The following is a 168,854-nucleotide window of genomic DNA, read 5'->3' as shown; positions in this document are numbered from 1 at the left end:
CGGCGCTGCGGGCCGTGGTGGGGCGGCGCTGGTGCCCGGCCCCCCCCCGGGGGTCGGCCCGTCCGCTGGACGGGCCGACGCCGTGCAGAGCCTGCGTTTCAGCTCCCGAGGGCGGCGAGGGCGGGCCGGAAACTCGTGGCTGCGCCGGACACCGGTCGAGGTGTGGTCCAGCCGGAGCCGTTGAACAGACTCCACAAGACCTGCTCGCTCTGCGTCTCCCTCCAGGTCATGTAGGTCGAGCTGCCGTAGACCGCGAGGGCCGGTCCGACATCGGTGGTCGCGTACGGGACGACCTGTGGTGTGGTCCAGACGTCGGGGGAGGACGGGTAGGTCTGGCTCCACCAGATGCGCTGGTCACCCGCGACACCCTTCCACGCCATGTGTACGCCCCCGCCGGGCGGTGCGGCCAGCGCGACCCCCGCGGAGGTGGAGGCGCCGGGGACCGTCCGCGGGACGGTCCAGGTGTTCTGGCCGGTGGAACCGCCCTGGTACTTGTTCCACCAGACCGCCTGGTCGCCCTCCACGCCCTTCCAGGCCATGTAGGGCTCGCCGTAGCCGATCTTCCGGACCGCCAGGGCCGGGCCGAAGCTGGAGCTGGCTCCGGGCACCGCCTGCGGCACGGTCCAGCCGCCGTAATAGCTGTTCCACCAGATCTGCTGGTCTCCCGAGCCGCCCTTCCACGCCATGAAGACACCGGCGTAGGGGGCCAGGGCCGGACCAACGGTGCTCAGGGCACGGGGTACCGGCTGCGCCCCGGACCACGTGTTGCCGTCGAACCAGTTCCACCAGATCCTCTCGTCGCCCGCGACGCCCTTCCATGTCATGAACAGCGGCCCGTTCGCCTGCCCCGCCAGAGCCACTCCGGCGCTGCTCGAGGCGCCGGGGACCGGCTGCGGGGTGCTCCAGCCGCTTCCGCCGTTCTGCAGGCTGTTCCACCAGACCTGCTGGTCACCGGTGACGCCTTTCCACGCCATGAACGTGCTGCCGGCGCCGAGGTCGGCCGCTCCGCTGCCGAGTGCCGTTGCGGGGGACGCGATGCCGGCGAGTCCCACGGCCGCGACGGCTGTCCCGCCCAGACGCAGCATGCTTCTACGGCTCAACGATTCCTGCGACATTGCCAACTCTCCTGTGTGCATAGGGAGAACATCGAACGTGTGCCGGGCCCGTGCTGATCGACTATGGCAGGCGCCAACGTCACGCGGCCAGGACCGTTCCACTGAGCGGGCCAACCGGCGTAACCGATGTCCAGAGAGCCATCGCCACAAGAGCGTCCGGACGGGCCGTCCTAGCCGACGAGCTCGCGTACGAGCGCGGCCACCTGCTCCACTTCGATGAGGAAACCGTCGTGACCGTAGGGGGACTCGATCACCCGAAGGCTGTCCGCCGTGGGGATGCCCGTGGCCAGCTCCGCCTGCTGGGACGTCGGATAGAGGCGGTCGGAGTCGACGCCGGCGACCAGGGTTCTGGCGGTCACCCGGCGCAGCGCGGCGCTCGTTCCACCGCGGCCGCGACCGACGTCGTGACTGTCCATCGACTCAGCCAGCGTGACGTAGCTGCCGGCGTCGAAACGGCGTACCAGCTTGGCGGCGTGGTGGTCGAGGTAGGACTCGACCTGGTACCGGCCCCCGTTCCAGGGGTCCTCGGTGCCCTGCGGTGCGCGGCCGAAGCGGATCCGCAGTTCCGGCTCGCTGCGATAGGTGACGTGGGCGAGACGACGGGCCAGGCCGAGCCCCGAGTGCGGGCCCAGTCCGGGCCCGGCGTCGTGGTAGTCGCCGCCGCGCCAGTACGGGTCGCTCCGGATGGCGTGCAGCTGGATGTTGGCCCAGGCGATCTGCTCCGCGCTCGCCGCGGCCGTCGTGGCGAGCAGCAGAAGTGCGTCCGTGCGCTCGGGATACGACACGGCCCACTCCACGGCACGCATCCCGCCCATGGACCCGCCGATCACCAGGGCCCAGCGGTCGATACCCAGCGCGTCGGCCAAGTCGGCTTCCACCAGGACCTGGTCACGCTGCGTCACATACGGGAAGGCGCTGCCCCAGTGGCGTCCGTCGGGGCGCGGTGCGGCCGGCCCGGTGCTGCCCTGGCAGCCGCCGAGTACGTTCGGCGCGACGACGAACCAGCGGTCCGTGTCGAGCGCGAGGCCTCGACCGATCAGTCCGTTCCACCAGCCGGGCGTCGGGTGACCGGGCTCGGTAGGTCCGCTGACGTGACTGTCGCCGGTGAGCGCGTGCAGCACCAGCACGGCGTTGGAACCGTCCGGCGCCAACCGGCCCCACGTCTCGAACGCCAGCCGCACGCCCGGCAGTTCACCCCCCGCCTCCAGCGGAACCGGCTTCGCCGGCGTGTGCCACTGCCGGCGTCCCGGAGGGTCCCCCTCCCGCCAGGCCCCGGAGGCCGGCGGGAGGGGAACCTCGGAGGGTGTCAGTACGGTGTTCAGGACGCGCCCTTGGCCGCGCGGAAGCCTGCCTCCAGGTCCGCCTTGAGATCGGCGAGGTTCTCGATGCCGACCGACAGCCGCACCAGGCCGGGCGAGGTGCCGGTCGCCGTCAACTGCGCCTCGTCCAGCTGGCTGTGAGTGGTGGACGCCGGATGGATGATGAGGCTGCGTACGTCACCGATGTTGGCGAGATGGCTGAACAGCTCGACGGCGTCGACGAACCGCTTGCCCGCCTCGACACCGTCCCGCAGCTCGAAGGCCAGCACCGCGCCCGCGCCGCGCGGGAGATACCGCTGCCCCGCCTCGTACCAGCGGTTGGACTCAAGTCCCGGATAGTGGACGGCGGCGACCTCGTCACGCTGCTCCAGCCACTCGGCCAGGGCCTGGGCGTTGGAGGAGTGCCGCTCGATGCGCAGGCTGAGCGTCTCCACGCCCTGGAGGAGCAGGAAGGCGGAGTGCGGCGCAATGGCCGGACCGAGGTCGCGCAGCAGTTGCACCCGCAGCTTGATGGCGAAGGCACCGGGACCGAGCGCCGGCCAGTACTGCAGGCCGTGGTAGCTGGGGTCAGGCTCGGTGAAGTCGGGGAAGCGCTCGGTGTGCGCGCCGAAGTCGAAGGTGCCGCCGTCGACGACGACACCCCCGATGGTCGTACCGTGCCCGCCGATGAACTTGGTCGCCGAGTGGACGACGATGTCCGCGCCGTGCTCGATCGGACGCAGCAGGTACGGGGTCGGCACGGTGTTGTCCACGATCAGCGGCACACCCGCCCCGTGGGCCACGTCCGCCACCGCGCGCACATCGAGGACGTTGCCGCGCGGATTGCCCAGCGTCTCGGCGAACAGCGCCTTGGTGTTGGGCCGGATCGCCGCCCGCGCCGAGGAGTTCTACGACGTGGTGGCGGGCCTGTGGGACTCCTTCGAGGACGACGCCTTCCGCCACGACAAGGCGACCGGTGTCTACTTCGACCCGGCCAAGCTGCTCGCGCTCCACCACGAGGGCAAGCACCTGAAGGTCGCCGGGCCCCTCAACATCGCCCGCCCGCCGCAGGGCCGCCCGGTCATCGTGCAGGCCGGCGCCTCCGAAGCGGGCAGGAACCTCGCCTCCCGCATCGCCGAGGTGATCTTCTCCGGCATCAGGGACCTCACCCAGGCGCAGGAGTTCTACGCCGACATCAAGGCACGTGCCGCCGCGCACGGCCGTGACCCGGACCACCTCAAGGTCCTCCCCGCGCTGTCCGTGGTCACCGCGCCGACCGAGTCCGAGGCCCGCGACAAGCTGGCCCGGCTCACCGAACTCCTGCCTCCACAAGTCGCGTTGGCCGACCTCTCGTACTGGCTCGGCGGCTTCGACCTCAGCCCCTACCCCCTGGACGGCCCACTCCCCGAACTCCCGGTCTCCAACCAGTCGCACACCGCACAGCAGCAGATCTACGAGCACGCGCGCCGCGACAACCTCACCATCGGCGACCTCGTCCAGCGCCTCGCCGCCGACGACCGCACCATCACCGGCACTCCGGAACAGATCGCCGACCACATCGAGGAGTGGTTCCAGGGCCGCGCCGCCGACGGTTTCAACGTGACCTTCCCGTATCTGCCGGGCACGCTCTCCGACTTCGCCGACCTGGTGGTACCCGAGCTGCGCCGCCGCGGCCTGTTCCGTACGCAGTACACGGGCACGACCCTGCGTGAGCACCTCGGCCTGCCGCGACCGTCGTGGCGTGGCTGACGGACGTCAGCTGAAGTGCGACAGGCCGTCAACGAGCCAGCGGCTTGAGCGCCTTGGTATAGCAGAAGCAGAACGGGTTGCCGTCGTACGGAGCGTACGGCGGCACCTGCTGCCAGCCCTCCCGCACGTAGAGCGCCTGGGCCTCAGGCTGGAACTCGCCCGTCTGCAGCCACAACCGCTCGATGCCGAGCCCGAGCGCGGAGGACTCCACGGCCGAGAGCGCCTCCTTGGCGAGCCCCCGGCCACGATGATCGGGATGGACGAACACCCGCTTCACCTCGTGACGGTCCGGCAGCCCGCGCAGCGAGGCGGTGGCCACGGGCACCTCGTCCGCGTACGCGACCCAGGTGACGACGATCTCCTCGGCCCTCGGCTGGGGCGGCCGGACGCGGCGGTGGGCAGTCGGGGCGTAGCGCGGGGCGAGCTCGGCGGACATCTGCTCGCGGAGCAGGGCCGGAGACGGCGCGTCCCAGTCCTCGGTCACCCAGCGGACGGTGGTGGTGGGCGGCAGGGTCATGACGGTTCCTTGTGAACGGGTGCGGGCTGAAGGTGTGCGGAAGCCGGAAGCCGGGAGCGGAGGCGGGCCCCGTCGGCCCGTGAGGCGAGGACGCAGCAGCGACAGCGCGACGGCCACGGTGAGCAGACCCGCACAGAGAAGCGTCGCGTGGGCGAAAGCCGTACGGGGTACGCCCGTTGCTCCTGACGAGCCGCGCAGATAACTTCCCGAGACGGCGCTGAGGGCGACGGCCGCGGCGATGCGCTGGGCCATCTGCAGAATGCCGCCGGCCACTCCGGCGGCCTCGGCCGGGGCGTGCTCGAGGACCTGCGCCTGGTTCGGGGAGATGGTGAGGCCGGCGGCGGCGCCCGAGAGCAGTTGAACGGCGGCGAGCACCAGAGGGAGCGCGGTGCGCGGGGCGGTGACGGCGGCTGCCGCTCCGGCGAGCAGGGCGAGGATCCCGAGGCCGAGGCCGGCCGTGACGGTGTGCGGTCCCAGGCGGCGCACCACCCGCCAGGCGCCGGCCGAGGCGACTCCCATGGCTACCGCCGACGGGAGCGTCACCGCCGCGGCGGTGAGCGCGGAGAGGCCGAGACCACTTTGCAGGAACATGGTCAGGACCAGTGTCGCGGCCAGCGAGGACCCGAAGCTGGCCATCGCGATGCCTGTCCCGAGCGTGTACGGGAGCGAACGCGCGAGCGCCGGATGCACCAGCGGCGCTCGCCCGGCCCGTACCCGCAGTCGCTGCCCCACCACGAAACAGCTTGCCAGGACGACTGCGGCGCCGGCCCACAGCGCGGCCCCCCGGCCGCTGCCCGGTGTGCTGATGAACGGCAGCATCAGCGCCAGGGTCAGCGCACCCGCCCACATCAGCCCCCACCAGTCGAGCCGACTCCGCCTGCCGGTCCGTCGTGCCGCCGGGAGCCGGCGGAACGCGAGCCAGAGGGTGAGCAGCCCGCAGGGCGTGTTGAGGAGCAGGCACAGCCGCCACCCGAGTTCCGGGCCGAAGGCCGCGACCAGGGCGCCGCCGAGGGCCGGTCCGAGCGCGGCGGCGACACCGCCGGTGACCGCGTACAGCCCCAGGGCGCGGGCCCGGTCCAGGCCGCTGAAGACGTCCTGAAGGGTGCCGATGACCTGGGAGTTGACCAGGCCGGCGCCGGCGCCCTGCACCAGTCGCGCGACGATCACCATGTCCGGCCGCCCACCGGTGGCGGCGACCACGCCGCTCAGCACGAAGGTCGAGAGCCCCACCAGGAACAGACCTTTGCGGCCGCGTACGTCACCCAGGCTGCCGCCGGGAACCAGCATCAGACCGAAGGTGAGCGAGTACCCGGCGACGATCCACTGCACATCGGTGGGACTGGCCTCCAGCGACTGACGCAGCGCAGGCACCGCGATGTTCAGGACCGACTGGTCGAGCAGAGTCGTCACCCCTGCCGCCATGCACACCAGCAGCACCCGCCGGGCGGCACGATCTTCTCCCGGGAGCATGCGCACATGGTCACACCGGCGGTCGGTCCGTGTCTTGGGCTACGACTGCTTGTTCGCAGAACAGAAACACCGCGTTCGCAAGCCGGGAGCCGGGCATCGCGACCAGGTCGAAAGGTGGTGTCACGCGGCGTCGTGGAAGACGAGGCCCAGCGTGTGGCGGTGCCCGGAGCGGACCGTGCTCACCCCGTGCCGCATCGGGCCGCTCGACCACCCGCGCCGGGAGGCCACCGGCCGATCTCGGGTCGTGAAGATCAGACCGTGTCCCTGCGGCAGGGTCGTGGCGGAACCCCGTGACTGCGCACGCGGGCGCTGCTCGGTCATGAGGAACTCGCCGCCGGTGAAGTCGATTCCGGGAGCGTCGAGACCGACGACGACCTGGAGCGGGAAGAGCATCGTGCCGAACACATCGCGGTGCAGGGCGTTCCAGTCGCCGGGCCCGTAACGCAGCAGGATCTGGGCCGACTTGGCCTGCCCGGCCGCATGGCACATCGCCACCCACTCCTCCAGGCTGTCGGGCCAGGGCGCGGGCTGCCCGAGCCTGCCGGCCCAGTCGCGGGCGATCGGCAGCAGGCGAGGGTAGAACGCCGCGCGCAACTCCCGCACCACAGCGGGCAGTTCGTGGGTGAAGTAGCGGTACTGGCCGGAGCCGAAGCGGTGACGGGCCATGTCGACGGTCGTACGGAAACGGGCGGTGTCGTCGTACAGGGCGGTGATCTCGTGACACTCGTCGGGGGTCAGCAGTCGGCCGGTGAGCGCGCTGCCGTGCTCGTCGAGCTCGGCGGCCAGAGAGTTCCAGTCACCGGTCCCGACCCGGTCGGCAAGGTGGCCGACCGGGTGGGTTGCCGCCGCCCGCGTAGAGCCGATCACGGCGACAGAGCAGTGGTCGGGCGCACGTTCTCCAGCTCCAGGAGCCGTTGCTTCCGGTCCAGGCCGCCCGCGTAGCCGGTGAGGGTGCCGTTCGCGCCGATCACGCGGTGGCAGGGGCGCACGACGAGCAGCGGATTCGCGCCGATCGCGGTGCCCACGGCACGCACCGCGGCCCTCGACGCGCCGATCTGCGCGGCGATGTCGCCGTAGCTGAGGGTGGTCCCGTACGGAATGACCTCCAGGGCCTTCCACACCCGTTGCTGGAACTCGCTGCCACCGCTGACGTATTCGATGTCGAAGTGCGTCAGTCTGCCCTCGAAATAGGAGCGCAGCTGGGAGACGATCTCCGTGAACGCGTCCGGGTCCTCGACCCAGCCGTCCAGGACGACGGCGCCGGATTTCTGGCCGGGCATCGACAGCGAGGCGAGCGCCGTGCCGCCCTTCGCCGTCGCCGACTCCTCGCCCACGAGCAGGAGTTCACCCAGCGGGCTGTCGATCGTCGTGTGGACCGTCATCAGTCATGTCCTCTCTTGCGTGTCCGTTCATCTCTGTCACCTCCAACAATGAGGTGTTCCGAGCGCGGGCGCTGGCGGGATTCGGACGTCTCGCTTCGGCAGGTCGGCGCCGGTCGGCGGCAGCGTTCCAGAAGTGGTGCATGGCGTACGTGCGCCAGGGCCGCCAGGCTTCGGCGTCGACCGGCTCGGCGCCCGCCCGGCGCATCCCGGCCTGGATGGCCACGTCGCCGGTGAGTAGTACGTCCGGGTCGCCCAGGGCGCGCATCCGGATGTAGCCGGCGGTCCAGGGGCCGACGCCACGCAGATCGAGCAGTGCCTTCTCGGCCTCGTCGCGGTCGGCGCCGGCGTCGAGGCTCACGGTGACGTCGGCGAGCGCGCGGGCGACCGTGCGCAGGGTGTCGCGGCGCGCGTCGGGCATGCCGAGCTCGTCGAGCGATGCCTCCGCGAGGTCGTCGGCGGTGGGGAAGACATGCGTGAGCCCACCACTGGGCACCGTGAGGGGCTGCCCGTACGCGGCGACCAGGGCGCTGCCGAGCTTCCGCCCGGCGGCCACGGAGACCTGCTGGCCCAGCACCGCGCGGACGGCGAGTTCGTGCGGATCGGCGGAGCCCGGGGCGCGCAGTCCCGGCCGCAGCGCGACCAGCGGCGCGAGCGCGGCAGCGGAGCCCAGCCGCTCGCCGACCGCGTACGGGTCGGCGTCCAGGTCGAAGAGGCGCCGGATCCGCTGGGTGGCCGTGGTCAGGTCGCGCAGATCGCCGAGGTGCAGATGGCAGGTGAGCCAGCCGCCCTCGCCGAGCACCTCGGCGACCTCCGCGACACCGGTGCCGTGGGGGAGGTGGAGGGTGCGCCGGTATGTCCGTCCGCCGCGTTCGCCGGTGAGTTCCTCGACGCCGGTGACGGCCCGTGCGCCGAGGTAGTCGAAGACCTCGGCGGCCGCGTACGGGCCGCGGTGGGCGAGCCGCAGCGGCACCCCGCCCGCCCCGTTCGTCGTACCGACAGATCCGTAGCGTGAGGACCGGCCCGGTTTCGCCGCGCGCAGCTCGCTGGGGGTGACGGCGTAGATCTCCCGGACGGTGTCGTTGAACTGCCGCACGCTGGCGAACCCGGCCGCGAAGGCGATCTCCGCGGCGTGCAGAGTCGTGGTCTGGAGCAGGATTCGCGCGGTGTGGGCCCGCTGTGCCCGGGCGAGCGCGATCGGTCCCGCACCCACCTCGGCGTTCAGCTGTCGCTGCACCTGTCGGGCGCTGTAGCCCAGGCGCGCGGCGAGCCCGGCGACGCCCTCACGGTCCACGACACCGTCACCGATCAGCCGCATGGCACGGCCGACCGCGTCCGCGCGGACGTTCCACTCGGCCGAGCCGGGCACCGCGTCGGGGCGGCAGCGGCGGCAGGCCCGGAATCCGGAGCCCTGCGCGGCGGCCGCGGTCGGGAAGAAGCGCACGTTCTGCCGCTTGGGTGTGGTCGCCGGGCAACTGGGGCGGCAGTAGATCCCGGTCGTGGACACGGCGAAGAAGAACTCGCCGTCGAACCTGGCATCGCGGCTGCACACCGCCTCGTACCTGCTGTCGTCGGTCGTCACCCTTCCACTGTGGGCCGGGACACGGCGTCGCGCTGGCGGAAAACGGACATCACGCTCGGCGTCCCGGCCAGCTCCCGGAGATCAGCGCCCGGTCAGCCGTACGGACAGGCCCTTCGCCGTGTACACGGGCACCGCCCGGTACCCGTCCGCCTGAACGGTGACGCGACCGAACCGGCCCCGCAGCGAAGGCGCCGCGATCACCGCAATCGTGGTGTCGGCAGTCGGCGGTCGGGACGCGTCCAGCCGGAGCGAGAGCACGGTCTCGGCGCCGAGCAGGACCCGCCGGTCCACCGTGAGCGCGGGGGTGTGCCCGGCGCGGAGCGTCACGTCCAGCGTCGCGCCGGAGGCCTGCGTGTAGCAGCCGCGCACACGTGCCGCCGTGGTCGCGCGGAGCGTGCCGCCCTGCACGCGGACGTCGCCGTACCCCAGCGCGCCCGCGGAACCGGCGGTCAGCGTGCCCTCCTCCAACACCGTCCCGCCCGTATACCGGTTGGCTCCCGTCAGGGTCAGCGAGCCGCTGCCGCGCTTGACGAGGCCCCCGCGGCCGGAGATGTCGTTGCGCCAGGTGTCGGCGGCGCCGAAGCCTCCGTCGGCCGCGTCGAGGGTGACGGTAACGTCGGAGTCGAAGGCCCCGTACCCGTCGGCGGCGGCGAAGAGGTTGAGGCGCCCCCACTGCTCGTCCTCGTCGAGCAGGACGTACCCGGACGGCAGGGCAGTCGTACGGAGCACTTCGCGGCGCTGGGCCGCGTTCAGGTAGGGGAGCCGTGTCTCCAGCAGGACTTCGGCGCCCTTGGGCACGGTGATGTCCGCGGAGCGGCCGTGCCGGGTCAGGACGTACGTCAGACGCGGCGTGAGCGCGCGGGAGTTGGCGGACCGGTCGGCGTACGGATCGGTGTCGACGTCCAAGGAGTGGGCGTAGGCGTACAGCGTGTCCGCCGTCGTACCGGTCTGCTGCTGGAAGTACGCCGCGGCCTGAGCGCGTGCCGCGGCCTTGAGGTCCGTGTACTGCGGGTCGGCCAGTGTGGCGGCGGCCAGCGCCGTGGCCATGGTCCGGCCGCCGATGACGTCGACGGTGGAGTGCATACCCGCCATGATCCGGGTGTGGCTCAGCTCGGCGGCACGTGTCACCAGCTCCTGGAACCGTTCCGGCACGGCGTACGCGAAGGCCAGGGCCGCCAGGTAGAAGGCGTTGGTGTGCCCGCTGGGGAAGCCGCCGTCGTCCACCGGGGAGGTGCTGCGCTGCCGCAACAGCTGGGTGGCGACGACGACATCCGAGTCATAGACCGGGTAGCCGAGCGCGTCCTTCACGCCGGTGTCGACGACCTCGCTGTCCTCGTTCATACGCCACGGACGCGGGTACTGGAACGCGTACTTGCCGGGGTTGCCGGAGGCGTACGGTCCGCGCACGGTGTCGACCAGCCTGGCGACCTGGCCGAGCGCCGAGCCGTAGGAGCCCGCGCCGAGCGCGGAACCGGCAGGGGCGTCGGCCGGCACGGCGTCGCTGATCGTGGTGGCGGGGGTGGTGTCCGGCGCGCTGGTGATCGACGTGACCGCCTTGGCACCCGCCTTGTAGAGGTCGGCCAACGGACCAAGCGCGGCGATCATCGCGTAACTCTGGTGCTGACGGTCGTAGATGAATGCTTCCTTCGCCTGCCCCTCCGTCCGCGCCGCCGTGATCCGGGCGCAGTAGCGCATGTTGGCGCGCAATACCTCGGGCCTGAGCGGCTTGCCGGTGTTCCAGGTGTCGCCCGTCTTCCACACCTCGGTCATGCCGCCGAGGATCCGGACCACGGCGTTGGTCTCGGGCGTCAGGTTCGTCAGGACGTTCGACTTGTAGTCGTCCACGAAGGCGACGGCAGAAGTGTTGGCCTTCGCGTCCGCAGCGGTGAGCCAGGTGGCCAGGGTGGGCGCGGCCACCAGGCCGGCCGTGGCACCCAGGGAGGTCTTGAGGAATCCGCGTCGGTTCACGGCGCGTTCGGTGAGCGATGCGGGGGACTGCTTCCCGGCGGAGGACGGCATGGGCTGCCTCTCTTGAGTTCTTCGGCCCTGCGGCCGGCGAGTGGGTGCGATCGGTGCCGGCTCGTGGGCGCCGGGTGACACAGGTGTGCTGAACGCGCTTGCTGGGGCGTGCCGGTGAAGAACTACTGCCGAGGAATGTCGGAGCGGAGGAGCCTCGACGACCAGCACATGTCAGACGAGTGAACGGGCCAGCGTGACGGCTCCCTCGACCGGCGGCACCCGCAGGGGCCTCGGCCGAGCGGTCGGGACGGCGGTCGCCAAGGACGCCACGAACGCCTCGTACAGCGACGGTTGGGCGAGGACGGTGCTGCCCGCGACCACGACGTCGTCGACGGTCACGCCGCGTGCGGCGAGCCGTGCGACGAGCGCGGCCAGTGCCCGCCCGCCTTCGGCGATCACCGTGCGGGCGAGGAACGAACCGGCCTCTGCGGCCGCGAACACGGCCGGCGCGTGGCGGCCCCACTCGGCGGAGATGTCCGTGGCGCGCTCAAGGGCCGCGCAGAGCAAGGGGACTTCGGGGACGTCGAACGCGGACAGCAGGCCGAGCGCGAGCGCGTCGGGCTCCTCGCCGAGGTCGTGCGCCGCCCATAGGGCCCGTACCGACTCGCGGACGAGGCCGGCCGCGCCGCCCTCATCACCCAGTACCGCGCCCCAGCCACCGACTTGGACGGGACTGCCGTCGGCGAGCAGGCCCACCGCCACGGAACCGGTGCCCGCGACCAGCCCCACACCCTTGTCCAGGCCCGCGGCGGGGACGAGGAGTTGGGCGTCGCGGACGACCAGCGCGGGCGCGTCGAGGTGGAGTTGGAGAGCGGTGCGTATCTGCGCGCACTGGTGCGGGGTCTCGCAGTCGTGTCCGCCGACGGCGAGCGCGGAGGGGCGCAGGCCCGCCGGAAGGGTGTCGGTGAGCAGCGCGGCCAGCCATCCGGCGGCGGCCACGGGGTCGTGCGGCCGCCAGCCGTCGCTCGCGCGGACGCGGTCGGCCACGAGGGTGTCACCCGAGAGCGCGCGGAGATGCGTCTTGGTGCCGCCCACGTCGATACCGACGACCAGGGCTGCGGATTCCTGCACGGATCCTCTTTCGTCGTTGCGCGGTGCTGCGACGGCGGGCGAACCGTGCCTGGAGGAAGAGAAGCGAAGGAACTAAGGAAGCCTCGGGACAGGCCTCTGGTCGAACACGGCAGGCGCGTACCGTGACGTTCGTTAGGAAGTTAACTAACGAAGTACAGTGCGTCAAGAGGTGTTGCCCACTGGACCGCCAGGCGCGGAGAGTGCGTGACGCCGGTGCCTTCCAACGCCGCATCCGGTCGACCCGGTATCGCGGCCCGTGACCTGTGGGGGAACTGTGGAACTCGATGTGGCGAAGGCCCCCCGGCTGACCGAGAGCGCGAGCGCCGTGTTCGCGGTGCTGGCCCAGGCGGGCACCGCGACCCGGCCGCAACTCGCGAGCCTGGCGGGCCTGTCCAAACCGACGGTGTCCTCCGCCGTCGCGGAACTGGAGGGCGCCCGGCTCGCCGCGCACTCCGGCACGACCTCCAGCGGCACCGGTCGCAACGCCGCCGTGTACCGGATCGGGCCGGCCGCCGGCACAGTGCTTGCCGTCGATCTCGGCCCCGCCCTGACCCGGGTCCGTGGCTGCGGCCTGGACGGCACCCTGCTCGCCGAGGCGACCGGCTCACGCGCGGACGCCGTGGACGTCGTCCGTGAGGCCCTCGCGGTGCTCGGGCCGCACGCGCCGCTGCGCACCATCGTCGTCGCGGTCGGCGATGTCACCCCGCCGGAACGGGAGGGTGACGGAACACGGCCCGCGACCGACAAGGCCGGGCCGGTCTTCGACGCCGTGGCCGTGGCGCTGCCGCCCGGCGTTCCCGTGCACCTGGAGAACAACGTCAACTGCGCCGCGCTCGCCGAACTCCACGAGGGCGCCGCCCGAGGCCGCCACACCTTTGGCTATCTGCGGGTCGGCGTCGGTATCGGCCTCGGTGTCGTGATCGGCGGCCACGTGCTGCGCGGCGCGAACGGAGCCGCTGGTGAGCTCGCCCGGCTGCCCTACCCGTGGGACGACGGCCCCGATCCGCGCCATGAGGCCCTGGAGGAGTACATGGGCGCCCGCTCCCTGCTGCGACGGGCTGCCCAGGCCTGGCAGGACACCGACGGGCCGTGCCCGCGAACCATCGAGCGGCTCTTCGCCCTCGCAGGTGAGGGCAGACCCACGGCCCGCACGGTCGTCGACCGCCATGCCGTCGACGTCGGCCGGCTCGCCGCCGCCGTGACCGCCGTACTGGACCCGGGGCTGCTCGTACTCGGCGGCACAGGCACGGATCCGCAGCTCCTGCCCGGTGTGCGCGCCGAGTTGGCCAGGCTCAGCTGGCCCACCGAGGTGATCAGCAGCACCGTCGGAGACCTGGGCACGGTCGTGGGCGCCGCCCGGCTCGCGGTCGCCCGGGGAGTCCGAACCGTGACCGATGCCGCGCGGACGAAGGATTGACGGGTTCCGGCTCGGTCTGCCAATGTCCGGACAAGCGCTTTCTAGGTCGGCCGGGACGTCGACCTGGGGTGAGCGTCCCGCCCGTGCAGCAAGAGGCACGGCAGCCACGCGAGGGCGTGCTCGTGTGACGACGGCCATGGCGGCCGGGGATCCCCACCCATCAGGATGGCGCGGCCGGGCGAGGCCGCGCTGCGGAAGGTGCCATTCCGAGCAGAGGTAGCCCGTGCCGTTCGACCGGCCGGGAATTCCGTCACGCATCTCCAAGGAGGACCCGGTGGGTCACCAGATCTCGCGCAGAACCCTCTTCCGCACCGCGAGCGGGCTCGCCGTCGCCGGCGCGCTCGGCAGTACGCTCAGCGCCTGCTCCGGAGGAACCGGCGCAGGTTCCACCAGCGCCAAGCTGACCATGACCTGGTGGGGCAGCGACGACCGGCACAACGCCTACAAGAAGGCGCTCGGCACCTTCCAGAAGTCGAACCCGAAGATCAAGATCCAGGAGACCTACTCCGGATACGACGGGTACTTCGACAAGTTCAACACCAACATCGCCGGCGGCAGCGCCCCCGACCTGCTGCAGATGGACACCGCGCTGGTCGCCCAGTACGCCCGCAAGGGTGTCCTCGCCCCGCTCGACTCCTACGTCGGCAACAGCCTGGACCTGACCGGCTTCGCCAAGACGCTCCTCGCGGCCGGCACGGTCGACGGCAAGCTGTACGGCGTCCCGTCCGGCATCGGCGTCAACCAGCTCACCGTCAACCGCTCCGGCCTGGAGGACCTGGGTCTGAAGCTGCCGGACCCCGAGTGGACGTGGGCCGATCTGAAGAAGATCTCCCAGGACGTCTACAAAAAGAGCGGCGGCAAGATGTACGGCGTCGACGACGTCGGTGGCGGCGCCCTCCAGGCCTTCGAGATCTTCGCCCGTGAGAAGGGCGAGACCTTCTTCTCCGACGACGGCAAGAAGCTCGGCTTCACCTCCGCCACCCTCCAGGAGTGGTGGGAGTACTGGGCCGAGATGCGCAAGGTCAACGCCTCCCCGCCGCCGGCGATCACTTCCGCCGCGCACAACGACCTCACCAAGAACGCGGTCGTCATCGGCAAGGCCCTGTTCACCTTCGACTCCGGTGTCTACGGCGCGGGCGGCTCCATCACCGACGCGCAGCTGGATTTCCTGCCCACCCCGCAGGGCGACTGGTCAGGCGCTCGCGAGGGCAACTTCGTCAACGGCGGTGTGCTGCTGAGCGCCACCAAGGCCAGCAAGAAGGTGGCCGACTCCGCGAAGATCATGTCGTTCTTCGCGCAGGACGAAACGGCGATCAAGGACATGCAGCTGCTGCGTGGCATCCCGCCGACGGAGAAGGCACGCAACCTGATCGCCTCGGACCTGACCGAGACGGACAAGCTGAACATGGCGAACGCCGACTACATCTCCCAGCGCGTCGGCAAGGCGACCAACGCCCTGCCTGCCCCTGTCCCCCCGCCGCAGGGCGCCGACCAGATCTGGGACCTGCTGTTCCAGTCGAACCTCGCCGTCGCCTTCGGCAAGAAGTCGATCAAGGCCCAGCTGGGCGAGTTCTTCGACCAGGCACCGGGAATCCTGGGCGCGTAGGCGCTCCGCTGGAATTCTTGCGCGTCGTCTGCGGGTCCGTCGTGGCTGGTCGCGCAGTTCCCGCGCCCCTTCGGGACCGCGCCGGACTTCGCCGGACCCGCTCAGGCCTCGCCGCCGCACCATCGAACACCGGGAGAGGGCCAGGGAGATGAGTATGACCACCGCGAAGACCGACGAGGTCGTGAAGGAGCCGCCGGCTCCGGTGACCCCGTCCGACCAGCGGGAGCGCGACCGTATGCGCCGCCGCCTCGCCAGACGGCGGGGCGGGGGCTGGTGGCCGTACGCCTTTCTGGCCCCCTGGTTCATCGGCCTGTTCGGGTTGACGATCTACCCGATGCTGGACTCGCTGTATCTGTCGTTCACCAACTTCGACCTGCTGACGCCCCCGCAGTGGACCGGCACCGACAACTACGAGCGCATGTTCACCGAAGACCCGGTCTTCTGGGACTCGGTGCACGCCACGCTCGTGTACGTCGTGGTCTCCGTGCCGCTGAAGCTGGCGCTCGCGCTCGGTGTGGCCATGCTGCTCAACCGCGACCTGAAGGGCATCGGGCTCTACCGGGCCGCCTTCTATCTGCCGTCGCTGCTCGGCGGCGCGGTGGCCATCGCCATCGTGTGGCGGCAGGTCTTCGGCGGCGACGGCCTCTTCAACGACTTCCTCGGCTGGTTCGGCATCAAGGGCCAGGACTGGATCTCCAGCCCCGACACCGCGCTCTACACGCTCGTCCTGCTCGCCGTCTGGCAGTTCGGCACCCCTATGGTCATCTTCCTCGCCGGCCTGAAGCAGCTGCCGAAGGACGTGTACGAGGCGGCCGCGATCGACGGCGCCTCACCCGTCACCCGGTTCTTCAAGATCACCCTGCCGTTGCTGACGCCGATCGTGTTCTTCAACGTCGTGCTGCAGATCATCGACGCGTTCAAGACGTTCACGCCTGCCTTCGTGGTCAGCAACGGCTCGGGCGGACCGCTCAACTCGACGATGCTGTACTCCCTTTACCTGTACAAGAAGGGCTTCACCGACCTGCAGATGGGGTACGCCTCGGCGCTGGCCTGGGTGTTGTTCCTCGTCATCGCCGGCTTCACGGCGGTCAACTTCATCGCCAGCCGCTACTGGGTCCACTACGACGACTGAGCGAGGAGTCCTTCACCTCATGTCCGCCATCACCCCGAACGACGCGTCGCCACTGCGGAAGCTCCGCTCGCTCACCGGCGCCCGCCGCATCTACACCCACACCCTGCTCATCGGCGTCGCGGTCGTCATGCTGTACCCACTGCTGTGGATGCTCAGCAGCTCCCTCAAGCCCGACACCGAGATCTTCACCCACCCCGGGCTCATCCCCAACGCGCTGCGCCCGGAGAACTACTCCGAAGGCTGGAGCGGCTCGGGCAACTCCTTCTCCCTCTACATCACCAACTCGCTGATCGTCACGATCGGCGCGGTGATCGGCAACGTCATCTCCTGCTCGCTGGCCGCCTACGCCTTCGCGCGCTTCGAGTTCCGCGGCAAGAAGATCTGGTTCGGCCTGATGCTCGGCACGCTGATGCTGCCCACGCAGGCCGTCCTGATCCCGCAGTACACGATCTTCTACAACCTGACCTGGATCAACACGTATCTGCCGCTCATCGTGCCGAAGTTCCTGGCCACGGACGCGTTCTTCATCTTCCTGATGGTCCAGTTCATCCGCTCCATCCCGCGCGAGCTGGACCAGGCGGCCATGATGGACGGCGCCAACCCCCTGCAGATCTACTGGAAGATCATCCTGCCGCTGATGAAGCCGGCCCTGATCACCACCACGATCTTCACGTTCATCTGGACGTACGACGACTTCCTGCACCAGCTCGTCTATCTCCAGCAGAACGACAAGTTCACCGTCCCGCTCGGCCTGACCCTGTTCATGGATCAGACCAGCGGTTCCTCGTACGGCGCGATGTTCGCCATGTCGACACTCGCCCTCCTGCCCACGCTCATCTGCTTCCTCATCTTCCAGAAGAGGCTGGTTGAAGGCCTGGCGACCTCCGGCATGAAGGGCTGACACGTGCATCTCCCTCACCAGCGCGGCCGGTTGCACGATCTTCCCGACGAACCCGCCGCGTACGACGCCGTCCTCGCCGCCGTCACCGGGGAGGCCCTGGCCCGCCTCACCGCGGAGGGCAGCCTCGAACACCCCGCCGCCGTCGACGACATCGGCGACACCTCGCTGGGCATCACCTCCCTGCTCGCGCTCGCCTGGCAGCGTACGAAGGACCCGCGCCTGCCGGAGGCCGTCAGGCGCAGCCTGGCCTTTCATCTGCGCGAGCGGGTGTTCACCGAGGACAACCCCGGCTATCCGAACCTGAAGGCGCGCAACTCCGGCCTTCCGTACGCCCGTTACGTCGTGGAAGCGGGCGCGCACCCCATCGGCGACTGGCCGAGCACGGTGTGGGTACTGCTCCAGGCGGTCAACGTCCTCGAAACGGCCGACGGGCTGGTCGACGACGAACAGCGTGGTGAGCTGCTGAAGTCGGCGGCCGGCTACTGGCGCTGGCTGACGGAGGCGACCTTCTTCAATCCACAGGAGGCCGGCAACCAGGCCATCGGCTGCATCGTCGGCGGACTGATGCTTGCTCGCCATCTCCCCTCCGGGGAGCGGGAGTTGGTCCGTTCGCGGGCGATCAGCCTGTACGTCGACGAGATCCGCGCTCGTCGCGTGCGCGACCGGGGCGCCCTCCTGCCCCCGGAGCACGGTGGCGCGTACGACAACAACTACGGCCCGATCTCCCTCTCCTTCCTCGCGCAGGCCCACAAGGTCAGCGGCGAGGAGATCTTCGCCGAGGACGGTGACGCGCTCGCCCGCTACCTCGACGCACGCCTGACGGTCGGAGGCTTCGACAACGGCGGCCCGCGCTACAGCGAACAGCACTCCGGCTTCGAGTCCGTCCTCGGCCTGCGGTACTTCGGCGACCGCGTCGGCGCCGACCTCGGCCGCTACCGGGGAGACACCCGCTGGGGACGGCACGCGGTCGGGCGGGACGGGGGCATCGACGGCCACTTCGCCTTCATGCTGGTCTGGCAGATCCAGGACACCACGCCCTGGCACCGCACACCTTCCAAGGACCCCGTGCGGCATCAACTGCGCGCGGGAACGGTCTCGGTGGCCTTCGACGACAGGATGACCCCGTCACTGGTCGAGTCGGCGGGCACGTACTACCTGCCCGCCGCCGTCAACCGTCAGCACGGCTTCGGACCGGTCACCGACGGCTTCCTGCTGTGCCGCCCCATGGGCGAGACACGGGTCCGCGACCTGCGCACGACCGGCGTACTGACGGCCAAACTGGTCACCAAGCCGGTCGTCGGCCACGACCAGGTCCTTCGACACGTCCGGTCCCTGTACGTCACGGACGGCACAAGTCTGTGGATGACCGTGGCCGTGGAACGGCTCGACGGAACGCCCTACCTGCTCGCCGGGCTGCCGTACGCCACCGACGACGGCGACCGTGTGCGCAGGACCGTGGCGGCCGATGTGACCTCGGCAGGCGACCTGCGCCTCACGCACCCGCCCATCCAGGGCGTGGACCATTTCGACGCCCGTGCGGAGACGACACAGGAGCAGGCGGCCTTCGCCCTTGCGGCCGACCCGCGCGGCTATGGCAACCCGGACGAGGGCTGGCGCCACCTCGTCGCCTCCACGGCCCTCGAAGCGGGTCCGGCTCCCGGCGCACCGGACGACCTGCACATCTTCGCCGTGCGCTACGGGCCGGGCGGTCCCTTCACCCCGGCCTTCGAGCACACCCGGGCCGGACTGACCGTCCGCACCGAGGCGTTCACCGCGCTGATCGGCGATCCCGCGGGTGATGCGCGGGGGGAACCCGAGCTGGAGGTCCACCTTCGCTGACCGCCACCCCGACCACCAGGTCGGCGCGGTCCCGTGTCGCGGCTACCAGGTCGGCGTTGCACTGGTCCGTGCCGAGCACCCACGCCACCGCCGTGTCGTGGTCCTTGCCGAACTCCTCGTGCCGGGCCACGAGACGGCGCACGCGTTCGGTCTCGTCGAGCTCGCAGAACCAGACCTCGTCCAGCTGCGCCCGCACCCGGGTCCAGGCGTCGTCCCGGAGCAGGAGGTAGTTGCCCTCGGTGATGACCAGGCGGGCGGTGCGGGGGACGGGGACGGCTCCCGCGAGAGGCTGTTCGAGGGTGCGCTCGAAGCCGGGCGCGTAGATCAGGTCGTCCTCGTCCTCGCGCAGCCGGCGGAGCAACGCCGTGTAACCCGCCGCGTCGAAGGTGTCGGGGGCACCCTTGCGGTCGCGGCGGCCAAGGCGGTCCAACTCGGCGTCCGCCAGATGGAACCCGTCCATCGGTACGTGGGCGACCCAGGCGGGCCCGGCACCGTTCAGCTCCCCGACCAGGCGACCGGCGAGCGTGGTCTTGCCCGATCCGGGGCTGCCGGCGATGCCGAGGAGGGCGCGGTGCCCAGGACCTACGAGGGACGCGGCACGCTGGAGGAGGCCGGTGAAGGGCGTCGGCTCGGCGACGGTCACGGGCGCTCCCGCCGGGCGGCCCGCGGCATCCGGACGACCGCCGTCCTGCCGTTCAGATCGACCGTCGTCCGGTTCGGCGGCGCCCCGTCCTCCTCGTCGTCCCGCATCACCAGCGCCGACTGACGCTCCTTGAGCTCGTTCTGCTTGCCGGGCGAAAAGCTCGCGTGGAGCTGTTCGAACCCTGTTGCGGATATCTGCCCCTGCCGCGCGCTGTTCCGCCACGGCAGCATGCCCGCGCGGCCGGCCCGCAGCAGCAGCTGGTCGACGAAGGCCAGCAGGGTCAGCAGGATGACCAGTCCGGGCAGGGTCATGAAGACGGCGAATCCCATGGCCCCAGTATCGGGCCCGACAGGTGGATTCCGGCCAGTCCGGCGACGTCCGGAGCTTCTTCCCGGCGGATCCGGCTTATGCTGATGTGACTGTTGAATTTTGGTCAACATCTGGCACCGCAGCGGCCACGCACGGGGAGAACACTATGTCGCAGCAGAGCCCCACGCTCGCCCCCCACAGCTACCGGGCGTACTTCGACCATCTGCTCGGCTGCCAGAAGTGCAGCACCCCACCACGGCGCTGCGACGACGGTGCAGCGCTGTACCGGACCTACCGGGCGGACCTGAAGAAGTCGTAGGGCACCCGGCGGCCCCGAGGCCGTGTGGCGTGCGCCACTCCGTGGCCAGGGCACTTCGGGGCACACTGCCCGTATGACAGAGCAGCTCGGTCTTCCGAAAGAAATCCAGGCCTGCCTCTTCGATCTCGACGGGGTCATCACCAAGACCGCCGTCGTCCACGCGGCTGCTTGGAAGCGGACGTTCGACGAATTCCTGCAGGACCGCGACGGCGACGGATTCCGTCCCTTCGACGACGCCGACTACAACGACCACGTGGACGGACGCCCGCGCGCCGACGGCGTCCGCACCTTCCTCGCCTCGCGGGGCATCGAACTGCCCGAGGGAGCGGCCGACGACCCGCCGGACAGGGCGACCGTCCAGGGCCTGGGCAACCGCAAGAACAACCTGCTTCTGGAGCTGATCCACAGCGGCGGCGTCGAGGCGTACGACGGCACGCTGCGCTATGTCGAGGCGGTCCGCGCGAGCGGTCTGCGGACCGCGGTCGTCTCCTCCAGCACCAACTGCCGTGACATCCTGCGCGCGGTGGGCGCCGAGTCCCTCTTCGAGGTCAGGATCGACGGCGTCGTCGCCACTGAGCGCAAGCTGCCCGGCAAGCCGAAACCGGACACCTTCCTGGCCGCCGCGCGTGACCTGGGGGCCGAGCCGTCGCAGGCCGCCGTCTTCGAGGACGCGCTGGCCGGCATGGACGCGGGCCGCTCGGGCCACTTCGGATACGTCATCGGTGTCGACCGAGTCGGCCAGGGAGCGGCCCTGCGCGCGCACGGCGCGGACATCGTCGTACGGGATCTCGCGGAGCTGGGGGAGCGCGCGTGATCACTCACACGTCCTACGCCGTCGAACCGTGGGCGCTGCGCGAGCACGTCCTCAACCTGGACGTGCTGCCGCAGAGCGAGTCCGTGTTCGCGCTCTCCAACGGCCATGTCGGCTGGCGCGGAAACCTCGACGAAGGCGAACCGCACGGCCTTCCCGGCTCTTATCTGAACGGCGTCCACGAAGTCCACCCGCTGCCGTACGCCGAAGCCGGATACGGCTACCCGGAGTCCGGCCAGACGGTCATCAACGTCACCAATGGCAAGATCATGCGGCTGCTCGTCGACGACGAGCCGTTCGACCTGCGCTACGGACGGCTCCGCTCCCACGAGCGCGTCCTCGACCTGCGCACCGGTCTGCTCACCCGGAGCTGCGAATGGACCTCCCCGGCGGGCGACACGGTCCGCGTGCGCTCCACCCGGCTCGTCTCCTTCACCCAGCGCGCGATCGCCGCCATCTCCTACGAGGTGGAGGCCGTCGACTCCCGGGTCCGTGTCGTCGTCCAGTCGGAACTGGTCGCCAACGAGCAACTGCCGGGCCGCAATGGTGACCCGCGGGCCGCGATCGTCCTGGAGTCTCCGCTGGAGGGGGAGGAGCACTTCGCGCAGGACGGGCGGCTGAAACTCGTGCACCGCACCCGGCGCAGCGGACTGCGGGTCGCCACCGCAGCGGACCACACCGTCACGGGACCCGAGCCGACCACCACGAGCAGTGAGAGCAGCCCCGACGTCGCCCGCCTCACCGTCACCTCCGTCCTGGAACCAGGACAGAAGCTGCACGTGGAGAAGCTCGTCTCGTACGGCTGGTCGAGCACCCGGTCCCTGCCCGCCCTGCGGGCGCAGGCCGACGCGGCGCTCGCGTCGGCCCAGCACGGCGGCTGGCAGGGACTGGTCGACGAACAGCGGGCCTACCTCGACGACTTCTGGGCCCGCGCGGACGTCGAGGTGGACGGCGACGAGGAGATCCAGCAGGCCGTCCGGTTCGCACTGTTCCACGTCCTGCAGGCCGGTGCCCGCGCCGAACAGCGCGCGATACCGGCGAAGGGGCTCACCGGCTCCGGATACGACGGCCACGCCTTCTGGGACACCGAGACCTTCGTGCTGCCCCTGCTCACCTACACAGCGCCCGGCGCGGTCGCCGAGGCACTGCGCTGGCGCCAGAGCACCCTGCCCGCGGCCCGCGAGAGGGCGGCTCAGCTCGGCCTGCGCGGCGCGGCGTTCCCCTGGCGGACCATCGAGGGCTCGGAGGGCTCGGCGTACTGGCCGGCCGGGACCGCCGCGTTCCATGTCAACGCCGACATCGCCGACGCCGTCGTGCACTACACGAACGTCACCGGCGACAAGCGGTTCGAACGCGACACCGGGGTCGAGCTGCTGGTGGAGACGGCACGGCTGTGGCGCTCGCTCGGTCACCACGACCACCAGGGCGGTTTCCACATCGACGGGGTGACGGGCCCCGACGAGTACAGCGCCGTCGCGGACGACAACACGTACACCAATCTGATGGCCCGTGCGAACCTCCTGGCGGCCGCGGACGTATCCGAGCGCCACCCGCGAAAGGCGGCGGCCCTCGGGGTCGACGACGAGGAGAGCGCCGCCTGGCGCGACGCCGCGGCCGCCATGCACATCCCCTACAACCAGGAACTCGGCGTCCACGAACAGAACGCGGGGTTCACCCGCTACCAGCGCTGGGACTTCGCCGCCACCCGCCCCGACCAGTACCCGCTGATGCTGCACTTCCCCTACTTCGACATCTACCGCAAGCAGGTCGTCAAGCAGGCCGACCTGGTGCTCGCCATGTACAAGTGCAGCCCCTACTTCGACGACGAGCACAAGGCCCGCAACTTCGCCTACTACGAGCCCCTCACCGTCCGCGATTCCTCCCTGTCGGCCTGCTGCCAGGCCGTGATCGCGGCCGAGGCCGGGCATCCCGGGCTCGCCTACGACTACTTGGTCGAGGCCGCGTTGATGGATCTGCGGGACCTGGAGAACAACACCCGGGACGGGCTGCACATCGCCTCGCTCGCCGGTACCTGGATGGCCCTGGTCGCCGGCTTCGGCGGGCTGCGACACCACGGCGACACCATGGAGTTCAAGCCCCGGCTGCCGGAGCGGTTCCAACGCCTCGCCTTCAACCTGGAACTCCTCGGCCGCCGCCTGCGGGTGGAGATCGGGCTGGCCACCGCCACGTACACGCTCCAGAGCGGAGAACCCCTGGAGATCCTCCACTACGGCGAACCCGTCACCGTCGAGGCCGACAAGCCGCACAGCCTCCGCATCCCGGCCGCCAGGCTGCGCCCCGCCCCCGAGCAGCCGCCGCACCGGCGGCCGAACAGTCACGGGTGAGGCGCAGCGAAGGACGTCAGTCGCGGGCGATGTCCGGGGCGATGTCCTCGTACCGCTCCACCTGCTCCACGGCCACCGTGCTGCGCGCGGCGGCCGTGGTCTGCGGCTTGCCGCAGAAGGCGGATTCCAGGGTGCGGCCCATGGTGGTGAGCACGTTGGCGTTGTTCGAGGTGTTGGCGAGCGCGGTGACGCTGCGCTTGCCGTCCTTCGAGGTGAACGCGTACGTGTAGTAGCCCTGGACGGTGCCCGTGTGCCCGTACACGGAGACACCGCACGACAGGTCACGGCGGCGCAGACCCAGACCGTAGCCCTGGGTGCTGTTCACCGGTGTCCACTGCTGCATCTGCGCGAGCTGCGCTGCGGACGTGAGCTGTCCGGCGAGCAGCGCGGAGAAGAAGGTGTTCAGGTCAAGGGTGCTGGAGATGATCGCGCCCGCGCTCTGCGCCCAGGAGACCGTCTGCTCGGTGGAGTCGACCAGGGCGCCGCCTTCGTCCGGCGGGAGATAGCCGTTGGCGTGGCGGCCCGCGATCGCGGTGTTCGGGTGGACGTAGGAGGTGCTGGTCAGGTTCAGCGGCGTGAAGATGCGCTGCTGGTACTCCGCGGCGACGGACTGCCCGGTGAGCTTCTCGATGAGCATGCCCGCGACGACGAAATTGGTATTGGAGTACGAATAGGCCGCGCCCGGCGCGTTGGTGAGCGGCTTCGCCAGGGACAGGTTCACCAGGTCCTGGTAGCTGAACACCTTGTTGCGTACGGCCTCGAAGCCCGGGACCGTCTGCGCGAACATGTCGTTGGTGTAGTCGTACAGACCGCTCCGGTGGCTCATCAGATGGCGCACGGTGATCCGGTCGTCGGGCAGCAGCCCCGGAAGATAGCTGTTCACCGATGTGTCCAGCTTGAGCTTGCCCTCGTCGACCAGCTGCAGCAGCACTACGGCCGTGAAGGTCTTGCTGACGCTGCCGACGCGGAACAGGTCGGACGTGGTGAGGGCCCGTCCGGTGACCCGGTCGGCGTCTCCCGCGGACAGCCGGTGGACCGTGCCGTTGTCGTCGACCCGCACCATCGCGCCGGGTGCTCCCTGAGCCAGTGCCGTAAGCAGTACCTCGCGCAGTCCAGCGTCGTCCGGCGCCGCCAACTCCCCTGCTGCGACGCTCGCTTGCTCGGTGCCCGCGGGGGCCGCCTGCGCGGGTGCTGCCAGGAGGGACACCAGAACCGCGCCGAGCGCCGTACCCATGCCCACTGTTCCTGAGACCATCTGAATTCTTCTCCCGATGTGTTTCTGCCGGTGCGGATTCCCGGCTCGAACCGCGCCGCGGATGCAGGCGTCGGCATCATTTCTACGCACCGCAGGGCACGCGGGTTGCATCGCCCACGAGGGAATCGGAAACGGCGAACCGAAAGGGGTGAGTCGGAGCAGGCGGGAATGTCAGGCGCCGAAGAGCTGCGTCCAGTAGGTGCCCATCTTGCCGCCGCCCGCCAGGCCTATCCCTATGTGGGTGAAGGCGGGCTTGAGGATATTGGCGCGATGGCCAGGGCTGTTCATCCAGCCGAGGACGACCTCGGCGGGGGAGCGCTGGCCGCAGGCGATGTTCTCCCCGATGGTGCGGCGGGTGCTGCCCGCGGCGGCGGCCCGGTCCCAGGGCTGGGTGCCGTCGGGGGAGACATGGGAGTAGAACGCGCGGGCCACCATGTCATCGCTGTGCGCCTGCGCCGCGTTGGTCAGCAGCGGGTCGACCGACAGGGGCCGGAGGCCGGCCGCGGCCCGCTCGGCGTTGGTGAGCGCGACGACCTCACTCGCGGTCCGTGCCAGCTCGCCGGGGCTGAAGGGCCGTGCCCACAGCGCCGTCCAGTACAGGTCGCCGGAGCGGTCGGCGACGTATGCCAGGCCGGCCTGGCTGAACGCGGGCTCGCACAGCGTGCGCCGGGACTGCTCGGTCGACAGGCAGTACTCCACGAACTCGCCCGGCGTGCGCGGGCCGGAGACCAGGTGCTCGCCGACGGTGAGATACGTGTATCCGGTCGAGGTGACGCGCTGGAACACGGAGGTGCTGTCCGGGCTCTCGGAGCTGAGGACTCCGCGCGCGGCCATATCGGAGGCGTGGGCACGTGCCGCGGCCGCCAGCCGTGGATCGAGGGACACCGGCGGGGAACCGGCCCTGGCGCGTGCGGAGTTCACCAGGCCGAGGAAACCGTCCGTGTCGGGTGGGGAGTTCATCTGGCCGGTCGGTCCGTGGGAACCGGGTGGGGAGTTCACCTGGCCGGTCGGTCCGTGGGAACCGGGTGGGGAGTTCACCTGGCCGGTCGGTCCGTGGGAACCGGGTGGGGAGTTCACCTGGCCGGTCGGTCCGTGGGAACGGGGTGCGGAGTTCACCCGACCGGTGGGCCTGTGGGAATGGGGCGCGGTGTTCCCCCGCCCAGCTGCTCCGCGCGGCGCCGACGTGTCCTCGGCGACATCGACCCCGAAGTCCCGCGCGATACCCGCCAGTCCGTCCGTGTACCCCTGGCCCAGCGCACGGAGCTTCCACGCGCCGCCGCGCCGGTAGATCTCGGCGAGCAGCAGCACGGTCTCCCGCTGCGGACGCGATGGTGTGAACCGCGCGAGGGAGCGGGAGCCCGGTCCGGTGACATACAGAGTGGGCGCGGGCAGCCGCGCAAGTGGGGTCGCCGGGTCGGCCGAGCTGATCACCACCGTGACGCGGCTGGCCCCGGCCCGCAGCCCGAGGGGGTCGACGGTGAGCTGCTCGCCCTGGAGCCGTGTGCCGGACGCGATCGGCTGGTTGTAGAACACGAAGTCGCCGTCGCCGCGCACCTTTCCGCTGTCATCGGTGATCAGCGCGCAGACGTCGAAAGGGCCCGGCACCCGGAGAGTCAGGATGCCGCCCGGAAGGGGCACGTTGCCCCCGGGAACCAGCTCGGTCATGGTGCCGCCCCGTCGACGTAGAGATCCGAAACGGCCTTCGACGAGGGCATTCGCGCCGACGGCCGTCGAATGGTCAACGGTCCAGCGGTGTGCCGGGGTTCCCGTCGACGCTCGCACGATCACCTGTCGCCGGGCGCATCGAACGCAGGGCCATCAGAAGTACGCCGATGTCGTCCAGGTAGATGGGGTCGGGCAGCAGATCGGCCGGGAGCACGAGATAGATGACGGCGCCCCAGAAGACCCAGCGGGACCCGGACGGAAGACCGGCCCGTCGCAGCTCGCGGCGGGCGCGAACGAGCCGGACCAGGAGCGCGATCGCCACCCCGAGTACGGCGGCACCCAGGATCGCGACGATGACGATGACCGTCCAGGTCGTGGAATCCATGTGTCCGTCCAGAGCTCTCGGCGGGCCGTTGCTCCTTCACGTCTTCCCGCTCGAAGCCTTCCTATCGCGCCGGATCGGGCCGAACTCAGGTCCGCGCGGTGTTGCCGTCCACGAGGGCCTGGCTGACGGCACGGATGCTGCGGGCGATGTACTGAAGCTGCAGAACCTCCGCCGCATACATCTTGATGGTGTGCTCGATGACCCCCTCGTGCAGGCCGAGGGCGGGCAGTTCGGCGCGGGCGGTCTGCAGGGCGGTGCGGGCGACCCGTATCTCGTGCTGCACCTGGATCTGCGCGTGGCGGGCCAGGAGTACGGGGTGCTTAATCAGTGCGGGATAGCTCGCGTAGCGGGACGGCACCAGCTCGCGCAGCCATCTGACCGCCGATCGCTCCCAGTCGAAGCTGCCTGGGGTCTTGACCTGGCACGGCCAGTCCGAGGTGATCGGTGAGTACGTCGTGAGGGCCATGTTCATCGCTTCCGGGTTACGTCGGCGGGGGAGTTTGGGGCGGCCCCGGTCTAGGGGATGGCCGGGGCCGCCACCACGGCCACCCGGAACCCAGGGCGGGTAGGAGCGGAGAGCCCCGGGTGGACGCGAGAAGTATTTATATATACCGCCGGTTACGCAAGAACATGAAAACATTCATGCTTGATTTGGTATGAATAATCCAATGATGTGATGGTTTCGGAAAGATCTTCAGGCTCGCGGAAAGCCTCAGACCTGCCCGGGAGCCTCAGTCCTTGAGGAAGAACTGGTGCTGCTCGGCCACCTGCTCGTACTCCTCCAGGCGGGCCTGTGTCCGCTCCGGATCGTCGTCGGTCATGGCCTGGAGCAGCGCCGCCGACATCACGACGGGCGCCGCGTAGGAGTCGAAGACGAGGCGCGAACCGGTGCCCGTGGCGAAGGTGACGTCGGCCTCGTCGGCCACCGGGCCGAGCGCCAGGTCGGTGATCAGGGCCACCCGCAGGCCCGCGCTGCGCGCCACCCGCACAGCGGTGAGCGTCTCCTGGGCGTGCCGGGGCATGTCGAAGGCCAGCACCCAGGTGCCGCCCGCCTCGCGGGACTGGAGCAGCGCGTCGTAGGCGACGCTGCCGCCCCGGGTCACCAGCCGCACATCGGGGTGGATCCGCCGCGCGGCGTAAGCGAAGTACTCGGCCAGCGAGACGGAGATCCGCAGCCCCAGCACGGTCAGCGGCGCCGACTTCGACAGCTCCCGGCCCATGCGGATCACCTGGTCCGGATCGGCGAAGTCCCGCCGCAGGTACTCCAGATTCTGGATCTCGGCGTCCACCGCTGCCTGCAACTCGTTGCTCGTGGCCTCCGCCGGCGTGCCCGGCGCGCTGCCGAGCGTGCTGAGTGCGATCGACTGGAGCTTCTCCCGTAGCGCGGGGTAACCGCTGAAGCCGACCGCCGCGGCGAAACGTGTCACCGAAGGCTGACTGACGCCCACGCGCTCGGCGAGGTCGGTGATCGAAAGGAACGCCGCCTCGGTGATGTGTTCGATCAGGTACTGGGCGATGCGGCGCTGTCCCGGGGAGAGCCGGGGCCCGTCGAACAGTTCTCTGAGCTGGGACGTGGGAGCGGGAGCCGCGCCCACCTCCGGGTCCGTCTTCCCCGAGGTGATCGCAGATGCCTGCGCGCGTGCCTGCTGCGGCGATGGCACGGATGCGCCTCCTTCGTGTCCCACAAGCACTCAACATAGCTCACGGACCGTGTTGGCCCGGGTGGGTGGCACCTGGCGTGACGGGGCGGTTCCCGTTTACCGCAAGCATGGCGATGGCGTGGTGGCGGCAGGGTCGGAGAGTGGTATCCCCACGTCACCTCGTTCTGCCCTCTGAACATAGCCGGTGAGCGGAACTCCCTTCAGGGCGCGGCAACTTGGCGCAGGGCCATGGACACCGCGTGACCCGGGAGCCGAGGATGAAAGCCCCATCCGTAGGAGTTGTTCATATGCATAGACGACGCCTGCTCTCCGGCGCGGCCGCCCTCACCGCCTCCGCCGCCCTCGTTCCCTCACTGACGGGCACCGCGCAAGCCGCGCCGGCCGCCCCCTCACCCGTGCTGCCGTCGAAGGCCGAGATCACCACCGTCCTGCGGCGCGTGGCCGACCAGTGGATCGCCACCCACACGAACTCCGGCGACAACGGCTGGGCCAACGCCACGTTCTTCAGCGGGCTGCTCGCCCTCCAGCGCCTGACCGGCAGCGCCCGCTACCTCAACTACGCCCGGAGCTGGGCGGAGAAGCACGCGTACGGCCTCAGCGGCGGAGTGACCACCCGCCACGCCGACAACCACAACGCTGGACAGGCCTACCTCGACCTGTACGCGCTGGAGCCCGACGCGGCGAAGCTCACCGCCATCGAGACGTCCCTGCGCCGCATGGTCTACACGGATCAGCCCGCCAAGAACGACGACTGGTGGTGGGACGACGCCCTCCACATGGCCATGCCGCCCTTCGCCCGCCTGGGCGCCCTCCGCCAGGACTCCCAGTACTGGGAGAAGCTGTACGCCCTGTACAACCACACCAAGCGCATCGAGGGCGGTCCCGGCCTGTACGTCGCCGGCACGGGCCTTTGGTACCGCGACAAACGCTTCCTGCCTGGCGGGATCCTGTCTCCCGCGGGCAAGCCGGTCGTGTGGTCGCGCGGCAACGGATGGGTGACGGGAGGACACGTCAAAACCCTCAAGGCCCTCCCGTCCACCGAGCGGCACACCGCCGAGTACCGCGACACCCTGACCCGGCTGGTCACAGCCCTGCCCGGCATCCAGCGCACCGACGGCTTCTGGAACGTCAACCTCGCCGACGCCGCCCATCTGCCCGGCCCCGAGACCAGCGGCACGTCCTTCTTCCTCTACGGCACGGCCTACGCGGTCGCCGCCGGTCTCGTCGACCGCGCCACCTATCTCCCGGTTGCCGCCCGGGCCTGGAACGGCATGGTCGCCACCGCCGTACACGCCGACGGCTTCCTGGGGTACGTCCAGAACGTCGGCGACCGCCCGGAGTCCAGCCAGCCCATCACCTACGACTCCACCGCGAACTTCGGTGTCGGCGCCTTCCTGCTCGGTGGCACCGAAGTCGCCCTCCTCGCAAGCTAGGTCATGACGGTGCCCCCGCCGCTGGTGAGCGACGGGGGCACCGGTGTGCTGATCGGTCAGGGCTGTGCGGTGAGCGTGAAGCTCTGCGCGGTGGAGCCGTTGCAGGTGAGCTGGGTGAGCTGCACGCTGTTCGTCGCGGCGGTTGCCGCAGTCAGGCACTTACCGCTGTGGCGCGCCGTGAAGTGGTAGCGCCCGGTGCTTTCCTTCACCGGAAGCCACTGCTGGTTCTGGCCGCTCGAGTAAGTCCACAGCTGGAGCGCCGCGTTGTCGGCAGTCGAGACGCCGCTCACGTCGATGACCTGTTGTGGACTGGTGCGGATCCCGGCCTGCCGGTAGCCGCTGTCGGTCGAGCGGAACTGGAACTGCTGCGCCTGCGTGCCGTTGCAGGCGTACTGCTGGATCGCGGTTCCGTTCGCCGTGGCGGCCGAACGGGCGTCCACACAGGTGCCGTTGCCGGCGTTGGTCAGCGAGTACCAGGCGGTCTCGGAGACCGAGTCCGTCGGCGGGGTCGTGGTGGTGGCCCCGCCGAGCCACTTCAGCCCGTCAAGCACGAGCTGGTTCTGCGTCGCACTCCCGAACGTCGAGGACAGCCGCGTGTTGGTGTCGTAGTTCATCGCGTTGTGCCCGAAGTTCGCGTACAGCATCTTGTACTGCGTGTTGGTCCACACGATGGGGTAATCGCCGCTGTACCAGGTCTGGGCCGGATCGGTTCCCACCGGGAAGGTGCTGGCGTCGAGCGAGGCCAGGACCTTGATGTTCGCGTTCGCCCGAAGGTTGTTGGACCAGCTGTACCACTCACTGACCGACGAGGTGAAAGTCGCCGGCAGGTTCTTGGTGGCCGCGTGCGTACGGTCCTCCACCTTCAGAACCTCGGAGGTCGGTCCCCAGGTGTTCGTCGAGAAGTTACCGCTGCCGAGGAACGTGTTGTGGTACCAGGGCCACGCCGACGCATTGGTCGTGAAGGCCGAGACATGGAAGCCCAGCCAGGCGCCGCCACCCCGCATGTACGTCTCGAACCCCGTCCGCTGGGCGGCGCTCTGCGGCAGGTCGTCGAGGAACAGCACGACCTGGTACGCGTTGACGCCGCCGTTGGCGAGCAGGTCCCAGTTGTTGCTGGAGGTGTAGGTGAAGCCGTTCGCCGCCGCCTGCTGGGGGAACCAGACGTTCGCCTCCTTGACGAAGTCGATGTGAGCGGCGTCCCAGGTGCCCGTGTAGAGGGCGAGCACCTTGAACGGGGCTGCGGCGACGCCCGCCTCGGGGGCGGTGCTCGCTTGAGCGGCGGGTGGTGCCGCCAGGCCGAGCAACGTCGCCAGCAGGACGAGAACCTTCAGGGCCGCACGTGCCGGACCGGAACTGCTGATGCGCATGGACGATCCTTTCCGAACGTGTTACGGGTAACTGACGAGGTTGGCAACGTTGGTCGAGGAGTTGGACGGGCCGCCGTTGCTGTTGACGACATGCCGGATCGTGCCCACGCCGCCCAGGGAGACGGTCACCATGTTCGTCAGGCGTGTGCCGCCGTTACTCGGCACCTCGTAGGCTCTCTCGGCCGCGACCGCCGAGTTGACGTTGAAGTAGCAGTAGCTGCCGAGCCCCCACGCCTGATGACTGGTGACGGAGTCGGCGACCTTGTAGGCGGCGTAGCCCTGTGTCGAACCGTTCATCCAGGAGGCCTGGTTGGGCGGGTCGTACGGCATCTCGTTCTGGTAGAAGTACGTTTTGCCGCCGTTGCCGTTCCAGATGGTCTGATACTTCTGGTAATGCTCGACGAACAGGCCGTACATCGTGACGTTGTCGCCGTTCACGATGAGCCCGGTATCCGCCGTGTTGGTGGTCCAGCCGACCCCGGTTCCGTGGTCGGCGCGCCAGATCCACATGTGGTCGCCGATGACGTTGTCGCTGTTGACGACGAGGCTGGTGGTCGCCTTGCCCACAGCCGCTCCACCGACGCGGAAGTACACGTCGTGCAGGGAGGTCGGGTTGGTGGTGTGCGTGGCGGTGGCGCCGGTCGGGCCGACCTCCAGCAGCGTCGGGGAGTTGGTCGTGCCCGCGTCGAAGAGAACGCCCGCGATCTTGACTCCGTCGACGTCGGCGACCTTCATCGCGGTGATGCCGTTGTCAGGAATGAAGGTGGCGAGGCCCAGGCCGAGGATGACCGTGTCCGCGCGGTTCACCTGCAGGGTCTGGTCCAGGTGGTAGACGCCGGGAGTGACCAGGAGGTTCTTGCCCGCGGCCAGTGCGGCGTTGATCTGCGAGGCGGTCGAGCCCGCCTTGACGATGTAGAACTGGTCGATCGGGAGCGAGCTCCCGGCGGTGCTGCCGCTCGCCCAGCTGGTTCCCGTGGAGTTCGTCCGCGTACTCGGCACGAAGACCTGGTAGTTGCCCGCGCTGTCGACGTACAGGAACGGCTTCTCACGCGTGGTCGGGCTCTGCGCCACCGTGGTGTACGGCGGGCTGGGGAAGCTGTTGGCCGGCACACCCTGGCTGCCGACGAAAACCATGTTCCAGTTGGAGCCGGTCCAGCTGCCGAGCTGCGAGTTGCGCGTCAGCCACTGCTGCTGGCTGCCGGAGTTCACCTGGCCGTCGATCTTGGTGTCGGCCATGTAGCCGCCGCTGGACCAGCCGCCGTCGTCCAGGGCGAGGTTGCCGCGTACGTGCATCCGGCGGTAGGACGAGGCCTGGGAAACGGCCCAACGGTCGGTACCGCTCGTCGGGTTGACCGAGAGGTTCTCGGCGCCGCGCCAGAAGTTCTGGGTGGCGTTGCCCTGGAACCAGTCGGCCTCGGCGTGCACCGCGCCGTTGATCGTCACCGAGTCCGGGGACAGGCCCAGGCCGAGGACCTGCGTGTAGAAGCCGACGTTGACGTCGGCGCTGTAGGTGCCCGGCTTGAACATGACGGCGTAGCGCTGGGAACCGAACTGGTTCGTCTGCTGCTGCTGGAAGATGGTGTTCAGCCGGGTCTGGATGGTCGACGCCGACATCGACGGGTCGAACACGACCACGTTCGCGCCGAGGTCGACTCCGTTGGACGGCGGCGGGGTCACGGCCGCCACCTGGAACCGCTGGGCCGCCGAACCGTTGCACGTGTACTGCACCAGCTGCACGCTGTCAGCGGTCGACGCGCTCGGCACGTCCAGGCACTTGCCGCTGTTCCGGTTGACGAAGTGGTAGTTGCCTGCGCCTTCGTCGACGGGCAGCCACTGCTGGTTGTTGCCGCCGCCGTACGCCCACAGGTGGACGAGGGCGTTGTCGACGGTGGAGTTGTCGCTCACGTCGACGACCTGGTTGGCGGCGTTGCCGTTGTTGATCCGCACGTAGCCGTCGCTGGTGGTGGTGAGAGTCCACTGCTGGGCCGTGGAACTGTTGCACGTGTACTGCTGCACCGCGGTGCCGTTCGCCGTTCCGGCGGAAGCGGCGTCCAGACACTTGCCGCTGCCGCCGTTCACGACGGTGGCCAACCCGGTGGGCAGCGCGGCGGCCGCCGCGACCGCCTTGTCCTGCGAGGCGATCGTGATTCCGGTGACCGTGCTCGCCATGAGGGCGACCGCGATCACCAGTTTCGGTATCCGGCGGCGGCCGGACTCTGTGCTGCGTCTGAGCACGACTTCTCCTGAAGAGGGTGGGGGGTGGAAAGGGGGTTGGAACAGGGGGCGCGGACGGGGTCCGTCAGCCGGTGTACCTGGCGAAGATGCTGGTGAACTGCCAGGCCGTCTGGGACACACCCGAGCACGTGTCGTCGTTCGGGTAGCTGCCGGAGCAGGGACGGTCGCGGTTGACCGACCAGAACGTCAGCCGCGCCAGGTGGTGCTGCTGCGCATAGGCGAGGATCGTCTCGAAGTTGGCGGGGGTGACCGTCTCGTTGACGTCGGTGATTCCGTTCATGGACGAGATGCCCATGCCCCGGTACGCCTGGTCGTCGGTGTATCCGTAGGCGTTCTTGAGTGCCGTCTTGAGGCCCTCGGCCGCCTGAAGGGTGAGCGTGCCCATGTTCTGGCCGGCTCCGCCGAAGTCGAACGGCATGATCGTCCAGCCGTCCACGGTGAGACCGGACGACGCGGCCCGGTTGATGAGGCCCGTGTCGGGGCCGCTCTGCCCGGTGCCGATGGTGACGTACACCTTGATGCCCGGGTTGTTGGCCTTGACGGTCTTGAGCGCGTCCACGGTGCGCTGCTGGACCGTCGTGTTGCTGTAGGCGTCGGCCTCGATGTCGATGTCGATGGCCTTGAGCCCGTAGGCGGTGATGACCTTCTGGTACGCGGCGGCCAGTTCACTGGCGCTGGAGCAGGAACTCTCCAGCTTGTTGCCGCTGTAGCCGCCGAACGACGGGATGACGTCGCCGCCGCCCGCGCGCACGGTGTTGATGGTCGTCTGGTCGACGCCACCGGTCAGCGCGCGGCCGCCGTCCCACTGCGGGTTGCAGTAGCCGTTGCTGAGGACGAAGGCCAGCGTGAACCACTTGACGCCGGTGGCGTTCATGACCGTGGTGGGGCTGGGCGGGCTGCCCCAGCCGTTGTAGATGTACGGGGCGACGGCCATCGGCGCGGAGGTGGTGGGAGGCGGGGTCGTGCCCCCGTCGGCGGCGGGCGCGGTCCACTTCTGGTTGGCGGAGCCGCCACACGTCCAGATCTGGACCGGGGTGGCGTTGGCCGAGGTGTTGCCCGTGACGTCGGCGCACTTGTTGGACTGGGTACCGATGATGGCGCCGGCCGAGGAGACCGTCCACTTCTGATTGGTGCTGCCTGCGCAGTCCCACAGCTGAAGCTTGGCGCCGTCCGTGGTCGAGTTGCCGGTGACGTCAAGACACTTGCCGAGGGCCCGTATGGTCCCGTCGGAGCCGCGCGTCCACTGCTGGGCGGCGGTGCCGTTGCAGTCGTAGATCTGTACGGCTGTGCCGTTGGTGGAACTTGCCCCGGCGACGTCCAGGCACTTGCCTCCGAGGCCGGTGATGGTTCCGGTGGCGGCAGCGGCGGGTGCGGCGCTGAGGGCACTGGCCGAGAGAGCGAGCACTGCCGTGGCGAGTGCGGTGCGTAGCGCGGTGGAGTGCACGAGGGATCGTCTGGACATCACAGCGATCACAGCCCTTCAAGGTGGCTGATGAGTGGGGGGTTCACGTCCATGAACGATGGGCGTATTCGTGGGACGCTGGTGATCGGTGAACCTATTGGTCTGGTCCAGACACGTCAAGACGTAAAATCAAGATGTGAAATAAGGGGGCCTTGAAGCGGAGTCCAGGCGCAAGGAGTTGAACGATTCACAGTCGCCCGTGGTATTTCATGACCTCACCGAGGTCGTCACCTCGCGCCCGGGCGCGACTCCGCCTCGCTCATGTCAGCTCGCCCACCCACCAACGACTCCCAGTGGTGCTGCCCCATGAAGAACCGCACGCTCCAGCTCCCGCGCCGCGAAACCGTGATCGGTCCGGAACGGCTCCTCTTCTTCGGCGACGCGGTGTTCGCGATCGCCATCACCCTGCTGGCCCTCGACGTCACCGTGCCCGAAGGACTGGCCCACTCCGAGGTCGGTGCGGCGTTGCAGGACGCCGTGCCCAAGATGGGCGCGTACCTGCTGAGTTTCGCCGTGATCGGCGCGCTCTGGCTGGCACAGCACGCGTTGTTCCGCATGGTCGCGACCCTCGACCGCTGGCTGCTCAACCTCTATCTCGCCCTGCTCGCCGTGGTCGCCGCGCTTCCGTTCCCCACACGGCTCATCAGCGAGTACGGCGGGACGACCGCGGCCACCGCGTTCTACGCCGCGACGATCGCGCTCGCCCTCGGGCTGCTCGCCGCGTTGACCGCCCGTCTGCTCGCGCGGCCGTCGCTCGCCGTGCCGGACACGGAGCCCGGTCGCGTCAAGGACTCCCTCTGGCGCAGTCTGTCGACGCTGGGCGTCTTCGCCACCTCGATCCCGGTGGCCTTCGCCTCGCCCACGGCCGCCAAGTACTGGTGGCTCCTGGCGGTCCTTGCCCGCTGGCTGCTCCAGGGCTCGCGGACGCCGGACCAGCAGACGCCCGGAGTCACGGGAACAACTGCCTGAGGAAGGCGTTGTCGTACACCCGGTGGGGGTCGAGCCGGTCCAGCACCTCGGCCGTCCGCTCCCAGTCCGGTCCTTCGCCGTCGTCGAAGGAGGCGGGCACTGCGGAGCCCAGCACCTGCTGATCGGACCACGCGGCCTCGTCCGTGTAGGCCCAGCCCTTGGACCACTCGACGCGGGTGAGGGCGTACCCGCCGTCGTACGCCGTGAGCAGGAAGTGCTCCAACTCCCGGTAGAACGCCGCCGAGTCAGGGGTGCCGGGCAGGGTCAGGACGTCCAGCCATACGGCGGTGTCCCACTCGGGGTGATCCGCGCGGGGCCGCAGCGCGGACAGCAGCGGGGCGCGGGCGCCGGCCTGCTCGACGTGGGACGGGTCGTCGAGGCCGGTCACCCGGATCTCGACCTGGCCGTTGACGGGGAAACTGCCCCGGGCCGCGTACGCCGTCAGCCGTTCGCGGAAGAAGGTGGTGAACTCCGCGACGACACGCTGCACTTCGGGCCGCGAGGTGAGCACGGCATAGCCGTTGGCGGTCACCCGCAGGGTGGTGGGCTTGATGTAGAGCAGCGTGTTCTTGGACGGCCCCCAGATGTCACGGGACAGCGTGGCGGTCAGTCCCAGGGAGGCCGCGGTGAACTGCGCGGTGCCCAGGACCGGAGCCAGATACCAGGCCGCGTCGGACACGATCCGTCCGGCGAGGTCGGCCACGACCGTGGGGACGTTGTCCGAGAAGGGGTAGTTGTACGGCGACGTCACCCGCCGCGAGGTCAGCGGCTTGGTGGGGGCGACGCTCCACACCTTCAGCCAGGGGAACTCGGTGAACGCGAACGAGATCGCCTCCGCCCGCCCCGACTTGTCCAGGAAACTCGCGAAGGTACGTGCGTCATCGCTGCCGCCCGGCGCCGCGAACAACTCGGCGGCGGGGATGTCGGTACGGCTGACGCAGCGCAGGTTGGTGTTCACCCCCGCGCGCAGCACGACCTCGGTGATCAGGGCGCGGCCCAGATGCGCGAGGAGTGCCGCGCCGTCGGCGTCGTCGCGCTCGTAGGTGCGCAGCACATAGGCGTCACTGTCCGCGTCCCAGACCACTGCCGTCAGCGCCAGCACGAGATTGCTGAGCGAGCCGTACGTGTGTCCGGGCAGCCGGGTCTCGCCGGCGGCCGGAACCGCCGTGCCGTGGGCGTCGACGGCCAGCGCGCCGCCGAGCGTCAGGTCGCCGGGTGCGGGCGTCGCGGTGAGCCCGAGCCCGCGGTCCTCCAGGAAGGCGAGGAGCGTTTGGAGGGTGACGCCCGCGCCGGCCCGGACGGCGGCGGGGCCGGTGGACTCCAGCGAGAGACCGGTGAGGCCGGGCACCGTGTCGACCAGCAGTACGGGTGCGCCGGCCTCGGTCCCCTCGGGGATCGTCAACGGCGATCAGCCGTGCGAGCAGCCCCGCGCGCGCACCGTCCAGCCCTGCTTTCAGGCCCAGTTGACCACCTGGACGACCTGGTCCGCCGCGCGGGGCGCACAGGCCCACAGTCCGACGGCGGTGATCTCACCGACCCAGTTGCGGTACGCCGACTGGTAGACCTCGACCCCTTCGGGGAACCCGGGCAGATCGGCGGCCGCCTCGGCACGGCCCTGGACCACGACCTGTGATGCGGCGGCGAGTGCGGCGGCGGTCAGCAGGAATCCCCGGCGCGACCAGGCCGAGGGTTCTTCACTTCTTAAATGGTCGGTCATATCTTTTACGCTGGGCGGGAGTTGACACGATTAAGCTCTTCTTTCGAAGGGCTTCACCCCTTCGAGTGATCGACCTCACAGCGGATTCTTTGCGTCCGCACAGGCGTGGCCGGTCGGGTGGCGTCCTGCGCGCGGCCGGGGAGGTGCCAGACTGACGGCATGGACGAGCGCGTATTCGGCAGGTCAGGTCAGCAGGCTTCGGTCATCGGTCTCGGCACGTGGCAGTTGGGCGCGGACTGGGGCGACGTGAGTGATCAGGACGCCCTGGCCGTGCTGGAGGCGGCGGCCGAGTCGGGGGTCACCTTCTTCGACACAGCCGACGTGTACGGCGACGGGCGGAGCGAGCAGACGATCGCGACGTTCCTGCGCGGCAGGCCGGACCTGCATGTCCTGGTCGGGACCAAGATGGGGCGCCGCGTCGACCAGATCCCGGAGAACTACGTCCTCGACAACTTCCGCGCCTGGAACGACCGTTCCCGGCGCAACCTCGGGGTCGACCGCCTCGACCTGGTGCAGCTGCACTGCCCGCCGACGCCGGTCTACTCCTCCGACGAGGTGTTCGACGCCCTCGACACCCTGGTCGAGGAGGAGCGGATCGCCGCGTACGGCGTGAGTGTCGAGACGAGCGACGAGGCGCTGACGGCGATCGCCCGCCCCAACGTGGCGAGCGTCCAGATCATCCTCAACCCGTTCCGGCTGAAGCCCCTGCGCCAGGTGCTCCCGGCGGCGCAGGAGGCGGGCGTCGCGGTCATCGCCCGTGTTCCGCTGGCCTCCGGCCTGCTCTCCGGCAAGTACACCAAAGACACGGTCTTCGCGGCGAACGACCACCGCACGTACAACCGCCACGGAGAGTCCTTCGACCAGGGCGAGACTTTCTCCGGCGTCGACTTCGTGACCGGCGTCGAGGCGGCAGTCGAGTTCTCCGCCCTCGCCCCGGAGGGCTCCACCCCCGCTCAGCTGGCGCTGCGCTGGATCATCCAGCAGCCCGGCGTGACCACCGTGATCCCGGGCGCCCGCAACCCTGAGCAGGCTCGCGCCAACGCGGCGGCGGCGAAGCTGCCCGAGCTGCCGCAGAAGACCCTCGACGCGATCGAGGACCTCTACGAGCGGCGGATCAAGGAGCAGGTGGAGGGGCGCTGGTAGGGGCTGTAAGGCCAAGGGGGTGACCGGTCTGGGCCTGACTCCCGGGCCCTGGACCGCTATTCACCCCCCATGGGGTGATCCCGCCCCCTTGGCGAGCCTTTGAGAGCGCACCCAACTGCCTGTCATACATGCGGGCTCAGCACCAGCACCGAGACGGGCGCCCCGATCAGCGCGCAGCGGTGAGGTCCGGCTCAGCAGTTCGCGCACCAGGACGGCGGGCACGAAGCCCTACGGCAGCCCGATCAGCACCCATACGGGTTCCAGGAACCAGTTCGTAGGGTCGTGCGGGTGCCAGGAGGAGACGGTCAGGCCCGCGACGACGATCACCACGAGCGCGACCGGGAGGGTCCTCCGCGGGGTGCGTTCCGACGTGGGTTCGTCGAGCGTCGGCAAGGCCTCCTTCGTCGGGCGATGAACGGGCGAGGCTAGGTGAACTCCGGGCATCGGCGGGCTCTTTGGTCCAGGTCGCCCCATGTTGCGGGAGCGCGAGACCGGGGACATGGGTACGCCTACTCACTTCGCGAGGCGCCCTTTCCTGGAAGACGCCCCTCGCGTCGTCCGGGCCGGAGCGCATTCACCCCGCCTTCATCAGCCGGACGCGCGCGCCACTTCCCGCCCTCTCGGCAGCCACCTATCCTCGCGCCCATCCTGGCCCGCCCCTACCTGCCGGAAGGTGACCAACGCATGCGCCCCCAATGGCTGTGCAGAGCAAGACGGTTCGGCACCCGGTCCGCCGCCGTGGTCGCGACCAGCGCCCTCGCCCTGGCCCTCCCGTTCCCGGCCGACTCGGCCGTTCTCACCGACCGGCCCGTCTCCTACGTCGACCCGCTGATCGGTTCGTCCAACGGCGGCAACACCTACCCCGGCGCCACCCTCCCGTACGGGATGGTCGCCTGGTCCCCGACCAGCACCACCGGCGACCAGACCAGCACGGGCGCCGCAAACGGCTACCAGTACGACACGACCCGCATCCGAGGTCTGAGCCTCACCCATGTCAACGGCGCGGGCTGCAACCCGGGCGCCGCCGGCGACGTACCGATCATGCCGTTCGTCGGTGATGTCACGTCCTCGCCCTCCGCGGACATCAGGGACGCGGTCTACGCCGCCGACTTCACGCACGCCGAGGAGAAGGCGGTACCCGGGCGCTACACGCTCGGCCTCAAGTCCGGTGCGACCGCCGACCTGGCCGTCAGCGAGCGAGCCGGCGTCGCCGACTTCACCTTCCCGAGCGGCAGCCCCGCCAACCTGCTCTTCCGTGTCTCCAACTCCCTCAACGGCAGCGAGGACGCGCACGTCGAGATCGACACCGCTCACCGCAAGGTGACCGGCTGGGTGCTCACCGGCGCGTTCTGCGGCCGCCGTGCCAACGGCGGCACGAACAACCGCAAGAGCTATTACAAGCTGTACTTCAGCGCGTCCTTCGACCGCGCCTTCTCCTCGGTCGGCACCTGGAAGGACGGCACGCTGTCCGCGGGCTCGACCGCCGCCTCGGGCGGGGAGGGGTACGCCACCGGAGCGGACCGCGCAGGACGCGGATCCGGCGGTTACGTCGGCTTCGACACGAGCTCCGACAACGATGTCCACATGCGGGTCGGTATCTCGTACGTCAGTCTCGACGGCGCCGAGGACAACCTCCGCGGGGAGATCGCGCCGCATGCGAGCGTCGCGGAGGTGGCCGACGCGGGCGCCCGCGCCTGGGACCGCGAACTGAGCACCGTCCGCGTGGGCGGCGGCAGTTCGGCCCAGCGCACCACCTTCTACACGGCGCTCTACCACTCCCTCATGCAGCCCAACCTGATCAGCGACCGCGACGGCCGGTACTACGGCATGGACGGCGCGGTGCACCGCCTGGCCCGCGGTCAGCAGGCGCAGTACAGCAACTTCTCGGGCTGGGACCAGTACAGAGCCCAGATCCAACTCCTCGCCCTGCTGAAACCGAAGATCGCGGGCGACTTCGCGCAGTCCCTCTACAACTTCGCGCAGCAGAACAACGGAGTCTGGGACCGCTGGGTGCACATCAGCGGGGCCACCCACGTCATGACGGGCGATCCCTCCGCGGCGACGCTGGCCACCTTCTACGCCATGGGCGTGCGTAACTTCGACTACGAGGGAGCCTTCGACTCACTCGTCCGGCAGGCCACCGTGCCCCACCCCGACGGTCTGTCTGACGCGGGCTGTCCCGGCCAGTGCGTGGGTCAACGCCCCAACCTCGCGCAGTACTTGACCTCGCACTACGCCGCCCAGGACGTGTGCCACTGCTGGGGCGGCGCCGCCGAGACGCTGGAGGACGCGGGGGCCGACTCCGCGCTGGCGAACTGGGCGACGCTGCTGGGCCGGGACCAAGAGGCCGCCGTGTTCACCGAGCGGGGTGCCTACTGGGGCAACGTCTTCAACCCCGCCGCCACGGCCGACGCCGGCTACATCCAGGCACGCAGGCTCGACGGCTCCTGGGTGACTCCGTTCACCCCGGGAAGCGACCTCGGGTTCGCGCAGGGCACCAGCGCCACATACACCTGGATGGTCCCGCAGGATGTGCAGGGGCTGGCGACGGCCATGGGAGGCCGTGACGAAGCCGCCGCCCGCCTGGACGGCTTCTTCCACAAGGCGGACGGTTCCTGGTCGGTCCGGGGCGGCGACCCGCTGCGCTACGACCCCACCAACGAACCCGGCATCCACGCACCCTGGCTCTACAACGCCCTGGGGCAGCCCTGGAAGACCCAGGAGACCGTGCGCGAAATCATCGACACGGTCTACGGCACCGGCCCTTCGGGCCTGCCCGGCAACGACGACCTCGGCACGATGTCCGCCTGGTACGTCTTCTCCGCCCTGGGCCTGTATCCCCAAACCCCGGGCAGTGCCTCGATGTTGCTGGGCGCCCCGCTCTTCCCGAGCGCGGTCGTGGACCGGCCGGGCGGAACGGACATCACCATCAGCGCACCCGGAGCCGATGCCACGCACCCGTACATCGACGCCGTACGGGTCAACGGGCGCCCCGCGCAACGCTCCTGGACCGGCGCCGGCCTGACGACGAAGGGAGGCACGCTCACCTTCCGACTCGCCGAACAGCCCAACATCCGATGGGCGACCGACCCGGCCGACCTGCCTCAGTGATCCCCGCAGCCCCGCGAGAACGGACCTCTCTCGCGGGGCCACGGGCGCAACTCACTGCTGGGGAGCCGCGCTCCGCAGAGCCGCGATGCATGAGCCGATCGCCTGCTGGAGCTTCTCCAGGCGCTGCACCATGTCGTCCTCGTAGATGTCGTCGGCGTCGTCGAAGGTGAGCTCCTCGAACACCTTCGTGGCCTTTTGCAGGCTGCTGTAGAACTTCGTCCGGCGCTCCTGGACGCGCAGTTCGGGGTCGGCCTGCACGGTCTCGACCACCATGTTCTTCATGGTGTCGTAGGCCTCGGTCGCCCACTCGCCGGTGTCCTCGCCCTCGTCCAGCTCGTCGAGGAGGGACAGGTGCCGTTCGGCCTCGGAGCGTAGTTCGGCCGGCGCGTCCAGGGTCTGCCCGGCCGGGGTCCTGATCTGGCCCTTCTCCGCGATCTGGCGCACATAGCCGATCCGGTCGGCCGCCCTGGTCTCGGTGGCGACCGCCTTCTTGAGGTCGTCGGTGCGGGCGATGTCCCGGGCCAGCTCGGTCTGGAGCGCCGGGTCCTCCTTCAGCCGGTCCAGGAGCGCGTGCCGGGCGGCCTGGGCGGTGGAGGGGTCGGCGAGGATCGCGGCCCGCAGCGCGGTGGGGTTCTCGGCGACCTCAAGCGCCTTGGTGGGCCGGATGCCCTCGGCCTGGGCGGCCTCCGCGATGGCGGCGCCGCGCTCGGATGTGGCGCTGGAGCGGGAGACGTAGTACGTGTGCCACACGTCGGCGTCCGGCAGCTCGATGTCCTCGCCCGGGGCAAGCCCCTCGAAGTGCGGGACGAGACCGTCGTCGGCTGCTTTGTCCCACGCCTTGTAGTAGCGCATGACGCGCTCGGGTGAGCATTCAGCCAGCTCGGCGAACTCCTTCGCGGAGACCTTCGGTGTCTCGTCCGCGGACTGCCCGCCGGGACGCACGCTGCGCGCCACCTTCAGGGCGAAGCTCCAGCCGCCGGTCCGCGCGTAGGCGCCGAAGTCGCGTGCGTCACGCGTCACTTCGGGGTTCGGAGCGTCGAGGCGCAGGGCGGATTCTTCGGACGGAGCAATGGCTACGGTCACCGGGAACTCTCCTGGGTAAGTACGGCGTTTAGATCACTGAGGATGAAGCTTTGGCCGAAGCTTCAGCCTGTCAGCAAGCAGAGGTACGAGTAAAACGGAAACAAGCGGACACAGAAGTAAAACCGAAACGAGCAAGCCGGAAACGACGCGATGTGATGACCTTCACCCCGATGTGGCGGAAAGTGATGAATTCCTTACGGTCGCGAAACGTACGGGTGGGCGTAGAGCATCGTGAGACCGCGGGAGGATCTTTCGTGCGACCGTTCACACTCAACTACGCCCTGCCTACGGGGCAGTCGGCCGTGACAGCCGCGTACCATTTCGACGTATCACTCCAACTGAACGTGCTGCCCGACGGCCGACCGGCCGTCAGCGATCGTGCGCTCCTCCTGGCCTCGGGAACCACGACGTCCACCGCCGGATCCCAGACACACTTCGACGACTGACGGCAGCCCGCGCGCATGACGGTACTCATTCTCACAGCTGAGCAGGACGTCACCGCCGACATGGTGGTGGCCAAGCTGCACGAACAGGGCGTGCCCATGGTGCGCCTGGATCCCGCCGACGTGCCGGGCAAAGCAGTGCTGTCCGCCGACTACGCCCACGGTGACTTCGACGGTTATCTGTCGGTCAACGGCCATGTGCTCAGCATGGGAGGCCTGCGCTCCGTTTGGGTGCGCAGGCCGGGCGAGCCGGCGGCGCACGCCGCCGATCCCTCGCCGTGGCTCACCGCCGAGACCCGGCAGGCCCTGTTCGGAATGCTCTACTCCGCTTCAACCCGTTGGATGAACCACCCGCGCAGCGCCGAGCAGGCCAGGCACAAGCCCTGGCAGTTGCGGATCGCGCACACCAGTGGCTTCGCGGTGCCGCCCACCATCATCACGACCGCTCCACGCGTCGCGAAGCAGTTCGTCGAGGAGTATCGCGACGTGGTCGTCAAGTCGGCCTCGGGGCCGCCGCCCGGCGATCCTCCGGTGGCCCTGCCGACCACACTGATCGGCCCCGACACGGACTTCTCCGGCGTCGCGGCCGGGCCCGCACTGCTCCAGCAGTACATTCCCAAGCGCGCCGACATCCGGCTCACCTCGGTCGGCTCCCGGCTGTTCGCCGCCCGCAAGACCGCCGAGCCCGAACAGATCGACGGGCGTTTCGGTGACACCGGACACGCCTGGGAGCCCGTCGCGGTGCCGGGCCGCATCGCCCGCGCCGTCCACGAGTACCTGTCCTCCGCCGGACTCGCCTACGCCGCCTTCGACTTCGCGGAGGACAAGGAGGGCGTCTGGTGGTTCCTGGAGGGTAACCAGGGCGGTCAGTTCGGCTTCGTGGAACTGGAGACGGGCCAGCCCATCGCCGAGGCGGTCGCCCTGTGGCTGGCGCAGCGAAGACCCGATGGCCTCGGCCCCGCAGCACGGAGATGAGTCACGCCCCGCGTCGGCTCACCGCGTCACTCGGACGCTTCCTTGAAGGACTTGAAGAAGATGTCCAGCGCCTCCTGATTGGCGGCGTCGTCCCAGTCGTCGGCCGGGGTCGTCCAGCGCAGTGAGTAGCCCCGGCTGCCGCCGATGAGGAAACCCCGGCCGAGCGTGCGCTCACGGACCCCGTCGGACACGGAGAACCACTCCATGTCGGCGCCCTCGTAGCCGCGGTAGTCCACGGCCCGGATGTCACCCACGCGCTCGTAGTCGACGGAGTCGCTCCGCAGCGACGGCTCCAAGTCCGCCCAGACCTTGACGGGGTCAGGGCCGAGCTGGGTGCTGTAGGTGACGGCGAGTGTGCGGGGATCTGCGCTCGCGCCGAAGGTGACCCGGTAGGAGCGGTCGTCGGTTCTGTCGGTCCGCAGGGGTTCCCAGCCCTTGGGGAGGTCGATGGAGAAGCCCTCGGGCGAGTTGTACGTGGAGAAGCTGGACGACGGTGTCTCTTTGGCGGTGGGGGAGGGCGAGGTCGGGGTCGGCAATGGCTTCTGGGGGCTGGTGGCCGTACCGGTGGGCGTCGCGGACGGGCTGCCGGAAGCCGACGGCGAAGGCGCGGGAGCGGAAGCGGTCGGCGAAGGTGCGGGTCCGGACGCCGAGTCGTCCCCTTCGGGCAAACCGCCCGCCGCGGCGAGCACCGCGAAGCAGACGACAGTGACGGTAAGCGCCCCGCCCACCAGAACCGGCCGACCGACAGGGCGTCCACGCCAGGTCCGCCCCGCCCGCCGGGCCCCGGCGCCGGTGTCCCGGAAGACGGGCAGGACCACGGTGGACGTCGAGTCGTCGGGGTCCTGTTTGAGGATGCGTGTCAGGGCCTCGCGCACCACAGGCTCGGGCACCCGTTCGAGGTGATCCCTGCGCAGGAGTCCCTGGATGGCGGGGCTGAGCGGTCCCGCGCTCTGTGGTTGCCGGATGGGGAGCCGTTCAACGGCACGTAGCGTGGCGACGAGCCCTCCCCGCTCCCGGATGGCCGGCCGCCCCTCGACCATCGCGTACATGATCGCGCCCAGCGCCCACAGATCAGCCGCCGGTCCGGTGCTCTCGCCGCGTGCCTGCTCCGGGGCGGCGTACGACGGTGCGGTGACGCGCGGCGAGGAGGTGTCCCCCATCAGGCCGAAGCCGCTCACCATGACGCCGCCCTGCTGGTCCACGCAGACCTGCCCGGGGCTGAGGTCGCCGTGTGTCTGCCCGTGCCGATGGGCCGCGGAGATGACATCGAGAAGGCCGAGCCCGATGCGGGCCGTCCGGACGTAGTTCAAGGGACCGTTTCCGAGGATCTCGCTCAGCGCTGCGCCCGCCGGCCGCTCGGTGACCGTCCACAGGAAGCCGTTGTCCTCGATCACGTCGACGACGGTGGGCACCTTGCCGGGGCAGACCAGCCCCATGCGCTCGGTCTCGCGCAGGATCCGGGCAGCGGTACGGTGCCCCGCCCGTTCGCGCAGATGGTCGGGGAGCCGCGACCGCGTCAAGGCGACCGGACGCCCGAACTCGACATCCTGACCGTGCCAGCCGACGCGGCCCTCCTCCCGGTGGACGACCCCCAGAAGACGGTATCTTCCGGCGACCAACTCGTCCGTGGGGCCTTGCACCTTGACCATGCTCATCCCTCGCTGCGCACCGGGCTCACACCTTTCCCGGAAGTACGGAGGAGGTGACGGTGAGTGTTCAACGGGAGACGGTTCCGTGCCTACGCTTTTTCGGACCGGGGCTCATGCCACGGTGTTCTTGCCCGTGAAACCGGGCTCACGCCACGGTGTTCCCGCCCGTGCAGCGTGGCTCACCCCACGGTGTCCTTGCCGATGTAGGAGTTGGCGAAGGTGGCCGCCGCGGCGGGCGATCCGAGGATCCGCCGCAGCTGGGCACCCGCGGATCCGGCCCGGAAGGGATCGCCGGACGACGGCCCGTGCAGCAACTCCGCGAACCACCGTGAGAACTCCTGGTACTCCCAGACGCGCGTCAGGCAGGCCGCCGAGTAGCCGCGCAGTCCAGCGCCGTCGCCCGTCCCGAAGTACGCGATGAGCCCGTCGGCCAGCAGCAGGGCGTCGTGGAGCGCGAGGTTCATGCCCTTGGCGGCTATCGGCGCCACGAGATGGGCGGAGTCACCTGCCAGGAACAGCCGCCCGTATGTCATCGGCTCCACGACGTAGCTGTGCATGTCGAGCACCCGCTTCTCGATCAGCGGGCCCTCGGTGAGCGGCGGGGAGCCGGTGACCGCCAGCCGGGCGTGGAGCTCGGACCACACACGGTCGTAGGACCAGTTCTCCGGGTCCTCGCCGGGCGTGACCTCCAGGTAGTAGCGGGTGACCTGGGGACCCCGGGCCATATGGGCGGCGAATCCGCGCGGGTGGACACCGAAGACGACGCAGTCGCAGGACGGCGGTGCCTCGGCGAGGAGCGCCAGCCAGCCGACCCCGTAGTCGTACCGGGCGACGCTGCCCCCGCCGGGAGTCACATAGGTGCGGGTCACGCCGCGCGCGCCGTCGCAGCCCGCGATGATCTCGCAGTCGATGCGCCGCCGCTCGCCCGTCGAGGGGTCCGTGTAGAGCACCGAGGGCCGGTCGCCGTCGATGCCGTGCAGCGCCACATCGCGTACGCCGAAACGGATGTCGCCGCCCCGCACGTCCGCGTAACTGCGCACCAGGTCGGTCACCAACAGCGGCTGCGGGTAGACGAAATGGTGGTCCCCGGTCAACTCGGCGTACCGGAACCGGTGACGCTCGCCACCGGTCCGGAACTCGCACTCGCTGTGCGCCTGCGCCCGCTCCACGAGCCGGTCGGCAAGGCCCCGCTCCCGCAGCGCGCGCACCGCCCACTCCTCGATGAACCCCGCCCGGGGCCGCTGTTCGACGAACTCACGGCTCTCGGTCTCCAGGACCACGCAGTCGATGGACGCGGCCCGCAGGATGTTGCCGAGAGTGAGACCGGCCGGTCCCGCACCGACGATGACGACGGGGACGCGCTGTACAGGAGTGGGGGTGGGGGAGATCACTCGAACATTATGACGATGCTCCGTCAGTACCGGACACCTCCCCCCAGAAGCCGCCCGTGCCCGCTCTACCCGTCACCTCGCGCTACGAACTCCCAGCTCCCGTGCGGTACTTCGTACACGATGAATCCCCGGTCCGACCGCACGAACACCGCCCCGTCCGGAGCCGCCACGGCCGAACGGGCGGCCGCCGGCACGTGCACCTCGGCCGTCGCCCCGACCGGCACCCCCACCGACAGCCGGGTCGTCCCGTCGACGAGGGACCACGCCACTGTCGCCTCACCACGCACCGTGCGCACCGATGTGCGGGCCCAGTCCACGCCCGTACGACCGTCCGGACGGACCGTGAAGGTGCGGTAGCCCGCGTCGCCGGGACGGAGTCCCGCCACGCTCTCGTAGAGCCACTGCACGACCGTGCCCTGGAAGTAGTGGTCCCGGGAGCGGGAGTCGAGGGGCCACATCTCCCACATGGTGTCGGCGCCGTGGTCGAACCAGTATCCCCAACTCGGGTACGTGCGCTGGGTGGCGATCGCGTGTGCCACTTCGGGGTGCCCCTGCGCGGACAGCTCGCGCAGCAGCACGCTCGTGCCCAGCGCCCCGGTGTTGAGATGGTTCCCGCGCTGGGCGATGTCGGCGAGGAGTGAGTCGACGACGCCGGCCCGCGCACCCGGCGGGACCAGTCCGAAAGCGAGTGGAACGCAGTTGTTCGTCTGGCGGTAACCGGGGTCCTTCGCGGTGCGGTAGTGCCCGTCAGGGCCGAGGAAGGCGGCGTTGAACGCCTCCTTCAGGCCGCCCGCGACCTCCCGATAGCGCGTCGCGACCTCGTCGTCGCCCAGGAGGTCCGCGAGTTCAGCCGTCCCGGCCAGCGCGCGATGCAGATACGCCGTCGCCGTCAGCCTGGTGTCCTCGGGCGGATTGCCGCCGTACCCCGGCGGCAGGTAGTCGCCGAGAGCGGTCACCGCGAGCCCGTCCCTGAGACGTGAGATCTCCCAGTCCAGAGCCGCGGCCGAGCGTCACCCCGATCGCGTTGACGCCCCGACGGACCTGGTCCGTCACGTCGTGCACCGCGTACAGCACCGTCTCGTCGTAGTCGGTGAAGCCCGGGTCGAGCACCTGCCGGCCGATGCGTACGCCATTGATCTCGGCGTCGTAGTAGGCGAGCCCGCTGATGTGCAGCCGGGCGCTTACCACCTTCTGCGGGAGGGTGAACTCGCGGCGCAGCAGGGGAGCGGGCTGTTCGGGCACCGTGACCGACACACCGCTGCCCCAGGGACCCTGTCCGTACGGCGCGAGCAAGACCACAGCGGGCCAGTCGGCGTCCGCGAACTCGGGTTGCTGCCAGCCCTGTTGCTCGCTCTCCGCGCAACGCCACCCTGCTCCCGTGACCAGTTCGACCGTGCCGCCCGAGGCGGTCTCGACGATCAGGCGGACGAGGAGCCCGCCCGGATTGACCGACGCACTGCCGCGGTTGGTCGCCAGTGCGGCGAGCACGATCCGTCCGCCGTTCGCCCCACGCACCCGCTCGGTGACATCGGCGAGATGTCCGCTGCGCCAGGCGTCCGTCCGCTCGGCCTGGTGCAGCACCTCCTGCCCGTCCAGATACAGGGTGAAGTCGTCGTCGGCCGTGGCGACCAGGGTCGCCCTGCGGATCTCCACGCCCGCGGGGAGGGTTACCTGCCCGCGGAACCAACGGGGTCCGGCGGGAGCTGAGTTGGAGGTCGAGCCGGGCGACCAGATCCACGACGCACCCTCGAAGCCCGGCGGCTCGGGAGCGGCCGAGGAGCCGATCCAGAACCCTTGCCACGCGTCCTTTGGCAACGTTGTCTCCCACCAGCGCGGGGTACTCCATGCGGACGGGCGGCCCGCGCCGTCCCAGACCCTGACCTGCCAGTGGTAGCGGGTACGGGGCCGCAGCGCGGGACCCGCGTAGACGATGCCGACGGTTCGGTCCGACTCGACCCGGCCCGAGTCCCAGACCAGATGCCGTCCCCGGACCAGGTCCTTCTCGGTGGTTGCCACTCTCACCCGGTACGCGGACTTCCGGGCACCTCGTCCGTGGGCGGCCAACTCCCAGGTGAGTCTCGGGTGTTCGACCTCGGTGCCGAGAAGCGTCTCGGCGTACTCGACGGTCGTTCGCTCGACGCGCAGCCCGTCCCCGTGCGAGACGTCGACGCCTGCCCCCGGCGACGCGGACGCGGTGCCTGCGCCCTCGGACCCGAGTGCGAGGGACGCGCCCGCTCCGGCGACGGAGCTGCGCAGGAAGACGCGGCGGTTCCAATCCTTGGCCATATATCGCCCTTCGGATTATTGAAACGTTTCACTCCGGCGTCAACGATCCTATGAGGCGCGGCTGTTGAGCCTCAAGAGGCGTGCAGGCAAGTCATGGGAGAGGCGGGTTCCGCAAGGGAAGATGGCGCAGGCGCAGGATGTCCGTCTCCGCGGTCACCGTCGCCGCCCCCGCTCCCGAGCCGCCCGGAGGCCACCCGCATGAGCGCCCGTCCGCTGCCCGTCAGCACCCCCGCCGAACAGGGCGTCGACGCGTCAGGCATCCACGCCTTCCTCGACGCCGTCGAGTCCGCGCCCGACATCGAACCGCACAGCCTGATGATCCTTCGCCACGGTCACGTCGTGGCCTCCGGCTGGTGGGCGCCGTACGCTCCCGAGCGCCTCCAACTCCTCTACTCGCTCAGCAAGAGCTTCACCTCCACGGCCGCCGGATTCGCCGCCGCCGAAGGGCTGCTGCGTCTCGACGACCCGGTGATCTCGTACTTCCCGGAGTTCGAGGCCGACATCACCGACCCGCGCAGTCGCGCCATGCTCGTACGCCATGTCGCGTCCATGGCCAGCGGTCACCTCACCGACACCTACGAAGCGGCCTTCCGGCTGGACCGGAAGGAACTCGTACGCGGCTTCCTGCTGCTCCCGCCGGACCGTGACCCCGGCACCGTCTTCGCGTACAACCAGTCCGCCACCTACACGCTCGCCACGATCGTCCAGCGCGTGAGCGGCCGGTCGCTGACCGAGTATCTGCGGCCCCGGCTGCTCGACCCCCTGGGCATCGGCGAGGTCGCCTGGCTGCAACGCCCGGCAGGCCGCGACCTCGGCTTCACCGGACTGCACGCCGCGACCGACGCGATCGCGCGGCTCGGTCAGCTGTATCTCCAGGACGGCGTCTGGGAGGGACGGCGGCTGCTCCCGTCCTCATGGATCGCGGAGGCCACGCGCGTGCAGGTCGCCAACGCGGACGGTACGGCCGAGGGGGCGCTGTCGGACTGGCAGCAGGGGTACGGTTTCCAGTTCTGGACGTCCAGGCACGGGTACCGCGGCGACGGGGCCTACGGGCAGTTCTGTCTCGTGCTGCCCGAGCACGACGTGGTGATCGCGACGACTGCGGCGACCGAGCACATGCAGGACCTCCTGAATCTGGTGTGGCGGCACCTGCTGCCCGCGTTCGGTACCGCGCCGCTCCCCGGTCGCGAGGACGCGGCCCTCGCGGACCGTCTCGCGCGGCTCGCGCTGCGACCGGTCGTGGCGTCCGGCCTGCCGCCGGCGGGAGGCGATGCCTGGGCGGGCGCCGAGTTCGTTCCGGCGGGCGGGTCCTGCGCGGATCAGCCGAGTCTGACGGGCGCCACGGTCGCGACGGGCGAGGACGGCTGGACCGTCTCGCTCGCCGAGGGCGCCGACCGGCTCGACCTGCGCCTGGACGGGACCGGTTGGAGCACCGCTGCGGACCCGGTCCCCACAGCGGTGAGCGGTGGATGGACCACCCCCGACACCCTGCGCGTCGACGTGCTCTTCCTGGAGAGCCCGCACCGCCTGACCGTGACCTGTTCACTCCCGGACCGCACCTTCACGGCCCACTGGCACACGAAGCCCCTGCACGCCCGTCGGCTGCGGTCGCTTCGGGCGCCACGCGAGGTCCACGCCCCGCGACGGGGATGAGCCGTGCGGTGGCGTCCGCCGTGTTCGTCCGGCGGCGGGCGCATCGCATGCTCGTCCACGGGTATTCGCCGATGATCGTATGGGGCGAACGTGCCCCGGCCCGCCGATACGGCAGTGGAGTGTGCTCATGCAGCTGAACCTCGAAGGACGGACCGCGCTTGTCACCGGCTCGACGCAGGGCATCGGGGCGGCGATCGCTGTGGGCCTGGCACGGGCGGGTGCCCGGGTAGGTGTGAGCGGCCGGGACGAACGCCGGGTGGAAGAGGCTGTCGCGCGGTTCGCCGCGGAGGCCCCACAGGCGCGGTTCGTCCCCGTGGCCGCCGACCTCGGCACCGCGGAAGGAGCGGCCAGGGCTCTGGAGGTCCTGCCCGACGTGGACATCCTGGTCAACAACCTGGGGATCTTCGGCGCCCAGCCCGCACTGGAGATCACCGACGACGACTGGCGACGCTACTTCGAGGTGAACGTCCTCGCGGCCGTCCGCCTCACCCGTGCCTACCTGCCCGCGATGATGGAGCGGGGCTGGGGGCGCGTCCAGTACATCGCCAGCGACTCCGCGGTGGCGGTCCCCGCCGAAATGATCCACTACGGCATGTCCAAGACCGCGCTGCTGGCCGTGAGCCGGGGGTTCGCGAAGGAGGCCGCGGGGACGGGCGTCACGGTCAACTCCGTCATCGCGGGGCCCACGCACACGGGCGGTGTGGAGGACTTCGTCTACGAACTCGTGGACCGCTCCCTGCCCTGGGACGAGGCGCAGCGTGCCTTCATGCGGGAGCACCGCCCGCAGTCCCTCCTGCAGCGGCTGATCGAGCCCGAGGAGATCGCGAACATGGTCGTCTATCTGAGCTCGGACCAGGCGTCGGCGACGACCGGGGGCGCCCTGCGGGTGGACGGCGGTTACGTCGACTCGATCCTTCCCTGAGGCGTTTCCCGGGTGACGGGAGTCGGTCAGTCCGGCGGCGTGCCGTCGGCGGCGGTGCCGTGCTGTCAATCGCCGGGTTCGTGTGGGACTTCGGGCGGGAGGAACGCTCCTGTGTCGCGCAGTTCCCGGACGATGTCGATGAGCGCGGCGACGGCGGGGTTGGCGGTGTCGCGGCGCCAGACGATGCGGTGGTCGGCGTACGGGCTCGGGTCGGTGAAGGGGCGGTAGACGACTCCGGCGAAGGGCCTGGCCGCGGCCGCGCCGGCGATGGTGAGTCCGATGGCCGAGCCGGAGAGCACCAGGGGGAGGAGCCGGTCGAGGCTGGAGATCTCGCGGTGGATGGTCACCGTGGTGCCGCGGGCTTCGAGCTGGCTGACGTAGTGATCGTGCAGCCATGGGTTGACGTCGCGCTCGACGATGACGAGGGGCTGGTGGGACAGCTGGGCGGGGTCGATCGCTTCCGAGGCCGCGAGCGGATGACCGGCGGCCAGCGCGACCACGATCGGTTCCCGGGTCACCAGGAGCGAGGCCAGGTCGGGCGGGTGCTCGGCGGTCCAGCAGAAGCCGATGTCGAGGCGGCGCTCGCTGAGCTCGGACAGCTGGTCGGGAGTGGTCATCGGCCGCGGGGCCAGCCGGACTTCGGGGAAGCGGGCGTGCAGCGCGGGCACCGCCAGCTGGAACAGGCGCGGACCGAGATCCTCCGCGTACCCCAGACGAAGTTCGTCGACCGCGCCGGTGGCGGCGCGACGGCCGACGTCGAGGGCGCGCCGGACGGCGGCGATCGCGCCGCGCGCCTCGGGCAGGAACGCCTCGCCCACCGAGGTGATGGTCACGCGCCGGCTGGTGCGGGCGAACAGCGGGGCGCCGAGTTCGCGTTCCAGCCGACGGATCTGCTCGCTGACCGACTGCTGAGTGACGTGCATCCGCTCCGCGGCCCGGCCGAAGTGCAGTTCCTCGGCGACGGCGACGGCGTATTCCAGCTGGCGAAGCTCCACACCCTCCATATTGACAGGTTCTGCCTGTCGAACATGCGCGCGTTCCTCGTTGATCGTGTGGCGTCCGCAGCGCTCTCATGGAGGTCAGGTACAGCCTTCCGATCCAAGGAGTACTGCCATGAAGACCTGGTTCATCACCGGAACCTCCAGTGGCTTCGGCCGCCGGATGACCGAGCTGCTGCTCGACCGCGGCGACCGCGTGGCCGCCACCCTGCGCAACCCCGCCCGACTCGACGACCTGGCCGCGCTCCACGGCGACCGGCTGTGGCGCGCGGAGCTGGACGTCACCGACACCGCACACATGCGGAAGGTTGTCGACAGCGCGTTCGCCGAGCTCGGACACATCGACGTGATCGTCTCCAACGCCGGGTACGGCCTCATCGGCCTGGCCGAGGAGCTGACCGACGAGCAGATCCGGCGCCAGATCGACACCAATGTGATCGCTCCGATCCACCTCGCGCGGGCCGTAACTCCGTACCTGCGCGCACAGGGCGGCGGCAACTTCCTTCAGACATCAAGCATGGGCGGCCACATCGCCTTCCCCGCGATGTCGCTCTACCACACCAGCAAGTGGGGCATCGAGGGCTTCTTCGAGGCTTACGCCCTGGAGACCGAGCAGTTCGGCATCCACACCACGCTGATCGAACCGGGCATGGTCGCCACCGACTTCTACGCCGCGGCGGACACCGCCCCCTCCCAGCTGGCCGCCTACGCCGGTACCCAGGCCGCGGACTTCACCCACGGCAAGAGCAGCGTGCCCCTGGAGGCCATGCCCGGTGACCCGCGCAAGGTCGCCGAGGCCATGATCCGCATCGGCGACCTCAAGGATCCGCCGCGGCGCCAACTCCTCGGCTCCGACGCCTACGGCCTGGTCCGCGACGCCCTCACCGCTCGGCTGGCGAGCACCGAGACCCAGCGCGAGGTCGCCTTCTCCACCGACCGGGACGGCTTCTCGCCGCCCGCGTCCTGACACACCGGAAAGGACATCCGCGCGCGCCCTGCTTCACCGACAAGACCGTCATCGTCACCGGCGCCGCCGGCGCTCTGGGCGCCGGCATGGTCCGCCGCTTCGTCGCCGACGGCGGCTATCTCCTCGGGCCCGTCCCCGCCGCGAAGGTGTGACTGTCAGGGCCCGGACCACCTCGACTCGGCGGTCAGGACCTACCCACCTGTCAGCCCAGGGACGTGATCCAGTCCGCCGGAACACGCCCCGCCGGCCCCGGTGTCGGCTGGTCCACGGGATGACTCTGCGGGGGAGCGAGGTCGGGCCCCGACTCGTACATCTCGGAGGAGTCGTAGTTCCAGAACCACTCCTCGCCGGGCTCGAAGCTGCGGACGACGGGATGGCCGGCGGCCTTCGCGTGTTCGGTCGCGTGCTTGGCGGGCGAGCTGTCGCAACAGCCGATGTGCCCGCACTGGGCACAGCGCCGCAGGTGGACCCACCATCCGTCGACGGCATCGCAGTCGCCGCATCCCGTACCGCTCGGTGGGACGCTCGGGTCGATTCCGGCAGGCAGGGTCATGACGGCTCCTTCGGCGAGTTGGCGTCCGCTGGCGTGGCGGGGTCCGCCTCCGCGTCGGTGTCCGGGTCCACGGCGTTCAGCGGAAGACGTACCTGGAAGCGTGTGTCACCGGGGACGGACTCCACATGGAGGCTCCCGTGGTGCTTGTTGACGACGATCCGCCAGGAGATGTCCAGGCCGAGCCCCGTGCCCTCTCCCACCGGCTTGGTCGTGAAGAACGGGTCGAAGATGCGGTCGCGGATCTCCGCCGGCACCCCGGGCCCCGTGTCGCGGAACTCGACGAGCAGTTGGTCGCCGTCGAGTGCGGTGCGGACGGTGAGCTCGCCCTCGCCGCCCATCGCCGAGACGGCGTTGTCGATGAGGTTCGTCCACACCTGGTTCAACTCGCTCGGATAGGCCGGGATGTTGGGCAGCGTGCGGTCGTACTCCTTCACGACCCTGATGCCGGAGCCGATCTTCCCGGAGAGCATCATCAGCGTGCTGTCCAGCAGTTCGTGCACATCGGCGACCTGGTAGGGCGCGCGGTCGATCTGCGAGTACTGCTTGGCCGCGTCCACGAGGTGGGTGATGCGGGTCGTGGAGTCCTCGATCTCGTTCATGAGGAGCTCGGTCTCCACGGTGTAGTTCAGCCACCGGATGGCGCCTTCGAGCGTGGCATCGTCCACGGCCGCGGCGACCTGGTCGAGCCAGTCGGTGTCGAGACCCGCCTGCACGAAGGTCGGCGCCAGCTGCCAGCCGCCCGCGATGCCGTGGTCATCGAGCCAGTCGCCGAGGGCGTCCTCCCGGTCGGTGGCTTCGAGCGGGCTGAGCGGAGTGGCCTTGGCGACCTGGTCGGCGGTGCGCTCCTGGAGCTCGACGAGCGTTTCGAGGGTGTCGCGCTTGTACGGGCCTGCCGCGATCACGCCGAGCTTGTGCCGCATCCCGGCCACCCGGTCCCGCAGCGCGGAAGTCGCCCGGACGGCCGCCGCGGCCGGATTGTTGAGCTCATGCGTCAGCCCGGCCGACAGTGAGCCGAGTGCCAGCAGCCGCTCGCGCTGACTGATGGTCCGCTGGGTGTTCTGGCTGCCGAAGAACATCCCCTCCAGCAGATGGACGGCCATCGGGAACCAGTCCCGCAGGACCGCGGAGAACACCTCGGCGGGCAGGATGAAGAACCGCGAGGGCTCGGTGACCCGCAGGGAACCCTTGTAGCTCTTCTCGTCCGGATCCCCGCCCAGATAGGCCTGCATGGCCCCCGCGTACACCCCGACCTGCGAGCTGCGGTTGGTCTCCACATCGTCGCTGCCGACCCGGCGCGACATCACGAGGGTGCCTTCGAGAAGCACGAAGAAACAGGTGGCCGGCTCGCCCTCGCGGTACACGTAGCCGGGCTCGAACAACTCCACGCGGCCCTCGCGGCACAGCCGGTCGAGCTGGTCCCCGTCGAGCTTCTCGAACAGGAACAGCTTCGAGAGCTCCTCGATACTGCACGGCATCGGCTGTCCGCTCACGACTGCTCCAGATAACGGTGTACAAGCATCACGGCCATGGCTCCCTCTCCGACGGCGGACGCGACCCGCTTCGCGGACTCGGCACGCGCGTCCCCGGCCACGAACACGCCGGGCACATTGGTTTCCAGGTGGTACGGCGGCCGGTCCAGCTCCCAGTCGGCGGGCGGCTGCCCGTCGAGCGTCATGTCGGGCCCGGCCATGATGAAACCGCGCGCGTCCCTGAGCACGGTTCCCTCCAGCCAGTCGGTGAGCGGGGCCGCCCCGATGAACAGGAAGATCCACTGCGCGTCGACGAGTTCGGTGTGCCCGCTCGCCACATCCCGCAGCGTCAGCTGTTCCAGGTGATCCGAGCCGTGCGCGGCCTCGACGACCGTGCCGGCGCGCACGCTGATGTTGGGCGCGTCCGCGATCTGCTGGATCAGGTAGGCCGACATCGAGGCGGACAGGGACGAGCCGCGGATGAGGATGGTGACGGACTTGGCACCGCGCGCCAGGAACATGGCGGCCTGCCCGGCCGAGTTCGCTCCGCCCACGATGTACACGTCATGGCCCTGGCAGGCGGCTGCCTCGGTGAGCGCGGACCCGTAGAAGACTCCGCATCCGGTCAGATCCGCCAGCCCGGGGGCCTCCAACTGCCGGTACGACACTCCCGTCGCCAGGATCACGGAGTGCGCGGCGATCGCCGAGCCGTCCGAGAAACGGATCGTGCGCGACGCCCCGGTGACCTCAAGACCGGTCACCTCGCGCGCGGTCAGGATCTCGGCGCCGAACCTGGACGCCTGCCGCCGTGCCCGGTCGGTGAGCTGCGCCCCGGACACGCCGTCCGGGAAGCCGAGGTAGTTCTCGATCCGCGAACTCTGCCCCGCCTGGCCCCCGGTCGCCGACCGCTCCACCAGCACCGTACGCAACCCCTCGGACGCGCCGTACACGGCCGCTCCGAGCCCGGCTGGTCCGCCGCCGATGACGACGAGGTCGTAGAAGTCCTCGGTCGGCGTCGTGGCCAGCCCCACCTGGGCCGCCAGATCGGGATCCTCGGGCTCGACCAGCGACGTACCGTCCGGCGTGATCACCAGCGGCAGTCGCTCCCCGTCCTGCCCGGCGGCGGCCAGCAGCCGTACACCCTCCGGTGTGTCGGACGAGTACCAGCGGTAGGGCACCTGGTTGCGGGCCAGGAACTCCCGTACGCCCGACGAACGCGCCGACCACCGGTGCCCGACCACCTTGCAGACCCCCACGGGCCGGAGGTCGCTCGCCCGCCATGCGTCCAGGAGGTCGTCCACGACCGGATAGAGCTTCTCCTCGGGCGGGTCCCACGGCTTGAGCAGATAGTGATCGAGGTCGATCACATTGATCGCGTCGATCGCCGCGTTCGTGTCCGCGTAGGCGGTCAGCAGCACCCGCCGGGCGCCCGGGTAGACGTCGATCGCCTGCTCCAGGAACTCGATGCCGTTCATCTGCGGCATCCGGTAGTCGGCCAGGATCACGGCCACCTGATCGCCGCGCAGCTTCAGCTCCCGCAGCGCCTCAAGGGCTGCCTCTCCGGACTCGGCGCGCACAATGCGGTGCGCCTCGCCGTAGCGGCGCCGCAGGTCGCGGGCCACGGCGCGCGACACCCCGGGATCGTCATCCACAGTCAGAATGACGGTCCGCGCTGGACTGGCGGCCTGTGCCATACGTCTCCCACCCCGAGCAGGTCAGTGTCAGCCCGGCTGAGCGGCGTACGCGAGCGCGCGCCGCTCGGCCGGTACACCCCCAATCGTATGTACGATCGGTCCCCTTTGCTCTGTAACCGGGTTCTCAGACGGGCGGGACGGGGGTGTCCGCCTGCGGCGGCAGGGTCTCCCGGACCTTGGGGAGGATGTTCGTGACGTAGTCGTCCACGACCGTGTCCAGATCGATGTCGTGCTGAGCGTGCTCGGACAGGTACCAGCGGTGTTCGAGGAGCTCGTGGTACAGCTCGGCCGCGTCCATCGATCCGCGCAGATCCAGCGGCACGGCCCGGACCGTCGGACGGAACACATCCCGCACCCAGCGGTGGGCGAGGACCTCAGGTCGGGCGGCGAGGGGATCGCCCGGAGCGTAGTCGTCCTGGGTGGCCATCCAGCTCTCCAGGTCGTTCAGCAGCCGGCGCGCCTGGTTCTCCTCGGTGTCGAGGCCGGTCAGGCGCAGCAGCTGGCGCTGGTGGTGGCCCGCGTCGACGACCTTGGGGACGAAGGTGACGGTGTCACCGTTCGAGGAGTGCGCTATCTGCATCTCGGCGACGTCGAAACCGAGGTCGTTCAGGCGGCGTATCCGGCGGTCGATGTAGTGGTGCTTGCCCGCCGGGTACACCGACGTGCGGGTCAGTTCGTCCCACAGCCCCTGGTAGCGCGCGCAGATCTCGGTGCCGAACTCGATCGGGTCCACCGAGGGGTGCAGGGCTCCGGCGGCCTCCAGGTCCAGCAGCTCGCCGCTGATGTTGACGCGGGCGAGGTCGAGGTCGTACTCCCGCTGACCGTTGCTGAGCTGAGGGTGCAGATCGCCGGTCTCGGCGTCCACCAGATAGGCCGCGTACGCCCCGGCGTCCCGGCGGAACAGGGTGTTGGACAGCGAGCAGTCGCCCCAGGCGAACCCCGCCAGATGCAGTCGCACCAGAAGCACCGCCAGCGCGTCCATCAGCCGGTGCATGGTGGCGGGCCGCATCGTCGTCTCGAACATCGACCGGTACGGCATCGAGCCGCCCAGATGCCTGGTGATCAGCACGGGCTCCAGCGGCGCGCCCTCCGTGTCCGTGCGCCCGGTGACCACGGCGAGCGGGTCCACCGCGGGGATACCGAGCCGGTCCAGACTGCGCAGCAGCTCGTACTCGCGCAACGCGGGCCGCTCGGCCAGCTCCTTCACCGCCACCACCTCGGCCCCGGCGCGCGCGTAGCGCACCACGTGCCGTGAGATGCCGCGCGGCAGCGGGACCAGATAGTGCTCGGGCCACTCCTCCAGGGGCAGCTGCCAGGGCAGTTCGAGCAGGAGCGCGGGGTGCTCCGGATTGGTGGCGCTGATCTGCAAAGCCATTGACGGGCTGCCCTCACCTCAGGGACCTCAGGGTTGAACACTGTCCGGCTCAAGCATCTACGAATGATCGTCGAGGCGGAAGACGGAGCGGGCGTTGGCCGACAGGAACAACTCGGTCCCCTCCTCTCCCGGACGGCCGTGACCGGCTTGCTCAGGTCCACGCCCGCTACCCCGCGCAGCCGTCCTTCGGACCGGTTGACGAACTCGGCGACCTCGTCGTTGCTGATCAGTGGGCCCTGCGGCCCGTACCAGGCCGCGGAAAGCCCGGTCTCCACATCGGCCGCGGCCAGCGCGGCCACGGTGGCCTCGACCGGCAGCTCCTCCTCCAGGAGCCCCTGGCCCGTCCAGCGGCGCAGTGACTCGAACATCTCGTGGTTGGAGTGACGGAGTGTGGGGTGCTGCATCCACGCGTCGACGACCGGCATGATCCCCTGCCTCTTGAGTCAGCGGCTAAGCGATTGCTTACCCCGACTTGCCCCGACCCTAGTGTGCCGACCGGTTACCTCGATACGGCGTCGACGAGAGCGGTCAGCGCGGATGCCACCCGGGTAAGACCCGGGCCCACGGGGCCACCCGGCTCGCTCATGTACGTGTCCCGCCGGATCTCCACCATCAGGGCCGTAACCTTCGGCTCCCGTTCGTAGAACCGCAGCGGGACGTACGTCCCGGAGAACGGGCTGTCGATCCCCACACCCCCGACGCCTGCGAACGCCTTCTCGGCGAGGGCGAGCAGTTCGGGCGGTGTGTGGAACTCGTCGGTGCCCAGACAGACCGGCGGGCGGGGACCGTCGCCGTGCAGCTCGTAGGGCAGCCGGGCCGTCGGATACGAGTGGACGTCGATGATCACGGCTTGCCCGGTGGCGGCCAGCCGGTCGGCCACCGCCTCCGTCATCGCCCGCGCGTACGGGTGGAAGTAGCGGTCGATCAATGTCCGCGGGTCGGCCTCCGCGGGCCGGAGCGGCGCCCGGTGCGTGGTCCGCGTGTAGACCGCGCCCATGCCGACGGCCAGCATTTCCTCCCGTTCGTCGGGGAAGCGCTCGGGGTCGATCACCAGCCGGGACAGCCGGTTGACGAACCGCCACGGCGCGACATCTGCGGCCTGCGCGACCGCCGCGGCCAGCTCCGCGGTGTGCGCGTCGGTGATGTGGTCCAACTCGCGCTCCAGCGCCGCGTCGTCGAGCGCGATGCCGTCGCGTACCGGCGCCGGGATCTCCCGCGAGGAGTGCGGCACATGAAGGATCACCGGGGAGTCGGCGGCGCCGGGGATGAGGTCGAGGGAGTCCGGGGTCTCGTTCATAGGAGATTCCTACACGGTGGCGATCCCGCACGGCGGTGTGTCACGAGTGTCACCTCACCCGCCACCGCCGTGGCGCGCGTAGTGCTCGATCAGCGCCGCCCGGGTCGTTTCGAGCCGGTGGGCGAGGATGGCGGCGATCGTCCGCGTCAGGGACAGCTCCAGCGTCGCGTCGGCGTCGCAGAGAGTGCGTACCTCCGCGGCATCGAACTCATAGCCGCGTACAGGGCTGAAGGCCTCGGCGCCGAAGTCCCACCGGTGCGGCGGGAACAGCCATGACCAGCCGAGCAGATCGCCGGGCCCCAGCGTCGCGACGGAGATGCGCCTGTCCGCGACGACCCGTTGGTACAGGGAGACCGTCCCCGAGCGCACCACCCAGAACCGGTCGGCACTGCCGCCTGCCTCGAAGATCCTTCCGTCCGCTGGGAAAGAGACCTCGCGCGCCAGGCTCATCAGACGCTCGCGATGGTCGGGGGAGAGGGCGGGCAGGAGCCGGAGAGCACTGGGCATCGCGGACCTCCATCGCGCCGCCGAGGGGGCTGCGAGGGGTCCGGCGGCGCCTGTCGTACCGGTTGAATCCCGTCACCCTCTATTGGAGCCTGATCCGGGGGTTCCGTCGCGTCGTGGGCGAGGAGACTTTGTGTGGACGCGTCACGGCTCCTGAAGGGTGGGCACCCCACCGCGGGATCGCCCCACGCACTCCCGGCACGGACATCCCGGCTAAACGACGGCCTTCGACGTCACCGTGAAGCGCGCGCCATCCGGATCGGCGAGGACCGCCTCCATCGAGCCGACGCCCTGCTGGTGGGCGGTGCCACCATGCGCTCGCGCGGCCCGGGCGCAGGCCTCCACGTCGGCGACGGCGAAGTGGACCTGCCAGTGCGGCCTGATCGCGGGATCGGGCGCCGATCCCACCGCGCCCGAGTAGATCCGGGCGATGACGTCGCCCTGGCTGCGCAGCACGACCTCGTTCTCCTCGTAGTGGACTTCGCAGCCTCCAGGGGTCGAGGAACCCCAGCCCAGGACCTCTCCGTAGAAGATGGCGGCGTCGAAGGCGTCGCGCGTGTGCAGCCGTACGAAGGCGGGTGCCGCGCGTCGCCAGGTCTCCCAGCCGGCCACGAGCTCACCCTCCCAGATACCGAAGACCGCTCCGTCCCGGTCGGCGAGCAGCGCCACCCGCCCCGGCGGGAACGAGATCGGCCCCACCGCGGTGGTACCGCCGCGCTCCTGGCTCCGGGCCACGGTCTCGTCCGCGCTGGACACCGCGAAGTACGGGATCCATGCCACGGCCGTCTGCCAGAGCGAGGTCACCCCGGCGATCCCGGCGACCGGCATCCCGTCGAGCACGGCGATCCTGTACTGGTCGTCCAGCTCGCTCTGCTGCCACTCCCAGCCCAGTACGGCCTGGTAGAAGCTCTCGGCGAGCGGCAGATCGCGTGTGGTCAGACTGACCCAGCACGGGGCGCCGAACACCGACTGACTGGAGACGACCTCTCCGGGGAGTGTGCTGTCGCTCTTCATCGCCGTACCGTCCTGAAGTCACCGGCCGGTATCCGCCCAGACGTCGTAGGCCTCCCGTGCCGGAAGGCCTACGACGGCATCAGTAGCACCTGCGGATCCGCTGTCCCATCAGCTCCAGCATCCCCCGGCTCGGCGTACCGCGCACCCTGCGCGGGCTACGGGCGGGGGCGCTCCAGCGTCAGGAGCAGCCCCTCCACGGCGCCGGGGCCTATACGGCCCTTGACGTCGGCGGACGTGATCGCCTTGAGCGCCCATCCGTCCTCGGCGTGCTTGTTCAGGACCTTCTCCAGCTTGCCGCTGTCCAGGGCGTCGCCGATCAGCGATTCCCGGAAGGTGACGACCTTGTACTCGTACGTATAGGGGTTGCTCATGGCTACGGGGCTCTCCTGCGCTTCGGTTGGCGTGGCGAGGCCCACCCAATCACTGTTCGGGTGACCGGGGCGAGCCCCGACGTCGGCTCGTGGATGATCCCCTCCTACGGCACGAACCCGAACTCCGGTTCAGGTGGCCCGCGTTGCGCCCGTCGTGCTGCATATCGTCCTCGCTCGGCACGCTGAGTCCCGCCGGCGTCTGCAACAGAACCGTCTTGCCCGTACCCCTACCGAACCGATGCCTCCGGTGCGTGGCTCGCCGCCCGGCAGGCACGAGGGACGAAACCCCACGGGGCTGCCGTGTCAGCGGCATCCAGCGGTCCACGGCGCCGTAGCGTTATGCGCTGTAAGGGAAGATTCATATGACAGCGGACCAATGGTGACGCAATGTGCTGGAACGCGACGGCCGATCTGGTAGCCGGTACCGGAATCGCCGCAGTCGGCGTGGCCTGTGTGGCCCGCGTGCGCAGGCCCGGCGATCTCCCGCTGGCCGCCCTGCCGTTGCTCCTCGGGGCGCACCAGATCGTCGAGTCCAAGGTGTGGGACGCCGGCGGTGGGACGGGCCCCGCCACCGTCGCCTGGGCAGTTATCGCCCTGCCGCTGCTGGCGGTGTGGGTGCCGGTGGCTGTGCTGTGCGCCGCGCCGCGACACGCCAGGCGCCGTCTGCTGATCCCTCTCGCCGCCGGTCTCGTGACCGCCGCGATGCTCGCGTACGCACTCGCCTCCCATCCCGTCAGGGGCGAGATCCGCGGCCACACCGTCGGCTACTTCGTCGACCTGTCCCACGCGGAGCTGCTCATCGCCGGCTACCTCCTCGCCACCGTAGGATCCCTGCTGCTCTCCGGTGATCGCGGACTGACGCTCTTCGGTGTCCTGGTCGCCGTGGGCGCGCTGATCTGCTGGGCGATGTGGCAGATGGAGTTCGTCTCGACCTGGTGCGCGTTCGTGGCGGTGTGTTCGGTGGTCCTGTTCGGCTGGGTGGGCCGGCGTCCCACAGCGGACCAGCGGGCCTACCGCGCGAGCCGCGGCAGCCCCGGCTAGGAGACAGTCCCGGCTAGGAGACAGCCCAGGCTGGGAGGCCGCTCCAGGGGGTTGGCCGGCGGTGCGTTCGCCGAAATCCTCCCGTGCTGTCCCGGGCAACTAGGCTGGAACGTGGCTTCTGCACGGTGGGAGATCTCGTGGATGTCGATCTGCGCAAGATGCGCTACTTCGTGGTGGTGGCCGAGGAGTTGCACTTCGGCCGGGCCGCCGCGCGGCTGCACATCACGCAACCGGTGCTGTCGCGGCAGATCCGCGCGCTGGAGCAGGAGCTGCGGGCGCAACTGTTCACCAGGAACAAGCAGACCACCGAGCTGACGGCCGCCGGCCGTCAACTGCTGGAGGACGCCCGCCCCCTGCTCGCCTCCGCGCAGGCTCTGCGCCGCCGGGTCCAGCAGGCCGCCCACGGATCCTCGGCGTTCACGGTCGGCTTCATGCCCGGGATCACCGTGACGGGCGCGGTGCGCGCCTTCTCCGCCAGACATCCCGAGCTGAGTGTGCAGGTGGTGCGCACTTCCTGGGGCGACCAGGTCCAGGGGGTGCACGAGGGCCTTCTCGACGTGAGCTTCGTACGGCTGCCCGTCGACCATCGCGGCCTGGAGCTGCGCCCGCTCTTCCGGGAGCCCCGCGTCGCCGTACTGCCGGCGGACCACCGGCTGGCGGGCAAGGAGTCCATCGTCATCGCGGATCTGGCGTCCGAGCGGCTGCTGCAGGACCCCGACGCCGTCCCCGAGTGGCGTGACCTCCCCGAGCGGACCGGCGGCGAGGAAGCCGGACCGCGGCCTTCGTTCGCCACTGTCGAGGAGAAGCTGGAACACGTCGCGACGTCCGGCGGCGTCCTTGTCCTGCCGCTGTCCACCGCGACCTACTACACCCACACCGATGTCGCGCATGTGCCCATCGACGACATCGGCCCGAACGAGGTCTGCCTTGCCTGGAGCGCCGACCGCCGCTCCCCGCTGCTCCCGGAGTTCGCCGATATCGCCGCTGCCCAGCGCTGATGCCCTGGAGGCATCACCGCTGACGGAAGAGGTCTTGGACGCCGACCGCGGCACGGGTCCAGGGTGGAGGAGCGGCGGAACCTCCCGCCGCTCCTCCACCCACAAGGACCGTGAGAGCGATGCAGATCTTCATCACAGGCGGCTCCGGCTACCTCGGCCGTTCCACCATCCGGGCCCTGACCCGGCACGGCATCGGCGTGACGGCGCTGGCGCGCAGCGAGCACGCGGCGCGCACCCTGTCGGACCTTGGTGCCACCCCGGTTACGGGGTCGCTCACCGACACCGATGTCCTCCATGAGGCGGCCCGCCGGGCCGACGGGGTCATCCACCTCGGGGTGGAGTACGCCGAGGGCACCGCGGACGTCGACCGCGCAGCGGCTCAGGCACTGCAGGACGGCGTGGGCAGCGGCCCCTATGTGCACACGGGCGGGGTGTGGGTGTATGGCGACACCGGCGGTGTCGTCGACGAGGAGGCCCCGCTGAGCCCGCCGCGTATCACCGCTTGGCGGCTGGAGAACGAGAAGCGGGTACTCGCCCGGGCCACCACCGGAGGGCACCCGGTGGTGGTGATGCCAGGGCTGGTCTACGGCCGCTCCGGCGGTCTGGCGCAGTCGTTCTTCGTCGAGCCGGGGCGCACCGCAGGTGCAGTGCCCTGCATCGGGGACGGCTCCAACCACTGGGCGCTGGTCCACGTCGACGACATCGCCGAGCTGTACGTCCTGGCCCTGAACGCCCCGGCCGGTTCCGTGTACGCCGGTGTCAGCGGCCAGAACCTTCCGCTGGCGGACATCACCCGGGCCCTCAGCCACGCCGCCGGATGCCCGGACCGGATCGAGTCGCTGACCGTCGAGGAGGCCGTGCGGCGGATGGGCCCGATCGCCGAGGCATTCGCCCTCGACCAGCAGTTCAGCGGCGCCCGGGCCCGCCGCGAGCTCGGCTGGACGCCCACCCGTCTCGACGCCCTGGCCGAACTCGCCCAGGCCTGATCCACCAGAGCGCCGACAGGCGGGCCACGACGTCGAACCGGTAGTCGACCTCGCCGCCCATGTGTTCGGCGGAGTGCCCGCGGCTTTGGGCCTCCGGCGCTACGGTGGATTGCCTAGGAGCAGGATCGGGGCTTCTGCCCGGGCAGGGTGCGTCGTCCGCGTTCCGCCGGTTCCGGGCCGTCGATTGCCGGTCGAGCAAGGGTGATTCATGCCGCCTGGTTGTCGTCCGGGCGGATCATGGACGTGCCGAGCCCCCTGACGAGGAGTCCTGATGTCCGTCCGTATGCATGCCATCGTCCAGTCCGCGTTCGGTGGTCCGGAGGTGCTCACGTACCAGGAGACCGACGTACCGGAACCCGGCCCGGGGGAGGTGCTGCTGCGGGTCGCCGGTGCCGGCGTCAACCCGGGTGACACGGTTCTCCGGTCGGGCCGCGTGCCGGGGGTTGTCACCCTGCCGTGGACGCCGGGCAACGACGTGGCCGGTGTCGTCGAGCGGGTGGGCCAGGGCGTGACGCGCTTCGAGCCGGGTGACGAGGTGTACGGCATGCTGCCGGTCTCGCGGCGTGGCGCGTACGCCGAGTACACCGCTGCGCCGGCCGACGCGTTGGCTCCCCGGCCCAAGAATCTCGATCTGGTGCACGCCGGGGCCGTGCCCCTGGTCGCGTTCACCGCCTGGCAGGCGTTGGCCGTGCTGGCCGGGGTCCGGCCAGGCGACCGGGTACTGATCCATGCGGCGGCAGGCGGCGTCGGCCATGTCGCGGTGCAGCTCGCCAAGGAATTCGGCGCACACGTCATCGGCACGGCCCGCGCGGCCAACCACCAGTTCCTGCGCGGTATCGGCGCCGACGAACTGATCGACTACACCGCCACCGACTTCCGGACCGCCGTGGCCCCGGTGGACACGGTCCTTGACCTGGTCGGCGGTTCCTACGGACCGCGCTCCCTCGATGTCCTGCGGCCGGGCGGTCTGCTCATCGGCGCGTCGATCGACCCCGGAACGGACGAGGCCCAGGCCACGGCCCGCGGTCTGCGCTATGTCTGGGTCACGGCCGAGCCCTCCGGTGAGGTACTGGAGCGGGTCACCGAACGCATCGAGGCGGGCCGGCTGCGAGTCACCGTCCACCGCACCTACCCGCTGGCCGAAGCCGCCGCCGCGCACCGCGCGATCGAGGAGAAGCGCACCACCGGCAAGATCGTCCTCGTGCCGTGAACAGGGCGCGCGGGTGCGGCTTCTGACGGACCGTGCCCGGTGAGTGGCACGGGCGTCAGCCGTCGCTCGGCTCGTAGGCGCTGATGACGTACAGGGCTTCGTCGTCGATCGCGTTGCTCTCCCAGTCGAGAGAGATCCGGACAGGGTGTCCGTCGGGCGCGTACTCCGCTTCCGCCTTGTCAGCGTTGTCACGCCGAGCCCGCTCCAGCTCGGCCAACAGCCCGCCGATGGTGGGTACTTCACTGAGCGAATGCTCCACGACCTGCCGACCGCTGTCGTCGAGGCCAACGGCCGCTGTCACCTTGCCGTCCAGGACCGTCACCCGGAACGTCCCGATCAGGCTCCGTTCGCCTTCACTCGACGTCATGGTGTAGACGTACGAGGCGGGCTCCTCCCAACTCGTCGTGCTCCGCTCCGTAGAGGGATTCGCCGCGGCCTTCCCACCGGATCCGGAGGACGTCGACGCCTCGGATCCGCAAGCGGCGGTCGCGTACAGCAGCGCCCCGATCAGCGCGGCGGCGGGCAGGGATCGTGAGGTGATGCGTGGGGCGGTCATGGCTGCAGTCCCTTCGAAAACGGCTACCGCTATGACGTCGGCCGGGCGGGGAACGTTCGGGCGCCCTGCGGCCCATGGTCAGTTCGTCCAGGCGCATTCCCGCCGACGCTGGTGGCATCAGTACCAGGACCCGCGGTCCTGCTCACCGGAGGGATCTGGTTGCCCCGGTTCCCTCGGCGCAGAGTGTCCCCATGAACACCACGAAGCAGCCGGAAGTCAGGAGCCGCGTGACCCCGCTGAGGTCACTTCTGGGAAGCACGTACGTCCCACGCCGTGGCGGAGCGCGTCCTGTTCACCGGAACACGTTGTCGGAGTCGTCCCAGACCGATGGCTCGCTCTGTACGTACTCCCGGGGAACGCGCGAGGACGTCTGATACATCGCGTCGATCTCCGCGGCGAATCGCTTCGCGATCGCATCCCGGCGCAGTTTCATCGAAGGCGTCATCAGTCCGTTGGTCATGTCGAAAGGCTCCGGGAGGACACGGAACACCCGGATCGATTCCGAACGGGACACCGTGGAGTTGGCGGCGGCGACAGCACGTCTGACCTCCTCGCGCAGTTCGTTCTCCTCGCGGGCGTCCCTGACCGGGGTTTCACCCTTGGCCCGGGACGCCTGCCAGTGCGTGACGAATTCCGGATCCAGCGTGATCAGAGCCCCCACACAAGGCCGGTTGTCACCCACGACCACCGCTTGATGGATCAGCGGATGTACGCGCAGACGCTCCTCAAGGCCCGCGGGGGCCACACTCTTGCCGCCGCTCGTGATGATGATGTCCTTCTTGCGCCCGGTGATGGTCAGATAGCCCTCGTCGTCGACACTGCCGATGTCCCCGGTGGCCAGCCAACCGTCGTGGAACGCGGCCTCGGTGGCCGGGGCGTCGTTGATGTATCCCTGGAACACCGAAGGCCCCCACACCAGAATCTCCCCGTCCTCGGCCACATGGACGTCCGTGCCCGGCAGAGGGCGGCCCACGGTTCCGAACTTCTCCCGGCCCGCCGGATGCATGGTGATGCCGCCGCTGGTCTCGGTGAGCCCGTATCCGTCGTGGATGAAGATCCCGATTCCCGCGTAGAAGAGGGCCAGTTCACGGTTGAGGGGCGAGCCGCCCGAAACCCCGCCGCACACCCTTCCGCCCAGGGCGGCGCGCAGCTTTCGGTAGACCGTCTTGTCGTAGAGGGCGTGTTGCAGCCTCAGGTCGTAACCAGGACCGGGGCCCGTACCCAGCCGCTGGCGTTCGGCGGCCCCGGCGAAGTCCTGCGCGGTTCGGACGGCCCGCTCGAACAGCGCTCCGCGTCCCGCCCGTTGGGCCGAACGCAGGAAGTTCTTGTAGATCTTCTCGAAGACGAACGGCACCGCGCACAGATAGGTGGGCCGGAAGGAAAGGAGAGCCGCCGAGAGCGCCTCCGCACGCACATCCGGTTCGTGTGCCATCAGCATGCCGCCGCGCAGACAGAGTCCCTGGATCATGAGGCCGTACACGTGGGAGAACGGGAGGAAGGCGAGCATGGAGGGCTGCTCTCCGGAAGGAGCCGCCGTGTGCAGCCAGCCCTCGATCAGTGTGTCGACGGGGCTGGCCAGGCTGCGATGGGTCAGGGCACAGCCCCTGGGGAGTCCCGTCGTACCGGAGGTGTACGCGACGACCGCCGTGGAGTCGGGCAGCACGATCCGGCGGAGCGAGTCGATCGTGGTCACCGGTATCGCACGGCCCCGCTCGGCCAGCTGCGACAGGGCCCCGGTGTCCAACTGCCAGACGTGGCGCAGGAACGGGAGCGCGGCGCACGCGGAGCCGACCGTCATCACGCCCTGCTCGTCCTCGACCACCACGCCGACACAGTGGGCGTCCTTGAGGATCCACTCGACCTGCTCGTGCGAGGAGGTCGGGTAGATCGGAACCACTTCGGCTCCCACCGACCACAGCGCATAGCCGAGGACGGTCCACTCGTAACGCGTGCGCGCCATGATGGCGACGCGGTCTCCCGGGCGTATCCCGGACGTGACAAGTCCCCTTGCCAGATCGACCACTTCGTCCCATAGCTCGGCGGCCGTCACCGGTATCCACGTCGAGGACGAGGTGTCGGAGCGGCGCGCGATCTGTGCGAGCTCCGGGTTGCGGCGAGCGGTTTCGAAGAGGCTGTCGGCGAGTCCCCCCTGCATCACCGCCGTAGCGAGTGGGGGAAGTTCGGACTGGTGCATTCGCCGCTCCGGAGTTCTCCTCGACGCGGCCTCACCGAGAGACGCTGGAGCCGAGGATTCCTGAATCTAGCCCACACCGACGACGCCCGTGCGGGATTCACCCAGCAGCCCGTCGGCCGATGGAATTCGTGTGGCCGCGAGGGCGCCGGCCGGTGATCGCCGGCCGGCTCGACCATGCGCCCGGTGCTCGCCGGCCCCGTCGACGATGTTCTCCAGGCGTGTGGGTCGGCCGGCTTGAGGCAGCTGACGATCCCCCTCGGAACCCGTGCGGAGCAGGGGTCGAAGACGGAGTTGCCGGCACGCCGGGTGAACGGTCACCCGTTCACCCTTTCGGGGGAGGGCTCCGGGCTGACAGACTCCGGAGGGTGCCTGACTTCGACATGCTTGTCATCGGTTCCGGTCCGGGCGGCCAGAAGGCCGCCATCGCCGCCGCCAAACTCGGCCGCAGGGCCGCCGTCATCGACCGTCCGGACATGGTCGGTGGGGTCTCCATTCATACCGGAACCATCCCCTCCAAGACGCTGCGCGAGGCGGTCCTGTATCTCACGGGGCTGACCCAGCGCGATCTGTACGGCCAGAGCTACCGCCTCAAGGAAGACATCACCGTCGCCGACCTGACCGCGCGCACCCAGCACGTGGTCGGCCGAGAGGTCGACGTCATCCGCAGCCAGCTGTCCCGCAACCACGTCTCCCTCTTCGCGGGCACCGGCCGTTTCCTGGACGACCACACCATCGGCCTGAAAGAAGTGAACGGCCACGAACGGGAGTTGACCGCCGAGCACATCGTCATCGCCACGGGTACGCGCCCGGCCCGGCCGGCGACCGTCGAGTTCGACGAGCAGACCATCCTGGACTCCGACAACGTCCTGAACCTGGAGCGGGTGCCGCGCTCCATGGTCATCGTCGGCGCCGGTGTGATCGGCATGGAGTACGCCTCCATGTTCGCCGCCCTCGGCAGCAAGATCACGGTGGTGGAACAGCGGGCCGGGATGCTCGACTTCTGTGATGTCGAGGTGATCGAGTCACTGAAGTACCACCTGCGGGACCTCGCCGTGACGTTCCGCTTCGGGGAGACCGTCGCCGCGGTCGAGCGTCACACCCGGGGCACGCTCACGATCCTGGAGAGCGGCAAGAGGATCCCGGCGGACGCGGTGATGTACTCGGCGGGCCGACAGGGCCTCACCGACGAACTCGACCTGGACAAGGCGGGCCTGTCCGCCGACCGGCGCGGGCGGATCACGGTCGACGAGCACTACCGCACCGAGGTGCCGCACATCTACGCCGTCGGTGATGTCATCGGCTTCCCGGCGCTGGCCGCGACCTCGATGGAACAGGGCCGTACGGCGGCGTACCACGCCTGTGGCGAGCCGGTGAACCGGATGCACGACCTCCAGCCGATCGGCATCTACACCATCCCGGAGATCAGCTTCATCGGCCGGACCGAGGACCAACTCACCGAGGAGCGCGTGCCGTTCGAGGTCGGCATCTCCCGCTACCGCGAACTGGCCCGGGGCCAGATCATCGGCGACTCGCACGGCATGCTCAAGCTCCTGGTCTCCCCGGACGACCGCAAACTGCTCGGGGTGCACTGCTTCGGCACCGGCGCCACCGAACTCATCCACATCGGGCAGTCCGTCATGGGCTGTGGCGGCACGGTCGACTACCTGGTCGATGCGGTGTTCAACTACCCGACGCTCGCCGAGTCCTACAAGGTGGCAGCCCTGGACGCGACCAACAAGATCCGGCAGATCGACCGGCTCAGGGACTGAACCAGCGGCACCGTGAAGTTGCCCGGGCTCAGGGACTGACCCGGGGCACCGTGAAGTTGCCCGGGGGAGGGGAGCGCGGGCAACTGGCTAAGCTCTCGGCCATGCCCACAGCCATGGTGACCGGAGCGACAGCGGGAATCGGCGCGGCCTTCGCCCGGCGCCTGGCCACGGACGGTTTCGGCCTCGTCCTGCTCGCCCGGGACACAGAGCGCCTCGAACGAGCCGCGGAGGAGTACCGCGCCGCCCACGGGGTCGATGTGGAGATCCTCTCCGCGGACCTCGCCGCCGAGGAAGGACTGCTCGCGGCGGAGCAACGGGCCGCTCAGGGCGTCGACCTGCTGGTGAACAACGCCGGTTTCGGCCAGCGCGGCGCCTTCCTCGGCACCGACCTGTCCGAGGAACTCGCCATGCTCCGGGTGCACTGCGAAGCCGTACTGCGCCTCACGCGTGCCGCGTTGCCCGGCATGGTGGAGCACGGGCGCGGGGGTGTCGTGAACGTCGCGTCGGTGGCGGCGTTCTATCCCCGCGGCACGTACAGCGCCTCCAAGGCGTGGGTCGTCACCTTCAGCGAGAGCCTCCGCCAGGAGGTCGGCGGCAGCGGCGCCCATGTGATGGCCCTGTGCCCGGGCTGGGTGCGCACCGAGTTCCACGAGCGGTCGCGGATGGACACCTCGGGAATCCCCGACTCCCTGTGGCTGGACGCGGAAGATCTGGTCGCCGCCGCGATCCGCGACTTCCGCCGTGGCGTCCCGGTGAGCGTCCCGGACGCGCGCTACAAGGCCATCGCCGGGCTAGGCCGACTGCTGCCCCGCCGGCTCAGCGCCCGACTGTCCGCCGGAGCGGGCAGCCGTCACTGAGGGGCACGTACGGTCGCCCGGTCACGGTGACGGACTGCGGCCGCACACAAAACATTATCGGAAGTCAGGGTTACCTTAGTTAGCGGTTCGCCGGACGTGACCGTGGGTGACCGGGCAGGTCCTAGGCGGCCGGCTCGGCGGTCCAGGTGATGTGCGGGGGCTCGACGCGCGCGCACAGGGGTCCGCCGCGTGTGTCCGACAGGCCGAGACGTCCGACCAGCAGGCCGTCGTGTGCGGCGGCGGCGAGGACCTCGGGCGGGATGGCGTCGATCATCAGCTTGGCGCGGCGGAACATCGAGAAGACACCCGACTCGTCGACCGTCCCCCATGACAAGTAGATGAAACGTCGGCCCAAACGGTCCTGTACGTAAGGGCCCTTCACTTCGGTGCCGGCCGGCGAGGCGGCCGCGGAGCACTCCAGTGTCCAGGTCGCCGAAGCGGCGTCGCCGGGTTGCGGGTCGAGGAGCTCCGCCGGGCGGTCGCGGCGCTGCACGGCGACGTGAACGTTGCTGTGGACCACGGTGTTGCTGACGGCCGGAGCCCCGGGCGAGCAGGTGAGGCCAGGTAGATCGACGGCGTCGATACGGATGCGCATCCACCCATTGTCCCTCCTTCGTCCGACCCTTTTCTGCTTCTTCGCGAAGAACGTGAATGCCTTTTACCGATAATGCGTTCCTCCTGAATTGTTTTCACAAAGTGGAAACACGTAAACGGGTTTACTGAAGTCGACGTGCAAGTGACCGATTTATCTCAACTGTCCATGATCAGAAGCCTGTTGAATGAAGGCCCTTGTCGTGCACATACTGTGTGATCGGGAGCCCGATGAGGCTTCCCTTCACAATGACTTCGTCAGGGGCACGGAATTGAATAGACAGCCGAGCAGCAGACCGCGCCGAATACGCGCCATTTCGGTCGCCGCGGCGTCGGCCACGGCACTCGTCGCCGGACTGGCCGTGATCCCGGCAGCCGCGGCGGGGAGTACCACACCGTCCCCGCAGACTGCCGCGGAGGTGCAGACCGAGACGGACGCGAGCACCGTACGGAACTGGATCACCCTCGTCACCGGCGACCGGATCGCCGTGGACGACGAAGGCCAGCCGGTCTCCGTGGAGCGACCCGAGGGCCGCGAAGACATCCCGATCCAGATCGAGAGCGTCGAGGGCCACACCTACGCCGTGCCCGCCGACGCCGAGCGCCTGGTCCAGCAGGGCCGGGTCGACCGGCGGCTCTTCGACCTCACCACGCTCAGCGAACCCGAGTATGTGGCCCAGCAGCGCGACGGCCTCCAGCTCATCGTCACCTACCAGGGCGCCCGCCCCGCCGCACGGCAGGACGTACGCGCCGCGGGCGACAACAAGCTGCGGCGTTCCTTCGCCTCGATCGACGCCGACGCCGTGACCACCCCGCGCGAGGACGCCACGGCCACCTGGGACGCGCTCACCAGTGAGCCCGCGAGCGCCGCCCCCTACCGTACGGCCGCGTCAGGGATCGATTCCGTGTGGCTGGACGATATCGTCCAGGCCGACCTGGACAAGAGCGTGCCGCAGATCGGCGCCCCGACGGCCTGGCAGGCCGGCTACAACGGCGCGGGCACGACGATCGCCATCCTGGACACCGGCGTGGACCAGACCCACCCGGACCTCGCAGGCCAGGAGATCGCCGAGAAGAACTTCTCCACCTCCCCCGACTCCAAGGACCGCGTCGGCCACGGCACCCATGTCGCGTCCACCGCCGCCGGCACGGGGGCCAAGTCCGCGGGGAAGTACACGGGCGTCGCACCGGGTGCGAAGATCCTTGACGGCAAGGTCCTCAACGACCTCGGCTCGGGTGCCACGTCCGGAATCATCGCAGGTATGGAGTGGGCCGTCGCGCAGGGTGCCAACGTTGTCAACCTGAGTCTGGGCACAGTCGACACCCCGGGAATCGACCCGCTGGAGGAGGCGGTCAACCGGCTCTCGGCCGAGAGCGACACACTGTTCGTCATCGCCGCGGGCAACTCCGGTGTCGGAGCCGGCGCCGGAACGATCAACTCGCCCGGCAGCGCCGACGCCGCGCTGACCGTCGGCGCCGTGGACAAGACCGACAAGCTCGCCTCGTTCTCCAGCCGCGGCCCGCGACTGGGCGATGCCGCGATCAAGCCTGATGTGACCGCGCCCGGCGTGGACATCGGCGCCGCCGCGGCGGCCGGCAGTGACGCCGCGAAGAACGGCACGCCCGTCGCGGACGGCTATGTGGCCCTCTCCGGGACATCCATGGCCACGCCGCATGTCACCGGCGCGGCCGCCATTCTGGCCCAGGAGCACCCCGACTGGACCGGAGAGCAGATCAAGTCGACGCTGACCGGTTCGACGGTCTCCGGTGGCTACACCCCGTTCCAGCAGGGCACCGGCCGCATCGACCTGGCCCGGGCCATCGACCAGAACGTCACCGTCGAGCAGAACTCGCTCTCCTTCGGCCGGCAGCAGTGGCCGCACACAGACGACGAACTCCTCACCAAGGGCCTCACCTACCGCAACGTGGGCACCGAGCCCGTCACCCTCGACCTTTCGGTGACAGCCACCGGCCCCGACGGCAAGCCCGCGCCCGAAGGCGTGTTCACCGCGGAGGACGCGCAGTTGACCGTGCCCGCCGGTGGCGAGGCGTCCACCACCGTCAGCGCGGACACGCGCGTCGGCACGCTGGACGGCGCCTACAGCGCGTACGTCACGGCGACCGGCGGCGGTCAGACCGTGCGCACGGCGGCGGTCGTCGAGCGCGAGATCGAGTCGTACGACCTGACCTTCGAGCACATCGGCAAGGACGGCGCGCCCGCCACGAGCTACAAGACCCACTACGTGGGCGTCGGCGGACTCGGCAAGAGCCGCTGGGGCGATCTCGGCAACGTGACCGGCACCGACAGCATCCGGCTGCCCAAGGGTCGCTACTTCGTCAGCACCTCCTTCTACGTCTTCACCGGCTCCGTCTGGACCGGCGCGGACGTGATCAACCAGGGCAACCTGCAGCTCGACCACGACACCAAGGTGACCATCGACGAACGCACGGCCAAGCCCGTCGACATCACCCCGCCCGATCCGAAGGCGACAGCCCTCTCGGCGTACGTCGGCGCGGAGATCAAGACGCCCGAGTACTGGACCAGTGCCGCGTGGCTGCTCACCAACTTCAAGACCTTCACCTTCGGCACCGCGCACCTCGGGGCCGACGCTGCCCCCGGCGAGCTTCAGCAGCGGATCCAGGCCACCTTCCTGAACACCGCGGACTCGTCCGAGTACGACCTGGCGTACCAGGCCGCGGGGACCCGATACACCGACGGCTTCATCCGCAGCCCGAAGTCCGGTGACCTGGCGACGCTCTCCCTCCGGCTCGGCTCGCCCGCCCCGAACAAGCGCGCCTATCTGTTCCTGCAGGCCGACACGGGCAACGGACCGACCGGGGCCGCGTACATCGTCAGCCGCAACCTTCCGTACGAGGGCAAGTTCTATGTGAACACCGACAACGCCATCAAATGGCAGGTGGACTTCCGACGGTACGACACGGCGACCAATCTCTTCGAGGCCCAGTACGTGAGCCCGTACGCGGCGTACGAGCCGGGCAAGAGCTACCAACGCTCCTTCGCCGTCGGTGTGTTCGGACCGAACCTCGGTACGGGACAGGGGCTGTCCCGCACCGGTGACAAGATCACCGGCACGGTCCCGCTGTTCGCGGACAGCGACGGCAACTCCGTTCCGCTGACGTACGCCTCGGCGGGGACCTCGCTCACCAGGAACGGCACCGAGATCGGCACCAGCGCCGATCCGCTGACCGGCACCGCGTCCTTCACGGTCCCGGCCCGCTCCGCCGCGTACCGGCTGACCACCACGGCCACCCGCGCCGCGGGCACCCCGGTCTCCAGCAAGGTCACCGCCAGCTGGACGTTCCGCTCGGAGAACGTCGCAGAGAAGACCGCGCTGCCGGTGTCGGTGGTGCGCTTCGCCCCGCCGCTCGCGGCGGACACCACGGCCACCGCGGGCTCGACCCTGAAGATCCCGGTGACCGTCCAGGGCGCGGCGGCCGGCAAGCATCTCGCCTTGCTGCTCGTGTACGTCTCGTACGACGAGGGCGCGCACTGGACCCTGCGTCCGGTGATCGGCGGCAAGGTCTCGGTCAAGACCCCGCAGGCGGGCGGCAGCGTGTCGCTGCGCGCCAAGGCGGTAGACAACCATGGCAACACGGTGGATCAGACGATCCTCCGCGCGTACACGGCCCGGTGGCCCCGGTAGCCAGGAATCCGACGCCAACCGCTCCCGCGCAGCGCTACGGCCTGTGCGGGAGCGGTTTTGCGTAGGCGAGCTCGAAGAACCGGCGGTGAGGCCGGAGTTCAGGCGGGCCTCTCCGCCTCCATGACGGTTTCCCAGTCAGGCAGGGATGTTCGGGCCCTTGTTTCTCATCGGCCGGGCACCAATTCCGACATGACGGCCGGTGGCAGAGACGGATTGGACGCCGCGGCTTCCGCCACCTGCCAGTCGTCGTGCGAGAGCAGTTCGACCATGACGTGCGGAGGCAGGGCGGGATGGCCGGCTGCCAGGCTCCGGGCATCCCGGCTCGCCAGGCAGGCGAGCAGCGACGGGGCCGTCGCGTTGCGGTGCCGGGCGATCTCGCGGAAGACCTTGTGCCCCGGCGGTTCGTGCCCGGCCAGGTCCTCGAGCAGTGCTGCCGACGCGTCGGGGTTGGCGGCCACCTTGGCGATGACCCGCACTCGGTGCCGGTCCACCATGGCCCGCAGTTGGGCCTCGGAGAGACCCGGATGCCGTGCGATGGACTTGACCACCTTGGCGTCGGGGTCGAGGGCCAGCGCATCACGGATCCCGTTCGGCAGGTCGCGCCGTTCGGCGAGGACCATCCGCAGCGCCGGGTTCTTCGACCTGGCCATTTCCTCCACCTCGGCCGGAGAGGCGGCGGCGATCCGCGGCAGCGGATGTGAGCTGATTCTGATCTCGGCGGCCAACTGGTCCAGTACATCGAGCGGTACACGTGGATTGTGCGCGAGCCTGCGCCGTACGTCATAGCCGTGATCGGCGGCCAGCGCGCGGATCTGGGCGTCGCCGATCGAGGGGTTCTCGGCGAGTTCCCCCCGGACACCCGCATCGGGGTCATCGACGAGCCGTCCCGCTACCTCTGGCGGCAGGTCGGACCGGGCAGCGAGTTGCTCGCGCAGCAGCATCGAAGGGTGGTCGGCGAAGCCGACGACAGCTCCGGCAGGCGTGGCCGGGTTCCGCAGTGCCGCCAACTGCATGTCGTGCACGGTGGACTCGTGGGAGCCGTCACAGGAGGCACCCGGCGGCAGATCGCAGTCGGTCAGCGAGCATTCCTGGTCATGCACGAAGGGCGTAGCTTCACGGTCGCAGACCAGACACCGCTCTGCCGGAGGCAGCCCCTCGCCGGTGACCAGCATCGCCAGCACCGCCGGCGGCGTCGCTTCATTCGCGGCCAGGGCCCTGCGGACCTCGGCATGCGGATGGCTCGCGAGCCGAGCGGCCATGTCCGCCGTTGTCCACAGCGCGAGTTCGGCGACCACCCGGACATCCGGATCGGCGGCGAGCGTCTCCACCACATCGGGCGGAAGACCGGGGCACGCGGCCAGCTTCTCCCGGTGCTCGACGGCGGGATCCATCGCGAAGAGGCGTGCCCACTCCGGCCGACCGGAACGTTTGTCGAGCAGCGCGAGCGCGGCCCGCGGCTGTGCCACCGGATCGACGTCGGGGGCGGTCAGCCGCCCCACGTACGCCAGTTGTACGGCGGTGTCGTCGGCCCGCGAGGCCAGCGCAACCATTTGCACATGGCTGAGGTCCGGGCGAAGAGCGAGCGCCGAGTCGACGGCGGTGTCCGCGACGGCGATCAACCGGTCGATCAGCTCAGCGGGCAGAGCGGGGTTGGCGGCGAGCCCGCACAGGACTGGGTGCACAGGGGCATCCTGCCCGGATGCTGATCGAAACACCCGTGGATTTCGGTGCCCAGGCCGAGGCGCTTCGATCTCGTCGAAGGAGCGACAAGCTCGGGGCTGTGCCAGGGAGAGGGCGAAAACCGCTTCCTCAGGTCTGGGCGGGGTACGCCCAAGTGGGCATCGGAGGGCACGGCCTGCCAGTCGTGAGGTACGTCCGCCGGGCCGGCCAGGTCACCGTCCACGCGGGCCGCCGCTGCGTCCAGGTCAAGGGCGCGGTGTACGGCGAAGATCCTTAAGTGATCGGGCGTCGCCCCGGCCACAGTCCAGCAGGACACGTCGAAGGCGGAGCCGCTGGCCCGCCACGATGTGAAGCTCGACGTCCGTGAGGCCACGTCAGTGCGGCAACAGTGCGGTCCAGGGCTGCTGTCCCGGACCGCACCGCTGTGTCAGTGGCGGATCGGGAGCGGCACGCGACCGCCCATCAGCCGGTTGACGAGGGCGAGCAGCAGATCCCGGCTCGCCCCTCGTTCGCGCAGGTCGCCCATGACCACGGGGACGGCCGGGTCGAGGTCGAGTGCGTCCTTGACCTCGGACACGGTGCGGTCCTGTATTCCGTGGAAGCAGTTGACGCCGACCACGAAGGGGACGCGGCGGCTCTCGAAGAAGTCGATCGACGCGAAACTGCTCTCGAGTCGCCGGGTGTCCGCGAGGACGACGGCACCGAGGGCACCGTGCACCAGGTCGTTCCACATGAACCAGAAGCGTTCCTGACCGGGGGTGCCGAAGAGGTACAGGACGAGCTCGGAACTCACCGTGATCCGGCCGAAGTCCAGCGCTACGGTTGTGGTGGTCTTGTCCTCCACTCCGTCGAGGTCGTCCACCCCGAGGCCCGCGACGGTCAGCTGCTCCTCCGTGTTCAGGGGCGGGATCTCGCTCACGGAGCCGACCATGGTGGTCTTGCCGACGCCGAACCCGCCGGCGATCAGGATCTTCATCGCGGCGGGTGCCGTGGCCGTCCCCGCCTCCGACACCGGTACCCCGGTCTGCTGTTCGTCAGAGTCTGAGTAGGGCATCCTTCACCGCCTGAAGAAGAATCAAGTCCGGTTCCTCGCCGGCCACCACAATGAGCGGTGGCCGGATCGCCACTCGTCCGATGCCGAGCAGGTCGTCGACGAGGATCTTCGTGACCGCAATGGGTTGCCGTAGCATGGCGGAGACCTCGGCGAGCGCCACGGGTGTGCGGCACTGCTTCAGAATCAACCGGTGTTCGGGTTGCAGGTTGCGGTCGCCCTGTTGGTCGCCGAGGCCGGCGACAGTGGCGATCACCGTGATGAGGGTGAGGTCGCCTCGCACCGAGGCGGTGCGACCCTGGGTGACCGTGTATGCCCTGACGAGGCTTTCCTCGGAGTCATCGTCGTCCGCCGCCGCGTCGGCCCAATGTTTCACTCACGTCCTCCCCCCGTTCCTGCCACGCCGGAGCGGGAGGATCCCCAGTCCTGCGCAAGCCCCTGGACGACCCGTACTTCGGTGCCCAGATGCTGTCCCACTTGCTGTACGAGGGTGTCCATCGCCACGGCCATCACCTCCGCGTCCACCTCCTGGTCCGCGACGACCGCCAGGTGGGTGCCCCGGCCGGCGGAGCTGATGAACAGCCACAGTTCCTCGAGTTCGATGATCAGCTGGCGGACCGCACCGCCACCGAACACCTCGCCGACTCCGCGCGCCAGGCTCTGCTGCCCGGTGGCGATGGCGGCCAAGCGTTCGGCGTCGACCCGGGCGATGCTGCTGGACTGACTGACGACCAGACCGTCGTCGGACAGCACCACGGCGTTCCGGGTGCCCGGGACCTGGTCGACCAGACGATCGAGCAGCCAGTCGAGGTCAGAGTTGGTGGCAGTGCTTCGCAGAGTCATCGTCCGTCTTCCTTCCGGGTCCGTTCGGGTCCCGGTGCGGGATCGTCGCGTTGGTGTTCGGGGGTGTGTCTGAGCCGGGCGGCCCGGGACTGGCGTTGGAAGGCGCCGGCAGTGGCGCCGGGGCGTGCCCCGTTCCGACGGGGCAGAGGCTGGGCTTCGGCCGTGTCCGTGTACGGCGCCTCGGGGTGCGCGGGGGGAGGCTGCCGGAGTTCGCTGGCGAGGCTGGCCTGCCGTACTCGCCGGGGCAGTGGGTCGTTGGCCTGCCTCGGAGCCGGAGCCGGAGCTGGAGCCGGAGCGGGCCGGGCCTGCGGCTCGATCCAGGGACCGACGAGCGGACGGATGAACTCCTCCCGGTCGCCGGGCCGGAGCCGCGGCCGTAGATCCGGGTGGGTGTCCGCCTGGGCGGGCGTGCTGTGCAGCGCGAGCTGGTCGGGGTAGGTATGGAAGGCGTCGGTCGAGATTTCCTCCGACAGCGGTCCCCCGTCGGTGATCAGCTCCCCGGGCACCAGGACGACCACCCGCGTGCCCCCGAAGGACGAGGGCCGCAGCTCCACCTTGAGACCCAGGTTGGCGGAGAGCCGGGCCACGACGTACAGCCCCAGCCGGGCGTCGTCGGCGCGGGACATGACGTCCATCCGGGGCGGTTCGGCCATCAGCGCGTTGGCCGCGTCGTACTGCTCGGGCTCCATGCCCATGCCGCGGTCCTCGATCTCGATCGCGACGCCGCGGCCCACCTGGGACACGGTCACCTCGACCGGCGTCGGCGGCTTGGAGAAGGACACCGCGTTCTCCATCAGCTCCGCCAGCAGGTGTGCCACGGGACCGACGGCGCGCTCGGACAGCCAGGCCTCGACGTCGATGTCGATCCGGATGCGGCGGTAGTCCTGCACCTCGCTCTGCGCGGAACGCAGGACGTCCAGCAGCAGTACGGGCCTACGCCAGCGGCGCTGCGGCTGTCCGTTGCCGAGGATGACCAGGTTCTCCTCGTAGCGGCGCAGCCGGGCCGCCAGGTGGTCGAGGTCGAAGAGACCTTCGAGGACCGCGGGGTCCTCGTGCTGGCGCTGCATCTCACCGAGCCGCCTGAGCTGCATGCCGATGAGCAACTGGGTCCGCCTGGCGATACGTTGCAGCAGGCGCTCGAAACCGCGGTACAGCTCGACCTCTCGTACGGCGATCTCCAGGGACGAACCGCGGGCCTGGTTGAGGGCCTGGCCGAGCTGGCCGAGTTCGTCGTCGGCGTGGCGGATCTCGGGCAGTTCGGCGTCGGTGTCGACCTTCTCGCCCCGGCGCAGCCGCTCCACCATGTCGGGCAGCCGGGTCTGCAGTTCCAGGGCCTCCGAGCGGAGCGCGAAGATCCGCAGGCGCAGGATTCCGGTCAGACGCAGTGTGAACAGGAGCAGCAGCAGCACGGCAGCCGCGCTCGCGGCGGCTGTGATGATCAAGGTTTGCACCAGGCCGTCGAGTTCGCCGTTGGTGACGGCGTCGAGGTCGGAGGCGACCGCGTCGCCGGCCTTGTCCAGCTCGGGTGTGATGTCGGTGCGGACCTGCTGCCACTGTAGGCCGACCGAGGCGGCCACGGGGGTCCGGCCGGCCTCGTCCTCCTTCTTGGTGCTGAGGAGGCCTGTCTCGATCCCGACCTTCTCCTTCCAGTCGGCACTGGAGAGCACGCTCTCGTAGGACTTGGCCAACGGCGCGGGCAGCTGCGCCACGATCTTGTCGTCGTAGATGTGCCGCTGGGCGCCGATCGCGCCGGCGAGCTGGAAGCGCTGCTCATCGGTGAGCCGGCCGCTCGCCACCCCGGAGGCGATGATCGCGTCCTCGCGCGCGATCATCTCCAGGCCCCACGCGGCGTCGAACGTCGGCCGGCTGAGCGCGGCCTGTTCGCCGAAGCCCACGTTGCTGAAGCCCTCGAGCATCTCCAGGTCCCAGGTGATGATCTCGGTGTAGTCGTCGAAGGTCTGATCCGGGTCGGCGGATCCCTGGTCCAGGGCGTCGCGCTGGTCGGGCAGTCGCCGCATGGCCTGGTCGAGCTTCCGGAACGTTTCGTCAAGATCCTCCGGTACGGAACCGGACAGCGCGTCGAGGCGTCGGACGGCTGTGTCGGTGAGCCCACGCTGACGCGTCAGTTCGGACCGGTCCGCCTGGGGAGCCGACAGCGCCGTCGAGGTCAGCCGCCGCTCCGTCTGCGCAGCGGAGATGACGCCGAGAAGCGGCTCCGTGAAGCGCTCTGTCGACCCCTGCCGGTCGTGGACCTCACGCCACTCCCCGTACTGCTGGGCCGAGTCCGTCGCTGCCAGGGCGACCAGGACGAGGCAGGGCACCAAGGCGAGTGCGAACAGGATCGTCCGCAGCGACATCCGGCGCTTGGGAACCGTCTCTTGACCTGGCGGACGGCTCGCGGGTGGTGCGGTTCGTGCGTGGAGTGCCACTGGGGTCCCCGGCGTGTGAGTGATGACGGACCGTGCCTGGAAGCGGTGGTCCGAGTCATGACAGGGGGGAGCCTACAGAATGGATAAACGATCTCAATACGGTTCGGCTGATTGGTACGTTGACAATATTCCCAGAAGGGACTTCCGCGCGGCGTGTCTCTCGCACAGCGGCCGGACGCAGCCCACCGGGTGCTCCCCGCCGAACTGGACGTAAAGGGCGGTGTCCGCGGAGCACTTGGCCCGTACGGTGCCGGCTCCACGAGGCGTGGCTCCTGGTGAAGGACCACGTCGTCCAGCTCTGGAAACCGAGGACCAAGGCAATGGACGACCAGTTCAGGGCGACGGCCAGGCCCTCGATCAGTTCCACACGCCGCCTACGCAGACCTGTGGTGGTGGCGCCGACGCCCTCGCATCCTCACCGGAGACCTGGGCCACGCGCTCCGTTCTGCCGGCGCCATCGGTATCGATCGGGACAAGCCGTGACCTGACCGAGAGCAGTTGCAGGACAGTCCTTAGATGAGCCGACTCATGAGGTTGCCAGCACGCATTTCGGACGTTCACAGCACGGTGAAGCTGTCCTTGACCACGCTGTAAGTCTTGAGCGCCTCGGTCTCGATGTCGGACTGATACCAGGTGCCGATCCGGTACGACTTGCCGTAGGCGATGAAGCCGACGAGTAGCGCGTGCCAGTGCGTCCCTGTAATTGTGAAGGTGTACTCCCAGACGACCGCAGGCCAGCCGCGGAAGGTGGCCTCTGTCAGGCGAATCTTCCAGTAGTCCGGGCCCTGGCGGGCGTTCTGCTCCGAGGCCTGCCATGTCTCCATCAAGTTGCCCGAGGCTAAGGCAGAGTTGGCGACAACCTCCTGTTTGCCGTCCGGCGAGATGTAGTGCACATCGGCGCCGGGGTCTTCACCACCCGCTGCCAGCCCTTCGGCGTGACCCACGCGAACCCGCCGGCCTCCTTGCGTGCCCCCTCGGGCAGCGTGGGCGCGGCTCCGACGACGACGGGCGAGGCCGCTGCTCTCTGGCCGTTGAGAGAGAACGACGTGCCGAACCCGGCCCCGAGGACCAGGACCCTGAGCGCTCAGTGAGTGCCGCGGCCGACGAGGACGGCGCAGCTCCGGGCCGTCAGGGTTTCCGGGCGACGGCGCCGAACTGCGGGAGTACGGCGGGGGATTCGGTGTCGGCATGCCATTGCGAGCAGGAGACGAGTCCCGGAGTGATCAGGTCCAGGCCGTCGAAGAAGGCGGTGACCTCGGCTCGGCTGCGGGCGGTGATCGGCGGGGTGGCGTTCTTGTTCCAGAAGTCCATGGCCTCGACGTTGCCCTCGCCGCCGAGGTCGGCGTCGGTGGTGGGGTGGGTCAGGGCGAGGTAGCTGCCTGAGGGGACCGCGGCCATGACGCGGCGCACGATGTCCTGTGCCTGACCGGTGTCGAGGACGAAGTTGAGGATGCCGAGCATCATGACCGCGACCGGCCGGCCGAGGTCGAGGGCAGCCGCGGCGCCCTGGACGATGGTGTCCGGTTGGTGGACGTCGGCGTCGATGTAGTCGGTGGTCCCCTCCGGGGTGCCGGTCAGCAGGGAACGGGCGTGGACGAGCACGATGGGGTCGTTGTCGACGTACACGATCCGCGACTCGGGCGCGATCCGCTGGGCGATCTGATGGGTGTTGTCCATCGTCGGCAGTCCGGTGCCGATGTCCAGGAACTGCCGTACGCCGCAGTCGGCGGCCAGGTACTGGACCGCACGTCCGAGGAACTCGCGGTCGGCGCGGGCCACGTCCCGGATGACCGGGAACATGGCGGCGACCTGCTCGCCCACCCGCTGGTCGACCTCGTAGTTGTCCTTGCCGCCGATCCAGTAGTTCCAGACCCGGGCATTGTGCGCCACCGAGGTGTTCAGCCTTGCCGATCCGTCCGGTCGCCGACTCTCACTCACGTCTTCCCCTCTCTGTACACCCGCGAGTGTGCCGAGCGCACCCGCGGCAGCAGCGGGTCGTTGCCGCCACCGTGCTGCCAGTTGATCACGCCGAGCAGTGTCTGCGGCAGAGGTCCGAAGACATCCGGCTCATCCGCTGCGTAGTCTTCGAGACATGCGGATCTCCGTTTCCTCGGACATGGACGAACCAGTGGCCCGGCACCTCGTCACGGAGTTGCGCGGTCGCGGCCACGAGGTACTGACACACGGGGCGCTCCAGCCCGGCGACACCACCCAGTGGGCGTTCTGCTCGGAGGCGGCGGCCCGCGAGGTCGCCACCGGGGCCTCGGACCAGGCCGTCGTCTGCTGCTGGACCGGCACCGGCGCGTCGATCGCCGCGAACAAGGTGCCGGGGGTACGAGCGGCCCTGTGCACGGACGCGTACACGGCGGACGGCGCACGCCGCTGGAACGACGCCAATGTGCTGGCGCTCAGCCTGCGGCTGACGTCCGAGCCACTGCTCAGGGAGATCCTCGACGCCTGGTTCGCCGCCGGGCCCGGCGCCGACGCCGACGACCGGGAGAACGTGGCCCACATCGGGCGCCTCGACCTCGGCAGGACCGCCCCGTAGCGGAGCCCGGCCACCGCTACGGGACTCCGGCGCCCGTAGGACCTGTCCTAGCCGATCGGTTCGGGCATCGGAATCACGTCGTAGGCCAGGCGGATGGTGTCTCCGGTCGCCGGGTCACCCAGCTCCACGCGCCAGGTCTCGGCGAACTGGTCCACGTCCTCGGTCATCGGGATGGTCCCGGAGATGAGGACGGTGCCGGGGATCAAGTCGCCCCGGGAGCGCAGCACTTCGGCCCAGTAGCCCGGAGTGAGCAACTCGGCGAGCGTGCCGTTCTGGATCTCGGACTCCTTGCCGTCGTGGGTGACCCAGGCCCGCAGAGTGAGCTCGTCGAGGCGCGCTTCCACATCCGCCAGCCGCCAGGCGCGGCGGGCGAGCACGTCCGGGCCCGCGTTCTTGCTCCAGGCGACCCCGTGCACTTCGAGATCCCGGTCGGTGTGGTCGCAGGCGGCGGTGAGCAGCAGTTCTCCGTCCGCGGCGACGATCAGGGCCCACTCGGCCTCGCCGGAGGTGTGGGCGTGCTGGGCGGCGACGGTGTCGGTCTGCTGGGCGAGGTAGGGGGAGACGGGATAGAGCGCCGGGGTCACCGACGGCGCGGGCACGCCGAGCTCGGCCAGCTCGGCGACGTGCGCGGCGACATCCTGCTGGCTGCGCCCGGCGTACCCGGCGTTGAGTACCTGCCGGACATCGACATCACGGACAGAACCATCGGGCAGTTCGAAGGTCAGCACGGCCACGGGAACTCCTGGAGACATCGGTTTCGAAGCGGTTAACTTCCGGCGCAGGGGTTGCGCATACGACCTGTATACAAGAAGTATGCCGAAAGGTCGACGTCCCCCGACGCAAGGAACAGGCAGCATGCAGCACACCCAGCAGGCCACGGAGGCGCCGCCGCCGGGCCGCTCCGGCATCCGCCGCGCCTTCTTCGCCAGCCTCACCGGCACCGCCCTGGAGTGGTACGACTTCGCGGTCTACTCGGCCGCCGCGGCGCTGGTCTTCGGCGACCTCTTCTTCCCCTCGGAGGACCCGCTCACCGGCACTCTCCTGGCCTTCTCCACCTACGCCGTCGGCTATCTCTCCCGTCCGCTCGGCGGCTTCGTCTTCGGCAGGCTCGGCGATGTCATCGGCCGCAAGAAGGTCCTCATCGCCACGCTGGTCCTCATCGGCGCGGCCACCTTCCTGATCGGCCTGCTGCCCGCCTACGGCACCGTCGGTATCGCCGCGCCCATCGCCCTGGTCGTGCTGCGCTTCGCTCAGGGCGTCGGCGTGGGCGGCGAGTGGGGCGGCGCCGTCCTGCTGTCCAGCGAGTTCGGCGACCCGCGCCGCCGCGGCTTCTACGCCTCCGCCGCACAGGTCGGACCGCCCGCGGGCAACCTCCTGGCGAACGGCGTCCTGGCCGCCCTCGGCGCACTGCTGACGGAGGATCAGTTCCTGTCCTGGGGCTGGCGCGTCGCGTTCCTGCTGTCCGGCGTTCTGGTCGGCTTCGGACTGTGGATCCGGGCCAAGCTGGAGGAGACACCGGTGTTCAAGGCGATGCAGGCCGAAGAGTCCCGGCCCGAGGCGCCGATCCGCGAGGTGTTCACCACCCAGCCCCGCGCCCTGTGCGCGGCCATCCTCTGCCGGGTCGGCCCCGACGTGCTCTACGCGATGTTCACCGTCTTCGTCCTCACCTACGCCACCGACCATCTGGGCATGTCGCGCGGCTCCGCCCTGGCCGCCGTACTCATCGGCTCCTCACTCCAGATCTTCCTCATCCCGCTCGCCGGAGCGCTGTCCGACCGGGTCAACCGGCGTCTGCTGTACGGCGGCGCAGCCGTGGCGGCGGGCGTGTGGCCGTTCGCGTTCTTCCCGCTGGCCGACAGCGGCAGCTGGCCCCTCCTCGCGTTCGGCGTCGTCGTGGGTCTGGTCATCCACTCCGTCATGTACGGGCCGCAAGCGGCCTTCATCGCCGAGCAGTTCTCGCAGAAGCTGCGCTATACCGGCTCCTCGCTGGCCTACACGCTCGCCGGCCTCATCGGCGGCGCGGTCGCACCGCTGCTGTTCACCGCCCTGCTGAGCTCGTACGACAGCTGGGTTCCGCTGGCGCTGTACATCGCCGTCGCCGCGGCCGTCACCATCACCGGCCTGTCCCTTGGCCGGGACGCCGACCACGCCGTCGACGAAGACACGCGTCGCGTCGCGCACGCATCCGAGCACGCCGCCAAGGTTTCCTGATCCCGCGCCGACACCCACCCGCATCCGTCACGACCACGCATCCGTCACGACGCAGAAAGGCCGCCCGTGCGTATCGCTTTGAGCCAGTTCACCAGCGGACCCGAACCCGAGAAGAACCTCGCACTCATCGAGGACGAGACCCATCGTGCCGCGGCGGCCGGAGCCCGCGTCGTCGTGTTCCCCGAAGCGTCGATGGCCTGCTTCGGTACCCCCTTGGCGCCGATCGCGCAGCCCCTCGACGGCGCCTGGGCGGACGCGGTGCGCGCCATCGCCGCCGCGGCCGGCACCGTCGTGGTGGCGGGCATGTTCACCCCGGCTCCGCACGGCCGGGTGGCCAACACCCTGCTGGCCACAGGGCCGGGCGTCGAGGCCACGTACGACAAGATCCATCTGTACGACGCCTTCGGCTACGCCGAGTCGGACACGGTCGCCGCGGGCTCGCGGATCGTCACGATCGACATCGACGGCGTACGCATGGGACTGGCCACGTGCTACGACGTGCGCTTCCCCGAACTGTTCCGGGCGCACGCCGACGCGGGAGCCGTATCGACGCTGCTGGCGGCGTCCTGGGGCGCCGGTCCTGGCAAGCGGGAGCAGTGGGATCTGCTGGTCCGTGCTCGCGCCCTGGACGCCACCCTCTGGGTCGCGGCCGTGGACCAGGCCGACCCGGCAGCCGGGGGAGTCGTCGCGCACTCCTCGGTTCCCACGGGTATCGGGCACAGCATGGTGGTCGGCCCCGACGGGACCGTACGCGCCGGCCTGGAGGCGGAGCCGGGTCTGCTGATCGCCGAGCTGGATGTCGACGAGGTCGCGGCGGTCCGCAAGAAGACGTCGGTGCTGGCCAACCGCCGCCTGGGGCTGGCGTCATGAGCAAACCGGAGCTCGAGTTCCACCTGCCCGCGGGACCCTGGACAGCGCCGGCCGGTGCCGTCGAGGGGATCGAAGAGCGCGTACTCGCCGAGGACGCGTCCGGTGCGCACCGCACCACGCTCGTCCGGTGGGCGCCGGGCACCGACACGTCCGCCGACGGCGTGACCCGGCACGACTTCTGGGAAGAGGTCTGGATCCTCCAGGGCGATATGCATGACCTCACCCTTGATGAGACGTTCCCGCAGGGCTCGTACGCCTGCCGCCCACCGGGGATGCCGCACGGCCCCTGGACGACGGCCGAAGGCGTCACCATGCTCGTCTTCACCTACCCGCAAGGGTGACTCGCTCGCCTCTGCCTAACCGGCGAGCAGCACCTTCAGCGTCGACTGCAGATGACTGTCGATCGCGGCGCACGCGGCCGTCGCGTCCCCGGCCGCGAGCGCGGTGAGGATGTCCTGGTGCTCATGGAGCACCGCCTCCTGGCGGCCGTGCTGGTTGTAGAGCGCCACCACTCCTGTCCTGACCTGACGGCTGCGCAGCCCGTCGTAGTGCCGTTCGAGCAGTGTGTTGCCCACGGCGGACACGAGGGTGGAGTGGAAGAGGTGATCGACGGCGATGAACTCCTTGGCCTGGTCAGGACCGTTCAACTCCCGCTGCCGCCGCAGGAGATCACCCAGCTCCTCCAGCGGAACCCGCTTCGCACCGATGACCTGCTGCGCCGCGTACCGCTCGACGATCCCGCGCAGCTCCATCAGCTCGGAGATCTCCCGGCCCGACAGCGGCGCCACACGCGCACCCCGCTTGGGCACCAGCTGTACGAGATCCTCGGCGGCGAGCAGCAGCAGCGCTTCCCGGATGGGGGTGCGCGACACCCCGATCCGGTCGGCGATGTCCTGCTCCGAGAGAAACTCTCCCTGCATCGCCGGATCCGTCAGCACCGTGTCCTTGAGGTACGCGTACGCCTTCTCCCGACCCGACGCCACCACTACCCCCAGAGATCGCATACACCTTGTATACGGAAGCTACCACGCGGTCCGCAGCGGTGAGGCGGCCTCGCGAACACCCGATCCGAGGCCTCGCGCCGATCGCTCACTCGGCAGTCATCAGCCGGCCGCGCAGCCGGACCGCGTCCTGGGCCGGCGGGAGGCCGTAGGCGTGTCGGTACTCCCTGCTGAACTGGGTGGCGCTCGCGTATCCGACCGCTTCGGCGGCTTGGGCCGCCGTGGTGTCCCCACCCACCAGCAGGCGGCGCGCCTGCTGCAGGCGCAGCTGTTTCTGGAAGCGCATAGGGCTCATGCCGGTGGCGGCCTTGAAATGGCGGTGCAGCGTGGCGCTGCTCATGTGTGCCGCCGCCGCGATCTCCTCCACGGTGAGCGGTGCGCTGTAGTGCGTGCTGATCCATGCGGCGGCGTCCCGGATCCGGGACGCACCGGAGTCGACCATCGCGAACTGGCGCAGGACCGGGCCGAGCGGACTGCCGAGCAATCGGTAGAGGATCTCGCTTTCCATACGGCCCGCCAGGGGGCGGATGTCGTCCGGGGTGTCGAGCAGTCGCACCCACCGGGTGACCGCCTCGACGAGTTCCGCCGTCATCGCAGCGGTGACCTGCCCACCTGGGCCGGGAATCGCGCTTGGGCTTGTCTCGTCCAGTTCCAGCAGCAGATCTGTGAGCACCCGGCTGTCGAGGTGCAGCACCGCTGAACGGTACGGCGCCCGCTCGAAGGTGGCCGTGACCGGCAGCACGACCGAGCTCAAGAACATCTCCCCGCGGCCGGCCACCCAGCTCCGGTCGCCCGCGAGGGTGCGCTTGGCGCCGTCGGCGACGAAGCAGACCATCGGCTCGTACAGCAGATCGGTGGCGGCGACGAGCTCGTCGAGTGCGACCACCGTCAGGCGGGGCACCGGGGTGATGGACCACCAGCCGTCCGTGTGCCGGGCGATGGCGGCGGCAAGCTGGTCGAGCAAGACGCACTCCCGTGGTGAGAGGATTGGGCAATCCTATGCGATCAGCGCCCCATGACCCGCGGTGGCCGCCCGCCTAGCGTGGACGGTATGACTCAGGACGACACGAACAAGGGCCTGCCCCAGCGCAAACTCGGCACCCAGGGCCTGGAGGTCGGGGCGATCGGCCTCGGCACGATGGGCATGACGATGGCCTACGGCGCCGCCGACGAGACGGGCGGCATGGCCACCATCCGCCGGGCCCACGAACTGGGCGTCACCCTTTTCGACACGGCGGAGCTGTACGGCATGGGCAGCGGGAGCAACGAACAGCTGCTGGGCCGCGCCGTGCACACCTTCCGCGACGACATCGTCATCGCCACGAAGTTCGGCTTCGATCTGACCGACCCGAACAAGATCGGGGCCGGTCTGGACAGCCGGCCCGAGCACATCCGGGAGGTCACCGAGCAGAGCCTGCGCCACCTCGGCACCGACCACATCGACGTGCTCTACCAACACCGTGTCGACCCGGACGTACCCATCGAGGACGTGGCAGGAGCGGTCGGTGAGCTGATCGCCGAAGGCAAGGTGCGCTACTTCGGCCTCAGCGAGGCCGGCCCCGACGTCATCCGGCGAGCCCACGCAGTTCACCCGGTCTCCGTTCTGCAGACCGAGTACTCGGTGTTCGAGCGTGCCGTGGAGGCGGAGGTGCTGCCGGTGGTGCGCGAGCTGGGCATCGGGTTCGTGCCGTACTCGCCGCTGGGCCGCGGCTTCCTCACCGGAGCGGTGCGGCCCGCCGCCGAGTACCCCGCCGACGACATGCGCAGCTGGGACGAGCGCTGGCAGCCCGGGAACTACGAGAGGAACCTCGCCGCCGTGCGTCGGCTGACCGAGCTCGCGGACTCCAAAGGCATCGCTGTCACACAGCTGGCCCTGGCCTGGCTGCTTGCCCAGGGCGACGACATCGTGCCCATCCCTGGCACCCGCAGTCCCGACCGTGTCGCCCTGAACGTAGCCTCTGCGCACGTCACGCTCACCCCCGAGGACCTCGCCCGCGTCCAGCGGATCCTGCCGCAGGGCGCTGCCGGCTCCCGCTATCCCGAGGCCATGATGCCGACCTGGTGACCGCGGCCGGCCGGCCCCGCCCTACACCGGAAGCAGTGCCAGTACCGCCACGACGGCCCGATGGTCCGTACCCGGCAGCGTGCGCTCGCCCACGGAGACCGCCGCCAGGCCGGATCCGTGCAGGACATGGTCCAGCTGGACCATCGGCGGCACGACCGGAAGGCCGACAGGCCAGGTGCGGGGCCATCCGTGGCCGAGTTCGGCGTGGGTGTCGGTGAGCCCGGCGGCCAGCAGTCTGCGCATCGGGGCGTGGTCCAGGGAGGCGTTGAAGTCGCCGAGGAACACGGTGTCGGGGCCGCTGCGCCGGGCCAGGGAGGTGAGTGCGGTCATGTCCCGCGTCCAGCGGTCCGCGTCTCCCAGCGGGTAGTAGGTGTGGACGGCCACGAACTTCACCGTGCGTCCGCCGACGGTCATCTCGGCGGTGGTCTGGGGCCAGGCGGTGTCGGCGTCCGTCGTACCGCCGTGCGACAGCGGGCGCCGTGAGTAGATCGAGGAGTCGTACTCCGGGTGGAGTTCGCGGTACGGCATCAGCGCGCCCAGACCCGCCTTGTCCAGCGCGGCCACCCCGCTGGGCGGCAGTTGCTCCAGGGCGAGCACATCGATCCGCTCGGTGCGGACCAACTCCACCACCGCGCGCGGATCGGCGCCGCCGACATCGGTGTTGAGGGTTGCCACACGCAACTCCGCTGCGCCCGGCGGAACATGACGGCTCTCAGGGACGAACCGCGGTACCAGCAGCCCTGTTTGAACGACCACGAGAGCCGCGACGACCGCCACCGCCCATCGCGAGCGCAGAGCGGGAACGGTGACCATGACGCCCAGTACCAGCACGCTGAGCACGGCTGAGTAAGGGAAGAGCACCATGGGCACCGCGAGGGGCGTTCCCGCGTCAAGTCCCGTCAGCCGTACGAGGAGCAGCCCGACGGGAGCGGCGAGCACGAGGCCGCAGCCCAGCAGCCCCCAGGTCCGCCCGCGCCTTCCGCGTGTCCGCCGCGGGTCGGGGGCGTGCGAGGTGCCGGTCACCGTGCGTGTCATCCGCTCCCACCCTCGATTCGTCCCCGTCCCGGGATGGTGACGATCATCGGCCTCCCGGGACGGGGACGACGGTACGACGTCTACGGGTCCGGCCGTCGACGGCTGCTGGGCGCCGACGACCGACCTGCTTCGGAGTTTCGTACGAAATGTCCGGCTTTCTCTTGTCGTTTCGAAACTGTCAGTTTAGTTTTGTTTATGCGGGGAGGGTGTTCCGGACCCGCGGGGTCCGGTCTCCCCGGCGCACTGGAGGAGCTATGCATTCGACGAAGCTCAGGACGGGCAAGCTGGGCGCCACCGGCATGGAGATCACCCGGGTGGGTGTCGGGGCGTGGGCGATCGGCGGAGGCGGCTGGGAGTTCGGCTGGGGTCCGCAGGAGGACGGCGAGTCGGTGGCCGCGATCCATCGGGCACTGGAGCTCGGGGTCAACTGGATAGACACCGCGGCCGCCTATGGCTTCGGCCGGTCCGAGCAGGTGGTCGGCCGGGCGATAGCAGGCCTGACGGAGCGGCCGTACGTGTTCACCAAGGCGTCCCTGCTCGACGACGGCACCGGCCACGTCCGCCACAGCCTCAAGCGGGACTCGGTCCTGCGGGAGGCCGAGGCGAGCCTGACACGGCTCGGCATCGACGCGATCGACCTGTACCAGATCCACTGGCCGATCCCTGAGGAGGACATCGAGGAGGGCTGGTCGGCCCTGGCCGAACTGAAGGAGCAGGGGCTCGTGCGTCACATCGGCGTATCCAACTTCGACGTCGGGCAGCTGCGGCGCATCCAGGCGATCGCGCCCGTGGAGACCCTCCAGCCGCAGTACTCGTTGGTCGACCGTGGTGTCGAGGACGAGATCCTGCCCTTCGCCGAACACGAGGGGATCGGCGTCATCGTCTACTCGCCGATGGGCTCCGGCCTGCTCACCGGCGCGATGACGCGCGAGCGTATCGAGCACCTTCCGGCGGACGACTGGCGCGCCCGCGACCCGCGGTTCGCCGAGCCGCACCTGTCGCGGCACCTGGCACTGGTCGCGCGGCTGCAGGTGGTCGCCGACCGGCACGGAGTGAACGCGGGGGCCGTCGCGGTCGCGTGGGCGCTGCACAACAGCGCGGTGGACGGCGCGATCACCGGATTCCGTCGGCCCGCACAGGTGGACCCGGTCGTCGCCGCGGCGGACCTGGAACTCACCGAACAGGACATCAGCGAGATCGAAGAAACCGAAGGAAGGTGACGACCATGACCACGATCGGATTCGTCGGGCTGGGCGCCATGGGCAGCCGGATCGCCGGCCGCCTGCTGGACGGCAACCAGGTGTACGGCACGAACCGCACGGAGTCCCGGGCAGGAGAACTGATGGACCGGGGCATGGCCTGGCGCGCGACCCCGCGTGAGGTCGCCGCGGAGGCCGACGTGGTCTTCAGCATGGTCACCGATGACGCGGCGCTGAAGGCGGTCACCTCAGGCCCGGACGGGATTCTCGCCGGTCTGGCCCCGGGCAACGTCTACGTCGACATGAGCACGGTCAGCCCGCAGGCCAGCCGGGAGCTGGCACAACGTGTGCAGGCTCTGGGCGCCACCCTGCTCGACGCCCCGGTCTCCGGCAGCGTCACCGCGGCAGCCGACGGCACCCTCGCCATCATGGTCGGCGGCCCGGACGAGGCCTTCCAGGCGGTCGAGCCGCTACTGCACCAGGTCGGCCATACGGTCACCCATGTCGGCGCGAACGGCCAGGCACTGCTGCTCAAGCTCGCCATCAACATCAGCCTCGCCGCGCAGATCCTCGCCTTCAGCGAGGGCGTCCTGCTGGCCGAACGCGGTGGAATCGACCGGACACTGGCAGCGCGGGTGATGGCCACCAGCGCCATCGGATCGCCGACCGTGCAGGCGCGCGTCCCGCTCATACTGGACCTGCCCGAACACGGGTGGTTCGATGTGGAGCTCATGCACAAAGACATCGGGCTCGTCCTGGAAGCCGCCGACGACCTAGGCCTCCCGGTTCCCTCGGCCGCCGTCACCGACACCATGCTGACCAAGGCCGAACAACTGGGTTACGCACACCGCGACATCGCTTCCCTCTACGAGGTCCTTGACCACACGGCCGCAGAACCCCGTCGACCGGCCGGTCCGAGCCCCGTCGACGTGCCGAAGCCGGCGCCGGCGGGAGCCGCACGTGAAGACTGACCAGCAGGAGGCGGTCCCACAGCGCGGCAGACCGCGCAGCGAGAAGGCGCGCGAGGCGATCCTCGACGCGGCGGCGGAACTTCTTCTGGAGCGTGGCCTGTCCGCCGTGAGCATGGACACCGTCGCCGCTCGGGCGGGCGTCAGCAAGGCGACGATCTACCGCTGGTGGCCGACCAAGGAGACCCTCGCGGCGGACGCCCTGTATCACGAATGGGCCGAGGTCCCGGCGGCCCTTGACACCGGATCGCTCCGCGACGACCTGGGCAGCCTTCTGCGTCCCTGGGTGGGGCTCGCCGACCGGCGTCCGTACGGACGTGTGGTCGCGGCCCTGCTCACCCAGGTGCAGACAGATCCACAGTTCGCCCAGGAGTATCACGCACGCTTCGTCGAACCCCGTCGGGACCAGGCTCGTGCGATCTTCCGCCGCGCGATCGAGCGCGGCGAGATCTCCGCCGACACCAAGATCGAAGTCGTACTGGACCTGCTCTACGGCCCGGTCTACCACCGGCTGCTGCACGGTCACGCACCACTCAGCGACCAGTTCGTGTGCGATGTCATCGACACCGTCCTCGACGGAGTCGCGCCAAACGATCGTCCGGCAGCCCCGGCAGCCCCGGCAGCCCCGGCAGCCCTGGCAGGGTGAATCAGGCCGCCGTTTGCCGGCCGAGTCGAGGGCCGAGCCTGGTGGCGATGTCGGTGAGGATCTGGACGTAGTCGTCGTGGCCGAAGGTGAAGGGCAGCGCGAACGCCACCTCGTCGACCTCCCGGAACGCCGCGTGGGCGTAGAGCCGTTCGGCGATCTCGTCGCTGCTGCCGACGAGGTCGGGGGCGAACATCATGCGCGCCGGTCCCTGAGGTGTGGCGGTACGGGGCATCCGCTTGCGGGCGTACTCCTCGTACTTCGCGCGCTGCTCCGGCGTGGCGCTGTCGGTGGGGATGACGACGAGGCCCTGCGAGACACGGGCGCGGTCACCGTCGGGATGGTGGGTGCGGAAGGCCCGGATGTGCGAGAGCTGGATCTCGGCGAAGTCCTCCGACTCCTCCGCCTTCACCACGCTGCTGGTCAGGAAGTTCATACCGTGTTCGCCGGCCCACTGAGCCGACCGCAGGCTTCCGCCGCCGTACCACATGCGCCGGCCCAGGCCGGGGGAGTGAGGCTGAACGCGGTCGGAGAACACCTCGAAGCCCTCGACGCCGCTGAAGTCCGTGGCAGGTTTCCCGCGCACGAAGTCCAGCAGCCGTTCCATGCGGTCGTAGCTGAAGTCCTCCGCGTCGGCGGTGTCGGGGTACAGCGCGCTCTTGACCTGGTCGTAGTGCATCGGCGGGCCGACACTGAGGCCCGGATTGAGGCGGCCGCGGGACAGGATGTCGACCGTCGCCAGGTCCTCGGCCAGCCGCAGTGGGTTCTCCCATCCCAGAGGGATGACCGCGGTGCCCAGCTCGATGCGGCTGGTGCGCTGTGATGCCGCCGCCAGCACGGCGACCGGCGAGGAGATGCCGTACTGAAGATGACGGTGTCGCACCCACGCGCTGTCGAATCCGAGCCGCTCACCCAGCTCGATGATTTCAAGTGTCGACTCGTGTCCCTGGCCCGGATTGTCTCCGTCGAACAGCCCGATGGTCAGGAAGCCCAGTTTCCGCAACGGGTTCGAGGGCAGTGGCACAGGGCTCCTCCATCGTCCGCGGCGAGTTCCGCCGAACACCGGTGCTGACTCCATTGTGGCAGGCGGGAGCCGTGTGCCGATGGGTGGGCCGCCGGTCGAAGGGCCGACATCCCGGCTTGGCGATGCCTCGGCGATGTTTCGGGAGGGACGATATCGGCAACCCGCTCACTATGGTGCAAATCGGCTACACGATGATGACCGAGCAGGCGGGCCCCCGTGCACTCGTGGAGGACGTGGTAGCCGCGGAGCGGGCAGGCTTCGACTTCTCCGTCACCTCCGACCACTACTTCCCCTGGCTCGCGTCTCAGGGCCACGCTCCGTACGCGTGGAGTGTGCTCGGTGCGGCAGCGCAGGCCACCGACCGGATCCCGCTGATGACCTACGTGACCTGTCCGACCGTCCGTTATCACCCGGCAGTGATCGCGCAGAAGGCCGCGACCATGCAGCTGCTCTCCCAGGGGCGATTCCGGCTCGGGCTGGGCTCCGGAGAGAGCCTCAACGAACATGTGGTGGGTGCGGGCTGGCCGTCTCCGCGGATTCGGATCGAGATGCTCGAAGAGGCGGTGGAGATCATCAGGGCGCTCTTCGCCGGAGGCAACGTCAATCACCAAGGTGCCCACTTCGACGTGGCGAACGCCAGGCTCTGGGATCTGCCGGACGAGCTGCCGCCCATCGGCGTGGCCGTCTCCGGCGAGCTCTCCTGCTCGCTCGCCGGCCGACTCGCGGACCTGGTCATCGCCACCGAGCCCAAGCCCGAACTGCTCGACTCCTTCGACCGGCACGGCGGCCGCGGCAAGCCGCGGGTGGGCCAGCTCCCGGTCTGCTACGACACCGACCGGGACGCGGCGATCGCTCGCGCGCACGATCAGTTCCGCTGGTCCGTCGGAGGCTGGCCGGTGAACTCAGAACTCCCGGGTCCTTCGGGATTCGCCGGAGCGACCGAGTACGTCACTCCGCAGGACGTGGCGCAGACGATTCCCTGCGGCGACGATGTCGACCTCTTCGTCGAAGCGGTACGCCCTTACGCGGAAGCCGGATTCACCGAGATCGCCCTCATCCAAGTGGGCGGCGATCAGCAACTCCCCTTCATCGCCTGGGCCGAGAAGGAGCTCCTGCCCGCACTGCGCGAACTGTGACCGACGACGACACTGGAGAGACCGGACACCATGAGCGACAACGACACCTCGTCAGCCAAGCCCTCCGGCGACCCGACCGACGCGGAGACCTCGTCCACCGACCTGGTGCAGGTAGTGCTGGGCGCCTGTTCGGCTGCCGACGCGGACACCGTGTTCCGCGCGCTGGGCTCCCGCTTCGCCTCCGATCGCGGCGAGGACACACCGGCACAGCTCAGCGACACCCACCCCGACACGTGGACCAGCGCCTTTCTCGTTCCGCACAGCGCTGCCCCGCTGTCCGGAACGATCCTGGCGGGCTCGGTCATCGCAGACCTCCAGGGCGGTCCGGTGGCCGTCGGCCGGCTGCGCGAGACTCTCGCATCCGGCTTCGCCGTCGAGGCGACGGGATCGGCCTCCGGCGACCAGGAGGTGGATCTCCAGCTCCGGCTCACGGCCGCCGGCAACACGGCATGAGCAGGTGTATGAGCAGGAAAGCCCGCAAGTCTGGGGAGACGTTCGCTCGAAAGGCGTGAGGCGCCTCGCCGGGCGGGATCAGTCGAAGTAGTCGGCGACGAGGGCGGCGAACTCGTCGGGGCCGGCCAGCCGGATGCCGAGGGTCTCGGCCTTGGCACGCTTGGAGCCCGCGTTGTCTCCGGCGACGACCAGGCTGGTCTTCTTGGAGACGCTGGAGGAGGAGCGGCCGCCGGCGCGCTCGATCAGTTCGTTCATCTGGTTGCGGCTGAGTCTCTCCAGCGCGCCGGTCATCGCACCGGTGACGACGACCGTCATCCCGGCCAGCGGTCCGTCCGACGGCTCGGCGGAGCCGCCTTCCGCGTCGTCGTCAGCGGCGGCAGGGGCGGGCGGGGTGGCGCCGGGCTCGGTCATGTTCACCCCGGCTTCGACGAGTTTGTCGATGAGCGGGGCGAGTTCGGTGAGCTCAGCGACAATGGTCGGCGCCTTCTCGGTGCCGATGCCGTCGACCTGCTCCATCGTTTCGGCATCGGCGGCCCGGACGTTGTCCATGGTGGCGAAGTACCGGGCGATCCGACGGGAGATGGAGCGGCCGGTGCCGCGGACGCCGAGCGCGCACAGCACCCGAGACAGTGGCCGCGTCTTCGCCGTGCCGATCGCCGTGAGGAGATTGTCGGTACTCGTCTCGCCCATCCGCTCCAGGCTCAGCAACTGCTCGCGGGTGAGGGCGAACAGATCGGCCAGGTCGGCGACCAGTCCCGCTTCGACGAGCTGGACGACGCGGGTCGTGCCGAGGCCCTCGATGTCGAGCTGGTCACGGCCGACCGCGTAGGAGAGGGAGGCGACCAGATGGCAGTTGCGGCCGTTCTCACAGCGCCAGCGCTGTTCACTGGTGTCGATACCGGAGCCGCACCGCGGACACACCTCGGGGAAGGCGATGGGCTGTTCCTCGCCGGTGCGCAGATGGGCGACGGGGGCTTCGATGCGGGGGATGACGTCGCCGGCACGGTGGACCATGACGTGGTCGCCCAGACGGAGGTCGCGGCGGGTGATGTCGGCGGGGTTGTGCAGGGTGGCGTAGGTGATGGTGGCACCGTCGATCTCGACGGGTTCCAGCACGGCGCGCGGGGCGATGATGCCGGTGCGGCCCACGTTCCACTCCACCGCCAGCAGCCGGGTGATCTTCTCCACGGCGGGCAGTTTGTAGGCGATCGCCCAGCGCGGGGCGCGCGAACCGGAGCCGGCGGCCTGCTGGTCGGCCGCGAGGTCGGCCTTGATGACGATTCCGTCGATCCCGAACGGCAGCTCGGCGCGCAGCGCGGCGATCTCCTGGACCCGGGCCAGAACCTGCTCAACCGAGTCGGCGGTGGTGCCGGCCACGGCGGTGGTGGCGGTGGTGTTCACCCCGAATCCGGCCGCCTGCGCCATGAGGTCGCTGTGCGCGAGCTCGCCAAGACGCGTCGCGAGCGCCTCCTCGGTGTCGGGCAGCGGCAGCAGACCGTAGCCGAAGAAGGTCATCGGCACGGTGTAGGCACGGTCCTTGGCGCGCAGGGTGCCCGCCGAGGCGCCGCGCGGGTTGGCGAACGGCTGCCCGCCATGCGCGGTGCGTACCTCGGTGGCGTGCTCGAACTGCGCCGTGGTCATCAGGACTTCGCCGCGCACCTCCACAGTGACCGGCTCGGTCAGCATGTCCGGCAAGCCCTCGATGGTGCCGATCGCGTGCGAGACGTCCTCCCCGGCCGTCCCGTCACCGCGCGTGATCAGCCTGGTCAGGCGGCCGTGGGTGTAACGGGCCGCGATCGCGAGTCCGTCCAGCTTGGGCTCCACACTGAACTGCCCGACGTCGTGGCCGATCCGCCGGGCCAGTGACGCCGTCCAGGTGGCGAACTCCTCCGGCGAGAACACGTTGTCCAGGCTCAGCATCGCCACCGTGTGCGGCACATCCCCCTCCGCGGCGCCGCCGGCGACCTTCCCGGTCGGCGAGTCCGGCAGCACCTGATCGGGATGGTCGGCCTCCCACGCCGCGATGCCACGCACCAGTCGGTCGTAGTTGTCGTCGTCCAGCACCGAGGTGCCGCCCGCGTAGTAGGCGGCGGACGCCTTCACCGCGTCCTCGACCGCCTGCGCGTAGGCGGCGGCATCCACGATCACTGCAACTGGTGTTGTCATGCCCGTCATCTTGCCTGCCACCACTGACAATGCCCTGGTACGCGGGCGGGGCCCTCCGCAGGTCAGGTGAGTTCGAGAAGTCCTCTGCGGACGGCTTCCGAGACGGCGGCCGGCCTGTTGGCGACCTCGAGTTTGCGGTAGATCCGGACGAGGTGGGTCTTGACCGTGGCCTCGCTGAGGAACAGTTTCTCGGCGATGGCCCGGTTGCTGCGGCCCGCCGCCATCAGACGGACGACCTCGATCTCGCGCCGGCTCAACTCACGGTCCGGGCCCACCACTTGGCCGACGAGTTCAGCGACGATCTGCGGAGCCAGCCCGATGGAGCCGGTGGCCGCGGTGCGGACCGCTCGGAACAGTTCCTCGGGCAGCCCGGCCTTGGGTACGTAGCCTCGGGCGCCCGCCTCCAAAGCGCGGACGACATCGGCCCGTCCCGCGTAGCTGGTGAGCATCACCGCCGCCACCTTCGGGGCCACGACGGCGAGCTGCCGGATGGCCTCGACGCCGTCCATCCCGCTCCCCGAGCCCCCGAAGCGAAGATCCATCAGTACGACGTCCGGCATCAACCGCACTGTCAGCCGGACAGCTTCCTCACCGCTGCCGGCTTCGGCGACCACATCGAGGTCCGGTTCGCCGTCCAGAAGGGCGCGCAGCCCGGCACGTACGACGGCATGATCGTCCGCGATGAGCACGCGCAGTGGTTCGGCGGTCATCCGGCGGTCACCGGGGGCAGGGGCGCGACCGGCTCGAGCCGGGGCCGTACGGACACCGTGGCCCGGATCGTGGTCCCCCCGCCCGGCGCGCTGCTGACGTCGAGGTCACCGCCGTATTCACGCAGGCGTGCCCGGGCGGCGGGCAGCCCGAATCCGCGGCCCGTCCGCGCGTCGGTCACGAGGATCCCGGCCGGGGCGAAGCCGATTCCGTCGTCGGACACCTCGAGATCCACCTGATGCGGCTGCCGACGGAGCGTGATGAGCACGTTCACCGCGTGGGAGTGTTCGCGCACGTTCGCGAGCGAACTCTGCGCGACACGGAACAGGGCCCCGGCCAAGTGCTCGTCAATGACCGGCTGGTGCTGTCCCACCGACCGGAACCGCACATGTGCCGCGGTCCCGCCGGCCCGGGAACGGTCACACAGCAGACGCAGCGCGCCCTCCAGGCCGGTCTCGGCGACGTCGGAGGGGGTGAGGTCGCGGAGGATCCGCCGGGTCTCGGTAAGGTTGGTGTCGAGGCCGTCGGCCACGGCACGGACGCGGGTCCGTGCCACGTCCGGCCGCTTCTCCCAGTCACGCTCGGCGGCCTGCAGCAGCATCAGACCGCCGGCCAGGTCCTGGGCCAGCGTGTCGTGCAGATCGCGGGCGATACGGGTCCGCTCGGCCAGGACACCGGCCTGGCGTTGCTGCCTCGCGAGGACGTCGCGGGTGTCGCGCAGTTCCTCGACCAGGCGCTGGCGGACCGCGGCATCCCGTTGCTGGGCGCGGTACAGGGCGACGGTTCCCCAGACGGCCGCCACGGGGATCAGCACGAGCTCCGTACCGAAAGGGCCGTGGGAACGGATCAGCGCCAGGGCGAGTACGACGGTGATCACGGCCACCGCCACCGCCGCGGAGCGGTTGCCGAGCGCTCGCAGTGCCACACAGGCCAGCGGGACGGCACACCAGACGTAGTCCGGTGTCAGCGGCACCGGTGCGATCCAGATGAGGAGGGTCCACAACACGAGCAGTGACAGGATCCAGGAACCCCGGCCGAGCGGACCGAGCCGGCTCGACAACGCTGGCCCGCCCGCGTACGCCAGTGCCAGCAGCGCGCTGACGGTCACTATGTGCCAGCACAGTGGGGAGTTGAGCCGGGCGAGCCGTACGAGGGAGGCTCCGACCACGAGGAAGAACGCGACGTGTGACACATGGGCCAGGTTGGGCCGACCGCCACGAACGGTCGGCGGAACGCAGTCGGCCACGGCAGATTCCCTCCGGCGGGCCAATCCCTTCGGCCAGGCCAGTGAGTCTATCGGCGGCTTGTATGACTCACGTGAAGGGTGGGGCTGTTGGTCGATCCGTCCGGTCCGCGCACGGACGGATCGACCAACGGCCCCTAGGCGCCCGGGTGCAGGCCCAGCCAGCCCGGTGTCGCCTCGCCCGTCACCTCGCCGAAGTACAGGGCGAAGGTCTGCTTCAAGCGTTCGACCTCAGCGCGGTCGGCCATGAACTGGGGGAAGTCGAGGTACACGTCCGGGTACTCCCAGAGAGGCTGCATGCCCGCCGGAGGAGTCACGTCGGTGCGTACCGACCAGCCGTTGGAGGTCGTCTGCTGCCGGGCGGTCGAGAGCTGCCAGTTCAGATAGAGCTTGGCGGCGGTCGGATTCTTCGCCTGCTTGAGGATCGCGGCCCGCTGCCCCCACGCGATGAAGGGGTGGCCGTCGGGGACGATCAGTTTCGTCGGAGAGGTGGCGGACTGGAGCGGCGAGCCGCCCACGCCGACGGCGATCGTCTTCTGCCCGGCGACGACAGCGTCCGACGCCAGGCCGCCCCGCAGGTACTGGTTGTCCTGGGCGGCGTACGCGGCCACCCAGTCCCAGCCGTACTTCTCCACGTACTTCGTGAAGAGGTAGAGAGTCGCGTCGTCGTCGTGCGGGTAACGCGACGCGATCTTGCCCTTCCACTTCGGGTCGATCAGGTCGAGCGGGGTCTTCGGGGCGTCCGAGCCGGCCGCGGCGATGTTGTAGAGGAAACTGAAGGCGTTCGCCTGGACGGCGACGCAGGAGCCGTTCTGCTCCTTGAAGCCGTCGTAGACCTTGGAGAAACCGGCCGGTTTGTAGCGCAGCAGACGGCCCTCCTCGTCCCAGCGCGTGAAGTCCTGCAGTGTCTGCAGTTGTACGACGTCGGGGACGAGGGTGTCGGTCGCGAACTGGTTGTCGACGCGGGCGTCGTGGAACTTGCTGTAGTCGACGATCAGCGTCAGCTCGATACCGGGGAAGCGGCTGCGGAAGGCCTGCCTGGTGGCTTCCTGCTGTGCCTGGAAGTCCCCGCCGGCATAGATGACGAGCTTGCCGTCCTCCGCCAGCGCGGCCTCGTAGAGTTCGTCGAGCGTTCTGGTCTCCTCGGCGCCGGTGGTGGACCGGGTTGCGGCGGGCGTGGCTGCGGCGGCGGGGGCCGCGGTGGCGCCGAGCGCTCCGAGACCGAGGGCGGTACCGGTGGCGAGAACACGTCGTCTGCTGATGAAGCTGGACACGCTGAAGCACCTCTCTGCGGGGGGTGAGGTCGTACGGGCCACGGCGCCATGGTCAGAAGTGATTCTGGTGCCGCCGAGAGGTATTGCGCGTCGCCCGTACGGAGCGGCCGACGGGCGGAAGGTGGAAGCCGCGTTCAACCCAACGGTTGAACGACGGCCACGGACGGCGGGGAAAGCGAGCGGAGAGCGCCCCCGCCGGTCGTGGGGCGCTCTCCGACATGCAGCCGCTGTACGGCTCCGGCCTTTCCGGCGGATCACACGGCGTTGAGCCCCGGTTCGCCTGCCGTCACGGCCCAGGAAGCGGTGGTGCTGACCGGCGACTGGCGGACCGCGATGCTGTCGACGGTCCGGGCGTCGGTGGTCCACTGCTGTCGGCCGACGTTGAGGCGCAGGTATCCGCGGCGCGAGCCGTCGAAGTAGCGGACGTGCGGATTCAGGAGCGGGTTGTAGGCCTTGAGGGGGGCGTCGAAGGCGATGGGGAAGTCGGAACTGATGCTGGTCGCGGTGAACTCGACCGCGACCGGGTCGCTGTCCAGGTCGTCGCGGTCGATCCGCAGATCGCTGAACCACGACGAATGGATGTCCCCGGCGAGCACGACCGGGTTGGCCACCTGGGCGTCCCGCAGGAAGCGGAGGAAGCTCGCGCGGGCGGGGTCGTATCCGTCCCACTGGTCGAGGTTGGCGATGGGCGGCAACGGGTGTGTCGGGTCAAGGAAGTTGGGGAATCTGATCTGGCTCATCATGACCTGCTGGGCGACGACGTTCCAGCGCGCCGGGGAGCGGCGCAGCCCTTGCCGCAGCCACTTCTCCTGCGCCGCCCCGGTGAGGGTGCCGTCAGTGTTGCCCAGGCCGGCCGCGACGCTGCCGAAGTCGGTGGAGAAGCCGCCGGGCTGGTCGGTGCGGTACTGGCGGGTGTCCAGGACGTTCAGCCGGAGGAGGTCGCCGAAGTCGAAGCGGCGGTAGAGCCGGTAGTCCGAGGAGCCGTTGACGAATCTGCGCCGCAGCGGCATGTGCTCGTAGTAGGCCTGATAGGCGGCGGAGCGCTGGCGGGCGAAGGCGGCGAGGTCCTGATGGCGCGCGCCGGTGTCGTCGATCTCGTCGACCACACCGGCGTAGTTGTTCTCCACCTCGTGGTCGTCCCAGGTGACGATCCAGGGGAAGGCGGCATGGGCCGCCTGCAGGGCCGGATCGGTCTTGTACTGGGCGTGCCGGGCACGGTAGTCGGCGAGCGTGACGAGTTGGTCGAGGCCGGAGGTCTGCGGGGCGGTGTGCAACCGGTCTGCGTAGGCGCTGCTCGGGTCGTACTCGTAGATGTAGTCGCCGACGTGCAGGACCACATCGAGGTCCTCCTCGGCGAGTGCGGTGTACGCGGGCCAGTAACCGTTCTGCCAGTCCTGGCAGTTGATCAGGCCGATCCGCAGTCCGCCGGGGCGCGAGCGGGGCGCGGGGGCGGTACGGGTCCGGGCGACCGGGCTGATCTCACGGCCCGTACGGAACCGGAACCAGTAGTCGCGGCCCGGCGCCAGGCCGCGTACATCCGCGTGGACGCTGTGCGCTTGCGCGCGTTCGGCGGTCTCGGTGCCGCGCCTGACGACCCGGCGGAACCGCTCGTCAGTGGCGATCTCCCACTCCACGCGCACTGGGCGGGTCCCCATGGACGCGGCGTCGTAGGGATCGGCGACCAGCCGGGTCCACAGGACGACCCCGTCCGGCAGCGGGTCGCCGCTGGCCACGCCGAGCTTGAAGGGATCCTGGTGCACCGGTTCCGCGTGGGCGGTTCGGATGTTCAGCGCCTGTGCGCTCGCCACGACGGCGGAGCCGACCAGCAGGCCGCGCCGGCTGAGGGCGGCGGGCCGGGGCCCGGGTCTGGCAGGGGACGAGGAAGGTTCGTTCGTGGGTGACACCACAGGCCTCCGTATGCCGATGCATGGGCTGAGCCAAGGACCGGGGTGAGCCAAGCACATTGTGATTGACCAGCCAAGACAAGTGACGCCATACGAGGGGAAGTTGGGGCATCGGGCGGCGCGTCCACCGGGCAGGCCGGTCGGCATTGGAGCGGCGAACTCCGGCTCCAGTGCTGCCGAGTCGATCCCGTGTGCGGCCGTGCCCGCCTCCCGTGTGGGGGAGGCGGGCATGTGGTCGGGCGTGGGCTCGGGTGGTCAGCCTTGCGCCGAGTTCTTCACGTACGGCGACTTGGCTACGAGCTCGCCCGCAGCTGCGGGTTCGGGCGCGGGGGCGCCTTCACTGAGGCCGAACCGCCCGTGGAACTTTCGCAGGAAGCCGGGCGCGTACCAGGCCGAGCGGCCGAGCAGGCGCATCGCGGCGGGTACCAGGATGCCCCGTACGGCGACGGCGTCGATGAGGATGGCCAGCCCGCTGCCCAGGCCGAACATCTGCATGAAGCTGAGCTTGGCCGTCCCGAAGGCGAAGAAGCTCACCGCGAGCAGGCAGGCCGCCGCGGTGACGATGCGTCCCGTGTGTCCGAGGCCGTTGGTCACCGCGGACTCGTTGTCCTCGCCCAGGTCGTGGAGTTCCTTGATCCGGCTGGTGACGAAGACCTCGTAGTCCATCGAGAGGCCGAAGGCGATGCAGAACATCAGCACGGTCATGGACACATCCATCGGCTGTGCCGTGAAGCCGAGCAGCGAGGAGAGGTGGCCGTCCTGGAAGATCCAGGTCATGACGCCGAGGGTCGCTCCCAGACTGATCAGGTTGAGGAGCAGCGCACGCAGCGGCTGCACGACGCTGCCGGTGAACAGGAAAAGCAGGAGGAAGGTCGTGAGGGCGACCAGGGCCACGGCGATCGGGAGCCGGCCGGCGATCGAGTCCTTGGAGTCGACCAGTACGGCGTCGACTCCGCCCACCAGGGGGTGTGACCCGGCGGGCGGGGCGACCGCCCGCACCTCCTCGACCAGGCTCTGGGCCTCGTCCGACTTCGGTGCCAGGGCGCTCACCACATTGATCTGCTGCGCGCCGGGGCGGCCGAGGGCGCTGTTGCCGGGGTCGGTCGCCGTGGATTGTCCGTCGGCGTAGATTCCCGTGCTGGTCTCGACGCGGACGACGCCCTCGAGCCCCGACAGTTCGACCGCGTACGACTCCAGCGGGGCCTTGCTCAGGGGTTTGTCGATGACGACGTGCAGGGCCGCGTCGTCGTTGCCGTTGAACTTGTCCCGCAGTACCGAGGAGACCTGGCGGCTTTCGGCGTCCTCGGGAAGCACGCGTTCGTCGGGTGTGCCGAAGGTGATGCCGAGGAGCGGGCTCGCCGCCAGCAGCAGGACCGCGAGCACGGGCAGCGCGGTGAGCGCGGGCCGCCGCATGACGGTGCCGGCCAGCCGTCCCCAGAAGGGGGCGCGGGTGTCGGAGCGCCCGGGGTTCGTCCACGGCAGCCGCCCGCTGTTGACCCGGTGCCCCAGGACGACGAAGAGGGCCGGCATGACGAAGAGGGTGCTGACGGCCGCGATGACGACCACACCGACCCCGGCGTAGCCGAACGAGCGCAGGAAGTACTGCGGGAACACCAGGAGTGCCCCGAGCGCGGCCGCCACCGTCGCGGCGGAGAACGCGACCGTACGGCCCGCGGTGCTCACCGTCCGGCGGACGGCGTCGTCCACGCTCGCCCCTGTTGCGAGCTGCTCCCGGAAGCGGCTGACCATGAGAAGGGCGTAGTCGATACCGAGACCGAGTCCCAGGGCGGTGGTCAGGTTGATCGCGAAGACCGAGACATCGGTGACACTGCCGAGGACGTAGAGCTCCGCGAAGGTGCCCGCGATGGCGATGACGCCGATCCCCAGCGGCAGCAGGGCCGCGACCATGCTGCCGAAGATGAGCACGAGCAGCACGAGGGTCAGCGGCACGGCGATGGCCTCGGCCAGGAAGAGATCCTCGCCCGACTGGGTGCCCATCTCGCTGGTCACTGCGGCGCCCCCGCCGGCCTGGACGGTGAGTGCGCCCTCGTACGGCCCGGTGTAGGCGTCGATGACGGCCTTGGCGTTCTCGTCCCGCTCGGTGCCTTCACCCTTCACATGGGCGAGCACCATGGCTTCGCGACCGTCCTTGGAGCGGAGGTCGGGGCTGGCCGTGTCCCAGTACGAGATCACGTTCTCAAGGTTCTTCTCCTCCTTGAGGTCGGCCACCAGGACCCCGCCACTCCGCCGGGCGGCCGGGGCGTCGATCAGGCCTTCGGAGGAACGGACCAACAGGATCAGGTTCGTCTCCCCGCCGAACTTGTCGTCGATGACCTCCCCGGCCCGGGTGGACTGGGAGGCCGGGTCGTCGTAGCCGCCACCCAGCAACTTGCCGAACGCTCCGGCGCCCAGGACGCCCATCAGGGCCACAGCCAACACGGCGACGACGAGTATCAGTCGAGACCGGCGAATCGCCAGTTCGGCTATGCGTTCAAACACGAACGGTCTCCTTTGATGTCCATACGGTGAAAACGGCGCGAAACAGCCCGAGTTGACCAACGGGGTGGGCCGGCGCGGTGCTCTGCGGAGTTCCTTCACCCCGTCAGAAGCGGTGCGGTGTCGCACTCTTCGTCGCCAAGAACGACGTTAGTGAGGCGGAAGGAAATTTGGCAGTGTTAGATTTTCTTCACACCAAGCGATTTCCGGGTGGCCCACAGGAGCGACCGTCGTACGGTCATCCCATGCCCGTGGAGGAACACGCGATGACCCCGCCCACCCTGCGCGAGCGCCGCCGGGCCGCCGCAACCCAGGAGATCCTTGACGCCGCCGAACGCCACATCACCGAGCACGGGCCCGCGGCCCTGTCCCTGCGGGCGGTGGCCCGCAGCCTCGGAATGACCGTGCAGGCGCTTTACCACTACTTCCCGAGCAGGGACGCGCTTGTCACGGCGGTCGTGACGAAGGCGTACGACGACTTGGCCGACGCCGTACAGGCCGCGGTCGACACCGCGGCGGAGGACCCGGCCCTGCCGCGCCTGGTGGTCGCGGCCGAGGGCTACCGTCGATGGGCCATCGCCCACCCCGAGTGTTTCCAACTCCTCTACGGAACGCCGCTGCGGGACTACGCGGCACCCGCCGAGGGCCCGACCACCCAGGCGACGCGCCGGATGAGCACGATCTTCGAGCGCGAGCTGTTCGACGGGTTCACCGCGGCACAGCTTGCCGCGGCCGACACCCCCGCGCTCTCGCCCTCGCTCCGGGCATACCTGGAACAGCTGCCGCACTACGGTCAGGGACATCTGCCGCCCGCCGCGACCGCCCTCCTGCTCAGCGCGTGGGGACACCTGCATGGCCTCGTCGTCCTGGAGGTGTTCGGGCACACCTCTTTCCTCGCCGACCACCAGGCCGAGATCTTCCGCACGGCAATGCGGAACCTGCTTGCCGACATCCACCGCCGGATCCCCGAGGACGTCGACCGTACGGGCCCCGCATAACGGCGCCGGAATGGGATGACGATGAGGCGCATGAGGCACCTGGGTCTGTGGGGAGCATCTACCCAGCCCTGACCGCCTACAGGAGGAGACGCGATGGCAACGGCGCCCCCGCAGGATCCGGACCGGACGTCGAGCCGGGAGAACTGGCTGGCACGCATGGCTCTGCGTTTCACCGCCTTCACGGAGAAGTGGCTGCCCGATGCGCTGGGCTTTGTGCTGGTGGGCACCTTCGCGGTCTTCGCGCTCGGTCTCGCGACCGGCGAGAAACTGCTCGGCGCACCCTCCGATCCGGCGGCGACGACCGGTTATGGCCTCGTCGACGCGTGGGGTCAGGGATTCTGGTCGCTGATCACCTTCACCCTGCAGATGGCGATGATCATTATCGCCGGATACGCGGTAGCGGTGTCGCCACCGGTCGGCCGGCTGATCGCCAGAATCGCGCGGGTGCCGCGTACGCCGCGCGGCGCCATCGCGTTCACCGCGGCCGTCGCGATGGTCAGCTCGTATCTGAACTGGGCCTTCAGTCTCATCTTCACCGCGATCCTCGCCAAGGAGATCGCGCGTCGGGTCGCAGGCGTGGACTACCGGGCGCTCGGCGCGATGGCCTTCCTCGGCCTCGGAACCGTATGGGCCCAGGGCCTGTCGGGGTCGGCGGCGCTTCAGGTGGCCAGCGCCGCGTCCAGTCCGCCCGCGGTCCAGGAGGTCATCGCGGAGGGACGGGGCAGCGGCCTCATCCCCCTGACCGAGACCATTTTCCTGTGGCAGGGCATCGTGGCCACGGCGATCATCTTCGTCATCGCCGTCGGCACGGCCTGGCTCCTGTCGCCCTCACCGGAGCGCGCGAAGACCGCCGAACAACTGGGCATCGAGCTGGGCCCCAGCGTCGGCGAGGAACGCTCGCAGCTGCGCCGCAGCCGGCCCGGAGAGTGGATCGAGTACAGCCCCGTCTTCGCGATCCTGCTGTTCGGGCTCGGCGCCTGGTATCTGGCCCGGCATTTCGCCCGAGCGGAGGGCAGCGCCCTCAACGCCCTGGACCTCAACACGATCAACCTCATCCTCATCCTGCTCGCGCTCATCCTGCACTGGCGGCCCGTACGCCTCGCGCAGGCCGTCAAGGACGGGACGCCTGCGGCCTCCGGCGTCCTGCTGCAATTCCCTTTGTACGGCGGCATCTTCGGGATGATCGCGTTCACCGGGCTGAGCAAGACCATCGCCGGCTGGCTGGTGTCGGTGTCGAACCAGTTCTTCTATCCGGCGTTCATCGCCATCTACAGCTGCATCCTCGGCGTCTTCGTCCCCAGCGGCGGCAGCAAATGGGTCATCGAGGCGCCCTACGTGCTCGACGCGGCCAACCAACTCGAGGTGAACCAGGGCTGGGTGGTCGTCGTCTACGACCTCGGTGAGGCCAGTGCCAACCTGCTGCAGCCCTTCTGGATGCTGCCCACACTCACCATCCTGGGGCTCAAGGCACGCGACATCATGGGCTACACCTTCGCCATGTTCCTGGTCTGCTTCCCCGTCGTACTGATCCTCGTCACCCTCTTCGCCCGCACCCTGTCGTTTCCCTGAAAGTCCAAGGGCCCGGGGGACGAGGGAACTCCGGGAGTGCTCCTGCCGTTCTCCCCCTGAGGCAGCCACTCTCCACGCAGTGTGGCGCGACACGACCCGGCTACCGATCCTGAGTGCCATGGCCCGTTCCCGAGCTCTCCCCGCCACGCTCACCGGCGGCGTCATCTTCGTACTCCTTGGCTGCTCGGCCGGCGGCGCGGCCGAGGAGTCCACGGCAGCCACCAGGACCACGTCGGCGGCCACGCCCGGCGTGCTCCCATCGGACGCCTCCCCGGCCACGACGGCAGCCGAGCCGATCCCCACCATCACGACCTCTGCGGAGCCGGCCCCTCGCGACGCCAATACCCAGGCTCGGACCGCCTGGCTCGCCATACCGGCCCTCGCCCTCGTGGATCTGCGCGTAGTCCCCTACGAGGGGACCACGGACGACTGGCCCGGCACCCGGATCCAGAACCGCGGTGTCGCCGCCAGCCCCTACGGCAGCCGTGGCGGTGTCGGTCCCGGCGAGGTCGGCAACTATCTCGTCACGGCCCACCGGCTGTCCGCCGGAGGCCCCCTTCGGGAGCTCCCGGCCCTCGGCGAGGGCGACTCGGTCATCGTCACGTCGGGCGGCACGGTCTACGAGTACGAGATCACCGACAGCAGAACCACATCCTTCCGCTCCGACCGCTCGCTCGCCGAACAGCGGGCGCCGGTCCCGGGCCACCCGGGTACAAGCCCGACACAAGCCATGATCACCATCTCCACCTGCGCCACGCCCGAGGACAACGCAGCCGGAAACCACTGGCGCGACGACAGAGGAAACCCCGAGCACCGCATCGACAAGATCGGTGTCCTGACTGCGACTTCACCGCAGAAGCCTCCGGGCACGCCCTGACAGGGGTGGACCTGGACGAGGGCGGACCTGGAGGAGGGTGTTCTCCGGCACGTGGTTCTCCGGCACGTGGTTCTCCGGCACGTGGAACGAGACGGTGCCGGCCAGAGCCGTCCCGGATCCCTGGGCGCCGCGGACGCGTCGACCTCCGGAGTCCGGGAACCCGCGGGGGATGAGGCGAAGAGAGCGACGCGAACGAGCAAGCGATCAAGAAGAGGCAAGCGTGAGCACACTCACCGGCGTGGAACGAGCGCTGGAGCGCTTCGGACAGAGGATGTTCGGGCAGATCCGGGACAAGGAACCGGTCGAACTCGTCGATGCCCTGCGTCGTGAGTGCGACTCACACGCCATCGTGTGCAGCGAGAGCCGCGTTGTCGTCCCCAACGCCTACGACGTCGAACTGGCCGAGTTCGCCCACGAGGAACTTGAGCGCAACGGTGACGACCGCATCGACCAGGTACTCACCGACACCCTCGCTCGCCACGGCGAGCACAAGGGCTACGAATGGGCCGGCCCGCTCGCGGTGCATGTCACCAAGTCCCGCCACGTCCCCAACGGCCGGTTCCGCGTGGCGAGCCGAGTGATGCCCAACGTGCGGGCTGACGCGTTCCAGCCGCCTGCTTCAGCGTAGGCGGCGGCCCTGACGGGAGGGCTGCAGGGGCGCAGGGGCCCTGCGCCTCCCAGTTCGATCAGGGAAGCCGACGCCATCCGAAAGCGATCCGAAAAGCGGACCTACTCGCCGCGGTGTCGCCAGTACCAGACGGCGCAGACCACGGCAGCCACGAGAAAGATCACCGGCAGGATCAGGCCGGGAATGCGGGCGACCGTCACGGGGCGGCCCCGACGGGAGACGAGACGCGTGAAGACGTGGTCTCGGCCATGGTGGTCTTTCTCTTCGCGATGCAGGAACGGGTCGGCCGGTCGCGCAGGACCGGCGGGATGTTGTAGCGGATGACGTGCGGGCACGCTCGACCTGAGCGGGCGGACCGCCGCGCGGTATGAAGCCGATAGTGGCCTCATACTCAGGTTTCTGGCCAGCCCCTGCGCAATCGGAGGTCTGTGCTGGTCGCGCGGCTCAAGCCGTCGGCCGCGTGACGTCCCTGGAGCACGTGACGCTGTCGTCTCCCCAGCACCCCGGCCCGTGTTGGCTGCATGGCCGACAGGGGCCGAAGGTGGGGGACGCGGCGATGCTGGCGGGTGAGCCCGGTGAGCCCGGTGAGCCCGGTGAGCCGGGTCAAGTTCCGGTCAGGCGGCGGGTCGTGGCCGCGCCCGAGCGGTCGACGGCGGCCCTGACGACCGCGAAGGTGGCGCCCTGGAGGGCTGCGGCGAGCAGAACCTGCCGCCAGGGGCGGTCCTCGTCCGTGGGGTCGTCTGCGTTCTCGTCGTGGCCGAGCAGCTTCCAGGTCTGTTGGAACGCGGCGCCGGCCAGCATGCTGCCGACCGCGCCGAGCACCAGGCCGACCGGCTTGTAGACGATCTTGGAGGCTTTCACCGATGTCCCTTGCGCGCGCGGCGAGCCTTGCGGGAACGGCGTGCGAGCAGCAGGACGACGGCGGTGCCCGTGGCGGCGAGCAGCGCAGTGCGGTTGTTCCGCGCCACCTTCGCTGTCTGGTCGGCCTTCTCGCGAACCGGCTGCGGCGTCTTGTCATGCGCGAGGTGCCCGACCTCGGTGACCTTCTCCCGGATCTGTACGGCCGCCCGGCCGGCCTTGTCGCGTACGGGCTCGGGGGTGTTGTCCTTCACCAACTGCGCGGCGTGGGCGGCCTTGGCACGTACCTGAGCCGAGACCTGAGCGGCTTTCTGGCCCGCCTGCTCCTTGGCCTCGGCCGCGGTCTCCATGGCGCGGCCCTTGACGTCGGTCTTGGCGGCCAGGGCTTCGACGGTCTGCCCCAACTCCTCGCGGGTGTGCTCGACTTGCTCGCGCAGCTCTTCGGGCGTGGGAACCTGGCCGTTGTCCTCGGGCTTTTGCTGGGTCATCGGTGAGCCTTCTCCCTGATCTCGGCCGCGTCTGCCTTGACGCTGCCTATGGTCTGCTCGGGCACGGGCGGGGCCGCCTTGCCGATCTGCCGCTTGGCGGCCAGGGCGAGAACCACGGCGATCACGGCCAGGGCACCGGTGACGATCAGAGCCGAGACCCACACAGGCAGCGTCAGCGCCAGGGCGGCGATCACGGTGGCGGCCAAGGCCTGCAGGGCCAGAGCGCCGACCAGCCCGGCGCCGCCGAACAGTCCGCTGCCGACACCGAATCGCTTGGCCTTCTGCGCCATCTCCGCCTGCGCCAGCCGCATTTCTTCGCGCACCAGCTGCGACAACTGCTGCGAGGCGCGCTGGACCAGCTCGCCCACCGGCTGCTCGGCATCGCTCCGGTGGCTTGGGGGGTCGACCGTGGCCATGGCAGTTCACCCTGTCTCTTCGCCGTCGTTGTCGTCGTGTTGGTGCCGGGTACCCGGTGAAACGATCCGAACCCTCGCCGGCCGTGTGCCCGGGCGGGGAGGAGGGGGTCACCGCTGCTCCCGGAGACGTCGCTTGTCCCGCTTGTTCCACTTCCGTGTGTCACGCGCCTCGACGTAGGGCTCGGCCTCAGCCGGGTGGCCGCCGACGATGGCGCGCTCGCGGGCCAACTCGGCGTCGAATTCCAGGCCCAGGAGGATCGCCAGATTGCTGATCCACAGCCAGAGCAGGAAGACGATGACACCGGCGAAGGCGCCGTAGGTCTTGTTGTACGAGGCGAACGCGGCCACGTAGAACGCGAACCCGGCGGAGGCGATCATCCAGATCAGCAGTGCGAGGAAGCTGCCCGGAGTGATCCAGCGGAAGCCGCGGAACCGCGCGTTCGGCGTTGCCCAGTAGAGGATCGCGATCATGATGGTGGCCAATACCACCAGCACCGGCCACTTGGCGATGGACCAGGTGGCCAGAGCGGCGTCGCCGATCCCGAACGCGGCGCCGGCCTGCTGGGCCAGGCCGCCGGTGAAGACGACGATCAGCGCGCTGGCGACCGCCAGGACCATCAGCGCAACGGTGAGACCCAGGCGGACCGGTAGTACCTTCCAGACCGGTCGTCCCTCGGGAATGTCGTAGATGATGTTCGAGGTGCGGATGAATGCGGCCACATAGCCGGACGCCGACCACAGCGCCAGCGCCAGACCCGCGATCGCCATCACCGAGCCGGTGTCCGTGTTGCCCTGCAGTTGCTGTACCGCGCTCGTGATCACATCACGGCCCGAGCCGGGAGTCAGCTGGGTGAGGTTGTCGAGAATGCTGTTCGTCACCGACTTGCCGGCCAGTCCCAGCAGCGAGACCAGTACCAGCAGTGCGGGAAACAGCGACAGCACTCCGTAGTAGGTCAGCGATGCGGCGCGGTCGGTCAGCTCGTCCTCCTGGAACTCGCGGAACGTCCGCCGCAGCACCGCCCACCACGACCTCTTCGGCATCTCCGACGGAGTGTCCGGAGCATCCCGCTCCACGTCGGCGTCCGGACCGAACCCCTCGTTGGGCTCACGGTCGCCCGACGCGGTCCGCCCGGGACCGTCGCTTCCCTCACGCGCCGCAGGTTGCTCGCGTGTGTGGTTCGGGGGCTCGCCATCGTGCCGATCCGGGGTCTTCCGGTGTCTGAAACTGAGAAGGCGTGTCATGCACAACGGGTGACCCCGTACCTGCGTCCCACACCGCGTCAGCTTCGTTTGCGTGTACTCCGCGTCTCTCGGGTGTTCCGGGTGTGCCGGAGTGCGTTGTTCGATTTCGGTGTCGAAGGTCTGGCGGCGGGATTCGGGGGAACACGTAGCGCACCACGACGGAATGACGAATCAGGGGAGCTGTTCCATGCTTGGTATAGCCGCGGCGGTGCTGTTTTTCATCGCCTTCTTGATCAATGCTGCCGAGATCGACACGAACGACACGTTCTCGTCGGGGAATGTCATGCTTCTCGGCCTCACCCTGCTGGCGCTGCATGTGGCGGGGATCGGCAGTGGCTGGGCAAGCCGGGCCCGCAGCAGACGCTGACGGACCCGGGTCCAGGTGGCCTGCGCGCTACCAGGGAGGCGTATGTCTTCACCAGGGCGGCAGGGTTTCTGACGGGTCCGCTCGACCTCGCTCGTGCGGGGTGGAGCTGAGCGCTGGCATGGTTTCCGGGTGCCGGCGCTCAGTCGTCACTGGCGCTCGCGTCCAATACGTCGGCCTTGGCCGGAGGCCGCACATCCACTGGTCTGTCGAAGTCACCGAACAGGGTGGTGCTTTGATAGCCGGTGCCTTTGTAGGTGACCTTGAGGATGTACGGCTTGCCCTCGGTGGCGACATAAAAGGTGTAGGTGCCCTCCTTGTCCGCCTTGTCGGACACCACCAGCGGGAATCACCGGACTACCTTCGATCCGGGTCGTTTCGCCCTTCGTGGCTACGCCGAAGGAGGCGAACTCCCTGGGGCATTCGACGAGTCCGTCCCCCGCCTGCGCCTCGCTGGAGAGGGTCTTGATCCAGCGATCCTGCTCCTCCGCGCCGGCCATCTCCCGGCCCGACCACTCGATGTAGGCGCGATTCGGGCGGACGTAGTCCGTTCCTCCGATGCGGATCTGTTCGAGGGCGGCGCCTGTGGCCCAGGTCGTCCTGGCCGCACACCTGGTGTTGAGATCCGTCGTCGCATGGCTGGAATAGTCATCACCGGCGGTCACTTCGGTGTCCGCGTCGATGGTCACCGACTTGAGTGCGTTCATCGTGTCGTTCGCGTCGTCGAGCATCTGCTCGGCGGTGAGCTGCTCCGACTTGCTGCCGTCCGAGCAGCCGGACACGGCGCCACCCAGCACAAGGCTCGTGAATACAGCCGTTGCAGCAGTCAATATCGTTCGCACAAGGCCCCCGTATCTACGAGGGGTTGAGATTACCGGATCTGATCGCTTCTGATCAGTCAAGGATCTTGGGCTCTCCTGAAGACCGGCGGTTTCGAGTCGTCGTCCACGAATCAACAGCCATAGTGATCCTCTCCGTTCTACGATCACCCGCATGCTGCTCAGCCGGATGTTGCGAATGATCATGGTCATCGCTGTGGCGCTGGCTGCCACCCTCGCAGGGGCGCTGGAAGGCGGCGCGAGTACGGCGCGGGCCGAGGGGAGCGGGCATTCGCCCGATCGGCAGCTGCTGTTCTACAACCATGCCTACGGTGTGCTCGACCGGGAGACCGCCGATGCCATCGAACACTCCGACTACCTGCGGGAGTTCGCCAACTTCCAGGTCCGCACCACGACCGGTGCCGGCGGGCAGACCTGGACCGGTCGCTACCTGATGGGCCGCGAGACGTACCTCGAACTCTTCGGGGTCGGCGATCTGCCCGGCCAGGACGGCGCCTTCGGCTCCACCGGGATGGGCATCTCGACCGAGCGTGCCGGCGACCTCGCGGCGGTGACGGAGCGGTTGCCGGATCAGGGGATCGCCGACCCGATCGAGTTCCTTCAGACGCGCGACTTCGGTGACGGTGTCCCGGTGCCGTGGTTCGACGCCATCCTCACGACCGACCAGTACGACGCCTTCGGGGCCTGGGCAATGGAGTACCGGCCGGAGTACTTCGCCGACCCGCGCGGCAACACCGAGCCGGCCAACTATCCCGGCGACGTCGGCCGAGAGCGTTACCTGTCCGACGACTACAGCGATCACCTGATGCGTGACGTGACCTCCATCCGCCTCGCGGTCACCGAAGGCGACCTTGCCGACACTGTTCCGCTGTTGCGGGCCGGCGGGTTCGTCGTCCGGTCCGTGACGGGCGGTGGCATCGTCGCGCAGGGCGGCGGGACCACGATCCGCCTCGACGCCGTTCCGCGCGACCAGGTCGGCCTGCGGCAGATCGGGCTGTCGCTCAACCGGTCCGTGGGGTACCGGCACCAGGAACAGATCGGCCGGTCGACGCTCAGCGTCGGCCCGGGCACCCGCGCCGTCTGGACTTTCGACGACACGGAGTGAGCTCGACGGTTCGGAACTAATACGGAGTGAGCTCGACGGTTCGGAGCTGACACGGAGTGAGCTCGACGGTTCGGAGCTGACACGGAGTGAGCTTGACGGTCGGAGCTACTCGGCGGTTCGGAGCCAGAGGATCGCTGCACGGCGAGGTCCGGGTGAGGTCCTGGCCGGCAGTGCGGGTTCGGCGGATGAACGCAGGCCTGTGTCCCTCCCGGCCGGACAGGTGTGAGCGGCTTCAGTCGAGGGCGTGGTCGCGGCCGGTCTGCAGGATTTCGTCGGAGAGGCCGGGCTGGACCTGGTGTACGGCGCGGGCAAGCGTGATCGCGCCGACCAGTTCACTGAGCAGCCGGATGGCGCGGTGCCGGGCCTCGCTCGGATCGGGCTTCTCCCCGTTCGCCTCGGCTTCGCGCATGATCTCGGCGCTGAAGCCGGTGAGGTAGCCCTCGACGCCGTCGGCGTACGCGCTCTGTACGGCTTCGCTCTGCCGTCCGGCGTCCGTGACCAGGGAGGCGGAGGGACAGCCGCCGTCCTCGGCGTCGCGGTGGACGGCGGACAGATACCCGGCGACGACCCGTTCGAGCGGCGAACCGGCCTGGCCGGGGCCCTCCTCGATCGTCCGGGCCAGCCCTCCCAGCGAAGTGTCGAAGGAGGCGTTGCACACCTCCACCGCCAGGTCGTTCTTGGACGCGAAATGGTTGTAGAAGCCGCCGTGGGTGAGCCCCGCTTCCTTCATCAGTTCGGCGATCCCGACCGCGTCGATGCCCTGCGCGCGGAACATACGGCTCGCCGCTTCGACGATGTTCTGCCGGTTGCGGGCCTTGTCTTCCTTGGTGATCCGCGGCATGGCCGTCCTTTCGTCTCGCCCTCGACTTGACCTTTTCGATGATGCTCCTCATCATAGTTGGTAGTTCTAATGACGCCCATCATTAATACTCGCTGTGGGAGAGATTTCCATGCGCACGATCGTCTACGACCAGCAGGGAGACGCCGCACAGGTGCTGAGCCTGCGCGAGGAGTCACCCCCGCCCACTCCGGCCGCCGGGCAGGTGGTGGTGAGGGTGCTGTCCCGGCCGATCCACCCCGGAGATCTCCTGCAAGTGGAGGGGGCAGCGGGCGTGCCGCCGCGGCGGTACGCCGTGCCGCGGAGCCCCGGTGTGGAGGGGACGGGCGTCATCGAGGCCGTAGGCGAGGGCGTGGAGGGTCTGCGGGCCGGTCAGCGGGTGGCGTTCTTCCCGGTGCCGGGCGCCTGGAGTGAACTCGTCACGGTGCCGGCCGAGCTGGCGGTGCCGGTGCCCGAGGGAGTCAGCGCTGAAACCGCGGCGTTGATGCTGGTCAACCCACTCACGCTGCTCACCTTGCTGCGGGCCGTCGAGGATGCCCAGCATGGCAAGGAGGGGCCGGTGGTACAGACGGCCGCCGGGTCGGCGATCGGCAAACTGGTCGGCGCGGCCGCGCTGAGGCATGGCTTCCCGCTGGTCAACCTGGTGCGCAGCGCCGCGGGCGCGCAGGCGTTGCGGAAGCGATTCCCGGGGCTGCCGACCATCTCGACGGCCGACCCGGACTGGCGTACGCAGGCTCAGAGCGCCATCGGCGGCCGAGGTGCCCAAGTCGTGCTGGACGCGGTGGGCGGATCGCTGACCGGTGACCTGGTCGCGCTACTGGCCGAGGGCGGCACGCTGATCACGTACGGCGGCCTCGGCTCCGGCAGCACGCCGGTTGAGTCGCTGGGGCTGACCTCGCGGGAACTGACCGTGCGGGGCGTGTCGGTGGGCCGGTGGCTGACCCGCACGCCCGAGGAACGGGCCGAGGACGTCGCCTTCGCCACCCGCCTGGCCGAGACCGCCCCGGAACTGCTGGAGGTCGCCGCCTGCTACGACCTCGCCGACTTCGCCGAGGCCATCTCCCACGTCCGCCGCCCTGGCAGGAGCGGAACCGTCCTGCTCACCAGCCCCGCACCGTGACTTTGAGGAAGGACAACTCGTGATGAAGATCGGAACAATCGGCGCCGGAACCGTCGCCCAGGCCATCGCCCGGCATGCCGTCAGCCACGGCCATCAGATCGTGCTGAGCAACAGCCACGGCCCCGCCTCGCTGGCCGGCCTCGCGGAAGACCTCGGCCCGCTCGCCAGCGCGGGCACCTCCGCAGAGGCCGCCGCCGCGGAAGTCGTCGTGCTCGCCGTCGGCTGGCCCCAGGTGCCGGACGCGGTGGCCGTCCTGCCGCCGTTCGACGGGCGCATCGTCATCGACGCCACCAACCAGTTCGTCTCCCCGCCCCCGCAGTTCGAGATCGCCGATCTGGGCGAACTGACGGGCAGCGAGTACGTCGCCTCGCTGCTGCCCGGCGCTCGCGTGGTGAAGGCGTTCAACACCCTCTACGGCCAGTACATCGCTGCCGATCCGCACCACGAGGCGGGACGGCAGGTGTTGTTCCTCGCCGGTGACGACGCCGATGCCAAGGCGACGGTCAGGGACCTCACCGCGGGTTTCGGCTTCGCTCCCGTGGATCTCGGCGGGCTGCGTGAGGGCGGACGCCTGATGCAACTGGGCGGCCCGCTCTCCGGGCTCCATGTCCTCAAACAGGACTGAGTCAGGCCCTGAACACCGTCACTTTCAGTGCCCTGCTCACCGTCACTTCAGCGTCCTGCCAACCGCGACTTTCAGCCGGATGGCTCCGGCCCTCGAACAAGGAAGACCCCAATGACCAGCCAGACCGGAACCTCCTCCGTCCAGCCTCTGCTGCAGCCTGTCCGACTGGGCGCGCTGGAACTGCCCAACCGTGTCGTCATGGCCCCGATGACCCGCGCCCGCGCCCACAACGTGGATCTGGCCCCCACTGAACTGCAGGCGACCTACTACGCCCAGCGTGCCGGCGCCGGTCTGATCATTTCTGAGGGCACCTGGGTCAACGATGAAGCGATCGGCTACATCAACGTGCCGGGCATCTACAGCGAGGCGCAGACCATCGGCTGGACGAAGGTCACCGAAGCCGTCCACGAGGCGGGCGGGCAGATCGTCTCGCAGCTCGGTCACGTCGGCGCGGTCTCCCACCCCGACCACCTCGGCGGCCGTCTGCCGGCGGGGCCGTCGGCCGTCAACCCCGGCGAGAAATCCTTCACCCCGGACGGGCCGAAGGACACGGTCACCCCGCGTGCGTTCACCGCCGCCGAGATCGCCGACACCCTCGCCGGTTACCGGCAGGCCGCCGTCAACGCACGCCGCGCCGGGTTCGACGGAGTGGAGATCCACGCCCAGGGCTCACATCTGATCCCCCAGTTCCTCAACCCGCACCTCAACCGGCGCACCGACGCCTACGGAGGCAGCACCGAGAAGCGTGCCCGGTTCCTCCTCGACGTCCTCGACGCCGTGAGTGACGTGTGGGGCAGCGACCGCATCGGCGTGAAGTTGTCCCCGTACTGGGCAGGCGGAACCTTCACTGCGGACGAGCAGACACTTGCCGATTACGACCAGGTGATCAAGAAGCTCGGCGACAGCGACCTGGCTTACCTCCATCTGCTGGGCCGCCCCGACGCGCTGACCGGCACCACCGAGGAGCGCATCGCCCCCTTCGCCCGGTACCGCGCCCAGTACCAGGGCAGCCTCGTCGCCAACCTCGGCTTCACCCAGGACACCGGGAACGAGATCATCGCGCGCGGGGTGGCGGACGCGGTCTCGTTCGGCGCCCCCTTCATCGGCAACCCCGACCTGGTCGAGCGGTTCGCCCAGGGCCACCCGCTGGCCGAGAGCGACCGTGCCACCTACTACGCCGGTCGCACCGAGGGCTACACCGACTACCCCACCATCGCCCAGGGGTGAAAACGCAGTAACCCATGTAAAAACCGAGAGCTCACCCAGACAAAACCGAGAACTCATCCATGCAAAACCGAGAACCCACCCAAGGAAAACCAGCATGAGCAGCAATATCCGAGCGATGATCGCAAACGTCGAGGTCGAGAACCTTGATGCCGCCATTCCCTTCTACCGCGAACTCGCAGGAGATGTCGAAGTCCGGCGATTCCCCTACCAGGAACTGGAATTGGCATTGGTAGGGCCATTTCTGCTGTACTCAGGCCCGCTGGACAACTACGTGTCGCAGACGGCGACCGTGCTCGTCGACTCCCTCGACTCCGTGCTCGACGCCTTGGGTAAAGCCGGTGCCGAACTCCTGGAAGAGCCGAACGAAGTTCCCAACGGCACCCGGATCGTGGCTCGCCACCCGGACGGCTCCGTCTTCGAGTACATGCAGCCGCGTAGTTGAGATCCCGGCTGTGGGTCGGCCTGAACGAACAGGGACGGCCCCGCTCTTTTAGCGACGGCCGAAAGCGGTCGACGATTCGCTCACAGCCCCGCCCTGTACGCCGAGGCTAGTACGCGGGGTTACTCCCGCTGTCAGACGTCCTCTCGGCCGCTGCCCGGCACCGTGGGTCAGGTGAAACTCAACCGCCCCGCACGCCGGGCCAACCTGGTCGTCCATGTAGCCGCCTCCGCAAGCTGGCTCGGGCTCACGCTCGGGCTGCTCGCCCTTGGGGTCACCGCGGCCACCACCGGCTCCGCGGTGACCGTGGAGGCCTCCGTCCGGGCCATGAAGCTCTTCGCCGACTGGCTCCTGCTCCCCGTCGCGTTCCTCACGCTCCTCAGCGGACTGGTGCTGTCCCTGGGCACCCCGTGGGGGCTGGCGAGGCATCGATGGGTCTTCACGAAGTTCTGGCTGACCCTGGCCACCATCACCGCCACGGTCTTCGCACTGCGCCCGGCCGTGAACCATGCGGTGGCCGCTGTCGCCGCGGGCGGACCGCTGCCCGACACCGGCGACGTCCTGTTCGGGCCCATCGTCTCCTTGTCCGCCTACGTCTTCATGACAGTGATCTCGGTCCTCAAGCCCTGGGGACTGACGCGACGCGGCCGCAACCTGCGCGCGGCCGCCCGCACTCCGGTGGACGCCGGGCGAACCCGCCAGACCGCGTGAACCATTCAGATCGGCATACGCTGCCGGTGCGCCGCGGCGGAGTCCTTCACGGTGGCCGCGAGTTTCTTCACCTTCGGGTCGGACCCGTTCTTCCGCAGCTCGATCGACAACTGCTCCGCGTGGGCGAGGTGTTCGCGCACCGCGGATCGCAGCAGCCGGTCGAACTGCGGACCTGTCGCGTCATTGAAAGCCCCCAGCTCCTCGGCGTTGACCATCCCCGGCATGTCATGGCCCTCGTGCGGGTTGTCGTCCGGTACGCCGGTTGCGGCGAGGAGCTCGCGCAGGGCTGTCAGCTGGCTGCGGTTGTCACGGGCCAAGCCGGCGGCCCAGGTCTTGAGCGCGGGTTCATCGCCATGACGCGGCACGAGTTCAAGAACGGACCGGGTCTGGTCGTCCATGGCGATCAGCAACTGGAGCCAGGCGATGTCCGTCGTACTGAACGTGCCGGTGGCTCCGGCTGCCGCTCCGGAAGTGTCCGCTGGGGAGCTGTTGGTGACGGTTGCTCCGGCGGATGTGCCGGCTCCCTGCTGGGAGCCGGCACACCCGGACACGATCAACAGGACGCACAGCAGCGTCACGACGAGCTGTGCCCGGCCCCCACGGCCCCTTGGTGGTTCGGGTTTCGCCATGGACCGTCTCCTGTCTCGGGGGCCGTGGTGCGTGCGATGTCCCGCGTGTGCGGGGCAGGTTGGTTGCGCCGCTCAGGAGGGATTGCCGTCAGCGCCGCACTTGACGATGGCTTGGATGCAGTTCGTGGTCCTGCGTGCCATCTCCGCAGCGGGCCAGGCATTGAAGAAGTCGGCATGCATGGTGTAGCCGGCACCGGAGGCCAGACGTAGCCCCTGCGTGGCGCCGGTGACGGGGTAGCGCAGTACCTGACGCAGCTTCGGCACAGGCACGGGGTGGCTCGCGGGGCACGCGCCGCCCACCGGGTAGGCCATGTGGCTCTTGTGGTCGGCGGAGTCCAGGTCCCTGCCGTTCCAGCACTGCGGGAAGTCGAGGTAGGACTCCAGGTAGGAGTCGGCCGGGCAGGTCACAAAGTCCTTGGAGGGATTGACCTCGCCGTGCCACAGACACGACCAGCGGGCGACGGACGAGGGGTCGGTCGCACTCGTCGCCTTCGCGTTGCCGGCGACGATCCGCAGACCCTGGGGGAGAGGCTGGGTGCGCTGGATGATGTCGTCGCGCACGCCCTCACCGAGGTAGTAGAACGTGGTGCCGGTGGGTTCGACCGGCTGGTCGTTGCGGTACAGGGTCGGCACCCAGTAGGCCGAGGTGTCCACGGTCGGGTTGCAGGTGCTGGCCGAACCCAGCAGATTCGTCACCGTGGTGTTGGCGTTGGTCACTCGGCTGCCGAAAAAGCTGTGCATGTGGGAGGCGCCGGGCAGCCCGGGGGCGACGATCGGATCGTCGGGGAGACGGTGGCTGTAGGGACACTCGGCCAGGAACTCCGCCACACGGACGACTTCGGCCCCTGTGGTGGTCGTGCGGTCCGCGCCGACCTGCGTCGCAGCCGCGTACAGCCCGGTGACCACCAGAACGAACGCGGCCAACACGGCCGTCCAGGCAGGACGTTTGCGCACTCGGGCTGCGGTGGGGGGTGGGGAATCTGCTAACACGGCACTCCTCCTTGAAGAGTGGTGGGGTGAGCGGAACCGGTACCGGAACCGGTTCCGGCGCTCTGCCTCGGGAGTGAAGCCACATGACATGGCGTTGTCAATGGTTCTCGTCGGCATTAGTACGCCTGCGAGCCGTATTGACTTCAAGACTTCAAGACGACCGCTGGGGGAGCGTCTTCACTCTCGGGCGAAGGGCGGCCCGCGCTCGCGTCCCCGGGAGGTGGTTGGGCGCAGGCTGCCCAGGGACTGTGTGTCCCACGCACGCGGTAGGCGCCGCCTCGGCATCACGAGTGGCGGTGCTCGTACGAATGGACGGGCGCGCCGTGGTCAGTCGCGACCCGCGTTCCAGTTCAGGAGGTTGAGGCATCTTGACGCGATGTTGAGGCGGGCATGCCGTGCTCAGGCAGGAGCCGGAGGGCCTCGCCGCGTGTCCGGCGGGAGCGCCGTACGGTCGTCCTGTCCTGGGAGTTGGGCAGCATCGCGCCGAGTCGGCGACCGCGGCCGACGACCCGGGCGGTCAGGGCAGACGCGCCGGGGCAGACGCGTCAGGGACGGCGGTGAGCAGGAACTGCTGGGCCCGATCGACATCGAGCTTCGCGGACCGCTGCCACACCGCCGTCCCCGACGGACTAGTTGTTGCGAACCGGCAGCACGTTGTCGGCGTTGATCCGGGCCGCGTCCGAGCGCACGGTCACCGACGAGGCGTCCATCGACTCCGTATCGGCTCGGGCGTTGAGTCCGCCGGCGTACCGGTTGCCCTCGATGAGCACGTCGTCCGAGCCTCGGAAGACATACAGCCGGGAGGAGTACGGCGTTGTCGCGCCCGCGGCTCGCCGAATCACGTTGTCCGTGAAGGACAGCCCGCCGACACTCTTGGCGTCGACCACGGTGACGTCGCCGACCTCGAACGTGTTCCGCTCGATCCGGATGCCGTGGTGCACCGGATCCGCGGCGTTCAGTACCTGGTTGGTCGGCTCGACGAAGATGACGGGACCGGTCGAACTCACAAAGGTGTTCCGGCGGATGAGGACATCGGTGACCGCCCCGGACTCGTACCACTGGTAGGCGTCTGCGGAGATGTAGATCGCCGCCATCGTCGTCCGCTCGAAGCGGTTGTTCTCGATCACGACGGGCTTGGGCGTGGTCACGAGGATCCCGCGCGTCGGCACGTTGCGGAAGACGTTGCCGGCGATCCGTACGCTCGGCGTGTACGTCAGGTTCTCCACGTCCGTGCCGCCGATCTTGACGCCTGCGGGCACCGGCCGGTCCAGAGTGATCGTCATGTCGGTCAGTGAGGTGTCGTGGTCCTGCCCGCTCGGCCCGTCGACGGCGGTCACCTTTGCCGCACCGCCGGGAACCGGGCGCATCGTCGCGCTGTCGACCAGCTGGACCTTGTCACCGACGTAGAACTGAGGGAATCCCGCGGTCTGCGGATGCTTGTAACTCACCGTCAGGCTGTTCGCCGAGGGCTGCGCGGCGACCTGCAGATAGGTGCCGTGGATGTTGATCGGGTCGTCGTGCGGGCCGTCGAAGACGCAGTTGGTGATCGACACCTTGCCCTTGACGCCGGACATCTGGATGAAGTCGGCGAACCCGGCGGTGGCGCGCCCGGAGTCCGGATCCGGTGAGAAGTCGACCCGGTCGATGGTGATGTTCTCGCTGAACTGCCCGACCAGACCGAAGGTCTGCAACTCCCGGGCGACCAGATTGCGGACCGTGACGTCGGAGGACTCCCAGATGAAGGCTCCGGGCTGCTCCCGCTCGATCTGCCGCATCTGGTACACCAGCCCCTGGTCCGAGGGGATCGCGGAGGTCGTGTAGTCGATCCGGATGCGCTGCCCGCCCAGGTCGGTCATCGACGCGACATCGCTGAACAGCGGGTTGTCACCCCGCCAGGACCGCTGCGCGGCCGGGTCCTGGATCTGGGTGTACTCCAGCCCGTTCACGCCGGACCAGTAGGGCTGTCCGGTCACCGGGCTGGTCTCGCCGAGCCAGGTCACCTTGTTGTCCGACACGGTGTAGGGACTGTCGGCCGGCACGCTCAGGATCCGGTAGGCGCGCCCGTTCTCCACTCCGGCCGTGCGGACCGTGGCGTCGACGACTTTCGGCGCGACATAGTCGAAGGTGAAGCCGGTGAAGGTCACGTTGTGCGAGCGGATACTGGCGAACGCCGTCTGGAGTCCGTGGAACAGCAGGGTCGACCCGCGGCCGTCCACCACCACATCGCGCATGTCCTCGATGAGCAGCCCGATCGACTTGTCCCGATAGCGCTGATCGGCGCCGACCGTGTTCGACACGTACAGCTCGCGCACTTCGGCGCTCTCCGGGTACAGCTGGTAGGTACCGCGCGGGAACACGATCCTGACCGGCCCCTTCACGGTCTTGGCATGCCGGAGCGCGGCCTTCACCGCGGGTGCCGAGTCGGTGCGTCCGCGGGGATCGGCACCGAAGTCCGTGACGTCCACCACGGTTGATCTGGCCGTGCTCGCCGGTGCTCCGGTGGCGGCCGGCGCGCCGATCAGGCCGAGGCAGGCGGAGAGAACGGCGAGAACCAGCAGTCCGACGAAGGGGCGGGATCTGCTGGGAGTACTGCGTCGCTGCGAGGTGCTCAAGGTTGCGGCTCCTTGTCCTGGCATGGCCACGCTGGGGGGCGTGTGGCCGTCATCCTGCACCAGGAACCCACGAAACAGAACAGCATCTACCAGTTTCAAAAGTTGTACGGACTCTCGGAGCGCTCACGCCCCCGACACTCAACAGATCCGAACTCGAACAACGCGAGGGTGAGGCGGTGGTTTGGCCACCGCCTCACGCTCGGAACCCGGAGATGAGTGCGTAGTGCGGGAAGAACGCGGCTCAGCGCTGGTTGAGCCCCTTGTCAATGGCGTGGATCAGCTCACCGTCGGGGGTGTCTCCGTCGAGCGACCAGATCATCGCCCCGCCCAGTCGATGCCGGCGGATGTAGTCGGTCTTGGCCGTGAGGACCTGCGGATCGTCGTACGTCCACAGGGTCGTGCCGTCGAAGAGCCAGGCGTGGCCGTTTCTGCGATCACGGTAGACGGTGTACGTGCCCGAGTCCGCAAGCTTCTTGAGCGCCTTGTAGTCCTCGTACCCTGCCTGCCAGGTCGCCGGCGCGGGGGCTGTCGCGGGCTGGTTCAGGCCGTCGCCGCCCCCGGTCACGCCGGTCCAGCCCTGCCCGTAGAAGGGCGTGCCCACGACCAACTTGCGTGCGGGTGCTCCGCGTTCGAGCCAGGCGTCAACGGTCTGGTCGACGCTGAAGTCGTTCTTCGCGTACAACGCGGACTGCTGGTTCGTGGTCGCCTCACCGGAGACATGGAAGTCGTAGCCCTGAAGGTTGACGAAATCCAGATCCCGAATGATGCGGGGTACGTCGAAGCCCGCGTCGATCTTCTCGGGAGCGGTCGGAACGAACGCCGTCAGCTCGTAGTGCTTGCCCTTTTTCTGGGTGGTCGCGTACGCGTCGAGCTGCCGCCGGAACTCGTGCACGAGCGCGGTGAAGTTCCGCTTGTCCTCGGGGCGATAGACGGTGTCGGTGTCCCCTGCGGACCCCGGCCACTCCCAGTCGATGTCCACACCGTCGAAGAGCCCGGCCGCGGCGCCCTGGCCGCCACGTGCTCCGTCGACGGGAAGGTTGCCCTTGATGTACAGGTCGAGGCACGAGGCCACGAACGCCTTGCGGGAGGCGGCGGTGCGGGCCGCGTCGGAGAAGTGGGTGGACCAGCTCCAGCCGCCGAGGGAGATCAGCACCTTCAGGCCCGGGTTCTCAGCCTTCAGTTCCCGCAGCTGGTTGAAGTTGCCTGCCAACGCTTGCGTGTCGTTGTCGGCGACGCCGTCCACGGAGTTCTCCGCGTCCAGCGGGCGCACGTAGTCCGCCCAGGCGTCGGCCTCTCCCGGGATGTTCCCCGTGAAGCACTTGCCATCCGAACTGACGTTGCCGAAGGCGTAGTTGATGTGGGTGAGGCTGGATGCCGCTCCGCTCGTCTCCAGGTCGGCAACCTGGAAGTCGCGGCCGTAGACACCCCATTGGGTGAAGTAGCCGACGTTCTTGTAGGCGGGGGACTTTGCGGTGTGAGGGCCATCGGCGGACGCGGGGGCCGTGGCGATGAGAGTGACGGGAAGGGACAGGGCGCAGGCGGCGAGCGCCAGCCTGCTGAGAAGTCTTCGACGCATGCCCGGAAGCTATTGGTCTGTACCTCTGCGGTCAAGAGTGCGGCTTGTGCTCGACCGGGATGGTTTGACGGTTGGACCCCGCACGGCCGGACAACCTCAACGCGTAGGTACCGTACGGAACTTGCGCCGGACCCCGCTTGACCTTCCCGCGGCCGTCTCAGCCGCCGCCACGGCCGGACCGGGCGTCGTTCATCTCCGCCTCGTGCAGCACGGCCCAGTCTGCCAGCGCCGACAGCGGTTCCAGGAGTGTGCGTCCGAGTGGAGTCAGGCTGTACTCGACGCCGGGTGGCACGGTCGGGTGCACCTCGCGCCGCACCAAGCCGTCGGTTTCCAGACCGCGCAGCGTGCGGGTCAGCATGCGCTGGCTGATGCCCTCGATGGAGCGGTGCAGCTCGTTGTACCGGTGGGGGCGGCCGCCGAGGAGGATCACCAGCAGCATGCTCCACTTGTCGCCCAGGCGCTGGAACACGTGACCGACCGGGCACGCCGCCAGTTCGTCCTCCGGTACCGGACGCGGCAGTTCGTGGGCGAGCACCGAGGGAACACGGGTGTGCGTACCGGACATAAAAGTGCCTTCTTTCAGCATCCGACCCCGCGGCCCACGATGGACCGGTCGATGCCGAGCCTATGGAGGACAACGTGCCGGGCCAACCACAGAAGACCGTGATCATCAGCGGCGGTACCGACGGCATGGGCCGTGCGACCGCCCTGGCACGGCTGGCGACAGGCGACCACGTCACCGTGATCGGCAGCAGCGAGGCCAAGGGGCGCGCGATGCTCGACCATGCCGCGAACCCGAACCTGCGGTTCCTGCGGGCGGACCTGTCCTCGGTCGCCGAGACCGAACGGGTCGTCGCCCGCATCGCCGAGGAGCACGACAGCATCGACGCGTTGGCGTTGTTCGCGAACCGGGTGAGCCCGAAGCGCCAGGAGACCTCGGACGGGCTGGAGTTCACCTTCGCCCTCTACTACCTGAGCCGCTATCTGCTCAGCCACCGCTTGCGCCCCCTGTTGGACGCCGGCACCGACCCGGTGATCATCAACGTGGCCGGTGTCGGAACCACCGCAGGCCGGATCTTCTGGGAGGACCCCCAGCTGACGCGCCGCTATGGCCGGATACGCGCCCAGCTCCAGGCCGGCCGGGCGAACGACCTGCTCGGCGTCGCATTCGCCAACCAGGCCGAGAGCAAGGCGCGTTACGTCCTCTACCACCCCGGATTCACCCGCAGCGGGACCGGCAGCCTGCAGAACCCCCTGGTCCGCGGTTCGGTCGAACTGCTCGGAAGGTTCTTCGCCCGCCCGGTGGCCGACGCGGTTCAACCGATCGTCCAGTGGATCGGGCAACCGCCTACGGACCCGCTCTCCGCGATAGACCGAGGCAAGCCCGTCGACAAGACCTTGAAAACACTCAACCCCGACGACGCCGCACGCCTGGCCGTGTACACCGAAGACCTGCTCCGCGGTCACTGACACGTAGTCGTGACGCCGGCCCGCCGGCAGGGAGCACATGCGAGGTCGGCTTGCCGGTGACCGTGAGCTTCTTGGCCCGGTCCGACGTCGCGGGGGCCGACACCTTGAGGGTGGGCAGTTCCTGGTGGGGTGTGTACGCGACCCGGAGTACGGCTACGGTATCGGCGCGTACGCGACGGCTGCGCAGGTTGGACCGTCCAGGCCGGTTCCGGCCTTGCTACCCGCACGAGTTGCCGCACCGGCGACCTACCTACCGTCGAACCAAGCAAAGCCGACTGACGAGAGACGGGAGGGGACACGCTCGCCATGGGCACCGCTGTGCACGTTCCGCAGACGCGGGACATGATCGGGGACGAACTCTCCGGAGACGAGGCGCTCACAGCGCTGAGGCACTACGGAGGCCGCCGGCTGCTCCTCGACGCCTTCGCCCGGTTCCGCTATGCCGACGGCTTCACCAGTTCGCGGTCACTCGCGTTCCAAGTGGTCCTGGGCATGGTGCCGTTCACCATCGCGCTAGTCGGTGTGGCGACCACGGTGCATACGGAGAGCGTGGGACGGATCATCGAACTCACCCTCGGCCACATCGTGCCGGGTGCCAGCTCGCGGCTGGTCGCGGAAGCTCTCGACAGCACCGAACGCAGCGCCGGTTCCGGAGCCTGGAGCGCCGTCGCCATGTGGCTGGGCCTGGCCTTCGCCGTACTCAACCTCGCCTCGGCGATGGCGCAGGTCGAGCGAGGCGCCAACCGCATCTACGGCATCGAACGCGACCGGCCCTTCCTCGCCAAGTACGGGCGGTCCCTGCTCCTCGCCCTGGCCGCGGGTATGCCGATGGTCCTCGGCTTCCTCGTGCTCGTCGCAGGGGATGCCGTCGGGAACGCGGTGGGGGAGACCTTCGACTGGCCCCGGGAGTGGCTCGACTGGTGGGGAGCGCTCAATGTGCCGCTGGGCGTGGCGTTGGCCTGGGTCGGCTCGGCGGTGATTTTCCGCTGGGCGCCGCGCAGGGACCAACCGGGCTACACGTGGTTGGCGTTCGGCTCGGCGGTCCATCTGGTGCTGTGGGTCACGGCCACCTGGCTGCTGTCGCTGTACGTCGACGAGAGCGGATCGTTCGGCGCCGTGTACGGACCGCTGACGGCCTTCATCGCACTGCTGCTGTGGGCCAACCTCACCGGTGTGACGCTGTTCCTCGGCATCGCCTTCGCCGCTCAGCTCGAAGCGGCCCGGGCGGGAATCACCGACGCGGTGAAACCGGACCCGGGGCCGGGTGCGTGACCTCGGGGCCCTGCGACTGTCGGGGTCTGTGTGCAGTCTTGACGTGTCTGGTTCAGACCTTTAGTTTTTGCGGCGATTGGTCACACACTGGCCTTCTGGTCATGGATCTGAATGCCTTGCACTGCCCCCACCATTGCGAAGGGCGACAGCATGACACGATCCCGTCCCCGGTCTCCTCTGTCCCGGGCAACTCGATTTCTTCTGGCCGGTGTCGTCGCGGCGGCGACGCTCGCCGCGACCGGCGGCACCGCTCAGGCGGTGAACGAGCCCGTCAACGTCTGGCTGACGACCACATCCGACTCCGCCGGACGGAACGTGACGCGTGGTCTGGCGCAGCAGACAGCGCTGCGGTTCGGCCCCGCGGGCGGAACCGCCCAGCACACGATCACCGTCGACGAGAACACGACGTACCAGCAGTTCGAGGGCGGCGGTGCCTCGATCACGGACACCACCGCCTATCTGCTGCGGGGCGGCCCGATCAGCGCCGCCACTCGCGACACCGTCATGCAGAAGCTGTTCTCGCCGACCGCGGGCATCGGGCTGTCCTTCGTCCGCAACCCCATCGGAGCCTCCGACCTGTCCCGGCCGGGCAATGTCTCGCTCGACGACACCTGCTGCAACCTCAATGACTTCGGCGCCAACGGATACGACACCAACGTCCGTCTTCTGACCGGGCAGGCCAAGCAGCTCAACCCGGCGCTGCGCGTCAAGGGCGTGCCGTGGAGCTCGCCGGCGTGGATGAAGGACAACGGGCGCATGGACCAGATGGGCTGGCTGAAGTGGGAGTACTACCCCATGTACGCCCAGTACCTGGTGAAGTACATCCAGAGCTACCAGGCCGCCGGCATCCCCGTTAACTACATCTCGGTGCAGAACGAGCCCAACTGCTGCCAGGCGAGCAACCCGACGGCGATGAACTACCCGGGCATGAGCTGGAACCCCTCGGGACTCGTGGAGTTCACCAAGAACCACGTGTACCCGGCCTTCCGCGCCGCCGGCATCACCACCAAGGTCCTCGTGCACGACTGGAACTACGGCGACTACGCCAACTTCGGCTCGGCGATCCTCGCCGACGCCGGTGTCCGCAACGACCCGCTCTTCGGCGGGATCGCCTGGCACGGCTACTTCGGTGACCCGGCGGTCGGCACCCAGGTCCACAACCAGTACCCGACCGTCAAGCAGTTCAGCACCGAGCACTCCGGCGGCACCTGGATCGGCAACCAGCACAACGAGGACCTCGCCGACATCGTCAACTACGCCCGCAACTGGAGCACCAGCCTGGTCAAGTGGAGCCTGGCGCTGAACCAGAACATGGGCCCGCACAACGGCGGCTGCGGCACCTGCACCGGACTGATCACCGTGCAGGAAGGCGGCTCGCGGGCCGGACAGGTCGACTACACCGTCGAGTACTACACCACCGGCCACCTCACCAAGTTCGTCAAGCCCGGTGCGTACCGCATCGCCTCCACCGCCAACAGCACGGTGCAGAACGTCGCCTGGCGCAACCCCGACGGCTCCAAGGCCCTGATCGCCCACAACGGCGGCACCAGCACCCAGTCCATCCGGGTGAACTGGGGCAGCCAGTCCTACGTCTACACACTCCCGGCCCGCACCACCGCCACCTTCACCTGGTAGACGACGCGCGCACTTGTCCTTCAGGGGTCCCGTGGGCGCCGCTGAAGGACAATCGTTCCAGGCCGCCTGCGTTACGTGCCCGGCCTCAGCGGGCCACACGTCGCGCAGGCGGGCTGGTGGTCACCCGCGGGGGCCCTGCGGTGCGGCCGTCGCCGAATGGTCCACTTCCGCCACTGCCGCAGGGCTCTTCCCGGACTCTTGTGCTCTTGCCAGGGGGACCCGCCCGGTGTTCACTGACCGCATGTTGCGCCTCACCGAGGGTTTCTGGCCCTCGCGTCGCGTCTACCTTTTCGACGGTTTCTGTCGCTAGGGGTCGTCGGGCTGCTCCCCCGGGAGCCGTCGGACCACCCCCGGGCCATGTCGCGTGTCCGCCCCGCGCATACGGCTCCAGTGTGTCGACATCCCCGTGCCGCTTACCTTGCAGTTCCGTGAGCGGTTCGTCCGCCGCATCCCAGGAACAGAGGCTGACCATGTCCGTCACCGATGAACTGCTGGCCAACAACGCCCGCTACGCCGAGACCTTCACCGGCCCGCTCCCCCTTCCGCCCGCCAAGAAGCTCGCCGTGGTCGCCTGCATGGACGCCCGGCTCAACGTGTACGCGATCCTGGGGCTCGCCGACGGCGAGTCGCACGTCATCCGCAACGCGGGCGGTGTGATCACCCAGGACGAGATCCGGTCGCTCGCCATCAGCCAACGGCTGCTCGGCACCGAGGAGATCATCCTCATCCACCACACCGACTGCGGCATGCTCACCTTCACCGACGACGGCTTCAAGGACGCGGTCCAGGCGGAGACGGGGATCCGGCCGTCGTGGGCGGCCGAGGCGTTCCCCGACCTGGACGCCGACGTACGGCAGTCGATCGCCCGCATCAAGGCGGACCCGTTCATCGTGCACAAGGACCATGTACGGGGCTTCGTGTTCGACGTCGCCACGGGCAAGTTGAACGAGGTCGTCTGACGCGTCGCCCTGTGGGACACCGCCTCTACTTCGGGCCGCTGCCCTTGGCCAGCGGGGTGATGTCGATGCGGCCCTTCTGCAGGACGTCGCCGAGTTTCCAGGCTGTCGTCAGGTGGTGACGGGAGTCGGGCGGGGTCACCTCGAGGCCGGTCGGGTTCTTCTCGCTCTTGGTGGGCTCGCCCGTGGCGCCGACGACGGTCCAGTGCAGCGTGGTGTGGACGCTCTGCCCGGGCTTCAGGGTGATCAAGGGAGTGTGGCCGGGGTCGCGGACGATGTGTGTGGTGACGTTCTTGGCATGGGAGTTGAGGAGCTGCAGGCCGACGTAACCCTGGGTTCGGACGGTCTTGTGGGTCTTGTTGGTGAGTACCACCGACGCGTAGCGCTGGCCGGCCCCGGGATCGAGGGCGTGGATCCGGACGCTCAAGGAGCTGGTGTCCGCCCATGCGGGCCGCGCCGCCGTGGTTCGCGACTGCGACGTCACGGCGGCCTGGGAGGAACCGGCGGTGAGACCGACAAGAGCCAGGGCGGACGCCGCGGTGATGGCGCCACTGGTGACGCAGAGCCGGGTTCGCCTGTTGTTTCGCATGATCGCTCCCCTTCTGGGCGCCTCCCCGTGTGGGGCGCCGCTAGGGGATAGGAGTGCGGCGAAGAAGAGGTGGTTCGCAGGATTCGCGAACTTTGCTTTGCGAGGTGTTCTCTTGACCCTCGACTGATGCCTCCTTGCATCGCCGTCGCAATGGCCTGCTATTCGACTCCGCCGGCGAGCAGGAAGTCGTCGTCGACGAGGCCCAGGCGGTGGGCGACGACCGGGGCCTGAACACGGTTGCGCAGGCGCAGCTTGTCCCTGACGGAGGCGACATGGGTCTTGACGGTCGTGACGCCGAGGTGGAGCGTTTCGGCGATTTCGGCGTTGGACTGTCCGACGCCGACGCCGACGCCGACGCCGACGAGCGCGAGTACGTCTCGTTCGCGCGGCGTGAGTGCCGACAGAATCGCGGGGTCGGCCATCTCGCCGGCGACGTCCTCATGGTGCGACTGGACGGCGCGTCGGACGACGCGCGCCATCACTGAGGGCGCGAGAAGTGATTCGCCTTGCGCTGCTCGCCGTACGGCGGAGAGCCCCGCGTCGGGCTCACCGTCTTTCAGCAGGTAGACCATGGCTCCCGCGCGGAGCGCTCCCTAGACCTCGGCGTCGTCGTCGAAGGTCGTGAGCATCACGACGCGGGTAGACGGGTGAGCGTTGAGGATGCGGCGGGTGGCCTCGATTCCGTCGACCCGTGGCATGCGCAGGTCCATGAGGATGACATCCGGACGCAGCCGGTCAGCCATGCGTACGGCTTCGAGTCCGTCCGTGGCCTCGCCGACCACGTCCTCTCCGGCTGTGCGCAGCAGCAGGGTGACCCCGACCCGTACCAGGGCCTGGTCGTCGACGACAAGCACGCGGATCATGTGCGGGCTCCGAGGGGAAGCGTGACACGCAGTCGCCAGCCGCCGGTGTGCGTGGGTCCTGCGGCGAGTGTGCCGCCGTGGATCTCGACCCGCTCTCGCATGCCGGCCAGGCCGTGCCCCGACGCGGGCAACGCGGGATGCGGGCCGACCGGTCCGGAGTTGGCCACTTCGACCCTCAGCCGGCTGTCGTCGACGTCCACGGTGGTCTCGACCTCGGCGCCGGGGCCCGCGTGCTTGAGCGCGTTCGTGAGGGCTTCCTGCACGACTCGGGCGGCGGTCACCCGGAGGGTGAGCGGCGCCTCGGTGGTGCACGACGGTCCTGGTCGGTGGCGCGGCGGCGACCTCGATCGACAGCACCGCCGATCTGGCAGGCCGCATCCCGTACCTGATCGTCGGGGTGGTGGTGCTGTCCATGCTGTTGCTGCTGGTCGCGTTCCGCAGCGTCGCCGTGGCGGTCAAAGGCCGCCGTGATGAACCTGCTGTCCGTCGCCGCCTCGTACGGGGTGGTCGCGCTGGTCCTGCAGGGCGGCTGGGCCGGGCAGTTGGTCGGAATCGATACCGAGACCCCGTTGCCGCCGTTCGTCACCGTGCTCATGTTCGCGGTGCTGTTCGGCCTGTCCATGGACTTCGAGGTCTTCCTCGTCAGCCGGATGCGCGAGTCGTGGATCCGCACCTGCGACAACACCCGGGCGGTGACCGACGGCCTCGCCGGCACCGGCCGGGTCATCACCGCCGCGGTCGCGATCATGATCGCGGTGTTCGTGGCGTTCGTGCCGAGCCCCGACGTGGTCCTGAGACTCATCGGCGTCGGGATGGCCGCCGCCATTTCCTCGACGCGACGGTCGTCCGGCTGCTGCTGGTCCCGGCAGCGATGCACATACTCGGGCGGTTCAACTGGTGGCTCCCGCGCGGGCTCGACCGCCGGCTGCCCCAACTGCACGTCGAGGGCCACCCGGAGCACTACGCCGTCGACCGCTCCGACCCGGCACCGATACCGGCGTGACCGAGCCGACGACGCGTCCGCCGGAGCGGTAGCCGTGTGACGCGCGGGTCAGACCTCGTCGACCGAAAGGGCGTACAGCCGTGGAAGGTTCACCACGATCGCCTCCTGCGTGCTGCGGGCGATGACGACCACGGCTTCCTCCGCGGGGTCGGGGTTCTCCTCCCGGTGCGGCACGAACGGCGGTACGAAGATGTAGTCACCGGGAGTGGTCCGCAGCCGTACTTCCTCCGGCTCGTCGCCCGAGTCGTCGACGAAGACGAACTCGGGGTGTCCGCTGACCACGTAGATCGCGGTCTCGGACTCACCGTGGTGGTGGTCGGAGGAGGACGTCGCGGGGGCCACGTGGGTCTGGCCCATCCACAGCTTCTCGGAGCCGACGGTCTTTCCGCTGACTGCGGCGAACCTGCGCATGCCGCCGCTCTGTGCCGTGTCGCCGTCCAGGGAATCCGCACGGATGTGATGCAGACGGGCCCGCAGGGGTGCCGTCAGGTCGCCCTGGGCGGTGTGGAGGTGAGGGTGGAAGCCCTCGCCGGGGGTCGTCAACGGCTCGCTCATGGGCGGGACGCTAGAGCGGCGCCGGAAAGGATGTCAAGAGGTGTCCATTGGCCTTCATCTGCGGCAATGTTGCCGCAATGCTTGCGGTGAACCGGTGGAGACCCGCACCGGGGGGCGACTGTCGGGCATGATGTGCGCATGCATATCTCCGCGAAGGCGGACTACGCCACACGGGCCCTCCTGGAGCTCGCCTGTGAGCCTGAGCGTCCGCTTACCTGTGAGGCCATCGCATCCTCACAAGAGATTCCGTTCCGGTTCCTGAAGTCCGTCGTTGGCGAGTTGAGGAAAGCGGGCCTCGTACGCAGCCAGCGCGGCTGTGAGGGCGGCTACTGGCTCGGCAGGCCCCCCGAGGACATCACCCTTCTGGACGTCGTGCGCGCCATCGACGGCGAGGTCATCACGCTGCGTGGCGAGCCGCTGGCCGGGCTCGACTACCCCGGCCCCGCGGTAGGAATGCCCGGGGTGTGGCGGCGGGTCGAGGCAGGTGCGGCGGCGGTCCTGGGCGGACTGACGCTGGCCTCACTGCTGCCCGCCGGCGCGGTCGAACGGCAGCAGAGGGTCGGCGCCGCGTGACGCGACCGCCGACGGCTGTGCCGGAAGTGGTGGAGTACACCGACCCGTTGTGTCCCTGGGCCTGGGGATCGGAGCCCGTCTTCAAGAAGCTGCGGGCGGCGCTGGGTGACCGGGTCCGCTGGCGGCGCGCGTACGCCATCCTCTTCGACCACGACGACGACCCGGCGCCCGACCCGGCGGCCGAAACGGCCTGGTACGCACGCTACGTCGAGGAGATCAGCGGGCACACCGGGGCTCCGCGCGCGGTGCGGCTGAACCGGGTGGCGGCCAGTTCCTGGCCCGCCTCGCTCGTCGCCAAGGCCGCGGAACTCCAAGGCGCCGACGTCGCCGAGCGGGTGCTGCGGCGGCTGCGGGAAACCGTCTTCGTGCTCGGCGAACCGGCGGACACCATCGCGCTGGCACTGTCCGCGGCGCGCGGCGTGCCGGGCCTGGACCCGCGTCGGCTGACGGCCGATGCCGCGTCCGCCGACGTGCTGGAGCGGGTCCGCGCCGACCACGCGGAGGCGCGTCGTCCGGTACCCGAAGTGCTGTCCGTGCAGGGCGGGTTGCCGCATCCCGGCAAGGCCAAGGAGACCGCCGACGGCGGACATCGGTACGCCCTGCCGACCCTGCTCGTCCGCGCCCCCGCGGGGTACCGGGCGGCGCCCGGCTGGCGGCCCTTCGAGGCGTACGCGGCAGCCGTCGACGAGCTCTGCCCAGGACTGCTGAAGGCCCCCGGGCCGCTCCTCCCGGCAGAGGCACTGGAGCGCCACCGGAGCCTTACCGAGCCGGAGCGCCACCTGCTGACGGAGGGGGCCTGGCCGCCTCCGCGCGCGGTCCGGGTGGATACCGGCAACGGCCCGGTGTGGCTGCATCCCCAGGAGGCGGCGGTGCACCCGGCGGCCGTCCTCCAGACCGACGCGGGGCTCTGATCTGCGGTCAGCTGCCGTCCCGCCGAATGAGACACCAATTGGTGTCCATTGACAGCCGCTGACGGCTGCCCCCAGGATGTGCAGCATGCTCACGACGCACCCCGGCGTGGAGTGCCGCTACGTGGATCTGCGGCGCACCTCCAGCGCCCTCTGTCGCTGACCGCCAGCCGCCCACGGCCCACCGGCGCCTGACGGCTCCCGGCAGCATCGGCCTCCCGCCGCTTCGCTGCGCCGCGCCCGTCGTCCCGCGCCACCTCCGCGCCTCGTCGTTTCCCTCTCCCCTCCGCATCCCGGTCCACCCCGCGAACCTGCCGACGCCCCCTGCCTTGAGCGTGGCCTGCCCGACGTGTGCATCGAAGCCCCGTCGTCATGACCACCCATGGCTGAGTCGACGGCCGGCACGGGCAGGGCCGGACCCCGCGCCCCGATCCTGCCGTCCTGGCACGGGTTCGGGCCGTCAAAGAAAGAATGAGATGCCCGGACGACTCACGCCCCGCCGCCCCAGACTGGACCTCCGATCCCCCCGACGGGCCGGCCGCCTGCGCGTTGCCGCCCTCGGGACCGCACTCGTCACCGTGCTCGTCCCCGCCCTCGGCGCGTGCGCAGGTGAAGCCTCCACCGCGAACGGCAACGCCACGCTCAAGTGGACCTCGTCCTACTTCCCGACCCACTGGGACCCGGTAGTCGGCGGAAGCGGCGCCCAGTTCCGTGAACTGTCCCTGGTGTACGCGTCGTTGACCCGCACGGACGAGAGCGGCAAGGCCGTCCCGGACCTCGCCAAGAGCTGGGAGTACAACGACAAGGGCGACGAGATCACCTTCCATCTGCGCCCCGACCTGAAGTTCAGCGACGGGGAACCGGTCGATGCCGCCGCCGTCAAGGCAGCCATCGAACGGGCCAAGGAGCAGAAGAACTCCGCGCTCTTCGGCGACCTGACCTCGATCAAGTCGGTGGACGCCAACGGACTGGACACCGTCATCCACCTCAGTCAGGTCGACTACCAGATCCCGCAGCTGCTCGGTGAGCGCGTCCTGCAGATCGCCAGCCCCAAGGCGGCCAAGTCCCCGGAGAAGCTCGACCAGTCTCCGGTCGGCGCCGGTCCGTTCACCGTCACGCAGCTGGTGCCGGGCACCAAAGTGCTGCTGAAGAAGAACCCGGACTACTGGGACGCGAAGAACATCCACATCGACAACGTGGAACTCACCTCGGCCCCTGACTCCTCCACGGTTGTCTCCGGCCTGCAGACCGGCGTCTACAACTTCGCGGACATCAAGCCGAGCCAGGCGGACGCCGCCAAGAAGGCGGGTCTGGATGTCTTCGTCCAGCCGGGCTTCAACGCCTCGAACATCAGCCTGAACATCAACAAGGCGCCGTTCACCAACGACAAGGTCGTCGACGCCGTCCGCTACGCGATCAACCGTCAGGAGTTCGTCGACAAGCTGACCTTCGGTTACGGCGAGACGACCAACCAGCCGTTCCCGAAGGGCTACGTGGCCTACGACCCGAAGTCGGAGAACAACTACGCCTACGATCCGGCCAAGTCGAAGGAACTCCTCACCGAGGCGGGCTACAAGTCCGGCGACATCAAGCTCGACCTGGTCATCCCGGCGGAGGACCCGCAGGCCGAGATAGTCCAGTCGCAGCTGGCCAAGGTCGGCATCACGGTCAACATCAAGGTCGACAAGAACTGGGCCACCCCGTTCTTCGCGAAGGACCTGACGTTCTCGCTCTACGGGACCACCGGCCGGGACTCCGCCGCGCAGACGCTCACCGCCCACTTCGGTCCCGACGGCCCGCTGAACCTCAGCTCCCCGTACGAGCCGGACGGCTTCGAGGCGGCCATCGCCAAGGTCCGTCAGACCCCGCTGGACTCCCCTGACTACGCGGACGTCCTGCAGGCGGCGACCCGGGCCGGCCTGGAGAGCAAGGCGCTGGTCTTCACGTACTCCCAGCCGAACCTCATCGCCAAGAGCAAGTCGATCTCCGGCCTGCCGAAGAATCCGGCGCACATCGACTGGACCGGCGTGACCATCGGCGGCAACTGACATCCATTCACTCACTACGGAGAGAGGGGGCAACCCATGACGACAACAACCGCGGTACAGGCCACGCCTGCCCGCCGTCGCGGGGTCGCCATGACCAGGGCGCGGCACACGCTGGGCCGCATCCTGGTCGCCCTCGCCCGGTCGATCGCGATCTTCGTGCCCGTCTTCCTGGTCGCGACGTTCGTGACGTTCGCGCTGCGGTCGCTGAGCGGGCTCAGCCCGGCGCGGATCCAGCTGGGCGAGGAGGCGACTCCCGAAGCAATCGCACGGGTCGAGGCACAGTGGGGCCTCGACAAGCCCTTCCTGACCCAGTACTGGGACTGGTTCACCGGCATTTTGCACGGACAGCTCGGCACCAGCTGGACCAACGGCGCCGACATCTCCACGCTCATCGGCCTCGGCCTGGGCGTGAGTCTCTCGGTCGCGACGTTCGCCCTGATCATCGGCGTGCTCGTCGGCTTCGCCCTCGGCACGGCGGCGGCCCTGAAGCGCACCACCGCCATCGACCGCGCCATCACGGGATTCGTCACCGTGATCTCGGTGATGCCGGCCTTCGTCGTCGGCATCGTGCTGGTCGCGGTGTTCGCGGTCGGATTCCACGTCTTCCCGGCCGCCGGGTACATTCCGGCGGAGCAGGGATTCGGTCCGTGGCTCGCGCACATCACGCTGCCCGCGGTCGCCCTGAGCTTCGACGTCATCGCCGATGTCGCCCGCCAGTTGCGCAGCAGCCTCGTCGCGGCCTACCGCGAGAACTACGTGACGGGCGCGGTGGTGCGGGGACTGGGCCCGCGCCGGATCTTCTTCGGCCACGTGCTCCGCAACGGCCTCGGGCCCGCACTCGCCACGCTCGGCCTGAAGTTCCCCACGCTGGTCGGCGCCTCCGTCGTGACGGAGTGGATCTTCGGCCTCCAGGGCTTCGGCCGGTTCGCCAACGATTCCGCCCAGGCCGGTGACGTACCCGCCGTACAGGGCGTGCTCGTGGTCTCGATCGTGCTGGTCGTCACCTTCAACCTGATCGTCAACCTGGTGCTGGCCCGCGTGACGCCGGCATCCCAACGAGGGGTGTGAACATGGTGCGCCGCGTCCTCGCGCTCACATCCGGACGGATCGCCGTCACCATCCTCGCCGTCATCGCACTGCTCGCGATCCTCGGCCCCTGGCTCGCCCCGCAGAATCCCCTGGCCACCAGCGACAACACCCTCTCCGCCGCCTCGGGCGCCCACTGGCTGGGCACGGACTACCTCGGCCGTGATGTGTTCAGCCGCCTCCTGGACGGCTCCCGCGTCAGCGTGCTCGGCTCACTCGAAGTCGCGTTGATGGCGCTGGTCGTCGGTGCGATCCCGGGCATCCTGTCGGTCTACCTCGGCCGGGTCTTCGAGTGGCTCACCCTGAGGCTGGCCGACACCCTGGTCGCCCTGCCGTTCCTGCTGTTCGCGGTCGCCGTGATCGCACTGCTCGGCAACGGCATCACCCAGGCCATGCTGGTCACGGGCGCCCTGGTCTCCCCGCTCTTCTACCGGGTGTCCCGCGCCGCCACACTGGCGGTCGCCCGCTCTCCGTACGTGGAGGCCGCCCTCATATCCGGTGCGTCCATCGGCTGGGTCGTACGCCGCCACGTCTGGGCCAAGGTGCTCCCGCCGATCGCGGTCGCGCTCGCCCAGACCATCGGTGTCGGCTTCGTCATCGTCTCCAGCCTGACGTTCCTCGGCATCGGGGTCCAACCTCCGGCGCCCACCTGGGGCGGGCTGCTCGCCTCGGACCTGGGCTACCTCAGCTACCAGCCGTGGGCACCGCTGGCACCCGCTCTGCTGATCATGATCACCGTCTGGGCCAGCAACGTGCTCGCCGACGCGATTCGCGACGTCTCCGGCGAGGCGGGCCGCGCGTTGCTCAACACCCGCAAGGCGCGCGCCAACCGCCTCGACAAGGCCGACCCCGTCTCCGCCGGAGGTGCCCGATGACGACGCTGTCCCAGAACTCCGCTCCCGAGCGGACCCAGAGCTCCGCTCCCGAGGAGACTCACAACTCCGCTCCCGAGCCGACCCGGAGTGCCGAGCCCTCCGGCCCGGTCGATCCGGCGGCCGCGCCGGTGCTCACCCTGCGCGATGTCCGCATCAGCGACCCGGTGACCGACCGGGAGATCGTCCACGGGGTGAGCTTCGAGCTCACGCCCGGCAGGACGGTCGGCATCGTCGGCGAGTCCGGCAGCGGCAAGACGCTCACCTGCCGTGCGGCGCTCGGCATTCTGCCCGCGCACTTCGAGATCTCCGGCGGCTCCGTCGAGATCGCCGGCACCGACATCGCGACCCTGACGCCCCGACGGTGGACCGAGCTGCGGGGCGCCACGATCAGCGCCGTCTTCCAGGACCCCGCGTCATACCTCAACCCCTCCATCCGCGTCGGCGCCCAGATCGCCGAGGTCATCCGGGCCAAGCAGGGGCTGAAGAGGCGCGCGGCACGCCACCGTGCTGTCGAGCTGCTGCGGGCGGTGCAACTGCGTGACCCGGAGCTGGTCTACGGCCAGTACACCTACGAGCTCTCAGGAGGCATGCTCCAGCGCGTCCTGATCGCGGCGGCGATCGCCGCCGAACCACGCATCCTCATCGCCGACGAGGCCACCACGGCACTCGACGTCACCGTCCAGGCGGAGATCCTCGACCTGCTCGCCGAACTGCGCGAGCGCACCGGCCTTGCCCTCGTGGTCGTGTCCCACGACCTGGCCGTGGTCGCCCAACTGTGCGACGAGGTCCTCGTGATGCGCGAGGGGCAGGTGGTGGAGCAGGGCCCGACGCGGGCGGTGCTGCACGACCCGCAGGACGAGTACACCCGGCTCCTCATCGCCGAACACGACCAGTACGGCCTGGAGAAGTTCCTCGCACCGCAGGAGACGTCGTGACCACCGAGCAGACGGATGTGACAGCGGTCGGCCACGAGGAGACCCCGGCCGGCCACGAGGAGACTCCGGGCCCGGTCCTGGACATCACAGGCCTCGAAGTGCACTACGGCCTCGGCCGCCGGCGCCGACGTGCCCTGCACGACGTCTCGTTGAGCGTCGAGCCCGGCGAGACCGTCGGAGTCATCGGCGAGACGGGGTCGGGCAAGTCCACCCTCGCCCGCGCCGTTCTCGGCCTGGTGCCGACGTCGGCCGGCTCGATCCGCGTCGGCGGCGAGGACGTGAGCGGGTACGGCCACCGCCAGTGGCGCGGCCTGCGCCGCCGCGGCGTGATCCAGTACGTCTTCCAGGACCCGCTGCGCAGCCTCGACCCCGACCTCACCATCGAGGACTCCCTGACCGAACCGCTGCTCGTCCAGGGCGTTTCACGCCAGGAGGCGGCAGCCCGCGCCCGCTCGTTCCTCGACCGCGTCCGCCTCACCGCGGACCTGCTCGACCGGCTGCCCGGCGAACTCTCCGGCGGCCAACGCCAGCGGGTCGCCGTGGCCCGGGCGCTGGTCACCGAACCGAAGCTGGTCATCCTCGATGAACCGGTCAGCGCCCTGGACTCCGCCAACCGCGTCCAGGTCCTGGAGATCCTCAAGGAACTCCGTGCCGACGGGGTCGCCCTCGTCTTCATCTCCCACGACCTCGGGTCCATCGCCGGCACCGCCGACCGTATCGCCGTGCTCTACCAGGGCGAACTAGTCGAGGTCGGCGCCGCCCGTGACGTCATCACCCGCCCGCAGCACGTGTACACCCGGCTGCTCGTCAGCTCCGCACCCACCTTGCGCACGAGCCCCGTCGGCCGGGCCGAGCGCGAAGCCCTGCGCGCCCTGCTGAACGCCTGAGCACACCACCGAGAGGAACACCCATGTCCCGCACGATCCACCTCGCGCTGCACCCGTACGGAGTCGGCGGTCCCGGCCAGCACGGTCTCTGGAAGGACCCGAGGGTCGCGAAGAACGCCAGCATCGACATCAACTACTACATCCGTCTGGCCCAGGCGGCCGAACACGCCCTGTTCGACGCCCTGTTCATCGTCGACAGCCAGTTCATCAACGCCACCTACCCGGCGCACTATCTCAACCGCCTCGAACCGCTGACCCTGTTGTCGGCCGTCGCCACCCACACCAAGCACCTCGGCCTGGTGGGCACGGCGAGTTCGACGTACAACTCGCCCTTCAACCTCGCCCGCCGCTTCGCCTCGCTCGACCAGATCAGCGGCGGCCGGGCCGGCTGGAACGTGGTCACCAGCTTCGACACCGGTACGTCCAAGAACTTCGGGCTCGACGAGCACCTTGACTATGCCACCCGCTACGGCCGTGCCCTGGAGTTCGTCCAGGTCGCCCGTGGGCTGTGGGACTCCTACGAGGACGACGCCTTCCCGGCCGACGTGGACCGGGGTCTCTTCCTCGACCCGGCCAAGCTGCACGATCTCGACCACACGGGCGAGCACTTCAAGATCGCGGGTCCGCTGAACCTCTCCCGTTCCCCGCAGGGCCAACCGGTGATCTTCCAAGCCGGTGTGTCCGAGGAGGGCCGTGATCTCGCCGCACAGGTCGCCGAGGGTATCTTCGCGCCCGGCGGCGGCCTGGAACAGGCGCGGGACTACTACGCCGACATCAAGAAGCGCACCGCTGCCTACGGCCGCGACCCCGACGACGTCAAGATCCTCATCCACGGCGGCCCGGTCGTCGCCGCCACGGACGAGGCGGCTCGGCGTCGCGAGCGGGAGATCTTCGAGGAGGACGACGACTTCGACCGCAACCTGGCTCTGCTGGGCCGTTCCTTCGGGGCGTACGACTTCAGCGTGCACGACCTCGACGCGCCCTTCCCGGATGTCGCTCACCTCGCCGAGAAGGGCGGGCGCACGGGTGCCGCGCAGCTCATCGAGCGGGCAAGGAACGAAAAGCTGACCCTGCGCCAAGTCGCCGAGTCCATCAACCAGTTCCGCCAGTCGCCGTTCGTCGGGGACCCGTGGACCGTGGCCGACACCATCCAGCAGTGGTTCGAAGCCCGCGCCTTCGACGGCATCAACCTCGCCTTCCGCACCGAGGACGAGCTCAACTACTTCGTCGACAGTGTCGTCCCGCTCCTGCAGAAGCGCGGCCTGTTCCGCACCGAGTACGCGGCCGACACCCTGCGCGGCAATCTCGGCCTGCCGATCCCCGCCAACCGCCACACCCGCGAGCCCCAGCTCGCGAACGACTGAAGGCCGCGCCATGAGCGAACTGTCGGTGACGGGTGGGCGCGACGTCCACACCGTACGGTTCCCCCTCGACACACCCCCGACCACCGTCGACGTACTGATCGTCGGAGCCGGCCCGGTCGGTCTGTCGGCGGCGACCGAGCTGACCGCCCGCGGCGTCCAGGTCGCCGTCGTCGACCGCGCCCGCACCGCGACTCTGGTGCGGGCGGGCGCGATGGGCCACACCCCGCGCGTGGTGGAGCACTTCCGCCGCTGGGGACTCCTCCAGCGCATCCGCGATGCCTGGACCTTCCCCCCGGAGTGGAACCAGGGCATCAAACTCCTCACCTCTCTTGTCGGCCACGAACTGGTGCCCGTGCCGCGACCGGCCTTCAACGGCGAGGCCAAAAGGGCATCCGTCGAGGCGCTGCGTCGGCCGCAGACCGTGCTCCAGCAGGTCTTCCTCGAACACCTCAAGGAGCGCGGTGTCGACGTGGCCGGCGGCTGGGAACTGCGGGCCCTGCACGAACACGCCGACGGCATCGACGCCGAGGTTCTCGACGCCGACTCCGGCGAACGGCGCACCGTCCGCGCGGCCTACGTCCTCGGTGCCGACGGCGGCAGCAGCACCACCCGCCGGCTGGCCGGCATCGACCGAGAAGGCGAGCACGCCACCGAGAAGCGGCTGCGCCTCATCGTCCGCACCGGCGATGTCTCCGCCCGCGTCGGCGCGGCGCCGAGCGCCACCAACCTCGTCTTCAACCACAGGGCGTCCGGTTTCCTGGCGGCGGTGAGCACCCGCGAGTGGCGGGTGTACGCCGGCCCCTACCCGCTCTCGTACGAGCCCAGCGAGGGGGAGTTGCTGGAGATCGGCCGGGCCGCGTTCGGGTTCGACCTCGATCTCGACCTGGTCTCGGCGACGACCTTCTACGAGGCCACTCGGATCGCCGAGAACTTCCGCCGCGGCCGGGTCCTGCTCGTCGGCGACGCCGCCCATGTCCGTACGCCCGGTGGCAACCTCGGCGAGGGCATCGGGGACGTCGTCAACCTCGGCTGGAAACTGGCCGCAGTGCTCGCCGGACACGCCCCCGAGACACTGCTCGACTCCTACGATCAGGAGCGGCGCAGGCACAACTGGCGGATCGCCGACCACTCCCTGCAGCGCGCGCGGCGCGCCCGGGCCACCCTCGACGAGATCCGTCGAGACGGCATCCCCGACGACCGTGACCTCAGCCCCGAGGCGACACGGCGCCGGACCGTGATCGGTGAGCGGCTGCGCCAGGACCACGTCAACGCGGCGGGTGTCACCTTCGACGAGCGGTACGACGACTCGACCGCGATCTGGTACGAGCCCGGCCAGCTCGAATCCGAACCCCCCTGGCGCGCGGACGTCTACGAGGACGACCCGCGACCGGGCCACCGGGCGCCCGACGGCCCTGTCGATCCGTACGGAGGGACGCTCCACGACCGCATAGGCAATTCCTTCGCCCTAGTCGTCCTCACCGAGGACCGAGGGATCGAGCGGGCCTTCGTCGCGGAGGCCGCGGCCCGCGCGTTGCCCTTCACGGTCATTCACCTGACCGACCCCGGGGCCCACGCGATCTACGGCACCGCGAACGTCCTCGTACGCCCCGACCAGCACGTCGCCTGGCGAGGCACGGAGCTTCCCGACGGAGGTGCGGCCACGGTCCTCGACCGCGTACTGGGCGGGAACCGGCAGGAGGCGGAGGCCGGAGACCTCGTCGCCGCGGGCGCGGCCGGGACATGACGGAGCTTCATGAACTTGTCACCGCGTACCGGTATCTGACTGAGCGTCAACTACGAGTGGCGCGAGGCATTCCGCCGACCTCCCCGCAGCCCGCTCGCTGAAAGGCGATCCCATCATGACGACCGAGACGCCGCGCTTCAGACTCGGCTTCCTCACCCACGTCCAGGGCCGCGGCAACGACCTGGCCCGGACCTACCGCAACGCCCAGGACCTGTTCGTCGTCGCCGACGAACTCGGCTTCGACGTCGGCTGGGTCGCCCAGCACCACGTCTCGCTCGGCGGTGGCGGGCTGTCCTCGCCGTGGCCCTTCCTCGCCCACGCCGCGGCGAGAACCACCCGGATCCGGCTCGGCACCGCCATCACGATCCTTCCGCTGGAGGACCCGGTCCGCCTCGCCGAGGACGTCTCCGCCGTCGACACCCTCAGCGGCGGCCGCGTCGAGATCGGAGTGGGCAGCGGTTCCAGCAGTCTGGAGTACGCCGCGTTCGGCAAGGACGTGGCCCGCAAGCGTGAGTTGACGAGCGAGAACCTCGGCGTGCTGCGGCAGGCCCTGGCCAATGAGGAAGTCGGTGCGCCCGGCTTTCGTATTCAGCCGCCGGCCGACGACTTCACCGACCGGATCTGGCAGGGCGTCTTCAGCGGGGAGGGGGCGGCTTACGCCGCGGCGGGTGGGTCGAACCTTCTGCTCAACCGTGCGGCGTACGGATTCGACGCCCCGACCGACGAGGTGCAGCGTCCCTGGGCGGACGCGTTCCTCGCCGCCTGGGACCAACCGCGGCGCCCCCGGATCGGGCTGTCCCGCTTCGTGTTCCCGGCGAAGGACCGGCGCACGGCGCTCCAGCACATCGGCGACGACGTCCACCGGGCGGCGCTGCGCATGGCGGAGAGCGGTGCCTTCCCCAAGGACCTCGACGGGGACGAGGCGCTGCGCCGCTTCCACTCGTTCTACGGCCATCCCGACGAGATCGTCGCGGAGCTCCGGCGGGAGAAGGTCCTGCCGGTGGCAACCGACCTGATCACCCAGTTCAACCCCGCCGTCCCCGACCACGACGCCGCGGTCCGAGCCCTGGAGCTCATCGCGACCGAGGTGGCACCCGCCCTGGGCTGGAAGCCCGCGCGCGATCCCGAGCCCGAACCCGCAGGAGTATGAGATGACCGAGTACACCGACCACCACGGCCCCGAAGGCCTTCGTACGCGCGGCACCGTCGTGGTGGTGCCCGGCAGGGGAGAGACCCGGGCGACCTACGGCCGGTTCGGCAGCCGGCTCGCCGCCGACGCCTACCGCGTGCGCGTCATCGACGCACCGGAGATCGACGCCGATGATCTGACCGGCTCACTGTCCCGACTCGGCGCACGGCTAGCCGACGCCGTCGAGGGAACCGTGGCCGAGGACGGTGTCGTACGCCCCGTCGTACTGGTGGGGTCCGACGCGGGTGCCGCCGCCGTCGCCGCACTCCTCAACCGTACGGAGAACTCGGAGTCCCCTGCGGCATGGTGGCCGGACGCTGTCGTGCTCGCGGGGCTTCCGGGCCACACGGCCACCGCCGGCCGAACGTGGGACGACGAACTCGACGCACGTACTTCCTGCCCCGCCCATCGAGGCACGCTCACCGACGACTCCCAGGTCCGGCGTGGCTCTCTCAACGACGCCGTGCCGACCGCACTGCTCACGGCGGCGTACGACAACGACGTCGACATCCCCACGCTGATCCTCATCGGCGATGCCGACCCGCTGGCGGACCACAACGCACTCGGCCGCGCGGCCAAGTCACTGTCCCGCGCCCGTCTGTCGATCGTCCGCGGCGCCCACCACGATGTCCTGAACGACCTCCAGCACCGCTCGGTGGCAGCCGAGACCGTCACCTTCCTGGAGACCCTGCGCAACGAACTGGTGCCGGTGATCGCGGTGGAATCCAGCGCTTGGTGAGAGCTGCTGTCCGTCCGGCACGCAGGCAGCGGCAGCACTTCACAGATGTGCGCAGACCTGCGCAGACGTAGACCGTCGTACACCGACGTGCGCCGACGGAGAACCGTCCCGCCCATCCCGTCCCGGTACTTCTGAACCCTGAACCCGGAAGGTCCTTTCATGGCCGCCATCCTGTCCGTCTCCGGAAGCCCCTCCGCCACCTCCCGCACCGCACGGCTCGTGCGTCACCTGGACGACCGGCTCCGGCGCCAGGGCCATGAGGTGACCCCGTTGGATGTGCGGACCCTGCCGGCCGAGGCGCTGCTCGGCGCCGACTTCGGGCACCCCGCGATCATCGAGGCCACGGCACTGTTCGAGCAGGCGGACGGGGTGGTGATCGGCACCCCCGTCTACAAGGCCGCCTACTCGGGGCTGCTGAAGTCACTGCTCGACCTGCTCCCGCAGTACGCGCTGACCGGCAAGACGGTTCTGCCGCTGGCCACCGGCGGCAGCACGGCCCACGTTCTTGCCATCGACTACGCGCTGCGCCCGGTGCTGAGCTCCATGGGGGCCGCGCACATCGTTCCGGGCTGGTTCACCCTCGACAAGGACATCACCGTGGGCGACGGCGGCACGCTGACCATCGCCCCGGCTGCCGCCGCGGCCCTGGCCCAGGTCACCGACCAGTTCTCCACCGCACTCGGCGGCCGGACGGCCGTGCCGGCCCCCATATCCGGCCGGGGCGCCGGTCCGCACGCTGCGGTCAGTGTCTCGGGGGGAGCCAGGCAGGCCGCCCGCACCGCGGGATAGGCCGATTCCAGGTAGGTCGTCGACCAGCACCGGCGGGTGGCCCCACGTGCACTTCCACATCGTGCCGCGCATGGCGGACCTACCACCAGAGCACCGGGGGCCCGGCGTCTTCGGCCTGCTTCAGCGACCGAGGGAGGAGCGGGTAACGCCTGCCCAGGCAGACCGCATGGCCCACTTTCTCCGCGCTCGACTTCGCGGATAACCCCTGGGTGGTGACCGGCGCGCCCCCGTGGACGCCTTTCGGTACCGGGAGATCGGTACGGGACGGGTTCGTTTCCACTTGAACCCCGCTCTACTTGACCCCCGCGGCGTCCAGGAGCGCCGCCGCCGTGACCGTGCCGATGCCGGCGAGGGCTTGGGCCTGGACGACGGCCCGGGCGCTCGTGCCGTCGAAGACGATCGTCAGTTGGACGGCCAGGGTTTCCGGGTCCTTCGCGTCGGCGGCGACGAGCTGGGTCCGGAAGAAGTCGGTCAGGTGTTGCTTGAGCTGGCGTGCGACCACGCTGCCCGGGTGCTCGGGGTCCTTGAGCTCCACCGCCGCACTCACGAAGGGGCAGCCGAGGAAGTTGCCCTCGGCGGCCATCCGGTCCTGCCGGTCGAACACGGTCAGGATGCGCTCGCGCGGTGAGTGCTCGTCGTCCGTGGGCGGGAGCAGGGCGGCCTGATAGGCCGGGCCGAGGCCGGCGAGGCTCTCGGCGATCACCTCGTCCTTGGACCGGAACAACTGGTACATCGACTTCTTCGAAACCCCCGCGGCCTTGCACAGGGCATCCACGCCGACGCCCATGCCGTCGCGGTAGAAGAGTTCGCCCGCCGCGTCCAGCAGGCGCTCGCGGGGTGTCGTCGAGGTCGTCATGCCATTGAGAGTACCGGCTCGGCTTGCATAAGGAAACCGATCGGTTTACGGTGTGGGGAAACCGATCGGTTTCCAATCGGATGACCACTCTCTCTGGAGTTGAGATGACCACTCTCGAAGGCGCCGTCGTACTCGTCACCGGCGGCAACCGCGGCATCGGCAAGGCGATCGTGGACGATCTGCTGACCCGTGGCGTGAAGAAGGTGTACGCCACCGCGCGCAACCCTCAGCCGAGCACCGACCCCCGCGTCGTACCGCTGGCTCTGGAGGTCACCGACCAGGCCTCGATCGACGCGCTGGTGACCGCCGCGCCCGATGTCACCGTGCTGATCAACAACGCCGGCGGCAGCTCACCGGACACCTACCTGGACGCACCGATCGAGGACATCCGGAATGTCTTCGAGACCAACTTCTTCGGCCCGCTGAACCTGACGCGGGCCTTCGTGCCGGTGATCGAGCGCAACGGCGGCGGCCACATCCTCAACGCGCACTCGGCGCTCTCCTGGGTCGCCTGGCACGGCGCGTACTCGGCCACCAAGGCCGCGTTCTGGCTGCAGACCAATGCCATCCGGATCGAGCTGCTGGAGCGCGGCATCGGTGTGACGGGCCTGCACATGGGGTACGTCGACACCGACATGACCGCGGCGGTGACCCAGCCCAAGTCGAAGCCCGCCGACATCGCCAAGGAGGCGCTGGACGGGATCGAGAAGGGCGCGTTCGAGGTACTCGCCGACGAGACGTCCCGTCAGGTGAAGGCGGCCGTGTCCGGTGACATCACCAACCTCTACCCGCAGCTCACGGCCTGACTCCGCTCCGTGCCGCCTGCCCGCGGTTCACGCACCGCGGGCAGGCGACGTACGCCTTACGTCGTGAAGCGATGGCTGCCGGAACCGACCTGGTACACCACGCAGCCGTCCTCGTGGCGCAGGAACGTTGCGTGAGTGTGCGCGACCGCGTCCGGAGCAGCCGCGGGGATCCACACTTCGGCGGTCGTGTTGGGCGGCACGGCGCACGTCAGGAGGAATCCGTCGGTCCGCTGTCGCCACTGCGTCGATATCGGGCCGTAGACCGACGCGAACGTGGCGCGGGCCGTGGTGACTTGACCCCCCGGGCGGGGCCGGATGACGATCTCACGGTAGCCGGGCCGGCCCGCCGAGATGCCGGCGATGTTCGCGTACATCCACTCGCCCACCGAACCGTAGGCGTAGTGGTTGAAGGAGTTCATGTCCGGGGTCTGGAAGCTGCCGTCGGGCCGGATGGAGTCCCAGCGTTCCCACATCGTGGTGGCGCCCTTGTCGATCTGATAGCCCCAGCTGGGGAAGGAACGCTGCTGGAGCAGCCGGTAGGCGACGTCGGTGTGCCCCGTGGCGGTGAGGACGGGCAGCAGCCGGGGCGTACCGAGGAAGCCGGTGGACAGATGCCAGTCCTTGGCCTCGATCAGAGCGACGAGACGGTCGGCCGCCGCTGTGCGCAGGGCTGTCGGCAGCAGGTCCATCGACAGGGCGAGGACATAGGCCGTCTGCGTGTCACCCTTCACTCTGCCGTCAGCGGTGACATACGCGTGTCGGAACGCCGCGCGGATGCGCTCGAAGAGGTCGAGGTAGGGGGCGGAGTCCCTGCCGAGTTCCTTGGCCGTCCGGGCCGCGAGGTCGGCACTGTGCGCGAAGTACGCGGTGGCGACGACATCCTTCGGCGTCTCGTCGGACACGTTCAGCCAGTCGCCGTATCCGGCGTCCGGCCGCAGCAGCCCGCCGCTGTGCTTCTCCAAGTAGGTCAGCCAGGCCTCGATGGACGGCCAGGCATCCTCCAGCACCTGCCGGTCTCCGTACGCCTGATATAGGGACCAGGGGACCGTGACCCCCGCGTCCCCCCAGCCGGCGACGCCGTTGCCGATCGTGCCGACCATGGGCGCCACATCCGTGAAGGCGCCCTCCGCGGTCTGCGCGTCGCGCAGGTCCACGAGCCACTTGCTGAGGAAACGGGCCGACTCCATCGTGTAGGCCGCCGTCGGCGCGAAGACGTTGATGTCACCCGTCCATCCCAGGCGTTCGTCACGCGCGGGTGTGTCCGTCGGCACGGAGAGGAAGTTGCCGCGCTGACCCCAAGTGATGTTGCGGTGCAGCTTGTTGAGCATCGGGACGTCGGTCTCGAACTCGAAGGTGAAGGGGGCGGAGGTGTGCATGACGCGACCGGTCACGGCTTTCGCCGAAGGTGTGCCGGGGAACCCGGTCACTTCGACGTAGCGAAAACCGTGGAAGGTGAAGCGCGGCTCGTACGTCTCCTCGCCGCCGCCCTTGAGGGTGTACGTGTCGGTCGCCGCGGCGGTGCGCAGATTCGCGGTGTAGAGGGTGCCGTCCGGGTTGAGAACCTCGGCGTGTCTCAGACGTACGGCCGTTCCCGCGTCGCCCGTGACGCGCAGCCGTACCGACCCCACCATGTTCTGGCCCAGATCGAGGACGAAGACACCTGGCTCGGGCTCGGTCACCTTCTTGACCGAGAGTTCCTCGGCCACCCGAACAGGGCCGTCCACCTGCGCGACGATCAGGTCGGGAGCGGCGTCACCCGCGCCACTGACGTCGAGCCAGGTCCGGTCGTCGAAACCGGGTGAGGTCCAGCCAGGGGTCTCCTTGCGTGCGTCGTACGTCTCCCCGCCCAGCAGGTCGGCGGCGACGATCGGCCCGGCGGCGGCCCGCCAGTCCGCGCCCGACGTGATGCGTTCACTCGTCCCGTCGGCGTACTCGATCTCCAACTGCGCCAGCAGCGCCGGGCGTTCGCCGTACTGGTGGGGCCCGAACATCCCGACGTTGCCCGCGTACCAGCCAGGCGCCACGTACGCGCCGATGGCATTGCCGCCGATCCGCAGCAACTTGGTGACGTCGTAGGTCTGGTACTGGACGCGTTCGCGGTAGTCGGTCCAGCCGGGAGCGAGCTGATCGCGTCCCACGCGGCGGCCGTTGAGATGAGCCTCGTACACGCCGAGAGCCGTGGCGTAGAGGCGTGCGCGTGACACCTTCTTGCGCGGCAGTCGGAACTCGTGCCGCAGTTGGTTGGCGGCGTACTTCACCGGGACGACCCTGCCCCAGGGCCCGGCTCCCCACGCGGCCGCCACCTTCGCCGCCGGCCACCCGCCGTCGTCGAAACCGGCCTCGCGCCAGTTGTCGGCAGGCTCCTGGTCCGTCGACTTCCAGGAGGCGTCGGTGACAATCCGCTGCTCGCCGGATGCCGTGTGGAGGGTGAGGACGGCGTCCAGGCCGGCGGGTCCCACGGTCGCGTTGATCGCCGAGACCGCGATGACGTTCTTGCCGGAACCCACCTGGGGGAGCACGTCGATGACAGCCGGTCGGCGCCAGTTCTCGAACTCCGTCGCCAGGTCGGTGCGGGCCACCTCGGTGCCGTTCACGGAGACGGCGTACACGTTGTCCGCCGTGATGGTCAAGGTCGCCGCCGTGACCCCGTCCGGGATTTCGACGGTTCGGCGGAACCAACGGGTGCCTGCCGGAGCGCTGTTGGCCGGATCGCCTTCGGGGAACCAGATCCACGCGCTGCCCTCCAGGGGTGGCGCGTCCGTGAGGACCGGGGGAGCGGAGATCCATTCAGCGGACCATTGCGCACTCTCCATGAGACCGGTTTCCCACCATGACGGTGCGCTCCACCCGGAAGCGTTGCCGTCGGTGTCCCACACACGAACAGACCAGAAGTAGCGTGTCCGCGGCTTGAGTTGGGGACCCGTGTACGGGACGAGGACGGACTCGCCGGACACGACCTTCCCGCTGTCCCACACATCCGGGTGCGACAGGCCCGACGCGCTGGAGGCGACGCGGACCTGATAGGCGCTCTGGCGTACCCCCGGTCTGTCCGAGGCCATCGGCCAGCTCATCCGGGGGTGTTGAGCGTCGAGGCCCAAGGGGTGCTGAACGTACTCGACGGTCGGCGCGGTGACGCGCGGGGCGCCGCGTTGTGCTTCTGCCGAGACGGGTGTGGAAACCGGTGCGGCGACTGCTGGTCCAGCGGCGGCCGTTGCGGCCACCGTGGCCGCCGCACTCGCCAGGATGTTCCTCCTGCTGATCACTACGGCCCCTCACGTAGGAATGATGAATCGATTCACAGCGGTGAACGTAGGTGAACGTAGGGGCGTGAGGGATGAGGGTCAATGAGCGTGCAGAGACTTTCTTGACGGGCCATCTGGTGGGCATGCGCTCTCGGTGGGGCCTGGCGCATCTGTGTCGTGGGCGATTGAACGGTTTCAATTTCGCCGCTTGATTCGCCCGCCTGTGGGTTGTCCGCAAGCTCTGCCCCGGATATCTGTAGGCAGCCGCCTCTAGGGTGTTCATCGCGGAAGTCCACTGGTCGGCCCGGAGGCGCCATGTCCCTGCAGATGAAGTTGGCCGCGATAACGCTCGACTGCCCTGATCCGCCGGCCTTGGCGGCGTTCTATCAGCAGGCCACCGGTTTCGAACCCCACCCGAAGTCGGACGCGGACTTCGCGGGTCTCAACGGGGAGGGCGGACTCCTCATCGGTTTTCAACGGGTCGACGACTACCGCGCTCCGCACTGGCCCGACCAGTCCGTTCCCCAGCAGCTTCACATGTGCTTCAGGGTCGAGGAGGACCTGGACGAAGCCGAGGCCCGTCTGCTGGAGCTGGGCGCGGGCAAGCCGGATCACCAGCCCCATGAGGCTTCCAAGGCGCGGGTTCTCACCGATCCGGCAGGGCATCCCTTGTGCATCGTCCCCGGCTGATCGACGTCCTGCCTCGGACGCCCGCTGGAGCCCACGTGCAGCCTCAACCGGTCACCTGAGCGGGTTCCTTCCAGTCCTCGCCGGTCCGGCAGCCGAGGCCGGGCCGGCGGCCAGTGCCTTCCCCGTCGTACGGGCGGCCGTTGCCTTTCCGTCGTACGGCGATCAGCGGCTTGGCGGACAGGGGGCTCTCACGCCTGCCTGCCACCCCGCAACCAGGGGAGGGCGAATTCCTTGTGACCCAGGCCAGGTGTGATGCTCAGACGATCGGCTCGCCGATGCCCAGCAGGTTCCCCAACGAGAGGCGTGTGTCATGCGGCGCTCAGCTCCAGCTCCGCCCGTCGCCGCGTGGTCAGGGGGCGAACGCCTCGGTCAGGCGCACGCTGAAGCCGTCCTCTTCCATCAGGATGACGGTGACGCCGAAGGGGGAGGGGTGGTCCAACTCGAGCGGGGTGAAGGAGAAGTCGACCGCGGCCTGGACCGGCGGCACCAGCTCGGCGCCCGGCTGTGGCTCAGGCGCCGGAAGCCACTGCGGTTCGACCGAGCCGTCGGGGGAGTGGGCCGACGGCTGCTCGGCGTAGGGGAACTGGTGGAGGAGGTGGCCCTCCTTCGTGGCGTGCACCATGTTGAGGCAGGGTGTCGGGCCGACGGCCGGCAGCTCGCAGGCGGTGGCGACATCACGGGTCTCCCAGGCCAGGACGACTTCGTCGGCGCCGGCCGCCGCGGCGATGTTCGAGAGCTGGGCAATGCCGGTGAGTGCGTCGTCGCCGGTCTTGATGGGGCGCACCCAGATCAGGCCGACGAGTTCGCCGCGTACCAGGGGCATGATGACCGGGCGGGGCACCGCGCCCTCGCTCAGACCCGCGGTGTACGCGTTCTTCATCGAAGCGACCAGTGCGTCCCACACCTGCGTGTCCACGAACTCTCCCTCACCAACGGCACGTTCACGAGCATGCTGACCCTGCCATGGCAGCCTCGCTGCCGCCAGCCGCGGTAACTCACCTGGGTAGAGGTGCGAGCCGTACCTTGACCACGGTCGGCAACCGACTCCCGGCTCGACCCGACGGGCAGCTCTGCCAGAGCCGCCCCATCGGCCTCGAACAGTGGCACGCTCTACGTGGCCGTCCGGCCCGCGGGGGTCGAGGAAGTGGTTCGCCGTCGCGCTCGCGGACTCGACCCCGGGCTTGGTTCCGGGCGGGCCGTCCCACAGCCCGGCGGCGGCCGAAAAGTGCCGTGCGTCAAGAGGAACACCCAGGAAGCATGGGCCAATTCGAGCCTTTCTATTGGCGTATCCATGACAAGATCGCGTGGGCGGTGCCATTCTGATCTTCGCGCATTCACCTTTCCTTCACACCCCCACGCCTTGCGCGCCACGGAGCTCGGACACGCCGCCGTGTCATCTCGTGCCGCGCCCTTCCTTTTCAGTGCGTCGCCGGTCGGCCCCACCCCGCCGACCTGCTCTCCCCGGCCCCCTCACAGGCCCACCGTCGCAGAGGAGAAGCTCTTGCTCCGGCCACACCGCACCTTCAACCGACGCAGATACACGGCAGCGTTGGCCCTCACCACCGCGGGCACTCTGCTCGCCGCAGGTTTCCAGACCGGCATCGGATCCGCGGCTCCCCGCGACCGCGGTGACTCGAAGATCATCGCCACTCCCCGGGCCGGTGCGGCCCCGGCGGAACTGTCTCCCGCCAAGCATGCCGCGCTCATGAAGAGCGCGGCACTTGCGGTCGGCGACACTGCCAAGATCCTCGACCTCGGCTCCAAGGAGAAGCTGATCGTCAAGGACGTCGCGAAGGACGCCGACGGCACCACGCACACCCGTTACGAGCGCACCTACGCCGGCCTGCCGGTCCTCGGCGGCGATCTGATCGTGCACGCCAAGGACGGTCGCAGCACGGTGTCCGAGGCCACCGAGGACACCATCAAGGTGCCGACGACCACCCCCCGCATCACCTCTAAAGCCGCCGCAGGCAAGGCACTTGCCGTCGCCAAGAAGGCCGAGGCCAAGAGTCCCGCGGTCGACGACGCCCCGCGGCTGGTCGTCTGGGCCGGCGGAGCCGAGCCGCTCCTGGCCTGGGAGTCGGTGGTGGAGGGCATCCAGCACGACGGCACGCCGAGCGAGCTCCACGTCATCACCGATGCCGCCTCGGGCAAGGCCGTCTTCGACTTCGAGAAGGTGCAAACCGGCAGCGGCACGGGGCAGTACAGCGGGACGGTCCCGCTGGGCACCACGCTCGCCGGCTCGACGTACCAGCTGGAGGACCCCGACCGGGCCGGCCACAAGACGTACGACCTGAACCAGGGGACCTCCGGCACTGGAACCCTCTTTACGGATGACAACGATGTCTGGGGCGACGGCACCCCGGCCAACCGGCAGACAGCCGGTGTGGACGTCGCGTTCGGCGCCGCGGCCACCTGGGACTACTACAAGGACGTGTTCGGCCGCAACGGCATCCGCAACGACGGTGTGGCCGCCTACAGCCGGGCGCACTACGGCAACGCGTACGTCAACGCCTTCTGGTCCGACAGCTGCTTCTGCATGACCTACGGCGACGGCGCGAGCAACACCCACCCGCTGACCTCCCTCGACGTCGCCGCGCACGAGATGACCCACGGCGTCACCGCGGCCACCGCCGGCCTGGTCTACTCGGGCGAGTCCGGTGGCCTCAACGAGGCGACCTCGGACATCTTCGCCGCCGCTGTGGAGTTCCACGCCAACCTGGACGCCGACGTTCCCGACTACCTGGTCGGCGAGAAGATCGACATCCGCGGCAACGGCACCCCGCTGCGGTACATGGACAAGCCTTCCAAGGACGGGGCGTCCCGCGACAACTGGGACTCCTCGCTCGGCGGCATCGACGTCCACTACTCCTCCGGCCCGGCCAACCACTTCTTCTACCTGCTCTCCGAGGGCAGCGGCACCAAGACCGTCAACGGGGTCGCCTACGACAGCCCGACCTACGACGGCGTGGCCGTGACCGGCATCGGCATCGAGAACGCCGAGCAGATCTGGTACCGGGCCCTCACCACCTACATGACCTCCACCACCAACTACGCCGGTGCCCGTACCGCGACCCTGCGGGCCGCGGCCGACCTGTTCGGCGCGTACAGCGACACCTACCTCGCCGTCGCCTCCGCCTGGGCCGGGATCAACGTCGGCAGCCGGATAGCGCTCGGCGTCAACGTGGCTCCCATCGCCGACCAGACCAGCGGTGTCGGCCAGTCCGTCTCCCTGCAGGCCGAGGCGTACACCACCAACTCCGGCGCCGGCCTGACCTACGAGGCCACCGGCCTGCCGGACGGTCTGACGCTTAGCGACACAGGGCTGATCTCCGGCGTCCCGACCACTGCCGGAACCAGCGAGGTGATACTGACGGTCACCGACAGCACCGGCGCCACCGCCCCGGTGACGTTCGACTGGCGCGTGGCGAACATCTACGCCAACGGCACGCGCGTCGACATCCCCGACGTCGGAGCCGCGGTGGAGTCCCCGATCGTCATCACCGGCCAGGACGGCAACGCCTCGGCCACCACCCAGGTCTACGTCAAGATCGTCCACACGTACCGCGGTGACCTGACGGTCGATCTGGTGGGCCCCAACGGCACCGTCTACTCGCTGTCGAACCGCAGCGGCGGCGCCGCCGACAACGTCGACCAGACCTTCACGGTCGACGCCTCCGCGCAGCCGATCGACGGCACCTGGAAACTGAGGGTCCGTGACCTGGCCTCGATCGATGTCGGCTACATCGAGCGGTGGCAGCTCACTCCCTGACCTCCACTGAGCCACGTTGCCCGTCCGGGCCGCTTTGCGCGGGCCGGGCGGGCCATCCCTTTTTGGGAGTTGTGGAACTTCTGCTGCTCAGCCGTCCAGACGGCGCTTGCTGAGCCACGCCACCATCTTGGGGTCGTGGTGGTCGAAGAACAGCGTCGTGCCGGTGTCGAGGCCGGCGATCCGGGCCAGCTGGTCGCCGGTGAGCTCGAAGTCGAAGACGTCGATGTTCTGCGCCATCCGATCGCGGCGGACGGACTTCGGGATCGCGACGACGCCGCGCTGGATCAGCCAACGGAGCACGACCCGCGCCACGGACTTGCCGTGCGCCTGGCCGATCTCGCTCAGGACAGGGTGGGTGAACAGTTCGTTCTCGCCCTCGGCGAAGCCGCCCCAGGACTGGTGCCGGACACCGTGCTCGCGCATGAGGTCCTGGTCGGCGGTGCGCTGGAAGAACGGGTGGGTCTCGATCTGGTTGACCGCAGGCGTGACCTCGTTGTTGAGGACGAGGTCCAGGAGCCGGTCCGGATGGAAGTTGGCGACACCGATCGCCTTGGCGAGCCCCTCGCGTTGACGGCTTCCATGGCACGCCACTGGCCGTAGACATCGCCGAAGGGCTGGTGCATCAGGTACAGGTCGAGGTAGTCCAGGCCCAGCCTGTTCAGGGAGGTCTCGAAGGCGCGCCGGGTGTTGTCCTGGGCGGGGGCGTCCTGGACCCACAACTTGGTCGTGACGAACAGCTCCTGGCGCGGGATGCCGCTGCTCTTGATGGCGCGGCCGACCGCCTCCTCGTTGCCGTACGCGGCTGCGGAGTCGAGCAGCCGGTAGCCGACGGCGAGGGCGTCGGAGACGGCCTGCTCGGTCTGCTCCGGCGGGATCTGGTAGACGCCGAAGCCGAGGACCGGCATCTCGATGCCGTTGTTGAGGGTGACGTGCTGCATGGGTTCTTCCTTGTGGTGCCGGGTGCCGGGTGTGGGGCGGGCTGGTCAGGCGGCCGCGCGGGGCGGTGCGGCTTCAGAAGGTGATGAGCTGTCCGCACACGCGCGACAGCCGGGTCAGCGTTCGAGCATCCGCCGCTGGGCCTCGCTGTGGGTCTCCCCTGCGGCAGGGGGCAGGCTGTTGAGCTTGTCGATCTGCTCGGTGGTCAGCTCGACGCCGTCGGCGGCGGTGTTCTCCTCGACCCGGCTCACACGCTTGGTGCCGGGGATGGGCGCGATGTCGTCGCCCTGTGCGAGCAGCCAGGCCAGCGCGACCTGTGCGGGCGTGGCGCCGGCTCCGGTGGCGACGGCCTGGACCTCGTCGGCGATGCGCAGGTTGCGCTGGAAGTTCTCGCCGGTGAAGCGCGGGTTGCCGTTCCGGAAGTCGGATTCGTCGAACTGGTCGGCGGAGCGGATCGTGCCCGTCAGGAAGCCGCGCCCGAGCGGTGAGAAGGGCACCAGGCCGATGTTCAGCTCGCGCAGCACCGGCAGTACCCGTTCCTCCACGCCGCGGGTCCACAGGGAGTACTCCGACTGGACGGCGGTGACCGGGTGGACGGCGTGCGCGCGGCGGATGGTGTCGGGGCCGGCCTCGGACAGGCCGAACGCGCGGACCTTGCCCTCGGCGACCAGCTCGCCGACCGCGCCGGCCGTCTCCTCGATCGGGGTGTTCGGGTCGACCCGGTGCTGGTAGTACAGGTCGATGTGGTCGGTGCCCAGCCGCGTGAGTGAGCCCTCGACGGCCGTACGGATGTTGGCCGGGCTGCTGTCGAGGTTCGACGGCCCCTCGCCCGCGTGCGAGACGAGGCCGAACTTCGTCGCCAGCACCACCTGGTCACGTCGGCCCTTCAGCGCCCGGCCGACAAGTTCCTCGTTGGCGTAGGGGCCGTAGATCTCGGCGGTGTCGATCAGTGTGACGCCCAGCTCCAGCGCCCGGTGCAGAGTACGGAGGGACTCCGCCTCGTCCGTCCCGGAGCCGGTGTAGCCGAAGGACATCCCCATCGCACCCAGTCCGATCCTGGAAACCTCCAGGTCACGCAGCTTGATGTAACGCATTCGTTCTCTCCGCTCTCTCGTCTTTCCTGCTGTGTCCACCCTGGTCCGCCCACCCTCGTGTTCGCCCACCGTGACGCGCGGCCACGGACGACGATTTGTTCCTTGACCGGTACGCCGGGGGAGGCCGACTGCCGCAGGGTGGGAACAGGGCATCGCCTGACTAGCCTCGCGCTTTCCCGCGCTCGTAGGCAGGCCGGGCCGTTCGGGGTAATGACAGGGCCCCTCACCGCGCTGCCGCCCAGGTCAGCGCGGGGTGACACTGAAGGCATGGCATCCGAGCACACCACCGGCGGCAGCGAGGGCGCGGAGCTGGGCCGGTTCCTGCGGGCCCGGCGCACCCAGACGACTCCCGACCAGGTCGGTCTCACCGTCGGCGCCGGGCTGCGCCGCACCCCCGGGCTGCGCCGCGAGGAACTGGCCACCCTCTCCGGCATCAGCATCGACTACTACGTCCGCCTGGAACGCGGCAAGGAGACCCGCCCCAGCCCCTCCGTCCTCGACGCCCTCGCCCGGGCCCTGCACCTCGATGACCAGGAACACCAGCACCTGCGGGATCTCGCCGCCCGCGCCGCCCGTTACGCGCCCGAACCGCCCCCGGCCCCGAGCCGTACCGTGCGCCCCCACCTGAAGCTGCTGCTGGAGACGATGCGTACCAACCCGGCCTACATCCTCAGCCGCAGCATGGACTTCCTCGCCTGGAACCCCGGCGGCCTCGCCCTGTACGCGGGCCTGGACGACTGGCCCGCCAGGCAGCGCAACCTCGCCCGCTACTTCTTCCTCCACCCCGCCGCCCGCGAGCTGTCCCCCAACTGGGACACCCAGGTCCGCGCCTGCGTCTCCCGCCTGCGCGCCATCGCCGGCACCGCACCTGACGCCCCCGACCTGACCAACATCGTCGGCGAACTCCTCCTGAAGAGCCCCGACTTCGCCAAACTCTGGGAACGCTACGACGTGACAGGCCGCAAACCCGCCCACAAGACCTTCCACCATCCGCAGGTCGGCACGATCACCCTCACCGCCCAGGCCATGCACCTGGAAGGCACCCCGGGCCAGCGGCTCAGCGTCTACACCGCCGAACCCGGCACCCCCGACGCCGATGCCCTGCTCCTCCTCGACATGACCGCACCCCAGCCGGCACAGCGCCCGGCGAGAACGGACGTGGAGCAGCCTCGCCCACAGTCCTGAGCCACGTCAGGCGGAAGGCAGGAGGAAATCAGAGGGTGGGGCCACCGGTCCCAAGTCCGCCCACGGGAGTGTCTTCGCGGATGCCCCACGGCGAGCCGTACTCGGTGAGCAGGTCGAGGAACGGCTGGGGAGGCAGTGCCTCGGGGCCGAGGACCCCGCTGCCGCGCCAGGCGCCGGACGCGATGAGTTCGAGAGCGGCCACGGGGTTGATCGCGGTCTGCCAGACCACGGCCTGGGAGCCGTACTCCCGCATCGACCACTCGTTGTCTACCACGTGGTAGAGGTAGACCTCTCGGGGGCGGCCGTCCTTGGTTCCCTTGACCCACGTGCCCGCGCACGTCTTGCCGTGCATGCGGTCCCCGAGGCCGGCCGGGTCGGGCAGGCAGGCGGCGACCACGTCCCGCGGGGAGACCCCGACCCTGCCGCTGTCGCCGCCGTCCACGGTGACCGGATCTGTGCGGTCCAGACCCAGCTTGTGCAGGGTCTGGAGGACGCCGATGAACTCGTCGCCGAGACCGTACTTGAAGGTGACACGCTTGGCCTTCAACCACCGTGGGATCAACAGCACTTCCTCGTGCTCGACGTTGACGCACTCCACCGGTCCGATGCCCTCGGGAAAGTCGAAGACTTCCGGCTCGCTGAAGGGCGGCGTGGTGAACCAGCCCCGATCCGCTTCGTAGACGACCGGTGGGTTCAGGCACTCCTCGATCGTCGTCCAGATACTGAAGGACGGCGCGAAGTCGTACCCGTCCACGACCAGGTTGGCACCGTCACGAATGCCGATCTCCTCGATCTCGTCGAAGAGTTCGTCAGCGGCGTAGCGGGCGAAGACGTCCGACAGGCCCGGCTCCACACCCATGCCGACCAGTGCGAGCCGGCCCGCCGCCGCCCACTCGTCGGCCCGCGCGAACTGCGCGTCTCCCAGCTTCACTCCGCACTCCTCGTACGGGCGTGACGGGTGCGGCCGGGACAGGGACATCGCCATGTCGAGGTAGTGCGCGCCATGGGCGAGTGCCGCATCGAACAGCGGCAGTACGAAACGAGGATCGGTGGCATTGAGTAGCACGTCGCAGCGGTGTTCGGCGAGGGCGGCCCGTACGCCGGCAGTGTCCGAGGCATCGAGCCGTACCGCGGTGAATCTGCGCTCGTCATCGCCGACACCGGCGACGGCCGACTCCGCCCGTGCCCGGTCGTAGTCGGCGACGACCATGTGCTCGAAGAAGGAACGACGGGCCGCGATCTTGGTGATCGCGGTGCCCACGCCGCCCGCTCCGACCATGAGAATTCGCATAGCGCTGCACTCCTTGGTTCCGTCATCGGCAGGGACGCCTCCACTGCTGATCCGGTGCGCCAGGACGATATCGGGTTTCGTCAATTCCGGCGTGGTCGGACTACGCACGCTGAAAGCGCATCGCGAACCTTGCCACCAGCCAACTTGATTGTCCCGCCGTCCGTTTGGACGCTCGTCGGCAGCGACAGCGGAGCATGACTGGAGTACCCATAGGGTGACCCCATGTCTGCCGCCTTGAGTTCCACGAAAGCCCGCGCCGCGCTCCGCGCATCAGCGCGTATCTCCGTCGAGTTGTTGCTGATCCTCGTGATGACCGGGGTGGCCCTATGGCTTCTCGGCCGGATGTGGTCGGTCGTGTGGCCGCTCATCGTCGGCCTGTTCCTCACCACGCTGACCTGGCCCGTGGCTCGGGTTCTGCGTCGGCGCGGGTGGCGCCCCGCCCTGGCCGCGTCGGCGGTGACCGTGTTGTTCCTGCTGGTCGCCGCGGGCGTCGTGGCGCTGATCGCGGTGCCGGTGGCGTCCCAGTCCGGTGACTTGACCGATGGAGTGGTCGAGGGCATCGAGAAGGTGCGCGAGTGGGCCGCCGGGCCGCCGCTCAATATCGCCGACGATCAGATCGCGAGTGCTTCCGACGCCGCGATCGCCCGCCTTCAAGACAGTGCCGGCAGTCTGGTCACCGCATTCGCCACGGGTGTGAGCACTGTGATCAATGGCGTGGTCACTGCTGTGCTGGCGCTGTTCCTGATGTTCTTCTTCCTCAAGGACGGCCCGCGGTTCCTGCCGTGGCTCACCCGTCAGCTGCCGGGTCGGCTCGCCACCGACGTTCCGATCGTGGCCGAGCGCAGTTGGGACACCCTGGGCGCGTTCGTACGTTCCCAGGCGGTCGTCGGCCTGCTCGACGCCGTTCTGATCGGCATCGGCCTGTGGATATTGGGGGTACCACTGGTGCTTCCGCTGGCGGTGCTGACCTTTGTCTCCGCGTTCGTTCCGATCGTGGGCGCACTGTTCGCGGGTTTTGTCGCGGTTCTCATCGCGCTGGTGTCGAACGGCCTGACGGACGCGCTGCTTGTACTGGCGATCATCGTGGTGGTGCAGCAGCTCGAGGGCAACGTGTTCCAGCCCATGATCCAGAGCCGCGGGCTGGGCCTGCACGCGGCGGTGATCCTGCTGGCGGTGACGCTGGGCGGCAGTCTGGCCGGCATCGTGGGAAGCCTGCTCGCCGTACCGGTCGCCGCGATGATCGCGGTGTTCTGGAACTATGTGCGCGAGCAGCTCAGCGACCCGCCGCAGGAGCCGGAGACCGATGAGTCGCACTCCGGCGCCGCCGTCCCGTCGTAGCAGTCGCCCCGACCAGGCCCCCCCCCGACCGGGAATCGCTGCCGGCTCTGCTCACCCCCCGGACGAGACCTTGGGCGTCCTGTCCGGGGCGAAGTCGTCCGACTCGGCTGATTCGAGCGCCTTGTTCCGGCGGACGGAGGACAGGAACGAGGCCGCGATCAGGACCACGCCGACCAGGCCGGTGATGATCTCGCTGATCTGGTGCTGAATGGTGATCAGCAGGATCGCGGCGAGGGCGCCGATCGCGTAGTGCGCGCCGTGCTCCAGATAGACGTAGTCGTCGAGGGTGCCCTGGCGGACCAGGTAGACGGTGAGCGACCGGACGTAGAGGGCGCCGATGCCGAGGCCCAGCGCCATCCAGAAGATGTGGTTGGTGATGGCGAAGGCACCGATGACACCGTCGAAGGAGAAGGAGGCGTCAAGGACCTCCAGGTAGAGGAACAGGAAGAACGCGGCCTTGCCGGCGAGGGCGACAACCTGCACCGGTTTGCCCTCGGTCCTGGCCTCCTCCTCTTCCTCGTGTTCGTGTTCCTCCCCTTCTTCGAGCCGGCCCTCGAAGAATCCCGAGAGACCGCCGACCACTAGATACGTGATCAAACCGGCGACACCGGAGAGCAGCACCGTGGCGGACTTGTCCGCGTGGCCCGTGCTGACATGGGCGTGGGCGGCGAAGGTCAGCGCCGTGATCAGCAGGACGATCAGCGCGATACAGACCGACAGCATGTCGACCTTGCCGAGCTTGGCCAGCGGGCGCTCGATCCAGCCTAGCCACTTGATGTCACGGTCCTCGAAAATGAAGTCGAGGAAGATCATCAACAGGAACAGGCCACCGAAGGCCGCGATCGCCGGGTGCGCGTCGGTCACCAGGCTCTCGTACCGGTCCGGTTCATCGAGGGCGAGCCGTACCGCCTCGACAGGGCCGACCTTGGCGCTGATGGCGACGATCACGACCGGGAACAGCAGCCGCATACCGAGCACCGCGATCAGAATGCCGACGGTGAGGAAGATCCGCTGCCAGAAGGCATTCATCCGCTTCAGGATTCCGGCGTTGACGACCGCGTTGTCGAACGACAGCGAGATCTCGAGGACCGACAGGATCAGTACGACCCCGAAGGCCTCCCATCCCCACTGCCACGCGGCGAAGGCGAGACCGAGCGCAGTGACGGCCAACGGCCAGCGAAATGTTCTGAGGATCATCTTTTTCCCATGTGGTGAGGGTGAGTTCCGAGGGGGCTGGGAACTCCTGATGACTGTGTCAGGAAGGAGCCTTCACCGCGAGGACCGGGCAGCCGGCCCCCAGCAGGATCTGCTGCGCGGCGGACCCCATGATCAGCTTGCCGACCGCGCTCCGGCGCCGCAGCCCGATCACCACAAGGGACACATCCGACCGTCCCGCCAGTTCGATGATCTCCTCGGCGGCATCGCGTCCGCCGAGCACCTGGCGGATGTCGAAGTCGATCTCCAACGCGGCCAGGTCCTCGCGGACATGTGCCAGATCAGGCTTCTGCGCGAAGCGTGGGTCCACATAGGCGTCACCCCGCGAGGTGTTCACCACCAGTACGTTCTCGCCGCGCCGACGGGCCTCGTCGATCCCCGCGCGCAGTGCCGCCTCACCCTCGGGTGACGGTACGTAACCCACCAGTACGGTCATGTCTGTTCTCCCTCCCACGGACTCTCACGTGTTTCGCTCACGCAGCGGACGTACGACGAACCGTCGGACCAGCGGCCAGACGAGCACCAGCACGATCGCCGCGTAGACCACGTAGGACACCGGTCCGCCCACCAGTCCGGACAGCTCACCGCCCGACAATTGCAGGGAGCGCCGTCCCTGTAGTTCGGCCCGCGGGCCGAGGATGACGCCGATGATCAGCGGCAGTACCGGCAGTCCGAACCGGCGCATCGCGAAACCGAGGAGTCCCAGGAGCAGCAGCAGGAACAGGTCCAGGGGCTGTGCGTTGACGGCGTACGCGCCCATCGACGCGAAGAACAGGATTCCGGCGTACAAGTAGGGGCGCGGAATCTGCAGCAGTCTCGCCCAGGCCGGCGCGAGCGGCAGATTCAGCAGGAGCAGCAGCAGATTGCCGATGAACAGGCTGGCGATCAGCACCCAGACGAGGCTCGACTCGCGCTCGAACAGCAGCGGGCCGGGCTGGATGCCGTACGACTGGAACGCCGCGAGCATGACGGCGGCGGTGGCGTTCGTCGGCAGGCCGATGGCCAGCATCGGGACCAGGGTGCCTGCCGCGGAGGCGTTGTTCGCCGCCTCGGGCCCGGCCACACCCTCGATCGCGCCCTTGCCGAACTCCTCGGGGTGCTTGGTGAGCCGCTTCTCCGTCGCGTACGACAGGAAGGTGGGGATCTCCGCCCCGCCGGCCGGCAGCGCACCGAACGGGAAGCCGTACGCCGTGCCCCGAAGCCAGGGCTTCCACGACCGCTTCCAGTCCTCCCGCCCCATCCACGGCTGCCCGACCGGGATGATCTCGACGGGCTTGCGCCGCAGATGCGCGGCCACCCACAGCGCCTCGCCGACGGCGAAGATCCCGACGGCGACCACGACCACATCGATCCCGTCGGCGAGTTGGGGGACGCCCAGGGTGAGCCGCTGCTGTCCGGACACCGAGTCGATGCCCACCAGGCCGATCGTCAGACCCAGCAGCAGTGAGATCAGGCCCCGGATACGTGACGCGCCCAGCACCGACGTGACCGCGATGAAGGAGAGCAGCATCAGGGCGAAGTAGTCCGGCGCACCCAGGCTGACCGCGAAGTCCACCACGAGCGGGGTCACAAGGACCAGCAGCAGGGTGCCGATCGTGCCCGCCACGAAGGAGCCGATCGCGGCGGTGGCGAGGGCCTGCGCGGCCCGGCCGGACTTGGCCATCTTGTTGCCCTCGATGGCGGTCACCACCGAGGACGACTCTCCGGGGGTGTTCAGCAGGATCGAGGTGGTGGAACCGCCGTACATGCCGCCGTAGAAGATGCCCGCGAACATGATGAACGCCTGCACCGGCTCCATGCCGTAGGTGATCGGCAGCAGCAGAGCCACCGTCATCGCCGGGCCGATGCCCGGCAGCACACCCACCGCGGTGCCGACGAGGACACCGATCAGCGCGAGCAGCAGGTTCATCGGGGCCACGACATCCGCGAAGCCCTGCAGAAGATGATCCAGGTTCTCCATCACAGGATCCCTTGCAGCACACCGGCCGGGAGGTTCACACCGAGCCCGATCGCGAAGGCGTAGAAGGTGGTGAGGGACATCGTCGCCGCGATCAGCACATTGCGTATGTGGTGCCGGTTCCCGAGGGCGAAGGCCGTCCCCCAGAACAGCAGCCCGCCGCTGATCACCCAGCCGAGCCGTTCGATCAGTACGGCGTTCACCACGAACGCGCCGATCAGGAGCAGCACCGTGCGCCAGTCGATGGCCTGCGAGAGGTCCACGTCCTCGCCCGCCTCCGGCTCGCCGTGACCGCCCCGGGCCACGTCGACCGCGTACAACGCCGCGATCACCACGAGCAGTACGCCCAGGATCAGTGGCACCGCGCGCGGTCCGACCGGGTCGGTGCCGCTGGTGATGTGCGGTATCCCGAGCCCGTCCACGATCACCGCGGTGCCCAGCACGACGAGGAACGCGCACACGCCGTACTGCGCGCGGTCCTTGCCCTCGGGCGGACGGATGTCCTCCGCCCTCCGTTCGTCGACCGGGGAACTCATGCCAGCCCGAGCTCGGTCAGCAGGTCGGCGACGGACTTGTCCTGCTCCTTGAGGAAGGTGCCGAACTCGTCACCGGTGGTGAAGGCGTCGGCCCAGCCGCGCTTGGTCAGTTCGGCCTTCCACTCCGGCGAGTCGTGCATCGTGGTGACGCTGTCGATCCAGGTCGCCTTCTGCTCGGCGGTGATTCCCGGAGGGGCGACGATGCCGCGCCAGTTGGTGAAGACCAGGTCGATTCCGGAGGACTTGAGCGTGGGGGTGTCCTTCACCGCCTCGATGGGCTTCTCGCTGGTCACCGCGAGCACCCGCACCTGCCCCGCCTCGATCTGGTCGAGGAACTCGCCGAATCCGCTGGCGCCGAAGGCGATCTTGTTGCCCAGGATGGCGGGCAGCAGCTCGCCGCCGCCGTCGTAGCCGATGTAGTTGACTTCCTTCGGTTCGATGCCGACGGCCTTCGCCAGCTGCATCGGAAGCAGATGGTCCGGGCCGCCCGGCGAGGAACCGCCGCCCACGGCCACCTTCTTGGGGTCCTTCTTCCAGGCGGTGACCAGGTCGTCGATCGTCTTGTACGGGGAGTCCTTCGACACGACGATCGCGCCGGCCTCCTCGATCAGCTTGGCGATCGGCGTGGTGTCGGTCAGCGTCGCCGCCGACTTCGAGGTGTACGCGGCACCGACGACGCCCAGCCCCATCTGCATGGCCAGCTTGCCGTTGCCCTTCTCGTTCACCAAACGCTGCAGGCCCACGGTGCCGCCGGCCCCGGGCAGGTTGTACACCTGGACGCCGGACGCCACCTTGGTGTCCTGCATCACCTGGGCGACGGTCCTGGCAGTCACGTCGTACCCGCTGCCCGGCGTGTTGGGCACCATGACCCGCAGACCGGTGACGGGTTTGTCGTCTCCGCTTCCGCTGCTCGAATCCTCCT

Annotated in this window: 148 protein-coding genes and 4 pseudogenes (1 of these 152 cut by a window edge); 68 read left to right on the top strand and 84 right to left on the bottom strand. The window is 69.3% G+C overall.

Features of this window, described 5'->3' with window-relative positions; translation table 11 throughout:
- Positions 1 to 98 precede the first annotated feature (98 nt).
- From AB0N66_RS15040 to AB0N66_RS15030, 3 genes and pseudogenes are all read right to left on the bottom strand, one after another.
- Complete coding sequence (locus AB0N66_RS15040) at positions 99 to 1,115, bottom strand: hypothetical protein (protein WP_365433595.1); 1,017 nt, start codon at positions 1,113 to 1,115, stop codon at positions 99 to 101.
- Between the two features lie 170 nt (positions 1,116 to 1,285).
- A complete protein-coding gene (locus tag AB0N66_RS15035; protein ID WP_365433679.1) occupies positions 1,286 to 2,437 on the bottom strand; it encodes a homoserine O-acetyltransferase in 1,152 nt (383 codons plus the stop codon).
- Positions 2,434 to 3,309: pseudogene (locus AB0N66_RS15030) on the bottom strand (PLP-dependent transferase); the annotation flags it as partial. The gene AB0N66_RS15035 and the pseudogene AB0N66_RS15030, both read right to left, overlap by 4 nt.
- Between AB0N66_RS15030 and AB0N66_RS15025 the strand changes: the two are divergent.
- The gene (locus AB0N66_RS15025) at positions 3,287 to 4,162 is read left to right on the top strand and encodes an NtaA/DmoA family FMN-dependent monooxygenase (protein ID WP_365433676.1); all 876 of its coding nucleotides are present in this window, start codon (positions 3,287 to 3,289) and stop codon (positions 4,160 to 4,162) included. The pseudogene AB0N66_RS15030 and the gene AB0N66_RS15025 sit on opposite strands and share 23 nt — an antisense overlap.
- 28 nt (positions 4,163 to 4,190) lie before the next feature.
- On the opposite strand, the gene AB0N66_RS15020 is transcribed toward AB0N66_RS15025, so the two are convergent.
- The 6 genes from AB0N66_RS15020 to AB0N66_RS14995 all read right to left on the bottom strand — a co-directional run bounded on the left by AB0N66_RS15020 (position 4,191) and on the right by AB0N66_RS14995 (position 12,200).
- Positions 4,191 to 6,149 carry an MFS transporter gene (locus tag AB0N66_RS15020; protein WP_365433591.1) on the bottom strand — a complete coding sequence of 653 codons (1,959 nt, stop codon included), beginning with the start codon at positions 6,147 to 6,149 and terminating at the stop codon, positions 4,191 to 4,193.
- Positions 6,150 to 6,269: 120 nt separating this feature from the next.
- Entirely contained in the window at positions 6,270 to 6,935 is a 666-nt protein-coding gene (locus AB0N66_RS15015; protein WP_365433673.1) for a 2OG-Fe(II) oxygenase, read from the bottom strand.
- Between the two features lie 77 nt (positions 6,936 to 7,012).
- Positions 7,013 to 7,531, bottom strand: a complete 519-nt coding sequence (locus AB0N66_RS15010; protein ID WP_365433588.1) for a methylated-DNA--[protein]-cysteine S-methyltransferase — start codon at positions 7,529 to 7,531, stop codon at positions 7,013 to 7,015.
- Complete coding sequence (locus AB0N66_RS15005; RefSeq protein ID WP_365433585.1) at positions 7,494 to 9,110, bottom strand: AlkA N-terminal domain-containing protein; 1,617 nt, start codon at positions 9,108 to 9,110, stop codon at positions 7,494 to 7,496. The genes AB0N66_RS15010 and AB0N66_RS15005 overlap by 38 nt, the downstream gene beginning before the upstream one ends.
- An 81-nt stretch (positions 9,111 to 9,191) precedes the next feature.
- Positions 9,192 to 11,129, bottom strand: a complete 1,938-nt coding sequence (locus tag AB0N66_RS15000; protein WP_365433581.1) for a phosphatase PAP2 family protein — start codon at positions 11,127 to 11,129, stop codon at positions 9,192 to 9,194.
- A 171-nt stretch (positions 11,130 to 11,300) separates the two neighbouring features.
- The gene (locus tag AB0N66_RS14995) at positions 11,301 to 12,200 is read right to left on the bottom strand and encodes a BadF/BadG/BcrA/BcrD ATPase family protein (RefSeq protein ID WP_365433578.1); all 900 of its coding nucleotides are present in this window, start codon (positions 12,198 to 12,200) and stop codon (positions 11,301 to 11,303) included.
- 286 nt (positions 12,201 to 12,486) lie between these two features.
- On the opposite strand from AB0N66_RS14995, the gene AB0N66_RS14990 reads away from it, so the two are divergent.
- The 5 genes from AB0N66_RS14990 (at position 12,487) to AB0N66_RS14970 (ending at position 19,095) form a co-directional block, all read left to right on the top strand.
- Positions 12,487 to 13,617, top strand: coding sequence for an ROK family transcriptional regulator (locus AB0N66_RS14990; protein ID WP_365433575.1), 1,131 nt, complete (start codon positions 12,487 to 12,489; stop codon positions 13,615 to 13,617).
- 274 nt (positions 13,618 to 13,891) lie between these two features.
- The gene (locus AB0N66_RS14985; protein ID WP_365433572.1) at positions 13,892 to 15,223 is read left to right on the top strand and encodes an extracellular solute-binding protein; all 1,332 of its coding nucleotides are present in this window, start codon (positions 13,892 to 13,894) and stop codon (positions 15,221 to 15,223) included.
- A gap of 154 nt (positions 15,224 to 15,377) precedes the next feature.
- Positions 15,378 to 16,355: a sugar ABC transporter permease gene (locus AB0N66_RS14980; protein WP_365433569.1), complete on the top strand. Its 978-nt coding sequence runs from the start codon at positions 15,378 to 15,380 to the stop codon at positions 16,353 to 16,355.
- A 19-nt stretch (positions 16,356 to 16,374) separates the two neighbouring features.
- Positions 16,375 to 17,256, top strand: a complete 882-nt coding sequence (locus tag AB0N66_RS14975; RefSeq protein ID WP_365433566.1) for a carbohydrate ABC transporter permease — start codon at positions 16,375 to 16,377, stop codon at positions 17,254 to 17,256.
- 3 nt (positions 17,257 to 17,259) lie between these two features.
- On the top strand, positions 17,260 to 19,095 hold the full coding sequence (locus AB0N66_RS14970) for a hypothetical protein (RefSeq protein ID WP_365433563.1): 1,836 nt from the start codon (positions 17,260 to 17,262) through the stop codon (positions 19,093 to 19,095).
- On the opposite strand, the gene AB0N66_RS14965 is transcribed toward AB0N66_RS14970, so the two are convergent.
- Both AB0N66_RS14965 and AB0N66_RS14960 read right to left on the bottom strand, forming a co-directional pair.
- Entirely contained in the window at positions 19,025 to 19,738 is a 714-nt protein-coding gene (locus AB0N66_RS14965; protein ID WP_365433560.1) for a nucleoside/nucleotide kinase family protein, read from the bottom strand. The two genes, AB0N66_RS14970 and AB0N66_RS14965, sit on opposite strands and share 71 nt — an antisense overlap.
- Positions 19,735 to 20,067, bottom strand: coding sequence for a DUF6191 domain-containing protein (locus AB0N66_RS14960; protein WP_365433558.1), 333 nt, complete (start codon positions 20,065 to 20,067; stop codon positions 19,735 to 19,737). The genes AB0N66_RS14965 and AB0N66_RS14960 overlap by 4 nt, the downstream gene beginning before the upstream one ends.
- Before the next feature lie 146 nt (positions 20,068 to 20,213).
- Between AB0N66_RS14960 and AB0N66_RS14955 the strand changes: the two genes are divergently transcribed.
- The 3 genes from AB0N66_RS14955 (at position 20,214) to AB0N66_RS14945 (ending at position 23,522) form a co-directional block, all read left to right on the top strand.
- Entirely contained in the window at positions 20,214 to 20,366 is a 153-nt protein-coding gene (locus AB0N66_RS14955; RefSeq protein WP_365433555.1) for a hypothetical protein, read from the top strand.
- 73 nt (positions 20,367 to 20,439) lie between these two features.
- Positions 20,440 to 21,180: a beta-phosphoglucomutase family hydrolase gene (locus tag AB0N66_RS14950; protein WP_365433552.1), complete on the top strand. Its 741-nt coding sequence runs from the start codon at positions 20,440 to 20,442 to the stop codon at positions 21,178 to 21,180.
- A complete protein-coding gene (locus AB0N66_RS14945) occupies positions 21,177 to 23,522 on the top strand; it encodes a glycosyl hydrolase family 65 protein (protein WP_365433549.1) in 2,346 nt (781 codons plus the stop codon). Before AB0N66_RS14950 ends, AB0N66_RS14945 begins: the two co-directional genes overlap by 4 nt.
- A 16-nt stretch (positions 23,523 to 23,538) precedes the next feature.
- Here the strand turns inward: AB0N66_RS14945 and AB0N66_RS14940 are convergent, their stop codons facing one another.
- From AB0N66_RS14940 to AB0N66_RS14920, 5 genes are all read right to left on the bottom strand, one after another.
- Positions 23,539 to 24,777: a serine hydrolase domain-containing protein gene (locus AB0N66_RS14940; protein ID WP_365433546.1), complete on the bottom strand. Its 1,239-nt coding sequence runs from the start codon at positions 24,775 to 24,777 to the stop codon at positions 23,539 to 23,541.
- A gap of 171 nt (positions 24,778 to 24,948) precedes the next feature.
- Entirely contained in the window at positions 24,949 to 26,442 is a 1,494-nt protein-coding gene (locus AB0N66_RS14935) for a CAP domain-containing protein (protein WP_365433543.1), read from the bottom strand.
- Between the two features lie 73 nt (positions 26,443 to 26,515).
- Entirely contained in the window at positions 26,516 to 26,827 is a 312-nt protein-coding gene (locus AB0N66_RS14930; protein WP_365433540.1) for a YkvA family protein, read from the bottom strand.
- An 85-nt stretch (positions 26,828 to 26,912) separates the two neighbouring features.
- On the bottom strand, positions 26,913 to 27,293 hold the full coding sequence (locus AB0N66_RS14925; RefSeq protein WP_365433670.1) for a hypothetical protein: 381 nt from the start codon (positions 27,291 to 27,293) through the stop codon (positions 26,913 to 26,915).
- A 265-nt stretch (positions 27,294 to 27,558) separates the two neighbouring features.
- Positions 27,559 to 28,488, bottom strand: coding sequence for a MurR/RpiR family transcriptional regulator (locus AB0N66_RS14920; protein ID WP_365433537.1), 930 nt, complete (start codon positions 28,486 to 28,488; stop codon positions 27,559 to 27,561).
- Between the two features lie 287 nt (positions 28,489 to 28,775).
- Between AB0N66_RS14920 and AB0N66_RS14915 the strand changes: the two genes are divergently transcribed.
- Positions 28,776 to 29,921: a glycoside hydrolase family 88 protein gene (locus AB0N66_RS14915; protein ID WP_365433535.1), complete on the top strand. Its 1,146-nt coding sequence runs from the start codon at positions 28,776 to 28,778 to the stop codon at positions 29,919 to 29,921.
- 56 nt (positions 29,922 to 29,977) lie between these two features.
- On the opposite strand, the gene AB0N66_RS14910 is transcribed toward AB0N66_RS14915, so the two are convergent.
- The 3 genes from AB0N66_RS14910 to AB0N66_RS14900 all read right to left on the bottom strand — a co-directional run bounded on the left by AB0N66_RS14910 (position 29,978) and on the right by AB0N66_RS14900 (position 34,985).
- Entirely contained in the window at positions 29,978 to 31,288 is a 1,311-nt protein-coding gene (locus tag AB0N66_RS14910; protein WP_365433532.1) for an RICIN domain-containing protein, read from the bottom strand.
- Between the two features lie 21 nt (positions 31,289 to 31,309).
- Complete coding sequence (locus AB0N66_RS14905) at positions 31,310 to 33,457, bottom strand: RICIN domain-containing protein (protein ID WP_365433667.1); 2,148 nt, start codon at positions 33,455 to 33,457, stop codon at positions 31,310 to 31,312.
- Positions 33,458 to 33,587: 130 nt separating this feature from the next.
- On the bottom strand, positions 33,588 to 34,985 hold the full coding sequence (locus tag AB0N66_RS14900) for a lectin (RefSeq protein ID WP_365433529.1): 1,398 nt from the start codon (positions 34,983 to 34,985) through the stop codon (positions 33,588 to 33,590).
- A gap of 306 nt (positions 34,986 to 35,291) precedes the next feature.
- Between AB0N66_RS14900 and AB0N66_RS14895 the strand changes: the two genes are divergently transcribed.
- Positions 35,292 to 35,954 (top strand): TMEM175 family protein, encoded by a 663-nt coding sequence (locus tag AB0N66_RS14895; RefSeq protein WP_365433526.1) that lies wholly within the window; start codon positions 35,292 to 35,294, stop codon positions 35,952 to 35,954.
- Here AB0N66_RS14895 and AB0N66_RS14890 read toward each other — a convergent pair.
- Positions 35,935 to 37,671, bottom strand: a pseudogene (locus AB0N66_RS14890) (cholesterol oxidase substrate-binding domain-containing protein). The gene AB0N66_RS14895 and the pseudogene AB0N66_RS14890 sit on opposite strands and share 20 nt — an antisense overlap.
- Positions 37,672 to 37,830: 159 nt before the next feature.
- Between AB0N66_RS14890 and AB0N66_RS14885 the strand changes: the two are divergent.
- Positions 37,831 to 38,814, top strand: coding sequence for an aldo/keto reductase (locus AB0N66_RS14885; protein WP_365433523.1), 984 nt, complete (start codon positions 37,831 to 37,833; stop codon positions 38,812 to 38,814).
- Positions 38,815 to 39,042: 228 nt separating this feature from the next.
- Here the strand turns inward: AB0N66_RS14885 and AB0N66_RS14880 are convergent, their stop codons facing one another.
- Positions 39,043 to 39,207 (bottom strand): hypothetical protein, encoded by a 165-nt coding sequence (locus AB0N66_RS14880; protein ID WP_365433685.1) that lies wholly within the window; start codon positions 39,205 to 39,207, stop codon positions 39,043 to 39,045.
- 291 nt (positions 39,208 to 39,498) lie between these two features.
- Here AB0N66_RS14880 and AB0N66_RS14875 point away from each other — a divergent pair, with 291 nt between their 5' ends.
- A complete protein-coding gene (locus AB0N66_RS14875; RefSeq protein WP_365433520.1) occupies positions 39,499 to 41,925 on the top strand; it encodes a GH92 family glycosyl hydrolase in 2,427 nt (808 codons plus the stop codon).
- A gap of 51 nt (positions 41,926 to 41,976) precedes the next feature.
- On the opposite strand, the gene AB0N66_RS14870 is transcribed toward AB0N66_RS14875, so the two are convergent.
- Positions 41,977 to 42,996, bottom strand: a complete 1,020-nt coding sequence (locus AB0N66_RS14870; protein WP_365433664.1) for a hypothetical protein — start codon at positions 42,994 to 42,996, stop codon at positions 41,977 to 41,979.
- A 266-nt stretch (positions 42,997 to 43,262) separates the two neighbouring features.
- Here AB0N66_RS14870 and tgmA point away from each other — a divergent pair, with 266 nt between their 5' ends.
- Together tgmA and tgmB are read left to right on the top strand one after the other, a co-directional pair.
- A complete protein-coding gene (gene tgmA, locus AB0N66_RS14865; RefSeq protein ID WP_266837178.1) occupies positions 43,263 to 43,454 on the top strand; it encodes a putative ATP-grasp-modified RiPP in 192 nt (63 codons plus the stop codon).
- Positions 43,455 to 43,469: 15 nt separating this feature from the next.
- Entirely contained in the window at positions 43,470 to 44,426 is a 957-nt protein-coding gene (gene tgmB / locus AB0N66_RS14860) for an ATP-grasp ribosomal peptide maturase (RefSeq protein WP_365433516.1), read from the top strand.
- A gap of 26 nt (positions 44,427 to 44,452) precedes the next feature.
- Here the strand turns inward: tgmB and AB0N66_RS14855 are convergent, their stop codons facing one another.
- The 4 genes from AB0N66_RS14855 to AB0N66_RS14840 all read right to left on the bottom strand — a co-directional run bounded on the left by AB0N66_RS14855 (position 44,453) and on the right by AB0N66_RS14840 (position 49,752).
- Positions 44,453 to 46,075 carry a serine/threonine-protein kinase gene (locus AB0N66_RS14855; protein WP_365433513.1) on the bottom strand — a complete coding sequence of 541 codons (1,623 nt, stop codon included), beginning with the start codon at positions 46,073 to 46,075 and terminating at the stop codon, positions 44,453 to 44,455.
- Positions 46,076 to 46,254: 179 nt separating this feature from the next.
- Positions 46,255 to 47,466, bottom strand: coding sequence for a 4-hydroxybenzoate 3-monooxygenase (locus AB0N66_RS14850; protein ID WP_365433510.1), 1,212 nt, complete (start codon positions 47,464 to 47,466; stop codon positions 46,255 to 46,257).
- A gap of 65 nt (positions 47,467 to 47,531) precedes the next feature.
- Positions 47,532 to 48,422 (bottom strand): alpha-L-rhamnosidase C-terminal domain-containing protein, encoded by an 891-nt coding sequence (locus tag AB0N66_RS14845; RefSeq protein WP_365433507.1) that lies wholly within the window; start codon positions 48,420 to 48,422, stop codon positions 47,532 to 47,534.
- The gene (locus AB0N66_RS14840; RefSeq protein ID WP_365433504.1) at positions 48,313 to 49,752 is read right to left on the bottom strand and encodes an alpha-L-rhamnosidase N-terminal domain-containing protein; all 1,440 of its coding nucleotides are present in this window, start codon (positions 49,750 to 49,752) and stop codon (positions 48,313 to 48,315) included. Before AB0N66_RS14840 ends, AB0N66_RS14845 begins: the two co-directional genes overlap by 110 nt.
- A 198-nt stretch (positions 49,753 to 49,950) precedes the next feature.
- On the opposite strand from AB0N66_RS14840, the gene AB0N66_RS14835 reads away from it, so the two are divergent.
- Together AB0N66_RS14835 and AB0N66_RS14830 are read left to right on the top strand one after the other, a co-directional pair.
- Complete coding sequence (locus AB0N66_RS14835) at positions 49,951 to 51,405, top strand: serine hydrolase domain-containing protein (RefSeq protein WP_365433501.1); 1,455 nt, start codon at positions 49,951 to 49,953, stop codon at positions 51,403 to 51,405.
- A gap of 127 nt (positions 51,406 to 51,532) precedes the next feature.
- Entirely contained in the window at positions 51,533 to 52,327 is a 795-nt protein-coding gene (locus AB0N66_RS14830) for an SDR family oxidoreductase (RefSeq protein ID WP_365433498.1), read from the top strand.
- A gap of 65 nt (positions 52,328 to 52,392) precedes the next feature.
- Here the strand turns inward: AB0N66_RS14830 and AB0N66_RS14825 are convergent, their stop codons facing one another.
- On the bottom strand, positions 52,393 to 53,322 hold the full coding sequence (locus tag AB0N66_RS14825; RefSeq protein WP_365433495.1) for a LysR substrate-binding domain-containing protein: 930 nt from the start codon (positions 53,320 to 53,322) through the stop codon (positions 52,393 to 52,395).
- A gap of 118 nt (positions 53,323 to 53,440) precedes the next feature.
- On the opposite strand from AB0N66_RS14825, the gene AB0N66_RS14820 reads away from it, so the two are divergent.
- Complete coding sequence (locus tag AB0N66_RS14820) at positions 53,441 to 54,292, top strand: SDR family oxidoreductase (protein ID WP_365433492.1); 852 nt, start codon at positions 53,441 to 53,443, stop codon at positions 54,290 to 54,292.
- 202 nt (positions 54,293 to 54,494) lie between these two features.
- On the opposite strand, the gene AB0N66_RS14815 is transcribed toward AB0N66_RS14820, so the two are convergent.
- The 8 genes from AB0N66_RS14815 to AB0N66_RS14780 all read right to left on the bottom strand — a co-directional run bounded on the left by AB0N66_RS14815 (position 54,495) and on the right by AB0N66_RS14780 (position 62,569).
- A complete protein-coding gene (locus tag AB0N66_RS14815; RefSeq protein ID WP_365433489.1) occupies positions 54,495 to 54,845 on the bottom strand; it encodes a UBP-type zinc finger domain-containing protein in 351 nt (116 codons plus the stop codon).
- Positions 54,842 to 56,335 (bottom strand): ATP-binding protein, encoded by a 1,494-nt coding sequence (locus AB0N66_RS14810; protein WP_365433486.1) that lies wholly within the window; start codon positions 56,333 to 56,335, stop codon positions 54,842 to 54,844. The genes AB0N66_RS14815 and AB0N66_RS14810 overlap by 4 nt, the downstream gene beginning before the upstream one ends.
- On the bottom strand, positions 56,332 to 58,008 hold the full coding sequence (locus AB0N66_RS14805; RefSeq protein ID WP_365433483.1) for an FAD-dependent oxidoreductase: 1,677 nt from the start codon (positions 58,006 to 58,008) through the stop codon (positions 56,332 to 56,334). The genes AB0N66_RS14810 and AB0N66_RS14805 overlap by 4 nt, the downstream gene beginning before the upstream one ends.
- A gap of 124 nt (positions 58,009 to 58,132) precedes the next feature.
- The gene (locus tag AB0N66_RS14800) at positions 58,133 to 59,383 is read right to left on the bottom strand and encodes a DUF4032 domain-containing protein (RefSeq protein WP_365433480.1); all 1,251 of its coding nucleotides are present in this window, start codon (positions 59,381 to 59,383) and stop codon (positions 58,133 to 58,135) included.
- A gap of 499 nt (positions 59,384 to 59,882) precedes the next feature.
- Entirely contained in the window at positions 59,883 to 60,680 is a 798-nt protein-coding gene (locus AB0N66_RS14795) for an N-formylglutamate amidohydrolase (RefSeq protein ID WP_365433477.1), read from the bottom strand.
- Between the two features lie 54 nt (positions 60,681 to 60,734).
- Positions 60,735 to 61,187 carry a cyclic nucleotide-binding domain-containing protein gene (locus AB0N66_RS14790; RefSeq protein WP_365433474.1) on the bottom strand — a complete coding sequence of 151 codons (453 nt, stop codon included), beginning with the start codon at positions 61,185 to 61,187 and terminating at the stop codon, positions 60,735 to 60,737.
- A 210-nt stretch (positions 61,188 to 61,397) separates the two neighbouring features.
- Positions 61,398 to 62,198, bottom strand: a complete 801-nt coding sequence (locus AB0N66_RS14785; RefSeq protein WP_365433471.1) for a VOC family protein — start codon at positions 62,196 to 62,198, stop codon at positions 61,398 to 61,400.
- 155 nt (positions 62,199 to 62,353) lie between these two features.
- Positions 62,354 to 62,569, bottom strand: a complete 216-nt coding sequence (locus AB0N66_RS14780) for a DUF4177 domain-containing protein (protein ID WP_365433468.1) — start codon at positions 62,567 to 62,569, stop codon at positions 62,354 to 62,356.
- A gap of 387 nt (positions 62,570 to 62,956) precedes the next feature.
- Here AB0N66_RS14780 and AB0N66_RS14775 point away from each other — a divergent pair, with 387 nt between their 5' ends.
- The 4 genes from AB0N66_RS14775 (at position 62,957) to AB0N66_RS14760 (ending at position 66,804) form a co-directional block, all read left to right on the top strand.
- A complete protein-coding gene (locus AB0N66_RS14775) occupies positions 62,957 to 63,610 on the top strand; it encodes a DUF6629 family protein (protein ID WP_365433465.1) in 654 nt (217 codons plus the stop codon).
- Positions 63,611 to 63,747: 137 nt separating this feature from the next.
- Positions 63,748 to 64,608: a LysR substrate-binding domain-containing protein gene (locus AB0N66_RS14770; protein WP_365433462.1), complete on the top strand. Its 861-nt coding sequence runs from the start codon at positions 63,748 to 63,750 to the stop codon at positions 64,606 to 64,608.
- 119 nt (positions 64,609 to 64,727) lie between these two features.
- Positions 64,728 to 65,594 (top strand): NAD-dependent epimerase/dehydratase family protein, encoded by an 867-nt coding sequence (locus AB0N66_RS14765; protein WP_365433459.1) that lies wholly within the window; start codon positions 64,728 to 64,730, stop codon positions 65,592 to 65,594.
- A gap of 271 nt (positions 65,595 to 65,865) precedes the next feature.
- A complete protein-coding gene (locus AB0N66_RS14760; RefSeq protein WP_365433456.1) occupies positions 65,866 to 66,804 on the top strand; it encodes an NADP-dependent oxidoreductase in 939 nt (312 codons plus the stop codon).
- A gap of 55 nt (positions 66,805 to 66,859) precedes the next feature.
- On the opposite strand, the gene AB0N66_RS14755 is transcribed toward AB0N66_RS14760, so the two are convergent.
- Complete coding sequence (locus AB0N66_RS14755) at positions 66,860 to 67,360, bottom strand: DUF6174 domain-containing protein (RefSeq protein ID WP_365433453.1); 501 nt, start codon at positions 67,358 to 67,360, stop codon at positions 66,860 to 66,862.
- 292 nt (positions 67,361 to 67,652) lie between these two features.
- Positions 67,653 to 69,554: an AMP-dependent synthetase/ligase gene (locus tag AB0N66_RS14750; RefSeq protein ID WP_365433450.1), complete on the bottom strand. Its 1,902-nt coding sequence runs from the start codon at positions 69,552 to 69,554 to the stop codon at positions 67,653 to 67,655.
- Positions 69,555 to 69,919: 365 nt separating this feature from the next.
- Between AB0N66_RS14750 and sthA the strand changes: the two genes are divergently transcribed.
- Both sthA and AB0N66_RS14740 read left to right on the top strand, forming a co-directional pair.
- Positions 69,920 to 71,323: a Si-specific NAD(P)(+) transhydrogenase gene (sthA, locus tag AB0N66_RS14745; protein ID WP_365433447.1), complete on the top strand. Its 1,404-nt coding sequence runs from the start codon at positions 69,920 to 69,922 to the stop codon at positions 71,321 to 71,323.
- Positions 71,324 to 71,424: 101 nt separating this feature from the next.
- A complete protein-coding gene (locus AB0N66_RS14740) occupies positions 71,425 to 72,180 on the top strand; it encodes an SDR family oxidoreductase (RefSeq protein WP_365433444.1) in 756 nt (251 codons plus the stop codon).
- Positions 72,181 to 72,301: 121 nt separating this feature from the next.
- On the opposite strand, the gene AB0N66_RS14735 is transcribed toward AB0N66_RS14740, so the two are convergent.
- The gene (locus tag AB0N66_RS14735; protein ID WP_365433441.1) at positions 72,302 to 72,775 is read right to left on the bottom strand and encodes a DUF5990 family protein; all 474 of its coding nucleotides are present in this window, start codon (positions 72,773 to 72,775) and stop codon (positions 72,302 to 72,304) included.
- A 268-nt stretch (positions 72,776 to 73,043) separates the two neighbouring features.
- Between AB0N66_RS14735 and AB0N66_RS14730 the strand changes: the two genes are divergently transcribed.
- A complete protein-coding gene (locus AB0N66_RS14730; protein WP_365433438.1) occupies positions 73,044 to 76,436 on the top strand; it encodes a S8 family serine peptidase in 3,393 nt (1,130 codons plus the stop codon).
- 164 nt (positions 76,437 to 76,600) lie between these two features.
- Here AB0N66_RS14730 and AB0N66_RS14725 read toward each other — a convergent pair whose 3' ends face one another.
- The 7 genes from AB0N66_RS14725 to AB0N66_RS14695 all read right to left on the bottom strand — a co-directional run bounded on the left by AB0N66_RS14725 (position 76,601) and on the right by AB0N66_RS14695 (position 84,377).
- A complete protein-coding gene (locus AB0N66_RS14725; RefSeq protein WP_365433435.1) occupies positions 76,601 to 78,118 on the bottom strand; it encodes a hypothetical protein in 1,518 nt (505 codons plus the stop codon).
- A 425-nt stretch (positions 78,119 to 78,543) separates the two neighbouring features.
- Positions 78,544 to 79,092, bottom strand: coding sequence for an ATP/GTP-binding protein (locus AB0N66_RS14720; protein ID WP_365433661.1), 549 nt, complete (start codon positions 79,090 to 79,092; stop codon positions 78,544 to 78,546).
- A 58-nt stretch (positions 79,093 to 79,150) separates the two neighbouring features.
- The gene (locus tag AB0N66_RS14715; protein ID WP_365433658.1) at positions 79,151 to 79,450 is read right to left on the bottom strand and encodes a DUF742 domain-containing protein; all 300 of its coding nucleotides are present in this window, start codon (positions 79,448 to 79,450) and stop codon (positions 79,151 to 79,153) included.
- An 89-nt stretch (positions 79,451 to 79,539) separates the two neighbouring features.
- On the bottom strand, positions 79,540 to 80,010 hold the full coding sequence (locus tag AB0N66_RS14710) for a roadblock/LC7 domain-containing protein (protein WP_365433432.1): 471 nt from the start codon (positions 80,008 to 80,010) through the stop codon (positions 79,540 to 79,542).
- A complete protein-coding gene (locus tag AB0N66_RS14705; protein WP_365433429.1) occupies positions 80,007 to 82,367 on the bottom strand; it encodes a nitrate- and nitrite sensing domain-containing protein in 2,361 nt (786 codons plus the stop codon). The genes AB0N66_RS14710 and AB0N66_RS14705 overlap by 4 nt, the downstream gene beginning before the upstream one ends.
- Before the next feature lie 629 nt (positions 82,368 to 82,996).
- Complete coding sequence (locus tag AB0N66_RS14700) at positions 82,997 to 83,383, bottom strand: hypothetical protein (protein ID WP_365433426.1); 387 nt, start codon at positions 83,381 to 83,383, stop codon at positions 82,997 to 82,999.
- Between the two features lie 184 nt (positions 83,384 to 83,567).
- A complete protein-coding gene (locus AB0N66_RS14695; protein ID WP_365433422.1) occupies positions 83,568 to 84,377 on the bottom strand; it encodes an SAM-dependent methyltransferase in 810 nt (269 codons plus the stop codon).
- Positions 84,378 to 84,531: 154 nt separating this feature from the next.
- Here AB0N66_RS14695 and AB0N66_RS14690 point away from each other — a divergent pair, with 154 nt between their 5' ends.
- The gene (locus tag AB0N66_RS14690; RefSeq protein ID WP_365433419.1) at positions 84,532 to 84,987 is read left to right on the top strand and encodes an RpiB/LacA/LacB family sugar-phosphate isomerase; all 456 of its coding nucleotides are present in this window, start codon (positions 84,532 to 84,534) and stop codon (positions 84,985 to 84,987) included.
- Between the two features lie 47 nt (positions 84,988 to 85,034).
- Here the strand turns inward: AB0N66_RS14690 and AB0N66_RS14685 are convergent, their stop codons facing one another.
- Entirely contained in the window at positions 85,035 to 85,721 is a 687-nt protein-coding gene (locus AB0N66_RS14685; RefSeq protein WP_365433416.1) for a DUF2848 domain-containing protein, read from the bottom strand.
- Between the two features lie 121 nt (positions 85,722 to 85,842).
- On the opposite strand from AB0N66_RS14685, the gene AB0N66_RS14680 reads away from it, so the two are divergent.
- The 3 genes from AB0N66_RS14680 to AB0N66_RS14670 all read left to right on the top strand — a co-directional run bounded on the left by AB0N66_RS14680 (position 85,843) and on the right by AB0N66_RS14670 (position 88,409).
- Complete coding sequence (locus AB0N66_RS14680; protein ID WP_365433413.1) at positions 85,843 to 87,198, top strand: MFS transporter; 1,356 nt, start codon at positions 85,843 to 85,845, stop codon at positions 87,196 to 87,198.
- A gap of 66 nt (positions 87,199 to 87,264) precedes the next feature.
- On the top strand, positions 87,265 to 88,068 hold the full coding sequence (locus AB0N66_RS14675) for a nitrilase-related carbon-nitrogen hydrolase (RefSeq protein WP_365433410.1): 804 nt from the start codon (positions 87,265 to 87,267) through the stop codon (positions 88,066 to 88,068).
- Complete coding sequence (locus tag AB0N66_RS14670; protein ID WP_365433407.1) at positions 88,065 to 88,409, top strand: cupin domain-containing protein; 345 nt, start codon at positions 88,065 to 88,067, stop codon at positions 88,407 to 88,409. The genes AB0N66_RS14675 and AB0N66_RS14670 overlap by 4 nt, the downstream gene beginning before the upstream one ends.
- Before the next feature lie 15 nt (positions 88,410 to 88,424).
- Here the strand turns inward: AB0N66_RS14670 and AB0N66_RS14665 are convergent, their stop codons facing one another.
- Both AB0N66_RS14665 and AB0N66_RS14660 read right to left on the bottom strand, forming a co-directional pair.
- Entirely contained in the window at positions 88,425 to 89,051 is a 627-nt protein-coding gene (locus tag AB0N66_RS14665; protein ID WP_365433655.1) for a GntR family transcriptional regulator, read from the bottom strand.
- A 106-nt stretch (positions 89,052 to 89,157) separates the two neighbouring features.
- The gene (locus tag AB0N66_RS14660) at positions 89,158 to 90,033 is read right to left on the bottom strand and encodes an AraC family transcriptional regulator (protein ID WP_365433404.1); all 876 of its coding nucleotides are present in this window, start codon (positions 90,031 to 90,033) and stop codon (positions 89,158 to 89,160) included.
- A gap of 87 nt (positions 90,034 to 90,120) precedes the next feature.
- Between AB0N66_RS14660 and AB0N66_RS14655 the strand changes: the two genes are divergently transcribed.
- The gene (locus tag AB0N66_RS14655; RefSeq protein ID WP_365433401.1) at positions 90,121 to 91,134 is read left to right on the top strand and encodes an aldo/keto reductase; all 1,014 of its coding nucleotides are present in this window, start codon (positions 90,121 to 90,123) and stop codon (positions 91,132 to 91,134) included.
- 21 nt (positions 91,135 to 91,155) lie between these two features.
- On the opposite strand, the gene AB0N66_RS14650 is transcribed toward AB0N66_RS14655, so the two are convergent.
- Complete coding sequence (locus AB0N66_RS14650; protein ID WP_365433398.1) at positions 91,156 to 92,169, bottom strand: endonuclease/exonuclease/phosphatase family protein; 1,014 nt, start codon at positions 92,167 to 92,169, stop codon at positions 91,156 to 91,158.
- 254 nt (positions 92,170 to 92,423) lie between these two features.
- Here AB0N66_RS14650 and AB0N66_RS14645 point away from each other — a divergent pair, with 254 nt between their 5' ends.
- The 3 genes from AB0N66_RS14645 to AB0N66_RS14635 are packed head-to-tail and all read left to right on the top strand — an operon-like array spanning position 92,424 to position 94,982.
- A complete protein-coding gene (locus tag AB0N66_RS14645; protein ID WP_365433395.1) occupies positions 92,424 to 93,389 on the top strand; it encodes an aldo/keto reductase in 966 nt (321 codons plus the stop codon).
- Positions 93,390 to 93,394: 5 nt separating this feature from the next.
- Positions 93,395 to 94,339 (top strand): NAD(P)-dependent oxidoreductase, encoded by a 945-nt coding sequence (locus AB0N66_RS14640; RefSeq protein WP_365433392.1) that lies wholly within the window; start codon positions 93,395 to 93,397, stop codon positions 94,337 to 94,339.
- Positions 94,329 to 94,982 (top strand): TetR/AcrR family transcriptional regulator, encoded by a 654-nt coding sequence (locus tag AB0N66_RS14635; protein WP_365433389.1) that lies wholly within the window; start codon positions 94,329 to 94,331, stop codon positions 94,980 to 94,982. The genes AB0N66_RS14640 and AB0N66_RS14635 overlap by 11 nt, the downstream gene beginning before the upstream one ends.
- Before the next feature lies 1 nt (position 94,983).
- On the opposite strand, the gene AB0N66_RS14630 is transcribed toward AB0N66_RS14635, so the two are convergent.
- Positions 94,984 to 96,003, bottom strand: coding sequence for an LLM class flavin-dependent oxidoreductase (locus tag AB0N66_RS14630; RefSeq protein ID WP_365433386.1), 1,020 nt, complete (start codon positions 96,001 to 96,003; stop codon positions 94,984 to 94,986).
- Positions 96,004 to 96,173: 170 nt separating this feature from the next.
- On the opposite strand from AB0N66_RS14630, the gene AB0N66_RS14625 reads away from it, so the two are divergent.
- On the top strand, positions 96,174 to 97,139 hold the full coding sequence (locus tag AB0N66_RS14625; protein ID WP_365433383.1) for an LLM class F420-dependent oxidoreductase: 966 nt from the start codon (positions 96,174 to 96,176) through the stop codon (positions 97,137 to 97,139).
- 30 nt (positions 97,140 to 97,169) lie between these two features.
- Complete coding sequence (locus AB0N66_RS14620; RefSeq protein ID WP_365433380.1) at positions 97,170 to 97,592, top strand: hypothetical protein; 423 nt, start codon at positions 97,170 to 97,172, stop codon at positions 97,590 to 97,592.
- A gap of 78 nt (positions 97,593 to 97,670) precedes the next feature.
- Here AB0N66_RS14620 and ligA read toward each other — a convergent pair whose 3' ends face one another.
- The 6 genes from ligA to AB0N66_RS14590 form a co-directional block, all read right to left on the bottom strand.
- Positions 97,671 to 99,758 carry an NAD-dependent DNA ligase LigA gene (ligA, locus tag AB0N66_RS14615; RefSeq protein WP_365433377.1) on the bottom strand — a complete coding sequence of 696 codons (2,088 nt, stop codon included), beginning with the start codon at positions 99,756 to 99,758 and terminating at the stop codon, positions 97,671 to 97,673.
- Between the two features lie 62 nt (positions 99,759 to 99,820).
- Complete coding sequence (locus AB0N66_RS14610) at positions 99,821 to 100,468, bottom strand: response regulator transcription factor (protein ID WP_365433374.1); 648 nt, start codon at positions 100,466 to 100,468, stop codon at positions 99,821 to 99,823.
- Positions 100,465 to 101,658: a sensor histidine kinase gene (locus AB0N66_RS14605; RefSeq protein ID WP_365433371.1), complete on the bottom strand. Its 1,194-nt coding sequence runs from the start codon at positions 101,656 to 101,658 to the stop codon at positions 100,465 to 100,467. The genes AB0N66_RS14610 and AB0N66_RS14605 overlap by 4 nt, the downstream gene beginning before the upstream one ends.
- 188 nt (positions 101,659 to 101,846) lie before the next feature.
- Positions 101,847 to 102,983 (bottom strand): extracellular solute-binding protein, encoded by a 1,137-nt coding sequence (locus AB0N66_RS14600; RefSeq protein ID WP_365433368.1) that lies wholly within the window; start codon positions 102,981 to 102,983, stop codon positions 101,847 to 101,849.
- A gap of 254 nt (positions 102,984 to 103,237) precedes the next feature.
- A complete protein-coding gene (locus tag AB0N66_RS14595; protein WP_365433365.1) occupies positions 103,238 to 104,887 on the bottom strand; it encodes an alkaline phosphatase D family protein in 1,650 nt (549 codons plus the stop codon).
- Positions 104,888 to 105,142: 255 nt separating this feature from the next.
- A complete protein-coding gene (locus AB0N66_RS14590; protein ID WP_365433362.1) occupies positions 105,143 to 107,386 on the bottom strand; it encodes an MMPL family transporter in 2,244 nt (747 codons plus the stop codon).
- 242 nt (positions 107,387 to 107,628) lie between these two features.
- Between AB0N66_RS14590 and AB0N66_RS14585 the strand changes: the two genes are divergently transcribed.
- From AB0N66_RS14585 to AB0N66_RS14570, 4 genes are all read left to right on the top strand, one after another.
- Entirely contained in the window at positions 107,629 to 108,381 is a 753-nt protein-coding gene (locus tag AB0N66_RS14585; protein WP_365433359.1) for a TetR/AcrR family transcriptional regulator, read from the top strand.
- A 93-nt stretch (positions 108,382 to 108,474) separates the two neighbouring features.
- A complete protein-coding gene (locus AB0N66_RS14580; RefSeq protein ID WP_365433356.1) occupies positions 108,475 to 109,950 on the top strand; it encodes a TIGR00366 family protein in 1,476 nt (491 codons plus the stop codon).
- A gap of 118 nt (positions 109,951 to 110,068) precedes the next feature.
- On the top strand, positions 110,069 to 110,827 hold the full coding sequence (locus AB0N66_RS14575) for a class E sortase (RefSeq protein ID WP_365433353.1): 759 nt from the start codon (positions 110,069 to 110,071) through the stop codon (positions 110,825 to 110,827).
- A gap of 220 nt (positions 110,828 to 111,047) precedes the next feature.
- Positions 111,048 to 111,455: a DUF3662 domain-containing protein gene (locus AB0N66_RS14570; protein ID WP_365433350.1), complete on the top strand. Its 408-nt coding sequence runs from the start codon at positions 111,048 to 111,050 to the stop codon at positions 111,453 to 111,455.
- A gap of 603 nt (positions 111,456 to 112,058) precedes the next feature.
- Here AB0N66_RS14570 and AB0N66_RS14565 read toward each other — a convergent pair.
- The 4 genes from AB0N66_RS14565 to AB0N66_RS14550 all read right to left on the bottom strand — a co-directional run bounded on the left by AB0N66_RS14565 (position 112,059) and on the right by AB0N66_RS14550 (position 114,459).
- Complete coding sequence (locus tag AB0N66_RS14565) at positions 112,059 to 112,316, bottom strand: DUF4235 domain-containing protein (RefSeq protein WP_365433347.1); 258 nt, start codon at positions 112,314 to 112,316, stop codon at positions 112,059 to 112,061.
- Positions 112,313 to 112,801, bottom strand: a complete 489-nt coding sequence (locus AB0N66_RS14560; RefSeq protein WP_365433344.1) for a DUF3618 domain-containing protein — start codon at positions 112,799 to 112,801, stop codon at positions 112,313 to 112,315. Before AB0N66_RS14560 ends, AB0N66_RS14565 begins: the two co-directional genes overlap by 4 nt.
- A complete protein-coding gene (locus tag AB0N66_RS14555) occupies positions 112,798 to 113,217 on the bottom strand; it encodes a phage holin family protein (RefSeq protein WP_365433341.1) in 420 nt (139 codons plus the stop codon). The genes AB0N66_RS14560 and AB0N66_RS14555 overlap by 4 nt, the downstream gene beginning before the upstream one ends.
- A gap of 108 nt (positions 113,218 to 113,325) precedes the next feature.
- Positions 113,326 to 114,459, bottom strand: coding sequence for a YihY/virulence factor BrkB family protein (locus AB0N66_RS14550; protein ID WP_365433338.1), 1,134 nt, complete (start codon positions 114,457 to 114,459; stop codon positions 113,326 to 113,328).
- Positions 114,460 to 114,646: 187 nt separating this feature from the next.
- Here AB0N66_RS14550 and AB0N66_RS14545 point away from each other — a divergent pair, with 187 nt between their 5' ends.
- The gene (locus tag AB0N66_RS14545; protein WP_365433335.1) at positions 114,647 to 114,826 is read left to right on the top strand and encodes a hypothetical protein; all 180 of its coding nucleotides are present in this window, start codon (positions 114,647 to 114,649) and stop codon (positions 114,824 to 114,826) included.
- A gap of 212 nt (positions 114,827 to 115,038) precedes the next feature.
- On the opposite strand, the gene AB0N66_RS14540 is transcribed toward AB0N66_RS14545, so the two are convergent.
- Complete coding sequence (locus AB0N66_RS14540) at positions 115,039 to 115,665, bottom strand: hypothetical protein (protein ID WP_365433332.1); 627 nt, start codon at positions 115,663 to 115,665, stop codon at positions 115,039 to 115,041.
- A gap of 175 nt (positions 115,666 to 115,840) precedes the next feature.
- Here AB0N66_RS14540 and AB0N66_RS14535 point away from each other — a divergent pair, with 175 nt between their 5' ends.
- Complete coding sequence (locus tag AB0N66_RS14535) at positions 115,841 to 116,767, top strand: DUF5829 family protein (protein ID WP_365433652.1); 927 nt, start codon at positions 115,841 to 115,843, stop codon at positions 116,765 to 116,767.
- A 232-nt stretch (positions 116,768 to 116,999) separates the two neighbouring features.
- Here AB0N66_RS14535 and AB0N66_RS14530 read toward each other — a convergent pair whose 3' ends face one another.
- Positions 117,000 to 117,608, bottom strand: coding sequence for a TetR/AcrR family transcriptional regulator (locus AB0N66_RS14530; RefSeq protein ID WP_365433329.1), 609 nt, complete (start codon positions 117,606 to 117,608; stop codon positions 117,000 to 117,002).
- 109 nt (positions 117,609 to 117,717) lie between these two features.
- Between AB0N66_RS14530 and AB0N66_RS14525 the strand changes: the two genes are divergently transcribed.
- From AB0N66_RS14525 to AB0N66_RS14505, 5 genes are all read left to right on the top strand, one after another.
- Positions 117,718 to 118,725 carry a zinc-binding dehydrogenase gene (locus tag AB0N66_RS14525; RefSeq protein ID WP_365433326.1) on the top strand — a complete coding sequence of 336 codons (1,008 nt, stop codon included), beginning with the start codon at positions 117,718 to 117,720 and terminating at the stop codon, positions 118,723 to 118,725.
- Between the two features lie 22 nt (positions 118,726 to 118,747).
- Positions 118,748 to 119,350: an NAD(P)-binding domain-containing protein gene (locus AB0N66_RS14520; protein WP_365433324.1), complete on the top strand. Its 603-nt coding sequence runs from the start codon at positions 118,748 to 118,750 to the stop codon at positions 119,348 to 119,350.
- A 111-nt stretch (positions 119,351 to 119,461) separates the two neighbouring features.
- Positions 119,462 to 120,577, top strand: a complete 1,116-nt coding sequence (locus tag AB0N66_RS14515) for an alkene reductase (protein ID WP_365433321.1) — start codon at positions 119,462 to 119,464, stop codon at positions 120,575 to 120,577.
- Between the two features lie 94 nt (positions 120,578 to 120,671).
- A complete protein-coding gene (locus tag AB0N66_RS14510) occupies positions 120,672 to 121,019 on the top strand; it encodes a VOC family protein (RefSeq protein ID WP_365433318.1) in 348 nt (115 codons plus the stop codon).
- A 171-nt stretch (positions 121,020 to 121,190) separates the two neighbouring features.
- A complete protein-coding gene (locus AB0N66_RS14505; protein ID WP_365433315.1) occupies positions 121,191 to 121,727 on the top strand; it encodes a DUF2269 domain-containing protein in 537 nt (178 codons plus the stop codon).
- Positions 121,728 to 121,732: 5 nt separating this feature from the next.
- Here the strand turns inward: AB0N66_RS14505 and AB0N66_RS14500 are convergent, their stop codons facing one another.
- The 5 genes from AB0N66_RS14500 to AB0N66_RS14480 all read right to left on the bottom strand — a co-directional run bounded on the left by AB0N66_RS14500 (position 121,733) and on the right by AB0N66_RS14480 (position 128,099).
- A complete protein-coding gene (locus AB0N66_RS14500) occupies positions 121,733 to 122,356 on the bottom strand; it encodes a DUF305 domain-containing protein (protein ID WP_365433312.1) in 624 nt (207 codons plus the stop codon).
- Between the two features lie 72 nt (positions 122,357 to 122,428).
- Positions 122,429 to 123,436, bottom strand: coding sequence for a DUF1996 domain-containing protein (locus tag AB0N66_RS14495; RefSeq protein WP_365433649.1), 1,008 nt, complete (start codon positions 123,434 to 123,436; stop codon positions 122,429 to 122,431).
- 539 nt (positions 123,437 to 123,975) lie between these two features.
- The gene (locus AB0N66_RS14490; protein WP_365433309.1) at positions 123,976 to 125,958 is read right to left on the bottom strand and encodes a glycosyl hydrolase family 28-related protein; all 1,983 of its coding nucleotides are present in this window, start codon (positions 125,956 to 125,958) and stop codon (positions 123,976 to 123,978) included.
- 241 nt (positions 125,959 to 126,199) lie between these two features.
- On the bottom strand, positions 126,200 to 127,534 hold the full coding sequence (locus AB0N66_RS14485) for a glycoside hydrolase family 18 protein (protein ID WP_365433306.1): 1,335 nt from the start codon (positions 127,532 to 127,534) through the stop codon (positions 126,200 to 126,202).
- A 157-nt stretch (positions 127,535 to 127,691) separates the two neighbouring features.
- A complete protein-coding gene (locus AB0N66_RS14480) occupies positions 127,692 to 128,099 on the bottom strand; it encodes a helix-turn-helix domain-containing protein (protein ID WP_365433303.1) in 408 nt (135 codons plus the stop codon).
- A 74-nt stretch (positions 128,100 to 128,173) separates the two neighbouring features.
- Here AB0N66_RS14480 and AB0N66_RS14475 point away from each other — a divergent pair, with 74 nt between their 5' ends.
- The 4 genes and pseudogenes from AB0N66_RS14475 to AB0N66_RS14460 all read left to right on the top strand — a co-directional run bounded on the left by AB0N66_RS14475 (position 128,174) and on the right by AB0N66_RS14460 (position 132,870).
- Positions 128,174 to 129,004: an SDR family NAD(P)-dependent oxidoreductase gene (locus tag AB0N66_RS14475; RefSeq protein ID WP_365433300.1), complete on the top strand. Its 831-nt coding sequence runs from the start codon at positions 128,174 to 128,176 to the stop codon at positions 129,002 to 129,004.
- 306 nt (positions 129,005 to 129,310) lie between these two features.
- Positions 129,311 to 130,276, top strand: a complete 966-nt coding sequence (locus tag AB0N66_RS14470; protein ID WP_365433297.1) for a YihY/virulence factor BrkB family protein — start codon at positions 129,311 to 129,313, stop codon at positions 130,274 to 130,276.
- Positions 130,277 to 130,426: 150 nt separating this feature from the next.
- Positions 130,427 to 131,908, top strand: a pseudogene (locus AB0N66_RS14465) (glycoside hydrolase family 30 beta sandwich domain-containing protein); the annotation flags it as partial.
- Positions 131,909 to 132,381: 473 nt separating this feature from the next.
- Positions 132,382 to 132,870 carry a carbonic anhydrase gene (locus AB0N66_RS14460; RefSeq protein WP_365433646.1) on the top strand — a complete coding sequence of 163 codons (489 nt, stop codon included), beginning with the start codon at positions 132,382 to 132,384 and terminating at the stop codon, positions 132,868 to 132,870.
- Positions 132,871 to 132,895: 25 nt separating this feature from the next.
- On the opposite strand, the gene AB0N66_RS14455 is transcribed toward AB0N66_RS14460, so the two are convergent.
- The 4 genes from AB0N66_RS14455 to AB0N66_RS14440 all read right to left on the bottom strand — a co-directional run bounded on the left by AB0N66_RS14455 (position 132,896) and on the right by AB0N66_RS14440 (position 134,600).
- Positions 132,896 to 133,456, bottom strand: coding sequence for a DUF4232 domain-containing protein (locus AB0N66_RS14455; RefSeq protein ID WP_365433294.1), 561 nt, complete (start codon positions 133,454 to 133,456; stop codon positions 132,896 to 132,898).
- Positions 133,457 to 133,614: 158 nt separating this feature from the next.
- On the bottom strand, positions 133,615 to 134,028 hold the full coding sequence (locus AB0N66_RS14450) for a LuxR C-terminal-related transcriptional regulator (RefSeq protein WP_365433291.1): 414 nt from the start codon (positions 134,026 to 134,028) through the stop codon (positions 133,615 to 133,617).
- Between the two features lie 21 nt (positions 134,029 to 134,049).
- On the bottom strand, positions 134,050 to 134,319 hold the full coding sequence (locus AB0N66_RS14445; RefSeq protein WP_365433288.1) for a response regulator transcription factor: 270 nt from the start codon (positions 134,317 to 134,319) through the stop codon (positions 134,050 to 134,052).
- A complete protein-coding gene (locus AB0N66_RS14440) occupies positions 134,316 to 134,600 on the bottom strand; it encodes an ATP-binding protein (RefSeq protein WP_365433285.1) in 285 nt (94 codons plus the stop codon). The genes AB0N66_RS14445 and AB0N66_RS14440 overlap by 4 nt, the downstream gene beginning before the upstream one ends.
- 189 nt (positions 134,601 to 134,789) lie before the next feature.
- On the opposite strand from AB0N66_RS14440, the gene AB0N66_RS14435 reads away from it, so the two are divergent.
- On the top strand, positions 134,790 to 135,362 hold the full coding sequence (locus tag AB0N66_RS14435) for an MMPL family transporter (protein ID WP_365433282.1): 573 nt from the start codon (positions 134,790 to 134,792) through the stop codon (positions 135,360 to 135,362).
- 8 nt (positions 135,363 to 135,370) lie between these two features.
- On the opposite strand, the gene AB0N66_RS14430 is transcribed toward AB0N66_RS14435, so the two are convergent.
- Positions 135,371 to 135,877 carry a cupin domain-containing protein gene (locus AB0N66_RS14430; protein WP_365433279.1) on the bottom strand — a complete coding sequence of 169 codons (507 nt, stop codon included), beginning with the start codon at positions 135,875 to 135,877 and terminating at the stop codon, positions 135,371 to 135,373.
- 138 nt (positions 135,878 to 136,015) lie between these two features.
- Between AB0N66_RS14430 and AB0N66_RS14425 the strand changes: the two genes are divergently transcribed.
- From AB0N66_RS14425 to ssuE, 12 genes are all read left to right on the top strand, one after another.
- Complete coding sequence (locus tag AB0N66_RS14425) at positions 136,016 to 136,450, top strand: Rrf2 family transcriptional regulator (RefSeq protein ID WP_365433276.1); 435 nt, start codon at positions 136,016 to 136,018, stop codon at positions 136,448 to 136,450.
- Positions 136,447 to 137,361: a DsbA family protein gene (locus tag AB0N66_RS14420; protein ID WP_365433273.1), complete on the top strand. Its 915-nt coding sequence runs from the start codon at positions 136,447 to 136,449 to the stop codon at positions 137,359 to 137,361. Before AB0N66_RS14425 ends, AB0N66_RS14420 begins: the two co-directional genes overlap by 4 nt.
- A gap of 473 nt (positions 137,362 to 137,834) precedes the next feature.
- Positions 137,835 to 139,406: an ABC transporter substrate-binding protein gene (locus AB0N66_RS14415; protein WP_365433270.1), complete on the top strand. Its 1,572-nt coding sequence runs from the start codon at positions 137,835 to 137,837 to the stop codon at positions 139,404 to 139,406.
- Between the two features lie 90 nt (positions 139,407 to 139,496).
- Positions 139,497 to 140,474, top strand: a complete 978-nt coding sequence (locus AB0N66_RS14410) for an ABC transporter permease (RefSeq protein ID WP_365433643.1) — start codon at positions 139,497 to 139,499, stop codon at positions 140,472 to 140,474.
- Between the two features lie 2 nt (positions 140,475 to 140,476).
- A complete protein-coding gene (locus tag AB0N66_RS14405) occupies positions 140,477 to 141,367 on the top strand; it encodes an ABC transporter permease (protein WP_365433267.1) in 891 nt (296 codons plus the stop codon).
- Positions 141,364 to 142,302 carry an ABC transporter ATP-binding protein gene (locus AB0N66_RS14400; RefSeq protein ID WP_365433264.1) on the top strand — a complete coding sequence of 313 codons (939 nt, stop codon included), beginning with the start codon at positions 141,364 to 141,366 and terminating at the stop codon, positions 142,300 to 142,302. The genes AB0N66_RS14405 and AB0N66_RS14400 overlap by 4 nt, the downstream gene beginning before the upstream one ends.
- 17 nt (positions 142,303 to 142,319) lie before the next feature.
- Positions 142,320 to 143,189 carry an ABC transporter ATP-binding protein gene (locus AB0N66_RS14395; protein ID WP_365433640.1) on the top strand — a complete coding sequence of 290 codons (870 nt, stop codon included), beginning with the start codon at positions 142,320 to 142,322 and terminating at the stop codon, positions 143,187 to 143,189.
- A gap of 23 nt (positions 143,190 to 143,212) precedes the next feature.
- Positions 143,213 to 144,553, top strand: coding sequence for an NtaA/DmoA family FMN-dependent monooxygenase (locus tag AB0N66_RS14390; RefSeq protein WP_365433261.1), 1,341 nt, complete (start codon positions 143,213 to 143,215; stop codon positions 144,551 to 144,553).
- 10 nt (positions 144,554 to 144,563) lie between these two features.
- Positions 144,564 to 146,297 carry an FAD-dependent oxidoreductase gene (locus AB0N66_RS14385; protein ID WP_365433257.1) on the top strand — a complete coding sequence of 578 codons (1,734 nt, stop codon included), beginning with the start codon at positions 144,564 to 144,566 and terminating at the stop codon, positions 146,295 to 146,297.
- A 115-nt stretch (positions 146,298 to 146,412) separates the two neighbouring features.
- A complete protein-coding gene (locus AB0N66_RS14380) occupies positions 146,413 to 147,447 on the top strand; it encodes an LLM class flavin-dependent oxidoreductase (protein WP_365433254.1) in 1,035 nt (344 codons plus the stop codon).
- A gap of 1 nt (position 147,448) precedes the next feature.
- On the top strand, positions 147,449 to 148,225 hold the full coding sequence (locus AB0N66_RS14375) for an alpha/beta hydrolase (protein WP_365433251.1): 777 nt from the start codon (positions 147,449 to 147,451) through the stop codon (positions 148,223 to 148,225).
- A gap of 159 nt (positions 148,226 to 148,384) precedes the next feature.
- Complete coding sequence (gene ssuE / locus AB0N66_RS14370; protein ID WP_365433248.1) at positions 148,385 to 149,014, top strand: NADPH-dependent FMN reductase; 630 nt, start codon at positions 148,385 to 148,387, stop codon at positions 149,012 to 149,014.
- 292 nt (positions 149,015 to 149,306) lie between these two features.
- On the opposite strand, the gene AB0N66_RS14365 is transcribed toward ssuE, so the two are convergent.
- A complete protein-coding gene (locus AB0N66_RS14365; RefSeq protein WP_365433245.1) occupies positions 149,307 to 149,870 on the bottom strand; it encodes a TetR/AcrR family transcriptional regulator in 564 nt (187 codons plus the stop codon).
- Between the two features lie 104 nt (positions 149,871 to 149,974).
- On the opposite strand from AB0N66_RS14365, the gene AB0N66_RS14360 reads away from it, so the two are divergent.
- On the top strand, positions 149,975 to 150,676 hold the full coding sequence (locus tag AB0N66_RS14360; protein WP_365433242.1) for an SDR family oxidoreductase: 702 nt from the start codon (positions 149,975 to 149,977) through the stop codon (positions 150,674 to 150,676).
- A 56-nt stretch (positions 150,677 to 150,732) separates the two neighbouring features.
- Here the strand turns inward: AB0N66_RS14360 and AB0N66_RS14355 are convergent, their stop codons facing one another.
- On the bottom strand, positions 150,733 to 153,939 hold the full coding sequence (locus tag AB0N66_RS14355) for an alpha-L-rhamnosidase (RefSeq protein ID WP_365433239.1): 3,207 nt from the start codon (positions 153,937 to 153,939) through the stop codon (positions 150,733 to 150,735).
- A 294-nt stretch (positions 153,940 to 154,233) separates the two neighbouring features.
- On the opposite strand from AB0N66_RS14355, the gene AB0N66_RS14350 reads away from it, so the two are divergent.
- Positions 154,234 to 154,608: a VOC family protein gene (locus AB0N66_RS14350; protein ID WP_365433236.1), complete on the top strand. Its 375-nt coding sequence runs from the start codon at positions 154,234 to 154,236 to the stop codon at positions 154,606 to 154,608.
- Positions 154,609 to 154,651: 43 nt separating this feature from the next.
- Here AB0N66_RS14350 and AB0N66_RS14345 read toward each other — a convergent pair whose 3' ends face one another.
- The gene (locus tag AB0N66_RS14345) at positions 154,652 to 154,813 is read right to left on the bottom strand and encodes a hypothetical protein (RefSeq protein WP_365433233.1); all 162 of its coding nucleotides are present in this window, start codon (positions 154,811 to 154,813) and stop codon (positions 154,652 to 154,654) included.
- 144 nt (positions 154,814 to 154,957) lie between these two features.
- Positions 154,958 to 155,524, bottom strand: coding sequence for a hypothetical protein (locus AB0N66_RS14340; protein WP_365433230.1), 567 nt, complete (start codon positions 155,522 to 155,524; stop codon positions 154,958 to 154,960).
- A gap of 585 nt (positions 155,525 to 156,109) precedes the next feature.
- Here AB0N66_RS14340 and AB0N66_RS14335 point away from each other — a divergent pair.
- Positions 156,110 to 158,380 (top strand): M4 family metallopeptidase, encoded by a 2,271-nt coding sequence (locus AB0N66_RS14335; protein ID WP_365433228.1) that lies wholly within the window; start codon positions 156,110 to 156,112, stop codon positions 158,378 to 158,380.
- Between the two features lie 87 nt (positions 158,381 to 158,467).
- Here the strand turns inward: AB0N66_RS14335 and AB0N66_RS14330 are convergent.
- Positions 158,468 to 159,318: pseudogene (locus AB0N66_RS14330) on the bottom strand (aldo/keto reductase).
- A 114-nt stretch (positions 159,319 to 159,432) separates the two neighbouring features.
- Positions 159,433 to 160,410, bottom strand: a complete 978-nt coding sequence (locus tag AB0N66_RS14325; RefSeq protein ID WP_365433225.1) for an aldo/keto reductase — start codon at positions 160,408 to 160,410, stop codon at positions 159,433 to 159,435.
- A 267-nt stretch (positions 160,411 to 160,677) separates the two neighbouring features.
- On the opposite strand from AB0N66_RS14325, the gene AB0N66_RS14320 reads away from it, so the two are divergent.
- Complete coding sequence (locus AB0N66_RS14320; protein WP_365433223.1) at positions 160,678 to 161,595, top strand: helix-turn-helix transcriptional regulator; 918 nt, start codon at positions 160,678 to 160,680, stop codon at positions 161,593 to 161,595.
- Positions 161,596 to 161,623: 28 nt separating this feature from the next.
- Here the strand turns inward: AB0N66_RS14320 and AB0N66_RS14315 are convergent, their stop codons facing one another.
- The gene (locus AB0N66_RS14315; protein ID WP_365433220.1) at positions 161,624 to 162,886 is read right to left on the bottom strand and encodes a saccharopine dehydrogenase C-terminal domain-containing protein; all 1,263 of its coding nucleotides are present in this window, start codon (positions 162,884 to 162,886) and stop codon (positions 161,624 to 161,626) included.
- 222 nt (positions 162,887 to 163,108) lie between these two features.
- On the opposite strand from AB0N66_RS14315, the gene AB0N66_RS14310 reads away from it, so the two are divergent.
- Positions 163,109 to 164,224: an AI-2E family transporter gene (locus AB0N66_RS14310; protein WP_365433217.1), complete on the top strand. Its 1,116-nt coding sequence runs from the start codon at positions 163,109 to 163,111 to the stop codon at positions 164,222 to 164,224.
- A gap of 51 nt (positions 164,225 to 164,275) precedes the next feature.
- Here the strand turns inward: AB0N66_RS14310 and AB0N66_RS14305 are convergent, their stop codons facing one another.
- The 5 genes in view from AB0N66_RS14305 to AB0N66_RS14285 are tightly spaced (at most 58 nt apart) and all read right to left on the bottom strand, a layout consistent with a single transcriptional unit that may run on beyond the window.
- Positions 164,276 to 165,421, bottom strand: a complete 1,146-nt coding sequence (locus AB0N66_RS14305; protein WP_365433214.1) for a DUF475 domain-containing protein — start codon at positions 165,419 to 165,421, stop codon at positions 164,276 to 164,278.
- A gap of 58 nt (positions 165,422 to 165,479) precedes the next feature.
- Complete coding sequence (locus AB0N66_RS14300; RefSeq protein WP_365433211.1) at positions 165,480 to 165,875, bottom strand: universal stress protein; 396 nt, start codon at positions 165,873 to 165,875, stop codon at positions 165,480 to 165,482.
- 24 nt (positions 165,876 to 165,899) lie between these two features.
- Positions 165,900 to 167,399, bottom strand: coding sequence for a tripartite tricarboxylate transporter permease (locus AB0N66_RS14295; RefSeq protein ID WP_365433208.1), 1,500 nt, complete (start codon positions 167,397 to 167,399; stop codon positions 165,900 to 165,902).
- Complete coding sequence (locus AB0N66_RS14290; protein WP_365433205.1) at positions 167,399 to 167,932, bottom strand: tripartite tricarboxylate transporter TctB family protein; 534 nt, start codon at positions 167,930 to 167,932, stop codon at positions 167,399 to 167,401. The genes AB0N66_RS14295 and AB0N66_RS14290 overlap by 1 nt, the downstream gene beginning before the upstream one ends.
- Positions 167,929 to 168,854: the 3' portion of a tripartite tricarboxylate transporter substrate binding protein gene (locus AB0N66_RS14285; protein WP_365433202.1), read on the bottom strand. Its footprint extends 85 nt past the window's final position; 926 of the gene's 1,011 nt are visible here — the last part of the coding sequence; its start codon lies beyond the right edge, outside the window; its stop codon occupies positions 167,929 to 167,931. Before AB0N66_RS14285 ends, AB0N66_RS14290 begins: the two co-directional genes overlap by 4 nt.

It is taken from the genome of Streptomyces sp. NPDC093544, assembly GCF_040683495.1.
GTDB lineage: Bacteria > Actinomycetota > Actinomycetes > Streptomycetales > Streptomycetaceae > Streptomyces.
The sequence above is the reverse complement of the archived record's forward strand: the minus strand, read 5'-3'. Positions and strand labels throughout refer to the sequence as shown.

What these genes read in the sequence shown, in the direction of transcription:
- AB0N66_RS15040 (WP_365433595.1), bottom strand. Translation starts at nt 1,115, where the DNA reads ATGTCGCAGGAATCGTTGAGCCGTAGAAGCATGCTGCGTCTGGGCGGG.
- AB0N66_RS15020 (WP_365433591.1), bottom strand. Translation starts at nt 6,149, where the DNA reads ATGCTCCCGGGAGAAGATCGTGCCGCCCGGCGGGTGCTGCTGGTGTGC.
- AB0N66_RS15010 (WP_365433588.1), bottom strand. Translation starts at nt 7,531, where the DNA reads ATGACGGTCCACACGACGATCGACAGCCCGCTGGGTGAACTCCTGCTC.
- AB0N66_RS15000 (WP_365433581.1), bottom strand. Translation starts at nt 11,129, where the DNA reads ATGCCGTCCTCCGCCGGGAAGCAGTCCCCCGCATCGCTCACCGAACGC.
- AB0N66_RS14980 (WP_365433569.1), top strand. Translation starts at nt 15,378, where the DNA reads ATGACCACCGCGAAGACCGACGAGGTCGTGAAGGAGCCGCCGGCTCCG.
- AB0N66_RS14975 (WP_365433566.1), top strand. Translation starts at nt 16,375, where the DNA reads ATGTCCGCCATCACCCCGAACGACGCGTCGCCACTGCGGAAGCTCCGC.
- AB0N66_RS14960 (WP_365433558.1), bottom strand. Translation starts at nt 20,067, where the DNA reads ATGGGATTCGCCGTCTTCATGACCCTGCCCGGACTGGTCATCCTGCTG.
- AB0N66_RS14955 (WP_365433555.1), top strand. Translation starts at nt 20,214, where the DNA reads ATGTCGCAGCAGAGCCCCACGCTCGCCCCCCACAGCTACCGGGCGTAC.
- AB0N66_RS14950 (WP_365433552.1), top strand. Translation starts at nt 20,440, where the DNA reads ATGACAGAGCAGCTCGGTCTTCCGAAAGAAATCCAGGCCTGCCTCTTC.
- AB0N66_RS14940 (WP_365433546.1), bottom strand. Translation starts at nt 24,777, where the DNA reads ATGGTCTCAGGAACAGTGGGCATGGGTACGGCGCTCGGCGCGGTTCTG.
- AB0N66_RS14935 (WP_365433543.1), bottom strand. Translation starts at nt 26,442, where the DNA reads ATGACCGAGCTGGTTCCCGGGGGCAACGTGCCCCTTCCGGGCGGCATC.
- AB0N66_RS14930 (WP_365433540.1), bottom strand. Translation starts at nt 26,827, where the DNA reads ATGGATTCCACGACCTGGACGGTCATCGTCATCGTCGCGATCCTGGGT.
- AB0N66_RS14925 (WP_365433670.1), bottom strand. Translation starts at nt 27,293, where the DNA reads ATGGCCCTCACGACGTACTCACCGATCACCTCGGACTGGCCGTGCCAG.
- AB0N66_RS14915 (WP_365433535.1), top strand. Translation starts at nt 28,776, where the DNA reads ATGCATAGACGACGCCTGCTCTCCGGCGCGGCCGCCCTCACCGCCTCC.
- AB0N66_RS14910 (WP_365433532.1), bottom strand. Translation starts at nt 31,288, where the DNA reads ATGCGCATCAGCAGTTCCGGTCCGGCACGTGCGGCCCTGAAGGTTCTC.
- AB0N66_RS14905 (WP_365433667.1), bottom strand. Translation starts at nt 33,457, where the DNA reads ATGGCGAGCACGGTCACCGGAATCACGATCGCCTCGCAGGACAAGGCG.
- AB0N66_RS14900 (WP_365433529.1), bottom strand. Translation starts at nt 34,985, where the DNA reads ATGTCCAGACGATCCCTCGTGCACTCCACCGCGCTACGCACCGCACTC.
- AB0N66_RS14895 (WP_365433526.1), top strand. Translation starts at nt 35,292, where the DNA reads ATGAAGAACCGCACGCTCCAGCTCCCGCGCCGCGAAACCGTGATCGGT.
- AB0N66_RS14885 (WP_365433523.1), top strand. Translation starts at nt 37,831, where the DNA reads ATGGACGAGCGCGTATTCGGCAGGTCAGGTCAGCAGGCTTCGGTCATC.
- AB0N66_RS14875 (WP_365433520.1), top strand. Translation starts at nt 39,499, where the DNA reads ATGCGCCCCCAATGGCTGTGCAGAGCAAGACGGTTCGGCACCCGGTCC.
- tgmB (WP_365433516.1), top strand. Translation starts at nt 43,470, where the DNA reads ATGACGGTACTCATTCTCACAGCTGAGCAGGACGTCACCGCCGACATG.
- AB0N66_RS14855 (WP_365433513.1), bottom strand. Translation starts at nt 46,075, where the DNA reads ATGGTCAAGGTGCAAGGCCCCACGGACGAGTTGGTCGCCGGAAGATAC.
- AB0N66_RS14840 (WP_365433504.1), bottom strand. Translation starts at nt 49,752, where the DNA reads ATGGCCAAGGATTGGAACCGCCGCGTCTTCCTGCGCAGCTCCGTCGCC.
- AB0N66_RS14835 (WP_365433501.1), top strand. Translation starts at nt 49,951, where the DNA reads ATGAGCGCCCGTCCGCTGCCCGTCAGCACCCCCGCCGAACAGGGCGTC.
- AB0N66_RS14830 (WP_365433498.1), top strand. Translation starts at nt 51,533, where the DNA reads ATGCAGCTGAACCTCGAAGGACGGACCGCGCTTGTCACCGGCTCGACG.
- AB0N66_RS14820 (WP_365433492.1), top strand. Translation starts at nt 53,441, where the DNA reads ATGAAGACCTGGTTCATCACCGGAACCTCCAGTGGCTTCGGCCGCCGG.
- AB0N66_RS14815 (WP_365433489.1), bottom strand. Translation starts at nt 54,845, where the DNA reads ATGACCCTGCCTGCCGGAATCGACCCGAGCGTCCCACCGAGCGGTACG.
- AB0N66_RS14805 (WP_365433483.1), bottom strand. Translation starts at nt 58,008, where the DNA reads ATGGCACAGGCCGCCAGTCCAGCGCGGACCGTCATTCTGACTGTGGAT.
- AB0N66_RS14800 (WP_365433480.1), bottom strand. Translation starts at nt 59,383, where the DNA reads ATGGCTTTGCAGATCAGCGCCACCAATCCGGAGCACCCCGCGCTCCTG.
- AB0N66_RS14795 (WP_365433477.1), bottom strand. Translation starts at nt 60,680, where the DNA reads ATGAACGAGACCCCGGACTCCCTCGACCTCATCCCCGGCGCCGCCGAC.
- AB0N66_RS14790 (WP_365433474.1), bottom strand. Translation starts at nt 61,187, where the DNA reads ATGCCCAGTGCTCTCCGGCTCCTGCCCGCCCTCTCCCCCGACCATCGC.
- AB0N66_RS14785 (WP_365433471.1), bottom strand. Translation starts at nt 62,198, where the DNA reads ATGAAGAGCGACAGCACACTCCCCGGAGAGGTCGTCTCCAGTCAGTCG.
- AB0N66_RS14780 (WP_365433468.1), bottom strand. Translation starts at nt 62,569, where the DNA reads ATGAGCAACCCCTATACGTACGAGTACAAGGTCGTCACCTTCCGGGAA.
- AB0N66_RS14775 (WP_365433465.1), top strand. Translation starts at nt 62,957, where the DNA reads ATGTGCTGGAACGCGACGGCCGATCTGGTAGCCGGTACCGGAATCGCC.
- AB0N66_RS14765 (WP_365433459.1), top strand. Translation starts at nt 64,728, where the DNA reads ATGCAGATCTTCATCACAGGCGGCTCCGGCTACCTCGGCCGTTCCACC.
- AB0N66_RS14760 (WP_365433456.1), top strand. Translation starts at nt 65,866, where the DNA reads ATGTCCGTCCGTATGCATGCCATCGTCCAGTCCGCGTTCGGTGGTCCG.
- AB0N66_RS14755 (WP_365433453.1), bottom strand. Translation starts at nt 67,360, where the DNA reads ATGACCGCCCCACGCATCACCTCACGATCCCTGCCCGCCGCCGCGCTG.
- AB0N66_RS14750 (WP_365433450.1), bottom strand. Translation starts at nt 69,554, where the DNA reads ATGCACCAGTCCGAACTTCCCCCACTCGCTACGGCGGTGATGCAGGGG.
- AB0N66_RS14740 (WP_365433444.1), top strand. Translation starts at nt 71,425, where the DNA reads ATGCCCACAGCCATGGTGACCGGAGCGACAGCGGGAATCGGCGCGGCC.
- AB0N66_RS14735 (WP_365433441.1), bottom strand. Translation starts at nt 72,775, where the DNA reads ATGCGCATCCGTATCGACGCCGTCGATCTACCTGGCCTCACCTGCTCG.
- AB0N66_RS14720 (WP_365433661.1), bottom strand. Translation starts at nt 79,092, where the DNA reads ATGAAGATCCTGATCGCCGGCGGGTTCGGCGTCGGCAAGACCACCATG.
- AB0N66_RS14710 (WP_365433432.1), bottom strand. Translation starts at nt 80,010, where the DNA reads ATGACTCTGCGAAGCACTGCCACCAACTCTGACCTCGACTGGCTGCTC.
- AB0N66_RS14705 (WP_365433429.1), bottom strand. Translation starts at nt 82,367, where the DNA reads ATGTCGCTGCGGACGATCCTGTTCGCACTCGCCTTGGTGCCCTGCCTC.
- AB0N66_RS14690 (WP_365433419.1), top strand. Translation starts at nt 84,532, where the DNA reads ATGCGGATCTCCGTTTCCTCGGACATGGACGAACCAGTGGCCCGGCAC.
- AB0N66_RS14680 (WP_365433413.1), top strand. Translation starts at nt 85,843, where the DNA reads ATGCAGCACACCCAGCAGGCCACGGAGGCGCCGCCGCCGGGCCGCTCC.
- AB0N66_RS14670 (WP_365433407.1), top strand. Translation starts at nt 88,065, where the DNA reads ATGAGCAAACCGGAGCTCGAGTTCCACCTGCCCGCGGGACCCTGGACA.
- AB0N66_RS14655 (WP_365433401.1), top strand. Translation starts at nt 90,121, where the DNA reads ATGACTCAGGACGACACGAACAAGGGCCTGCCCCAGCGCAAACTCGGC.
- AB0N66_RS14650 (WP_365433398.1), bottom strand. Translation starts at nt 92,169, where the DNA reads ATGACACGCACGGTGACCGGCACCTCGCACGCCCCCGACCCGCGGCGG.
- AB0N66_RS14645 (WP_365433395.1), top strand. Translation starts at nt 92,424, where the DNA reads ATGCATTCGACGAAGCTCAGGACGGGCAAGCTGGGCGCCACCGGCATG.
- AB0N66_RS14640 (WP_365433392.1), top strand. Translation starts at nt 93,395, where the DNA reads ATGACCACGATCGGATTCGTCGGGCTGGGCGCCATGGGCAGCCGGATC.
- AB0N66_RS14625 (WP_365433383.1), top strand. Translation starts at nt 96,174, where the DNA reads ATGGTGCAAATCGGCTACACGATGATGACCGAGCAGGCGGGCCCCCGT.
- AB0N66_RS14620 (WP_365433380.1), top strand. Translation starts at nt 97,170, where the DNA reads ATGAGCGACAACGACACCTCGTCAGCCAAGCCCTCCGGCGACCCGACC.
- ligA (WP_365433377.1), bottom strand. Translation starts at nt 99,758, where the DNA reads ATGACAACACCAGTTGCAGTGATCGTGGATGCCGCCGCCTACGCGCAG.
- AB0N66_RS14610 (WP_365433374.1), bottom strand. Translation starts at nt 100,468, where the DNA reads ATGACCGCCGAACCACTGCGCGTGCTCATCGCGGACGATCATGCCGTC.
- AB0N66_RS14585 (WP_365433359.1), top strand. Translation starts at nt 107,629, where the DNA reads ATGCCCGTGGAGGAACACGCGATGACCCCGCCCACCCTGCGCGAGCGC.
- AB0N66_RS14580 (WP_365433356.1), top strand. Translation starts at nt 108,475, where the DNA reads ATGGCAACGGCGCCCCCGCAGGATCCGGACCGGACGTCGAGCCGGGAG.
- AB0N66_RS14575 (WP_365433353.1), top strand. Translation starts at nt 110,069, where the DNA reads ATGGCCCGTTCCCGAGCTCTCCCCGCCACGCTCACCGGCGGCGTCATC.
- AB0N66_RS14560 (WP_365433344.1), bottom strand. Translation starts at nt 112,801, where the DNA reads ATGACCCAGCAAAAGCCCGAGGACAACGGCCAGGTTCCCACGCCCGAA.
- AB0N66_RS14555 (WP_365433341.1), bottom strand. Translation starts at nt 113,217, where the DNA reads ATGGCCACGGTCGACCCCCCAAGCCACCGGAGCGATGCCGAGCAGCCG.
- AB0N66_RS14550 (WP_365433338.1), bottom strand. Translation starts at nt 114,459, where the DNA reads ATGACACGCCTTCTCAGTTTCAGACACCGGAAGACCCCGGATCGGCAC.
- AB0N66_RS14545 (WP_365433335.1), top strand. Translation starts at nt 114,647, where the DNA reads ATGCTTGGTATAGCCGCGGCGGTGCTGTTTTTCATCGCCTTCTTGATC.
- AB0N66_RS14535 (WP_365433652.1), top strand. Translation starts at nt 115,841, where the DNA reads ATGATCATGGTCATCGCTGTGGCGCTGGCTGCCACCCTCGCAGGGGCG.
- AB0N66_RS14530 (WP_365433329.1), bottom strand. Translation starts at nt 117,608, where the DNA reads ATGCCGCGGATCACCAAGGAAGACAAGGCCCGCAACCGGCAGAACATC.
- AB0N66_RS14525 (WP_365433326.1), top strand. Translation starts at nt 117,718, where the DNA reads ATGCGCACGATCGTCTACGACCAGCAGGGAGACGCCGCACAGGTGCTG.
- AB0N66_RS14520 (WP_365433324.1), top strand. Translation starts at nt 118,748, where the DNA reads ATGAAGATCGGAACAATCGGCGCCGGAACCGTCGCCCAGGCCATCGCC.
- AB0N66_RS14515 (WP_365433321.1), top strand. Translation starts at nt 119,462, where the DNA reads ATGACCAGCCAGACCGGAACCTCCTCCGTCCAGCCTCTGCTGCAGCCT.
- AB0N66_RS14510 (WP_365433318.1), top strand. Translation starts at nt 120,672, where the DNA reads ATGAGCAGCAATATCCGAGCGATGATCGCAAACGTCGAGGTCGAGAAC.
- AB0N66_RS14500 (WP_365433312.1), bottom strand. Translation starts at nt 122,356, where the DNA reads ATGGCGAAACCCGAACCACCAAGGGGCCGTGGGGGCCGGGCACAGCTC.
- AB0N66_RS14495 (WP_365433649.1), bottom strand. Translation starts at nt 123,436, where the DNA reads ATGTCATGTGGCTTCACTCCCGAGGCAGAGCGCCGGAACCGGTTCCGG.
- AB0N66_RS14485 (WP_365433306.1), bottom strand. Translation starts at nt 127,534, where the DNA reads ATGCGTCGAAGACTTCTCAGCAGGCTGGCGCTCGCCGCCTGCGCCCTG.
- AB0N66_RS14480 (WP_365433303.1), bottom strand. Translation starts at nt 128,099, where the DNA reads ATGTCCGGTACGCACACCCGTGTTCCCTCGGTGCTCGCCCACGAACTG.
- AB0N66_RS14470 (WP_365433297.1), top strand. Translation starts at nt 129,311, where the DNA reads ATGGGCACCGCTGTGCACGTTCCGCAGACGCGGGACATGATCGGGGAC.
- AB0N66_RS14460 (WP_365433646.1), top strand. Translation starts at nt 132,382, where the DNA reads ATGTCCGTCACCGATGAACTGCTGGCCAACAACGCCCGCTACGCCGAG.
- AB0N66_RS14455 (WP_365433294.1), bottom strand. Translation starts at nt 133,456, where the DNA reads ATGCGAAACAACAGGCGAACCCGGCTCTGCGTCACCAGTGGCGCCATC.
- AB0N66_RS14450 (WP_365433291.1), bottom strand. Translation starts at nt 134,028, where the DNA reads ATGGTCTACCTGCTGAAAGACGGTGAGCCCGACGCGGGGCTCTCCGCC.
- AB0N66_RS14445 (WP_365433288.1), bottom strand. Translation starts at nt 134,319, where the DNA reads ATGATCCGCGTGCTTGTCGTCGACGACCAGGCCCTGGTACGGGTCGGG.
- AB0N66_RS14435 (WP_365433282.1), top strand. Translation starts at nt 134,790, where the DNA reads ATGAACCTGCTGTCCGTCGCCGCCTCGTACGGGGTGGTCGCGCTGGTC.
- AB0N66_RS14430 (WP_365433279.1), bottom strand. Translation starts at nt 135,877, where the DNA reads ATGAGCGAGCCGTTGACGACCCCCGGCGAGGGCTTCCACCCTCACCTC.
- AB0N66_RS14425 (WP_365433276.1), top strand. Translation starts at nt 136,016, where the DNA reads ATGCATATCTCCGCGAAGGCGGACTACGCCACACGGGCCCTCCTGGAG.
- AB0N66_RS14415 (WP_365433270.1), top strand. Translation starts at nt 137,835, where the DNA reads ATGCCCGGACGACTCACGCCCCGCCGCCCCAGACTGGACCTCCGATCC.
- AB0N66_RS14410 (WP_365433643.1), top strand. Translation starts at nt 139,497, where the DNA reads ATGACCAGGGCGCGGCACACGCTGGGCCGCATCCTGGTCGCCCTCGCC.
- AB0N66_RS14405 (WP_365433267.1), top strand. Translation starts at nt 140,477, where the DNA reads ATGGTGCGCCGCGTCCTCGCGCTCACATCCGGACGGATCGCCGTCACC.
- AB0N66_RS14400 (WP_365433264.1), top strand. Translation starts at nt 141,364, where the DNA reads ATGACGACGCTGTCCCAGAACTCCGCTCCCGAGCGGACCCAGAGCTCC.
- AB0N66_RS14390 (WP_365433261.1), top strand. Translation starts at nt 143,213, where the DNA reads ATGTCCCGCACGATCCACCTCGCGCTGCACCCGTACGGAGTCGGCGGT.
- AB0N66_RS14385 (WP_365433257.1), top strand. Translation starts at nt 144,564, where the DNA reads ATGAGCGAACTGTCGGTGACGGGTGGGCGCGACGTCCACACCGTACGG.
- AB0N66_RS14380 (WP_365433254.1), top strand. Translation starts at nt 146,413, where the DNA reads ATGACGACCGAGACGCCGCGCTTCAGACTCGGCTTCCTCACCCACGTC.
- AB0N66_RS14375 (WP_365433251.1), top strand. Translation starts at nt 147,449, where the DNA reads ATGACCGAGTACACCGACCACCACGGCCCCGAAGGCCTTCGTACGCGC.
- ssuE (WP_365433248.1), top strand. Translation starts at nt 148,385, where the DNA reads ATGGCCGCCATCCTGTCCGTCTCCGGAAGCCCCTCCGCCACCTCCCGC.
- AB0N66_RS14365 (WP_365433245.1), bottom strand. Translation starts at nt 149,870, where the DNA reads ATGACGACCTCGACGACACCCCGCGAGCGCCTGCTGGACGCGGCGGGC.
- AB0N66_RS14360 (WP_365433242.1), top strand. Translation starts at nt 149,975, where the DNA reads ATGACCACTCTCGAAGGCGCCGTCGTACTCGTCACCGGCGGCAACCGC.
- AB0N66_RS14350 (WP_365433236.1), top strand. Translation starts at nt 154,234, where the DNA reads ATGTCCCTGCAGATGAAGTTGGCCGCGATAACGCTCGACTGCCCTGAT.
- AB0N66_RS14325 (WP_365433225.1), bottom strand. Translation starts at nt 160,410, where the DNA reads ATGCGTTACATCAAGCTGCGTGACCTGGAGGTTTCCAGGATCGGACTG.
- AB0N66_RS14320 (WP_365433223.1), top strand. Translation starts at nt 160,678, where the DNA reads ATGGCATCCGAGCACACCACCGGCGGCAGCGAGGGCGCGGAGCTGGGC.
- AB0N66_RS14315 (WP_365433220.1), bottom strand. Translation starts at nt 162,886, where the DNA reads ATGCGAATTCTCATGGTCGGAGCGGGCGGCGTGGGCACCGCGATCACC.
- AB0N66_RS14310 (WP_365433217.1), top strand. Translation starts at nt 163,109, where the DNA reads ATGTCTGCCGCCTTGAGTTCCACGAAAGCCCGCGCCGCGCTCCGCGCA.
- AB0N66_RS14305 (WP_365433214.1), bottom strand. Translation starts at nt 165,421, where the DNA reads ATGATCCTCAGAACATTTCGCTGGCCGTTGGCCGTCACTGCGCTCGGT.
- AB0N66_RS14300 (WP_365433211.1), bottom strand. Translation starts at nt 165,875, where the DNA reads ATGACCGTACTGGTGGGTTACGTACCGTCACCCGAGGGTGAGGCGGCA.
- AB0N66_RS14295 (WP_365433208.1), bottom strand. Translation starts at nt 167,399, where the DNA reads ATGGAGAACCTGGATCATCTTCTGCAGGGCTTCGCGGATGTCGTGGCC.
- AB0N66_RS14290 (WP_365433205.1), bottom strand. Translation starts at nt 167,932, where the DNA reads ATGAGTTCCCCGGTCGACGAACGGAGGGCGGAGGACATCCGTCCGCCC.